The organism is Vibrio cholerae ATCC 14035 (genome assembly GCF_000621645.1).
In the GTDB taxonomy this organism is placed as follows: Bacteria; Pseudomonadota; Gammaproteobacteria; order Enterobacterales; family Vibrionaceae; genus Vibrio; species Vibrio cholerae.
Window position 1 is genome coordinate 1 of sequence record NZ_JHXR01000011.1, and the last position, 177973, is coordinate 177973.

Consider the following 177973-nt stretch of genomic DNA (forward strand, 5'->3'; position numbering starts at 1 on the left):
TTTTTAAGAAAAAGTGAAATCAAAAACAGAATTTGCTTGGCGACCATAGCGTTTTGGACCCACCTGATTCCATCCCGAACTCAGAAGTGAAACGAAACAGCGTCGATGGTAGTGTGGGGTTTCCCCATGTGAGAGTAGAACATCGCCAGGCTTTTAATTTGGTCTAACCAGACAGCGGAGCGGTAGTTCAGTCGGTTAGAATACCGGCCTGTCACGCCGGGGGTCGCGGGTTCGAGTCCCGTCCGCTCCGCCACTTATTACGAAACCCAGTCTTAGGACTGGGTTTTTTGCTATCTGGAACTCATTGAACGCCAGATTTTAATCACCGCTTATCGCCTATCCCAGTACTCATCCTCTACGATGTTCAATCATCCCAAACTGTCCAACTGCCGATTCTCTGTTTAATAGATCTAGTTTATGCCTTGTTGCATAGCCACATCGAGCAATAAAAAAGCCGATGCTTTGGCATCGGCTCGGATAGTGTTATGTGATTGATTAACCGCGTAGTGCCGCTTTGGCGAGGAGCGCTTTTTTCTCTGAATCAGAGAGGAAGGCCAACTCTAAACCGTTGAGCTGAGCTTGGCGTATCTGCTCTTGGCTTAAGCCTGCTTGAGGTGCTGCGACTTCATATTCGTAAGGTAGTTCAATACCTTCTACAGCAGGGTCGTCGGTGTTAATGCAGGCTAAAATACCATGCTCTAAGAAACGCTTAAGAGGATGTGTGGCTAGGCTATCCACCGTGCTCGTCTGCAGGTTGGAAGTCAGGCATGATTCGATACCGATCCGGTGCTGGGCGAGATAGTCCATCAGTTTTGGATCATGGATGGCTTTGACGCCATGACCAATCCTTGTTGCGCCCAGATCTCTGATCGCTTGCCACATGCTTTCTGGCCCTGCCGCTTCACCTGCGTGAACGGTCACATGCAATCCTGCATCTCTGACTTGTTTAAAATGTTGGATAAAGCGGTCACCGGGTTGCCCCAATTCATCACCTGCGAGATCGACTGCCACAATGTGATTTTTCTGGCTTAGGATGGCGTCGAGCTCTTGTTGGCAAGCATCGGTACCAAAGGTGCGGCTCATAATGCCAATAAGGTTGGCTTGAATACCAAAATCACGCACACCAGCGCGGACTCCATCGACAACGGCTTCTACTACTCCTGTAACAGGTAAGCTGTGTTTCATGGCCATGTAATAAGGAGAAAAACGTAGCTCGGCATAGTCAATACGGGCGTTAAGCGCATCTTCGACGTTCTCGTAGGCAACACGACGGCAAGCATCAAGATCGCCTAGTACCGCTACGCCCCAGTCTAGTTTGGATAAGAAGGCAACCAGAGAGGGTTCTGCTTCGACAATTTGTACATAAGGGGTAAGAGTTTGTAACGTGTTTGCGGGTAGCTTAACGCCAAATTTTTGTCCTAATTCCAAAATGGTTTGGGTGCGGATATTTCCATCAAGATGACGGTGCAAATCCGTTAAAGGGAGTGATGAAGTTATCATTATTGTTGTCCTTATCAGTATTTGCCGTTAAGTATAAAAACCAATCCACGGGCTGTCAGCTAAGCAAAAGAAAGAAAAGGACTTATTTTGTTTAACTTTGCTTCATGTTAACCAGATCTGTTGGCCAATCCTGATAAGCCATTGGTTTACTGAATAAGAAGCCTTGCCCGCGTGGGCAACCGAGTTGATTCAGTAAATCCACCTGCTCTTGAGTCTCTATGCCTTCAGCGACCAGCTCGACTTTAAAACCGCGAGTCATGTTAACGATCGCGGCTACCACGCTGTTTTCAATATTGTATGCATTGAGTTGAGAGACAAATTCTCTATCAATTTTTAGGCAATCGAAGGGAAGTTTGTGTAAGTAGGCGAGAGAACTATAGCCTGTACCAAAATCATCGATTGCAATGTGTATTCTTGCTTTTTTCAACTCAAGCATATTGTGCAAGATAACGGGGTCATTATCGACAATGCGTGATTCGGTGATTTCGAGTGTCAGGTTGGTAGGCTGTAGGCCGGATTCGTCTAATACGCTGTGTAACTGAGCGATAAAATCGGGATGAGAGAGTTGATTAACCGATAGATTGACATGCATATGGAACGTCGATGGCCATTTATTTTCTGCAATACCACGAACGGTATCAGCACAGGCTTGACGTAAGATCTGCTCGCCAATCGCATTGATCAATCCGCTCTCTTCTGCAATCGGAATAAAATCCATTGGTGGGATCAAGCCGAATTCAGGGGAAATCCAACGAGCAAGCGCTTCTGCGCCTAATACTTCACCACTATTTAAATCGACTATCGGCTGATAGAAGGGAACGAACTCTTGATTATCGAGCGCCAGTTTTATCTGCGTGACCATGAGCATTCTTTTGCGTGAAGCATTCGCCATCTCTGGTGAGTAAAAACTGATATGCGTATGTTCTGCCTTTGCGTTACTGAGGGCGATGCTACCATTACGCAGCCAAACGGTCATATTCGGTTCTTCAAGGTACACAATTCCGATCGACACATTCACAGCAATATTGTCGCTTGGCATGCTAAATGGAGAGGCAAACAGCTTGAGAATATCGGTAGCCACACTTTTTAAATCATCTTGCTGATTCACATCGGGTAGGTAGATAGCAAATTCATCGCCACCAATCCGAGCAATCAGAGCGGGCTCGGGAAACGTTACTTTCAGTCTTTGAGCAATAGCAACCAGCAGTTGATCGGCCTGATGGTGACCTAAGCTGTCGTTAATATCGCGAAATTTATCAATCCCAATCAGGATAAGGCCCCCGTTGAGTTGCGGGATTTGATGACAATGCTCAACTAACCCCTCTCGGCTAAGAAGTTGGGTCAGAGAATCGTAGACCAACTGTGAGCGTAGCGCTTTGAATGAGGCTTTGAGGCTATTGGTCATCTCAATAAAGGCTTGGACAAGCAAACTGGTCTCATAGATTTTACCGGGCTTAGGCATGCTGGCTGTCCAGTCACCATTGGCAAGTTGTCTTGCTGCCGAGGCGGTAGAAATGATCGGGTTGGCGACGCGGTTTAATGCCATTAAGCCGAGCCCTAAACCCACTAAGCTCACTAATAATCCTATCGCCCAACTGGTTTTTTGATTTTCAGGTAAGCTGCCTAGGAGATCCCCTTCCGCGATGGAAACACTGATATACCAAGTGAGGCCATATTGATCGGTAAAGGCTGAGGCTTGATTGAAATAGCGCTGTTGATTGACGTAGGTAGTAAAAGTACCCACATTTAGGCCTTGCAGATCAAGTTGTTCGGCGCTGCTACGAATGATGGGGTTACGATTCTCGCTGGCGAACAGCCTTTCACCTTTCGGGCTTAACGGTGTCCCCCAAGAAACCACGCTACCCTCACCGGAATGGGCAATCAGGCGGTGCTGTTTGTCCATCACATAAACGTCAGCATTCATACGTTGTTTGAGTTCGGAGAGAAACTGGTTGAACGTATTGAGTTTGACATCAGAAACCATGACGCCAATAAATCTTTTATCCTGAAAAACCGGGCTGAGTGCGGAGAGAGTGATCTCTTGCTTCTCATCCATATTGGTATAAACCGAAGACCATTGTGGCGATGGCTTCTGCGCGACGGGGGCAAACCAAGGCCGCACGCGAGGATCGTAGTTATCAATCACCGTACGCAATTGATCATTCTTTGTCGCAGTTTGATAAATAACTAGTTTATCGTCAGTGCGTGCATCTTTGAGCATTAGGCTGTATTGCTCTGGTGCATCTCGACGCAGTCCTACATATTCACCATTCACTCCACCAAAACCGACCACGTCGATTTGCTGGATATTGTTACCTATGGGATTGGCTGCCGCACGAATGAAGTCTTCAATTCGACTTACGTCATTGAGCTGATAAAGATGGTGAAAGCCCACGTTGTAGGCAATCATCTGATTGGCAAAAAAAGGGCGATTAAGAAAGTCCGACAAGCGTTGTGAGATGCTATCAGTCAGATAAGATAACTTCTTAGAGCTGAGCTCTTTTACCGTTTGCTCATAACGATAGGTTTGCACCGCCGCCATTGCCAAAATCATGAACAGAAAGGTCAAGACAAACGGCAGTATGATGGCGGTTTTTAAGCGAATTTGGCGTTTTAAAGGCATACCCTTCTCTAATCTCACTTCCTGTGCAATAAAGTTGGGTAGGCCGTTAAGCTGACACTTAATATAACTCTTTGAGTTTACGTGTTAGCGTATTCCGTCCCCAGCCCAATACTTTGGCGGCTTCTTGTTTATGTCCATTGGTGTGGTGAAGTGCCGCTTCTAAAAGTATACGTTCAAATTCTGGGAGTGCGTAGGCAAGCAACTCGGTTTCACCGGAGGCCAGTGCAGATTTTGCCCATGTTTCTAACTGTTTCTGCCAACTTATATCATTATCAAAATGGCTGGCTTTCCTTTCTGATAATAATTCGGAAGGAAGATCACTTGGCAGCACTTCACTTCCACTTGCCATCACCGTGAGCCAGCGACACATGTTTTCGAGTTGGCGCACGTTACCCGGCCAATCGAGCTTGGTCAGAATATCCACGGTGCGCGGGTTGAGCGTTTTCATCTCCACTCCGAGCTCTTTGGCTGCCAGCGCTAAAAAGTGCTTAGTGAGCTTTTCAATATCTTGTCGACGTTCACGCAGTGACGGGATATGGATGCGAATAACGTTCAGACGATGGAATAAGTCTTCACGAAATTTGCCTTGATGAACCAGTTTTTCAAGATTTTGGTGAGTGGCTGCGACGATTCGCACATCGACTTTTATCGCGACATGACCGCCAACGCGATAAAACTGACCATCCGCCAACACGCGCAATAACCGAGTTTGAATATCGAGCGGCATATCGCCAATTTCATCAAGAAATAAAGTGCCGCCATTGGCTTGTTCGAAGCGACCTTGGCGCACGGTATTTGCACCAGTAAACGCGCCTTTTTCATGGCCAAACAGTTCAGATTCGATGAGATCTTTGGGAATCGCCGCCATATTGAGGGCAATAAACGGCTTTTGGGCACGAGGACTATGTCTATGCAGAGCATGAGCGACCAATTCTTTACCGGTTCCCGATTCACCGTTGATCAATACCGAAATCGAAGAGCGTGATAAGCGACCAATTGCGCGAAACACTTCTTGCATAGCCGGCGCTTCGCCAATGATTTCAGGGGCGGAATAGTTTTCACTGGGACGATGAGATGTCTTGCGCTGCTCTTGACCATGAGCGATGGCACGTTCGACTAAGGTGAGGGTTTCATCGACATCAAAAGGCTTGGGAAGATACTCAAAGGCACCTTGTTGGTAGGCATTGACGGCGGCATCCAGATCCGAATGCGCGGTCATAATGATCACCGGAAGTTCAGGGGTGCGTTGGTGTACTTGATTGAGCAGAGCAATGCCATCCATCCCTGGCATGCGAATATCTGAGACAAGAACGTCGGGGGTTTCACGCTCCAGTGCCAGCAGTACGCTTTCCGCATCTGCGAAGGTTTCGCATTTTATATGGGCTGAAGAGAGCGTTTTCTCCATTACCCAGCGAATGGAACTATCATCATCGACAACCCAGACGTATCCTCTACTCATAGACAATCCTTAACAGCAATTCAAAATTGGCAAATAAATGGTAAACACGGTGCGTCCTGGCCAGCTTTGCACCTCTATTTTTCCCTGATGTTGATCGATCAGGTTTTGTGAAATGGATAACCCCAAGCCAGTGCCTCCTTCGCGGCCACTCACCATGGGATAAAACAGCGTATCTTGCAGCTCAGGAGGGATGCCGGGGCCGTTATCGATAATCTCGATGCTGGCGACGAGCTTATGACGTTGACCATGGATATTGGCTTGATGCACTGTTCTGGTGCGCAAGGTGATCACGCCGTGCGTTTGGTTAGTCAAAATTTGCGCCGCATTACTGACAATGTTCAGTAAGGCTTGTTCGATTTGATCAGTGTCCATCAAAATATTCGGCAGACTTGGGTCATAATCGCGCTCAAAGACCAAATTCGCGCCCGCTTCTAGCTCGACCAACTGACGCACCTTCTCCAAAATCAGGTGAAGGTTTTCCCATTTTTTCTCCCCCGGACGTTGCGGGCCGAGTAAGCGATCAACCAATCCCCGCAAGCGATCTGCCTGTTCGATGATGATTTGGGTATATTCCATCAGGGCCGGATCGGGAAGCATACGCTCTAAGAGCTGGGCCGCACCTCTTAAACCACCCAAAGGATTTTTGATTTCATGAGCCAAGCCTCTGACCAATAACTTAGCCGCTTGTTGCTGAGCGTGTTGATTGAGTTCTTGGGTTAGCCGGCGTTGTTGACCAATCGTGCGCATTTCGGCCAGTAACAGCAGCTCTTTGTGCCAAGAAATCGGGCTGACGGTGACTTCGAGCATTAAGGGTTTGCTATCGATCACCAAGGTGACATCGCTGTCAGTAATGCTTTGTCCGCTCTGGAGTGGCTGCGTGAGCAGTTGTAAATCGAGAGAGGAGTGTTGCACTAAATGATTTAAGCTTTGATGCATCAAGCGTTTAGCACTTTGTGAAAACAGCTGTTCAGCGGCAGGGTTGGCGTAGCGAATCATCAGTGACTCGTCCAAAATGAGCACTGATGTGACCTGATTATTAATGATGGTTTGGCTTAATTCTGCACTCACACTCATTCTCGCTCGATGAACTTTAGGCTTGTTGGGTGATGCACAAAATTGGTGCATCGCCCAACAAGTATGGCGCAAGGGAGTGCAAACCAAAAGAGCAATCCCTTAGGCAATCGAGCTAATAGTCACATCTTGCGATTATTTCACTGTAGCTCGATGCAAATGCACCGTGATAATCGAGGAGGATGCAATAATCTTGCCGCTTTCAATCGCTTGAATGGTAAAGGTGTGAGTGCCGCGATCGACATTTTTTAATTCCCAAACTGATTGGGTGGTGGGGGCACCATACGGGCGGCCATCCATCATCAATTGCAATTGCTCACCGATTGAAAGTTTTCGATTGAGCTCAGAGCGAATGAAGAGATTGCCGCTATTATTGCGTACCGCATCGTCATGCTTAGGTGAGATTAAACTGATTTTTAGCGGCTCCAGAGTTTGAGGTGCGGGAGATGCTGTCGAATCGGTTAGCTCTGTTTCAGAGGCGGTAACATTGCTAAGCCCTGTTTCATCCTCCGTTTCTGTTGTGACCGGCTCCGTTGAGTCGAAACTTGGCGCAGGGGCTTGTGCTTCATAATCCGGTAACTGGATGGATTTTGCTTTGTCACTTTGTGGCGTGTCACTAAAGTGCAGGACCCCTTTTTCATCGACCCAAGTGTAGACGTTTTGTGCGGCGAGCTGAGGTACCCAAAGCATACTAATGAGTAGCCATAGCAGACGAGACGATGACATATATCACCCCAATGACCTTAATGATTCACTTTATGGATCATGAGCTTATGCTCATGGTTAACGTTGTAAGCGGCATGTTAAAACGAATACTCAAAGGACTGAATATGCAAAAGGCCCGCCTGCGAGGCGAGCCTTAATATTGATGTAACCTAAGTCATTTTTTACACAGACTGAGAATTACACAGAGTAGTACAGTTCAAACTCAAGTGGATGAACAGCAACGTTCACGCGCTCAACATCTTTGGTCTTCAGTGCGATGTAAGAATCAATGAAGTCATCTGAGAACACGCCACCGGCAGTGAGGAACTCACGGTCTGCATCCAGATACTGCAGAGCTTGTTGCAGTGATTCCGCTACTTTTGGAATCTCTGCCGCTTCTTCTGCTGGTAAGTCATACAGATCTTTGTCCATCGCTTCTCCTGGGTGGATCTTGTTCTTGATACCGTCAAGACCCGCCATCAGCATAGCTGCAAACGCCAAGTATGGGTTAGCTGCTGGATCTGGGAAGCGAACTTCAATACGACGTGCTTTCGGGCTTGGTACCACTGGGATACGGATAGATGCCGAACGGTTACGCGCAGAGTAAGCCAGCATTACTGGTGCTTCATAGTGAGGAACCAGACGCTTGTAGGAGTTGGTGGATGGGTTAGTGATCGCATTCAGCGCGCGAGCGTGCTTGATGATACCACCAATGTAGTACAGTGCGGTTTCAGATAGGCCGCCGTACTTATCACCCGCAAACAGGTTAACGCCGTCTTTCGCGAGAGATTGGTGAACGTGCATACCTGAGCCGTTATCGCCAACCAGTGGCTTAGGCATAAAGGTGGCTGTTTTACCAAAAGCGTGCGCAACGTTGTGTACAACGTACTTGTAGATTTGGATCTCGTCTGCTTTCGTGGTGAGCGTGTTAAAGCGAGTCGCGATTTCGTTCTGACCCGCAGTGGCTACTTCATGGTGGTGCGCTTCAACAACCAGACCCATTTCTTCCATGATCAAACACATCGCTGAGCGGATGTCTTGTGATGAGTCAACAGGAGCAACTGGGAAGTAACCGCCTTTTACGCCTGGACGGTGACCTTTGTTACCATCTTCGTATTCAGTACCTGTGTTCCATGCCGCTTCTACGTCGTCAATCTTGAAGAATGAACCAGACATGTTGGTGGCGAATTTCACATCGTCAAACAGGAAGAATTCTGGCTCTGGACCGACAAGAACTGTGTCTGCGATACCCGTAGAGCGCATATATTCTTCTGCACGTTTTGCGATAGAACGTGGGTCACGATCGTAACCTTGCATAGTCGCAGGTTCTAAGATGTCACAACGAATGTTCAGCGTAGCATCTTCAGTGAATGGGTCGAGCACAGCGGAAGATGGATCTGGCATCATCACCATGTCGGATTCGTTGATACCTTTCCAGCCAGCCACAGAAGAACCATCGAACATTTTACCGTCTTCGAAGAAGTCAGCATCAATTTGGTGAGCAGGGATAGAGATATGTTGTTCTTTACCCTTGGTGTCTGTGAAGCGTAGGTCAACAAACTTAACTTCGTTTTCTTGGATCAGCGATAAAACATTTTCTACTGACATCTTGGATAACCTCCGGTGTTAATAAGCGGTATGGGCTCGAGTCTTAAATAAAGTCGGCAAAGATTACTGCGTTGTACTATGGGTAACCGATGCTGAAATTAATAAAGCGAAAAGCGTGCCATGTTTATAAATCCAATATAATTCATGGTTTTGGTGCTGGAATGTTTGCTTTTTGATGAGCTTGTGCACCAAAAAGATCCTCAGTTGCACTATCATGGTGCGTATGCAGTTGCTCTGCACCATGTTTTACCAAAACGTTTGCTATTTCGCGCTCAATCACTGGGGATGTCAATGGCTGTTAAGCCGGAAAAGTCAGAGATAAGTAAAGATAGCGAGCGAAATGAAGAAAAAGTCGACGATTTCAGCGCGACAGATCACATATTTCTAGGTTTTCCGCTAAAATCTGGTACATTATTGGCCGTTTTTGAACCATGTTCGGCGACTGTTTTAAGCAGCCAGCCTCAATGAAAAAGTGAAGCAAACCCCGATGACCACTCCGCAAATTGAAAAATTAAGAAACATCGCGATTATCGCGCACGTTGACCACGGTAAGACGACCTTGGTTGACAAACTGCTCCAGCAATCCGGCACGTTAGAGTCTCGCGGTGATGTTGAAGAGCGAGTCATGGACTCGAACGACATTGAAAAAGAGCGTGGTATCACCATTTTGGCGAAAAACACCGCCATCAACTGGAATGATTACCGTATCAACATCGTAGACACCCCAGGACACGCGGACTTCGGTGGCGAAGTTGAGCGTATTATGTCGATGGTAGACTCAGTGCTGCTGATCGTTGACGCGGTAGATGGCCCGATGCCACAAACTCGCTTCGTAACCCAAAAAGCGTTTGCACACGGTTTGAAGCCAATCGTTGTGATTAACAAAATTGACCGTCCGGGCGCACGTCCTGATTGGGTTATGGATCAGGTATTTGACTTGTTCGACAACCTAGGTGCGACGGACGAACAGCTTGACTTCCAAGTGGTCTATGCTTCAGCGCTGAACGGTTGGGCAACTCTGGTTGAAGGCGAAACGGGCGAGAACATGGAACCGCTGTTCCAAGCCATCGTGGATAACGTTGCGGCGCCACAAGTTGACCTTGATGGTCCACTGCAAATGCAAATTTCTCAGCTCGATTACAGCTCTTACGTAGGTGTTATCGGTGTTGGCCGTATCAAACGCGGTAAAGTAAAACCAAACCAACAAGTGACCGTTATCGGTGCGGATGGTAAGAAGCGTAACGGCAAAATCGGTACGGTTCTGGGCTACCTTGGCCTGCAACGTTCTGAAACTGACCAAGCCACCGCTGGCGACATCGTTGCGGTAACTGGTCTGGGTGAGCTGAAAATCTCTGACACTATCTGTGATGTGAATGCTCTAGAAGCGCTGCCACCACTGAGCGTTGATGAGCCAACCGTAACCATGACCTTCCAAGTGAACACCTCTCCATTCGCGGGTAAAGAAGGTAAGTTCGTGACTTCACGTAATATCCTTGAGCGTCTGGAAAAAGAGCTGGTACACAACGTAGCACTGCGTGTTGAACAAACGGAAGATCCAGACAAATTCCGTGTTTCAGGCCGTGGTGAACTTCACCTATCGATCCTGATCGAAAACATGCGTCGTGAAGGCTTTGAGCTGGCAGTATCTCGTCCAGAAGTTATTCTGAAGCACGAAGACGGCCAACTGATGGAACCGTTTGAAACGGTCACCATCGACGTGCAAGAAGAGCACCAAGGCGGCATCATGGAGAAAATCGGCATGCGTAAAGGTGAGCTGAAAGACATGTCTCCAGATGGCAAAGGCCGTATCCGTATGGATTTTGTGATGCCTTCTCGTGGTTTGATCGGCTTCCAAACTGAATTCATGACTCTGACGTCAGGTTCAGGTCTGCTGTACCATTCATTTGACCACTACGGTCCACACAAAGGCGGCGTAATCGGTCAGCGTGTAAACGGTGTTCTGGTTTCTAACGGTACGGGTAAAGCGCTAACGAACGCGCTGTTCAACCTGCAAGAGCGTGGTCGTATGTTCATTGGTCACGGTGTTGAAGTTTACGAAGGTATGGTGATCGGTATTCACAGCCGTGATAACGACCTGACAGTAAACCCACTGAAAGGTAAGCAACTGACCAACGTTCGTGCTTCGGGTACTGATGATGCGCAGGTTCTAACGCCGCCAATCATTATGTCTCTTGAGCAAGCTCTGGAATTCATCGATGACGACGAACTGGTAGAAGTAACGCCAGTGAGCATTCGTATCCGTAAACGCTTCCTGACCGAAAACGATCGTAAGCGTGCTTCTCGTGATGCGAAGTAATCACTGACTTTCGTTTGGTAAGATAAGTCATCTAAGCCCTTAGCTGTCGCCAGTTAAGGGCTTTATTTTTACTGCGAGAGAATTGACTCTGGAGGAAAGGAATCGAATGTCGATTGTGATTATTTCTGGCGGCCCAGGTGCTGGAAAAACCACTTTGTTGAATGCGCTGGCAGAGCGTGGCTATGCCACCTATCCAGAAATACCTCGCCAATTGATTGAGCAAGAAAGCTTAAAACAGGATGGCATTTTGCCTTGGCATGATTTGCTCGCCTTTGCCGAACTTTGCTATGACGCCATGTTGGTGCAAAAGCAGTCTGCGCAAAGTGCGTCGATGGCGTTTTTGGATCGCGCGATTCCCGATATTTGTGCGTACTTATTGGGCGCAGAATTGGCGGTGCCTGCCAAATATTGGTCAGCGAGCTCGGGCTATCATCCACAAGTGTTGATGTGTCAACCCAGCGCCATCACTTATCAACAAGATGAAGTACGACCATACACGCTCGAAGAGGCTGTGCACATTCATCACGGGTTAGTGAAGGCTTACTCAGGGCTAGGTTATCAGTGTATTGATGTGCCAATGGCATCGATTGAGCAACGTGTGGCATTTGTGTTAACCGCCTTATCCGTGGCAGGATAACCGCAACCCACTGACAAGGATGAGCTATGAAATTGACTCACTCTTTTATTAAGCAGCAGGCTCGATTGGGGCTGAACTTTTTCCGTTACTTATTGGCACGGATGAACCATGATCGAGTCAATGTGAATGCCGGTTATCTGGCTTATATCACCTTACTGTCTATGGTACCCATGTTGACGGTCTTGCTGTCGATCCTCTCTTCCTTTGCTCTTTTTGCGAACGCTGGAGAAGTAATCCAAGATTTTGTGATCACCCATTTTGTGCCTGCGGCGGGCGAAGTGGTCAAAACCGCGTTAATCGAGTTTGTTGCCAATACGGGCAAGATGACTGCCGTAGGCGGCGCGTTTTTGTTTGTTGCCGCCATCATGCTGATTTCCAATATCGATAAAAATTTGAACTATATTTGGCGGGTTCAGCAGAAGCGTCGCGCGGTGTTTTCGTTTTCCATGTACTGGATGATCCTGACGCTGGGACCAATTTTAGTTGGAGCCAGTATTGCCGCGACTTCGTATATCACCTCGCTCAAGATTTTAGATAACGAAGCGCTTTCCGGAGTGTATAACCTGTTTTTACGCTGGTTGCCGTTTGTGCTCTCTTACTGTGCCTTCGTCGGTCTATATCTGCTGGTGCCGAATAAAAAAGTCCACTGGCAGCATGCAATGCTGGGGGCTTTGATTGCCGCCATCTTGTTTGAGTTAAGCAAAAAAGGCTTTGCCGCTTATATTACTCAGTTTCCTTCTTATCAGTTGATATACGGCGCTCTTGCTGCGATTCCCATCCTCTTTGTTTGGGTGTATTTATGTTGGTTAATTGTGTTGGTGGGTGCTGAGGTGACGGCTGCTTTGGGCGAGCGTGAACACTGGAGTGACTCACAAGACATGCTACACTTTGCACCATTACCAAAGAATGAAAAAGAATGAAGTAGAGGAAAAACAGAGTGATAGCACTGATCCAACGAGTAAGTGAAGCCGCAGTACGGGTTGATGGTGAAGTGGTCGGCGCAATTGATAAGGGACTTTTAGTGCTACTCGGTGTCGAACGTGAAGATGATGAAGCGAAAGCCAAGCGATTGGTTGAGCGAGTGACCAGCTATCGAGTGTTTGAAGATAGCGAAGGTAAGATGAATCTGAGCGTGAAAGATGTGGGTGGCAGTGTGTTAGTGGTGTCGCAATTTACGCTGCCAGCTGACACCAAAAAAGGGACTCGTGCTGGATTTTCGCGCGGCGCTGCCCCACAAGAGGCTGAGCGGTTATATGATTATTTCTCTGACCTGTGTGCCCAGATTTTGCCAACCGAGCGCGGCCGTTTTGCGGCGGATATGAAAGTGTCACTGATCAATGATGGGCCGGTGACGTTTTGGCTACAGGCTTAATTTGCCTCGTGTTACCAAATGAATAACCAAGCGTGTCTTGCGTAAGGTAAGGCACCTGTTCAGGGATTGAGTATGTTTAAACTTATTACGCCGACCACGGATAATCAGCTCAATAAGTACTTCCATTTTCGTTGGCAAATGTTGCGCGAGCCGTGGCGGATGCCGATCGGTTCTGAGCGTGATGAATACGATTCGATGAGTCACCACCGGATGATTGTCGACAGCCGTGGCTATCCGATGGCGATTGGTCGTCTCTACATTACCCCCGATTGTGAGGGGCAGATACGCTATATGGCGGTGAAAGCCAATCGCCGCTCTAAAGGTATGGGGTCTTTGATTTTGGTCGCTTTGGAGTCCTTAGCGCGCCAAGAAGGCGCCAAGCGTTTAGTGTGTAATGCCCGTGAAGATGCGATTCCGTTTTATGCTAAAAATGGTTTTGAGCGTCGGGGGGAATTAACCGATGAACGTGGCCCGGTGCGCCATCAACAAATGGTGAAAACCCTCGACCCGATGGCCAATGTGCTGCGTAAGCCGGAGTGGTGTACGGAACTGCAAGATCGCTGGGGCAAGCATATTCCGATCAGCGATAAGATGGGGATCAAGATCCAGCAATACACGGGCTACCAATTCCAGTGCTGCGCGCAGCTTAATCCGAATCTCAACCCACATAACACTTTATTTGCTGGTTCGGCGTTTACCCTCGCCACCTTGACTGGTTGGGGAATGGCGTGGCTATTAATGCGTGAGCGCGATCTGCAGGGGGATATTGTGTTGGTGGATAGTCATATTCGTTATCGCCACCCTGTAGTGCAAAATCCGGTGGCATCGACGTCGCTTGATGGGATCAGTGGCGATTTAGATCGCTTAGAGTCAGGGCGCAAAGCACGTATTGTCGTACGGGTTATCATCTCCAGCGGAGAGGTTGAAGCGATTGAGTTTATTGGGACCTATATGCTAATCCCGAACTACAAAGCGTTGGTGGCGCAAAAATCGTCATAGCTTCACCGAGTTCATCGCTTCCAGTGCAAGTTCGCAGCGCATTATGGCGCGCTGCGACAATCTTGACTGACTAATTCCGCTTGTTGGAAATCCCAGCTTAACCCTAAACACTGATCGGCCCACGCTTGTTGGATCGTCAATTGCCATTGGCCTTGCTCTGGTTCTAATAGGTCGGTACTTCCCCCTAACTGAGCGTTTAAATTTGGCCCTCTAAGCGGCGTTGGTGTGATGGTTATGCGTCCTCTGTCAGCGCTTACCGCGAGATCGTCTAGCTCGAAAGGCTGGATGATCAGCGTGTTATCACTGCGCAGTGAGAGTAAGCCTTGACGCAGATTCAGTTGTAGTTGGCCATCAAGCGAATGCGCCAGCATGGTGCGATCTCCCGCTATGCCTTGCGCGGTCAAGCTAATGTCGGCCAGCGCTTCCAAACCAAACGGCAGCTTGAACCAAGATTGTAGCGGACCTATCGGCAGAGAGTCGGCATCAAGAGAGAGCTGCCACGGGGCGCTGAGCGAGGTTAAGTCCCATTTTGCATGTGCTTCAACATAGCCTCGCTCAAGCGGCAGAAAGGCGCGGGTAAGCTGCCATACGCCTTGCTCACTGCGCATATTGAGCACACCTTGTGTACTCAGAACGCCTGCATAGCTGGCGCTGTTGGCGGTCACTGAGAGTTGGCCTTGCCAAAAGCCCCATTGACTCTCTTTCACCCATTGCAGATTTTTTCCATCGGCATTCAGCCCCGAGGCTTGCCAAAATGGCCGATTAACGGTTTGAATCATCTGTAGGTTATTGATATCCAAATGCTCAATTTGCAAGTTTTGCCAAGCGGGGAGTGGTTGGGAGAAAGGTAAGAGATCTTGCGGCTGTTCAGCAATCCATTTCACCCCAGTGATGGTTAATTGGGCAAGGTTGAGGCTCGTTTCCGTGATATGGCCTTTGACCTGTACATCGCCTTGCCAAACTTGGCTATGCCCATCAAGCTCTATTCCTTGCGGGGTAAGGGTCAGTTCAGCACTCGGTTCGACCCATTGGGTTGCAAGCCACTGCGCTGAATCCGCATTCAAGGAGAGGTAAGCTTGCTGCTGTTGCCAGAGACTGTGCCGCAAATCGTAGTCTTCCACAGAGAGATTGAGGTTCTCCCACGCCACACCGTTGAGAGTGAGTTGGCTATTGAGCAGATCTAAACTGTTGATGTGATAAATACTGGGCGCAATTGTTTGCCACAACGAGTGGTGACGCCACTCATCGAGATTGAGGTTAAGACGACTGAGAGTCACATTGATCAGCGACCAGCCTTGTGGATACTGTTCCGCTTGTCCTGAAATGGGGCTATTGCGCCAGTTGAACGAAAACCCGTACACGGTACTGTCTTGGGCTTGGTAATTGGCATCAACCAGCACTTGATTAAATGCTTCACCATCGATAGTGATTTGGTCGGCCGCGAGCTGAATTTTTCCGTACGGTAACTGCTGTTGGGGTGAGTCCCAAACTGGCTGCTTGATCTGTAAGCTGACGCCACGCGCGATAATCCCTTGGTCAGCCCAGTCAATATTGTGCAGCGCCAGTTGGTTGAGATGGACAGATTCCGGCAAGGTAAAATTGGGTAAACCGTGGGCGAGGTTAGCGCCATCAATTAATACGCTATCGATTTCGAGTTGTTGTTCAAGCAAGCCATAAGGATTCAGCCACAAATCCATTTGCTGTAATTCAATGGTGGGTTCGCTGGCGATTTGCACCCCGCTCAAGCGCAGTTTAAACGGATAAAGGTATTCGATTTTGGCAAAGCGCAGCGTTTCCGGCCACAACTGCTGCACAATCCATTGTGCGGAGGGCGTGAAGTAGCGAGTATGCATAATGCCAAATCCCGCTAAGACTAAAATCAGTAGTAGTGCGATGCCTGCGACACCAATCGCCAGTATTTTTCTCATAGTCCCTGCGTTGCTATCATCAAAATTTTGCCAGCACAGAAGATACGGAGTGGCTGGCAGCCTGAGTTGTTAAATTGTACCGTATTCTCATCCTCAGCTTGGAGTAAAGCATGAGAGACAGCAACAAAAAAAGCCCCTCGAAAGAGGGGCTTGCTACTCAGTTATCACTTTTCGGTCAATTTGCCTTTAGTCGAGCTTTGGGCCCGCGGCAACCAGTGCTTTACCTTCGGCGTTATCTGTGTACTTGTCGAAGTTGTTGATGAAGCGCGTTGCCAAGTCTTTGGCTTTGCTTTCCCACTGCAGTGGGTCAACATAAGTATCACGTGGGTCGAGGATCATAGGATCGACGCCGGGCAGTGCGGTGGGCACTTGCAGATTAAAGATTGGGATATGTTTGGTTTCCGCTTTTTCGATCGAACCATCCAAAATCGCATCGATAATACCGCGCGTATCTTTAATTGAGATGCGCTTACCGCTGCCGTTCCAACCTGTGTTAACCAGATAGGCTTCGGCGCCCGCTGCTTCCATACGTTTTACCAGCACTTCTGCATACTGAGTTGGGTGCAGAGTGAGGAACGCTGCGCCAAAACAGGCGGAGAAGGTTGGGGTAGGTTCAGTAATGCCACGCTCAGTACCTGCCAGTTTAGCCGTAAAGCCAGACAAGAAGTGGTACTTGGTTTGCTCTGGCGTCAGTTTTGAAACTGGAGGCAATACGCCAAACGCATCGGCAGACAGGAAGATCACCTTAGTCGCATGACCGCCTTTGGAAACTGGTTTTACGATGTTGTCGATGTGATAAATAGGGTAAGAAACACGGGTGTTCTCGGTTTTTGAACCATCATCAAAATCAATCGAACCATCACTACGAACCGTGACGTTTTCCAGTAGAGCATCACGGCGGATCGCGTTATAGATATCCGGCTCTGCTTCTTTAGACAGCTTGATGGTTTTCGCGTAGCAGCCGCCTTCAAAGTTGAACACGCCATCATCATCCCAGCCGTGCTCATCGTCACCAATTAACGCACGTTTTGGATCGGTGGATAGGGTGGTTTTACCCGTACCAGAAAGACCGAAGAAGATGGCGACATCGCCCGCTTTACCCATGTTGGCAGAGCAGTGCATAGAGGCAATGCCTTGTAGCGGCAGGAAGTAGTTCATCATCGCGAACATACCTTTTTTCATCTCACCGCCGTACCAAGTACCGCCGATGAGCTGCATGCGCTCGGTCAGGTTAAACACAGTGAAGTTTTCTGAGTTCAGACCGTGCTCTTTCCACTTCGCATTGGTACATTTTGCGCCGTTCATTACGACAAAGTCTGGTTTAAAGTGTGCCAGCTCTTCTTCGCTTGGACGAATGAACATGTTTTTCACAAAGTGTGCTTGCCATGCTACTTCGGTGATGAAGCGAACACTTAAGCGAGTATCGGCGTTGGCACCACAGTAGCCATCGAGCACAAATACGCGTTTACCAGAAAGCTGCTTGGTCACCAAGGCTTTCAGGTCATTCCACACTTCTTGATTGATCGGTTTGTTGTCGTTTTTCGCTTTGTCTGACGTCCACCACAGCGTATCGCGAGTGGTATCATCTTTAACGATAAACTTATCTTTTGGTGAGCGGCCAGTGAAGATGCCAGTATCAACCGCAACAGCACCCAATTCAGTCACCACACCACGTTCATAACCTTCGAGATCTGAACGGGTTTCTTCGGCAAATAACATTTCATAGCTCGGGTTACGAACCAGTTCAGTTACGCCGGTGATCCCATATTGGGCTAGGTCGATTTGTGCAGCCTTAGTATGTTCCATAACGGTCATAGGTGCTCCTTGTAGGATTTTGTAGGGATTTTGTAAGATTTTATGTAATTGTTATCTATAGACCATGCTAGCAACGGACCAGAGATAAAACAGGGAGGCAGCTCAAATATTGCCCACCAAGTTTCTGTGGTTTTAGGTAACTCGTCACATATATTGGCATCGATATTTTATCGCGTGCGCAAACCTTTGCGCCAGTAGCACAAGATTAATACTTTACAGAAATTAAGTACGGCGTACTGTTGTTAGGTTCTTTGATTTTATTGATTTTTTAGCATGAAAAAGCCAGCGATAAGCTGGCTTTTGGGCGGTTTTTACGTGCTTGTTAAACGTAGCGAATTAATGCAAGGTTGAACCGTTCGCCGATGAGGGGGCATACAATTCAGCGACTTGCGCAGAGTCAAACGAGTAGGTCGTACCGCAATAATCACAATGCAGAGCGACGGCACCATCTTGAGCAAGAATATCGTTAATCTCTTCACGTGCGACGGTCACAATCGCGGCAGCACTGCGTTCACGTGAGCAGCCACAACGGAAGCTGATCTGTTGTGGTGTGAACAGTTGCACCGTCTCTTGGTTGTAAAGACGATACAGCAACTCTTCTGCTGGCAGCGCAAAAAGCTCTTCATCCTTGATGGTGTTAGTTAATTGTTCTAGATGCTCGAAATCTTCAGCTGAACCTTTACCATCGGGTACGATTTGCAGCAACATGCCTGCGGCACAAGCTTTCCCATCGTGTTTGCCAACACGTATCCATAAACGGGTCTTAAGCTGCTCCGAACGTTCAAAATAACCTTCCAACACTTGTGCTAAGGTGTCGCCTTCCAAACCGACCACACCTTGATAGCGCTCGCCTTGCTTAGGTTCAATGGTGATGACCAGATGACCTTTGCCAAGCATGTCATGTAGGCTTGCATCATCCGCAATATCACCTTTCCAGCGAGCCACGCCACGCACTTGTTGGTTGTTATCGCCGTTGATGACCACGAGAGAGACCGGTCCATTACCTTGCAGTTGCAGGGTGATTGAGCCTTCAAACTTCAGCGTCGCTGTCAGCAGTGAGGTGGCGACCAGTAGTTCACCGATGAGGTGTTGTACGGCGGCAGGGTATTCCTGACTGGAAATCATCTGTTGGTAAGTGTCGTCCAGTTGAACCAACTCACCACGTACAGAAAGGTCTTTAAATAGATAGCGATGTAGCATGTTGTTCGCCATTGATTGTGTCGTCATAAGGAATAATCCGGCTATTTACTGATGGATGAATTTGAGTAGATCTCGGCGCTGTTTCTTGTCAGGACGTCGATCCGGACTCGGGTTGAGTTGGCGCATCATGGCATTGCGTTCACGTTTGGTGATGCTTTTGGCCGTTTCGCGATAGAGCTGTTGTGCTTCAGGTGCCCCACGGCGTTGGTCTGAGATCTTTTCAATAATGATCGTTTTCTCATCATGACCTTGACGCAATGTGATTTGCGCTCCAATTTCAACCGATTTGCTGGGTTTGGCGCGCTGGCCATTATAGTGGACTTTGCCCCCTTCGACCATATTTCGCGCGAGCGAGCGTGTTTTGTAAAATCTTGCTGCCCACAGCCATTTATCCAGTCTCACCTCTTCTGCGCTGGAACTCATTGCCACATTGCCTCTCTAAGCTTATTACATTTGACTATTATTCATGCTTAACAATGGTGTTTGCAGGGCTGTTTTTCAAGCAAGTCGACAATTTAACGTTTGAGACACTTCGCTCCACTATGCTTGTGTTATATTGCGATGCCTGCATAAAGTATTGAAAAACATCTGTACAAACAGATTTGCGCAATATGAAGCGTAAAAAGTACAGAAAGGAATAACGTGGAAATTTATGGAATTTAAACAACTTCCTCCGTTGGCAGCGTGGCCGCGTTTATTGAGCCAGAATACGCTGCGGTGGCAAAAGCCGATCAGCGAAGGATTAACGCTACTGTTATTAGTTGCTTCGGCGTGGACGCTGGGCAAGATGGTGTGGGTCGTCTCGGCTGAACAAACACCAGTGCCGACTTGGAGCCCCACGTTATCAGGGCTTAAGGCCGAACGTCAGCCACTCGATATCAGCGTATTGCAAAAAGGTGAGCTGTTTGGTGTGTTTACTGAGCCGAAAGAAGCTCCGGTTGTGGAGCAACCTGTGGTGGTGGATGCTCCGAAAACGCGCTTGAGCCTTGTGCTGTCTGGTGTGGTGGCGAGTAATGATGCGCAAAAAAGTTTGGCTGTTATCGCCAATCGTGGTGTGCAAGCGACGTATGGCATTAATGAAGTGATTGAAGGGACTCAGGCCAAGCTAAAAGCCGTGATGCCGGATCGGGTCATCATCAGCAACTCCGGGCGTGATGAAACCTTGATGCTTGAAGGGTTAGACTACACCGCGCCTGCGACGGCTTCGGTATCCAACCCTCCGCGTCCACGACCCAATCAACCTAATGCTGTGCCGCAGTTTGAGGATAAAGTGGATGCAATTCGTGAAGCAATCGCACGAAATCCGCAGGAAATTTTTCAATATGTGCGCCTATCTCAGGTAAAACGCGATGACAAAGTACTCGGCTATCGCGTCAGTCCCGGTAAAGATCCGGTACTGTTTGAATCAATAGGTTTACAAGATGGCGATATGGCAGTGGCACTGAATGGCCTAGATCTGACCGATCCTAATGTAATGAACACGCTATTTCAGTCGATGAATGAGATGACTGAAATGAGTCTGACCGTTGAGCGTGATGGTCAACAACATGATGTATATATTCAATTTTAACGCTAAGGCGAGTAACGACGCCTTAGTGAGGCAAGGGAGTTCCCAGTGAAATATTGGCTGAAAAAAAGTTCATGGCTGTTGGCGGGCAGTTTGCTGTCTACCCCTCTAGCGATGGCAAACGAGTTTAGCGCCAGCTTTAAAGGCACCGACATTCAAGAATTTATCAATATTGTGGGACGCAATCTTGAGAAAACCATCATTGTCGACCCTTCGGTACGCGGCAAAGTCGATGTGCGCAGTTTTGATACCTTAAACGAAGAGCAATATTACAGTTTCTTCCTCAGTGTGCTCGAAGTGTACGGTTTCGCCGTCGTTGAAATGGATAATGGCGTACTGAAAGTCATCAAATCGAAAGATGCAAAGACCTCAGCCATTCCGGTGTTGAGTGGTGAAGAGCGCGCCAATGGCGATGAAGTCATTACCCAAGTGGTCGCGGTGAAAAACGTTTCCGTACGCGAGTTGTCCCCTTTGCTGCGCCAACTGATTGATAACGCAGGGGCGGGGAACGTAGTGCACTACGATCCGGCGAACATCATTTTGATCACGGGGCGAGCTGCGGTAGTGAACCGTTTAGCGGAAATTATTCGTCGCGTTGACCAAGCCGGTGACAAAGAGATTGAAGTGGTTGAGCTTAATAATGCATCGGCAGCTGAAATGGTGCGGATTGTTGAAGCGCTCAACAAAACGACAGACGCGCAAAACACCCCTGAATTCTTAAAGCCCAAGTTTGTGGCAGACGAGCGTACCAACTCGATTTTGATTTCTGGCGATCCTAAAGTGCGCGAGCGCCTCAAGCGTCTGATCAAGCAGTTGGATGTTGAGATGGCGGCCAAAGGCAATAACCGCGTGGTGTATTTGAAATACGCCAAAGCTGAAGATCTGGTCGAAGTACTGAAAGGGGTGTCTGAGAACCTGCAAGCGGAAAAAGGCACCGGACAGCCGACCACTTCAAAACGTAATGAAGTGATGATTGCCGCGCACGCTGACACCAACTCGTTAGTGCTTACTGCGCCGCAAGACATTATGAATGCGATGCTGGAAGTGATTGGACAGCTAGATATTCGCCGTGCGCAAGTGTTGATTGAAGCGCTGATTGTCGAAATGGCAGAGGGCGATGGGATCAACCTTGGTGTGCAGTGGGGCTCGCTGGAAAGTGGTTCAGTTATCCAATATGGCAACACTGGCGCGTCGATTGGCAATGTGATGATTGGTCTTGAAGAAGCCAAAGACACAACCCAAACCAAAGCGGTTTATGATACTAATAACAACTTCTTGAGAAATGAAACGACGACCACCAAAGGGGATTACACCAAGTTAGCCTCTGCATTGTCGAGCATTCAAGGTGCTGCAGTCAGCATCGCGATGGGCGACTGGACGGCCTTAATCAACGCGGTCTCTAATGATTCCAGCTCGAATATCCTGTCATCACCCAGCATTACGGTGATGGATAACGGTGAAGCCTCCTTTATCGTGGGTGAAGAAGTGCCGGTTATCACAGGTTCTACTGCAGGCTCTAATAACGACAACCCATTCCAAACCGTGGATCGTAAAGAAGTCGGTATCAAGCTTAAAGTGGTGCCGCAGATCAACGAAGGTAACTCAGTCCAGCTCAATATTGAGCAAGAAGTCTCGAACGTGTTGGGCGCCAATGGAGCGGTAGACGTGCGTTTTGCGAAGCGTCAGCTCAACACTTCTGTGATGGTGCAAGATGGGCAGATGTTGGTGCTCGGCGGTTTGATTGATGAGCGAGCTCTTGAGAGTGAGTCGAAAGTCCCGCTCTTGGGGGATATTCCTCTGCTGGGTCAACTGTTCCGCTCAACCAGCTCGCAAGTGGAAAAGAAAAACCTGATGGTGTTTATCAAGCCGACCATTATTCGTGATGGCGTGACGGCCGATGGCATCACCCAACGTAAATACAACTACATCCGCGCCGAGCAACTGTTCCGCGCCGAAAAAGGTTTACGTCTGCTGGATGATGCTAGCGTGCCTGTGTTGCCGAAATTTGGCGATGACCGCCGCCATTCACCTGAAATTCAAGCCTTTATTGAGCAGATGGAAGCCAAGCAATGACCGAAATGGTGATCTCTCCAGCTGAGCGACAGTCGATTCGTCGTCTGCCCTTTAGCTTCGCCAATCGCTTTAAGTTGGTGCTGGATTGGAATGAGGATTTCTCCCAAGCCAGCATTTATTACTTAGCGCCGTTGTCGATGGAGGCGCTCGTCGAAACCAAGCGGGTGGTCAAGCACGCTTTCCAACTGATTGAGCTCTCTCAAGCGGAGTTTGAAAGCAAGCTAACCCAAGTCTATCAGCGTGATTCTTCAGAAGCGCGTCAATTGATGGAAGACATTGGTGCCGACAGTGATGACTTCTTCTCACTGGCGGAAGAGCTGCCTCAAAACGAAGATTTGCTAGAAAGTGAAGATGATGCGCCGATCATCAAACTGATCAACGCCATGTTGGGCGAAGCGATCAAAGAAGGCGCGTCAGATATTCACATTGAAACTTTTGAAAAAACACTGTCGATCCGTTTTCGAGTCGATGGCGTGCTGCGCGAAGTACTGGCACCCAGCCGCAAACTCTCATCGCTGCTCGTTTCACGGGTCAAAGTGATGGCCAAGCTCGACATTGCCGAAAAACGTGTGCCGCAAGATGGCCGTATTTCGCTGCGTATCGGTGGCCGCGCGGTCGATGTGCGGGTTTCAACCATGCCTTCATCACATGGTGAGCGAGTGGTAATGCGTTTGCTGGATAAAAACGCGACGCGCCTTGATCTGCACAGTTTGGGTATGACGGCGCATAACCATGATAATTTCCGCCGTTTGATTAAGCGGCCGCATGGGATCATTCTGGTGACTGGCCCAACCGGCTCGGGTAAATCGACCACCTTGTACGCGGGTTTGCAAGAGCTCAACAGCAGCGAGCGCAACATTTTAACCGTAGAAGATCCGATCGAATTTGATATTGATGGTATCGGTCAGACCCAAGTCAACCCAAGGGTAGACATGACCTTCGCACGGGGGCTACGCGCTATTTTGCGTCAAGACCCCGATGTGGTGATGGTGGGGGAAATTCGTGATTTGGAAACGGCGCAAATTGCAGTGCAAGCCTCGCTGACTGGTCACTTAGTGATGTCGACTCTGCACACCAACACGGCCGTTGGGGCGGTGACTCGGCTGCGCGATATGGGCATCGAGCCTTTTTTGATCTCCTCTTCACTGCTCGGTGTTCTGGCTCAGCGCTTGGTGCGCACCTTATGCCCAGATTGCAAAGAGCCTTACGAGGCGGACAAAGAGCAGCGCAAACTGTTTGATAGCAAGAAAAAAGAACCGCTGATCCTTTATCGTGCAACGGGCTGCCCTAAATGTAACCACAAAGGTTACCGTGGCCGAACCGGTATCCACGAGCTGCTGCTGGTGGATGACGCGTTGCAGGAGCTGATCCATAGCGAGGCGGGCGAACAGGCGATGGAGAAACACATTCGCGCGACCACGCCGAGCATTCGTGATGATGGTCTAGATAAGGTGCGCCAAGGCATTACTTCGCTAGAAGAAGTGATGCGGGTGACTAAGGAGTCCTAATGGCCGCGTTTGAATACAAAGCGCTGGATGCCAAGGGACGCCATAAAAAAGGCGTGATTGAGGGCGATAATGCACGTCAGGTGCGTCAGCGCCTGAAAGAGCAAAGCCTAGTGCCGATGGAGGTGGTGGAGACTCAAGTCAAAGCCGCGCGCAGTCGCAGCCAAGGTTTTGCGTTTAAGCGTGGGATCAGTACGCCGGATCTGGCGCTGATCACTCGCCAATTGGCGACTTTAGTTCAATCCGGTATGCCACTGGAAGAGTGTTTACGCGCGGTTGCCGAGCAGTCGGAAAAACCGCGGATTCGCACCATGTTGGTGGCGGTGCGCGCTAAAGTGACCGAAGGTTACACCCTCTCTGATAGTCTTGGCGATTATCCGCACGTGTTTGATGAGCTGTTTCGTTCTATGGTTGCGGCGGGCGAAAAATCTGGCCACCTCGATTCCGTTCTCGAACGTTTAGCTGACTACGCCGAAAACCGCCAGAAAATGCGCTCTAAACTGCAACAGGCCATGATTTACCCTGTGGTGCTGGTGGTGTTTGCGGTCGGTATCGTGGCGTTTTTGTTGGCAGCGGTAGTGCCGAAAATCGTGGGTCAGTTTGTGCAAATGGGGCAAGCCTTGCCGGCATCGACTCAGTTTCTGCTTGATGCCAGCGATTTCCTGCAACATTGGGGGATTTCGCTGCTGGTCGGTCTCTTGATGCTGATTTATCTGGTGCGCTGGTTGCTGACCAAGCCCGATATTCGTTTGCGTTGGGATCGCCGAGTGATTTCCTTGCCTGTGATTGGCAAGATTGCACGCGGTCTGAATACTGCGCGCTTTGCGCGTACGCTGTCGATCTGTACCTCAAGTGCAATCCCGATTCTGGATGGTATGCGCGTTGCGGTGGATGTGATGACCAATCAGTTTGTGAAACAGCAAGTGTTGGCTGCGGCCGAAAACGTACGCGAAGGCTCTAGCCTGCGCAAAGCGCTAGAGCAGACCAAGCTCTTTCCTCCCATGATGCTGCACATGATTGCCAGTGGTGAGCAGAGTGGAGAATTGGAAGGCATGTTGACGCGCGCTGCGGATAACCAAGACAACAGTTTTGAATCAACGGTCAACATCGCGCTTGGCATTTTTACCCCGGCCTTGATTGCCTTGATGGCGGGGATGGTGCTGTTTATTGTGATGGCGACCCTGATGCCGATTTTGGAAATGAATAACTTAATGAGTCGTTAAGTCGTCACGCGCGGCGAAAACGACATAGTGTGGAGTAACTATGAAAAAAATGCGTAAACAAACGGGCTTTACCCTGCTCGAAGTAATGGTGGTTGTGGTGATTTTGGGCATTCTGGCCAGCTTTGTTGTCCCCAACCTCTTAGGTAACAAAGAGAAAGCGGATCAACAGAAAGCGGTGACCGATATCGTCGCGCTGGAAAATGCGTTGGATATGTACAAGCTTGACAACAGCGTTTACCCGACGACTGATCAAGGTTTGGAAGCGTTAGTGACTAAGCCAACCAATCCAGAGCCGCGTAACTATCGCGAAGGCGGTTACATCAAGCGTCTGCCTAAAGATCCTTGGGGTAACGACTACCAATACTTGAGCCCAGGCGATAAAGGCACGATTGATGTGTTCACCTTAGGTGCGGACGGTCAAGAAGGTGGTGAAGGTACCGGTGCCGATATCGGTAACTGGAATATCCAAGATTTTCAATAAGCTTGGCTAATTAGCGGTAACTGACGGAACCTTATGACAGCGACACGCGGTTTTACTTTGTTGGAAATTTTGCTGGTGCTGGTGCTGGTTTCGGCCAGTGCGGTGGCGGTCATCGCCACCTTTCCGGTTTCCGTCAAAGATGAAGCCAAAATCAGTGCGCAGAGTTTTTATCAGCGTCTGTTGCTGCTCAATGAGGAAGCGATTCTCAGCGGGCAAGATTTTGGCGTGCGGATCGATGTCGATACGCGCCGTCTCACTTTTTTGCAACTCACCGCCGACAAAGGTTGGCAAAAGTGGCAAAACGACAAGATGACCAACCAAACCACCCTTAAAGAAGGGTTACAGCTCGACTTTGAACTCGGTGGTGGCGCTTGGCAAAAAGACGATCGTCTGTTTAATCCCGGCTCTCTGTTTGATGAAGAGATGTTTGCCGATGAGAAAAAAGAGCAAAAACAGGAACCGGCTCCGCAACTGTTTGTGCTATCGAGTGGCGAAGTGACCCCATTTACGCTGAGCATTTTCCCTAAAGGGCAGGAGCCCGATGAGCAGTGGCGAGTGACCGCGCAAGAAAATGGCACTCTGCGTCTACTGGCTCCGGGAGAAAGTGATGAAGAGTAAACGCGGTTTTACTTTGCTTGAAGTGCTGGTCGCGCTGGCAATTTTTGCTACCGCGGCGATCAGTGTGATCCGCTCGGTCAGTCAACACATCAATACGGTCAATTATCTTGAAGAGAAGATGTTTGCGGCCATGGTCGTGGATAACCAAATGGCGCAAGTGATGCTCAATCCGCAATCTTTAGCGGCGCGTGAGGGCAGTGAGCAGATGGCCGGACGGACTTGGTACTGGAAGCTGAGTCCTGTCAAAACCGCCGACAATCTGCTCAAAGCCTTTGATGTCAGTGTCGCCACAGAAAAAGGCGCGACCCCAGTCGTGACGGTGCGTAGCTATGTGGCGAACTAACCAAGTATCTTCTCGCCAGAATATGGCGGGCTTTACTTTGATTGAAGTGTTGGTGGCGATTGCGATTTTCGCGAGCTTGAGTGTGGGCGCCTATCAGGTGCTCAATCAAGTCCAACGCAGCAATGAAATTTCTGCCGAGCGCACCGCGCGTTTGGCTGAATTGCAACGCGCCATGGTGATCATGGATGCCGATTTTCGGCAGATGGCCCTGCGCCAATTTCGCACCGATGGCGAAGCGCCGAGTGAGCAAATCCTACAATGGAAAGAATCGCTGCTCGATTCGGATCAGCACGGTTTGTTGTTTGTACGCTTGGGTTGGCATAACCCACAGCAACAATTTCCACGCGGTGAAGTGGCGAAAGTCGGTTACCGCCTGTTTGAAAACCGCTTAGAGCGGGTCTGGTGGCGCTACCCAGATACTCCAGCGGGGCAGCAAGGGCTGATCTCTCCGTTGTTAACTGGGGTGGAAGATTGGGCAGTACAGTTTTATTTGCAAGGTGAATGGAGTAAGGAGTGGGTGCCCACTAACGCCTTGCCTGAAGCCGTGAAAGTGACCTTGCGCCTAAAAGATTACGGTGAGATTGAGCGGATATACCTTACAGGGGGCGGTTCACTCAATATGACGCAAGAGAGTGTTGAAAATGCGGGCTAAACAGCGCGGCGTGGCGTTAATTGTGATTCTGCTCCTGCTGGCGGTGATGGTCTCGATTGCTGCGACCATGGCCGAACGTCTGTTTAGTCAGTTTCAGCGTGCCACGCATCAGCTCAACTATCAGCAGGCTTATTGGTACAGTCTTGGCGTCGAAGCGCTAGCGAAAAAAGGCATTGAGCAGAGCTACCAAGACAGTGAAACCATCAATTTGAGTCAGCCTTGGGCTTTGAAAGAGCAAACTTATCCGCTCGATTACGGACAGGTGCGCGGCAAAATCCGCGATATGCAAGCTTGCTTTAATCTCAATGCACTCGCGGGGGTAAAGCTCACGCCAGACAGCGTGAAAAAACCGTATTTGCTGACGGTGCTGCAAGCGCTGCTTGAAGGGCTGGAAGTGGAGAGTTATCAAGCGGAAGTGATTGCCGATTCGACGTTAGAGTTTATTGATAAAGATGACTCTGTACGCACCGCTTATGGGGTGGAAGACAGTTACTATGAATCGATGATCCCGGCCTATATGGCGGCGGATACTTGGTTGGCCGATGCGAGCGAGTGGCGTGCGGTACAGCAAGTGGGGGGAGAAACGATGAATAAAGCCTTACCTTATGTGTGTGCGTTGCCAACCGATCAATGGCGCTTGAATGTGAACACGTTACCCGCTGAGCAAGCGGCACTGCTGGCGGCCATGTTTAGCCCAACATTGAGTCCGGAAAGCGCGAAAACCTTGCTCGAAGGGCGGCCTTTCGATGGTTGGGCGAGTGTGGATGATTTTCTTGCCCAATCGGCACTCACCGGAGTGGATAACGCGGTGCGTGAGGAAGCGAAGAAATACCTCAGTGTAGATAGCCATTATTTTGAATTAGATGCACAGGTGCTGGTCGATACGTCTCGCGTGCGGATCCGCAGCCTGTTTTACAGTAACGATAAGAAAACTGCGACGGTGATACGCCGCCGCTTTGGAGGGATCAGTGAGCGAGTTTCTGACCGTTCGACTGAGTAGTCAAAAAGAGGCCGATATCCCTTGGCTGGTTTGGTCTGCCGAGCAGCAAGAAGTGATTGCCAGCGGCCAAGTGGCTGGTTGGGAAGCCTTGCATGAAATTGAGTCTTATGCTGATCAGCGCAGCGTAGTGGTATTACTGGCGGCGAGTGATTTGATTTTAACGTCAGTGGAGATCCCGCCCGGCGCTTCTCGTCAGCTTGAAAATATGCTGCCGTATTTGTTAGAAGATGAAATCGCCCAAGATGTGGAAGATGTGCACTTTTGTGTGCTGAGTAAAGGACGAGAAACGGCGGATGTGGTCGGTGTCGATCGTCTTTGGCTGCGCGCTTGCTTAGATCATCTCAAAGCGTGCGGTTTTGATGTGAAGCGCGTATTGCCTGATGTACTGGCGATCCCTCGCCCAGAGCACGGTTTAGCTGCCCTGCAATTGGGTGATGAGTGGTTAGTGCGTAAAAGCACTACGCAAGGGATGGCAGTGGACGCGCAGTGGTTAAGCTTACTGGCCGCTTCCGATTGGGTGCAGAATGAGGGTGAGTATTTGCCTTTGCAAGCGCTCACGCCGCTTCCAGAGCTGAGCTTAGCCGAAACCCAAGAGTGGCGTTATGAGCCGAGCGGTTTAGTCATGCAACTGCTGACTCAGGAGGCCTTAACCAGCAAGTTCAACTTGCTGACGGGGAGTTTTAAACTCAAGTCTTCTTGGCTGCGGTATTGGCAAATATGGCGCAAAGTGGCGATCGCTGCTGGGCTATTTGTCGCGGTATCCATCAGTTATTCGCTGTTTCAGGCGCATCAATACGAAGCACAAGCGGACGCTTACCGCGCGGAAAGTGAGCGGATTTTCCGCAGCATCTTCCCTGATAAACAGAAAATCCCGACCGTGACTTATTTGAAAAGACAGATGAGTGATGAGATGGCGCGTTTATCTGGCGGTGCCAGTGTGGGCAGCGTTTTGAAGTGGCTAAGCCCGTTGCCTGAGGCTTTGAAAGGGGTCAATCTACAACTGCAAAGCATCAAATTTGACAGTAACCGCAGTGAGATTCGCCTAGAAGCGACCAGTCGTGATTTCCAAAGTTTTGAACAAGCTCGCACTCAGCTTGAGCAGTATTTTGCTGTTGAACAGGGGCAGCTCAATAAAAATGGCGAGCAAGTGTTTGGCGTGTTTGTGGTGAAGCCCAAGTAAGGAGAAATGATGAAAGAATTATTGGCTCCTGTGCAGGCTTGGTGGCGAAGTGTCACCCCTCGTGAGCAAAAGATGGTAATGGGCATGGGCGCGCTGACGGTACTCGCTATCGCTTATTGGGGAATATGGCAGCCTTTGAGTGAGCGTACCGCCCAAGCTCAAGCACGATTACAAACCGAAAAACAGCTACTGAGTTGGGTTAGTGAAAACGCCAACGACATCGTAACGCTCCGTGCGCAAGGGGGCAGTGATGCGCCAAGCGATCAACCACTCAATCAGGTGATCACTAACTCGACGCGTCAGTTCAATATTGAGCTGATCCGCGTGCAGCCGCGCGGCGAAATGATGCAGGTCTGGATCCAACCGCTACCGTTTTCGCAATTGGTCTCATGGATTGCGTATTTGCAAGAGCGCCAAGGGGTGAGCGTGGATGCGATTGATATTGACCGTGGTAAAGTGAACGGCGTTGTGGAAGTCAAACGTCTGCAACTGAAGCGTGGAGGCTGATATGAAGCGTGCTGTTGGCTATGGTCTGTTATTTTCCACAGTGTTAATGACCAGCGTGGTCGTGCATTTGCCTGCCCAAGTGGCGCTTAGCCCGCTACCGCTGCCTGAAGGTTTAGAGCTCACTGGTATAGAGGGTACTCTGTGGCAAGGTCAAGCCGCGCAAGTTCGTTGGCAAGGCATGAGCCTAGGCGATCTCAACTGGGATCTCCACCTCTCGGCGTTACTGTTGGGGCAGTTGGAGGCGGATATCCGCTTTGGCCGCGGTAGCAGCACACAACTAAGAGGGAAAGGTGTCGTGGGGGTCGGTTTGAGTGGTCCCTATGCCGATGATTTTTTACTCTCCTTACCGGCTGCGCAAGCCATTACTTGGCTACCGCTACCGGTACCACTGATGGCGCAAGGGCAGTTGGAGATGGCCGTCAAACAGTACCGCTTTGGTGAGCCTTACTGCCAGCAAGCCGAAGGCAGCTTAGCTTGGTCAGCCGCGCAGCTAGAATCGCCGATTGGTGCGCTGCAGCTTGGTACTGTCGTGTCGGATTTTACCTGCCAAGAGAGCGTTGTGACCCTGAAAGGTGGCCAAAAAACTGCGCAGGTGAGCAGTGAATTTAACCTCAGTTTACAGCCGGACAATCGCTATCAAGCACAAGCGTGGTTTAAACCAGAAGCTGAATTTCCTGAGAGTTTAAAGGAGCAGTTGAGCTGGCTACCGCAGCCTGATGGGCAAGGTCGCTATCCGTTCAATCAACAAGGTCAGCTCTAGGATGTGTTATCCCATTCATTTCACGCCCAACTGGGCGTGAAATTTTATCGGCTAGTCTTTGATTTTTAAGATCTCATTCCAAGGTAAATCCGCATCACCAAGCACGATGAAGTTCGGGTTTTCCAAGGTTTCCCGCTCATTGTACGAGAGGGGCGATAATTGAGTGCTCAGAATGCGCCCACCCGCTTCTTCGACAATGCACTGGGTTGCGGCGGTATCCCATTCGCCAGTTGGACCAAGGCGCAGATAGCAATCTACCGCACCTTCTGCCACTAAGCAGGCTTTCAGTGCTGCAGAGCCCAGTGGCACCAAGTCATAATTCCAAGCACTGCTTAAACGGCGCGTGATTTTGTTGATGTCTTGGCGACGGCTGATGGCAATCGCGATCGAGCTGCTCGGCAGCTCATGTTTGTGAGTCTGAATTTTGAGGCTCTGCGCCATGTCGGGGATCTTCCACGCCCCTTTGCCTGCGTAAGCGTAGTAAGTCACACCAGAAACGGGGCCATACACCACCCCCATCACCGGATGGTTATTTTCCACGAGCGCAATGATGGTCGCGAAGTCGCCGCTACGTGCGATGAACTCTTGAGTGCCATCCAGCGGATCCACCAGCCAATAGCGCTGCCATGTTTCGCGAGTGGCAAGGTCGATATTGGCTTCTTCCTCCGAGAGGATCGGAATATCAGGGGTCAGCTCGCGCAACTGCTCACACAGAAACTTATGTGCGGCTAAATCGGCGCTGGTGACAGGCGTTGAATCACTTTTGGTGAAGGCTTCATAAGATTTATTTTGATAGATATCGAGGATGAGTTGCCCTGCCGCTCGCGCGATGTTAATGACATCGGGCAGTAAGTGCGAGAGATCCTGTGGTGTAGACATAGTGACTCCGAAGGCGTGCGATTCACGCCTGAAGAAAACGCAGAGCCAACAGCAAGGCTGTGATGCTGCGCGCTTCACAAAAATCGAGATGGGTCAGCAGATCTTCTGCTTGTGCTAAAGGCCAGCGAATGATCTCCAACGGCTCTGGCTCATCCCCCTCTAACTGTTCTGAGTATAGATCCTGAGCAACAAAAAGAACCATTTTACTGGAGAAGTAAGAAGGAGCCAGCACCACCTCTTTGAGCGGCGTTAACTGGCGCGCGCCAAAACCAATTTCTTCTTTTAATTCACGATTGGCCGCTTGCTCGGCGGTTTCACCATGATCGACCAAGCCTTTTGGAAAGCCTAATTCGTAACGCTCCGTTCCTGCAGCGTATTCGCGCACGAGGAGTAAATCACCTTGGGCTGTGATCGGCACCATCATCACCGCATGACGACCGCTCGGCTTCATACGCTCGTAAGTTCTTTGTTCACCGTTTGAGAAACGCAGATCCAAAGCTTCAATAGTAAACAGACGCGATTTGGCGACCGTTTCACGATCCAGAATTTCTGGTAAAGATTTGGATGACATACGCAGACTCCTGAGCAAAAAAGTTTTCTTAATATATGAGAAATAATCACAGTTTGAAACGCTCAATATGCCGACACCAATAAAAAAGCTGATGTGAATACATCAGCTTCGAATTGGAGTGATAGGCAGGCTGAACGCTTAGTAGTAAGAGTGCTCACCGCGATCGTGCTCGGTGGAGTCACGTACCGCAGTCAGTTCACCAGCAAATTGAGCCAGCAGCTCTTTCTCAATGCCTTCTTTAAGCGTAACGTCGACCATAGAGCAGCCGTTACAGCCACCGCCAAATTGCACCAGAGCCACACCATCATCCGAAATGCTGATCAGACGAACGTGGCCACCATGGCCGGCCAATTGAGGGTTGACTTGGGTTTGCAGGGCGTATTCTACGCGCTCCATCAGCGAGGCATCGTCAGAAACTTTGCGCATTTTCGCGTTAGGGGCTTTCAGGGTCAGTTGTGAACCCATTTTGTCGGTGACAAAGTCAATCACCGCTTCTTCCAAAAAGGGCAAGCTAAGTCCATCAACATAGGCAGAAAAGCCACTGAAAGGGTATTCCGTATCAGTCGCTTCTACGGCTTCCGGTGGGCAGTAAGAGACGCCACACTCGGCATTTTGGGTGCCTGGGTTAACCACAAACACACGAATATTGGTGCCTTCAGGCTGCTGAGCCAGCAGCTTAGCGAAGTGAGATTGGGCAGATTCAGTAATAGTAATTGGATTTGACACGACGAATACCTGAGTAAAAGAATAGGTTATTGCTCACCATTCTACTCCTGAGTTAGCGATGATCCAGCCCTTTTGCGTTAAAAAACGTCAACCGTGGCTATCTTTCGGCTCGGGAGTGCGGCATATGCAGTAAATATCAATGCTTTGCACACCGACATCAAGCAGTAAATCGCATAAATGTCGGATCGTACTGCCTGTGGTCACCACATCGTCCACAATCGCAACATGTGGTTGGTTTGGCGGATGATTCAGCACAAACGCATCGCGTAGGTTGTGGATTCGCTGCGCCTTGCTGAGTCCTTGTTGATGCGGTGTCGCTCGGCGGCGTGCAAAGAGTTGGTGGTCATATTCAACGTTCAGCATATTGGCTAACTCGCGCGCCAGCAGATCGCTTTGATTAAAGCCGCGTTGCCAGCGTCGCCGCCAATGCAGTGGCACGCTGCACAGCAACGGGGCTGGCTCGTTAATCTGGGTGGCGAGTAGCTTAGCCAAGCGCGGCGCTTGCCAAAACTGGCGTTGGTATTTGAGTTGATGCACCGCATCACTAAGTGGAAAGCGGTAATCGCCGACACACATCAGTTTTCGCCACGGCGGAGGCTGACCCAAACACTGCCCGCACTGATCAACTGGGGTAAGAGTCGGTAAACCGCAGCGTGCGCAGCGATAACCGTGCTCAAGCCAAGCTTGGCAGGCAGAGCAGACGCCAAACGGCGAATTTGTATCTAGCGCCAGTCGACAGAGATGACATTCCGGAGTCAGCAGTGGTGCGGTAGTTTTTCTGAGCCAATGGGTTAACATAGCGAGCCAAGAATCGGGGTAATGTGCTTCATCTTGCCAATTGGCAGAGTGGATGAAGATGGAAATAGACGGAGAAACTGTGACCATGGCGTTGTATTGGCAAGTCAGTGGACAAGGGCAAGATCTGGTATTGGTACACGGCTGGGGCATGAACGGGGCGGTATGGCAGCAAACCGCACAAGCCTTGAGTGACCATTTTCGAGTGCATGTGGTGGACTTACCCGGTTATGGTCATAGTGCCGAGCAACATGCCGCAAGCTTAGAAGAGATTGCTCAAGCCTTGTTAGAGCATGCACCGCGCAACGCCATTTGGGTCGGCTGGTCACTGGGTGGCTTAGTCGCCACGCACATGGCGCTGCATCATTCAGACTATGTCAGCAAATTGGTGACGGTCGCTTCCTCGCCCAAATTTGCGGCGCAGGGCAGCTGGCGTGGTATTCAACCGGATGTGCTGACCGCGTTTACCGATCAGTTGGTGGCCGATTTTCAGCTGACCATTGAGCGCTTTATGGCGCTGCAAGCCATGGGTAGCCCAAGTGCGCGCCAAGATGTGAAAGTGCTTAAACAGGCTGTGCTGTCGCGCCCTATGCCTAATCCACAATCATTGCTCGCAGGGCTGACGATGCTCGCCGAAGTCGATTTGCGTGATGAGCTGCAACACATCAGCGTGCCTATGCTGCGGCTATATGGTCGGTTGGATGGGTTAGTCCCCGCGAAAGTCGCCCGTGATTTGAACCATTTAGCGCCTTACAGTGAAGCGTTCATGTTTGACCAATCTTCCCATGCGCCGTTTATGACCGAGGCGGAGGCGTTTTGTCAGCAGCTTATCGAGTTTGCGACTCGTTAGATCCCCCCTTCCTACTTTAAGCTGTCACTCCAAGTCGTTTGGGGGAGTGTGAATTTTGTCGCGCTGACCAAAATTTGACTCAATCATTTTCGGAACAGGTCGATAAATAGACTAACCCGGAGTGAAAGCCGAGGGTGGGCGAAGCTGAGGAGGTTTCGGCTATGCTAGTGTCACCGACCAATGTCAGTGTGCCGCTGATCGCCCCATCAGTGAACGTGCAAACGGAGCAGGCCGCACGCGACAATCGCGTTCGCGAGCCAGTGACGCCAACCGTACAACTGGCCAAATCGAACGCTGAACGTAAGATCAAAGAGGATGATAAGCGTCGCAAGCAACCATCGTGGGATCCAGCAGAACACCCACGTTATGATATCGGCGGCGAAGCGGAGGCGCAGACCTCCCATCACGATGAACCGAAAAGTGAGCTTGAGCGATTGTTTGATCTGCTCGCACTCGCTTCGTACAGCCAAGAGCAAGGCAAAGGTTATGCGATGCGTTTTCGCTTACCTAAGCACATCATTGATGCGGCGATAACAGAAGGCAAAATGGCGCGCCGGCGTGTCGTGATCAAATACTATTATGGTCACGCAGTGGCACCCAACACACCTTCAGACGTGATTGCGGTTTTGTAGGTGAGTTATCTCGCGCAATAAAAATCCCCACAGCTGTGGGGATTTTTTTATGCAGCATAACGGTTAGGTCATGATGAAATGTGTTTGTCGGCTATTTCTTCGCTTTAGCGAAAGCAGCGGCAAACGCACCGCCCATGGCACCACCCAGTGCATTGCCTTGCGGCTCATCACGGCGTGGAGCGCGACGCTCTTGCCCTGAGCGTGGCGCAGCGCTGCGTTGGCTGCGGTTATCTTGTCCCGGCTCATCGTTTAAGCGCATCGAAAGGGCGATACGCTTACGCTGCACATCCACTTCCATCACTTTGACTTTGACGATGTCACCGGCTTTAACCACTTCACGCGGATCTGAGATAAAGCGATCGGTCAGCGCAGAAATATGCACTAAGCCATCTTGATGGACGCCGATATCCACGAACGCGCCAAAGTTGGCGACGTTAGAGACCACGCCTTCCAACACCATGCCCACTTCCAGATCTGACACCTCATGGATGCCTTCAGCAAAGGTCGCGGTTTTGAATTCCGGACGCGGGTCACGCCCCGGTTTATCCAGCTCCTTGATGATGTCGGTCACGGTGGGTACACCAAAGTTTTCATCGGTGTAATCGACCGCGCGAAGAGTGCGCAGGAACTCTGTATTGCCAATCAGCGCTTTCAGATCTTTGCTGTTCTTCTCAGCGATAGTTTTCACCACCGGATACGCTTCTGGGTGCACCGCTGAAGCGTCGAGCGGGTTTTTGCCATCCATAATGCGTAGGAAGCCGGCACACTGTTCAAACGCTTTAGGCCCCAAACGCGGCACTTTTTTGAGGGCACTACGCGACTCAAAACGACCGTTTTCATCACGATAATCCACAATGTTTTGCGCGAGTGCTGCAGACAAGCCCGCAACACGAGTCAGTAGCGCTGCCGAGGCGGTATTCACATCCACACCTACGGCGTTTACACAGTCCTCAACAATCGCATCAAGACGTTTCGCAAGCAGGGTTTGGCTCACATCGTGTTGATACTGGCCAACCCCTATCGATTTCGGGTCGATCTTCACTAATTCTGCGAGTGGGTCTTGCAGACGACGCGCGATAGAGACTGCGCCACGCAGTGACACATCGAGATTTGGGAACTCTTTCGCCGCTAGCTCTGAAGCGGAATACACCGATGCGCCCGCTTCGCTGACCATGATTTTTTGTACTTTGAGATTGCCGCGCTTGATTAAATCTGCCGCAAAAGCATCGGTTTCACGCGACGCCGTACCGTTACCAATCGCAATCAGATCCACGTTGAACTTTTTCACCAGCAGAGCAATAGACTGCATGGCGCGATCGTATTGATGCTGTGGTGCGTGCGGGTAAATCGTGTCGGTTGCCAGCACTTTACCGGTTGCGTCAACCACGGCGACTTTACAGCCAGTGCGCAGACCCGGATCGAGGCCCAGTGTCGCGCGAGGCCCCGCCGGTGCCGCCATCAGCAGATCTTTTAAGTTGGTGGCGAACACTTCAATCGCTTCGATTTCCGCGCGCTCTTTCATCGCGCTCATCAGTTCGGTTTCCATGTGCATGGAGATTTTGATTTTCCATGCCCAACTGATCACCTGCTTGCGCCACGCATCGGCCGTCGCTTGGCTCAAATGAATGCCGTAATGCTCGGCAATCAGAGTTTCGCAGTAGGATTGGCGCGCACTCTCTTCCAATTCAGGATCGGCATTCAGCGTTAGGGTTAAGAAGCCTTCGTTACGGCCACGCAGCATCGCCAACGCGCGATGTGAAGGCGCTTTGCTGATCGGCTCGCGGTGATCAAAGTAATCTTTAAATTTCTCGCCCGCTTGCTCTTTACCCTCGATCACGCGCGACACAATTTCCGCGTTGCGATTGAGGTGCTGACGGATTTTTTCCAGTAGGTTGGCATCTTCCGCGATGCGTTCCATCACGATAGCGCGTGCGCCATCCAGTGCGGCTTTGCTGTCGGCGACGCCTTTCTCGGCATTAATGTATTTTGCCGCTTCGCTTTCAGGGTCAGTATTAGGCTGCGTCCACAGCGTATCGGCCAGTGGCTCAAGACCCGCTTCAATCGCGATTTGGCCTTTGGTGCGGCGTTTCGGTTTGTAAGGCAGATAGAGATCTTCAAGGCGGTTTTTGCTGTCGGCACTTAAAATCGCCTGCTCCAGCTCAGGGGTGAGTTTGCCTTGTTCTTGAATCGATTTGAGGATGGTTTGGCGACGGTCATCCATCTCACGCAGATAGGCAAGACGGCTATCTAAGTTGCGCAGTTGGGTATCATCCAATCCTCCCGTCACCTCTTTACGGTAACGGGCGATAAAAGGAACGGTATTGCCATCGTCGATCAGGGTGACGGCAGCGATAACTTGCTCAGGGCGAACATTCAGTTCTTGAGCAATCTGGTGGCAGATAGCTTTGCTCATCCGTGGTGGTCTCTTTTTGACATTTTCGGTTTATATGGGGGCAGTTACGCCTGACTCCAGCTCAACGTTTGAATGGAAGAGGAGTTTGAGCCTGCCCTCTAGACAGTTACTGATAATAGGCGGCTATTAATAACACGTCTGCTGCTCGCTTTTGAGAGCTTTCAGTCAAATCTTTTGCCCTGACTGGCAAAGCGTGCGAAAAATCGGTACTTTTCGCGCAACCCTATTTTGTTGAGAATCCCGTGTGAAAACTAAGCTGATTACCCGAGCTGGCTATAACAAGCTCAAGCAAGAGCTCGACTATTTATGGAAAGAACAACGTCCCGAGATCACCCAAAAAGTCTCTTGGGCGGCGAGCCTTGGCGATCGCTCAGAGAACGCTGATTACACCTACAACAAACGCCTGCTGCGACAGATTGATCGTCGTGTACGCTTCCTGAGTAAGTTGCTGCCAGAGCTGAAAATCGTTGATTATTCACCGCAGCAAGAAGGCAAAGTGTTTTTCGGTGCTTGGGTGGAAATTGAAAACGAAGCCGGAGAGGTGAAGAAGTTTCGCATTGTCGGCCCCGAAGAGATTTACGGTGATGCCAAAGATTACATCTCGATTGATTCCCCGATGGCGCGCGCGCTACTCAAAAAGCAAGTGGATGAAGAGTTTCAGGTGCACACCCCGACGGGCATCAAAGAGTGGTTTATCAACTCGATTGAGTATGAGAAAGGGGAATTGTGAGATCGTGTATTGTGGATTCGTAGCCTATCCGCTACAAAGACATAAAGATTAACAATTCTTTGCTCCCGGTGAGCGGTAACGATGTTACATTTTACTCGCCCGAAGAGTAGGGGATTGAACAACAGTTAGGTGGGATCATGGTGGAAAATCATAAAGTTTTAGTGGTAGATGATGATGCGCGCTTGCGTGCGCTGCTTGAGCGTTACCTGTCCGAGCAGGGTTTTCAAGTCCGCAGCGTGGCTAACGGCGAGCAGATGGATCGTCTGCTGACGCGCGAAAACTTCCATTTGATGGTGCTGGATTTGATGTTGCCGGGTGAAGATGGCTTGTCTATCTGTCGACGTTTGCGCAATTCCAACAATATGATCCCGATTCTGATGCTCACTGCCAAAGGCGATGAGATTGACCGCATTGTCGGCCTAGAAGTTGGTGCCGATGATTACCTGCCTAAGCCATTTAACCCACGTGAGTTGCTGGCGCGTATCAAAGCGGTATTGCGCCGCCAAGTGGTTGAAGCGCCGGGAGCGCCCAGTGCAGAAGAGACCATCATTGAATTTGGTGAGTTTCGCTTAAATCTTGGTACGCGAGAAATGTTCCGTGGTGAAGAGGCGATGCCACTCACTTCTGGTGAATTTGCTGTGTTGAAAGCACTCGTGACCAATGCCCGTGAACCGCTTTCGCGCGATAAACTGATGAACATGGCGCGTGGCCGTGAATATTCAGCGATGGAGCGTTCGATTGACGTACAGATTTCTCGTCTGCGTCGTATGCTCGAAGTTGACCCTAGCAAACCGCGCTATATTCAAACCGTATGGGGACTCGGTTACGTGTTTGTTCCTGATGGTAAAGCCGCCAACTAACTTCTTTTAGGCACGCCGGGCAAGGGCGTCCTCGCTCCGCGCGTGCCCTTGCTACATTTAGGTGCCTTATGCGAATTCGCAGTTCATTTACCCAATCGATCCTGCTGTTTTTCTCTCTGTTGATCGCCAGTCAAATCTATTCTTACTACGCGGTTTTTAACTATGCGTTGCTGCCGAGTTTGCAGCAATTCAACAAAATTCTTGCCCATGAAATCAGCTTGATGCTCGATGACACCAGTAATCCGAATGTCAGTTCCGAAATGGATGCGTTGCTCAAAAGGCGTGTGCTTGAGCAATTAGGGGTGACGATTCATAGTAACGACAGCCCCGAAGCGGTCGAATATCAACACGCGATCAGTTTGGATTTGATGAGCGAAGAGATGAGTAGTGAGCTGGGTTCACCCACAGAAGTGCGCATGGCGTTGGGCGAAGAGAGCTACATCCTGTGGATGAAGATCGATTCTCTGCCCGGCCAGTTGCTGCGTATTCCACTCTCAGAGCTGCAGGAAGAAGATTTCGCGCCGCTGTTTCGTAACAGCATTATTATGGCGCTACTGATTGTAATTGGTGGCTGGCTGTTTATTCGTCTGCAAAACCGTCCACTGATTGCCTTGGAAAAAGCCGCCAAAATGGTAGGTCGTGGAGAAACGCCACCACATCTACCTGAGCAAGGCACGCTTGAAATCCGCTCGGTAACGCGCGCGTTTAATCGAATGTCGAAAGGCATTCAAGCACTGGAAGAAGATCGCGCGCTGTTGATGGCGGGGATCAGTCATGATATCCGCACGCCCTTGACTCGAATTCGCTTGGCAACCGAGATGATGTCACCAGAAGACAGCTATCTTGCTGAGAGCATCATCAGCGATACCGAAGAGTGTAACCAGATCATCAGCCAATTTATGGATTACCTGAAACCCGTCAATCGTGAAGCGTTTGAAGCGGTGGATTTGAATGATATTGCCAGCGATGTGGCAAGCTCTGAAGGGGGCTACGAAGTGCAGATTGAAACCGATCTGCAAGCGGAACTCGCGCCCGCTTTTGGTAACCCGATTGCGATTAAGCGTTCACTGAGTAACTTGGTAGTGAATGCGCTGCGCTACGGCAACGGTTGGGTCAAAGTGAGTAGCGGCATGACGGCCGATAAGAAGCTAGTCTGGCTGTCTGTGGAAGACAATGGGCCGGGTATCGATCCAAGCCAAGTGAATAAAGTGTTTGAGCCTTTTACTCGTGGGGATACCGCGCGGGGCAGTGAAGGGACGGGCTTAGGGCTGGCGATTGTGAAGCGGATTGTCAGCCAGCATCATGGCGCGGTGTCGGTGAGCAACCGTACTCAAGGTGGTCTGCGAGCACAAATCAGTTTCCCAACTAAGCAGCAAAAGGGCTAACCTAAGTTAGCCCTGATTGAACCGTTAGTTTGACTCTTGCGCCGTTTCGGTAACCGAAGCGGCGTTTTCATCTCGGCGTACTTCTGGCAGCAGCAGGTTAAGCACGATGGCGGTAATACCACCTGCGGCTACACCTGAAGAGAACAGATTCTTAATAAATTCCGGCATAAACTGCAGAATCTCTGGCTTTTGCGCAATTCCCAAACCCATTGAGAAGGAGAGCGCCATGATCAGAATCGCACGGCGATCCAAATCGACGCGAGAGATAATGCGCACGCCTGCCGCAGCAATCGTACCAAACATCACAATCGTTGCGCCGCCAAGCACAGGTTCAGGAATCAACTGTACAAAGCTTGCAACGCCGGGGAAGAGGCCAAGTAGCACCAACATGCCCGCGATAAAGTAACCCACATAACGGCTGGCAACGCCGGTTAATAGGATCACGCCGTTGTTTTGGCTAAAGGTGGAGTTTGGAAAGCTGTTAAATACCGCGGCAAGGGCAGAGTTGAGGCCATCGGCCAATACGCCGCCTTTGATGCGCTTCATATACACAGGGCCTTTCACGGGCTCACCAGAGACTTCGGAGGTCGCCGTGATATCACCAATCGCTTCTAGTGCCGTGATGAGGAAAATCAGCACCAGAGGAATAAACAGCGACCAGTCAAACCCTAAGCCATATTGCATCGGGATAGGCAGTGCGATGAGTTGAGTCTGTGCCAAGTTATCGGTATTGACCATGCCCATCAGGTACGCCATTACATAACCTACCAGCATCGCAATCACAATCGAAGCCACTCGCACGTAAGGGTTGTGCGCTCGGTTCAGCAGCACAATGATCGCCAATACGGTGCCAGCTAGCGCAAGCTTATCGAGGCTACCAAAGCTGCCGTCAGCCATAGCCGCATAACCGCCACCCATCGAAATCAATCCGACTTGTACCAGCGTTAGGCCAATCAAGGTCACCACAATCCCAGAGACTAACGGCGTAATCACGCGCTGGGCAAATTGCAGCACGCGGGACAGTAAAATTTCAGCGCTTGAGGCGACCAAAATCGTACCAAAAATCGCGGCCATCATGGTCTCTATATCTGCACCGCCTGCTTTGAGCGCAAGTCCAGCACCAATAATGGGGCCTAAAAAGTTAAAGCTGGTGCCTTGAATGGAAAGCAAACCTGAGCCAATTGGGCCAAAGGTACGGATTTGAATGAAGGATGACAAACCCGAAGCAAACAGTGACATGCTGATAATGGTATTGGTTTGATCGGCAGGTACACCAAGGGATTGGCAAATGATCAGCGATGGGGTGATCACGGCGACAAACATCGCCAGCAGATGTTGCAAGGCTGCGAAGAGAGTTTGAGGCAAAGGGGGACGATCATTGAGTTGATAGACCAGATCTGCCTTACGTGAAGTCGGTTGTATCATAGCGATTTTCCTGATGGTCAATTACACCTTGCACACGCTGAATGGGTGGTTAAGGTGGAGCAGAAGCCGCTTCTGTGATTGCTGTTATCCCCTTCCTACTTGAAGCTGCAGCGGTGTTGGCTCCGTTCGTTCACCCCAATCACATAGTTTGTCTATGCTCATGGGGATGAACTCACTTGCCGCCTACCTGCAACTCCAAGTCGTTTGGGTATAATCAGACTCTGCTCTGGGTAGAGAGGTAAACGTTTGCGCTTACCGGAAAATGGCGGCGATTATAGAGGTTTTACTCAGGAAAGCAAACGTTTGCTTGTGGGGTTTTAGACCGAATTGATGAGGATCAAAAACTAAGCTTTGGCGTAAATATCACGTTCGCCTAACCAGCGGTCGATGATGGCTTGTGCATTTTGTGGGTAGCGTTCATGGATATGTCGCGCGATGCGTTGCACTTGCGGAACCAGTTGCTGATCGCGTACCAGATCGGCAATTTTGAAATCGGCTAAGCCGGTTTGTTTGGTGCCCAGTAGCTCTCCGGGGCCACGAATTTCCAAGTCGCGCTGCGCGATGACAAATCCATCGTTGCTTTCACGCAAAACGCCCAAACGCTTTTGCGCGGTTTTGGAGAGTGGTGCATGAAACAGCAGCACACAATGGCTGGCTACGGTACCACGCCCAACACGGCCGCGTAGCTGGTGAAGTTGAGCTAGCCCCAAACGCTCGGGGTTTTCAATGATCATCAAGCTGGCATTAGGCACATCCACGCCCACTTCAATCACTGTGGTGGCGACGAGCAGATGCAGCTCATTGTTTTTAAACGCCTGCATTACCGCTTGTTTTTCGGCGGGTTTCATCCGGCCATGCACTAAGCCGATTTTGACTTCGGGCAGTTTACGTTGCAGTTCCTCGGCCGTTTCTGCGGCCGCTTGCGCTTCCAGCACTTCGGATTCATCAATCAAAGTACACACCCAATACGCTTGCTTGCCTTCGTTGAGGCAGGCGTGGCGAATGCGCTCGACAATCTCATCGCGTTTGGTATCCGGAATCGCTACGGTTTGAATCGGAGTACGCCCGGGGGGTAACTCATCAATCACTGAGGTTTCCAAATCGGCATAAGCCGTCATCGCCAAAGTACGCGGGATCGGAGTAGCAGTCATAATGAGCTGATGCGGGTACGCGCCTTGTTTTGCGCCTTTCTCGCGCAGCTCTAAACGCTGATGTACCCCGAAGCGATGCTGCTCATCAATAATGACCAAGGCAAGATGGTCAAACGACACTTGCTCTTGAAACAGAGCATGGGTGCCAACCACCATTTTCACTTCGCCACTGGCGATGCGTGCCAGCTCCGTTTCCCGCGCTTTGCCTTTGAGCTTACCCGCGAGCCAGCCGACTTGAATGCCCATCGGCTCTAGCCACTGCGCAAAATTGAGCGCGTGCTGCTCGGCCAGTAGCTCGGTAGGAGCCATCAAGGCTACTTGATAGCCATGCTCAATCGCCCGCACTGCCGCAAGCGCTGCGACTAAGGTTTTGCCTGAGCCGACATCGCCTTGCACTAAGCGCATCATTGGGTGCGGCTTGGCTAAATCGGCTTCGATTTCGGCAACCACGCGCTGCTGCGCCTTAGTCGGTGAAAAGGGAAGCTGTGCTAAGAGTTGTTGTTTGAGTTGGTGGACGGGTGCCAGTGGCAAGGCCACATCTTGCTGGCCTTGACTGCGAATCGCGAGCATAGAGAGATTTTGCGCCAGCAGCTCTTCCATGATCAGCCGAATTTGCGCCGGATGTCGCCCTTGTTCAAACAGGCGCAAATCGATATCCGCCGATGGGCGATGAATGATCTTCAGCGCTTGGGCTAAGGTCATCTGCTGATCGTAAAGTCCGGATGGCAGTAACTCCTGCACCGCAGATTTTTCCAGTAGCACCAACGCTTGGTCAGTCAAATTACGTAGGGTGAGTTGGCGCAGTCCTTCAGTGGTTGGGTAAACCGGAGTCAGGTTTGGCTCAACATCGGGCGTTTGTGCAGGGGTAAAGAATTTGTAGTCAGGATGGATGATCTCTAAGCCTTGATTACCGCGTTTGATTTCCCCATAGGCATGCACAAATTTGCCTTCCGCAAAGTTGTTTTTCATCGCCGCGGTGAAGTTAAAAAAACGCAGTGTCAGTGTACCGTTGCCATCACTGATTTTCACGGTGAGCATTTTGCGTTTGCCAAACAGGGTATCCACTGCCATCACTTTGCCTTGTACCGCGGCCCATAAACCGTGGTGCAGTTGCACTATCGGATAAACGCGAGTGCGATCTTCATAACGCAGTGGAAGATGAAACAGCAGATCCTGCACCGTGTGCAAACCGACTTTCTCCAGTTTTTCGGCGACTTTGGCCCCGACACCGGAGAGTTCACAAAGAGGAACGGCTGAAAGGAGTTGTGACATGCGCGTTTGATCTAACCATTTGACTTAATGGCTATTCAAACATCGAGCTGTGTTTTTGTACAGGAAAAATTGCCCAAGATAGGGGGTGAAACGCAGGTTTCACCCTCGCTGGTGTTGTTCAGTTCTTACGGCGGCGCACTTTAAGCGCGTGGGGCATGGTGCGAATTTTGCGCATGATGCCAGCTAAATGCACCCGATCTTTGGTGGTGAGCAGAACGGTGACTGTGTACAAGCGACCATCGCGCTCTTCCGTTGACAGGCCATGAATATTCGAGCCCGTTTTGGAGATCACATTGGTCAGTTCAGCCAATGCACCTTGGCGGTTGTGCATATCCACTTTCAGCTCAGTAATGAACTCTTGATCGTAATCTTTAGTCCATTCCACCGCCATGTACTTGTCTGGCTCTTTTTGATAGCCGCGTACGTTTGGACAGGTTTCACGGTGTACCACTAAGCCACGTCCCGGTGAAACGTGAGCGATGATGTGATCGTCAGGAATGGGGTGACAACAGTTGGCAAAGGTGAGCAGAATGCCTTCTGCGCCGCGGATCGGCAGTTTATTTTTATTGCCGCCGGATTTGCTAGGCTCGGTCAGTTCATCAGCATTGCCAAGTAGGCGGCGTGCAATCACGATACTCATCAACTCACCCAAACCAATCGCGGCCAGTAAATCATCCATCGAGGCGATTTTTAGATCGCTCAAGACTTTGCTGATGTTCTCTGGGGCAATTTCGTTAACCGAGTGTTCGCCAAGCGCATGGTTAAGCAGGCGACGACCGAGAGTAATTGAGTCTTCGCGACGCATCGTCTTCAGCACTTGGCGGATTTTGGTACGCGCGCGCGAAGTCACCACATAGTTGAGCCATGCTGCATTCGGACGTGCGCCCGGCGCGCTGATGATCTCCACCGTCTGGCCACTTTTCAGCGATTGGCTGAGCGGGTATGGCGTGCGATCGACTCGCGCGCCGACGCAGGTATTACCGATGTCGGTATGTACCGCGTAAGCAAAATCGACGGCAGTTGCGCCCATTGGCAGCTCAACGATACGGCCTTTGGGAGTGAATACGTAAATCTCATCTGGGAACAGATCGGATTTGACGTTTTCGATAAATTCAAAGGAGTTACCGGCACTTTGCTGTAACTCGAGCAAGCTTTGCATCCAGCGCTGGGCTTTAATCTGCGCGGTAGTGCCACCTCGTTCACTATTGGCTTTGTACGACCAATGGGCTGCCACCCCTTTATCCGCCATCTGATCCATATCTTCGGTACGGATCTGCACTTCAACTGGAACGCCGTGGGGGCCAACCATGGAAGTGTGCAGCGATTGATAGCCGTTGGCTTTCGGGACGGCAATGTAATCTTTCATCCGCGCTGGGCGCGGCTTGTACAAGCTATGCACCTGACCCAACACGCGATAGCAGGTATCTGCGGTATCCACCACAATCCGAAACGCGTAAATATCCATAATGGTGTGAAAGCGCTGCTCTTTGGTTTTCATCTTGTTGTAGATGGAGAACAGGTTTTTCTCACGACCCACCACGCGAGCCGGCAGCCCCACTTCTTGTAAGCGGCCTTCGATTTCACTGTGGATGCGTTGGATCATCTCTTTGCGGTTACCGCGCGCGGCTTTCACCACCTCTTTAAGGACGCGATAACGATTCGGGTAGAGCGCTTCAAAGCCTAACTCTTCGAGTTCGGTTTTGATGTTATGGATACCCAAACGATGGGCGAGGGGAGCATAAATTTCTAAGGTTTCACGGGCAATGCGGCGTTTTTTGTCCGGACGCAGTGCACCGAGGGTGCGCATGTTGTGCGTGCGGTCGGCCAGTTTGATTAGGATAACCCGAATATCCTGCACCATGGCCAGCACCATTTTGCGAAAGTTTTCCGCCTGCGCCTCTTTGCGATCGCGAAATTTGAGCTTATCGAGCTTAGACACCCCGTCCACCAACTCGGCGACTGAGCTGCCAAAATGGGCATCTAAGTCTTCTTTGGTGACATCACAATCTTCAATCACATCATGCAGCAGTGCCGCTTGTAGCGTTTCTAGGTCGAGACGCATCTCGGCGAGAATTCGCGCGACGGCAACAGGGTGAATGATATAAGGTTCGCCGCTTGAGCGGGTTTGCCCTTCATGGGCATCTCTGGCTACCACATAAGATTGGCGCAGAGCCTCAATTTGAGGCTCTGTGAGGTATTCTTGGGCAACGTCTTTTAGACTATCGAATAGATACAAATTTCAGGCCCGGCGGGTTAAATCGCTACGATTAACGGTTGTGCATGATGCTGCTAACTGCAGCCAGCTCTGCCGCTTCTTGTTCTTGCTGCTCTTGACGCTCACGCGCATCCAGCACATCTTTCGTGATCAGCCCTTCTTCGATTTCGCGCAGAGCGATAACCGTTGGCTTATCGTTCTCTTCCGGCACCAATGCATCTTTACCGCCAGATTGCATTTGACGAGCGCGGCGAGCCGCAACCAGAACTAAGTCGAAACGGTTGCCAATTTTTTCAACAGCGTCTTGAACTGTTACGCGTGCCATGAGAACTCCAAAATTTAGTTAACTGATAAGTTGAATGACGAGAAAGTATACAGGCTAACCGGTTGAGATTCTAGCAACGGGATAGACTGATAACCCAAGCTGGCTGTTTATTCAGCCAACAGAGCAGACAACATAGCGCTATATTTAGCAGCTTGCTTGTCTTGCTTCAATCTTTCTGCACGAATGATGGCTTTGAAATCCATTAACGCGACATCAAAATCATCATTAATGATGACGTAATCATATTCGCTGTAATGCGAAATCTCAGATTTAGCCTCACCCATGCGTTTAGCGATCACCGCATCGCTGTCTTGGCCGCGCGTGTTTAAGCGGCGTTCCAGCTCTTCTTTCGAAGGCGGCAGGATAAAGATGCTTTTCGCTTCTGGCATTTGGCTACGGATTTGACGCGCACCTTGCCAGTCGATATCGAGAAACACATCAATCCCTTTGTTGAGTGTGTTTTCAATCCACACCCGAGAAGTGCCGTAATAGTTGCCAAACACTTCTGCGTATTCGAGGAATTCCCCTTTGCCGATAAGCTCAATGAAATGTTCTTTCTCGACAAAATGGTAATGAACGCCATCTTGTTCGCCGGGGCGCATACCACGCGTGGTATGTGAGACCGAGACTTTCATTGCATAGGTTGGGTTTTGCTCCAATAGGGCGGCAATTAAGCTTGATTTGCCTGCGCCACTGGGTGCAGAAACGATATAAAGAGTACCTTTGCCCATCGATTCGGTTCCACTTAGGTTGGGATTGTGTCTTTGCCTTAACCGGCAATGATTTAAAGATAGCACTGACTGGATCCAGAATGGATGATTTTTCAGCCAGAAAAATGGAGGCGAAGAGTAGCACGATCTGCAAGATCTTCTCAAGCGTTGCGATGGCTTGTCGGTTAAACTCTCCGCGCAAAAAGGATGATCATTTCGGAATGATGACGCCATCGTTTGCTCAAAAAATACCCTTGCGCCGGATAACGTTTGGGATATAATCGCCGCCCTTGTGAGTTGGCTGTTGGTCAACCATGTAAAATTTGAGCCGGAAGCGTGCTTCCAATTTGGGTTCCCTCGCCCCCAAACCAAACTAAAAAGGTACAGTATGAATCACTTTACCCCTGCGCAGCAGCGCAAAGCCCTTGGCTATCTTGTTTTGTTTCACCTCGTGATCATTGCGTCGAGCAATTATCTGGTGCAAATCCCGTTTACCATTTTCGGTTTCCACACTACGTGGGGCGCATTCACTTTTCCGTTTATCTTTTTAGCGACCGATCTCACCGTACGTATTTTTGGTGCAGGATTGGCGCGTAAGATCATTTTTCTGGTGATGCTCCCTGCATTGGCGGTCTCTTACTTGCTTTCGGTGGTGTTTTTTGAAGGCCAATACCAAGGTTTAGCGCCGCTGAGTGAATTCAATCTGTTTGTCGCGCGGATTGCGATCGCCAGTTTTATGGCATATCTGCTTGGGCAGATCATGGATGTGCATGTGTTCAACCGCCTACGTCAAATGAAGCAGTGGTGGGTGGCGCCAACCTGTTCGACGCTGTTTGGTAATGCACTCGATACCATCGCTTTCTTCTCGATTGCTTTCTACCAGAGCAGCGATCCGTTTATGGCTGAGCATTGGACGGAAATCGCTTTAGTCGATTACACCTTCAAGCTCATCATTAGCTTAGGTTTGTTTGTGCCTATGTACGGCGTCTTGCTTAATTACCTGATCAAAAAGCTGACTGCGGTGAACCCCAATTTTGCGATGGCGAGTGCCAAAGCCTAATTAAACCAAGCGCGACACGGTCGCCGCGGCGAGGAAAAACAAAGCCCGAGAGAAGTCTCGGGCTTTTCACATTTAGGATTGAGTAGTCAGTATTAACTTAGTGGCTGTGTGCCGCGCCAGCACCTTTTGGATAGCGGATAGATTCCACCATATCCTGCACATCTTGTGGTACTTCAGCGGTGAATTTGTTAACCACAATCGCCACCACAAAGTTCAAGCACATACCGAGTGTACCAATGCCCTCTGGGCTGATACCGAACCACCAGTTGGCGGGAACGCTCGCGGCTGGGTTAATGAACTTGAAGTAGATGATGTAAGCTGCAGTAAAGGTGATCCCTGCCAACATACCTATGATCGCCCCTTCTTTGTTCATCTTCTTATAGAAGATGCCAAGGATGATCGCTGGGAAGAAGGAGGCTGCAGCCAGACCGAAGGCGAAGGCCACCACCTGAGCGACGAATCCCGGAGGATTGATGCCCAGATAACCCGCGCCAACGATGGCGAGTGCGGCGGCAATCCGCGCGGCGAGCAACTCCTGCTTATCGGTCATATCGGGTTTAAACCCTTTCTTCAACAAGTCATGAGAAATCGCGGTTGAGATAACCAGTAGCAGACCCGCTGCGGTAGAGAGTGCGGCGGCAAGGCCACCTGCTGCCAGTAGAGCCACAACCCAGTTCGGCAGTTTGGCGATTTCAGGTGAAGCCAGAACGATGATGTCGTTGTTGATGGTCATCTCGTTACGCGCATCGCCTGAGTAGAACATACGTCCATCGCCGTTTTTATCTTCCCATTTGACAAGGCCCGTGCTTTCCCAGTTGCGATACCAAGTCGGTGCTTCAGCAGCCGTCACACCTTGCATGTCTGGACCGTTGATGGTGTCAATCATGTTGACGCGAGCAAAGGCTGCTACTGCAGGTGCAGTGGTGTACAAGAATGCGATAAACACTAACGCCCAACCAGCAGAGACACGTGCATCTGACACTTTAGGTACAGTGAAGAAGCGGATAATAACGTGAGGTAGACCTGCTGTACCCACCATCAATGCTGCGCAGATAAAGAAGACGTCAACCATACTCTTTGAGCCATCCGTATAGGCGGTAAAGCCCAGTTCCACGGCGAGGCCATCTAACTTATTGAGGAGATAGTCATCGGTTCCTGTCAGGGTTGAACCAAAACCAATTTGTGGAATGGGGTTCCCTGTCATCATCAGTGAAGTAAAGATCGCAGGCACCAAGAAGGCGAAGATCAGTACACAGTATTGTGCTACTTGGGTATAGGTGATGCCCTTCATGCCGCCCATTACCGCGTAGAAGAACACGATCGCCATACCGATCACGATACCGACGTTGATGTCAACTTCAAGGAAGCGCGCAAACACCACGCCGACACCGCGCATTTGTCCCGCCACATAAGTGAACGAAATAAAGATGGCACAGAATACGGCAACCATACGCGCGGTTCTGGAGTAGTAACGGTCTCCGATAAAATCCGGCACGGTAAATTTACCGAATTTACGTAGGTAAGGAGCAAGGCAAAGTGCAAGCAGCACATAACCGCCCGTCCAACCCATCAGGTAAACGGTGCCGTCATAGCCGATAAAAGAGATGATGCCTGCCATTGAGATGAAGGAAGCCGCTGACATCCAGTCGGCAGCGGTAGCCATGCCGTTGGCGACAGGGTGTACACCACCGCCCGCAACATAGAATTCACTGGTCGATCCCGCACGCGCCCAAATCGCAATACCGATATAGAGCGCAAAAGTGATGCCGACCAGAATAAACGTCCAGGTTTGAATATCCATGCTCAGCCCCTTAGTCTTCTTGTACGTTATATTTCTTGTCGAGCGCATTCATGCGCGCAACATAGACAAAGATCAGGGCAACAAAGGTGTAGATCGAACCTTGTTGCGCGAACCAAAAGCCGAGTTTGAACCCAGCAAATTCAATCGTATTCAGTGCATCGACAAACAAAATGCCGGCGCCGAATGAGACTAAAAACCACACTGCAAGCAGTGAGCCCATGATCCCCAAGTTTTCCTTCCAGTAGGCTTGAGCATGTTCAGATGATTTGAACGCCATGGCCTTCTCCTTCCTTTTCGTTATCCCGTTAGAGGTGTTAACACAATGTTACGCATCTTAGGTTAGCAGCCTAATAGCAAGGGATCTGTGCAACTTTAGTCGGGGGATTTAGGACAAAAAACAGCGTTAAAGCGAAGGGTTATTCGACGGCAGCTATAAAAATGAGATGTTAATCTGATGTTAATGTAGCCAAAAGTATAACGACGACGAGTGGCGTAATGGTTTTTTTGTCGAGCAAAGCTCGCTAAAGCGTGATTTGTTTACATAAACTTTTCTTAGTGATGTCATGAATTCGTGCACAATAGGCGGGCAAACTTATTGATAAACAGGGCAATCCGTTAACGACATCAAGTCGTTAATCGCAGACTGGGAGGTAGAGTGGACGCCGTTACGATTAACAGTTTTTTTATGATAGGTGCCTTATTGATAGGCATCAGCGTATTACTTAGCCCTGTCTCCTCGAAATTGGGGATCCCGATTTTATTGGTGTTTCTCGCGGTTGGTATGTTGGCGGGAGAAGATGGCATTGGACAGATTGCCTTTGATAATTATCCCGTAGCCTATTTAGTCAGTAACCTCGCTCTGGCGATTATCTTGCTCGATGGCGGGATGCGCACTCGAGTGGCGAGTTTTCGCGTCGCATTCTGGCCTTCGGTCTCTCTCGCAACCTTAGGTGTTGCTGTGACCACCTTGCTTACTGGTTTGCTCGCGATGTGGCTATTCAATCTGAGCCTACTGCAAGGTGTCTTAGTTGGTGCGATTGTAGGTTCGACGGATGCGGCGGCGGTATTTTCTCTGCTCAAAGGGCGCAGCCTCAATGAACGGGTTGGTGCAACCTTGGAAATTGAGTCGGGAACCAACGACCCGATGGCGGTGTTTTTGACCGTTACCTTGATCGCAGTGCTTGGCAGCGCTGAAACCAATTTAAGCGCAGGCTTTTTATTGCTCAGTTTTGCCCAGCAGTTTGGTGTCGGAGCGCTGCTTGGCTTGGCGGGTGGCTGGATTTTATGGTGGCTAATCAATCGCAACCAATTACCGGAAGGTTTGTACTCGATTCTTGCGGTGAGTGGCGGTTTGATGATTTTCGCCTTGTCTAACGCATTGGGTGGCAGCGGAATTTTGTCGATTTATTTGACGGGGTTATTGCTCGGCAATCGTCCTACGCGCAGTCGTCACGCGATCCTTAACGTGCTCGATGGCATGACGTGGCTGGCGCAAATTGGCATGTTCTTGGTGCTGGGTTTGTTAGTCACACCATCGGAATTGATGGAGATTGCACTTCCCGGTTTAGCGTTGGCGGTGGGGATGATCCTCTTTGCGCGCCCCATTGCGGTATGGATTGGCCTTGCGCCGTTTAAAAGTTTTACCGCACGTGAGAAATGGTTTGTCTCTTGGGTTGGGCTACGTGGCGCCGTGCCGATCATCCTTGCGGTCTTCCCAATGATGGCGGGTTTGCCCAACGCCCAGCTTTACTTCAACCTCGCGTTTTTCGTGGTTATGGTGTCGCTGGTGGTGCAGGGTGGAACGCTGACCAAAGCCATGTCGCTGGCTAAAGTGGAACTGCCCCCAAAACCGGAGCCGATTTCGCGCACGGGCGTGGAAATTTATCCGACCAGCGAGTGGGAGTTGTTTATCTATAAACTCAAAGCCGACAAATGGTGTATCGGTGAGCCGCTGCGCAATCTCTTTATGCCGGAAGGTACCCGGATTGCGGCGGTGTTTCGCGATAATCAACTGCTGCACCCATCGGGGAGTACCGAATTATGCGAAGGCGACACCTTGTGTGTGATGGCGCAGGAGCGCGATCTGGAATCGCTCAGTCGTCTATTCAGCGAAGCACCAGAAAAAGCTTCTCTTGCGCGCTTCTTTGGCGACTTTTTCCTCGATATTGAAGCGAAATTGCAAGATGTGGCTTTGTTGTATGGTCTGGACTTAGGTGAGCTTGAGGCTGACGCTAAGCTTAAAGATCTGGTGTTAGAGCATTTGGGTGAAACGCCAGTGCTCGGCGATTACTTCGAATGGCATGGTTTGCAATGGGTGGTCGCCGATGTAGTGGACTGGAAAGTGACCAAAATCGGTCTGCGCTTACCGCCCGAAGAAGAGCTACAAGAAGGCGCCGAGTAACGATCGTTTGCGCCTTGACGTTGAGGTGGTGTTCAACGCCGACCAGCAATGGCAAGGCGTTTGGGTATAGCGCGAGTAAGCAGAAATGAGCGAGTAGATCACTCGCTCATTTCTTTTAGCAAGATCACTGCTTGAGTGCGGTTTTTCACCCCAAGTTTGCGGAAAATGGCCGTCATATGCGCTTTTATGGTGGCTTCCGACACATTCAATTCATAAGCAATCTGCTTGTTGAGCAGACCATCAGACAGCATGCCAAGTACCTTGTATTGCTGCGGAGTCAGCGCGGCGACTTTTTCCGCTAGGTCATTACCGACAAAGCCATCAACCAGTAAATGTGCGGGGAAATAAGGCTCGCCGTTGAGCACTTGATTGAGCGCGGCAATCAGGCTGCGCATATCGCTCGATTTTGGAATAAAGCCAAACGCGCCGTGACTTTTCACCTGCGATACCACGCTAGGTTCTTCACTAGCGGAAATGACTACTATCGGTAAATCTGGGTATTCGGAACGCAAGTGAATCAAACCTGACATGCCATTGGCGCCGGGCATTTTCAGATCCAGCAGCAGCAGGTCGGGCTCTGATTCTTTATTGAGTAGGGTGAGCAAAGCATCCAGCGAGTCCGCTTCCAGCAAATTCGCACCGCTGATCGCCATGTGCACCGATTGAAACAGCGCGTTACGAAACAGGGGATGGTCATCAGCAATGATGATGGTGTAGGTCGAGTCCATGACGTCACAACAGGTTTACCAAACAGTTATAGGAATTATTGTTCTGTTTAGCACAGTGAACAATCTTTACCCGTTAAAAGTCTGAACTGTATCCCTTTTTAAATGCATGAGTTTGAATAGCGAACACGATTTCGGTGGCGTCGCCCCACCGCAGTGCGAATGGGGCGACAACTTATAAACCTTGTTGTGTGAGATGGTCGAGAAACGGTTGCGCGGCCATAAAACCGGTAATACGAGCATTCGGTACTGGCTCGCCTTGCGCGTTCCAAAACTCAATGGTTGGCAAACCGAGCACATTCAGTGCCTTGAGTAACTCAATATCCTGCGGCTGATTTTTAGTGACATCGGCTTGCAGCAGTACAAAGCCGCTGAGCTTGGTTTCCACTTGCTTGGCGTGAAAGGTGTATTTCTCAAACTCTTTACAGGCCACGCACCAATCCGCGTAGAAATCGAGCATCACAGGTTTGCCTTGTGCTTTAGCCTCTGCCAGTGCGCTTTGCAGCTCGCTCAGGTTAGCGATGCGAGTAAATTGGATCTGTTTGACCTGCTGAGCGGTTTGAGTCGGTGCCAACCAGCGATTAAGCAGGGGCTGGGCGGAAGCCAGCAGTCCTAAAATCGCGACTATCCCAATTAAGCTCTGTTTCCAACCACCAAACGGCAGGCTGTTTTTGACATGGTACAGCCAGCCAAACGCCGCTAAACCGAGAGCCGACCACAGCACGCTGGACCAAAACTCAGGCACAATGCGCTCAAGCAGGAAAATCGGCGCCGCGAGCAGTACAAAACCGAACAGGGTTTTCACTCGCTCCATCCAGTTGCCCGCTTTAGGCAGCAATTTATTGCCAAACACGGCCACCAAAATCAGCGGAATCCCCATGCCGATGGCGAGCGCGTACAGGGCGACCGCGCCCGTGAGCAGATCGCCACTTTGCGCCACATAAAGCAGGGCGCCAGAAAGTGGCGCAGTGGTACAAGGCGAGCAGACCAAGCCTGAGATGGCGCCCATGGCAAACACACCGGGTAGGCTGCCACCTTGCTGAGCGTTACTCAATGAATTCAGCCAAGTCTGCACCCCGCTTGGTAACTGCAGGCTGTACAAACCAAACATGGAAAGGGCGAGCGCCACAAACAGCACGCTTAAACCCATCAGCACATAAGGGTGTTGTAGTGCGGCTTGAAATTGCAATCCAGCCGAAGCGACCACTAACCCAAGCAGGGTGTAAGTGAGCGCCATGCCTTGCACGTAAATCACGCTGAGCAGTAACGCGCGGCGTTGGGTGAGCTGGGCACCGCCAAGTACGATACTGGTTAAAATCGGATACATGGGCAGCACGCAAGGAGTGAAAGCCAGACCAACCCCAAGCGCTAAAAACAGCAGTGGCGTCCACCAATTTTGCGCCAGTTTGTTGGCCAGTGAATCTTGGGCAGACGTGGGGGCGTTATCGGTTTGTGGCAGTGTTGTTTGTGTTGATGTGTTGGTCTTAGGCTCGATAACGCGGTTTGATTCTGCGTTAAATGGCGTAATGTCGATCACTCGAGTTTCTGGTGGATAGCAGAAACCTGCTTTGGCGCAGCCTTGATACTGCACGATGACTTTGGCTCCGCTTTGATAAGCCACCAAAGGCAGCGGAACAGATAAAGGTGTTGTGTAGATTTTCACATCACCAAAAAACTCATCGTGATAAGGCTCACCTTCGGTCAATGAGTACTCACCGATCTCAAGATTTTCACCACTGATGCTGATCCTGTCTTGATAGAGGTAATATCCCTCTTTGACTTGCCAATCGATAAACAAGGTTGAGCCTTGCTGGAACGCATTAAACGGAAACGCTTCATCGACCGGAACAAAACGGTTTTGTGTCGGAGCAAAGCTTGCAGTGCCTGTGTTATTGCCAGCGTTATTACCAAAGATCGCCCAAGCGGGTTGGGTAAGCAGGGCGAACAGCAGTGAAAAACAGAGTATCAGTGTGCGCATGAGTCAAATCGTGATTAATCATTTACCGGTGATAGTAACCCAATCAGACCCGAGAAGGGCGCAATAAGTTTCAATAAGATGAACATCAACAAGGGAAGCCAGTGGCTTCCCTTGTCATTAGGTGTTGTTGATTCGAGGATGCGAAAGCTTTCCCCTTACTTTAGGATGTCGTTTTTCAAAGACGGCGACTGACCATGCAGGAACGCTCAGTCGCTGGTTAACAACGCTCGCGGCTACGCCATTATAAGCGATGGAACGATTACCCAGATCCGCTTGAATGGCATGCAACTGATAATCGGTGGCATCAAAGTGGGCAAACTCGGTGAGCGGTGTTGGGCTGGCGTTGAGTACCACCACCAAGCCTGATCGCGCAGCATCGAGGGAAGCATCATGCAGATCGCCTTGGTTATCAATGCTCATCACTATGACGCCCGGAATTTGCTCACTGCCTGTGTTGTGGAAATGGACGCGTTTGATGATCTCACTGCCTTTGCCTAACGTGAGTAGGGATGACGAGCGACGCAGTTGCACCAATTCATTGAAATAATCATTCATGGTGGTAATGTCGACGGCTTGTGGCTCGGCATTGGCTCCGGCTTGTGCAATCACGGTTTCAATGATCGACCAGTTGCTGCCGTCCTTGTCTTGACGTGGCAGGCCCACATTCCAGTTATTGCTGGTTTTGCTAAAATCAACGCGGTTATACCAGTCACCAGAGTCGTAAGAGTCACGCTGCATGGATTTAGAACGCAGTAACTCGCTTCCCATGTGTACAAAAGGCACACCTTGGCCTAATACCGCCGTCGCTAAGCTGACCGCTTGCATGTGCACTCGAGTGTGTAGTGGCAGCGCATAGTCAATTTTGTACTGCTGGTTATCCCACAAGGTTTGGTTATCGTGCTTAGAAACATAGTTTTGGATCTCCCATGCATCATTGGCATAACCTGCCGCTTGGCCGTTGTAGTCGAGTTCTGAGCCCTTGATGGTGTTGCCTGTTTGGTCAATAAAGGTGAAGGCTTTTAAATTCCCAGCCATACCAAGGCGAGTTAAATCTGCCAAGTGCAGTGCTTGAGCTCGCGTGTTGTTGCTCAGATCATTTTTTTGCACATAAATACCGTTACCCCAGCCTTGGTTAGCGCGTAGGCTCGCTTCGCCATCAAATGGGCCGCCACCGCGCACGGCATCACGCAGACGATCTGAAAACGAGCCAATGCCCGTTCCGGCCAAATTGGGTTGGGTTGCCTGTTTGAATTGGCGATCATTCGCCACTTCGCCAAAGTTCCAACCTTCGCCGTAGAAGTAAACATCAGGATTGATTTGCTTGGCCGCCGTTAAGGTTTGCTCAATTTGCGCCAGTGGGTGATGTCCCATCAAATCCCAGCGGAAGGCATCGATTTTGTACTCTTTAACCCAAGTACGAATCGAATCATCAATCAACTTAGCAAACATGCGATTTTCCGGTGCGGTATTCGAGCAGCAAGTAGAATTCTCGACCTGACCACTCCACTCATTCAAGCGTTGGTAGTACCAAGGGACGATGCGATCCAGTACCGATTTATCCGAAACCCCCGCTTCGTTGGTGTGGTTGTAAACCACATCCATCACCACATTCATCCCAATCTCTTGTTTGACCGCTTGCACCATCTCACGAAATTCTTTGATGCGGGTAACGCCGTCAGGTTGAGTGGCATACGAGCCTTCAGGCACGGTGTAGTGGAACGGATCATAGCCCCAGTTGAAGCTATCCACATCACGCAGAAAACCATTTAAACGCTGCACGAGAGGCTGCTCTTTCGAGTCTTTGGCTTTTAACGTGGTAAAGACGCTTTGCAGTGTGTCATTACCAGTGCAGTAAGCCGCTAAGTCACTGTCGTTTTTGAGTACGGGTTTGAGATCACACAAACGGCTAAATGGCTGATCCAAATTGACCACTTGCTCTGGGTCTTCATTGATGGTGGCAATATCAAACACGGGCAGCAAATGCAGATGGGTCACACCAGAACGAGCTAGCTGTTTTAAATGTTGTACGGGCTGACTCTCTTGCTCGCTAAAGGCGGCAAATTTACCGCGGTGCGCCGAAGTGACGGTGGTGTCGTGGGCAGAAAAATCACGGACGTGAGCTTCATACAAAATAAAATCGGCACGCTCGTGTTGTGGATGTGGCGCAGCTAACGTATCCCAGCCCTCAGGTTTGAGATCGGCATGATTGAGATCCACTACCTGACTGTAGAGTGAATTGATGGCCAAACTGTGCGAGTAAGGGTCTGTCACTTGATAGGTTTCAATCTGGTCAGTCGCAGGGTGATAGACGGTGATTTGTAGTAATCGCCATGCGCCAGTGCTGTGTTGACGGCACTCCAACTGCCTGACTGGGTATCAAAGCTCATCGCAATCGGTGTTTTGGCTTGTTTATCCGTCCCGTAAGGGATCAGCGATACCGCTTGCGCTGTCGGAGCCCATAAGCGGAAAGTGGTGCTGCCATCAGGATTGATCAGTGCGCCATATTGCAAAGTGCTCGCGCTATCCGCATACAGCGCATCCAAGGCACTGGCGGGCTGTACTTCGGTTGCTAAAAGGACGCCTGTGGTATCACTGGCAACCAGTAACAGTTGGCCTTGCAATAAGGTTTTGAGATCTAACCCTGCGGCTTGGAAATCAAACTCAAAGCCACGAAAGCCTGAGGTCAAATGCGGTTTTTGCGCTTGCCATTCGGTGCCGCTTGGGCGCTGAGAGGTAATCGTATGGTCGGCATTGAGTACGGTTTTACTGGCACTGTCAAAACGGAGTTGACCTTGTCGGGAGTAATACAGAGTGGCTGATGTCGCTTCCAGATTGCCCACCAGTAAGGTCGACGCATCCGCAAAAATCGCGCTTGCACCACTCAGTTCAACCTGATTTTGTGGCCGTTTTGCCAAAGGCTGGTAGTAAATTTTGTCGGTGCCTTTGAACACAAAGCCGATAGGGCCAATCGCTCCCGTTTTGGTGAAATCTAGTTTCAAATTGGCGGTTTGATAGTCGCCGTTGGTTTTATTGTTGGGGATAACATTGATGCAGTTATCGCGGCCATTAATCGGTAAATCCCAATAAGGGCCATAGGTTTTACTGTATCCGCTCGGCGCGATGCCCGGCCAAGCTGAATTGCTGGCCGCATAGTTTTGGCATTCACCTTCATTCCACACATGCAGGGTGAAGAAGCTTTCATCGCCATCTTGCGTATTGAGATACAGGCGCGCGGTATTGGCCGGCAGTGCATTACGGGGGATTAACTCTGGATAGACTGCCGCAACGCCTTGCTGGGTGTAAACCGCATTACCCGCACCTAACTGAGTTAAATCGACTTTGGCATCGTAATCGCCCAGTGGTTTTTGCCCATCAATCCGTGGAATAAAGTTAATGCACTGAGTGGACTCATTCGCATGATAGGGCAACTCCCAATAGGCGCCTAACTCATCATCAATCCCGGTGGGCAATAGACCCTTGGCCCAATCGTTCGCGTCAGGGTTATTGCCCGCATAGGCCGCGCACTGCTCATTGTTCCAAACATAAAGAGAAGCTTTGCTGTAAGGCGAGCTGTCACCACTGCGCTGGGCGGTGGTCGCTTGGTAATAGACTTTCACCAACTGTTGAGGGGTGACTGGGCCTTGGGTGTTGTTATCTGGATTAGTGTTTGACTCATTGCAGCCGAGCAGCACGGTACTGGCCAACATCGGCAGCAGCACGCGATTCACGCGTGAGAGATTGAAAGTAGGATTATTCACGTTCTCGTTCCTTAGAATTATAGAGGTTGTTGTTCAACACTATGAATAGGCTAAGGAAAATGCTGGGCTACGGAGTGTGAGACAACTCAATAAAGATCTTTTCGATGAAGAAAAATCCTCAAGCAGGGTAGAACATCACGAATGGTGGGAGGAGGAGCCGTGATTTAGAGCACGGATTGTAGGGTGAGATGACGTGCTATACAGAGCAAAGCCCTACTGAGTGCGCCAGTTAGCCTCGCTTTGCCTGATGGTGATGACAAGGTAGGGTTTGAAACGGATCGCATTTCTCAAGAAGATGATTTTCGAGAGAAATAAAGCTCCTCCAATCAGGAGAATGGCGATTGGCAGCGACAAAAAAGGGAGCCGCAGCTCCCATGATTTTGCACTTTATTCTTAGATAAACAGACTGCCAAAGAGGAAGCCAAAGGCAACGGCGCTGGCGATGGTGACCACACCTGGAATAAAGAATGGGTGGTTAAATACATAGCTACCAATACGCGTTGAACCTGTGTCATCCATTTCTACCGCGGCCAACAAGGTTGGGTAGGTTGGCAGTACGAACAGGGCGCTCACCGCAGCAAAAGAGGCTACTGCGGTCAGAGGTGCTACACCAATCGCCAGTGCTGCAGGCATCAGCGCAACTGTGGTTGCACCTTGTGAGTAAAGCAGCATAGAAGCAAAGAACAGCACTAGTGCCAGCATCCATGGGTAGTCAGCCAGCAGAGTACCAGCCACTTCTTTGATGCCATCGACGTGCGCGTTGACAAACGTTGAACCAAGCCAAGCCACACCCAGCACACAGACACAGGCTGTCATACCTGAGCGGAAGGTTGAAGCGGCTGGAATTTGTGCTGCGTCAATCTTAGTCAGTAGCACAATACCGGCTGCAGCTGCGAGCATGAAGGTCATGATCGCTTCGTTACGGCCAAGCGCTGGGTTTTCGATTAGACCAATCGAGTTTGAAATCGCCGCCGCGTAGCACTCCACCAGAATGATCGCGGTGAGGAAGATGTAAGTCGCGGTTTTCGCGGTTGGCAGAATTTCACGCTTCTGAGTACCCGCAAGCTTGATCAGACCTTGTGCCAGACGCTCTTGATAAATCGGATCATCTTTCAGCTCGCTGCCCATAAAGTTGGCCACAAACGCACCGACCATACAGGCGGCGAAGGTAGTTGGGATACAGATCGCCAGCAGTGTTAAGTAATCCACACCAAACGGCACCAACATCGCGGCAAAGGCAACGACGGCCGCTGAAATCGGTGAAGCGGTGATCGCGATTTGTGAGGCAACAACAGCAATCGAGAGTGGACGTGAAGGACGCACGCCTTGACCTTTTGCCACTTCGGCAATCACAGGCAAAGTGGAAAATGCGGTGTGGCCTGTACCTGCCATCAGTGTCATCAGGAAAGTGACAATCGGAGCGTAGAAGGTGATTCTTTCCGGATGTTTACGTAGGAAGTTTTCGGCCAGTTGGACCAGCCAATCCATACCGCCAGCCACTTGCATTGCGGCAATTGCGGTGATGACCGACATGATGATCAAGATGACATCGACCGGAATAAAGGCTTGTTTAGTCGGTACGCCAAGGATTAATGACAAGGCGATCACACCAGCACCACCGGCCAAACCAATGCCGATACCGCCAATCCGTGCGCCTATGAAGATGAAGAGGAGAACAATAGCCAGTTCGACCCAAATCATAATGATTACCTCATTTAAAGATGAAAAAATTATCTCAACACTCACCATAACGAGCGTTCAAATAATGCTTTCACCGCATTGAGTTTGATGAGAAAAGCCCCCAACAAAGGGGGCTTAAACCGAACGATTATTCGTAACGTTTTGCTTTGTACTGAGGATGCATCAGGTTCTCAACCGAGAAGATGTCATCGAGCTGCTCTTCAGTTAGCAAGCCGCGCTCAAGTACCACTTCGCGTACGCTCTTACCGGTTTCGGCACAGATCTTACCGACAATGTCACCCTCATGGTGGCCAATGTATGGGTTTAAGTAAGTCACGATACCGATAGAGTTAAACACGAAGTTTTCACAGATTTCTTTGTTGACTGTGATGCCATCAATGCACTTGTCGCGTAGGTTGACACAGGCGTTAGTCAGCAGAGAGATAGACTCAAACATCGCTTGAGCAATCACAGGCTCCATGACGTTCAACTGCAGTTGACCCGCTTCTGCGGCGAATGTAATGGTGTTGTCGTTACCGAATACTTTAAAGCAAACTTGGTTCACCACTTCTGGGATTACTGGGTTTACTTTCGCTGGCATGATGGACGAACCCGCTTGCAGTTCAGGCAAGTTGATTTCATTCAGACCTGCACGTGGACCAGAAGAGAGCAGACGTAGATCGTTACAGATCTTAGAGAGCTTCATCGCTAGACGTTTCAACGCGCCGTGAGTCATCACGTAAGCACCACAGTCAGAGGTGGCTTCAATCAGATCTTCTGCTGGAACGGTTTCTAAACCTGTCACTTGCGCCAGATATTTCACGGCCAGCTCTTGGTAACCCGGAGCGGCGTTCAGGCCAGTACCGATCGCGGTTGCGCCCAAGTTCACTTCCAAAAGCAGTTTTGAAGTGTATTGCAGCGCGCGGATCTCTTCATTCAGCGTCACAGCCCATGCGTGGAATTCTTGACCTACGGTCATAGGTACAGCGTCTTGCAACTGAGTACGACCCATTTTCAGGATGTTTTTGTACTCAGCCGCTTTAAGTTCGAATGAGCCTTTTAGGTATTCAATCGCATCAATCACTTTCAGGATGCTGTTGTAAACCGCGATGCGGAAACCCGTTGGGTATGCACAGTTGGTTGATTGGCTCTTGTTTACGTGGTCATTGGGGTTGATGAACTCGTATTGACCTTTTTGTTTGCCCATCAGCTCGAGTGCAACGTTAGCAATCACTTCGTTGGTGTTCATGTTCACTGACGTGCCCGCACCACCTTGGAATACATCTGACGGGAATTGATCCATGCACTTACCTGTTTCAAGAATCAAATCACACGCTTGAAGGATGTAGTTCGCCACATCTTTAGGAATCACGCCCAGCTCTTTGTTTGCCAGAGTGGCCGCTTTTTTGGTCATGATCATGCCGCGTACAAATTCAGGCACGTCAGAGATCGTAACGTTAGAGATGTTGAAGTTTTCGACAGCACGAAGGGTATGAATACCGTAGTAAGCATCAGCAGGAACGTGACGTTGACCTAACAGATCTTCTTCAACGCGGGTAGCCGGAGTCGCTGTTTTAGGCGCTTCAGATAGGGTAGCCATAAGGGGATCCTTAGATAATTATTCTGGTAAAAAACTAAATTAATAGCCATTTCTGTAATTTAAGAATCCATTCGTCAGAGTTTTTGGCTGGAAATCCGTCCTGACTTACGAGGCACATAATACTGTAAATGCATATTAAAAATAGTAACTGGATCACCTTTTAATACAATTTGATGGAAAATTTGCTGAGAGTTTTATCTATAACTATATAAAGAGAGAAAGCGGTATAAAAAGGAACGGATTTATGGTGAATCGTGCCGATTCAGCAAGGTTGTTGTCGGACCAAGATCTACAAGGATATGTCAGCCGCATACTGGATGTGATTCCGCTGCCGATCATTATTTCTAAATCTTCTGTGCTCGGACAAGGCGAGCGTGAGCATCTGCATTTTAATAAAGCTTTTGTGAAAGAGCTCGGGTATACCATGGCGCAGATCCCAAATATCGAGACTTGGTTTGAAAGGGCTTACCCACAAATTGACTATCGACAGGAGATCGTTGCGCAATGCCAAAAGACGGTCGATGAAGCGCGGGCGCAAGGCGAAGATGTCGCGCAGATGCCCGCTTTGATCATGTGTGCTGATGGGGTGCAGCGTTGGTTTTCCGTCTCAGCGCAAATCGAACCGTCCTGTCGTGACGATCTGCATATCATTACTTTTCGCAATATTCATGACTATAAAATCTCTCTTGCGGAAGCCGAGCGCCAATCGCAAATTGATCCATTGACTCAACTGAAAAATCGCCGAGGTTTCTTCACTTGGAGTGAGCCGATAGCACCTGAGACGCTACTGGGGTTGATAATTTTTGATATCGACCATTTTAAGCAAATCAACGATACCTACGGTCATCCTGCTGGAGACTATGTGCTGCGCCAAATCGCCGGATTGTTGGAGCAAAACTTACCTCCACTGTCTTGCTGTGTGCGTTGGGGCGGTGAAGAGTTTTTGGTCTGCTTTGAATGCGACGACATGGCGAATGTGATTGGGCTGGCCGAAAACATACGAGACTATGTTGAGAGCCATACCTTGATGTGGCAAGGACAGCAGATTGCTTTGACGCTCAGTGCTGGGTGCACCATGGGAGCGATGATGAGTCACAATTGGGACAATTTGTTACACACTGCTGATCAAGCGCTGCTGTCGGCGAAACGCTTGGGGCGCAATCGGGTGATTGCTGATCGGTAAACAAAAAGTGTTTGTTGGCGTCGGTTTTCTCTCTGGGTGACTTGTCAGCCATCTCGGTTGTGGTTAACGTGACCAAAACCAAGGAGGCATTGTGTTCCCGATACTACTGTTTTTATTTATTGCAGTCCCTGTGATTGAAATCGCGCTGTTTATTCAAGTCGGCGGCGTGCTCGGTGTGTGGCCGACCATCGCCCTTGTGCTGTTAACCGCAATTGTTGGTGCTTCGCTGGTGCGTAGCCAAGGTTTACAAACGCTGTTGACCGTACAACAGCGCCTAGCGCAAGGCCAACTGCCCGCACAGCAAATTTTAGAAGGGGTAATGTTAGCCGTGGCGGGTGTGTTGTTACTGACCCCAGGCTTTTTCACGGACATCCTCGGTATGCTGGTACTGCTGCCTGCGCCGCGTGCTTATTTCGCAAAGCAGTTGATGAGTCGTGTGGTGGTCGGCAATATCCACGCCAGTGGAGCCGGTTTTGAGCAGCCCAACCCTTTTCACGATCGTGCAAATCCAAACGGCACGACCTATGAAGGTGAATTTGAGCGCAAAGACGATCAAGACCAGCACCGTTTGAAATAATACCTTAGGTCAGTCGGTTACTTTGATGGTGTATTAGCGTGCGCCATCAAACCCCATTTGACGCCACGCTTCAAAAGCAATAATCGCTACCGCATTGGAAAGGTTTAGGCTGCGCGCTTCTGGCATCATCGGGATTCGAATCCGCTGCTCGGCGGGCAAGCTGGCAATCAGCTCGGCAGGCAAACCGCGTGTTTCTGGACCAAACAGCAGCACATCGCCTTGTTGAAATTGGGCATCCACATGATGTTGTGTGGTTTTCGTGGTGCAAGCAAACAAGCGGAAAGAGCCTCGCTCACGCTGTAAGTATTCGATAAACGCGGCGTAATCTTTATGGCGCGTCACTCGAGCTAAATCATGGTAATCCAAACCGGCGCGGCGCACCTTTTTCTCTTCCAGATCAAAACCCAGTGGCTCGATGAGATGCAAGTTCGCGCCACAGTTGGCACACAAACGAATGATGTTACCCGTATTGGGTGCGATTTCGGGTTCGTAGAGAGCGATATCAAACATAACGGATGGTCAATGAAATAAAGAAGGGGCGAGTATAGCCCCTTCTGATGATTTACGCAGCTTGGGTGAGTGCGATGGCGTAGTTTTCACTGACCGCTTCCCAGTTCACCACATTCCACCACGCATCAATGTACTCAGGGCGGCGGTTTTGGTAGCGAATGTAGTAAGCGTGTTCCCACACATCAAGGGCAAGAATCGGCTCGCCACGCACGGCAACCACATCCATCAATGGGTTATCTTGGTTGCTGGTGGAAGTAATGCTCAGTTGACCTTGTTGCACGATAAGCCAGACAAAACCAGAGCCAAAGGTGTTCACGGCCGCTTGCGAGAAGGCTTCTTTGAACTGCGCAAAACTGCCAAATTGACGTTCGATCTCTGCGGCCAATTCGCCTTGTGGCTCGCCGCCAGCGTTAGGCTTCATACAGTTCCAATACACAATGTGGTTATAGTAGCCACCACCGTGGTTACGCACGGCCGCGGGTAAGGTCGAAACGCGCGCGAAAATCTCGCTCAGTGGCCTATCTTCATGCTCAGTCCCCTTGATGGCAGACAGAAATTTATCGTAGTAAGTGCGGTGGTGCTTGCTGTAATGCACCTCCATGGTCTTGGTATCAATATAAGGTTCTAACGCATCGTAAGCGTAAGGTAGATCGGGAAATAGATGGGGCATAGTATCCTCCTTGGATGAATATCGCTTGGCTATCAGCAAGGCGGATAGCAAGGGTATTCTTTTATGTTAATGATAATTAATATCATTAACAACCTGGAGATTGTGAGGATATTGCTGCCCCGAGTTACTGCGTTAAGCGCTCGCCAGAGGTAAAGTAAAGCGAACTTGTAAGCCTCCTAAGTGACTGCGGTTTGCGCTGATAGTGCCACTGTGTTGGCGAATGGCATTTTCGGTGATGGCTAAACCAAGCCCTGTGCCACCGCTGTGTCGATCCCGCGCTGTCGAGACGCGATAGAACGGGCGGAAAATATCCGCCAACTCCTCTTCGGGTACACCTTCGCCATCATCATCGACGCTCACGATGAGTTGCTGGTCTTGAATGGTAAAGGCTACGTGGATCTGCTGTTGCCCGTAGTGGATCGCGTTACGCACCACGTTTTCCAATGCACTCATCAGTAATTTGGGCGTGCCGTTGATGGTTCGCTCTGGGATCGCGTCAAAAGTCAGCATTTTGTGCATCTGTTCAGCTTCAAATTGCGCATCTTTGAGCAACTCTTCCCATAAACTACTCAGTGGCTGCACTTCGCGCATTAAATGGCTATTGATTTGCATGCGTGAGAGCGCCAGTAAATCCCCAATCATCTGCTCTAAACGTTGTGCTTCGGTATCGATCCGTTCTAATTCACTGCTACTGCCGAGTTTACGCATTGCCAGCGCGTTGGCCATGCGTAGCCGAGTTAAGGGGGAACGCAATTCGTGGGAGATGTCAGAAAGCAGTCTTTGCTGCCCAGAAACCATCTGATTGACCGCATCCACCATCTGGTTAAAGCTGCGTCCCGCCTGTTGAAACTCCGCTGTGCCGCGTTCTAATTTCGGGTCATGCACAAATTCGCCCCGCGCGACACGCTGCGCGGCTTGAGCCAGATTTTGCGCCGGTTTACTCAAGGCCCACGCCAGCCACAGTAGCAGCGGGGTGCTCACCAGCATGATCGCCAACAAGAGTTGGAAGGGTTTATCAAACAGACGCAGCAAAAACGGCGGTGGTTCATCCCAGCGCATACCGACATACAACAGCAGATCTTGTTTGGCTAACGTAATGGGCACTGGGCCTGCCAACATATAACGGCCATACAGGCGCTGCTGCGGTTTTTGAACCGATTCAATACTGGAGCAGAAGTTTTGCATCGCTTTAAAACGAAAATCGGTCTGCTTTGAGTTGGTGATAATGTTGCTTTCCAAATCGGTGATAAAAAAACGCGGCTGACCATCGTGTTTACGGTGCTGACTGTCTGGCCCTTCGAGCTGAAACAGAATGGCTCTTAAGTCGCTTTGGTTGCGAAATTGCTGTTCAAAGCGATCTCTGCTCTCGAGCAAACGTTGATGCGTTTCGGGTGATAAGTCACGCGATTTACGCGGGTCAAGATGAGGTAGGGTCAATACCGCGAACAGTACCAACAGCATGGTAAACCAGAAAATCGCAAAGATGCGCCCATACAGGTTATTCAATTTCGGTAACGGTAGACGCATTACTCCTCCTGAACCATTAAGTAGCCGCGACCGCGCAAGGTTTTGATCCGTGCTTTGCCATCTGGCCGCTCAGGCAGTTTTTTGCGCAGGTTAGACACATGCATATCGATGGCTCGATCAAATGCCGCAAGGTGCTTGCCGAGCACTTCAATACTCAGCATCTCTTTGGTCAAGGTTGCTCCGGGCGACTGCACAAAGTGAGTGAGCAGGGCAAATTCCGTAGTCGTCAGTTCCAGCAGTTGTCCTTGGCAGTAGGCTTCCTGTTTTCCTGGGTAGACTTGAATGTCCTGACACTCGATGACATCGCTGTTTTTAGGCGTGAGGCCGTTTTGCGTACGGCGCAAAATCGCACGAATGCGCGCCAGCAACTCGCGATCGCTAAAAGGTTTGGGCAGATAATCATCCGCTCCGAGCTCTAAGCCGATCACCCGATCGATCTCTTCGCCTTTCGCGGTCAGCATTAAAACCGGCGTTGCCCATTTTTCGCGCAGACGCTTGAGGGTTTCCATGCCATTAAGCTTAGGCATCATCACATCGAGTAGGATCAAGTCGATCTCATCGCTGACCGCGGCTAGTCCGGCTTCACCGTCATTGGCTTGTGAAATTTCAAAGCCTTCGTACTGTAAAACCTCGGTCAATAGACTGGTCAATTCGGTGTCATCATCGATCAAAAGGATATGTGCCATAGCTGCCTCGTGTATTGCTTTGTTACCTTCAGTTTACCGTGAAAAAAGTGCTGTGGTCAGTGAGCAATCTGCTCTTTACGATTCTTTACGCTCCCTATACGTCACTTGACCTTGCAAGTCGTAATCTATGTTCAAGCGCTGCAGAGCAGCCTAATCGATAACGAAACGAAATGTAGAGGAACGAACGATGAAACTTGCCAAAAAAATGATTTTAGCCGCGGCTGTCCTACCGCTGACTCTGGGAACGACGGCGGCGCTGGCTTACGGTGGTCACGGTTGGGATAAAGAGGGTGATGGACATTGTGGCGACCGCGGTGAACGTGGGATCTGGAAACAGCTTGATTTAACCGCTGAGCAGCAAGCCCAACTCAAAGAGATGCGTGAGGCTGGACGTGAAGAGATGCGCGCTAATCGCGGGCAAAGCCATGATGCAATGAAAGCATTGCACGCGCAGGAGCGCGCTCTGGTGCTCGCGGCTGATTTTGACCAAGCAGCCGCTGAGAATCTGGCAAAACAGATGGTAGATCAGCAAGTGACTCATCGCGTAAAAATGATGGAAAAACGCCACCAAATGATGAGCATTTTGACTGCCGAACAGAAAGCCAAGTTGCAAACCCTGCAACAAGAGAAAATGGCGGAATGCATGCAAGATGGCCAACATGGCAAAGGCAAAAAACACGCTAGTCAATAATCGAACGACTCACGACTCTTACTTCAACAAGGCGGCCTAAGTGCTGCCTTGTGGTTTTGGATTTCTCGGTTATCTCCTCCTTCTTCCGCTTGAAGCGGCGCAGTGTTGACTGGGCTCGTTCCACCTGACACCTGCAACGCTCACTCGTTTGGGTATATACTCGGTCTTCTGTCTGACAACCCAAGAAAAAGGGAAGCGTGATGAAAAAAGAATACGCTCGTTTGGTCACCATGGCCGCTTGGACCGCGACGGCGGTAGCCTCGCTGCTCTTGGTGGTCAAGGTTGCAGCGTGGTGGGTAACGGGGTCAGTGAGCTTACTGGCGTCTTTAATCGACTCAGTACTCGATATCGCCGCCTCTGTGGTTAACCTTATCGTATTACGTTTTGCACTACAGCCCGCTGACCATGAACATGCGTTTGGGCATGGTAAAGCAGAATCGCTCGCGGCACTGGCACAAGCCATGTTTATTTCGGGCTCCGCGTGCTTTTTGATCCTCAACGGTGTCGACCGCTTCTTCCGACCCCATGAATTGAATGCTCCTGAATTAGGCATCTATGTCAGCGCCATCGCCATATTGGTGACTTTTGGCTTAGTACTGTTTCAGCGCTATGTGGTCAGAAAAACCGGCAGCCAAGCGATTGCCGCAGACTCGCTCCATTATCAATCCGATCTGCTGATGAACGCGGCCATCATGGTTGCGCTGGGATTAAGTTGGTGGGGATTGGGTCAAGCGGATGCCATTTTTGCGATCGGTATCGGTCTCTATATCTTATTCAGCGCCTTTAAAATGGTGCATGATGCGGTGCAGACGCTGCTTGACCGTAAATTACCCGATGAAGAGTTGGAACAAATTCATGCGATCTGCCTCAGTGTGGCTGGCGTGATTGGTATGCATCAACTGCGTACGCGTATGTCCGGCCCGGTGCGCTTCATTCAGCTCCATTTGGAATTAGATGACAACATTTCGTTGCTCGAAGCACATCAGATCTCGGATCGGGTGGAGGATAAATTGCGTGAACATTTTGTGGGGGCTGATGTTTTGATCCACCAAGACCCGCATTCCGTGGTGCTTGAGGCCGAGCAGCAACAAAAATCGCTCCAGTGAGGCGACAAAAGGCGTCAGTTTGACTATCTTTTCCCCAAGTTAACAAAAAAACGCCAACCCTGACATGAATCAACACAGGGTGAGCACAAAACTGTAATACTCTTACATAAGTAGAAAACTTACAGAATTTAGTGCAAATAACAGTAGTATTCCTAATCGGGAAAGGTAACATTACGCACAGTTTTTGAATTTTTCTGTCTGGTTCCTTACAAGCCAGACGGCGTAGAAATTGATATTCGATTCGCAAAGTTCGAGGGTGAGCATGATTAAAAAAATCGGTGTTTTGACGAGTGGTGGCGATGCCCCAGGTATGAATGCAGCTATTCGCGGCGTGGTGCGTACAGCACTTGGCGCAGGTTTAGAAGTGTTTGGTATTTACGACGGCTACCAAGGTCTGTACGAAGATCGTATTAAGCAGCTAGACCGTTCAAGCGTGTCTGACGTGATCAACCGTGGCGGTACTTTTTTAGGCTCTGCACGCTTCCCACAATTTCGTGAAGTTGAAGTGCGCGAAAAAGCGATTGAAAACCTGAAAAAGCACGGCATTGAAGCGCTGGTTGTGATTGGTGGTGACGGCTCTTACATGGGCGCCAAAAAACTGACCGAAATGGGTTTCCCTTGTATCGGTCTGCCAGGCACGATTGATAACGATATCGCGGGCACCGACTACACCATCGGTTATTTGACTGCCCTGAACACCGTTATTGAAGCGATTGACCGTCTGCGCGATACCTCTTCTTCACACCAACGTATCTCTATCGTAGAAATCATGGGTCGTCACTGTGGTGACTTGACGCTGACCTCTGCGATTGCGGGTGGCTGTGAATACATCATCACACCGGAAACGGGTCTGAATATGGAGCAGCTGATTTCCAATATCAAAGATGGTATTGCGAAAGGCAAAAAGCACGCGATCATTGCGCTGACTGAGCTGATGATGGATGCCAACAAACTGGCCAAAGAGATTGAATCGGCGACAGGCCGTGAAACTCGCGCAACTGTATTAGGCCATATTCAACGTGGTGGTAAACCTACCGCATTTGACCGTGTACTGGCATCGCGCATGGGTAACTACGCGGTGCATCTATTGATGGAAGGTCACGGTGGTCGTTGTGTGGGTATCCAGAAAGAGCAACTGGTTCACCACGACATCATTGATGCGATTGAAAACATGAAGCGTCCTGTACGCACTGACCTGTACAAAGTCGCTGAAGAGCTGTTCTAAGTTCGCAGCACTTTGTATTCAGAGACAAAAAGACCGCCAAGGCGGTCTTTTTTATACGGGTTTGTTTATATGCGGATTAGAGAATGATGTCGCGCACTTGTTGGTCTTTACGCTCCAGATAGTGAATTGAGCGAATACGACGAATGGTGCGACAGCGGCCACGGATCAGCAGTGTTTCTGTTGTTGCGATATTGCCTTTGCGACTGATGCCATCAAGCAAATCACCTTTGGTGATGCCGGTGGCCGCGAAAATCACGTTATCGCTGCGTGCCATGTCTTCCATTTTCAGCACTTTACCGGCTTCTACGCCCATTTGTTGACAGCGTTCGAGCTCTTTTGCCCCCCAAATGCGATTATCTTCGCTATCGCCTTTGACTTGATGACGCGGCAGTAAACGGCCTTGCATGTCGCCATCCAGCGCGCGGATCACCGCCGCAGAGACTACGCCTTCTGGTGCCCCACCAATGCAGTACATCATGTCCACTTCACTATCGGGCATACAGGTCAGAATCGATGCGGCGACATCGCCATCCGGCACTGCAAAAACGCGTACGCCTATCTGTTGCATTTGCGCAATCACTTGGTCGTGGCGCGGTTTGGCAAGCGTGATCACCACCAAATCGGTTAAGGGTTTGCCGAGTGCTTTTGCGACATGGTTTAGGTTATCTTTGAGCGGCAAATTGAGGTCGATGCAGCCTTTTGCACCGGGGCCAACCACCAACTTTTCCATGTACATATCGGGCGCTTTCAGGAAACTGCCTTTTTCACCGGCTGCAAGCACGGCTAAGGCATTGGATTGTCCCATGGCGGTCATGCGAGTACCTTCGATAGGGTCGACCGCAATATCAACCGCATCGCCCCCCAGACCGACTTGCTCGCCAATGTACAGCATAGGCGCTTCATCAATTTCGCCTTCACCAATCACAATTTCACCGCTGATCTCCGTTTGGTTGAGCAGGATGCGCATCACTTCTACCGCAGCACCATCGGCGGCATTTTTATCGCCACGTCCTAACCATTTATAGCCTGCGAGTGCGGCACCTTCGGTGACGCGGGAAAAAGCCATTGCTAAATCGCGTTTCATGTTTGCTTTGCTCCAAACCCAAGAGAGAAATTTTGCGCGGCATTCTACCACACTCCCAAGTAAACGTTTGCCTTTTGCGGCGATTCGCCTTTGCCTTTGATCAAAAACGCGCAAGATAAGTCGAGGTTTGCTCGAAAATGCCAGCTCGGATCGGGCTTAGCGGCTCGTTAAGTTAAGCTTGGGTCAAATTGCGCGGTTTTTTTAACCGAATAGCGAAAAAGATCGAACTTAGGGCGTGTTTCTGTGCACAGGGCTGAGTAGAATGAACTCAATCAGTGAAGTCCACTTCACCTCAACCGAATCAACAAGGGTAAAACGTCATGTCTTTTGAAGTATTAGAAAAACTGGAAGCGAAAATTCAAACTGCAGTCGACACCATTGCACTGCTGCAAATGGAAGTTGAAGAGCTCAAAGAAGAAAAGCAACAGCTGCAAAATGAAGCGCAAGAGCTGCGTGAAGCGCGTGAAGCACTTGAGCAACGTGCACAGCAAGTTCAGCAAGAGCATGCGGCATGGCAAGAGCGCATTCGTAGCCTGCTGGGCAAAATGGAAGACGTGGAATAATTTTCCTTATGAAAACGCCGACAGTGATGTCGGCGTTTTTGATCGAGGCTCGGAGTTTTCACTTAAGCTTGTGGGCGAACGCCTAAGGTGTGGCATAACGCGTAAGTCATTTCGGCACGATTTAGGGTGTAGAAGTGGAAATCCTTCACCCCTTCACGGCACAGCACGCGCACCATATCAATGGCTTGGCTTGCACCTACCAACTGGCGAGTCACTGGATCGTCTTCTAATCCTTCAAACTGCTTCACCATCCAATTCGGAACTTTGACGTTGTTTTGCGCAGCGAAGCGCGACGCTTGTTTAAAGTTAGAAACCGGCAGAATGCCAGGCACGATTTCTACGTCAATCCCAGCGGCCACACAGCGATCGCGAAAACGCAGGTAGCTTTCTACATCAAAGAAAAACTGCGTGATGGCACGATTCGCACCTGCATCGACTTTACGTTTTAAATTGAGCAGGTCCGCTTGCGCGCTTTTGGCTTCAGGGTGCACTTCAGGGAAGGCGGCCACGGAAATATCAAAATCGTGGCGTGATTTGAGCAGCGTCACTAGATCGGAGGCGTACATCTCTGGCTTACCACCGCCAGCCGGGATATCCCCACGCAGCGCCACAATATTCTGGATGCCGTTATGCCAGTAGTCATCGGCGATCTGGATCAGTTCATCACGAGTGGCATCGATACAAGTCAGGTGTGGCGCGGCAATTAAACCGGTTTGATCTTTGATCGCTTTAATGATCGAGTGAGTACGGTCACGCTCACCAGAGTTTGCACCATAAGTGACCGAAACAAATTTCGGTTGGAGTGTTTTCAGACGGTGTACCGATCCCCAAAGCGTTTCTTCCATTTGTGGTGAGCTGGGTGGAAAAAACTCAAACGAAACATTGATGTCGGAAAGCTCCGCAATGTTTTGGTTCAATGCATCGATATGGCTAGCGTGTGTGTATCCCATCTTGTACTCCCTGTGACCGAGTGTCACTGCCTGAATCTGAATTGACGTTTAGACGTCTATATGGCTGTAGAATGTCGTGAATGCGCTTTGATGTCAACCTCGCCATTATGAAGATTACTCATGTTGATCGTGAAGTCGATTCACGCTCGAAAATGTCATTCAGCGCTATGTATGGCTCTTGGTGAGAGAGATAGAACATGATGCTTTCTATACCCAAAAGTATAGAGGATGGGAGGGAAAGCTCGCCATTTCGACGAGCTTTGTTTTAAGGGGCAGAACGAGAGATTTAGAGTAGGCTCGCGAGCAGATTCAAATCCGACTGAATCGCGCCAGCGGTGACTTCACGTCCAGCGCCGGGACCTCGGATCACCAATGGATTATCGCGATACCATTTGCTCTCGATGGCAAAGATGTTGTCACACGGCAGTAAGTTAGCCAGTGGATGATCTTGCTCAAGCGCTTCTACACCCACGCTGGCTTTGCCATTTTTCTCTAGCCTTGCGACGTAGCGCAGCACCTTGCCTTGCTTCTGCGCACGGGCGAGGCGTTCGGCGAGCTGCTCGTTGAGCAGTTTGCTGTTATCGAGAAAATCATCCAGTGATACAGAGCGCAGCTCGGCAGGTACCAATGATTCCACTTTGACATTCTGCGGCTCAATCTCAAGGCCAGATTCACGCGCCAAGATCACCAATTTACGCATGACATCAGAACCGTCGAGATCGCAGCGCGGATCGGGCTCTGTTAAGCCTTGTTGCCATGCTAAATCCACCAGTTCACTGAATGGCAAGCTGCCGTCGTATTGCTGGAACAGCCATGAGAGTGTGCCGGAGAAAATCCCGGATAACGCCATGATGTCATCGCCGCTTTCACGTAGGTCACGCACCGTGTGGTTAATTGGTAAGCCCGCGCCTACCGTGGCGTTATACAGCCAGTGGCGGCCAATTTTGTGAAAGGCATCTTTAACTTGATAGTAATAATTCCCCGCAGCAGAGCCTGCCACTTTGTTGGCGGAAATCAGGTGCAAACCGTGTTCGGCAATATCGAGATACTGCTCAGCTAACTCTTCGCTGGCGGTGACATCAATCACGACGGCTTCATCGTACCCTTCTAATGCGCCGAGTTTTTTCAGCCAGCTTTGCTCTTGGTTGGGCAGTGCTTCATCTTGGAAATGCGTGGCCACTTGGTTTGGATTAATGCCTTGCTCATTAAACCAGTAGGTTTGGCTATCGACTACCGCAACCAACTCAAAATTCATGCCGTGGCGTTGTTCCAATTTCTCTTTTTGTTCGGCAAACAACTTGAGCCAGCTGGAGCCAATATTGCCTTTGCCACACAGCGCAATCGCGACGTGTTTTTGAGCTTGGAAGAGCTGTTTGTGAATGGCGTTAACCAATGAATGAATCGGCGTTTGACGCAGTACGGCAACCAAACTGAGGCTTGATTCTGACGCGCTGATAAACTCGACCGGTAAGGCATTCAGCTGTTGGTAGAAGCCATAACAGTGGTTCGGGTTTTTAGTGACGCCCGCACCGACCGCAGCAATCAGGTCATAGCCTTCTTTGAGTTTGATTTCCGCCTCGAACGCGGCATCTTGCAGCGCCGCAAACGCGCCAGGCGCAATTTCTGCTGTGTAGGCTAAACGCAAACGGTATTGGTCAGGTTGTGCTTCGTAAGTCAGCGGTTGCAGTTGCACGCGCTGCAAGTGCTGTAACACATCTTCTTGCACACGTTGGAAATCATGGTGATGAGCAAAGCTCAGCTCAATCAGCAGCACATCATCGAGCGAAGTAATGATTTTCGCGCCGCGACCAGAAGCCAGTACCCGTTCAATACGGGTAGAGCCCGATTCCGGTTGGTGGCTGCAACGTAAGTGAAGCTCCATGGTGCTCTGCGCGACAGGTTGGAGTGTACGGCTGTGCAGAACTGGCGCAGCTAAGCGTGCCAGCTCATTGGCTTCATCGAGTCTTAGCAGTGGCAGCAAACAGGCATCGCTGACAATGCGTGGATCGGCACTGTACACGCCAGCCACATCACTCCAAATGGTCACGCGTGAGACTTCAGCCAGTGCGCCAATCACGGTCGCAGAATAATCGGAACCGTTACGACCGAGCAGGACAGTATCGCCCTGTTCGTTTTGCGCCATAAAACCGGTGATCACCACGCGGCGCTGGGTATGTTGTGCCAACACGGCTTTCAGTAGTGGGTAAGAGCGCGCGCGATCGACTTCCGGCTGTGTGCCTGCTTCGGCACGTAAAAATGTTCGCGCATCTTGTGCGACCGCTGGTAAATCTTGCTGGTTCAGTAACGCGGCGAGCAGGCGTGCCGACCAGAGCTCACCATGTCCTAAAACCCAAGCGTATTGTGCGTTACTAAGAGGAGCTGTGAGCTCGCCTAACACGCTGATCTCTTGTTGCAGTTGGCTAAGTAGTGGTTCGGCTGCTTCGTTGCTGAGTAGCTTAGTAATCAATTCAGACTGATATTGGCGCAGCGCATGTAAGGTTTCATGGGCAACGCGACCATCTTTACTGAGTGCTTCGACAAAACTGATCAAACGGTTAGTGGTTTTGCCAGCCGCAGAAACCACCACCAGATCATCACTTTTGGAATAACTTTTAAGAATTTTCGCGACACGTTGATAACACTCAGGGTCGGCAAGGCTACTACCACCAAATTTATGCAATTGACGGGGATGGGTCATTTACAGATCTCCTTAATTCGCGGCAAGAGTGTGCAAAAAGGCTTGGTCAAGATCGGCAATCAGATCAGAGGCATCTTCAAGACCGACGGAAAGACGCAGCAACTGCTGGGAAATTCCCGCTTCAGCTAAGGCTTCTTCGCCCATTGCACGATGAGTCATAGACGCAGGATGGCAAATAAGACTTTCTACCCCGCCAAGTGACTCCGCCAGTGAAAACAGCGCCAACTTACCCACAAAGAATTTCAGCTGCTCAAAACTGCCGGCAAACTCGAAACTGAGCATAGCGCCAAAGCCAGATTGCTGTTTTTTGGCAATCTCATGCCCCGGATGGTCGGGCAGACTTGGATGATAAATTTTGCTAACCAAAGATTGAGTCTGCAGATAAGCCAAAATCTGTTGCGCACTCTCTTCATGCACGCGCATCCGCGCGCCCAGCGTGCGAATGCCACGCAAGGTCATGTAGCTATCAAATGGAGTGCCGGTTGACCCTAAACAGTTGCCCCACCAAGCCAACTCTTCGGCATGTTGCTTGTGTTTACAGATCAACACGCCGCCAATCACATCCGAGTGACCATTAATGTATTTGGTGGTGGAGTGCAGCACAAAATCCGCGCCTAAGGTGAGCGGTTTTTGGAATACCGGGGTTAAGAAGGTGTTATCGACTGCCACCAAAGTGCCTTGCGCTTTCGCTAACTGGCAAAGATGAGCAATATCCACCACACGCACTAAAGGGTTGGAGGGGGTTTCAATCAGCAACAGTTTGGGCTTGCGGGCTAAAGCTTGGGTGAGTGCGGCTGCGTTGGATTGATCCACAAACTGCACTTTGAAATCGCCTTTTTTAGCGCGAGTGTTGAGCAAGCGATAAGTGCCGCCATAGCAGTCATGCGGCGCGACAATCAGATCATCAGGGCCTAACAAGGCTGTGACCCATAAATTGATGGCAGAAGTGCCACAGTTGGTCACTACGGCACCTTCTCCACATTCAAGCTCATATAAGGTTTGTTCTAAAAGTCCTCGGTTTGGGTTGCCTGAACGGGTGTAATCGTATTTAGGTACTTCGCCAAACGCGGGAAAACCATAGTTGGTCGAAAGATAAATGGGGGGCACAACGGCATGGTATTGAGTGTCCGATTCAATACCGGTACGAACCGCAATGGTGGCTGGCTTGCGTGTGGTCATGGAGTTTCCTTGCTGGCTATTCTGTCCTAGAGGGCTTCATCATATACCTTTCCTGCTTTAAGCTGCAGTGTCGGTTGTCGTATCGCAACTTTCCCTAACTGGGGGATGAGGTTTATCCGTTGCCCATAAATTACTCGACACTTTACTGATGTTAAATAAAGACGTCAACACTTCTAGACGTCTACATGTCTTTGCTTATGGCGGTAAATCCCGCTAAAATTAGGGCCTTTGAAATTTCGATTCGAACCACAATAACGAAGGTGCGCAATGGCAGACTGGAATGGCGAATACATCAGCCCCTATGCAGAGCATGGGAAAAAGAGCGAGTTGGTAAAAAAAATCACGGTATCCATTCCGCTGAAAGTTCTCAAAGTGCTAACGGATGAGAGAACACGCCGTCAAGTCAATAACTTACGTCACGCAACCAACAGTGAATTGCTGTGCGAAGCCTTCTTGCATGCTTATACTGGCCAGCCGCTGCCGACGGACGAAGACCTACGTAAAGATCGCCCTGATGATATTCCTGCCGAAGCCAAACGTTTGATGACCGAAATGGGGATTGAGTTCGAATCTTACGATGAGTAACGATTGGCGTGAGTGATACGGGGTCATTGAACAAATCCTTGCTTATAAAAAAGCCCCTCATATAACTGAGGGGCTTTTTTATCGACTTTTTATCCAAATAAACAAGCAGATTAAGCCTGCATGTAGTTTTCTGGCATTGGGATACGAGCAACACCTGATTCCACTGCCGCTTCCGCGACGGCGCGTGCTACGCGTGGCAATAGGCGAGGGTCCATCGGTTTTGGAATGATGTAATCAATACCGAAACTGAGCTTATCCACTCCAGCAGCTGCCAGCACTTCGGCTGGCACAGGCTCTTTCGCCAGTTGGCGAATCGCCTCTACTGCAGCCAGTTTCATCTGGTCATTGATTTCACTCGCGCGCACATCGAGTGCTCCACGGAAAATGAACGGGAAACAGAGCACGTTGTTAACTTGGTTTGGATAGTCGCTGCGACCAGTCCCCATGATCATGTCGTTACGCACTTGATGAGCAATTTCTGGCTTGATTTCAGGATCTGGGTTGGAGCAGGCAAACACCACAGGCTTGTCGGCCATCAGCTTAAGGGCATCCGCTGGCAGCAAGTTAGGGCCAGAAACGCCGAGGAACAGATCCGCTCCCGCAATCACATCTTCCAACGTACGCTTGTCGGTGTTGTTGGCAAACAGTGCTTTGTATTCATTGAGATCATCACGGCGAGTGTGGATCACGCCTTTGCGATCCAGCATGTAGATTTTCTCACGCATTGCCCCGCATTTGATCAGTAGCTCCATACACGCCACTGCTGCGGCACCCGCACCAAGGCAGACGATAATACAGTCTTTCAGTTGTTTACCTTGCAACTCAAGCGCATTAAGCATACCAGCCGCGGTGACAATCGCAGTACCGTGTTGGTCATCGTGGAATACAGGGACATCACAACGCTCAATCAGGCGGCGCTCAATTTCAAAGCAGTCTGGGGCTTTGATATCTTCTAAGTTGATACCGCCGAAAGTATCAGCAATGTTAGCGACAGTATCGATAAATTCGTCGATCGTGCGGTGTTTTACTTCAATATCAATCGAATCCAATCCTGCGAAGCGTTTAAACAGCAGTGCCTTACCTTCCATGACAGGCTTAGAGGCCATCGGGCCTAAATTTCCCAATCCTAAAATTGCGGTGCCGTTAGAGATCACGGCCACCGTGTTGCCTTTCGCGGTGTACTTATACACATTGTCAACGTTTTGCGCGATTTCACGCACTGGCTCAGCTACACCTGGGCTATAAGCCAGAGCGAGATCGGCAGCAGAATCGGCTGGCTTGGTCAGTGCAATACCAATTTTGCCCGCGGTTGGGTAAGCATGGTAATCCAGAGCGCGTTGGCGAAATTGTTCTTCAGGTGTTGGGTTGAGGCGATTGTCATCGGACATAGGGCTGTTCTCTTATTGTTATTTATGGGGGAGGTCGCAAATTTTAAAGTAACTATTGCAAACTGCCTAGGTTAGACACTGAGCAAAGCGTACAAAAAAAGCGAAGATCTTGCTGATAAGACCAGTGAAAATGTGAATCGCGGAGAAGAAATAGCCAGAATATGCCAATTCAAAGGGTTTTATATGCAGATAAGTGAGTGTCCAATTCATTCTAGCTGAAAGCGAGATGAGATAGTGGTGGCGGGGCTTAAGCTATGAAAAAAGGACGCCGAAGCGTCCTTTTTCAAAATCTAGCGTAAAGCAGAAATTACTTCTTCGCAGACAGTGCGCCGAAACGCTTGTTGAAGCGCTCAACACGACCACCGGTGTCAACGATACGTTGCTTACCAGAGTAGAATGGGTGGCACTTGTCACATACGTCTAGGTGCATTGTGTCTTTACCTAGAGTAGAGTTGAAAACGAAAGAGTTGCCGCAAGAACAAGTTGCGTTTACTGCTTTGTATTCTGGGTGGATACCAGCTTTCATGGGATAACCTCAATTTAGGCCGTGTCGCCATCCGAATCGATTGTCGTCGGACACCACACGTAGTGTTAAAAATAACGAGTTTGCATATCCAGAGAGGTCAACCCTCTAGGATGCCGTAAGGCGCGATATATTAATGAATCTCGAGTTTCGGATCAACCGATCGCGCCGATTATTTCACCAAAAGCGCGGGTCGAATTTCTGTCAAGCTTCCAGTAGACTGTGATCCGTTTGATTTTTCCCTGTTTTGGACCCTGATGCGACCCTCCATTGCCCGAGTTTGCCTACCTGTACCTCTGGATAAGTCTTTCGACTATCTGATCCCAGCTCATCTATTTCCAGTGCTGGGCGGTCGTGTGCAAGTGCCTTTTGGGCGACAAACCTTGGTCGGTATTGTCCAGTCGCTGACACATCAATCCGATTTTCCTATCGAACAACTGAAATCCGTGCAAGCCGTTTTGGATGACGCGCCCGTGTGGCCAGATAAACTGCAGTCTCTGCTGCACTGGTGTAGCCAGTTTTATCATTATCCGCTCGGTGAAACGTACGCGAATGCCTTGCCCGGCGCACTGCGCAAAGGCAAAGCGGCAGAGCTGACTAGCCATAAAGAGTGGCGTTTGACCGCGCTTGGTCAAGAGCAACTGATGCAAGGGGTGAAGCGTGGCGCGGTAAAACAAGCGCAAGTTCTCCATTTGTTGCAGCACGGCGCTTTATCGCACCAAACTTTGCTTGATGAAGAGGTGAGCAGCACGACCCTCAAAGCCTTGGTCGAAAAAGGGTGGATTGAGTGTGAAGAGCGTAAACCTGTGGCGCGTCCTTGGCCGCAAGAGCTGGAAGCTAAAGTCGATAAACCTAGGCTTAATCAAGAGCAGGCGATCGCGATTGCGGCGGTGAATAGCCAGCAAGGTTTCGGCTGCTTTTTATTAGAAGGGGTAACGGGCTCAGGCAAAACAGAGGTGTATCTTAACCTCATCACACCGGTATTGGCGCGTGGTGAACAAGCCTTGGTGTTGGTGCCGGAAATTGGTTTAACCCCACAAACCATCAACCGGTTTCGCCAACGTTTTAATGTCCCCGTCGAAGTCATGCACTCGGCGCTCAACGATACTGAACGCCTCAACGCTTGGCTGGCGGCGCGCGATAAAGTGGCGGGGATTGTGATTGGTACGCGCTCGGCGCTGCTCACACCCTTTGCCAAATTGGGCATTATTATTGTTGATGAAGAACATGATAGTTCTTACAAGCAGCAAGATAGCCTGCGTTATCACGCCCGCGATGTGGCTGTGATGCGCGCGCATCTGGAGAATATTCCGATTGTGCTTGGCTCGGCGACGCCAGCCTTGGAAACGTTGCATAATGCGCTCAGTGGTAAATACCATCACTTGCAACTGACGCAGCGTGCTGGTAATGCACTACCCACACGTAACCACGCGTTGGATGTGAAAGGGCTCTATCTGGAAAGTGGTCTGTCTGCGCCTTTGATTGCGGAAATGCGCCGCCATTTGTCGGCGGGCAATCAGGTGATGCTGTTTTTAAACCGCCGCGGTTTTTCTCCGGCCTTGATGTGCCATGAATGCGGCTGGATTGCGGAGTGCCAGCGCTGTGATGCCTATTACACCTACCATCAACACAGCAATGAGATGCGCTGCCACCATTGTGGTTCACAGCGTCCTGTTCTCCATCAATGCAAAGGGTGCGGCTCGACTCAACTGGTTACTGTCGGCGTTGGTACGGAACAGCTTGAAGCGCAATTACACACTCTATTCCCTGAGTATCGTTCAGTGCGGATTGATCGAGATAGCACGCGGCGTAAAGGCAGTTTGGAATCGGCGTTAACCGCGATTCGCAAAGGCGAATATCAGATTTTGATTGGTACGCAAATGCTCGCCAAAGGACATCACTTCCCCGATGTTACCTTGGTCGCGTTGTTGGATGTCGATGGCTCATTGTACAGCAGTGATTTTCGCGCTTCTGAGCGTTTGGCTCAGCTCTTTATTCAAGTCGCAGGGCGGGCAGGGCGTGCCAGCAAGCCGGGCGAAGTGGTGCTACAAACGCATCATCCCGAACACAGTTTGCTACAAGCCTTGCTGCATAAGGATTACCACCATTTTGCCCTGACGGCGTTGGAAGAGCGTAAGCTGGCGCAGTTGCCCCCTTATTCTTTCTTGAGCTTATTTCGAGCTGAAGCCAATCACACCGCTCAAGTGGAAGATTTTTTGCGTCAAGTGCGCGAAACCTTGCGCTGCAATCCTTGGTTTGATAGCGAATGTATGGTGCTCGGGCCAACGCCTGCGCCACTCGCGAAACGAGCGGGAAAATTCCGTTGGCAGCTTTTACTACAAACGCCGAATCGCACCCTGATGCAGAAGATTTTGCAAAGCGCACGTCCAGCACTGCAACAATTACCGCTGGCGAGCAAGGTGCGCTGGTCGATCGATATTGATCCGCAAGATTTGAGCTAATTCACATCGCGTTTTATAACGCTGATGTGTGTTAATTTTGTCAGCAAATTAATGCTTATTATCGTGATGAAAATCACAGTGACTATGCAAAATTTGTTAATCTCGCCGTAACTTTCTGTTCTGAATCCCTTAGACTATCGGTAAAATCCACTCAGTGAATCGTTTTCGTTAAGCCCAACGTCATGGTTATGGCCATGATTTCTAGCATGAACAAGATTTACTGATTGCAGGTTAAGTCTTACAAGATCAGTCATCATGAGTGTGATGCTCAACATCACTCGATAGAGAAAAGAGGGTAAAAATACATGGCGACAATGAAGGATGTTGCCCAGCTTGCTGGAGTTTCAACCGCGACCGTGTCTCGTGCGTTGATGAATCCAGAGAAAGTCTCGTCGTCCACTCGTAAACGAGTGGAAGAGGCCGTGCTGGAAGCGGGTTACTCACCCAATTCTTTGGCGCGCAATTTGCGCCGTAATGAATCGAAAACCATCGTTGCTATCGTGCCAGATATCTGTGATCCCTACTTTTCTGAGATCATTCGCGGTATTGAAGATGCCGCGATGGAGCACGGTTATCTGGTGCTGTTGGGGGATAGTGGTCAACAGAAGCGTCGGGAGAACTCGTTCGTTAATCTGGTGTTTACCAAACAGGCAGACGGTATGTTGCTGCTGGGGACAGATTTGCCGTTTGATGTGAGTAAACCTGAGCAGAAAAACCTACCGCCTATGGTGATGGCGTGTGAATTTGCGCCAGAGCTGGAATTGCCAACGGTACACATTGATAACCTGACCTCGGCATTTGAGGCGGTAAACTATCTCACTCAGCTTGGGCACAAACGGATTGCGCAGATCTCAGGTCCACAACATGCTGCGCTGTGCCAATTCCGTCATCAAGGCTATCAACAGGCGTTGCGTCGTGCTGGCATCACCATGAACCCGACTTACTGCACTTTTGGCGATTTCACTTTTGAAGCCGGGGCAAAAGCGGTGCGTCAGCTGTTGGCATTGCCTGAGCAGCCGACCGCGATTTTCTGTCATAACGATACGATGGCGATTGGCGCAATTCAGGAAGCGAAGCGACTTGGCTTGCGCGTACCGCAAGATCTCTCTGTGGTCGGTTTTGACGATATTCAGTTTGCCCAGTACTGCGATCCCCCATTAACCACCATTTCGCAGCCGCGTTATGAGATTGGCCGTCAAGCCATGCTGATGATGCTTGAGCTGCTTCGCGGACACGATGTACGTGCTGGATCGCGTCTTTTGGAGACCAAGCTGGTCGTGCGTGAGAGTGCTGCGCCGCCAAGCAAGAAGTAACCCACCTTCGAAACCGAGTTTCATGCTTGAAAGGTTTGAACTCGGTTCCTTTTTTCGTTCCTGTCGCAGCGCTGAGATCGGCGATAAGGCCAGTTGTTTGGGCGTAACTCTGTTATCTGGCAGCGATCTGCATTAACATGTGGACAATTTTGTTAATTTCCGAACAACAACGTGGCTAATAGAGATTATGTAAGAGGCGGTCGTAGTCCGAAGAAGCCGACCCGTAGAAAAGCAGCGCCGCGCCGTAAACCATGGCGTAGTGGTTTAGTCGCTTTAGTACTCATCGCGGGCTTTGGTTATGGCTTGTATTTGCTCAGCAACGACCCGGAACCTAAAGTCAACACTCAGGTGTCGACGTCATCATCGACATCGAGCAGTAAACCTAAGCCGACAGAAACGCTACCGCCCCCGCCAACGGAAAAGTGGGACTACGTAGACACCTTGCCCAATCGCGAAATTGAAGTCGTGGCCAAAGAGCAGGAAGTGTCGGATATCCCTTACGTGATGCAGTGTGGTGCGTATAAAACCGCAGAACAAGCCGAAGCGCGTAAGCTGGATATCGCTTTCCAAGGCATCAGCAGCCATATCCGTAAGAAAGCGGACAGCAGTTGGTATCGTGTCGTCCTCGGACCTTACAAATTTAAGCGCGATGCTGAGCGCGATAAGCACAAACTGCAACGCGCAAAAATCGAGCCCTGCGCTATCTGGGCTGAAAAGCAGTAAGCGACTCCCCAAAAGCCTGATGTTGATCAGGCTTTTTTGTTGGCATTCGGTCAACTTCTCTCGCTTGGCTTGAAATTGTTTTCCGGTAGCCGCATATAAGCGGGTAACTCTCCGATAAAAATTAAAGAGGCCTCTTGTGACTACTATCGTATCAGTGCGTCGTAATAATAAAGTTGTCATCGCTGGTGACGGGCAGGTATCGCTAGGCAATACCGTGATGAAAGGCAATGCACGTAAAGTGCGCCGCCTTTATAACAACAAGGTACTGGCAGGCTTTGCTGGTGGAACCGCTGATGCATTTACCCTGTTTGAGCGCTTTGAAAGTAAGTTGCAGATGCACCAAGGTCACCTGACCAAAGCGGCGGTTGAGCTAGCCAAAGATTGGCGAAGCGATCGCGCGCTGCGCCGTTTGGAAGCCATTTTGGCGGTCGCCGATGAAACCGCATCGCTGATCATTACCGGTAATGGTGATGTGCTGCAGCCTGAACACGATCTGATTGCGATCGGTTCTGGTGGCAACTATGCACAAGCGGCTGCTATTGCTCTGTTAGAAAACACCGAGCTTGATGCACGCACGATCGCCGAAAAAGCCTTAAATATCGCGGGCGATATCTGCGTGTTTACTAACCACCATCACACTATCGAAGAACTCGAAATTCCGCAGGCGATGTTGCCACAAGGCGCATCTGCGTAGATCAATAAGTCTCCGGCAAATAACCACAAGATAGTGCCCGAAAAGCTGAGTGAAGGATTTGAATCATGTCTGAAATGACTCCCCGCGAAATAGTGAGCGAGCTCAATCGCCACATCATAGGTCAAGATAAAGCCAAACGTGCCGTAGCGATTGCACTGCGTAACCGTTGGCGTCGTATGCAGCTTGAAGAGAGCTTGCGTGTTGAAGTGACCCCGAAAAATATTCTGATGATTGGCCCAACCGGTGTCGGCAAAACTGAAATTGCTCGCCGTTTAGCCAAGCTTGCGAACGCGCCTTTCATCAAGGTTGAAGCGACCAAATTCACCGAAGTGGGCTATGTCGGTAAGGAAGTGGAATCGATCATCCGCGATCTGACTGATGTTGCGGTGAAGCTGACGCATCAGCAAGCGATGGAGAAAGTAAAATTCCGCGCTGAAGAGTTAGCGGAAGAGCGCGTATTGGATGCGCTGCTGCCTCCACCACGCGATGCGTGGGGACAAGCAGAGCAAAAAGAGGAGAACTCCAGCACCCGCCAAGTATTTCGTAAAAAGTTGCGTGAAGGGCAACTGAACGACAAAGAGATTGAAATTAACGTCGCTGTACCGCAGATGGGCGTGGAAATCATGGCACCTCCAGGCATGGAAGAGATGACCAACCAACTGCAGGGACTGTTCCAAAACCTCGCGGGCGACACCAAGAAAAAGCGCAAAATGAAGATTAAAGATGCGCTGAAAGCCTTGGTGGAAGAAGAAGCCGCTAAGCTAGTCAATCAAGAAGAGCTGAAAGAGCAGGCGATTTACAATGTCGAAAATAACGGCATCGTGTTTATCGATGAAATCGACAAAATCTGTAAGCGTGGAGAAGTCTCGGGTCCCGATGTTTCTCGTGAAGGGGTGCAGCGCGATCTGCTGCCTTTGATTGAAGGCAGTACGGTATCCACCAAGCATGGCATGGTGCGAACGGATCACATCCTGTTTATTGCCTCAGGCGCGTTCCAAGTAGCAAAACCGTCAGATTTGATCCCAGAGCTGCAAGGCCGTTTGCCCATCCGTGTTGAGTTGGAAGCCCTGTCGAGCAACGACTTCAAACGCATTCTGACTGAGCCGAAAGCATCACTCACCGAGCAATATGTTGCGCTGATGAAAACCGAACAGGTGGATGTGCAGTTTACCGAAGATGGTATCAAGCAGATTGCGGATGCGGCATGGCAAGTTAACGAAACCACCGAAAATATTGGTGCGCGACGTCTGCATACTGTGCTGGAGCGTTTAATGGATGAAATCTCCTTTGATGCAACAGAAAAAGCCGGCCAAGCCTTCGTGATCGATGCTGCTTACGTGAAAGCGCGTTTGGGTGAGCTGGTCGAAGACGAAGATCTCAGCCGTTTCATTCTCTAGACTGCTTAATTTTTGAAGTGAAAGCCCACCCGAATTTGGTGGGCTTTTTTATCTGGGTGATTTGCGCGTATACTGACGCCATGTTGATCGTACTCTCATTATCATGAATAACTCTGTGCAAATTTGGTTGGATGCCGCGCGTCCGAAAACCTTGCCTCTGGCGCTGATCTCCATTTTAACCGGGAGTGCATTAGCCTTCTCTGCGGGAAATTTTCACTGGCTGATCGCGGTGTTAGCTCTGCTGACCGCGACTTTGCTGCAAATTCTGTCCAATCTTGCCAATGATTATGGCGATGCGGTGAAAGGCACCGACAACCATGCTCGTTTAGGACCGATGCGCGCCATTCAATCGGGGGCGGTGAGCTTAAGTGATATGAAACGCGCCATGGCGATCAATGTTATTCTGACCATGGTGTCAGGCTTGGCATTGGTGCTGTATGCCTTTGATAACCTGCAAAATATCTTGATATTTATTGGCTTAGGCGTATTGGCGATTTTAGCGGCGATTGCTTATACCGTCGGGAATAAACCTTATGGCTATGTCGGGCTTGGCGATCTATCGGTATTCCTATTTTTTGGCTTGCTTGGCGTCTCCGGCAGTTTTTTCTTACACACTGGCTATATCGAATGGAGCTTGTTATTACCGTCTTTAGGCTGCGGTTTACTGGCGGTGGCGGTACTGAATGTCAACAATATGCGCGATATTGAAAACGATGCGCAGTGTGGCAAACGCACTGTGGCGGTGCGCTTGGGACAAGTGCGTGCGAAGCAGTATCACTTTGCTTTGTTGTTTGGTGCCGTTGCCGCGTTTGCAGGTTACCTCGTTTTACAAGACAAACCACTGTGGATCAGCTTGCCCTTTTTGCTCTGTTTGTCGGTGGTGACTCGTCACGGTCGAGCCGTCTGGTTTACCGAGCAACCCGCGCAAATTGCCCCCATGATGCCCGTGGTGGTGAAAACGTCGGTGATCACCAACCTTTTGTTTGTTGGAGTGATCATTGCCCAAACTCTGACAAGTTAATTTGCACTCTGTCATTGCAATGACTCAATCACTCTATATACTCGTTGGAAGACTTTCGCTAAGAGAACAAAGCTATGGAATACAATACTTCTGCGCTGTGTGATATCTATCTCGACCAAGTCGATGTCGTGGAGCCTATGTTCAGCAACTTTGGTGGCTGTGCTTCGTTTGCCGGTCAAATCACCACGATTAAGTGCTATGAAGATAATGGCTTGATCCGTGAAACCCTTGAGCAAGATGGTCTTGGCCGTATTTTGCTGATTGACGGTGGCGGCTCGCTGCGCCGTGCATTAATTGATGCAGAATTGGCGGCTCTAGCGGAAGAAAATGAGTGGGAAGGCATTGTGGTGTATGGCAGTGTCCGTGAAGTGGATGAATTGGAAGAGATGAGCATCGGTATTCAGGCGATTGCTTCTATTCCTGTCGGCGCAACCTCGCAAGGCATCGGTGAAGTGGACATTCCAGTCAACTTTGGCGGCGTCACCTTCCTACCAGAAGATTATCTGTATGCCGACAATACTGGCATCATCATCTCGCAAGAGCCGCTGAGCGCGGATCTGGGCGAAGAAGAGGAAGATGAGTTGCTGTAAGCGAGCTCTCGCACTCTAAGAATTGAAAAAGCCGATGTCGTTGATATCGGCTTTTTTCATGCATTCTCTATTGGCTTGTAACGAGCTTAATCCAAATCAGGCGTAAGGGTTTGACGCCGCAATCTGAGCGCATAGAGATAACCCAATAATCCGCCCAGTATGTTCCCCACCGCAATACCGATAAATAACCCTTCAATGTTGTACAGTCTGCCGCCAATCCAAGCTGCGGGTAGGGTGAACACAAACAGGCGCATAAAGCTCCATTGAAAAGCCTTGAGTGGTTGATGTAAGGCGTTGAGGGCGGAAACCAACATCATCACCACGCCTTGGAAGCCGTAGCTGACCGGCACGACTAACAAATAGTGCCACAGCAGATCGCGCACGGCTTGCTCTTGAGAAAACAGCGCCGCCAGTGGAATACTCAGCGGTACCATCATGATAAACACCATAAGTTGAAACAGCAGAGAAAAGCGTAGACTCAGAAAGAGTCCGGCAAAGCTGCGTGCAGGATTTTGCGCCCCAAGATTTTGCGCCATAAAGGGGGTGAGGGCAGACGTGAGCGACATCAGTACCAAAATCAGAATCGACTCAATGCGCTGCGCCGCACCATACGCGGCCACCGCTGCAGTGCCGTGGCTTGAGAGCATGATCATCAGCAGTGCGCCAGAAATTGGGTTCATTGCGGTAGAAAGCGCAGCCGGAGTGCCGATTTTTAAAATCTGTTGCCAGTCATCGCGCAGATGAGGCAGCGATGGTATGGCGAGCAGTTTTTCACGCTTGATCAGCAAATAGAGTGAGCCGATTAATGCCCCCAACCAAGAGAAAGCGCTAGCAATCGCAGCACCTTGGATGCCGAGTTCAGGAAATGGGCCGTAGCCAAAAATCAGCAGTGGGTCGAGCGCGCCGTTAATCAGCCCCGCCAGCATCATAATTTTGGCGGGTGTTTTGGTATCGCCAGTGGCGCGAATCGCGCTGTTACCGGCCATAGGTAGCACGAGCAGGGGAATCGTGAGGTACCACACCACCATGTACTCTTTGATAAGAGGGATCAGCTCATGGCTGGCACCAAGCAGCAAAAACAGCGGTTCTATGGTCAATAAACCGAGTGTTGAAGCTGCGGCCACTAGCAATAAGGCGAGCAGTAACCCATGACTAGACACGCGCGCGGCTTGTCGTCCATCACCTTGTCCGAGCAAGCGCCCTATGCAAGTGGATAACCCAACCCCAATGCCCATGGTAATACAGTTGACCGCAAAGGTGACCGGAAAGGTATAACTGATTGCCGCCAGCGCCTGTGTACCTAGTAAGGAAATAAAGAAAGTATCGACAAGGTTGAACATCAAAATGGCCACCAAACCGAAAATCATCGGTACGGTCATTTGCCGTAAAACGAGGGGGATGGGGGCAGAAAGCAGGCCGTGTTTATCGTGCATAAGCTGGGCAACGAAGGAAAACAAGGTGCCTAGCATACCTGAACTTAAAAACAGGGACTAGGGAAGGGAGCCTAGGGAGTAAATTGCGAGGGGCTAAAAACAACAAGGCCAGCATTATGCTGGCCTTGAACGATCAGTGGCGAGAATCGCAAATTACGCTTTTTTCGCTTCTGCTGCGGCTTTGGCGATCGCGGCAAAGCCTTTCGCATCCAGTGATGCACCGCCAACCAGCGCACCATCGATGTCTGGTTGTGCAAAGTAAGACGCTGCGTTTTCTGGTTTTACGGAACCGCCGTACTGGATGATCACTTGCTCAGCCACTGCAGCATCTTTCGCAGCGATCAGTGCACGGATTGACGCGTGGATACGCTGTGCATCATCTGCTGTCGCGGCTTTACCCGTACCGATTGCCCAGATTGGTTCGTAAGCGATGATCGCGCCGTTCAGTGCTTCAACGCCGTAAGCATCGATCACTGCGTTGATTTGGCGAGCACATACCGCTTCTGTTTCGCCCGCTTCGTTTTGCGCTTCAGTTTCACCGATACAGAAGACTGGCGTTAGGCCGTTTTCTTTCAGGAACGCAAATTTCTTAGCGACGAACTCATCTGATTCTTTGTGGTAATCACGACGCTCAGAGTGACCGATGATGATGTGCGAAGCACCGAAATCTTTCAGCATCGCAGGAGACATATCACCTGTGTACGCACCACTGTTGTGAGTATCGGTGTTTTGTGCACCCAGGATCAGCTTGTTGCCGCCTTCTTTGATCAGGCGCTCAGCCAGATCCAAATACATTGCTGGTGGCGCAACGACAACATCAACACCTTCAACACCTTCAAGTTCTGCATTCAAACCGTTTAGCAGGTCAGTGACCATAGCTTTGCTGCCATTCAGTTTCCAGTTACCCATCACAACAGGACGACGCATAGGAATATCTCCATATCTAATCAATGTAAAAAATAAACTCGCAGGACTATAGCAGAATAAATTCGTCAGATCATGACTCGTATCATGTCTTTATGGGATCTCATCGACGCGACAAATCAGCAATCGAGTGATCTGAGTGACAGATTATTCGGTAGTGGCTCGGTTTTTTAGGTTGAACTTGTTATTACTATCCCTCTCTCTAGGACAGAACGATTTTTATCCACCGTTAGCAAGGAAAACCGAATGCCAAACTTAGTCATGGAATACTCAAACTCAGTCGATGAACGCATCAATGTGCAAGGATTGCTGGAAGATTTGCATCGAGCCGCTATTGATTCAGGACTGTTTGAAATAAGTTCGGTAAAATCTCGCGCGCTGCGCTGCCACCATTGGTTGATTGGGGATGAAGGCGACAGCGTTGATTTTATTCACCTCAGTTTTGAGTTGCTGGCAGGACGCAGTCCTGAGCAAAAGCGAGAGCTATCGCGTAAGCTGATGGAGATTCTGGCGGCGAAAGCCAGCCATGTGCGCAGTTTGACCATTAATATTCGAGATATGGATACAGACTGCTTTCAAAAAGTCATCAATCGATGACCTTGTTTAGGTAAAAGTCATGTCGTTACAAACACTGTTGTTTTCTTTTCAGGGGCGTATTGGTCGCCAAGCTTTCTGGCTGTGGAATATTTGCTACTACGCCATGATTGCCGGTTTTGCAATGGGATCGAATCTGCTATTTCCCGATGTTGCGCACCTGATCTTGCCGGTTTTTCTGCTGGTAGTCTTAGTGCCAGATTTGGCGATTACCGCTAAGCGTTGGCATGATCGTGACAAATCAAGCTGGTGGTTGCTACTCAATGTGCCGCTTGTGATTGGCCGCATGACGATTCCGGCAGGAGAATTGGCCGTGAATACCCAACCCGGCATGCTGGAAACACTTATCTCGTTTGTGGCCTTACTGTGTGGTGCATGGATTTTGGTGGAGTGCGGATTTCTTTCTGGCACGGATGGCAGTAACCGTTTTGGCGCCGAGCCGAAGTGGATCAAAAAAAGCTAGGCCAGCAATAAGCGGTATCAAATGCGTAAGAGAGGAGGTTTCTCTCCTCTCTTTATTGTCATCCCTAAACCACCGCTTTTAGCGGTGGTGATTGTTCTTGCCACTTTTCCATCTCGGCTAAGAGCGTTATCGCCAGCCGTCGTCTTGAACCATTCTCGGGCGAAACGGCACCACATCCGCGACGGTATCTTGCTGCAAATCGCCCTCTAATGCATTACGAAAACGCACCATTTGTTGGCTCAGTTCACGCATTAAGGTTACGTTGGCGTGTACGGGGTTTTTGCATTGACCCACCACGCGATCAATATGGCTCTGCTGTGCCCAAAGCCTTTGCTGCATGGCGTGCGAGGCAGAGAGGATCATCTCTTCGCACATCTCCTTCTTAAACTGATCAAAAGCATCAGGATGGTGCTTTGCGAGGGCGACCAACTCATCAAAGGGTGGTAGTACCTGATTACAAGGTTCGGGTGAGTGTGGGGGCGTCATGTGGCAATCCTCCGCCTTTGGCTAAACTGATGCTTTTATCAACAATACTAGCTTAAGCGATTTTTGCGCAGTTCGGCGGAACGAATATCGCCCTTCTTATAAATAAGACGAAAAGGGCTAAAAACAGCATGAGAGAGATTATCGCGCGGCAATAAAGTAAGTGCAGCGACGCTCTCCGGCGACAATGTGTTCGCGGCGTTCGATATGGCATTCTTCGCCCAATAAACGGCGAAAAACATTCAACTCAGATTGGCACAGGCTGGGACAGCGGGTGGCTGCTTTGCAAATCGGGCAGTGGTTTTCAATCAAAATAAAGCCGTCGGCCGTCGACTCTAACTCGGCCATATAGCCTTCTTGTTCGCGCAGGGTAACCAAAGCTTCGAGTTTTTCTTGTAGAGAGTGGCACTCCACTAAGGCGTTGTGATAGGCAGCAAAGGTTTGGGCTTCCCGTTCCGCCGCCACCTTGGCGAGTCCTTCTTTACCAAAAATATGCTCGACCGCATCAATCACTTGAATGGTCAGCTCACCATGACGATCGGCAAACTGATTGTGTCCTTTCGCGGTTAAAGACCAATGGCGAGTCGGACGACCGACCTTGACTTTCACATCATGAAAGGCCAGCACACCTTCTTCTTCCAGACTTTGTAAATGCTGACGAGCGCCCATGGTCGTGATACCTAGGTCTTCAGCCAACTGTTTGGCGGTTACTGTGCCTTCACGTTTGATCGTGTGAAGAATGCGGTCAACCGTTTTCATCGTCTCTTATTTTCCTAACAAGGTGTGGTTTCTAAGCGGAGCCATTGTGCCTGTCACCATTCATTTTGGGTGTTGCTGGATCGGTGCCTCTTTATACTGCCGTTATTATGGAATGCGAATTTAATAAAGCAAACTATTTACTATACCTAAGGACTCGCTAGCGGGTTGCCCTTGATCACCAGCAGGATCGAAAGCGCCACCCTGCCCAGAGCGATTTGCTGTTTGAAAATGTTAAATTAATCACGTTTTTTTACGCTTGCCCCCTTGGGATATGGTGCAAGTTCCCCCACATATGTGACACATGCTGATGATCAGCGTTTTATCAACCATACGGAAAATTAAATCAGGAGAGACGACCGATGAATATTCGTCCATTACATGACCGAGTGATCGTTGAACGCCAAGAAGTTGAATCAAAATCTGCTGGTGGAATTGTTCTAACTGGTTCTGCGGCGGAAAAATCAACGCGCGGTAAAGTGTTGGCTGTTGGTAAAGGCCGCATTCTAGAGAACGGTTCAGTTCAACCTTTGGACGTGAAAGTAGGCGACACCGTGATCTTCGCAGAAAGCTACGGCACAAAAACAGAAAAGATCGATGGCAAAGAAGTGCTGATCTTGGCTGAACATGACATTTTGGCAATCGTTGAATAATTGATTCTGAATCCCAACGAAATCAATAACTGAATTTAGAAAGGAAATGAAAAATGGCTGCTAAAGACGTACGTTTTGGTAATGACGCTCGTGTAAAAATGCTAGAAGGCGTAAACATTCTGGCCGATGCGGTAAAAGTGACCTTAGGTCCTAAAGGCCGTAACGTAGTTCTCGACAAATCTTTCGGTGCACCAACCATTACCAAAGATGGTGTATCAGTTGCGCGTGAAATTGAACTGGAAGACAAATTCCAGAACATGGGCGCACAAATGGTCAAAGAAGTCGCTTCTCAAGCCAACGACGCGGCGGGTGACGGTACAACCACAGCCACCGTACTGGCTCAAGCGATTGTGAACGAAGGCCTAAAAGCGGTCGCGGCGGGCATGAACCCAATGGATCTGAAGCGCGGGATCGATAAAGCGGTTATCGCTGCGGTAGAAGAGTTGAAAGCACTGTCTGTACCTTGTGCCGATACTAAAGCGATTGCCCAAGTAGGTACCATCTCTGCTAACTCAGACTCTAGCGTGGGCAACATCATTGCTGAAGCGATGGAAAAAGTGGGTCGCGATGGCGTGATCACCGTTGAAGAAGGCCAAGCGCTGCAAGACGAGCTGGATGTGGTTGAAGGTATGCAGTTTGACCGTGGCTACCTGTCACCGTACTTCATCAACAACCAAGAATCAGGCAGTGTAGAACTGGATAACCCATTCATCCTGCTGGTGGATAAGAAAATCTCTAACATCCGCGAACTGCTGCCAGTACTGGAAGGCGTAGCGAAAGCCTCTCGTCCACTGCTGATCGTGGCTGAAGATGTGGAAGGCGAAGCGCTGGCGACTCTGGTTGTCAACAACATGCGCGGCATCGTGAAAGTGGCAGCGGTTAAAGCTCCTGGCTTTGGCGATCGTCGTAAAGCGATGCTGCAAGATATCGCGATCTTGACTGGCGGTGTTGTGATCTCTGAAGAGATCGGTCTGGAGCTGGAAAAAGCGACTCTGGAAGACCTAGGCCAAGCGAAACGCGTTTCTATCACCAAAGAAAACTCAACCATCATCGATGGTGCTGGCGATCAAGCCGCGATCCAAGGTCGTGTTGCGCAGATCCGTCAACAAATCGAAGAAGCCACTTCTGACTACGACAAAGAGAAACTGCAAGAGCGCGTAGCAAAACTGGCTGGCGGCGTTGCAGTAATCAAAGTGGGCGCAGCAACCGAAGTGGAAATGAAAGAGAAGAAAGATCGCGTAGAAGACGCGCTGCACGCGACTCGCGCAGCGGTAGAAGAAGGCGTTGTTGCGGGTGGTGGTGTAGCCCTGATCCGCGCAGCTTCTAAACTCTCTTCTCTGGTGGGTGACAACGAAGAGCAAAACGTGGGTATCCGTGTCGCACTACGTGCGATGGAAGCGCCACTGCGTCAAATCGTGAAAAACGCGGGTGACGAAGAATCAGTGGTTGCCAACAATGTGCGTGCAGGCGAAGGTAACTACGGTTACAACGCGGCAACGGGCGTGTACGATGACATGATCGAAATGGGTATTTTGGATCCAACCAAAGTAACCCGTTCTGCTCTGCAATTCGCAGCGTCTGTTGCGGGTCTGATGATCACCACTGAAGCGATGATCACTGAGCTGCCGAAGAAAGATGCACCAGCAATGCCAGACATGGGCATGGGTGGCATGGGCGGCATGATGTAATCATCCCCCTTAGCAGGAAAAGCCGGAGCCCAAGCTCCGGTTTTTTTATGCCGTGGTTATGCTAAAGCATGGTTAAGATAGGTCAGCATGACCAAGAACATGACCATAAACTGCGCGGAAAAATGACACAATATTCACATTACCTTATGCAAGATATGGATAATGTTGCCTAGTTTTCCCCCTTATCCATCCTGATTGGAGGTTATTTTTATGAACAAGCCGTTTGCTTTGATGGCGCTTACTGCAGCGATGGCTGCACCAGCCGCATTGGCTTCAACACCCGTTATGTTCTCTTCTATCGATAATTTCAACACGCCAGATGCGAACCAAGTTGCGGGTGTACGTTTGTCGGCACTGCACGGTAAAGTGAATGAAGTCAAAGGGGTTGATTTCTCGATTCTTGGCCTGTCTGAAACTGACAAAACCACAGGTGTGAACTTTGGCTTATTCTTCGGTGCAAGCAAAGTGAACCAAGAGATGACGGGTGCATCTCTGGGTCTTTTGAACTGGAACACGGGTAATACTTATGGTGCGAACCTAGGTTTTGTGAACCTGACTCATGATGTGAAAGGCGCGAACTTGAGCTTTGTGAACTACTCAGAAGGTAACACTCTCGTTGACTTAGGTGCGGCCAACTTCTCGAACACTTCAACAGTGCAGTTTGGCCTATTCAACAAAACGGAAAAAATCGAAGGCGTGCAGATTGGTTTGATCAACTGTGCGGACAACGGTTTCTTTAAGTGTTTCCCAATCATTAACTTTGCGAAGTAATGATGCAAAAAGCGTTGCCGAGGCAACGCTTTTTCTTTATTCAAGATGCAGATCAAGCGGTGTTTTGCTGGGCCTGCCACCGATTTCTCGAGTTAATTTCGGTACCAGATAGCCTGACACCTGTTCAATTAAGCCTGCCATAATCTGCCTTGCTTTATCATCACTGACGTAAAAATGCGCCGCGCCTTGCACCTTATCCAACACATGCAAGTAATAAGGCAGAATACCTGCATCAAACAAGGTTTCGCTGAGCGACACTTGTGCGTCAACCGTGTCATTGACCCCTTTGAGCAACACACCTTGATTGAGTAAGGTGACATTGACGGCTCGCAAACGGGCCATCTGCTGTTTAAGCTCAAGATTGATCTCATTGGCGTGGTTGATGTGTGTCACCAGCAGTACTTGCAAGCGGGTTTGCGCGAACAGTTCAACCAATTCATCGGTGATGCGCGCGGGGATCACCACGGGTAATCGCGAGTGAATGCGTAACCGTTTGATGTGCGGAATTGCTGCGATACGCTCCATCAGCCATGCAATTTCATGATCTTTGGCCATTAAAGGATCGCCGCCGGAGAAAATCACTTCGTTGAGCTGTGGATTTTGCGCAATGTAATCGAGGCTTTGTTGCCAAGCGCTTTTGCCGCCTTTGTTATCTTCATAGGGAAAATGACGGCGAAAGCAATAACGGCAGTTGATGGCGCAACCACCTTTGACGATCAACAAGCAGCGATTTTTATACTTGTGCAGCAAGCCGGGCACGGTGTTGTTTTGTTCATCCAGTGGGTCATGTGAGTAGCCGGGATGAATCTCAAACTCAGCACTCAACGGTAAAACTTGCCGTAAAAGTGGATCGGCAGGATTGCCTTTTTGCATGCGATCGACAAAACTTTGCGGCACCCGCTGCGCAAACAGTTTGCGCGCTTCAAATCCGTCTTGCCATGGCGAAGGATCGATCTCAAGTTGCTGCAATAATTGCAGAGGATCGGAGATCGCGTTTGCCAGCTGTTGCAACCAGTTTTGCTCAACAGAAATGACTTTTCGGGTTATGATGTGCGGCATTGATTTTAACTCGAAGATAGTAAGAGGAAAAAATGGCTACTGTTAGCACGAATGAATTTAAAGGCGGTCTCAAAATTATGCTTGATAACGAGCCTTGTGTCATTCTCGAAAACGAGTATGTAAAACCAGGTAAAGGTCAGGCATTCAACCGCGTGAGAATCCGTAAGCTGCTTACTGGTAAAGTTCTGGAAAAAACCTTTAAATCGGGTGACACAGCGGAAGTTGCTGATGTTGTCGATATCGATCTGGATTACCTGTACAACGATGGCGAATTCTACCACTTCATGAACAACAGCACCTTCGAACAGCTTGCTGCAGATGCAAAAGCGGTTGGCGAGAATGCGAAATGGTTGGTAGAAAACAACACTTGTATGCTGACGCTGTGGAATGGTAACCCAATCGCGGTCACTCCACCAAACTTCGTTGAGCTAGAGGTGACTGAAACGGATCCAGGCGTGAAAGGTGACACTCAAGGTACTGGCGGCAAACCAGCGACTCTGTCTACCGGCGCTGTCGTTCGTGTACCTCTCTTCGTACAGATTGGCGAAGTGATCAAAGTGGACACTCGCTCTGCAGAATACGTTGGCCGTGTGAAGTAATCACCGCGGTCACAAGAAAAAACCAACCTTGCGGTTGGTTTTTTTATGCGTGTAGTTTTAGCCTTGCAATCAAAAAGCTGGCCTGTTGTCAGCCAGCTTTTTTATGTTTCATGTTAGATCATGAAGATAAACACGACCGCCAGTGCGGAGATGATGGTTGCAAAGCCGTAGCAAGCGATTTTCCCTGCCACACCGGTGTGGAATTTCAAATCATGCATCCCGTGGTGAACACGGTGCATGGCATGCCACATTGGTAGAGCTAAAGTGCCGATGATGAACAGTGCACCAATGATGCTAGTTGCAAAGCTAGACACTCGCTCATAGCTCAGTGCTTCGGCATCAATTACTCCCAGTGGCGCAAGAATGCCCAGTACCAGAACGGTAATCGGGGTGATCATGGCAAACCAAGTGCCACCAGCACCAAACAGGCTCCACCATACGGGTTCGTCTGAACGTTTTGGGTTGGTATTAATCACAATAAGCTCCTTACACCACAATAAGAACAATCAGTGAGATAAAGGCCACGGCCGCCCACTGTGCTAGCACGATGATCTTTTTATCAACCAGTTTGCCGCCTAAACGAATAGGCACGACTTGTGGCATCATGCTAAAGAAGGTTTGCGCATGGAATAAGCTTCCCGCCAGCGCCACTAGGTTGATCGCAATGACGAGTGGGTTAGCCATAAAATCCAACCAGGTTTGCCATGCTTCAGGGCCTTTCACCAGAGAACCTAAACCAACGGTGAGGAACAGGGTAAACAGGATCAATGGCAGAACCGTCGCTTCACGCACCATGTAGAAGCGGTAGAAAGGATGATCCTTCCACCAAGTGCGTTTCATTTCACGAACATAAGGTTTACGGTTACTCATCCTTAGGCCTCCACTTTCTTCGGTGAACCATCTGGGTTCAACATCGCGATCACGAAGTCTAATGAGGACTCCACTTTGCCTTGGTTTACGGCTGCCGCTGGGTCAACGTGTTTTGGACACACTTCAGAGCAGTAACCCACGAAGGTACAACCCCAAGCGCCATTATCACCGTTAATAAGCTTCATACGCTCGGCTTTACCGTTGTCACGGCTATCGAGGTTGTAGCGGTGCGCCAGAGTGAGTGCCGCAGGGCCTAAGAACTCAGGGTTTAGACCAAACTGTGGACAAGCTGCATAACACAAACCACAGTTGATACAACCAGCAAACTGCTTGTAGCGTGCCATTTGCTCTGGAGTCTGCAGGTTAGTGCCGTCTTCAGGCTTACGATCGTTACCTATGATGTATGGTTTGATCGCTTCCAAACGCTCGATGAACGGCGTCATATCCACGATCAGGTCTTTCTCGATGGGGAAGTTGGCCAGTGGCTCGATCTTTACGCCTTCTGGGTAATCACGTAAGAAGCTCTTACATGCCAGTTTTGGCACGCCATTAACCATGATGCCGCAAGAGCCACAAATCGCCATACGGCATGACCAGCGGTAAGAAAGATCTTTATCTAAGTGATCTTTCACATAGCCAATCGCATCCAGTACCGACATAGTTTCATCAAACGGAACTTCGAAGCGTTGCATGTGTGGCTCTGCATCGTTGGCTGGGTCGTAGCGCAGAATGTCCACTTTTTGAATACGTTGTGCTGACATTATTTTTGCTCCTCTACGCTTTTTCCGGCCGCTTCAGCTGCGGCAGCTTTTTCGGCTGCTTCACCGTACAGACGCGCTTTTGGCTGCGACTTGGTGATTTTCACTGGGCTGTAATCGATCTTCGGTGTTTGACCTTCTTGATAGAATGCCAAAGAGTGTTTGAGGAATTGCACGTCATCACGCTCGGTGCAACCTTCATCAAGACGTTGGTGTGCGCCGCGCGATTCTTTACGCAGAATAGCGGAGTGAACCATGGCTTCTGCCACGTCTAGACCGTAACCTACTTCAATCGCGTATAGCAGGTCAGTGTTGAACACTTTGCCTTTGTCTTTGATGCTGATGCGCTTGTAACGCTCTTTCAACTCGGCCAATTTGTCGATGGTTTCTTGCATCAGATCTTCCTGACGGTAGATACCACAACCCGCTTCCATGGTGTGACCCATTTCTGTACGGATGGTTGCCCAGTTTTCATCACCTTCTTGCTGCATCAGTGCTGCGATGCGATCTTCAACCGCTTTGACTTGTGCGGCGATGGCTTTTTCATTCCAGCCTTTAAACTCTGCAGCGCGCTCAACCGCTTTTTCACCAGCAACGCGGCCAAAGACTACGAATTCCGCTAGTGAGTTAGAACCTAAACGGTTCGCGCCATGCAGACCAACAGACGCACATTCACCCACGGCGAACAGACCTTTAATGCGGGTTTCACATTCGCCATTGGTTTCGATACCACCCATGGTGTAGTGCACGGTTGGACGAATTGGAATCGGCTCTTTTGCTGGGTCAACGTTGACATACGCTTTTGCCAGTTCACAGATAAATGGCAGACGTTCTTGCAGGTATTCTTCACCTAAGTGGCGCAGGTCTAGGTGCACCACATCACCCAGTGGGTGTTTGATGGTGTTGCCTTTTTGCTGCTCATGCCAGAAAGCTTGGGAAACTTTGTCACGTGGACCCAGTTCCATGTATTTGTTCTTTGGTTGACCCACTGGAGTTTCAGGGCCCATACCGTAGTCTTGCAGGTAACGGTAGCCATGTTTGTTGACGATAATACCGCCTTCACCACGACAACCTTCGGTCATCAGAATACCAGTACCTGGTAGGCCTGTTGGGTGGTATTGAACGAATTCCATATCACGCAGAGGAACACCGTGACGGAAAGCCATCGCCATACCATCACCGGTCACTATGCCGCCGTTAGTGTTGCAGTGGTAAACGCGACCCGCACCGCCAGTGGCTAGAACAACCGACTTAGCTTTGATGGTGACCAGCTCGCCTTCCGACATATGAATCGCAATCAAACCTTGGATTTCACCTTCATCAACCAGCAAATCCACCACAAAGTACTCATCCAATCGCTTGATTTGTGGGTACTTCATTGAAGTTTGGAACAGGGTGTGCAGCATGTGGAAGCCGGTTTTATCAGCAGCAAACCATGTGCGCTCAACTTTCATGCCGCCGAAGCGACGTACGTTGACTTCACCATTCTCTTTACGGCTCCAAGGACAACCCCATTGTTCCATCTGGATCATTTCGCGGGTTGCATTGGCAACAAAGTATTCAACAACATCCTGTTCACATAGCCAGTCACCACCGCCAACGGTATCGTTGAAGTGGTTATCTAGACTATCTTCATCCTTGATAACTGCTGCGGAGCCACCCTCGGCTGCGACTGTGTGAGAACGCATTGGATAAACTTTAGAAATCAGAGCAACTTCTAAATGAGGGTTTGCTTCTGCCGCTGCAATAGCAGTACGAAGACCAGCGCCACCAGCGCCGATGACTGCGATATCTGTGGTGAGAATTTGCACAGTTATCCTCCAGTGTGATTATTTTATGGACTGAGTTCGTTTCAGTACCTAGAGTTTTCAAAGCATTGATTTGGAAGTTACTGAGATGGAACTCACTGACTCAACACCTGACCACCCATTAAGTGGTAGGGGTAGTGTAGGAGAGCTTGAAGAATGAAAAATTGATTCTGTTGGGCTTTTGCTTCGGTATTGCAAACTTAAGCATACTATTTGCCCTATATGTGACTGGTGTCACAATTGAGTTTGGCTTTTTGTTCTGAAAGAGTACAATTCGTTATCTCTGTTTCTTGTGATGAGCCACCCATGACTAATTCCGATTGGATGCCGACCGCATCAATAAGCCAATTAAAACAACGCGCGACCTTGTTGCGTCAGATTCGTGAATTTTTTGCTGAGCGCAATGTGCTGGAAGTCGAAACGCCAGCCATGAGCCACGCCACGGTGACGGACATCCATCTGCACACGTTTAAAACGGAATTTGTCGGGCCGGGTTATGCCAAAGGCAGCGCGCTGCATCTGATGACTAGCCCTGAATTTCATATGAAGCGTTTGTTGGCCGCGGGCAGTGGTTGTATTTACCAGCTGGGTAAAGCTTTTCGTAACGAAGAAAATGGCCGTTACCACAATCCAGAATTCACCATGTTGGAATGGTATCGGATTGGTTTTGATCACCATGCCTTGATGGATGAAATGGATGCCTTATTGCAATTGGTGCTGCGTTGCGGCAGTGCCGAGCGAATGACTTACCAAGAAGCGTTTTTGAATGTGCTTGGCGTTTGCCCACTCGAAGAGGAGATGCGTGAGTTAAAGCAAGTGGCTGCAACGCTGGGTTTAAGTGATATCGCAGAGCCTGAAGAGGATCGTGACACCTTATTACAACTGCTGTTTAGCATTGGCATTGAGCCTAAAATTGGCCAAATCACACCAGCATTTGTGTATGATTTTCCGGCTTCACAAGCGGCGCTGGCCAAAATTAATCCGGCGGATCCGCGCGTGGCTGATCGCTTCGAAGTCTATTTTAAAGGGATTGAGCTCGCGAACGGCTTCCATGAATTGGATAACCCTGCCGAGCAGTTAGCCCGTTTTAAAGCGGATAATGCCAAGCGTTTAGAGATGGGACTGACAGAGCAACCGATTGATTACCATCTGATTGCGGCGCTGGAGGCCGGTTTGCCAGAATGTGCTGGGGTGGCTTTGGGTATTGATCGTCTGATTATGTTGGCGCTTGGCGAGGATCATATTGATAAGGTCACCGCATTTCCATTTCCTCGAGCCTGATCGGATTCTCAGTTTGCAACATATTCACCCTGTTCAGACCCAGTTTTAACGAGGTAAGCGCTCGCGTCATGCTGCCAACCTCGTTATACTCCTTGTCTGATTTGAATCCCCATTGCAAGAGCACAGGATATGCAAGAGTACATTGAGTTTTTTCAGCAAAATATGATCCTTTCACTGGCTTGGATCGGTATTTTGGTCGCGTTAATCGCCAGCATCTACAAATCGGCCACCGCGGCTTATCAAGAAGTTACGGCCACCCAAGCCACTCTGTTGATTAACCGTGAAAACGGCATCGTGGTCGACATCCGTAGTAAAGATGAATTCAAACAAGGCCACATTACCGACGCAATTCACATTTTGCCGTCAGACATCAAGGCGGGTAACTTGGCTGGCCTTGAAAGCCATAAATCGAACCCCATTATTGTGGTATGCAAAACAGGTCAAACCGCACGTGAAAGTGCAGATTTACTGACCAAAGCCGGTTTTGAGAAGGTCAATCTTCTTAAAAATGGCTTGATTGCTTGGAATGAAGCTAACCTGCCTTTGGTACGCGGTAAACGCTAAATCCTTAGAGCACCCCGTCGGCGCTGGTGAAAAGATCAGCGCTTGACGCTCAGAGTTGTGATATCTACCACGTAATGGCTTGCCCACCTAGTGATCGCACACACTCTCAGTTAGTCTCAGGACACATTGACCTTTGAACCGAATTATCTGAATTAAGGATGAAATCATGGCTGAAGCAGCACAAGCCCCACAACAACAGTTTGCTATCCAACGTATCTATCTAAAAGATGTCTCTTTTGAAGCGCCAAGCTCACCAGTGATGTTCCAAAAAGAGTGGAACCCAGATGTCAAACTGGATCTCGACACGCAAAGCCGTGAACTGGGCCAAGGCGTTTACGAAGTGGTACTGCGCCTGACAGTGACTGTGAAAAACGCAGAAGAGACCGCATTCCTGTGTGAAGTACAACAAGCGGGTATCTTCAGTGCAGAGCAGATGGAAGCAGGCCAATTGGCCCATTGCTTGGGTGCTTTCTGCCCGAACATCCTGTTCCCATACGCACGTGAAACCATTTCAAGCCTAGTGGTGAAAGGTACTTTCCCACAACTGAACCTTGCTCCAGTTAACTTTGACGCGCTGTTCATGAACTACCTGCAACAGCAAGCTCAAGAAGGCGCAACGGCGAACGCATAATTCGCGCGATTGAGTTTTCAGTAAGAATAAAATGCACAGCGCCACCGCGATGTGCATTTTTTGTTTATCACTCGAGTATTGGTTTTTGCACTCTTTATCTAAGGCAGCCTTGGCGAAGAAGGTGCAGACTGCAATAGCCTATGTTTGGGTATAGAATAGAGCACAACTTCGTTATCGATAGGCGGAACAATGAGCGAAACACAGAACCACAATAGCTACGGAAAACCTGTTGAAATGACCGTGATAGGTGCGGGCTCCTACGGTACCTCACTGGCGATCTCTTTGGCGCGCAATGGCGCGAATATCGTCCTGTGGGGACATGATGCAGAGCATATGGCGCGCCTTGACGCTGACCGCGCTAACCATGAATTTTTGCCCGGAATTGCTTTTCCTGACACTCTGATTGTGGAAACTGACTTGCAAAAAGCGGTGCAAGCGAGCCGTGATCTGCTGGTGGTAGTGCCTAGCCATGTGTTTGGTATCGTGTTGAAAAGTTTGCAGCCACACCTGCGTGCGGATAGCCGCATTTGTTGGGCAACCAAGGGGCTAGAGCCTGAGACTGGACGGCTACTCCAAGATGTCGCCCATGATGTACTTGGTGATAGCTACCCCCTTGCGGTGCTTTCTGGTCCTACTTTTGCCAAAGAGCTGGCGATGGGGATGCCAACCGCGATTTCAGTGGCTTCGCCGGATGCGCAATTTGTACGTGACCTGCAAGAGAAAATTCACTGCAGCAAAACTTTCCGAGTGTACGCCAACAGTGACTTTATCGGTATGCAGCTTGGCGGCGCGGTAAAAAACGTGATTGCGATTGGTGCGGGGATGTCTGATGGTATTGGCTTTGGCGCGAATGCGCGAACCGCTCTTATCACTCGTGGCTTGGCTGAAATGAGCCGCTTAGGCGCCGCTTTAGGCGCGCAGCCGGAAACTTTTATGGGTATGGCAGGATTAGGTGATTTAGTGCTGACTTGTACTGACAACCAATCGCGTAACCGCCGTTTTGGTTTGGCACTAGGTCAAGGTAAAGATGTGGATACCGCGCAAACCGATATCGGCCAAGTGGTTGAAGGGTATCGCAACACCAAAGAAGTGTGGATGTTAGCGAAACGCATGGGCGTTGAGATGCCGATAGTTGAACAAATTTACCAAGTATTGTATCAAGGAAAAGATGCGCGACTCGCCGCTCAGGATTTGCTGGCACGAGATAAGAAGATGGAGCGTTAATCCGCAGCGCAAGAGATGGAATTGAATCGATAGGGTATAGCTTGCCCTATCTTGATTAGGACTGAGTAAGTAATGAAACAGTGCGCCCACACCAAGGTTTGGCAAACCATTGTCGCTGAAGCTCGCGAGCAAGCCGAGCAAGAGCCGATGCTCGCCAGTTTTTACCATGCCACCATTATTAAGCATGACAGTTTAAAAGCGGCCTTGAGCTATATTCTGGCCAACCGTTTGAACACTGCCTCCATGCCTGCGATGGCAGTACGAGAAGTGATTGAAGAAGCGTTTGCTGCCGATCCGAGTATCTCAGAAGCGGCGGCGTGTGATATTTGCGCGACAGTCAACCGCGATCCGGCAGTGTCGATGTACTCAATGCCGCTACTTTACCTAAAAGGTTATCACGCTTTACAAGGCTATCGGGTGGCTAACTGGTTATGGCGACAAGGGCGTAAGGCGCTCGCGACCTATTTCCAAAATCAGATATCAGTGGCGTGTCAGGTGGATATTCACCCTGCAGCGCGTATTGGTCGCGGCATCATGCTCGATCACGCGACGGGGATCGTGATTGGTGAAACCGCCGTGGTAGAAGATGATGTATCGATCTTGCAGGACGTTACGCTTGGCGGTACCGGTAAAGAGTGCGGCGATCGCCACCCGAAAATTCGGGAAGGGGTGATGATTGGTGCGGGCGCGAAAATATTAGGCAACATCGAAGTTGGAGAAGGGGCGAAAATTGGCTCGGGATCGGTCGTGTTGCAAGCTGTACCGCCCCATACCACAGTCGCTGGAGTACCTGCTCGTATTGTGGGGCGGCCACAATCGGATAAGCCTTCTTTGGATATGGATCAGCAGTTTAATGGTCGTTCGCAGACGTTTATCGGCGGTGATGGTATCTAGAGGCTCTCTCTATCTCTGCTCTCACGGTATTTAAGTACTCATTCCGCGCTTGAGCAAAAAATAAAAAGGATGATGGTGACATCATCCTTTTTTACATCGACAGGTTTGGCTTGGCTTATGCCATCGCGTTCAATTCTGCCAACACTTCGTCCGCCCATTGAATCCATGCTTGGCGAACCAGTAAATTACGACGTAGCGTTAAACGCTCTAAACGTTGCTGCTTGTCTAACACGGCTGGGTTAGCGTAATAAGCGGCTTCGATTTCCTGATAGTGAGCGACCAATTTACGCGATTCTTCAACCAGTTCAGCCAGTTGCAGACGGTAAGGTTCTGCCGATTGTACTGAACAAGCCATCAATTTCGCACTAAACTCATCACGCACGGTTGGGTGTGCGGTTGGTTGATCAAACCACTCACCTAAAGCGCTGCGGCCAGCTTGGGTTATAGAATAAACCTTGCGATCTGGTTTGCCTTCCTGTGGTTCCAGAACACAAGTCACTAAACCCTGTTCCCCCATTTTATTGAGTTCACGATATACCTGCTGATGGCTGGCTTTCCAGAAGTAGCCAATGCTAGCAGAAAACTCTTTGGTTATATCGTACCCGGTTGCATCGCGTGTGCTAAGAACAGTAAGGATAACGTGTGGTAATGACATGTCTTCAATCCAAAAATTAAGTCAACATAAACTTCTATCTAAACGGTTGTTGTGCTTCTAATGGCACGCATATCAACGCATTTAAATACCTGCAGCGCAAAATTCGGCTGCTTATGTCACCTTATAAAGCCGGTTATCACCTAGAGTGGCGTATGTCTTTGCATACTTTAACTGTGAGATTGCTTTACATTACTTATCACAGAGGGAACGTAGTATATCTAAATAATAAGCATAAAGTGGAATACAAATATGCTGATTAGTCGAAAAACTGACATTATTCTAAATAATGCAAAAATGTAAAACAAAAGGCCACAAAGTTGTGACCTTTTAGTTTTTTATACTGACATTTAGCGATTTGTTAACCAGTATTGCGCATTCCCGCCGCAATTCCCGCAATGGTCACCATCAAGGCTTCTTCCAGTTCTGGAGCAGGAAGTTCTGATTGACGGGTACGATACAGCAGTTCTGCTTGCAGCATATTGAGTGGTTCAATATAGATGTTACGCAGACGAATCGACTCTTGTCCCCAAGGATCGCTTTGCATCAGGTTCTCGTTATTCTCAACGTTCAGAACAACTTTAATGTCTTGCTGTAATTGAGCACGCAATTTCTCACCCAATGGACGCAAAGTCGGTTCAACAAGTCGCTCATCATAATGACGCGCGATGCTTACACTGCATTTGGTGTACACCATTTCCAGCATGCCAAGGCGAGTTGAGAAGAATGGCCATTCGCGGCACATCTCTTCAAGTAGCGCTTGGTGTCCTTCATTAATGGCAATTTGGATCGCTTCACCCGCACCTAACCAAGCAGGAAGAATGAGACGATTCTGGCTCCATGAGAAGATCCATGGAATGGCTCGCAGGCTCTCGACTCCACCAGTAGGATTACGTTTGGCGGGTCTGGAACCCAATGGCAGCTTGCCGAGTTCTAATTCTGGTGTGGCTTGACGGAAGTAAGGAACAAAGTCTGGTTCACCACGCACGACTTTTCGGTAAGCATTACATGAAATTTCCGACAGAATATCCATCAGCGCACGCCACTCATTTTTAGGCTCTGGTGGGGGGAGCAAGTTGGCTTCCAAAATAGCGCTGGCGTACATGTTAAAGCTGTTGACCGCCACTTCAGGTAGACCCAGTTTAAAGCGGATCATTTCGCCTTGTTCGGTTACACGCAGACCGCCCTTCAAACTCTTTGGTGGCTGAGAAAGCAGTGCCGCGTGTGCAGGAGCACCGCCGCGACCAATTGTGCCGCCGCGACCATGGAATAGAGTGAGTTCGATCCCCGCTTCTTCGCCAACTTTCACTAGCGCTTCCATCGCTCGGTATTGCGCCCAGCCTGCCGCCATCACCCCCGCATCTTTGGCGGAATCGGAATAACCAATCATCACCATTTGGTGGTTCTGAATAAAGCCGCGATACAGATCGATGTTCATCAGTTGACGGATCACCGATTCTGCATTGTTCAAGTCATCTAAGGTTTCAAACAGCGGGCAAACATCCATACGATAAGGACATCCTGCCTCTTGCAGCAGCAGGTGCACGGCGAGGACATCCGATGCAGTACGCGCCATCGAAATGACATAAGCGCCAAAGGCATCTTTGGACTGCGCAGCGATGATCTTACAGGTATCCAACACCTCTTTGACTTGAGGCGACGGTTGCCAATCGCGTGGTAGCAGTGGGCGTTTCGAGTTCAGCTCTGTGGTCAGGAACGCGATTTTATCTTGCTCGCTCCACTGATTGTAATCGCCGATGCCGAGATGACGAGTCAGTTCCGAGATCACTTCTGCATGGCGTGAGCTCTCTTGACGAACATCGAGGCGAACCAGATGCACGCCAAAGGCTTTAATGCGGCGCAGGGTATCGAGCAAGGAACCATCTGCGATTACGCCCATGCCACACTCATGCAGTGATTGGTAACACGCGTAGAGCGGTTCCCACAACTGATCTGCGGTTTGCAAAGGAGCTTTTACTGCCAGTTTTTGGCCGTTGAGTTTTGCATCAAGAATTTCAATCGTCTCTTGCAGCAAGCTTCGTATTGGCTTGAGGATGGCGCGATAAGGTTCGTGCTCTTCGCCGGCTAAAGCGCGTACGGCTTCATTACACTTGGTCATCGAAAGTTCGCTGACCAGTTCATTGATATCGGTGAGATACAAATCGGCTGCTTTCCAGCGTGACAGTAACAGCACTTCGCGAGTGATAGTGTGGGTCACAAAGGGGTTACCATCGCGATCTCCACCCATCCAAGATGAGAAATGCACAGGGCGTGCATCAATCGGTAAACCTTCACCTAGGTAAGATTTCACCTGTTCATCCAGCTCACGCAAAAACTCAGGGACGGCGTGCCACAATGAGTTTTCTACGACTGCGAACCCCCATTTGGCTTCATCTAATGGCGTTGGACGCTGCTGACGAATCACATCCGAATGCCAGCTTTGGGCAATTAATTGCTCAAGGCGGCGCTCGGTTTTATGGCGCTCTTTCGGAGAGAGGTCGCTGAGCTCAAGTTTGGACAGACACTCGTTGATTTTGACTAGCTTGTTGATCATAGTGCGACGAGTGATCTCAGTCGGGTGAGCGGTCAATACCAGCTCAATGTTGAGATCGCGAATGGCTTGCGCCGTATCGAATTTACTGACCGACTTCTGCGCCAGTTTAGCAAACAGGCTACCAATCGCATCCAACTCATTCACGTGGCTTTCACAGTGGCGTGAGATGGTGTGATACTGCTCGGCAATATTGGTCAGGTTCAGGAATTGGTTAAAGGCGCGAGCCACGGGAGTCAGTTGGTGGTTAGGAAGATTTTTGATCTCTTCGATCAGCAGCTCGCGGTCTGCTTGGTTGCCCGCTCGGGCAGATTTGGAAAGTTTTCGGATGGTTTCCACTTTCGCTAAAATAACGTCACCATCGGCGGCTTGAATTGTCTGGCCGAGTAGTCGTCCTAACATGCTTACGTTACTTTTGAGCGCAGCGTATTTTTCGTTCATTGTCATCCTGCCTTGAAAAAAAATTACATCCAATGTGAGTTCAGTTAATTACACAATCTTGACCATTTTGTCCAGTGGACTTGCGGTTAAGACTAAGATTCCATTTATTGTCATCCGCGTTGGTGCAGAGATTGTTTAACTAAAAACACCAAATTATTGAAAATTTCTTACAAAAAAGCCCTGAGGTTGAACTCAGGGCGATCAATTTAGAAACAATATTTCTGCATGGCTCGTGATAGCACGCGTACCGTTGGGTCAATAAATTCAAACGCCAAAAACTCATCCGGCTGATGAGCTTGATCGATCGAACCAGGGCCAAGCACTAAGGTCGGGCAAACTTGCTGCAAGAAAGGGGCTTCGGTGCAGTAATTCACGGTTTGCGCTTCTTGCTCGCAGATTTCGCTAATACCGTGAATAAACGGATGGTCATGCGCGCACTCATAACCGGGGATCGGGTCATGCAGCGGGACGAGTTCAATGCGCCCCGGCCACTTTTGCTGTACCTCACGTAGAGCGTCATGCATCAGGTTATCTAAACCATCTAAGCTAATGCCTGGAAGAGGGCGAACGTCATAATGCAGTTCGCAGCAACCACAAATTCGGTTTGGGCTATCGCCACCATGAATGTGACCAAGGTTCAGCGTTGGAGTCGGAATTTCAAATCCCGGATGGTGATATTCTTTAATTAAGCGATCGCGCAGCTGCATAAGAGCAAACAGCACTTCGTGCATGATCTCAATCGCATTAACCCCCAGCGCTGGATTGGATGAATGGCCAGATTTACCGGTCACGCGAATGGCATTCGCCACATGGCCTTTGTGCGCGCGGATCGGCACCAAGCTGGTGGGTTCACCGATGATGCAGTAATCCGGTTTAAATGGGGCGTTTTCGGTAAAGTGGCGTGCACCGAGCATGGTAGTTTCTTCATCGCAGGTCGCCAGCACATACAGCGGCTTGGTTTGTTTGCTCCAATCGACGTTTTTCACCGCTTCATAAATAAAGGCGAAGAAACCTTTCATATCCGCGGTCCCTAATCCATAGAAGCGATTATTGACTTGCGTGAGCGCATGCGGGTTGTAATTCCAGCGACCCTCATCAAACGGCACAGTATCACTGTGTCCTGCTAATAATAAGCCGCCTTCACCGCTACCGAGTTTGGCAATCAAGTTCTGCTTATTCGGGGCGACTTGCTCAATTTGAATCGAAAAACCGAGCGCGCTGAGCCAATCGGCTAATTTTGCGATCACCTGCTCATTACCTTCATCCCAGCGCGCATCGGTCGAACTGATTGAAGAGGTTGAAATCAGGCCTTCATAGACCTCAAGGAAACTGGGTAACGGCATTTTATCTTTGCTCCTGCTATTGACAGAGTGTCGGTGAAACGGTAAAACACATATTAAATCACTTTAAGTGAATAAAAAAACAATTAATCGCAATTTTGAAAGATGAATAGTCAGCGTTGTTCGCTCTCTTTCACCACTTAATACGGATGTTTTTGATGTTAAAAACCACCATCATCGGCGCAAGCGGTTACACCGGAGCAGAACTGGCTCTTATGGTGCACAAACACCCACAACTCACGCTATCAGGTTTATACGTTTCCGCCAACAGTGTGGATGCGGGCAAATCGCTGGCGCAGTTGCATGGTCGAGTGGCAGGGCTGATTGATATGCCAGTGCAAGCCTTGACTGATGTGGATACTGTTGCGGCCGAGTGTGATGTGGTCTTTCTGGCCACCGCGCATGAAGTGAGTCATGACCTCGCGCCGCAATTTCTCGCTCAAGGTTGTCAGGTCTTTGATCTGTCTGGTGCATTTCGGGTGCAGAGCGAAGCGTTTTATCCAACCTTTTATGGCTTTGCGCATCAGCATTCTGAATGGTTGGAAAAAGCGGTGTATGGCCTGGCTGAGTGGAATGCGGAAGCAATCAAAACCAGCCCTATGATTGCTGTTGCGGGTTGCTACCCAACGGCATCGCAACTGGCGATTAAGCCTCTGTTGGTGGATGGGTTAATCGACACTACCCAATGGCCAGTGATTAACGCGGTGAGTGGTGTCTCTGGTGCGGGGCGTAAAGCCACCATGACCAACAGCTTCTGTGAAGTGAGCTTGCAGCCCTACGGTGTGTTTAACCACCGTCATCAACCAGAAATTGCGACTCATCTAGGCTGTGAGGTGATCTTCACCCCGCATCTTGGCAACTTTAAGCGCGGGATTCTGGCCACCATCACAATGAAATTAGCGGATGGTGTCACCGAGCAGCAAGTCGCAGAAGCTTTTAGCAAGGCGTATCAAGATAAGCCATTGGTGCGTTTCAGCAATGGTTTACCACGGATTCAAGATGTCGAGTTTACCCCATTTTGTGACCTCGGCTGGAAGGTACAAGGACGTCACATCATAGTGGTGTCTGCTATCGACAATTTATTGAAAGGCGCATCGAGTCAAGCGATGCAGTGTTTAAATATTCACTACGGTTTCGATGAATTAACCGCGTTGGTGTAAGGGTTCAACATGTCAGATCTTAAGCTCAGTCCTTTAGTGATTAAGTTAGGCGGTGCGGCGCTCGATTGCGCAGAGACACTTAGCAAATTGTTTGGTGCGATTGCCCAATACCAGAACCAAGCCCAACGACGCATCGTGATCGTGCATGGCGGTGGTTATCTGGTCGACGACTTGATGGCGAAGCTGCAACTCAAATCGGTCAAGAAAGACGGTTTGCGCGTCACTCCGTATGATCAAATTCCGATCATTGCCGGCGCTCTCGCAGGTACAGCCAACAAGATGCTGCAAGGCCAAGCGATCAAAGATGGCATCAATGCCGTAGGTTTGTCACTGGCGGATGGTGGTTTGTGCCACGTCGAGGAATTAGATCCTGAACTGGGCGCAGTCGGTAAAGCCACGCCGGGAGATTCCACTTTGCTGCAAGCGATTTTGGCTACCGGTGCGATGCCCATCATTAGCTCGATTGGCCTAACTGCGCAAGGGCAGATGATGAACGTCAACGCTGATCAAGCGGCGGTGGCTGTGGCGGGTGCTCTGGATGCGGAATTGGTCCTGCTCTCGGATGTCAGCGGTGTACTGGATGGCAAAGGCCACCTCATCGCCACCTTAGATGCTAAACAAGCGGATGCACTGATTGCCGGCAAAGTGATTACCGACGGCATGATCGTCAAAGTGAAAGCGGCATTGGAAGCGGCGCAAGATTTAGGACGTCCGATTGAAGTGGCTACCTGGCGTTACCCAGAGAAGCTCGCCAAGTTATTTGGCGGCGAAAGCATCGGCACCCGTTTTCTACCTTAAGATTTTAAGTCACTAATTTGATTAAACCTGAGCACTGACCGCCAAGCGCAGAGCCAGGAATATGGAGATACATCAATGAGTAAAGTACAAGTTAAAAAAGTAGTTGTGGCATATTCTGGCGGTCTGGACACGTCGGTGATCATTCCATGGTTAAAAGAAAATTATGACTGTGAAGTGGTGGCGTTTGTGGCTGACGTTGGTCAAGGTGATGAAGAGCTGAAAGGCGTAGAAGCCAAAGCACTCTCATCGGGTGCCTCTGAATGTTACATCGTTGACCTGAAAGAAGAATTCGTAAAAGAGTACATCTACCCAACGCTGAAAACTGGCGCTTACTATGAAGGTAAATACTTACTCGGTACTTCCATGGCGCGTCCGGTGATTGCTAAAGCACAAGTTGAAATCGCGCGTAAAGTGGGTGCGGATGCACTGGCGCACGGTTGTACTGGCAAAGGTAACGACCAAGTGCGTTTTGAAGGTGCTTTTGCGGCACTGGCTCCAGATCTGCATGTGATTGCGCCTTGGCGTGAGTGGGATCTGCGTAGCCGTGAAGCGTGTTTGGATTACCTTGCCGAGCGCAACATTCCCTGTGCCGCGTCATTAACCAAGATCTACTCGCGTGATGCCAACGCATGGCACGTTTCTACCGAAGGTGGCGTTCTGGAAAGCACATGGAATGCGCCAAACGAAGATTGCTGGGTGTGGACCGTCGATCCTGAGCAAGCGCCTAACGAAGCGGAATATGTCACGCTGCAAGTGGCTCATGGCGAAGTGGTCGCTGTTGATGGTGAAGCCATGACCCCTTACAACGCTTTGCTGTACCTCAACCAAAAAGGTGCAAAGCATGGTGTAGGTCGTATCGACATCGTGGAAAACCGTTTGGTGGGTATGAAATCTCGCGGCTGCTACGAAACCCCGGGAGGCACCATCATCATGGAAGCGCTGCGCGCGGTTGAGCAACTGGTGCTGGATAAAACCTCATTCGAATTCCGTGAAGAGCTGGGTATTAAAGCGTCACACCTTGTTTATGATGGTCGTTGGTTCACGCCACTACGTCAGGCGGTATTTGCGGCAGCCGATGAGCTAGCGAAAGATGTCAACGGTGAAGTGGTGATTAAACTGTATAAAGGCCAAGCCGTTGCAACGCAAAAACGTTCGGCTAACAGCCTCTACTCAGAAGATTTCGCGACCTTTGGTGCCGATGAAGTGTATGACCACAGCCACGCAGGCGGCTTCATCCGTCTCTATTCGCTGTCAAGCCGCATCCGCGCTCTGAGCCAAAACAAGCAGTAATCAGCGCAGTCATCGGTTTATATAATAAGGATCGCACTGCGATCCTTATCCCCTTCCTAATTGAAGTTGCAGCGGTGTTGGCTACGTTCATTCACCCCAATCACATAGTTTATCTATGCTCATGGGGATTCACTCACTTGCCGCCTACCTGCCACTCCATGAGTTTGGGGGACATTTTCAGTTATCACATCCTCGACGGCGGTTGCGGTGAGAGGAAAACAGGAGATTAAGCATGGCATTATGGGGCGGAAGATTTACCCAAGCGGCAGACAGTCGGTTCAAATCATTCAACGATTCCTTACGTTTTGATTATCGATTGGCTGAGCAAGATATTGTTGGATCAATCGCTTGGTCAAAAGCCTTGGTCTCCGTCAATGTCTTGAGCGTGCAGGAGCAACAACAGTTAGAGCAGGCGTTAAATCACCTATTGCAATCGGTTCAGCAAGATCCGGAGCAAATCTTAGCCTCTGATGCAGAAGATATTCACTCTTGGGTCGAGCAGAAGCTGATTGAGCAAGTCGGTGATCTTGGTAAAAAACTGCACACAGGGCGTTCACGTAATGATCAGGTCGCAACCGATCTTAAGCTCTGGTGTCGCGATCAGGGCGTTCATCTGCTGCTTGCTCTGAAAACGCTGCAACAACAGTTGGTGGCGGTGGCTGCTGAACATCAATCGACAGTTTTGCCGGGCTACACCCATTTGCAACGCGCGCAACCAGTAACTTTTACTCATTGGTGTTTAGCTTATTTGGAGATGTTTGAGCGTGATGAGTCCCGTTTGACTGATGCTCTAGCGCGTTTAAACACCTCACCACTGGGTTCAGGTGCATTAGCGGGAACCGCTTACGCGATTGATCGTGAGGTGTTAGCGGCGGATCTTGGTTTCACTCGCGCAACACGTAACTCGCTGGATGCGGTCTCCGATCGCGATCATGTGATGGAGCTGATGTCAGTCGCATCGATCTCTATGCTGCATTTGTCGCGTCTGGCGGAAGATATGATCTTCTACACCACTGGTGAAGCGGGCTTTATTGAATTGGCTGATACGGTGACCTCTGGTTCTTCACTGATGCCACAAAAGAAAAACCCCGATGCACTTGAATTGATCCGCGGCAAAACCGGACGCGTCTATGGTGCATTGGCTGGGATGATGATGACAGTCAAAGCTCTGCCTCTCGCGTACAACAAAGACATGCAAGAAGACAAAGAAGGGCTGTTTGATGCGCTCGACACTTGGTTTGATTGCTTGCAAATGGCGGGACTTTGCTTTGATGGCATTAAAGTCAATGCGGCGCGTACGTTAGAAGCGGCCAAGCAAGGCTACTCGAACGCGACTGAATTGGCGGATTATCTGGTTGCGAAAGGCATTCCATTTCGCGAGGCGCACCATATTGTCGGGGTAGCGGTAGTCGCAGCTATTGGCAAGGGTGTAGCGTTGGAAGAGTTGTGTCTGGCGGAGCTGCAACAGTTTTCGCCTTTGATTGAGCAGGATGTCTATCCGATCCTGACTATTGAGTCTTGTTTAGAGAAACGCTGCGCACTCGGTGGGGTATCGCCCAAACAAGTGGCGCATGCTCTTCAGCAAGCTCAAGCGCGCGTGAAGTCTTAACATTTCAGCGAGCTGGTCGATCCTATGAGATAAATGGAAAAAAACAGTGGTGCAACTATTTGAGTAATAAGAGGAATCATCTCGGAGAAAAAAGATCGTAAAAAAGATCATTTTTTTATGAACCTTTTGCTTAGAGCTCTGTCTATTACTGTACCACTGCTTTTTCTTAGAAGACTCTAAGAAGGCCCTAAATCTGTACTAGGTTTAGGGCTTTTTTCTTTTCTGCGTAGCAGAAAGTTTAATTCGGGTTCTAATCCTCTTTTCCTTGTCGTTTACGCCAAGGCAAGATCACATACTTTATCCATAAATGCAGAAACAGTAAGCCGTTAAAGGCAAACCCCGCAAGGATCAAGCTGATCGACTCGATGCTGGCGGGATCCTCTTTAAAGCCCCAAAACCAAATGATCCACACGACAACGGACAACACCGTGAGTTGATCCATACAGCGTTGACAGCGACCAATTTTTTTCCAAAACCAATGTTCGCTACACTCTCCACAAGCCATACGCTTCACCTTAAGCCAAAAGATGTGATTATCAGTCGGTGAACAACACCGAGTTGCTAAAACATCAAGGAGTATAACTCAGCGCAAGTATGATGCCGAAGCTTGAGTGCAGAGTTAAGGGCAGTGAGAATTGAATGAGCTCAACAGCAAATTCAATCTAATCCAAAAAAGCCTGAGGTTGATCTCAGGCTTTGGCATTTTTACAGAAAGAATCGGTTCTGAGTGCGCGGGAAATTAACAGCCCGGACCACAATCCAAACAGTGTTTGATCATCTCAGGGCCTAAGTGCAGCTTCGCGTTTAAATCACGCAGAGCAGTGCGTACCCCTTCCTCAATTACCGGATGGTAGAAAGGCATATCGAGCATCTGCGAAATGGTCATCTGGTTTTGATGCGCCCAAGCCAGCAAGTGTGCTAAATGCTCAGCATTCGGTCCCATCATCTCCGCACCAAGGAAACGGCCAGTGCCTTGCTCGCCATACACATGCAGCAAGCCTTTGTTGCGCAGCATCACACGTGAACGGCCTTGGTTTTCAAACGACACTTCACCCACGGCAAAGCAGCCACAGTTACCCAGACGCTGAGTCAGCTGCTTATAGGTTTCCCCGACCATAGCGATTTGTGGATCAGAAAACACCGCAGAAATTGGCGAGCGGCGTAAACCCGCGCGAATGTCAGGGAAGCGGCCTGCGTTATCGCCGGCAATGCGTCCTTGATCTGCGGCTTCATGCAGCAGCGGGATTTGGTTGCTGGCATCGCCTGCAATAAAGATTGAAGGTACCGAGGTTTGCAATGTGTAGTGATCTGCTTTGGGTACACCACGCTCATCCAGTGCCACATCGGTATTGTCCAGTGCGAGCTTATCAACGTTGGGACGACGACCTGTTGCGGCAAGTACATAATCTACGATGAAGGTTTCTAGCTCTCCTTGTTGGTTGATAAATTGGATTTCCACTTTATCGCCAGCAATACGTTTCATGCTTTCGACTTTGACGTCTGCATCAAGATAAAACTCTTGTTGGAAAGCACGATTCGCGTAAGCCATGACGTCAGGATCAGTGAGTGGTCCTACTTGACCGCCTAAGCCAAACACTTTCACTTTTACCCCTAAACGATGCAGGGATTGGCCAAGCTCTAAACCGATCACACCCGGACCAAACACCGCGACGGCTTGTGGCAGGTCATCCCACTCAAATACGTCATCATTGACCACAAGGCGATCGCCGAGCTCATTCCATACTGCTGGATAAGCAGGGCGAGAACCCGTCGCAATCACGATACGTTTGGCATGAATACGCGTGTGATCATCCACTTGCAGCGTATGGTTATCAATAAACTTGGCGTAGCCTGTAATCTTGTCTTGTTCAGGAATGGAATCCACCCCTTCCAGCACAAAACCGACAAAGCGATCTCGTTCGCGTTTGACGCGATCCATTACTTCACGTCCATTAATCACAATTTCACCTTGCGGGTAAACCCCAAAGCCGGGCGCTTTTTCAATCTGGTGTACACTTTCTGCCGCGGCGATCAGCAGTTTGGAAGGCATACAACCCACTCGCGCACAGGTGGTGCCGTAAGGGCCGCCTTCAATCATCACCACATTCGGAGTGTAAGCTTTCGCTGCACGATAAGCGCCAAGGCCAGCAGTACCACCGCCAATTACGGCGACATCAACGTGAATCTGTTTCATTATGGATCCTCAATCGGTTTGTTCTCAGTCTGAAAGGGCAGTTTTAGGCTCCCGGATGGAAGCCTAGAAACTTATTGATTTAGGTAGACTTCTAAGTCGTCGCTACCACCAATGTGTTTACCACCGATAAACACTTGCGGCACCGTGGTACGGCCAGAAACGGCGCGCAGACTCACTGTGGTAGCGTCTTTACCTAAAATCAGCTCTTCATACTGTAGACCGGCATCAATCAGCGCTTGTTTCGCCTTGGCGCAATAAGGACAGCCTGGCTTAGTGAAAATAGTCACTGATTCTTGCACCTTGTATTGAGGGGCAATGTATTTGAGCATGGTATCGGCGTCCGATACTTTGAACGGGTCGCCCGGCTCATTCGGTTCGATAAACATTTTTTCTACCACACCGTCTTTAACCAGCATGCTGTAGCGCCATGAGCGTTTACCAAAGCCAAGGTCATTTTTATCCACCAGCATGCCCATACCATCGGTAAATTCACCATTACCATCAGGAATGAAGGTGATGTTGTCGGCATTTTGGTCATCTTTCCAAGCATTCATCACGAAAGTATCGTTGACCGATACGCACAGAATGCTGTCGACACCATGCTCTTTAAAGACAGGAAACAGCTCGTTGTAGCGCGGTAGGTGAGTGGATGAACAGGTTGGAGTAAAGGCACCCGGCAAGCTAAACACGATAACGGTTTTGCCTTTGAACAGTTCATCGCTAGTCACATTGACCCAAGCGTCACCTTGGCGAGTAGGAAAAGTAACCTGTGGAATGGTTTGACCTTCTTTAGATGTAAACATTGTGTTCCTCATTTGTGAAATTTAATTTTAAATCAATAGGATGTGTTTCGTTGTTGATGGCTATTGTTAAAGAAAAGCTTTGATAGCTCTAATCGTTTAATGCTATGGTTTTAATAGATGCATTCTATCTGGGGAAGCTATGAACATTCGTGATTTTGAATACTTGGTCGCATTAGCTGACCACAAGCATTTCCGTAAAGCGGCAGAAGCGTGCTTTGTCAGCCAACCCACCTTGAGTGGCCAGATCCGTAAGTTGGAAGATGAAATTGGAACGACTTTGCTTGAGCGCAGCAGTCGTCGAGTTCTGTTTACCGAAGCGGGGCTACAACTGGTTGATCAGGCAAAGAAAATCCTTTCGGAAGTGAAAACGTTTAAAGATATGGCTAACCAGCAAACCGGAGCCATGACTGGGCCGTTGCACATCGGCTTTATTCCGACCTTAGGGCCGTATTTACTGCCGAAGATCATTCCTACTTTGAAAGAACGTTTCCCTGAATTGGAGCTGTATCTGCATGAAGCGCAGACTAACCAGTTAGTGCGTCAGCTCGAAGAGGGCAAACTGGATTGCTTGGTGCTCGCTTCGGTGGAAGAGACGGCACCTTTTAAAGAAATTGAGCTGTATAACGAAGTGTTGAGCATTGCAGTGCCTTGCGATCATGCTTGGGCGGCGCGTGACGAAGTGGACATGCTGGAGCTGAAAGGTAAGACCGTATTGGCTTTAGGAGATGGGCATTGCCTGCGCGATCAAGCGTTAGGTTTTTGCTTTGCTGCGGGAGCGAAAGATGATGAACGCTTTAAAGCCACCAGTTTAGAAACGTTGCGCAATATGGTGGCTGCAGGCGCGGGGATCACCTTATTGCCTGAGCTAGCCTTACCTGAAGATAAAACCAAAGATGGGGTTTGTTACCTGCGGGCGGTTAACCCGATTCCATCGCGTCGACTCGTCTTGGCTTATCGACCAGGCTCGCCTTTACGCCAGCGGTTTGAGCAGTTGGCAGAAGTGATTAAACATCGCTTACAGCAAAGCGAGTAAGACGGCGAATCGAATACAAAAAAGAGGCTGATGATTCAGCCTCTTTTTATTCGGTTTTCTGTACCAGAGTTTACTAGAACAGCTCTTCACCAGAGCTGGTCGAATAGATGGACTCATTGACATGTTCGCTGACGTACTCTGTCGGCTCAGTGCCGGCTTCGAAATACTCAAACATCGAGCTGGAGTCGAGTTTGTTGGTCAGTAACCCCGTATCGCGGTCAATGCGAACACGAGCGATATTGTTCGGTACCGCTTTCTGTTGAACGGGCACATCTTGTAGCGCGAGAGACATAAACTCAACCCAAGCTGGCAAGGCGGTTTTACCACCCGATTCGGCACCGGAAACATCATCTTCAATGTTTCTATTCGGCGCTGTTTTCCCTAGGTTACGGCTATGATCATCAAAGCCCACCCAAGCCACACCAACGATGCCTGGGGCATAACCGTTGTACCATGCATCTTTTGAGTCGTTGGTGGTACCGGTTTTACCACCGATGTCGCGGCGTTTCAGTGCCTGTGCTCGCCAGCCTGTACCGTTCCAACCGGTATCTGAGCTCCACTCACCGCCACCCCAAATATTGCTGTACAGCATTTCACGCGTTAAGAAAGCGTTTTGCTCGGAAATCACTTTCGGGGCATAAGGGCTTGCTGCGTCTTGCTCGGCAAACTCATCAAGTTCCGATGAGCATTCACGGTGGCAGACGACTTTCGGCTCTGCGCTAAACTCAATGTTGCCAAATGGATTTTCGACGCGGCTGATGTAGAAAGGTTCAACGAAGTAACCATTGTTAGCAAAAACCGAGAAGCCTTGTGCCATTTGTACAGGAGTCAAGCTGCCTGCACCGAGCGCAATCGTCTCAGAGCGCGGTAACTGATCTAATTTGAAACCAAAGCGAGTTAAGTATTCGCGTGTTTCATCCAAACCCACTTCACGCAAAACGCGCACGGCCATGACGTTTTTCGATTGGGCTAAACCAATTCTCAGTCGTGTTGGGCCGGTGTAGGTTGGTGGTGAGTTCTTCGGACGCCATGCCGTGCCTTGACTCTCATCCCATTGGTTAATCGGCGCATCATTAATCAGCGTGGCTAAAGTGAGTCCTTTATTCAGTGCCGCAGAATAGATAAATGGTTTGATACTTGAACCCACTTGACGCACTGACTGGGTAGCTCGGTTAAATTTGTTGTGCACAAAGTTAAAACCACCAACCAACGCAGTGACCGCGCCGTTTTCTGGATTCATCGCGACAAATGCGGTGTTGGCATTCGGAACTTGAGTTAGCTTCCAAGCGGTAATCGCGCCATCTTGGGTGCGTGGACGAACCCAAATTTGCTGTCCTGCGGCTAAAAATTCATTGGCACTTTTCGGAAGTGGGCCTTGGCGATCGTCGTTGATAAAACGGCGCGCCCAATTCATGTCTTCCCAAGCGATGGTTTGCACACCATAGCTTTTTACCCACACTTGGGCCGATTTTTCTTCAACGCTGAGAACCGCGGCAGGGAACATATCGCCATAGGTAGGTTCATTGCTCAGGTATTCAGACAGCTGAGTGCTGCTCCAAGCCGGTTGATTGACTTGCCACAACTCTTTTTCTGCACCGCGATAACCGTGACGCTCATCGTAAGCCAACAGGTTATTGATCGCGGCTTGGTTGGCGGCTCTTTGCAACTTAGAGTCGACCGTTGTGTAGACATTCATGCCTGACGTGTAAGCAGCTTCTTCACCGTAGCGTTCAACCATCCATGCGCGAGCAATTTCAGCCACATACGGTGCGTTTAACTCAATCTCTGCGCCATGGTATTTCGACAGCACAGGTTCGGCACGCGCAGCATCGTATTCTGCTTTAGTGATGTATTTTTCATCCAGCATACGCTGCAGCACCACATTACGACGGTTGGTCGCACGCTCGACGGAATAGATAGGGTTCATGGTTGAAGGGGCTTTTGGTAGGCCTGCAATCAGCGCAATTTCACCTAAGGTCAGATCTTTCACCTCTTTGCCGAAATACGCTTGCGCAGCCGCGCCGACGCCATAAGAACGGTAGCCGAGGTAAATTTTGTTGAGATACAGCTCTAAGATCTCTTGCTTGCTTAACAGTTGCTCAATATGGATCGCAATGAAGATCTCTTTGACTTTACGCATCACCTTCTTCTCATTAGAGAGGAAAAAGTTACGCGCAAGCTGCTGAGTAATGGTACTGGCACCTTGCGAAGCACTGCCCGAGGCGAGTACAGCAAAGGCGGCACGCGTGATACCAATCGGGTCAAAACCGTAGTGCTCGTAGTAGCGAGAGTCTTCGGTCGCAATCACCGCTTCGATCAACTCTTTAGGCATTTCTTCCAGCTTGAGCGGGATGCGGCGCTTTTCACCAAATTGGGCGATCAGTTTGCCGTCTTGACTGAAGACTTGCATCGGAGTTTGTAATTGGACATCACGTAGAGTGGCTACATCTGGCAGATCTGATTTCACATAAAAATAGAAACCAAAGATTGTAGTGACTCCAAGAATAATGCAAATCAATGAAAATACTAATAAACGCTTTATGAACTTCACCGGAGAATCCCTGTTTAGTTGAGGCTGCACTAATGCAAACCCTTGTACTCTAGGCTAAAACCTTAGCTCGCAAAATATCATCTGCCTATTTATTGAGAAAATAGGTCTATCGAGCTGAACCTCTTTACTGGAGCTTAGCCTCATGGGTAAATCATTAGTTACGGGTATTGATATCGGCCACCACAGCATTAAAGCTGCGGTGCTCAAACCTATGGGCGACACTTATGCGCTTGTGGGGTATGAGGAGTTGCTCGTTACCGCTGATATTTTCACCGATAATCACACGCTCGATTATCAGAAAATTGTAAAGAAACTAAAAGAACTAAAAAAGGGTTTGCCTCTATTTAGTCATAAAGTCGCGATAGCAATCCCGGATAGCGCCGTGATTAGCAAAGTATTACAAATAGATAGCGATCTTGAGCAGCGCGAGCTGGAATTTGCTGTCTATCAAGCCTTTTCGCATCAATCTCCATTCCCCGTTGAAGAGCTGAGCCTCGATTTCGTCAAAGTGACGGAAAAAAGCCTCGCCCGCAGCAGCACGACGACCTTCCAAGTGTATGCCACCAAAAAAGACGTGGTCGACAGTCGTTTGCATGCCGTTAAAAAAGCGGGTTTTGAACCAGTGTTGATGGATGTGCAAGTACATAGTTTGTTGCATTTATGGCAACTCGCTAGCCGTGCGTATCGACGTCCAGACTGGATGTTGGTGGATATTGGCTACACCCAAAGTTCATTGTGCCTCGATTTTCCGGAAAAAATGCCCTTTTACAAAGACGTGCCATTAGGAACTCGTCAATTGGAATCAGAACCCAGTGCTGTGAACTCATTGAATCATCCACTGTTACACGATCCCACGCAGCGGTTTATTCAAGAATTGGTCGACAAAATTGCGCGGCAAATCCAGCTTTTTACTTCGGTGCACGGGACTCAAAGTCTTGGCGGGTTATGGCTATCGGGTGGCGGTGCCACGCTTTCTGGTTTAGAGGACGCGCTTTATCAACGCTTGTCACTGCCTTGCGAAGTGCTCAATCCGTTTTCACTGTTCAAAAACAATGTGGCAAAACGCAAACGCCCACTGGTTGATGGCCAGCGTTTTAGTACCGCCGCCGGTCTTGCATTGCGAGGCTTAGCTTGGTTGGAGAGTGAGCATGTTGCATAAGGTCAACTTACTGCCGTGGCGTGATGCACGGCGTGAAGCACATAAGCGGCGCTTTTTGGGGTTAGTGACACTCGGTGTTTTGCTGGCGGTGTTGATGCAATTTGCAGCAGGCGAATACTTGGGCGGACAAATGGCTTTGCAACAAGAGCGGATTGGTTATTTGCAACAACATATCTTCTCGCTGGATCAGCAGATCGCTAAGTTGAAGATCGCTGAAGAAGAACATAAGGCGTTATTGACCCGTTTGACTGTGGTGGAGCAACTGCAGCAAAAGCGCAATAAAACGACTGAGTTTATGAACCAAATGCCCAACCTGATCCCTGAAGGCGTCTATGTCGACAAGATCAAGATGAATGGCCATCAGATAGAAATAACCGGGATTAGCGATTCCACCGCTCGCTTGGCAACCATGCTCGATAACTTGGAGAAGTCGGACAAATTAACCGATGTTGAAATGCATGAAATCGTTTCAGGGAATAAGCGATTTGGTAAGCAATTTCAGAGCTTTAAAGTCTCCTTCCAAATTTTAACCCCAGCCTCTAACCCGCAAGCGGGAGGTGCACACAATGGCTAGTCTACAAGAGCTAGAACTGGATGAAATTAGTGAATGGCCGCTGCTGCCTCAGTTGGTGGTGATTCTGCTTATCATGCTACTGATCCAAGGTGCTGGTTATTGGTTCTATCTCATGCCCAAACAAGACGAGATTGCGCTGTTAAAGCAGGAAGAGGAAACCGTCAAGGCGACACTGCGCATCAAAGCCAATAAAGTGGCGGTATTGCCGCAGATCCAAGCTCAGTTGGACGAGCTCAAAGAGCGTTACGATTTTTTACTGCGCCAGCTACCGGTGCAAAAAGAGTTAGCCAGCATGCTGGCGTCAGTCAACCAGCTTGGGCTCGATAGTTCGCTTACCTTTACGCGGATTGATTGGGGGGAGCGTGAAAGCCAAGAGTTTCTTTACCGCTTACCGCTCAATATCGAACTGACGGGGAGCTATCACGATATTGGCGATTTTTCGCAAGCGATTGCCAAGTTACCGCGCATCATCAACTTCGACGATGTGGACTGGCAGCGTGTCAGCCAAGAGAGTAGCACGCTGCACTTTCGAGTCAGAGCCTACACCTACCAATTTAAGCAGGAGGTGGATGATGAAAAATAAGCCACTTGGATTATGGCTGATGAGTTTGCTGGTGTTGGTCGGGTGTAAGGCGAACCAAGATGATTTGACCTCATACGTCGCGCAAGTTGAGCGTGAAGCGCGCAAAGAAGTAACTAAGCTCAAACCCATTTTAGAGTTTGAAGCCACGCCCTATCAGCAGCACAAGGGGCGTGAGCCGTTTGTCTTACCGAAAGAAGCGTTAGTGCAAAACCAACCGCTGGCCAAAGCCGACTGTTGGCAACCCGTGCCACGTGCGAAAAATGGGCCGTTGGAGCGTTATCCATTGCACCAATTGCGCTTAAAAGGGGTGATGAGCAGCGGGGGCAGTATCTCTGCCTTAGTGCAAACGCCGGCAGGGAGTGTGGTCAAGGTTAAGGCGGGTCAATATGTCGGAATCAATAATGGCAAAGTCACCCGAGTCGACGACAACTATTTGTTAATTAATGAAACTTTGCCTGATGGCTTAGGGTGTTGGAATCAGCGTAACGTCAAGCTGGCTTTAAAATAATCGGTTGAAGTATAGAGATATAACGATGAAAAATGGATTGAAAACTTATGTCGCACAGACTTGGCTGACCTTGTGGGTTGGTTTGGCACTTTGTGCTTCTTCCATGGTGTTTAGTGCTGAATCCGCTACCGCCAACCAGTTGGAAAACATCGACTTTCGGGTCAACAAAGAGAAGGCGGCGGTCTTAATTGTCGAATTGGCTTCGCCATCGGCGGTCGTGGATGTGCAAAAAGTCCAAGAAGGGTTGAGCATTGAACTCCTGAAAACCGATGTGGCGGATGACAAGCTGTATCTGCTTGATGTGAAAGATTTTTCGACCCCTGTTGAGAGCGTGGAAGTATTCCGTAAAGAGCCAAGCACACAACTGGTTGTGACTGTCGATGGGGAGTTTCAGCACGATTATACCTTAAAAGGAAAATACCTTGAGGTCGTGATCAGTAAACTCAAAGCCGATGAAAAGCCTAAGCCCAAGAGTGTCTTGGAAAAAGAAGGCAAGCTGATTTCAATTAACTTCCAAGATATTCCGGTGCGTAACGTACTGCAGCTGATTGCCGATTATAACGGTTTCAACTTAGTGGTTTCCGATTCGGTGGTGGGTAACCTGACTTTACGCTTGGATGGCGTGCCTTGGCAGCAAGTGTTGGACATTATTCTGCAAGTCAAAGGGCTCGATAAACGGGTCGATGGTAATGTGATTTTGATTGCGCCGAAAGAGGAACTCGACTTGCGCGAGAAACAAGCGCTCGAAAAAGCCCGTTTAGCAGAAGAGTTGGGCGATTTAAAATCAGAAATCATCAAGATTAACTTTGCCAAAGCGTCTGACATTGCGGCGATGATCGGCGGTGAAGGCAACGTTAACATGTTGTCTGAACGAGGTTCGATCAGCATCGACGAACGAACTAACTCGCTATTGATCCGAGAGCTGCCCGATAATATTGCTGTGATCCGCGAGATCATTGAATCGCTGGATATTCCGGTCAAACAAGTTCAAATCGAAGCGCGGATTGTCACCGTCAAAGAAGGTAACTTGGAGGAGCTGGGGGTACGCTGGGGCGTGATGTCGACCAATGGTAGCCACTCGGTCGGAGGAAGCATAGAGAGTAACTTATGGCAAAAAGGGTTATTGGCGGATGATGAATTTCCGGTGGATGAATTCTTAAATGTGAATTTGGCTTCCACCTCTGCCAATGCGTCTTCGATTGCTTTCCAAGTCGCTAAATTGGGCTCAGGTACGTTGTTGGATTTGGAGCTTTCAGCATTACAAAATGAATCGAAGGCCGAAATCATCTCTAGCCCTCGTTTGATTACCACTAATAAACAGCCTGCCTATATTGAGCAAGGTACTGAGATCCCTTATCTGGAATCGTCTTCCAGTGGTGCCTCTACGGTCGCGTTTAAAAAAGCGGTATTAAGCTTGAAGGTGACACCACAAATCACCCCAGATAACCGCTTGGTGCTCGACTTGAGTGTGACCCAAGACCGACGCGGTGAAACGGTGAAAACCGGTACGGGTGAAGCGGTATCGATCGATACTCAGCGTATTGGCACTCAAGTGTTGGTGAATAACGGAGAAACTGTGGTGTTGGGTGGCATTTTCCAACACAGCATCAATAATTCGGTAGATAAGGTGCCACTGCTGGGGGACTTGCCTGTTTTGGGGGCGTTATTCAGACGAACCTATGAGCAAATGGGCAAAAGTGAACTGCTGATTTTTGTCACGCCGAAAGTGGTCATTCAATAACTTAGCGTGTGCGTAACAAGCGAACAAAAATTAAAGTTGCAATAGTGGCACCATATCTAGATAATTTCGGGTCTTATCACGAAATATCGGTGAGGAATAGGTGCCACAAGCATTCCTATGGTTGGCGTATGTCCAGCAACTCTTGTGGCGATGTCATTGAATTAACGTTGTAAATTACTGCTGAACATGGCTGAGAAACGCAATATTTTCCTTGTTGGCCCTATGGGCGCTGGCAAAAGCACAATTGGTAGACACCTAGCTCAACAACTGCACATGGAGTTTATCGACTCTGATACGGTTATCGAAGAACGTACCGGAGCGGATATCGCATGGGTGTTTGATGTTGAAGGTGAAGAAGGCTTCCGCAAGCGCGAAGAAGCCGTTATTAATGATCTAACCGAGCAACAGGGTATCGTACTGGCGACGGGTGGTGGCTCAGTAATTAGTAAAGAGAACCGCAACCGACTGTCTGCTCGCGGTATCGTTGTATACCTCGAAACTACTATCGAAAAACAATTAGCACGTACCAATCGCGATAAAAAGCGCCCACTGCTGCAAACGGATTGCCCGCGTGAAGTGCTAGAGCAATTGGCTGAAGATCGTAATCCTCTGTACGAAGAGATTGCGGACATCACGGTACGCACTGACGATCAAAGTGCAAAAGTGGTAGCCAATCAGATCGTAAAAATGCTAGAAGAACACATAATGTAATGTTTCTTCGAATTGGAGTGCAAAACCATGGAGCGGATTACGGTCAACTTAGGTGAACGTAGCTACCCAATCTCAATCGGTGCCGGATTGTTTGCCAATCCGGCTCTTCTTTCCCTCTCTGCTAAGCAGAAGGTGGTGATAGTCACCAACCACACTGTCGCTCCGCTGTATGCGCCTGCGATCATTTCATTACTTGATCACATCGGTTGCCAGCATGCTTTGCTGGAACTGCCCGATGGCGAACAGTACAAAACTCTCGAAACCTTCAACACTGTGATGAGCTTTTTGCTTGAGCATAACTACAGCCGTGATGTGGTTGTCATTGCTTTAGGTGGGGGAGTGATTGGTGATCTGGTCGGTTTCGCGGCGGCTTGTTATCAGCGTGGCGTTGATTTCATTCAAATACCGACCACACTGCTGTCGCAGGTGGATTCTTCGGTCGGTGGGAAAACCGCGGTCAATCATCCGCTCGGTAAAAACATGATTGGTGCTTTTTATCAACCCAAAGCGGTAGTGATTGATACGGACTGTTTGACTACACTGCCCGCCCGTGAATTTGCCGCTGGCATGGCGGAAGTCATCAAGTACGGCATCATTTACGACTCAGCCTTCTTCGACTGGCTAGAAGCACAGATGGAGGCCTTGTACGCATTGGACGAACAAGCGCTCACTTACGCAATTGCGCGCTGCTGCCAAATCAAAGCCGAGGTGGTCGCGCAAGATGAGAAAGAGTCGGGCATTCGTGCGTTACTCAATCTTGGTCACACCTTCGGCCATGCAATTGAAGCACACATGGGCTATGGCAATTGGCTGCACGGTGAAGCCGTATCTGCGGGTACAGTAATGGCGGCGAAAACGGCTCAATTACAAGGCCTTATCGATGCATCTCAATTTGAACGTATCCTAGCTATACTGAAAAAAGCGCATTTGCCTGTGCGAACCCCAGAGAACATGACCTTTGCCGATTTCATGCAGCACATGATGCGCGATAAAAAAGTGTTGGCAGGGGAACTGCGTTTGGTGTTACCGACCAGTATCGGCACGTCAGCGGTCGTAAAAGGGGTACCTGAAGCCGTGATTGCCCAAGCGATAGAGTATTGTCGCACGGTGTAATCGAGAGACTTGCAGAACATTTTGATATCAGACAATTGTCATTAGGATGGCCCAATGAGCTTGGCACATGAACTGGATTTAGAATCGCAAACTGAGTTACTGGAACGGCTGCAACTGCTGACCCGTTTTGGTTCTAACTTGGTGAATGTTTGTGGTCGCCAAGGGGCGGGGAAATCGTGGCTCGCGCAACGATTTTTAGACAGTTGGGCGCAAGATAAAAACCAATCTTTGCTCATGTGCCATCCTAACCAAAGTGACGAGCAGCGTCGCGTGACGATGTTGTCACAGCTGTTTTCTGAGCCACTTTACAATTCCAAAGACGCCTTAGCGGAAAGCTTCGCGCGTCTATTTGAAGATCAAAATTGCGATATCGTGATTGTGGTCGATGATGCCCATTTACTCTCTGAGTCTTTGGTTTCCGAATTGTGGATGTTGGTACTCGAAGCACAAACCAATCCACGCTGGAACGTCAATGTGGTGCTGTTTGCTCAAGACAATGGTCTGGATGCGTTATTAACGCGTTTAAGTTATGGGCAAGAACATAAGCCTGTCGATTTAGAAATTGAGATGCTCTCCGAAGATGAAGCAGATCGTTTATTCGAAAATCGCGTCATGCGCTATGTTGATCCACAAGTTGAGCGTAAAGTGCGTAATGCTTATAAGAAGATCAATCCGTTACCGGGGGAAATTATGGCGTTGGCGGAAACGAAAAATGAAAAACGGGTGGTGATCCGCTCGATTGTTGGCTCTCCGTTTAATATTGCCTTGGTCGTATTACTTCTCTTGTTGTTGCTGGGCGGAGGTTATTGGTGGCTGCTGTCTAAGCCTGTTCCACAAGAGGGTAGCCTGCTTGAAGGCGAGGTCGCAGAACAAACCGCGATTCCAACCCTCAACTCCGAAGCAAACCCTCTAGCTCAAGACGGTACCTCAAGCGCAAATGGCGATGGCATTTCTGATGCTGAAGGCGATAACTTTGGTGCCGACGATGATACCTCTGCTTTGCCACCGGATGTGGTGGATACCACAGCCAGTGTCGGCATTGCCGATGACGGTAAGCGCGTCGTGATCAACTCTGATGTGGTGGATGCCCTGCTGCAAGGCAAAGCAGACACCGCTGATACTTCGGCGATCAACAACTTAGTAGAGTCAACTCAAGCGGCGACGGAGCTGAAAACGCAAACGTTAGAGCAAACACAAGTGCAGAATGCTCAGCCTAAATCGGTGAGTTTCTCTTTTGCGCGTGATGAGCTGAAAGCCATGTCACCACGCAGCTACACATTGCAGTTGGCGGCGATGAATTCTCTGCAAGATGTGCAAGGCTTTATCGACGAGCACAAGCTACAAGGGAAAGTCTACGTTTACCCAACACTGCGTAACGATGTCGAGTGGTTTATTGTCACTATGGGCAACTATCCCACCATCCAAATGGCGCGTGATGCCTCAGAAAAACTCTCTGCTTCGCTACAAGCGTTAGGTCCTTGGGCTAAATCACTTAGCCAAGTTCAGCGAGAAATCGAGCGTAAGAAATAAACCTGAGCTTCGCTGAAAAATATGTTACATTCCGCAGCCTTATTTTGTGGCCAACGATTAGAGCAGTAGATGAAAAAGCAGCGCGCCTTTCTGAAATGGGCTGGGGGTAAATATAGCCTAGTCGAGGATATTCAACGCCATCTACCAGAAGCTCGTGAGCTGGTTGAGCCTTTCGTTGGTGCAGGCTCGGTCTTCCTGAATACGGATTTTGAACGCTATCTGCTGGCGGACATCAATCCGGATCTGATCAATTTCTACAATCTGCTCAAAACCGAACCTCAAGCTTACATTCACGAAGCTAAGCGTTGGTTTGTGCCCGAAAATAACCGCAAAGAAGTCTACCTCGATATTCGTAAGCAGTTTAACCAGAGTGACGATGCGATGTTTCGCTCGTTGGCGTTTTTGTATATGAACCGCTTTGGGTTTAACGGCCTATGTCGTTATAACAAAAAAGGGGGCTTTAATGTGCCGTTTGGCTCGTACAAAAAGCCTTATTTCCCTGAGCAAGAGTTAGAGTTTTTTGCTGAAAAAGCGCAGCGTGCCACCTTTATTTGCGCGTCGTATGGCGAAACCTTCGCTCGCGCGCAAAGCGATAGCGTGATTTATTGCGATCCACCTTACGCACCGCTGTCGACTACGGCCAATTTTACCTCTTATGCGGGCAATGGTTTTACCTTAGACGATCAAGCTGCGTTAGCCGATATCGCCGAGAAAACCGCCAAAGAGCGTGGAATTTCGGTGCTGATTTCCAATCACGACACCACCCATACTCGCCGTTTGTATCGCGGTGCGCAGCTCAATGTGGTCAAAGCTAACCGTACCATCAGTCGTAATGGTGCCGGACGCAATAAAGTGGATGAGCTTTTAGCACTCTTCACGCCTCATCTTTCATCGCAAGCGTGATCTTGTGGGCTGAATGGTGGATTTCCTCTCCCTGCCTCAAGTCACGCGCTAGGATCTCGTCACCAGCTTAGGTAGAATGGCGGCCACATTGTGTTCAGCTTGCATTCAATTCCTAACGAGGTCGGTATGAAAGATTTTCTCATTGCACCATCCATTCTCTCCGCTGATTTTGCCCGTCTGGGCGAAGATGTTGCCAAAGTGCTCGCCGCAGGAGCGGATGTGGTGCATTTCGATGTGATGGACAATCACTACGTACCGAACCTGACGTTTGGCGCACCGATTTGTAAAGCCCTGCGCGATTACGGCATTACGGCACCGATTGATGTGCATTTGATGGTGAAACCGGTGGATCGCATCATTCCGGACTTTGCCAAAGCAGGCGCCTCCATGATCACTTTCCACGTTGAAGCCTCAGAGCACGTTGACCGCACTTTGCAGCTCATCAAAGAGTGCGGCTGTCAGGCGGGCGTGGTACTGAACCCAGCGACACCTCTGCACCATCTCGATTACATCATGGATAAAGTCGATTTGATTTTGCTGATGTCGGTGAACCCAGGCTTTGGCGGACAATCTTTTATTCCGCATACCTTAGATAAACTGCGCGCGGTGCGTGAACGTATCAAGCAAAGCGGGCGTCAAATTCGTTTGGAAATTGATGGTGGCGTGAAAGTGGAGAATATCCGGGAAATCGCGGAAGCGGGTGCCGATATGTTTGTGGCAGGCTCGGCGATTTTTGGTCAGCCTGATTACCAAGCGGTGATTGAGCAGATGCGTGCTGAACTGGCGAAAGCCAAAATTTAATCTGATTTAGGATCGTGTTTTGAAATCCATAAAATTAATTGCTTTTGATTTGGATGGTACGCTGCTCGACAGTGTGCCGGATTTAGCGGTAGCGGCGGATCAAGCGGCGCGTGCGGTCAGCTATCCGGCGGTGAGCGAAGCGCAGGTGCGTGATTATGTCGGCAACGGTGCGGATGTGTTGATTGCGCGCGCACTCAGCCAGAGCTTAACGATCAATCCTGAATTAAGCCCAGAGCTACGTGCTCAAGCGCGTCACCTGTTTGATGAGTTTTATGAACAAACGGGGCACAAGCTGAGCCACCTGTATCCTAATGTTAAAACCACGCTTTTAGAGCTGCATCAAGCGGGCTTTATTCTGGCGCTCGTGACCAATAAGCCTTCTAAATTTGTGCCAGATGTTCTAGAGCAACACGGCATCGCGCACTTTTTCAGTGATGTGATTGGCGGCGATACCTTCCCGAATAAAAAGCCGGATCCGATGGCGCTGAATTGGTTATTAGAGAAGCATCAGTTAAGCGCTGAGCAAATGTTGATGGTCGGGGATTCGAAAAACGACATTCTGGCGGCAAAAAATGCTGGGTGTTATTCCTTCGGTTTAACCTACGGTTATAACCACGGCGAACCGATTGCCAATGCGGAGCCAGACTTCGTCTCCGATGATATTGGCACGCTGCTTGAAGTGGTGCTCGTTTCGGCGTAAAAGTTGCCGTTCGCACTAGTAAAATACTCGTTAATGAGTACACTGCTTGAACCGCGCCGATTCCGTGCGCGGTTTTTGTCCCTTTGTTTTGTGTAATTTCAATTTCAGTCACAAGGAAATCAAACCCATGAGCAAACCCATTGTATTGAGTGGTGTTCAACCGTCAGGTGAACTAAGTATCGGTAACTACTTGGGTGCTCTACGTCAATGGCAACAGATGCAAGATGATTATGACTGCCAGTACTGTGTTGTGGATTTGCATGCAATTACGGTTCGCCAAGATCCGCAAGCACTGCATGAAGCGACATTAGATGCTTTGGCTATTTGTCTCGCCGTTGGCGTTGATCCGAAAAAGAGCACGCTATTTGTTCAGTCACACGTACCTGAGCATGCTCAACTCGGTTGGGTTTTGAACTGCTACACCCAGATGGGTGAGCTGAGCCGCATGACTCAATTCAAAGACAAATCAGCACGTTACGCCAACGATGTGAATGCTGGTCTGTTTGGTTATCCGGTACTGATGGCGGCAGATATTCTGCTGTATGGCGCGCACCAAGTGCCAGTGGGCAGCGATCAGAAACAACATCTGGAATTGGCACGCGATATCGCGACCCGTTTCAACAATATCTACAGCCCAGAACAGCCGATTTTTACCATTCCTGAGCCTTACATCCCAACCGTGAATGCGCGGGTAATGAGTCTGCAAGATGCGACTAAGAAAATGTCCAAATCAGACGATAACCGCAAAAACGTGATCACCTTGTTGGAAGATCCGAAATCGATCATCAAGAAGATCAATAAGGCGCAGACCGATGCGGAAACCCCACCGCGTATCGCTTACGATGTTGAAAACAAAGCAGGCATCGCGAACCTGATGGGACTCTATTCTGCCGCGACAGGTAAAACCTTCGCCGAAATCGAAGCTCAGTACGCAGGCGTTGAAATGTACGGCCCATTTAAGAAAGATGTGGGTGAGGCTGTGGTGGCCATGCTTGAACCCGTGCAAGCAGAATACCAACGCATCCGTAACGATCGCGAATACCTGAACAGTGTAATGCGTGATGGCGCAGAAAAAGCCTCGGCAAAAGCGCTGCAAACGCTGAAAAAAGTCTATGCGGCGGTTGGTTTTGTGGCGCGTCCTTAAGCCAAAGCGAGCACAATCAAGTCACAGTGAATAAAGCTAGGGTTTCCTAGCTTTATTTTTTGCACGCGAGATAGGTTTGCACAGAGCGAAAGTGTGTGAGGAATTCTCCCATCTGCGTTTCACACGGCTACACTTAAAACACCGAAATTTAAAAGAGTGTTAGCCATGAGATTCATGTTGCTGTTGATGCTAGTTGGGATGGCGCATGGAGCGCTAGCCAACCCCTTACGTGTCTGCGTTGGGGACGTTAATGTCTGGCCACCGTTTACCTATTGGCAAGGCAGCTCTGCACAAGAAAAGGCAGAATCATTGACGGGATCAGCCACGACCTTGGTGCTCGAAGCACTGAAAAAACAAGAGATCGAATACCAACTGCATTTCATGCCATGGGCTCGGGTTCAACAAGAATTGGCGCAAGCGACAGGTCGCTGTGACCTAACTTGGGATGCTAGCTATCGAGCCGAAAGGGCGGAATACAGCTATTTCTCGGTACCGCTCTATACGATCCAGTTGGGCTATTTCACCTTGCCGGAAAACAGTAAGGATTTGAATCTGGCTACCGACAGCGATGTACTGTGTGGGGTCAATGGTTTTAACTACCAAAATTTCGCATTACCACGAGAGCCTTCACTGACACTCAATTCTGTCCAGCAAGCCTTAAATATGCTGCAAAAAGAGCGTTGTGATTGGTTCGTGAGTGAAATTGAGCCAATTTATGGCGGGATCATGTTAGGGCTCTATCAGTTAGATAGACCGATTCAGCATCACTTTTTAGGCAAAACCAAGGAGTACCATGTGCAGGTGCGGCGTAGCCTACCGAACGCGATGCCACTCTTAAATGGCCTTAATGAGTACATTTTACAAGCCCAATCCAGCGGACATGCGCAAGCGGTTTTTGATCGCTTCTTGTCGATAACGCAAACCGAATAAATCGACGCCGTGGCCGTTATGGCTTCTTTCTCCTCCCAGAGCGGCTCATTCGCCGCTCTGACTATTTACCCCGCATGTTGAAACTTTGCGATGCATTCAAGTATTTACTCTATTGATGAGATGAACATCTCGATATCAATGCTGAATGTTTTTGTGTTGCATGAAAAACAGTAACACTCATCGCGTAAAGTCGTTTTTCTTTAACACAATACTGGTTCAATACACCCTGTTTTGTCTGTTAACCGCAAATAGGGAGGAGAAGGTACATCATGGAAATGAGAACAACCCCGAATTTAACGCGCTCAACGTTAGCTTTAGCGATTAGTTTTGGCTTAGTGGCGCCAAGCTACGCTGACCTATTGATTTCTCAATACGTTGAAGGCAGTAGCTTCAATAAAGCGATTGAAATTGCCAACACGTCCGATCAAACGGTGAGCCTGAATGGCTACCAACTGGCGATGTCGACCAACGGCAGCGGCACTTGGGATAAAACTTTACCGCTCGATGGCCAAGTGATTGCGGCGCGCGATGTGCTGGTGATTGCCCACGGTAGCGCCAATAGTGCGATACTGGCGACCGCCGACCTAACCAACAACACAGTGGTTAACTTTAATGGCAATGATCCGATTGCGCTGCTTAATAGCGATGGTTCGGTGCATGACGTGGTCGGCAGTATGGGCGGCGCAGATTTTGCGAAAGACAACACGCTCGCCAGAACAACACTCACCCCAAGCGCTACTTACCAAGCTTCCGATTGGGCGACCCAAGGCAAAGACAATATTGATGGGCTTGGCGCACTGGATACCACCACGCCACCGAGTGCATTCAATTGTACGCTAGATGGTGCTGAACCAAGCTTTACCACCATCCAACAAATTCAAGGTGAAGGCAGTACTTCTCCCTATATCCAAGGCTATCCCTACATCACCAATGAGGATTTCTTTGTCAAAGGTGTGGTGAGTGCAGTAACGACAGGACTGACTAAAGGCTTCTATCTGCAATCGCTGGAAGATGACTACAACCCGAATACCTCAGAAGGCCTGTTCGTGTTTACCAACCAAAGCAGTTCGGACTTAGCACCGGGCGATGTGGTGTGCGTGAAAGGCAAAGTGCAGGAGTATTACAACCTGACGCAGCTCAAAGCGGAAAACAATCAGTGGGTGAAACAAGGCCAGCAAGCTGCGCCACAAGCGCAAGCCATCGAGATCTTACCTTCCGATGAACACTTTGCTCAGACGCTAGAGCGTTACGAAGGCATGCTAGTGAAAACCACACCTGAGCTGGATATGCGTGTGACTCGCACCTTTGGTTATGACTATGCTTCGCGCCGTAACAACATGGTGCTGGCACAAGGTCGCATCAATATGCAGCCAAACCAGCAGCATCCTGCCGGTTCAGAGCAAGCTTCGCAGCAGAAGCTGGATAACGCGCAGCGCCGCTTGTTTGTGGAATCCGATGCCAAAGCACCTGATGGACAAATTCCGTATTACCCGACATTTGGCCGCACCGATGTCGATCAAGATGGTTCAACCGAAGACTATATCCGAATTGATGATACGGTTTCAGGCCTCGAAGGGGTTGTGAGCTACAGCTATAACGAATATCGCCTGATTGCAACCAACACCATCTCGGCAGAAAATCTGGTGCATAACGCACCGCGTCAAGTCAAGCCAGATCTGGATGAAGGCGATCTGCGCATTGCCACGTTCAACGTACTCAACTACTTCAACTCGCCGTTTGGTGGTGATGCTAACCAACATGGGGATAACCGTGGCGCCAACAATCTGGCTGAATTTGAAGTGCAGCAAGCCAAGATTGTGAATGCGATTGTTCGTTTGGATGCCGATATCGTGGGTTTGATGGAAATTGAGAACAACGGCTTTGGTGAAGGTTCGGCGATTGCGCAATTGGTGAATCAGATCAATAGCCAAATCGCGGATAAGAAAAAACACTACCGCTTTGTGGAGATTGACTCGAATGGTGATGGCAAAACCGATGCTGCCGATTCACTGGGTACTGATGTGATCACCACAGGTGTTATCTATCGCGATAAAGTGGTGAAGCTGGCGCAAAATCGTGTCATCCCAATGCCAAGCCAGCAAGCACCAGAGGTGATAAATGCCAACGGTAAAGTGATTGAAGATGGCAAAAACTATCAGCGTGATACGCTTGCCCCAACCTTTAAAGTCAAAGGTGGCAACGAGAAAATCACTGTCGCGGTGAATCACTTCAAATCGAAAGGATCAGCGTGTTGGGAAGATGCCGCGCCCGTTGAGCAAGGCGGACAAGCAGGCAAAGATCTCGATTACCAAGGCGCATGTGAAAACTTCCGCGTCGCCGCCGCGGTAGCGTTGGGTGATGCGCTGGCGAAAATCGATGGGCACAAAGTGATTCTCGGTGATATGAACTCGTACGGCATGGAAGATCCTATGCTGGTGCTGACGGACTACACACCAGAGAAATACGGCAAAACCATTCGCGCCGCACGCAATACCTACATTGCCGGTGTGGAGCAGTTTGGAGATTCAGGCGCAGAGATCAAACACAGCTACGGTTATCTCAACGCAGTTGCAATGAAACATCCAGACAGTTGGAGCTACTCATTTAATGATGAAGTCGGCGCGTTGGATCATCTGTTAGTCAGTCCAAGCCTGAAACATAAAGTCGTGGATGCGACCGATTGGCACATTAACGGTGCAGAATCGACCTTGTTTGACTACAACGATGAGTTCAAAGGCAACCTGCCGAAATACAAGGATCAATTCCGCGCCTCAGATCATGACCCAGCGGTACTGGAGCTTAACATCTACGGTGGTTCATTAGGTTTAGGCGCACTGCTTGGCTTATTGGGACTTGGTATTTGGCGCCGCCGTCGCTAGAAAGTGGCATTTTTGATAAACCAAAGGCTAGCGTAGTACGCTAGCCTTTTTAGTTTCTTACGTTGGTGGTGTGAACTTACTGCGCGTCGTGCAGTACGCTGCCCCATAGGTCGTATTCATCGGCGTGTTCAATCACAACGTTAACCAGCTCACCCGGTTTCAGGTTGGTTTCACCGTTGAGGTAAACCAAGCCATCAATTTCCGGTGCATCGGCGTAAGTACGGCCAATCGCGCCTTCATCATCGACTTCATCAATCAGCACTTGCATGGTGCTGCCGATGCGTTTTTGCAGTTTGGCAGCACTGATCTCTTGCTGCACGAGCATAAAGCGCTCGAAACGGTCTTGTTTCACGTCTTCTGGGATTTGATCTTCAATCTCGTTCGCTGCAGCGCCTTCAACGGGCGAATACTTAAAGCAGCCCACGCGATCGAGTTGTGCTTCTTTCAGCCAATCGAGTAGGATTTGGAAATCTTCTTCAGTTTCGCCCGGGAAGCCCACAATAAAGGTGGAGCGGATCACGAGCTCTGGGCAGATTTCACGCCATTTTTTGATGCGCTCTAAAGTGCGCTCCGCTTGCCCCGGACGCTTCATCATTTTCAGAACACGAGGGCTGGCGTGTTGGAATGGAATATCCAAGTAAGGCAGCACTTTTCCTTCTGCCATCAATGGGATGATTTCATCCACATGTGGGTAAGGGTAAACGTAGTGCAGACGAACCCAAATGCCCATTTTGCCAAGCTCTTCACTGAGCGCTTTGATGTTGTGGCGCACCGGTGAGCCGTTGGCAAAACCTAGGCTGTGTTTGGTATCCACACCGTAAGCACTGGTGTCTTGGCTGATTACGAGCAGCTCTTTTACGCCCGCATTTTTCAGGCGTTCCGCTTCACCAATAATTTCACCCACTGGGCGGCTTACCAAATCCCCACGCATTGAAGGGATGATGCAGAAAGTACAACGGTGGTTACAACCTTCAGAAATTTTCAGGTAAGCGTAATGCTTTGGCGTCAGTTTCACCCCGTGATCCGGCACTAAGCTGGTAAACGGGTTGTGGGCTGGCTTTGGCGCGTATTGGTGTACGTGCTCCAATACGTTTTGGTAAGCGTGTGGGCCTGTAATACCGAGCACATTGGGGTGTACTTGGCGAATTTCATCTTCACGCGCGCCGAGGCAGCCCGTCACAATCACTTTGCCGTTCTCTTTCAGCGCTTCGCCAATGGTATCCAGAGACTCTTGCACCGCACTGTCGATAAAACCACAGGTGTTAACGATCACCACATCGGAGTCGTGGTAGCTGTTGACGATCTCATACCCCTCAGTGCGTAGTTGGGTCAGAATGCGTTCTGAATCCACTAAGTTTTTTGGGCAACCTAAGGAAACAAAGCCAATTTTATTGCCTGTGGTTTGGCTATTTTGGCTTTGCTCGGCGATGGTTTTTTTCGCCGTTTCCAGTGTCGTGGTTTGATTTGGCGTAAAAGTCTGAACTGTCATTGCTCTGTGTGCTACCTGATAATTATCGAATCACCGTCCTTATCGCTTCTGTGCAGAGCGTGGCTAGGGGACGGGTATAAAAGTCGGCGAATTATAACTGAGCTTAGGAAATTGAATAGGGGAGAGAAAGGAAAATTGCGCAAAAAATGCGCGCAAACGTCTGCTCAAGTCGGTTAACTTTGCTTAATGCTTGCCTTTAGAGTGGAGTGCTGCACAATAACGCGCACTTTATTTCCATCCCAAGGTCGTATGCATGCTACTGATGATCGATAACTACGATTCGTTTACTTACAACCTGTACCAATACTTTTGTGAGTTAGGGGCGCAGGTCAAAGTGGTACGTAATGATGAGATCGATCTGGATGGCATCCGCGCGCTGGCACCAACACATTTGGTGATTTCTCCGGGACCATGCACGCCTAATGAAGCGGGGATCTCGCTCGCGGCGATTGAAGCGTTTGCAGGCCAACTGCCCATCCTTGGCGTTTGTTTAGGGCATCAAGCGATTGCGCAAGCGTTTGGTGGGCAAGTGGTACGCGCTCGTCAGGTCATGCATGGCAAAACCTCACCCATTCGTCATAAGGGACAAGGCTTATTTAGCGGATTGAATAACCCGCTAACGGTGACGCGTTACCATTCCTTGGTGGTGAAAAATGACACTCTGCCCGAGTGCTTTGAGTTAACCGCATGGACTGAGCTTATTGATGGCCGCATTGACGAAATCATGGGTTTTCAACATAAAACCCTAGCCCTTGAAGCGGTGCAGTTTCACCCTGAGTCGATAAAGACAGAACAAGGCCATCAATTGTTGGCGAATTTTTTAAACCGCACCTAATCCCAAAAACGATGCGTAACCAGTGCCGATCGTACTGACTGCGATCACTTTTTTTGCTTTCTATCAAAGATTTATCCGCAAGCTATCATTTTTCAAGCTTATTCATAGAGGATTGTGCTACCCGCGACATGCCTTGATTTTGCTGCCTCTTTGCTTCATTTCCTATCGCCTCATAAAAATCACTTCATAAATAATCTTTTTTATTGCATAAATAGTCGTTCGTGGTGTGGGGTTTATCTCACTTGCCTGTGCATACGAGATCTTTCACCATTGAAATAGTTAAATAAATGTAAATACAATGCTGCAAATGCTTTAAGGAAATACATAATCTAACACAGAGCCATTTTGTGGAAGAATCGCTTATCTCTGAGCATGCGGTATCGAGAGGGAATGGGTAATGACGGTGGAAATGAGTGTAGATCGGAGTTCTTTTGATGAGGTGATGGTGCCTTGTTACAACCCGATGGAGTTTATCCCAGTAAAAGGTTTTGGTTCACGGATTTGGGATCAGCAGGGTCATGAGTACATTGACTTCGCTGGCGGGATTGCGGTGAGTTGTCTAGGGCATTGCCACCCAGTGATGGTGCAAGCCTTGACCACCCAAGCCAATAAGCTGTGGCATTTAAGTAACGTAATGACCAATGAGCCAGCGTTGCGCTTGGCGAAAAAACTGACTCAAGTGAGTTTTGCCGAAAAGGTCTTTTTTGCCAACTCCGGCGCGGAAGCCAACGAAGCAGCACTCAAACTGGCGCGTCGTTATGCGGCCGATGTGTATGGTCCTGAGAAATCCGAGATTATTGCCTTTAACCAAGGTTTCCACGGTCGTACTTTCTTTACCGTATCGGTCGGTGGTCAAGCGACCTATTCGGATGGTTTTGGCCCTAAACCGGGTGATATTGTTCATTTGCCTTATAACGATTTGGCTGCACTGCAAGCGCAGATCTCCGATCGCACTTGTGCTGTGATGATGGAGCCGCTGCAAGGTGAAGGTGGCATTGTTTCTCCGAGTGCTGAATTTGTGCAAGCGGTGCGCGAGTTGTGTGACAAACACAATGCACTACTGATTTTCGATGAAGTGCAGACGGGTAACGGCCGTACCGGTGATTTCTATGCCTACCAAGGGATTGGTGTGACGCCAGATATTCTGGCGACCGCAAAATCTCTCGGTGGCGGTTTCCCAATCGGTGCCATGCTGACCACGGCGAAAATTGCTGAGCACATGAAAGTGGGCGTACACGGTTCGACTTATGGCGGTAACCCATTAGCGTGTGCCGTAGCGGAAGCGGTAGTGGATTTCGTCGCGCAACCAGAAATACTGGCTGGTGTGAAACAGCGTGAGCAGTGGATGCGCGCTGAGCTAGAGAAAATCAATCAGAAATATCAATTGTTTAAAGAGATCCGCGGTAAAGGTTTGCTACTTGGTGCGGCACTCAACGATGAATGGCAAGGCCGTGCGCGTGACATTCTGGTCGCTGCGGGTAAGCAAGGCTTGATGGTGTTGGTGGCCGGGGCGAGCGTGGTTCGCTTTACGCCATCTCTCATCATCAGCCAACAAGAAATCGAAGAAGGTATGGCTCGCTTAGACAAAGCGATCGCCACACTGATGTGATAGCGAAGGGTTTGCATCGCAAGCCCTGATTGACGAACCTCGGAGGTTCGACGCTATCGCAAACTGCAGGATGACGTGAGGGGCGAAAGGTTCTCGCCCCGTGTACAATGCAGAGATTACGCATCGGGAGGGAGTAAAGATGCTAGTTGTTCGTCCGATTAGCATGGCCGACTATGAGGCGCTACATACCTGCGCTGTCGAGTCCGGCCATGGCTTCACATCATTACCAGTAGATCAAGAGCTACTGACTAATCGTATTACCCACTCAGAATACAGCTTCAGCAAACCGAACGTCACAATGCCTGGTGATGAAGGCTATTTGATGGTGGGTGTGGATACTGAAACTGGGCAAGTGGCCGGAACCACGGGCATTGAAGCCTCGATTGGCTGGGATGTGCCGTTTTATTCTTATCACATCAGCACCATAGTTCACTCTTCGCCTAAATTGGGCGTCAATAATGTAGTGAAGTTGCTGACGTTTGGTAACAACTACACCGGATGCAGTGAAATCTGCACTCTGTTTTTGCGCCCACAGTATCGCCAAGGCTTAAATGGTCGTTTGATGTCGAAATGCCGTTTTTTGATGATGGCGGAACACTCACACCGTTTTTCCAAAACCATTTTTGCTGAGATGCGCGGCGTTTCCGATGCCGATGGCAATTCACCATTTTGGAAGTGGCTACAAGAGCACTTTTTCTCGATTGATTTCACTTTGGCCGATTATCTGACTGGAATTGGCAAAAAAGGCTTTATCGCTGACTTGATGCCCAAACTGCCAATTTACGTCAACTTGCTGAGCAAAGAAGCGCAAGCGGTGATTGGTCAGGTGCATGAAAACACGCGACCTGCCTTGGTATTGCTTGAGAAAGAGGGTTTCACCTGTCGCAATTACGTCGACATTTTTGATGCGGGCCCAACCGTGGAATGTGAGCTGAACAATATCGAATCGGTGCGCCACTCAGTACGCGCCATTGTTGAAGTGGCAGAACATTCGAGCTCGCAGAATTTCATTATGTGTAACACCTCGTTTGAGAACTTCCGGGCTACGGCGGCCAAAGCCGCATACAGCCAAGAAGATAACGCGGTGATCATCTCCCCCAAAGTGGCCGCGGCGTTAGAAGTGAGCACGGGGGATTATTTACGGATTTTGGCGCAGTAGGGGATAGCCATGACACATTGGATAGCCGGTGAATGGGTTGCGGGAACCGGTGAAAAGCTGGAATCACATACGCCTTATAGCCATGAGCTTTTATGGCAAGGTTACAGCGCTAGTGGCGAGCAAGTCGACGCGGCGGTGAAGGCCGCTCGCCGCGCTTTTCTCGACTGGAAAAAACGCCCATTTGCTGAGCGTGAACAGAAGGTGTTGGCCTTTGCGGAATTGGTGAAAGCCAACAGCGAACAGATTGCGCAAGTGATTGCTAAAGAGACGGGCAAGCCTTTGTGGGAAACGCGCACGGAAGCGGCGTCGATCGCCGGAAAAATCGCAATTTCGATTCGTGCTTATCATGAGCGTACCGGTGAAACCGTGCGTGAAGCGGCGGGTAATCAGCTGGTATTGCGCCATCGGCCGCTGGGCGTGATGGCGGTGTTTGGGCCGTATAACTTCCCCGGCCACTTGCCCAATGGGCATATTGTGCCAGCTCTGCTCGCGGGCAATACCGTGGTTTTCAAACCTTCCGAACAAACGCCGTGGACTGGCGAAGTTTTGATGCAGTTATGGCAACAGGCTGGCTTGCCTGCTGGTGTCATCAATCTGGTTCAAGGCTCAAAAGAGACGGGGATTGCGCTCGCGCAATCCCGCGGGATTGATGGTTTGCTGTTTACGGGGAGTGCCAATACTGGGCATCTGCTGCATCGCCAATTTGCAGGTCAGCCGGACAAAATGCTGGCGCTGGAAATGGGCGGCAATAACCCTATGGTGATTTCAGAGCACTATGGCGATCTGGATGCCACGGTTTACACCATTATTCAATCGGCGTTTATCAGCAGTGGTCAACGCTGCACCTGTGTGCGTCGCTTGTATGTGCCACAAGGGACGAAAGGCGATGCACTGCTCGATAAACTGGTTTCCGTAACGGCCAAGCTGCGTATTGATCAGCCCTTTGCTGAACCCGCACCCTTTATGGGGCCGTTAGTTTCTGAAGCGGCAGCACAAGCGATCCTCAAGGCGCAAGCAGATCTACAAGCGCTAGGTGGAAAAAGTCTACTTGAAGCTCGCGCCTTGCATGCGGCGTTTATCACTCCGGCCATCATAGATGTGACGGCGATTGAGCGCTTACCGGATGATGAGTATTTCGGGCCTTTGCTGCAAGTGGTGCGTTACCAGACTTTGGCGCAAGCGGTAGAGCTTGCCAATGATACCCGCTTTGGCTTATCCGCTGGGCTTGTCTCGACGGATGATGGCGAGTGGGATTATTTTGTCGAACATATTCGTGCGGGTATCGTCAATCGTAACCGCCAATTAACCGGAGCCAGTGGAGATGCGCCATTTGGTGGCCCAGGAGCATCGGGCAACTTACGCCCCAGTGCCTTCTATGCCGCCGACTATTGCGCTTATCCGATGGCCTCAATGGAAGGGGATACAACGCTGCTTCCTGCTACCTTGAGCCCGGGTGTTGAACTCTAATCATAATTTATTTTGTGCCTGCGCAGCCAAGTAGGCACTTTTTTCGTCACAGGTTGAAAGCTTTATCGTGTTAGCGCTGGGTAAATTACACGGCGTTTAACCTTAATCCCTTTGCGTTTCTTAGGATCAACAAGGAGGCGTTATGACGCCAACAGCTTTATTCCAATCGCTCTGGAATGATTATATTGAGCGCCTCTGCCCATCGGCAGACAGAGTGCATCAACTCCTACAAGAAGATGAGCCGCTGATTAATGACCATATTGCGCTGCGCACATTTAATTTGGCGCCACTGGGGTTAGAGACGCTGGCTAAACCGTTTCTGGCACTCGGCTACCAAGCGTGTGGTGAGTATGAGTTCAAAAGTAAAAAACTCTTTGCTAAGCATTTTGAACATCCCGATCCTTTGCAGCCTAAGGTTTTCATTAGTGAGCTGAAAGTGGAAGAGTGTTCACCTGAGCTGCAAGCGATTGTTGAAAAGCTGGTGGCACAAGTTCAGCCACAAGCATTAGCCAGTGAGGCTTTTTTGTATGGCGGTCGCTTATGGAGCTTAAGCCATGCCGACTATCTTACTTTGGCGAAAGAGAGTGAGTATGCCGCTTGGCTTGCGGCGCATGGTTATGGTGCAAACCACTTTACAGTCAGCGTGAATCAGCTCAATGCGCTGCATGAAGTGAAACAGGTCAATGACCATCTGCGCCAACATGGCTTTAGCATCAATGAATCGGGTGGGGAAGTAAAAGGCTCACCAGAAGTCTTGCTCGAACAGTCTTCAACCATGGCTGATAAAGTGTTAGTGCGTTTTAACGAAGGCGCGGAGATGATCCCCGGTGGCTTTTATGAGTTTGCCAAACGCTACCCTATGGCCAATGGTCAGCTCTATCCCGGATTTGTCGAAGCTTCGGCGGATAAGATTTTTGAAAGCACGAACCGTTAAATCTAACGCATCATACAAATAAAAATAGCCACCGCAGGGTGGCTATTTTTTATAACACGAGACGGGTTATCGGGGCACTTAGCGAGTGCCGTAAACCACGATGGTTTTACCGTGGGCAGAGATCAGGTTCTGCTCTTCCAGCATCTTGAGGATGCGGCCAACGGTTTCGCGAGAACAGCCAACAATTTGACCGATCTCTTGGCGAGTGATCTTGATTTGCATACCGTCAGGGTGAGTCATCGCATCTGGCTGACGTGCAAGATTCAGCAGAGTCTGTGCGATACGGCCAGTTACGTCTAGGAACGCAAGGTCGCCAACTTTCTGGCTGGTCATTTGCAGACGACGAGCCATTTGACCTGAAAGGCGCATCAAAATGTCTGGGTTAACTTGGATTAACTGACGGAATTTCTTAAATGAGATTTCAGCCACTTCACACGGTGTTTTGGCACGAACCCAAGCGGTACGCTCTTGACCTTCTTCAAACAGGCCGAGTTCACCGATGAAATCACCTTGGTTCAGGTAAGAGAGAATCATCTCTTTACCTTCTTCATCTTTGATCAGTACCGCAACTGAACCTTTTACGATGTAGTACAGCGTTTCCGCCTTCTCACCCGCGTGGATCAGCGTGCTTTTTGATGGGTACTTATGAATGTGACAATGTGAAAGAAACCACTCTAGTGTTGGATCGGTTTGAGGTTTACCTAGAACCATAATAATCTCACTTCCTCTGCAGGGTACGCTTGCCGCTATCCATATTTTAGCGAAGCCTCAATTGGGCTTACTAGAATAAGAGGAGTTACCCAAGGCTGCAAGCTATCTTGTGTTTCGGTTAAGAATAGTATCCTTTTTCGAAATCGATTTCTTGATTTTAATCGTGTCAGTAGTCCGATTTGCTACGCAAAACTGTGCACATGATCACGGTATGAAAAGTAAGCATTCATCACTGGTCGGATCTAGCCAATTTTTCCCGTTTCGATCAGTTGTTGCAGCAGCGGGCGCACAATCAAATCCATCGCAAAACTCATTTTACCGCCGGGGACGACAATGGTGTTGTGGCGTGACATAAACGAGCCATCAATCATCGCCAGCAAGTACGGGAAATCGACGTTTTTGATGCCACGAAAACGGATCACCACAAAACTCTCATCCAGCGTTGGAATGCCTTTGGCATTGAGTGGGTTCGAAGTATCGACCGTAGGCACACGTTGAAAGTTGATGTGGGTGCGCGAAAATTGCGGGGTGATGAATTTAAGGTAGTCGTCCATTGAGCGAACAATCGAATCCATCACCGCTTCGCGTGAATGGCCGCGATCGCGCGTGTCGCGCACGTATTTTTGGATCCACTCAAGGTTAACTATGGGTACCATGCCAATCAAAAAATCGACGTGTTGCGCGACATTAACATCGCCATCAACGACGCCGCCGTGCAAGCCTTCATAAAACAGCACATCGGAGTTTTCAGGCAGCGACTGCCAAGGGGTAAATGTACCGGGCATCTGGTTATACGGTACCGCTTCATCAAAGGTGTGCAAGTAGCGGCGTACTTGGCCGGTGCCTACTTTTCCATATTGGCGGAAGAATTCTTCCAGTGTAGGGAAATCGTTGGCTTGCGGACCAAAGTAGCTGATATGGCGGCCTTGCTCACGCGCTTTGCGGATTTCCACATCCATTTCTGGGCGAGTAAAACGGTGGAAACTGTCGCCTTCCACCCAAGCGGGTTTGATGTTCATCATATTGAACATCTTGCGAAAGGCTTCTGAGGTGGTGGTGGTACCGGCGCCGGAAGAACCGGTCACCGCAATAATCGGATGTTTGGCTGACATGACAAACCTTGTCCTTTAAGTCCTTGATTTTGGTGCTAACTTAGACACCTTCCGAAAAATGACTATAGCACGGAAAATGCTGTCGTCACGACATGGCTAAAACGGATGGCATTTAATATCCACGGTTTCATGCAATTCTGAATAGACGATCACAGCTTGTCCAGATTGTAATTGAGTACGTACCTGAGCAATTTTCTCTTCTAGCGAGACTTCAATATCGCCATAGTCGGTGCCTTCACGCAGCACAAATTCACGGATCAAATTGTCGAGTGTGTCTGGCGCAATCTCTTGCCATGGAATGATCATAAATACCTCTTTATTTTATGATGGCGCTTTTTTATGACGGTTCTTTTGTATGACTGAAAGAAACGACGAGTTGCCGCCACGCTCAGTCGTTTGAATGTCGCTTTCATCTGTGGAGAAGGAATCGTGGATTAGCTGGGCTGTAGAAAATCATCTCGCAGCGGTGCGTAATACTCGGGTAGAGCTTGCTCTAACCAAAAATACGGTTTAAGCCATGAACCGCTCAGGAAACCCACATGGCCGCCATGCTCGAAGAGACGATAGCGGATATTGTCAGGTAGCGGAAAATTGGGGATCACCGCTTCAGTCATAAAAGGATCGTCTTTGGCGTGGATGATCTGAGTCGGGACGCGGATCTGAGTCAGCTGTTTAATCCCAGAGCACTGCTGGTAATAATCGGCTGCATCATGAAAACCGTGCAGCGGCGCGGTGATCACATCATCAAACTCGGCGAGTTTAGCGATCGCACGGATTCGCTCAGGGCTCAGTGGCAAAGCGTTTTCCAGCAGTGGGTATTTCGCGATGGCATTTTTCTTCAATGAAGAGAGCAGATAGGCTCGATACACTTTGGAAAAGCCCTGTTCGATACGTTGTGAGCAGGCGGCTAAATCGAGTGGCGCAGAAATCAAGGTGGCGGCCGTGACGATAGGATCATCCCGATACTGCGCAAGATAGTTGGCGAGCATGTTACCGCCTAGTGAAACACCGACGGCAACGATCGGACGCTCTGGTAATTGTTTACGCAGATACTCCAGCACAAAACGCGCATCGCCCGTTTCGCCAGAGTGGTAAGCGCGTGCTAAGTGGTTGGGTTTACCACTGCAACCGCGAAAATGCATCATCACCGAGAGCCAGCCTTGCCGCGCAAAGGCGTGCATCAAGCCGTTCGCGTAAGGGCTTTTGAAGCTGCCTTCTAAGCCGTGGAACAACACAAACAGCGGCTTACGCTGCGCGTGTGGTGTGCGCCAATCTTCGCTCCAAGCAAGATCGAGAAAATCACCATCAGGCGTGAATAGCGTTTGCCATTCGGCACTAAACAGCGGCTGTTTTCGCAGCAAGCGAGGCAGCAGAGTTTGTAAGTGGGGATTTTTCAGCCCCTTAGCAGCAATAAACGTGATCATGATGTTGGAGTATCGGATTCTCGGTACGGAGCTGAAAAAAGCTCGGCTAAGTATTCTGCGCCAAGCATTTTACAGTATTGCAGAGTGAGCGATAGATCTTGCGCAGGATGAAGTGTCATTCGATTGAGACAATGGACCAAATCCGCTTGCTGTTGCTTTTCTAATTGCAGCTCAAACTGCAGAGCCTCGCGATAGAGCGTGTCTGGCAAATGGCTTTTCAAGCGTCGCCGCAAATCACGAAAATCGTGCAGCAGAGTTTCCGAATGACTCAAACATTCCAGCACCGTCGGCCAGTCAGTTTCCGCAAAAGTGAGCTGCTGTTCATCTAGCCATTTGAGTAACAGCAGCAGATTGACATTGCCGTGATGGCTATTTTGCAATCGTAAGCACGCCTCTTTTACCTCGCGCACACTGTAATACTGCAAACTGAATTGCCAGAGTCTTTCCAGTGTTAATCTTGGTTTGGCGTGCTCATCACTCATTTATCCGTTGAACTCCCGTTCCATCTCTTCCAAGGTTTCTTGTTCGGCCATCCATTCTAGCTCGACTTGCTCAAGCTCGGATTTGGCGGCGGCTTGTTTAGCCAACACCTCAGTCAGTGTCGCTTTATTCTGTGCTTCGTACAGTGAGGTGTCCGACAATTGTGCTTCCATCTCACTGACAACGTGGTTCAACTTATCGAGTTTCTCTTCTAACTGTGTCAGCTTTTTGCGAATTGGCGCAGTGAGCTTACGAAAATCGGCTTCACGGCGCTTTTGCTCTTTTTTCGCCGCGGCACTGTTCGCGCTATTCGCAGTATTGGTCGGTTGGGTTTCTTTACGCTCGGCTTTTTGCTGATCGGTAAGCCATTTGTAGTAGTCATTCAAGTCACCATCAAACGGGCCGACTTGGTGATCATGCACTAAATAGAGATCATCGGTGGTGGCACGCAGCAAGTAGCGATCATGGCTGACAATGACCATTGCGCCTTCATAGCTTTGTAGCGCAAGGGTTAGCGCCTGACGCATATCCAAATCCAAATGGTTGGTGGGTTCGTCAAGCAGCAGTAAGTTGGGCTTTTGCCACACAATCAGTGCCAGCACTAAACGGGCCTTTTCACCACCCGAGAAGGGCGCGACTTTTTCGAGTGCTTTCTCACCATGGAAACCAAAGCTGCCTAAGTAGTTACGCAGCTCGAGCTCATTTTTGTCTGGCGCGATTTGCATCATGTGTTGCAGCGGCGTTTCTTCTGGATGCAGTGTTTCCAACTGATGCTGCGCAAAGTAACCAATTTTCACCCCTTGCGAGTATGTGCAGTCACCCGATTGCGGTTTGAGCTCACCCGAGAGCAGTTTGATCAAGGTGGATTTACCTGCGCCGTTACGACCAAGCAGACCGATGCGACTGCCCGGCACCAGATTGAGGCGGATCTTCTCGAGGATGAGGTTATCGCCGTAGCCCGCTGCGACCTGATCCATCATCAGGATCGGGTTCGGCAGCGCGGCAGGTTCACGAAATTCAAAGCTGAACGGGTTATCAAACTGGGCGGGCAGCACTTTTTCCATCCGCTCCAGCGCTTTAATCCGGCTTTGGGCTTGGCGAGCTTTCGACGCTTTATAGCGGAAGCGATCAATATAGCTTTGCATGTGCGCCATCTGCTTTTGTTGCTTTTGATAGATGGCTTGTTGCTGAAGCATTTTCTGTGCGCGCTGAGTTTCAAACGACGAGTAGTTGCCCGTGTATTCATTCAGCGTCTGATTTTCAATATGCACAATGCGATTGACGATTGGGTCGAGGAAATCGCGGTCATGGGAAATCAGGATCAGCGTGCCGGGGTAGCTTTGCAGCCAACGCTCTAGCCACATCACCGCATCCAAATCCAAGTGGTTGGTCGGTTCGTCGAGCAGCAGTAAATCTGAGCGGCAAATCAGCGCTTGCGCGAGGTTTAAACGCATCCGCCAGCCACCAGAAAATTGGGTCAGGCTCCAGCTCATCTGCTCTTGAGTAAAGCCTAAACCGTCAAGCAGTTCTGAGGCGCGAGCGCGAATGCTGTAACCACCGACCATCTCGATTTTGCCATGCAAATCGGCCACTTTGGTGCCGTTGTCGGCCGCTTCTGCGTCCATCAATTGGCGTTCAAGTTCGCGGTATTCGCGATCGCCATCGATGACGTATTCCAATGCTGTGCGATCCAGCGCCGGGGTTTCCTGTGCTACCCAAGCCAGCTCCCAGTGCGCTGGTTTACTGAAGGAGCCCGCATCAATGGTGAGTTCATCTTTCAGCAGTGCAAAGAGAGTGGATTTGCCGCAGCCGTTTTTGCCCACTAAGCCGACTTTGTCGCCGGGATGAATGGTGGCTGAAGCTTGCTCAAGGAGTGGTTTGCCGCCACGCAGTAGCTGAATCTCAGAAAAGGTAATCATAAAAAATCGTTTATCGCCCGTTGAATTTTCGCTCGGAATAGTAGGTGGAATAAGGATAAATGTCGATCATTATACAAATTGGGTTATGATGCTGAGTAACGGATTAGTAACAAATCAGCGGAGTGCGCAACTTGGTCAACCGAGAGCAAACGAAAGCCAAAGTGCTGGTGGTGTATGCGCACCCAGATCCACAACACTCCGTTGCCAATCAGGTGATGATGGAAAAGATTGCCGATTTAGAGCATGTTTCGATTATCGACCTCTACGCCACTTACCCCAATTTCTTTATTGATGTGCATGCCGAGCAGCAGCGCTTGCGGGAACATGATGTGCTGGTGTTGCAACATCCCCTCTATATGTATTCCTGCCCTGCTCTTTTAAAAGAGTGGATTGATCGCGTGTTGAGCAAAGGTTTCGCCTTCGGTAAACAGAGTGAGCTGAAAGGGAAACTTTGGCGCAGTGTGATTACCACTGGCGGCAACCACACCGCCTACGATCAACGCGGTTATAACCGTTATCCGCTGAATGAAATCCTGCAGCCGTTCGAGCTCAGTGCGGCTTTGTGTCAGATGCACTGGATTGAGCCTTTGGTGCTGTATTGGTCACGCAACATCAGTGATCAAGAGCGTGCGCAACATGCAGAGCGTTATCGGCAATGGTTACAAGAGATCGCCCACTGGCAAGGAGAGCCGTATGACGCCACTGACCAGTGATTTTCTCAGTAGCAGTGTCGTCTTTCTTAGCGCTGCGGTGATTGCCGTCCCCCTTGCGCAGCGCGCGGGATTAGGCTCTGTGCTTGGCTATTTGCTGGCGGGGATTGCGATTGGTCCATGGGGACTGGGCTTGATCCGCGATGTGCAAGCCATCATGCATTTTGCTGAGTTTGGCGTGGTGCTACTGCTGTTTCTGATTGGCTTAGAGCTCAACCCGAAAAAACTGTGGAATCTACGCGGCCCCATTTTAGGGCTAGGCGGCGCGCAAGTGGTGGTGACCACTGCGGTGCTTTCCAGTGTCGCGTATTTACTGGGTGTCAGTTGGCAAAGTGCGTTAGTCATCGGTATGGCGCTGGCGCTTTCATCGACCGCGATCGCTCTGCGCGTGATTGAAGAGCACGGCTTAACGCGTACTGAGGCGGGACAATCGGGATTTGCGGTGCTGCTGTTTCAAGATATTGCGGTGATCCCCATGTTGGCACTGCTGCCAATCCTCGCTGGAAACAGCAGTGGCGATTGGCTGAATGCCCTGTGGATGACGGGAGGAATTGCTGCTTTGTTACTGGGCGGACATTTTCTGCTTAACCCGCTGTTTCGATACATCGCATTAAGTGGCGTGCGCGAACTGTTTACTGTCGCGGCTTTGCTCTTGGTGGTTGGCATCGCGTTGCTGATGCAGAAGGTTGGTCTTTCGATGGCGCTAGGTACTTTTTTAGCTGGGGTGATCCTCGCAGAAAGCGAGTTTCGTCATGAGCTAGAAATCGCTATCGATCCTTTTAAAGGCTTATTGCTTGGTCTGTTTTTTATTTCGGTGGGTATGGCAGTGGACGTGGGTTTGTTACTCGTCAAGCCTCTGCAGATTATGCTGGCCGTGTTGGGCTTAGTGATTGTCAAAAGTCTAGTGCTCTATCTGCTGGCACGCCTGTCGGGTACGGTTGCCAAAGCGCGCAGCAAAATGGCGGCGATTTTAAGCCAAGGGGGGGAATTCGCCTTCGTGATTTTTACCGCCGCCAGTGCGGAGGGCTTGCTGACGGCTTCGCAAGTCTCCTTCCTTCTGGTGGTGGTGAGCCTTTCTATGGTGACCACGCCGTTATTACTCTCTGCCCAAAAATACTGGTTTGCCCGCCAGCTCAATATTGAAGAAAACCCACTGACGCCGGATGTCGAAAATAAAGAGCCGCGAGTGATCATTGTCGGTTTTGGCCGCTTTGGTCAGATAGTGGGGCGTCTGCTGTACGCCAACAAAATCAAAGTCACTATTTTGGAAAGTGACGCCAGCCAAGTACGTTTACTGCGTAAATACGGCTACAAAGTCTTTTATGGGGATGCCACCAATCTGGAACTATTACGCGCTGCGGGTGTTGAGCAAGCAGAGGCCTTGGTGGTTTGTACTGACGACCCTGAGCAAGTGATCACCATAGTAGAGCTGTGTCAGCAGCATTTTCCGAATCTGAAATTGTTGGCGCGAGCACGCAGTCGGGTCGAAGCTTATCAACTGATGAGTCTCGGAGTACAAAATTACACCCGAGAAACCTTCTTGAGCGCACTCGACTTGGGGCGCAAAGCCTTGGTTCAACTTGGCATGCATCCTTATCAAGCGAAACGTGCCGAAGAGCATTTTCATCGTCTCGATAAAACTATGCTCAAAGAATTGCTACCGCAACATAATGAAGATAAACAACTCGAACTGCGCGCCAAAGAAGCGCGTACCGAACTTGAAGAAATATTTAGCCGTGAGATGGACAGTGATCAGCTCTCACGCCGATATTGGGAAAAGGAGTAGTACAATCTCGTGAAACAGAAAAAACGTTTTATCGCTGGCGCAAACTGCCCACAGTGCAAGACCGCCGATACGTTACAATGGTGGGTAGAGAACAGCATTGAGCTGGTTGAGTGCGTCGAATGTGGGTTCCATGAACAGCGTAAACCCAAATCCGTCGAGCAGAGTGAGCATGCGAATGAGCAGATGATCGGGATTTTTAAGCCGGAGTAATTGAGTTTCTGCGTGTGATCTTCATAATATCGGCAACATTCTTCTCTTGGCCTGCATTTGGCAGTCAAGAGACAACCTCCCTGGAGCAGTTATGAAAATTGAAAAAAACACGGTAGCAAGTCTTGCTTACCAATTGACTATCGAAGATGGCGTGGTGGTGGATCAGTCTACTGTTGATGCGCCGCTGGATTACCTGCACGGTCACAATAACCTGATTACAGGTCTTGAGCGTGAATTGGAAGGCAAAGTGGCTGGTGATAAATTCACCGTTACTATCGCACCAGAAGATGCATACGGCGAACACAACGAAGATCTGGTACAGCGTGTTCCTGCAGACGTGTTCCAAGGAGTGGATGAGCTGGAAGTCGGTATGCGTTTCCTCGCCGATACAGACCAAGGTCCAATCCCAGTTGAAATCACTGAAGTGGATGGCGATGAAGTCGTGGTTGATGGTAACCACATGCTGGCTGGCCAGTCACTGACTTTCACCGTAGACGTGGTTGCCGTGCGCGCAGCGACGGAAGATGAGATTGCTCACGGTCATATCCACCAAGTGGGTGGCTGTGGTCACGATCACGACCATGATCATGAAGGCGGTTGCTGCGGTGGCGAAGGCCACGGTCTCGATCACCATGGTCACGGTAAGAAAGAAGGCGGCTGCTGTGGCGGCGGCGGTTGTGGTTCTCACTAATAGTGAGCCCATCTCGCTAAGTAGTACGTTATTTTCGTAGTACGACAGATTTGAAAGTGCTAACCGCGATCCGGTTAGCGCTTTTTTATTGCGAACTTTGGCACTATACGCCCATTCTAAACGCCGAAATGAAACGGTTAACCTTATTGGAGAACACAAGTCATGACACAGCCTTTTGCGATTGCCATCCATGGCGGTGCCGGCACGATTTTGCGTGAGCAGATGAGTGATGCATTGCGCATGGACATCCTCGCGACTTTAGAGCAAGCCGTGCGAGCCGGGCATCAGCTACTGGTTGAAGGAGCCGATGCCTTAGATGCGGTGGTGGCAGCGGTGACAGTATTGGAAGACTCGCCACTGTTTAATGCCGGCAAAGGCTCAGTACTGACGCACAATGAAATGGTGGAGATGGATGCCTCGGTGATGCATGGCGCAGCCCGAGAGGCTGGCGCGATTGCGGGTGTGCGTCATGTTCGCAACCCAATTCAACTCGCGCGCGATGTGCTGCGTCATAGTGATCATGTGTTTTTGATTGGTGATGGGGCGGAGCAATTTGCTTTCCTGCAAGGGCATGTTTATACCGAGCAAGACTATTTTTTCACTGAGCGCCGTTATGAACAGCTGCAAAACATGAAGCAGCAAGATCGCTTTGCACTTTCAGAAGCTTCCTATCAATCAGAGTCTGCTGAACAAGAGCCGCCAAGTGAATATCCCGATGATAAGAAATTTGGCACGGTAGGCGCGGTGGCGCTGGATCAACAGGGCAATTTGGCGGCGGCGACCAGTACGGGTGGGATCACCAATAAACGCTTTGGTCGCGTGGGCGACTCGCCAATCATCGGCGCTGGAACGCTGGCTGAAAATGGCAATGTCGCCATTTCATGCACTGGAATGGGCGAGTACTTCATCCGTTATGCGGTCGCAGGCGATATTGCAGCACGCATGCGTTATCTCAAAGAAGATGTCCATATCGCCTGTGAAACCGTGGTACAAGGTGAACTGAAAAGTGTAGGTGGTGAAGGGGGATTAATTGCGATTGATGCGCAGGGCGATCTTCACTTTGCCATGAACAGTTCTGGCATGTATCGCGCGGGGATTGATCGCCATGGTCAATTCAGTGTGAAAATTTACGCTGACGAATAACCTTTTCTTAATAACTGAATGGATTTTCAAAGCCGTTTTATATGAATTTTTCATGCTTAAAAAATGACTGCAAGGATTCAAATTCGGTGCTAGAATCCTTTTTTAACTAGCAATCAGACTTGGAAAGATGGGTAATAACGTTGTCGTTCTTGGCACCCAATGGGGTGACGAAGGTAAAGGTAAAATCGTAGACCTTTTAACTGAAGATGCAAAATACGTGGTTCGCTACCAAGGCGGACACAACGCAGGTCACACACTAGTAATCGACGGTCAAAAAACCGTTCTCCACTTAATTCCATCCGGTATTCTTCGCAATAACGTGAAATGCATCATCGGTAACGGTGTAGTACTTTCACCAGAAGCATTGATCAAAGAAATGTCTGGTCTCGAAGAGCGTGGTGTTCCTGTTCGCGAGCGTCTTTTCATTTCTGAAGCTTGTCCTCTGATCCTGCCATACCACGTTGCTCTTGACCAAGCGCGCGAAGCCGCTCGTGGCAAGAAAGCAATCGGTACTACTGGTCGTGGTATTGGTCCTGCGTACGAAGATAAAGTAGCTCGTCGTGGTCTGCGTGTTGGCGACCTATTCGATATGGCTTCTTTTGCTGAGAAACTGCAAGAAGTGATGGCATTCCATAACTTCCAACTTGAGCACTTCTACAAAGTAGAACCAGTAAGCTACGAAGCGGTACTGGAGCAGGCGAAGGGTTATGCAGAACTGCTGACTTCTATGGTTATCGACGTAACCAACGAACTGGATGCAGCGCGTAAGCGTGGCGACAAAATCATGTTCGAAGGCGCGCAAGGTACACTACTGGATATCGACCACGGTACTTATCCATATGTAACGTCTTCAAACACCACTGCTGGTGGTGTTGCTGCGGGATCTGGTTTTGGTCCTCGTCACCTAGGTTACATCCTTGGTATCGCGAAAGCGTACTGCACTCGTGTTGGTGCCGGTCCGTTCCCAACTGAACTGTTTGACGAAGTGGGCGATCATTTAGGCACTAAAGGCCATGAGTTTGGTGCAACCACAGGTCGTAAGCGTCGTTGTGGTTGGTTTGATGCAGTGGCAATGCGCCGCGCGATCCAAATCAACTCAGTCACCGGCTTCTGCCTGACCAAACTGGACGTTCTAGATGGTCTGAAAGAGATCAAAATCTGTACGGGTTACCAAATGCCTGACGGTTCTATTGCTGAAGTTTCACCTATGGCCGCTGACGCATTTGAAAACGTGACGCCAATTTTCGAAACTATGCCTGGTTGGTCTGAAACGACTTTCGGTGCAAAAACGCTGGCTGAACTGCCACAGACAGCACTGGATTACATCAAGCGCATAGAAGAGCTGACTGGCGTTCCGGTAGACATCATTTCTACTGGCCCAGACCGCAACGAAACCATCATCAAAGTTCACCCATTCAGCGCGTGATCTTGAGATAAAAAACAGTAAGCCGACTCACCGAGTCGGCTTTTTTTTGCCATACTCTTGGTGGTATTTTGTGCGCCTGTGGCAAAAAGTTGCCGCAAAACGGTAAACGGGGCTAAAGCGATTGCATTCAATGCCGATATAGAAAGCAATCCGGGTCAACGTGCAATGCGGCGCGTGGTGACTGCCGGTGTTTATAAGAGTGCGGGTATGAAGCTACGAACGGTAGCCGCTTCCTTATTGCTTGCATGGCACTCCTCTTACAATCCTGCTTATGCAGCGGATTTAGGAGAGCCAGTGCCTATCTATTCGGAAGCTGAGCTAATCAAACTGATTGAAGAAAATAAGCATCTTGAGCGCGTAAAAGCGGATAATTGCCAGATCGTGGAAGATATTGTCGCACGTGCGACACGTATCAGTCTGCCCTCTTATGAGTTTCTGTATGGCGATATGCTGGCTTGGGGAGTGTGTGTGGATCAGGATGTTGAGCTGGGTCTCTACTATATGGAGAATGCGGCGCATCAAGGTTTGCCTGCTGCTCTGGAGCAGCTTGGGCGCTACTACTCACGCGGCACCTTAGTTCAACAAGACAAAGAACGCGCGATCCCCTATCTGCGTGAAGCAGCGGCAATGGGCAATCTTAATGCGCGTATTCAGCTCGCTGAACTGTTACTGCGTGATTACGGCAGTCCGCTCGATTATGAAGATGCCTACCGCTGGTTGTATAACTCGGTCACTGCCGATCAGCGTACTCACAATCGTATCGCTCTGCTGCGTCAAGGTTTAGAGCGTAGGATGCCGGAAAATATCATCGCGCGAGCCAAACGCCGAGAAACGTTCTGGTAAAGCCGCTTTACCAGAACTGGTTCCCTTTAGCGCAAGAATTGCCGCATCTCTTCAAGCGCCTGCATGATCTGCTGAGTCGAAATTTGACGCTCTTTCTCTGGGGCAAGTTCTGAATTGAGAGTCTCGACTCGCCCGGTGGGGTAGCTCACCAACATCTCTTTATCACTCACTAACGCATAGTTAAAGTAACTACCGATAATCGTCCATTCCCGTTGTGGGCTCTCTTGCCAAAGCGGGTAGCCTAACGCAAATTCATTGAGTGGATTTTGTACCCCTAACACTTCTTGCATCAACATAGGCGCAATATCGAGGTGGGTGGTTTTGTGCGTTAATACGCTTCCTTCTTTGTCAGGAATGTAGATGTAAAGTGGTACATGGATCTGCGCCATGCTGTAGTTACTGCCATGTCCCCAATAATTTTGTCGATTGTCATTAAACTCTTCACCATGATCGGATGTGATGATCACTATGGTATTGCGCAGCTCATCACGGGCTTGCAACTGCTCAAGAACTTTGCCAATCAAACTATCAGCGTAATAGAGGGCATTGCGATAGCGGTTATGGTACGGCTCGGGATCAAAATCGTTGTTGAGTTTGATGTGATCGACTCGCTCCCAATAAGGGGTGAAAGGTGGTGTCATCGAGCTTGGGAAATCAGCCGCATGCGCTGAATCGTAAAACAGAAAACCGAAGTAGGGCTTGCTACGATCCCGTTGCTCTAAAAAGTGCAAAAAATCCTCAGTAATACGTTCATCACGCTGTGGTGAGTTTTCTCCAGGCGTGACTGTACGTAGCTGGGCAATTTTGCTGAATATCGTTCGGTCAAACGGTGGGCTATTGAGTGGTGCCGAGCCGTAAATAGCAAACTGATAGTTCAAATCTGCGAGAGTTTGCATCAGCAGTGGGCGAGTTTGGCTGGTTTGAAACTCCTCCCAATAGGTAGCGGGTAAGCCGTAAAAGAGACTGAATAAGCCAGCTTGGGTTGAATTTCCACCACTTAAGTGATGAGTAAAGCGCGTGGCTTGTTGACCAAAGTGAGCAATGTTGGGCGTCACATCGCGATTGGCATCATCAAAACGCCAAGCATCAATCCCAATCAATAAAATGTTTGGGCGCTCTGCAGGCGGTTCAATGTGCAGAGGTCGCAGCGGATAGTTGAGAGTACTGCTGGTTGGTGCATGAAAATCCACCTGCTGACGGCGGGCGGATTGCGCATCAACAACACCGAGCTGGTCGAAAAAGCGTTTTGCGGTCAACGGATAATAGAGCGGCCAGTGATAGCTGTAGCTTGGGATCTCACTGTCATAAGTGGCATCTTTCCAAGCGTGGATAAACTGGCTACTCAGCAATGAAAGTAACCAAACCGCCGATACCCAGCGAACTCCACGTGAATGTTGAATGCGTTGCGCCAGTTTCATGATGAGCCATTGGGCAAAGCCGACCACGAAGACAATAAAGCCTGCCATCGCAAGGGTATACCACGACACGCTGATCACTTGCTGTCCACCATGCAACAGCAAATCCCACACAAAGCCACTCAGATGGAATCGGTACTGTTGATACACTTCAATATCGACCATCAACAAAATGCTCACGGCCCAAGAGGCTACAAACACAACACCGTGCAGTAGGCGACTCGGGAGCCAAACCAGAGCGAGTGAAACCAGCGTGATGGCAAAGGCAAATAACCCAAACCAGCCAAACTGGGTGGCCGAAAGATAAGCGTACGCTACCCTATTACTGCTGCTGACCTCCATCCATTGCAAATAGGGGAGGCCCAATACAGCTAATAAAACAGCATTCAAAATAAAGTGACTAAAAAGCCACTCTATATTCTTTTTTATCATCAATAACATGTGGAATCCCCGTAGCAAATGGGATTGGTTGGACAGCAAAATTGCTGCAAATAATAACTTAAAAGTTGACCTATGTCACATTACCTAGAATGATGAAAGAGTTCTGTGCGTTGTCATTAGTTGTTCGTAGTGACAAAGCAGTAGGATATAACTAACACCTTCCTAGATAAGCAGGTCTGCCTATGTCTGATACCACACATCTTGATCCTTTCGCTGATCGCGAAGCCGACAATTATGACAATCCAATTCCGAGTCGTGAGTACATTCTCGAATTTTTAACCCAAGCCAATGTTCCCATGAATCGCAACGATCTGTTCGAAGCCCTCAAACTAGAAGGCGAAGAGCAATATGAAGGGTTGCGTCGTCGCCTGCGGGCAATGGAACGAGATGGCCAACTGGTGTTCACGCGCCGTCAATGCTATGCCTTGCCAGAAAAACTGGAAATGGTGAAAGGCTATGTGATTGGCCACAAAGACGGCCACGGCTGGGTTCGTCCAGAAGGAAGCTTAAACAAAGAAGGCGATATTTTATTGCCCCACCACCAGATGCGTACGCTGATCCATGGTGATTTTGTCTTAGTGCAGCCGAGCGGTACTGATAAACGAGGCCGTAAAGAAGGGCGCTTAGTACGCATTCTCGAAGAGCGCAATGGCCAAATTGTCGGGCGTTTCTTCTTTGAATACGGTTACTCTTATGTGGTGCCGGATGACTCACGCATTCATCATGACATTCTGATCCCCAATGACTTACGTGCCGGCGCTCGCATGGGCAACGTGGTCGTGATTGAAATTACCGACCGTGGCACGCGTAACCGCGGCATGATGGGTAAAGTCGTTGAAGTGTTGGGTGAAAACATGGCCCCGGGTATGGAAACGCAAATTGCGATTCGTACTCACCAAATTCCCCATGAATGGCCCGCAGAAGTTGAGCAGCAAGTAGCGGGATTGACCGAGGAAGTACCTGAAGAAGCCAAGCAAGGCCGTGTCGATCTACGTGCTTTGCCATTAGTCACGATCGATGGCGAAGATGCTCGAGATTTCGATGATGCTGTCTATTGTGAAGCGAAAAAAGGCGGTGGCTGGCGTTTATGGGTCGCGATTGCCGACGTGAGCTATTACGTACGTCCCGATACCGCTCTCGATAAAGAAGCGATCAACCGCGGTAACTCGGTCTATTTCCCATCGCAAGTTGTCCCAATGTTGCCGGAAGTGCTGTCGAACGGCCTCTGTTCACTCAACCCACAAGTCGATCGCTTGTGCATGGTGTGTGAAATGACCGTATCGGAAACGGGTAAGCTCTCGGGCTACAAGCATTACGAAGCGGTAATGAACTCGCACGCTCGCCTGACTTACACCAAAGTGCATGAAATCCTCGAAGGGGATGAAGAACTGCGCGAGCGTTATAAAGCGCTGGTTCCTCATCTTGAAGAGTTGCACAAAATGTATCAGGTGCTGAAAAGTGCACGCGATGAGCGTGGCGCGATTGAGTTTGAAACCGTTGAAACCAAATTCATCTTCAACGCTCAGCGCAAGATTGAAAGCATTGAGCCTGTTGTACGTAACGATGCGCATAAGCTGATTGAAGAGTGTATGATCCTCGCCAACATCGCCTCTGCCTCTTTGGTAGAAAAAGCCAAAGAAGCGGCGTTGTACCGTGTCCATGAGCCACCAGGTGAAGAACGTCTCACTGGCTTCCGTGATTTCCTCGGTGAGTTGGGGCTCGATCTCTCCGGTGGCCTTGAGCCATCACCGACCGACTACGCCAATTTAATGAAGCAAATTGGTGAACGTCCAGATAAAGAGCTGATCCAAACCATGTTGCTGCGCTCGATGAAGCAAGCGGTGTATAACGCGGATAACGCGGGTCACTTTGGCTTGGCGTTGAAACGTTACGCACACTTTACATCGCCAATCCGTCGTTACCCGGATTTGTTGCTGCATCGTGCGATCAAATATCTGATCGCGAAGCAAGAAGGGCGCAACCAAGACCGTTGGACTCCAACCGGTGGCTATCACTACTCCTTCGATGACATGGACTTCTACGGTGAGCAGTGCTCCATGACTGAGCGCCGCGCTGATGATGCGACGCGCGAAGTGTCTGACTGGCTCAAATGCGAGTATATGCAAGATCATGTGGGTGAAGAATTAGAAGGCGTCGTCGCGAACGTCACCAGTTTCGGCTTCTTTGTCCGTCTCACTGAGCTGCACATTGACGGCCTGGTACACATTTCGACTCTGGCTAACGACTACTACCACTACGATCCGATTGGTCAGCGTCTGGTGGGGGAAAGTTTTGGTGCCATCTATCGTCTTGGTGATGCGGTAAAAGTAAAAGTGTTGGCGGTAAACCTTGATGATCGCCAAATTGACTTTGAATTGGTCGAAACTAGTCGTAAGCTACGCGGCCAAGGTAAAACCGCCAAGAAACGTGCCGATGAAGCTCGAGCCAAAGCGCAAGGTAAAAAAGAAGCGGCCACTAAAGGTGCCCGTGGCAAATCACCAACGAAATCAGAGTTGAAACCACAGGTAGAAGCGACGCGCCGTCCAGACAGTGAAGGCCGTAGCAAACCGAAAAAGACCAAAGCGCCGAAAAAACGCAAAGACCAAGCTCGTAAGAAAAGCGGCAAAGTACGAGATAAAACCAAATAGGTAACACATGAGTAATGAATTGATTTATGGCATCCACGCCGTGAACGCGGTACTACAACGCGATCCCGCGCGTTTTGTCGAAGCGTATGTGCTTAAAGGTCGTCAGGACGATCGCCTGCTGCCGGTACTCAACGAATTGATGCGTCTTGGCGTCTCAATTCAAGAGATGAGCCGCAAAGCGCTGGATGACAAAGCGGAAGGCGCCAATCATCAAGGATTGATTGCCCGTGTTAAACCTGCTCGTCAACTCAATGAAAATGACCTTGACGATATCCTCGCTCAGCATGAGCAACCCCTGTTGTTAGTACTGGATGGGGTAACTGATCCGCACAACCTCGGGGCTTGCCTGCGTAATGCCGATGCGGCAGGTGTGGCGGCAGTCATTGTTCCGAAAGACAAATCAGCACCACTGACCGCGACCGTCAGTAAAGTGGCGTGTGGCGCGGCGGAAACGGTACCGCTCGTGCGCGTTACTAACTTGGCGCGTACCATGCGCGCACTGCAAGAAAAAGGTGTCTGGTTTGTAGGGACTGCAGGCGAAGCGACTCATGATATCTATCAAAGCAAACTGACCGGGCCGCTGGCGATTGTAATGGGCGCAGAAGGGGATGGCATGCGTCGTTTAACGCGTGAAACCTGTGATGATTTGATTAAAATCCCGATGGCAGGCAGCGTATCAAGTCTAAACGTGTCTGTAGCTTGTGGTGTCTGTTTATTTGAAGCAGTACGCCAGCGTATGGCGAATCGGTAAGTTCAATCATTCCATCATCGTAAACGGGCACTTGAGAGTGCCCGTTTTTCTTATCATCCCTAAACCACGGCATTTAGCGGTCGTGATTGTTTGGCGCATGCATAAACACTCCAGTGACGTTATCGTTAACAGAGATTTAATTCCGTTTATTTTTCAAACATACCTTGCAACTGAAACTGTGATCGGTATAATGCCCGGCACTGGTTTAGCCAGTTGTGAACCAATGAGCAGTGAGGAGCTGTCCCATCTTATTGATAGGTCAGGTAATGTATACTCAGCTTATGTTCGCAGTTAATAAAAATTTAGCTTTCTACTATCTTGCGATAGTTCAGGTTAATCACCTATTAGCTGACAATGCGTCCTAATCTTGGATGCTACGGTTTCACATAAATCAATCGGCATTCTCTCGTCTTATCGAGTTTGAGTGGCGATATTGTTTGTGTAATTTTTTAATATTGGAGCTCTGTCTCATGCAGAACCAACGTATCCGTATCCGCCTGAAAGCTTTCGATTACAAACTGATCGATGCTTCTACAGCGGAAATCGTTGAAACAGCTAAGCGCACTGGCGCACAGGTTCGTGGTCCAATCCCACTGCCAACTCGTAAAGAGCGTTTCACTGTTCTTATCTCTCCACACGTTAACAAAGATGCTCGTGATCAGTACGAAATCCGTACTCACAAACGTCTAATCGACATCGTTGAACCAACAGACAAAACTGTTGATGCTCTGATGCGTCTAGACCTTGCTGCGGGCGTTGACGTACAAATTAGCCTAGGTTAAGGGAGATTAGAAGAATGATTGGTCTAATCGGTCGTAAAGTGGGCATGACCCGCGTATTTACTGAAGACGGCGTTTCTATCCCAGTAACTGTTGTTGAAGTTGAAGCAAACCGCGTTTCTCAAGTGAAAACTCTTGAAACTGATGGCTACGCTGCAATCCAAGTCACTACTGGTTCTAAGAAAGCTAACCGTGTTACTAAGCCAGAAGCTGGTCACTTCGCGAAAGCGGGTGTAGAAGCTGGTCGCGGTCTTTGGGAATTCCGTTTGGAAAACGGTGAAGAGTTTGCAGTAGGTTCTGAACTGACTGTTGAACTGTTCAACGAAGTAAAAAAAGTAGACGTTACTGGTACATCTAAGGGTAAAGGTTTCCAAGGTGCTGTTAAGCGCTGGAACTTCCGCACTCAAGATATGACTCACGGTAACTCATTGTCTCACCGTGCTCCTGGTTCAATTGGCCAATGTCAAACTCCAGGTCGCGTGTTCAAAGGCAAAAAAATGGCAGGTCACATGGGTGCTGAGCGTGTAACGACTCAAAACCTAGAGATCGTACGTGTTGACGCTGAGCGCAATCTGCTTCTGATTAAAGGTGCAGTCCCAGGCGCAACTGGCGGTAACGTGATCGTCAAACCAGCTGTTAAAGCGTAACGTCTAGGAGTAAGTAATGGAATTGATGGTTAAAGGTGCTAACGCACTAACTGTTTCCGAAACTACTTTCGGACGTGAGTTCAACGAAGCTCTTGTACACCAAGTAGTTGTTGCTTATGCAGCAGGTGCTCGTCAAGGTACTCGTGCTCAAAAGACACGTTCAGAAGTTTCTGGCGGTGGCGCTAAGCCATGGCGTCAAAAAGGTACTGGCCGTGCACGTGCTGGTACAATCCGTAGCCCAATCTGGCGTACAGGTGGTGTTACTTTTGCTGCGAAACCACAAGATCACAGCCAAAAAGTAAACAAGAAAATGTACCGTGGTGCTATGAAGAGCATTCTGTCTGAGCTAGTTCGTCAAGAGCGTTTGATCGTTGTTGAAAACTTCTCAGTTGAAGCTCCAAAGACCAAAGCTCTGGTAGCTAAGCTAAAAGAACTTGAGCTGAACGATGTTCTCATCGTTACTGGCGAAGTAGACGAAAATCTGTTCTTAGCTGCGCGTAACCTGTACAAAGTTGACGTGCGTGACGTAACTGGTATCGACCCAGTAAGCCTGATCGCATTTGACAAGGTTCTAATGACTGCTGCTGCAGTTAAGCAAGTTGAGGAGATGCTGGCATGATCCGTGAAGAGCGTCTACTAAAAGTTCTACGTGCTCCGCACATCTCTGAAAAAGCAACTATGTCTGCTGAGAAATCGAACACTATCGTTTTCAAAGTAGCAAAAGATGCCACTAAGAAAGAGATCAAAGCAGCTGTAGAAAAGCTATTTGAAGTTGAAGTTAAGTCTGTAAATACCCTGATCATCAAGGGTAAGACCAAGCGTCAAGGTCTGCGCCAAGGCCGTCGTTCAGACGTGAAAAAAGCGTACGTGACTTTGAATGAAGGTCAAGATCTTGACTTCGTTGGCGGCGCGGAATAACAGGAGTAGTTGAAAAATGGCTATTGTTAAATGTAAGCCGACTTCGGCTGGTCGTCGTCACGTTGTTAAAGTTGTTAACGCTGACCTGCACAAGGGTAAGCCATACGCACCTCTTCTAGAGAAAAACTCTAAGAACGGTGGTCGTAACAACAACGGTCGTATCACAGTACGTCACATCGGTGGTGGCCACAAGCAACACTACCGTTTGGTTGACTTCAAACGTACTAAAGACGGTATCCCAGCGAAAGTTGAGCGTCTAGAATACGATCCAAACCGTAGCGCAAACATCGCTCTAGTTCTGTACGCAGACGGTGAGCGTCGTTACATCATTGCACCGAAAGGTCTGCAAGCGGGTGACGTTATCCAATCTGGCCCAGATGCGCCGATCAAAGCGGGTAACGCAATGCCAATGCGCAACATCCCAGTTGGTTCAACAATCCACAACGTTGAATTGACTCCAGGAAAAGGCGCTCAGCTGGCTCGTTCTGCTGGTGCTTACGCGCAACTTGTTGCTCGTGATGGTGCATACGTGACCCTACGTCTACGTTCTGGCGAAATGCGTAAAGTACTGTCTGAAGGCCGTGCAACTATCGGTGAAGTAGGCAACGCTGAGCACATGCTGCGTGAACTAGGTAAAGCTGGTGCAGCACGCTGGCGCGGTGTTCGTCCAACCGTTCGCGGTGTGGTAATGAACCCGGTTGACCACCCACACGGTGGTGGTGAAGGCCGTACTTCTGGTGGTCGTCACCCAGTATCTCCTTGGGGCGTTCCAACCAAAGGCTACAAGACACGTAGTAACAAACGCACTGACAAGTACATCGTACGTCGTCGTAATAAGTAATCTATTTAAGAGGATAAGCCATGCCACGTTCTCTCAAGAAAGGTCCATTTATTGACCTACACTTGCTGAAGAAGGTAGAGAAAGCGGTGGAAAGCGGAGACAAAAAGCCTATTAAGACTTGGTCCCGTCGTTCAATGATCATTCCAACAATGATCGGTTTGACCATCGCTGTCCATAATGGTCGTCAACACGTTCCAGTTTTCGTAACTGACGAGATGATCGGTCACAAATTGGGCGAATTTGCACCTACTCGTACTTACCGCGGTCACGCTGCGGATAAGAAAGCTAAGAAGAAATAAGGGGTAAATAATGGAAGCTATCGCTAAACATAACTTTGCTCGTATTTCTCCTCAGAAAGCTCGCTTAGTTGCAGACCAAATCCGCGGTAAATCTGTGGATCAAGCGCTAGAACTTCTGACTTTCAGCAACAAAAAAGCGGCTGAACTGGTTAAGAAAGTTCTGGAATCTGCAATCGCGAACGCAGAGCACAACGAAGGTGCGGACATCGACGATCTACGTGTCGCTAAAATCTTCGTAGATGAGGGCCCAGTCATGAAGCGTATTATGCCTCGTGCTAAAGGCCGTGCGGATCGTATCTTGAAGCGTTCAAGCCACATTACTGTGGTTGTCGCAGATCGCTAAGAGACTAGGAGAGTAAGCAATGGGTCAGAAAGTACATCCAAATGGTATTCGTCTAGGCATCGTTAAGCCTTGGAATGCTACATGGTTTGCTAACACCAAAGATTTCGCTGACAACCTAGACGGCGACTTCAAGGTACGTCAATACCTGTCTAAGGAATTGGCAAACGCGTCTCTGTCACGCATCGTTATCGAACGTCCTGCGAAAAGCATCCGTGTGACTATTCACACTGCTCGTCCAGGTGTTGTTATCGGTAAGAAAGGCGAAGACGTTGAAAAACTGCGTGCAGCAGTAGCAAAAATTGCTGGCGTACCAGCGCAAATCAACATCGCTGAAGTACGTAAGCCTGAGCTGGATGGTCAGCTTGTGGCTGATAGCATCGCGTCTCAACTAGAGCGTCGCGTAATGTTCCGTCGTGCTATGAAGCGCGCAGTACAAAACGCAATGCGCCTAGGCGCTAAAGGTATCAAAGTGGAAGTAAGCGGTCGTTTAGGCGGCGCTGAAATCGCTCGTTCAGAGTGGTATCGTGAAGGTCGCGTACCTCTACACACTCTGCGTGCTGACATTGATTACGCAACTTCTTCGGCTCACACCACCTACGGTGTAATCGGCGTTAAAGTCTGGATCTTCAAAGGTGAGATCCTAGGCGGTATGCCAGCAGCAACTGAAGCTGCAGAGCCAAAGGCTGACAAGCCGAAGAAGCAGCGTAAAGGCCGTAAGTAAGGAGTCGACAGATGCTACAACCTAAACGTACTAAGTTCCGTAAGGTTCAGACTGGTCGTAACCGTGGTCTAGCGAAAGGTACAGAAGTAAGCTTCGGTACTTTTGGTCTTAAAGCTGTAGGCCGTGGTCGTCTGACTGCTCGTCAAATCGAAGCGGCACGTCGTGCTATGACGCGTCATATCAAGCGTCAAGGTAAAATCTGGATCCGTGTGTTCCCAGACAAGCCAATCACTGAAAAACCACTAGAAGTTCGTCAAGGTAAGGGTAAAGGTAACGTTGAGTACTGGGTAGCCCAAATCCAACCTGGTAAGGTTATGTACGAAGTTGATGGTGTACCTGAAGAATTGGCACGTGAAGCGTTCCGCCTAGCGGCTCGCAAACTGCCATTCAAGACTACATTCGTAACTAAGCAGGTGATGTGATGAAAGCACAAGATCTACGCGAAAAAAGCGTTGAAGAGCTGAACTCTGAGCTACTGAATTTGCTGAAAGAGCAGTTCAACTTGCGCATGCAAGCTGCAACTGGTCAACTGCAGCAGACTCATACTCTGAAAGCTGTACGCCGTGATATCGCACGTGTGAAAACTGTTTTGACTGAGAAGGCAGGCGCATAATGAGCGACAAAATTCGTACTCAACTAGGTCGTGTTGTTAGCGACAAGATGGACAAGTCTATCGTTGTTGCTATCGAGCGCATGGTGAAGCACCCTATCTACGGTAAATTCGTTAAGCGCACGACTAAAGTACACGCACATGACGAAAACAACGAGTGTGGCATTGGCGACACTGTTGAAATTCGTGAATGTCGTCCACTGTCTAAGACTAAGTCTTGGACTCTGGTGAAAATTGTAGAAAAAGCGAAGATGTAATCTCCTCTCTTTCTCGCAATTCAGGCGGCTCCAATTATTTTTGGGGCCGCTTGTTTTTTGACTACCCAATCAAAAAAAAGGGTGGTACAATTCGCGTCCCTTTAAAGAGGCAGCCCGACCCGAGATGGGTCTAGTTTTTTTAATATTTAGCGGAGCACTAACATGATCCAAATGCAAACTATGCTGGATGCAGCTGATAACTCAGGCGCTCGCAGCGTAATGTGTATTAAGGTTCTGGGTGGCTCTCACCGTCGTTACGCCCACGTTGGCGACATCATCAAAGTTACCGTTAAGGAAGCAATTCCTCGCGGTAAAGTAAAGAAAGGTGATGTATTAAAGGCGGTGGTAGTTCGCACCCGTAAAGGCGTACGTCGTCCAGACGGTTCTGTCATTCGCTTCGACCGTAATGCTTGCGTTCTGTTGAACAACAACAGTGAGCAACCTATCGGTACACGTATCTTTGGTCCAGTGACTCGTGAACTTCGTAATGCGAAATTCATGAAGATTGTATCACTGGCTCCAGAAGTTCTGTAAGGAGCGGCAACAATGGCAGCTAAAATCCGTCAAAATGACGAAGTAATCGTTCTTGCTGGGAAAGACAAAGGCAAGAAAGGTAAAGTAACTAAGGTTCTGGCAACTGGTAAAGTTATCGTTGAAGGTATCAATCTAGTTAAGAAACACCAGAAACCTGTTCCTGCGATGGGTGTCCAAGGTGGCATCGTTGAGCAAGAAGCAGCGATCGACGTTTCTAACATTGCGATTTTCAACGCAAAAACTGGTAAAGCAGACCGCATCGGTTTCCGTTTCGAAGATGGTAAGAAAGTTCGTTTCTTTAAATCTAACAACGAAATCGTTTCTAACTAATTAGAAGTAATTTGGAGTTCTACTATGGCGAAACTGCATGATTACTACAAGTCGTCTGTAGTCGCTGAGCTGACCAAACAGTTCAGTTACACAAGCGTCATGCAAGTCCCTAGAATTGAGAAAATCACCCTCAATATGGGCGTTGGTGAAGCAATCAACGATAAGAAACTACTTGAAAATGCAGCGTCTGATATGGCGATCATCTCTGGCCAAAAGCCACTGATCACTAAAGCGCGCAAATCTGTAGCTGGTTTCAAAATTCGTGAAGGCTACCCAATTGGTTGTAAAGTAACCTTGCGTGGCGAGCGCATGTGGGATTTCTTGGAGCGTTTGATTTCTATCGCTCTACCACGTGTACGTGACTTCCGCGGTGTTAACGGCAAGTCTTTTGACGGTCGCGGTAACTACAGCATGGGCGTTCGCGAGCAAATCATCTTTCCGGAAATCGACTACGATAAAGTCGATCGTGTACGCGGTCTTGATATCACTATCACGACTACCGCTGGTACCGATGAGGAAGGCCGTGCTCTGCTGGCTGCCTTTAACTTCCCATTCCGTAAGTAAGGTGAAGGGTTACTGTTATGGCTAAACAATCAATGAAAGCACGTGAAGAAAAACGTGCGAAGCTGGTAGCTCAGTTCGCTGAAAAGCGTGCAACTCTGAAAGCTATCATCAGCGATGTAAACGCATCTGAAGAAGATCGTTGGAACGCGGTTCTTAAACTGCAATCTCTTCCACGTGATTCAAGTCGTTCTCGTCAGCGTAACCGTTGCAACCAAACTGGTCGCCCACACGGTTTCCTACGTAAGTTCGGTCTAAGCCGTATTAAAGTTCGTGAAGCTTGCATGAAAGGCGAGATTCCAGGACTTCGTAAGGCTAGCTGGTAATTGCCACTTAATCATTTGGAGTAAAGTTTATGAGCATGCAAGATCCGATTTCGGATATGCTGACCCGCATTCGTAACGGTCAGGCAGCAAACAAAGTTGCTGTAAAAATGCCTTCTTCAAAGCTGAAAGTTGCAATTGCTGCACTTCTGAAAGCAGAAGGTTATATCGCTGATTTCGCTGTTGAAGGCGAAGTGAAAGCAGAGCTGGAAATCACTCTTAAGTATTTCCAAGCAAAACCAGTAATCGAGCAAATCAAACGCGTTTCTCGTCCAGGTCTTCGTGTTTACAAGAAGAAAGACGAGCTGCCATCTGTAATGGGTGGTCTAGGCGTTGCTGTCGTTTCCACTTCCAAGGGTCTGATGTCAGACCGCGCTGCTCGTAAAGCAGGTCTTGGCGGTGAAATCATTTGCTACGTAGCATAATTAAGGAGTAGAACATGTCTCGTGTTGCTAAAGCACCTGTCGCTATTCCAGCTGGCGTAGAGGTGAAACTGAACGGCCAAGAGATCACTATTAAAGGTGCTAAAGGCGAACTTTCTCGCGTTTTCCACAAAGGCGTAGTGATCGCACAAGAAGACAACCAATTGACTTTTGGCCCACGTGAAGGCGTAGCCAATGCATGGGCACAAGCAGGTACTGCACGTGCTCTAGTTAAGAACATGGTTGTTGGTGTTACTGAAGGCTTTACTAAGAAACTCGTTCTAAAGGGTGTTGGTTACCGTGCTGCTATGAAAGGCAACGCTGTAGGCCTGACTCTGGGTTTCTCTCACCCTGTTGAGCATGAACTGCCAGAGGGTATTAAAGCTGAATGTCCAAGCCAAACTGAAATCGTACTGACTGGTTGTGACAAACAACTTGTTGGTCAGGTTGCGGCTGACATTCGTTCTTACCGCGCGCCTGAGCCTTACAAAGGCAAAGGTATTCGTTACGCAGATGAAAATGTGCGTAGTAAAGAAGCTAAGAAGAAGTAAGGTAACACTATGGATAAGAAAGCATCTCGCATCCGTCGTGCTACACGTGCACGTCGTAAGATTGCAGAACTGGGTGCAACTCGCCTAGTAGTACACCGTACTCCTCGTCATGTGTACGCACAAGTGATTGCAGCTAATGGCTCTGAGGTTATCGCCGCCGCTTCTACTGTAGAAAAAGCGATCCGTGAGCAAGTGAAATACACCGGTAACATCGATGCAGCGAAAGCAGTGGGTAAAGCTGTTGCAGAGCGCGCACTTGAAAAAGGCGTAACTGTAGTTGCGTTTGATCGTTCTGGTTTCCAATACCACGGTCGAGTAGCAGCGCTAGCAGATTCTGCTCGCGAAGCTGGTCTGAAATTCTAAGGTAGGGTTGGAAGATGGCTAAAGAACAACAAGTTCAAGCGAATGATTTGCAAGAAAAATTAATCGCAGTTAACCGTGTTTCTAAAACGGTTAAAGGTGGTCGAATCATGAGCTTTACTGCACTGACTGTAGTTGGTGACGGTAACGGTCGTGTAGGTTTCGGTTACGGCAAAGCCCGTGAAGTACCTGCTGCGATCCAAAAAGCAATGGAAAAAGCACGTCGTAGCATGGTTACGATCGCGCTGAACGAAGGTACTCTTCACCACCCAGTGAAAGGTCGCCATTCGGGCTCTAAAGTTTACATGCAGCCTGCTGCAGAAGGTACTGGTGTAATCGCAGGTGGTGCGATGCGTGCAGTACTTGAAGTTGCTGGTGTACACAACGTTTTGTCTAAAGCGTACGGTTCTACTAACCCAATCAACATCGTTCGTGCAACGATTGATGCGCTAGTAGACGTTAAGTCACCAGAAATGGTTGCTGCTAAACGTGGTCTAACTGTTGAAGCGATTTCGGAGTAAGAACACATGGCAACTATTAAAGTAACTCAAACTAAAAGCTCAATTGGTCGCCTGCCAAAGCATAAAGCTACACTGCGCGGTTTAGGCCTTCGTAAAATCAACCACACAGTAGAACTTGAAGATACGCCATGTGTTCGTGGCATGATCAACAAGGTTTACTACATGGTTAAAGTTGAGGAGTAATCATAATGTTATTGAATACTCTATCACCGGCTGCGGGTTCTAAACATGCTCCTAAGCGTTTAGGTCGTGGTGTCGGTTCAGGCCTTGGTAAAACAGGTGGCCGTGGTCACAAAGGTCAAAAGTCACGTTCTGGCGGCAAAGTACGTCCAGGTTTTGAAGGCGGTCAAATGCCTCTGAAACAACGTCTACCAAAATTCGGCTTCACTTCTCGTAAGAGCTTTGTGTCTGCTGAAGTTCGTCTGTCTGAACTGGCGAAAGTAACTGGTGACGTAGTTGATCTGAACGCTCTGAAAGCGGCAAACCTTGTTACTAAAAACATCGAGTTTGCAAAAATCGTTCTTTCTGGCGAGATCAGCAAAGCAGTGACTGTAAAAGGTCTGCGCGTGACTAAAGGCGCTAAAGCTGCAATCGAAGCTGCAGGCGGTAAAATCGAGGAATAATCTCGAGGATTGAGGTACAGATGGCTAGAAAACCAGGACAAGATTTTCGTAGTGCTCAGAGCGGCTTAAGTGAACTGAAGTCGCGCTTATTCTTCGTAATTGGTGCACTTTTAGTATTCCGAGCCGGCTCTTTTGTGCCGATTCCTGGTATTGACGCTGCTGTACTTGCCGAATTGTTCGAACAGCAAAAAGGTACCATCGTAGAAATGTTTAACATGTTCTCCGGTGGTGCTCTTGAGCGTGCATCTATTTTAGCACTGGGCATCATGCCGTATATTTCGGCGTCAATTGTTGTCCAGTTGCTAACAGTAGTTCATCCAGCGTTAGCGGAACTCAAGAAAGAGGGTGAAGCAGGCCGTCGTAAGATAAGCCAATATACGCGCTACGGCACGCTTGTACTTGCAACATTCCAAGCGATTGGTATTGCAACAGGCTTACCAAACATGGTCAACAATCTGGTCGTTATCGACCAAACCATGTTTACCCTGATTGCGACCGTGAGTTTAGTAACCGGTACCATGTTCTTAATGTGGTTAGGTGAACAAATTACAGAGCGTGGAATTGGAAACGGTATTTCGATACTGATTTTCGCAGGTATTGTTGCTGGATTGCCTAAAGCAATCGGTCAAACAATCGAGCAAGCGCGTCAAGGTGAACTGCATGTACTTCTTCTGCTGTTAATCGCAGTGTTAGCTTTTGCTGTGATTTACTTCGTTGTTTTCATGGAGCGTGGTCAACGTCGTATCGTTGTGAACTACGCAAAGCGTCAACAAGGTCGTAAGGTGTTCGCAGCACAAAGCACTCACTTGCCGTTGAAAATCAACATGGCTGGTGTAATTCCTGCGATTTTTGCGTCAAGCATTATCCTGTTCCCAGGAACATTGGCGCAGTGGTTTGGTCAGAACGGCGAAAGCAGCACATTCGGTTGGCTAACTGATGTGTCTTTAGCTTTGAGCCCAGGCCAGCCTCTGTATGTAATGCTTTATGCAGCGGCGATTATCTTCTTCTGTTTCTTCTATACCGCGTTGGTGTTTAACCCGCGTGAAACGGCAGATAACTTGAAGAAGTCTGGTGCATTCGTACCCGGTATCCGCCCAGGTGAGCAGACAGCGAAATACATCGATAAAGTAATGACACGTTTAACCCTTGCAGGTGCACTGTATATTACTTTTATCTGTCTGATCCCTGAGTTCATGATGGTCGCTTGGAACGTACGTTTCTACTTTGGCGGCACATCACTACTGATTGTAGTTGTCGTGATCATGGACTTTATGGCACAGGTACAGACCCATTTGATGTCTCATCAATATGAGTCTGTGTTGAAAAAAGCAAATCTGAAAGGCTACGGCCGTTAATACGGCAGGCAGTTCAGATAGATTTACGGAGTTTAGCAATGAAAGTTCGTGCTTCCGTTAAAAAAATCTGCCGTAACTGTAAAGTTATCAAGCGTAACGGTGTCGTTCGCGTGATTTGCAGTGAGCCAAAGCACAAGCAGCGCCAAGGCTAATTAGCAGAAATTTTTTACTTGAAAATTAAGGTAGTGTCGAGTATATTCCTCGGCCTACCTTTTGCGTGCAAAAGAAGTAGTATACCGCAACGTATCCTCGACGGGCTTTGTTGCGGGTAATTCTTTGATGAAAGTACTAGGAGTGCATAGTGGCCCGTATAGCAGGCATTAACATTCCTGATCATAAACACGCTGTAATCGCTCTAACTGCGATCTACGGTATCGGCAAAACTCGTTCAAAAGCTATTCTAGCTGACCTGGGTATTGCTGAGAGTGTTAAGATCAGTGAACTAACTGAAGAGCAGATCGATCAACTGCGTGATGGTGTAGCTAAGTACACTGTAGAGGGTGATCTACGTCGTGAAGTTTCCATGAACATCAAGCGCCTAATGGATCTTGGTTGTTACCGTGGTCTTCGTCATCGTCGCAGTCTACCACTACGTGGACAGCGTACTAAAACCAACGCTCGCACCCGTAAGGGTCCGCGTAAGCCGATCAAGAAATAATCGGGAAGGGTAGAGTACAATGGCTAAACAACCAACTCGCGCACGTAAGCGTGTACGCAAGCAAGTTGCTGATGGCGTAGCGCATATCCACGCATCTTTCAACAACACAATCGTAACCATTACGGACCGTCAAGGTAATGCTCTTGCTTGGGCAACTGCTGGTGGTTCTGGTTTCCGCGGTTCTCGTAAGTCTACTCCGTTCGCTGCACAGGTTGCTGCTGAGCGTTGTGCTGAAATGGCTAAAGAATACGGCCTAAAGAACCTAGAGGTTATGGTTAAGGGTCCTGGTCCAGGTCGTGAATCTACTGTTCGCGCTCTGAATGCAGCTGGTTTCCGTATCACGAACATCGTTGATGCTACACCAATCCCTCATAACGGTTGTCGTCCACCGAAGAAACGTCGCGTTTAACGTTTCTAGGAAGATTGGAGAAAGATCATGGCAAGATATTTGGGTCCTAAGCTGAAGCTTAGCCGCCGCGAAGGTACTGACTTGTTCCTTAAGTCAGGCGTTCGTGCGATTGATACCAAGTGTAAAATTGATAACGCACCAGGCGTACACGGCGCTCGTCGCGGTCGTCTGTCTGAGTATGGCGTTCAGCTTCGTGAGAAGCAAAAAGTTCGTCGTATTTATGGCGTTTTAGAAAAACAATTCCGTAACTACTACAAAGAAGCTGCTCGCCTGAAAGGCAACACAGGTGAAAACCTGCTTCAGCTTCTGGAAGGTCGTCTGGATAACGTAGTTTACCGTATGGGTTTTGGTGCAACTCGCGCTGAAGCACGTCAGCTGGTTAGCCACAAAGCTATCCTAGTAAACGGTAAAGTAGTAAACGTTCCTTCTTTCAATGTTGCGGCAAACGACGTTGTTGCAGTTCGTGAGAAAGCGAAAAAGCAATCTCGCATCAAAGCGGCTCTAGAAGTTGCTGAACAACGCGAAAAACCAACTTGGATTGAAGTCGATGTAAACACGATGGAAGGTACTTTCAAGCGTATGCCTGAGCGTTCCGATCTGTCTGCTGACATCAACGAACAATTGATCGTCGAGCTTTACTCTAAGTAAGGTTTAAACTAAAGAGAGGACACAATGCAGGGTTCTGTAACAGAATTTCTTAAGCCACGTCTTGTTGATATCGAACAAATCAGCACGACACACGCAAAAGTAACTCTTGAGCCGTTAGAGCGTGGTTTCGGCCATACTCTGGGTAATGCACTTCGCCGTATTCTTCTATCTTCAATGCCAGGTTGTGCTGTGACTGAAGTAGAGATTGAAGGCGTTCTTCACGAGTACAGCACCAAAGAAGGTGTTCAGGAAGATATCCTTGAGATTCTCTTGAACCTGAAAGGTCTGGCTGTTCGCGTTGCCGAAGGCAAAGATGAAGTGTTCATTACACTGAACAAATCAGGCTCGGGCCCTGTGGTTGCAGGTGACATCACCCATGACGGTGATGTAGAGATCGTAAACCCTGAACACGTTATTTGTCATTTAACTTCTGACAATGCTGCGATCGCTATGCGTATCAAAGTAGAACGTGGTCGTGGTTATGTTCCAGCTTCTGCCCGTATCCATACTGAAGAAGATGAGCGTCCAATTGGTCGTTTGCTTGTTGACGCGACTTTCAGCCCAGTAGACAAAATTGCCTACTCTGTTGAAGCAGCTCGTGTTGAACAGCGTACTGACTTGGACAAGCTTGTTATCGATATGGAAACTAACGGTACTCTTGAGCCTGAGGAAGCAATCCGTCGCGCAGCAACAATTCTTGCTGAGCAATTGGATGCGTTCGTAGATCTTCGTGATGTACGTGTACCTGAGGAGAAGGAAGAGAAGCCAGAATTCGATCCGATCCTACTGCGTCCTGTAGACGATCTTGAACTAACAGTTCGCTCTGCTAACTGTCTGAAAGCAGAAGCGATTCACTACATCGGTGATCTGGTACAGCGCACTGAGGTTGAGCTTCTTAAAACGCCAAACCTCGGTAAGAAGTCTCTTACAGAGATTAAAGACGTGCTTGCATCACGTGGTCTGTCTCTGGGCATGCGTCTAGAAAACTGGCCACCAGCGTCAATCGCTGAAGATTAATCGATATTAGTTAGAAGGATTAGGTCATGCGCCATCGTAAGAGTGGTCGTCAACTCAACCGCAACAGCAGTCATCGCAAAGCGATGTTCAGCAACATGGCTAGCTCTCTAGTACGTCATGAAGTTATCAAGACTACTTTGCCAAAAGCGAAAGAGCTGCGTCGCGTCGTTGAGCCTTTGATTACACTAGCTAAGACTGACAGTGTTGCTAACCGTCGTCTAGCATTTGCTCGCACTCGTGATAACGAAGTGGTAGCAAAACTGTTTAACGAACTAGGTCCACGTTTCGCTGCACGTCAAGGCGGCTACACTCGTATTCTGAAGTGTGGTTTCCGTGCAGGTGACAAAGCTCCAATGGCATACATTGAGCTGGTTGATCGCCCAGAAGCTGCTGTTGAAGCTGCTGCTGAGTAATCAGTTCGTCATGCAATAAAAGAGCCGGGCTAGCCCGGCTTTTTTATTTCTATTTTCTGCTTTATCTGGGTGTGAAAAGTGGGTGTTGTGCTTTTTCACACTGTATCTCGATTTCACACTGTATATCGATAGTGGGCATGGCATTACTGCCATAGCTTACCTAATGACGCCAATAGGTCTTGACTCGCACCTTGCTGAGTCAGGTATTGCATCAAAACAGGCACGAACTGTTCAACCATGCTGGCATCCAGTCCTAATGTATTAAAGGCTTGGTTCACTTCTTTGCGTTGCAAAATTGTGCTGAGGTTTTGATTTGGGATGAGACCATTCAAATCATTAAGGTTTGGGATTAATTGGAGCAACTCGCTTTTTTGATCGGCATTTAGGTTGTTTTGAGCCTGTGCAAGCAAGGTCGCTACGCCACCTCCCGCTTGTTGCGCTGAAAGAGGAAATTGACTGGTAAATTGAGTCAGTAACTCTTGGGTTGCTTTGGATTGGGAGAGGGTTTCACCAACTAATCCAGCGAGGTCGTTTGAACCTAAAGATTTGAGGTCAGGGAAAGCCAGAGCTGATGTGCTGGCGAGCGTCGAAATAAGTAAGGCAGTAAAACGATAGTGCATGATCACTCTCCATAAATGGCGCGTAACGTATTTTCTTATTCGGTTCGAAGGTTCAGACCGAAACCTTGGATGTGAGATAGTTTAATAAAAATCCGCCTTCTTAGAAGGCGGTTTTAATATAAGCCCCCTAAAAGGGGGCCACGGCGCTGTTAGTCTCTCAATAACTCTAACTGCTGCTCTTGCTCAAGCTCTTTTTTGTCTTGATGCCGTACATACCGTCTAATGATTTCTTCATTTACACCTACCGTATCCACAAAATAGCCTCGCGCCCAAAAATGATTTCCCCATAACTTTTTCCTGATATGTCGAAACTTGTTGAATAGCCTAATTGCACTCCTACCCTTTAAAACTCCCATCAACGTCGAAATCGATACTTTGGGCGGAATTATCGCAACTAAGTGGACATGATCTGGCTGAACATTGAGTTCC

At 49.4% G+C, this 177973-nt stretch carries 172 protein-coding genes, 1 tRNA gene, 1 rRNA gene and 2 pseudogenes; 113 read left to right on the plus strand and 63 right to left on the minus strand.

Features of this window, described 5'->3' with window-relative positions; translation table 11 throughout:
• Window positions 1–35: 35 nt before the first annotated feature.
• A 5S ribosomal RNA gene (gene rrf / locus T411_RS0107750) occupies window positions 36–151 on the plus strand.
• A gap of 25 nt (window positions 152–176) precedes the next feature.
• Window positions 177–253, plus strand: a tRNA-Asp gene (locus T411_RS0107755).
• Window positions 254–495: 242 nt separating this feature from the next.
• On the opposite strand, the gene add is transcribed toward T411_RS0107755, so the two are convergent.
• The 6 genes from add to glnA form a co-directional block, all read right to left on the minus strand.
• Window positions 496–1500, minus strand: coding sequence for an adenosine deaminase (add, locus tag T411_RS0107760; RefSeq protein WP_000633281.1), 1005 nt, complete (start codon window positions 1498–1500; stop codon window positions 496–498).
• Between the two features lie 91 nt (window positions 1501–1591).
• On the minus strand, window positions 1592–4123 hold the full coding sequence (gene gepA / locus T411_RS0107765) for a phosphodiesterase GepA (protein ID WP_001128660.1): 2532 nt from the start codon (window positions 4121–4123) through the stop codon (window positions 1592–1594).
• Between the two features lie 58 nt (window positions 4124–4181).
• The gene (gene glnG, locus T411_RS0107770; protein ID WP_000086389.1) at window positions 4182–5582 is read right to left on the minus strand and encodes a nitrogen regulation protein NR(I); all 1401 of its coding nucleotides are present in this window, start codon (window positions 5580–5582) and stop codon (window positions 4182–4184) included.
• A gap of 9 nt (window positions 5583–5591) precedes the next feature.
• A complete protein-coding gene (glnL, locus tag T411_RS0107775; RefSeq protein WP_001918943.1) occupies window positions 5592–6650 on the minus strand; it encodes a nitrogen regulation protein NR(II) in 1059 nt (352 codons plus the stop codon).
• A gap of 138 nt (window positions 6651–6788) precedes the next feature.
• On the minus strand, window positions 6789–7379 hold the full coding sequence (locus T411_RS0107780) for a DUF4124 domain-containing protein (protein ID WP_002034627.1): 591 nt from the start codon (window positions 7377–7379) through the stop codon (window positions 6789–6791).
• 177 nt (window positions 7380–7556) lie between these two features.
• Window positions 7557–8966 (minus strand): glutamate--ammonia ligase, encoded by a 1410-nt coding sequence (gene glnA, locus T411_RS0107790; RefSeq protein WP_000110151.1) that lies wholly within the window; start codon window positions 8964–8966, stop codon window positions 7557–7559.
• A 144-nt stretch (window positions 8967–9110) separates the two neighbouring features.
• Between glnA and T411_RS0107795 the strand changes: the two genes are divergently transcribed.
• The 6 genes from T411_RS0107795 (at window position 9111) to T411_RS0107820 (ending at window position 14291) form a co-directional block, all read left to right on the plus strand.
• Window positions 9111–9434, plus strand: a complete 324-nt coding sequence (locus T411_RS0107795) for a hypothetical protein (protein ID WP_000244705.1) — start codon at window positions 9111–9113, stop codon at window positions 9432–9434.
• Between the two features lie 19 nt (window positions 9435–9453).
• Complete coding sequence (typA, locus tag T411_RS0107800; RefSeq protein WP_000211151.1) at window positions 9454–11283, plus strand: translational GTPase TypA; 1830 nt, start codon at window positions 9454–9456, stop codon at window positions 11281–11283.
• A 106-nt stretch (window positions 11284–11389) separates the two neighbouring features.
• Entirely contained in the window at window positions 11390–11920 is a 531-nt protein-coding gene (locus tag T411_RS0107805; RefSeq protein WP_000029298.1) for an AAA family ATPase, read from the plus strand.
• Window positions 11921–11946: 26 nt separating this feature from the next.
• Window positions 11947–12840 carry a virulence factor BrkB family protein gene (locus T411_RS0107810; protein WP_001884068.1) on the plus strand — a complete coding sequence of 298 codons (894 nt, stop codon included), beginning with the start codon at window positions 11947–11949 and terminating at the stop codon, window positions 12838–12840.
• Between the two features lie 17 nt (window positions 12841–12857).
• Window positions 12858–13292: a D-aminoacyl-tRNA deacylase gene (gene dtd / locus T411_RS0107815; protein WP_000560961.1), complete on the plus strand. Its 435-nt coding sequence runs from the start codon at window positions 12858–12860 to the stop codon at window positions 13290–13292.
• A gap of 72 nt (window positions 13293–13364) precedes the next feature.
• Entirely contained in the window at window positions 13365–14291 is a 927-nt protein-coding gene (locus tag T411_RS0107820; RefSeq protein ID WP_000475471.1) for a bifunctional GNAT family N-acetyltransferase/hotdog fold thioesterase, read from the plus strand.
• A 41-nt stretch (window positions 14292–14332) separates the two neighbouring features.
• On the opposite strand, the gene T411_RS0107825 is transcribed toward T411_RS0107820, so the two are convergent.
• The 4 genes from T411_RS0107825 to hslR all read right to left on the minus strand — a co-directional run bounded on the left by T411_RS0107825 (window position 14333) and on the right by hslR (window position 19657).
• Window positions 14333–16219, minus strand: a complete 1887-nt coding sequence (locus T411_RS0107825) for an AsmA family protein (RefSeq protein WP_001226513.1) — start codon at window positions 16217–16219, stop codon at window positions 14333–14335.
• Between the two features lie 186 nt (window positions 16220–16405).
• Window positions 16406–18034 carry a phosphoenolpyruvate carboxykinase (ATP) gene (gene pckA / locus T411_RS0107830; protein WP_000217613.1) on the minus strand — a complete coding sequence of 543 codons (1629 nt, stop codon included), beginning with the start codon at window positions 18032–18034 and terminating at the stop codon, window positions 16406–16408.
• 336 nt (window positions 18035–18370) lie between these two features.
• Window positions 18371–19246 (minus strand): Hsp33 family molecular chaperone HslO, encoded by an 876-nt coding sequence (gene hslO / locus T411_RS0107835; RefSeq protein WP_001911276.1) that lies wholly within the window; start codon window positions 19244–19246, stop codon window positions 18371–18373.
• Between the two features lie 33 nt (window positions 19247–19279).
• Window positions 19280–19657, minus strand: coding sequence for a ribosome-associated heat shock protein Hsp15 (gene hslR, locus T411_RS0107840; RefSeq protein ID WP_000098850.1), 378 nt, complete (start codon window positions 19655–19657; stop codon window positions 19280–19282).
• A gap of 229 nt (window positions 19658–19886) precedes the next feature.
• Here hslR and gspC point away from each other — a divergent pair, with 229 nt between their 5' ends.
• The 12 genes from gspC to T411_RS0107900 are packed head-to-tail and all read left to right on the plus strand — an operon-like array spanning window position 19887 to window position 31143.
• The gene (gene gspC / locus T411_RS0107845; protein WP_000394676.1) at window positions 19887–20804 is read left to right on the plus strand and encodes a type II secretion system protein GspC; all 918 of its coding nucleotides are present in this window, start codon (window positions 19887–19889) and stop codon (window positions 20802–20804) included.
• A gap of 45 nt (window positions 20805–20849) precedes the next feature.
• Window positions 20850–22874: a type II secretion system secretin GspD gene (gspD, locus tag T411_RS0107850; RefSeq protein WP_000878557.1), complete on the plus strand. Its 2025-nt coding sequence runs from the start codon at window positions 20850–20852 to the stop codon at window positions 22872–22874.
• Window positions 22871–24382, plus strand: coding sequence for a type II secretion system ATPase GspE (gene gspE / locus T411_RS0107855; protein ID WP_000138174.1), 1512 nt, complete (start codon window positions 22871–22873; stop codon window positions 24380–24382). The genes gspD and gspE overlap by 4 nt, the downstream gene beginning before the upstream one ends.
• A complete protein-coding gene (gene gspF, locus T411_RS0107860; RefSeq protein ID WP_000718700.1) occupies window positions 24382–25602 on the plus strand; it encodes a type II secretion system inner membrane protein GspF in 1221 nt (406 codons plus the stop codon). Before gspE ends, gspF begins: the two co-directional genes overlap by 1 nt.
• Before the next feature lie 40 nt (window positions 25603–25642).
• The gene (gene gspG / locus T411_RS0107865) at window positions 25643–26083 is read left to right on the plus strand and encodes a type II secretion system major pseudopilin GspG (protein WP_000738789.1); all 441 of its coding nucleotides are present in this window, start codon (window positions 25643–25645) and stop codon (window positions 26081–26083) included.
• A 33-nt stretch (window positions 26084–26116) separates the two neighbouring features.
• Window positions 26117–26701: a type II secretion system minor pseudopilin GspH gene (gspH, locus tag T411_RS0107870; protein WP_000127537.1), complete on the plus strand. Its 585-nt coding sequence runs from the start codon at window positions 26117–26119 to the stop codon at window positions 26699–26701.
• Entirely contained in the window at window positions 26691–27044 is a 354-nt protein-coding gene (gene gspI / locus T411_RS0107875; RefSeq protein WP_000837699.1) for a type II secretion system minor pseudopilin GspI, read from the plus strand. The genes gspH and gspI overlap by 11 nt, the downstream gene beginning before the upstream one ends.
• A complete protein-coding gene (gene gspJ, locus T411_RS0107880; protein WP_000269343.1) occupies window positions 27031–27696 on the plus strand; it encodes a type II secretion system minor pseudopilin GspJ in 666 nt (221 codons plus the stop codon). The genes gspI and gspJ overlap by 14 nt, the downstream gene beginning before the upstream one ends.
• Window positions 27686–28696, plus strand: a complete 1011-nt coding sequence (gspK, locus tag T411_RS0107885; RefSeq protein WP_001201881.1) for a type II secretion system minor pseudopilin GspK — start codon at window positions 27686–27688, stop codon at window positions 28694–28696. Before gspJ ends, gspK begins: the two co-directional genes overlap by 11 nt.
• Window positions 28665–29876, plus strand: a complete 1212-nt coding sequence (gene gspL / locus T411_RS0107890) for a type II secretion system protein GspL (protein ID WP_001288747.1) — start codon at window positions 28665–28667, stop codon at window positions 29874–29876. Before gspK ends, gspL begins: the two co-directional genes overlap by 32 nt.
• A gap of 9 nt (window positions 29877–29885) precedes the next feature.
• Window positions 29886–30383, plus strand: a complete 498-nt coding sequence (locus T411_RS0107895) for a type II secretion system protein M (protein ID WP_000661339.1) — start codon at window positions 29886–29888, stop codon at window positions 30381–30383.
• 1 nt (window position 30384) lies between these two features.
• Window positions 30385–31143 carry a type II secretion system protein N gene (locus T411_RS0107900; protein WP_000817146.1) on the plus strand — a complete coding sequence of 253 codons (759 nt, stop codon included), beginning with the start codon at window positions 30385–30387 and terminating at the stop codon, window positions 31141–31143.
• Between the two features lie 51 nt (window positions 31144–31194).
• Here the strand turns inward: T411_RS0107900 and cysQ are convergent, their stop codons facing one another.
• The 4 genes from cysQ to T411_RS1000000121535 form a co-directional block, all read right to left on the minus strand.
• Window positions 31195–32022, minus strand: a complete 828-nt coding sequence (cysQ, locus tag T411_RS0107905) for a 3'(2'),5'-bisphosphate nucleotidase CysQ (protein WP_000106799.1) — start codon at window positions 32020–32022, stop codon at window positions 31195–31197.
• A gap of 22 nt (window positions 32023–32044) precedes the next feature.
• On the minus strand, window positions 32045–32593 hold the full coding sequence (nudE, locus tag T411_RS0107910; RefSeq protein ID WP_000095812.1) for an ADP compounds hydrolase NudE: 549 nt from the start codon (window positions 32591–32593) through the stop codon (window positions 32045–32047).
• Window positions 32594–32731: 138 nt separating this feature from the next.
• Window positions 32732–33319, minus strand: a complete 588-nt coding sequence (gene nfuA, locus T411_RS0107915; protein ID WP_000070180.1) for a Fe-S biogenesis protein NfuA — start codon at window positions 33317–33319, stop codon at window positions 32732–32734.
• An 87-nt stretch (window positions 33320–33406) separates the two neighbouring features.
• Window positions 33407–34267: a ComF family protein gene (locus T411_RS1000000121535; protein WP_001884047.1), complete on the minus strand. Its 861-nt coding sequence runs from the start codon at window positions 34265–34267 to the stop codon at window positions 33407–33409.
• On the opposite strand from T411_RS1000000121535, the gene bioH reads away from it, so the two are divergent.
• The gene (gene bioH, locus T411_RS0107925; RefSeq protein ID WP_001240449.1) at window positions 34203–34964 is read left to right on the plus strand and encodes a pimeloyl-ACP methyl ester esterase BioH; all 762 of its coding nucleotides are present in this window, start codon (window positions 34203–34205) and stop codon (window positions 34962–34964) included. The two genes, T411_RS1000000121535 and bioH, sit on opposite strands and share 65 nt — an antisense overlap.
• Before the next feature lie 161 nt (window positions 34965–35125).
• On the plus strand, window positions 35126–35596 hold the full coding sequence (locus tag T411_RS0107930; RefSeq protein ID WP_000961392.1) for a hypothetical protein: 471 nt from the start codon (window positions 35126–35128) through the stop codon (window positions 35594–35596).
• 91 nt (window positions 35597–35687) lie between these two features.
• Here T411_RS0107930 and T411_RS0107935 read toward each other — a convergent pair whose 3' ends face one another.
• On the minus strand, window positions 35688–38009 hold the full coding sequence (locus T411_RS0107935; protein WP_000030087.1) for a Tex family protein: 2322 nt from the start codon (window positions 38007–38009) through the stop codon (window positions 35688–35690).
• 244 nt (window positions 38010–38253) lie between these two features.
• Here T411_RS0107935 and greB point away from each other — a divergent pair, with 244 nt between their 5' ends.
• From greB to envZ, 3 genes are all read left to right on the plus strand, one after another.
• A complete protein-coding gene (gene greB / locus T411_RS0107940; RefSeq protein ID WP_000850496.1) occupies window positions 38254–38739 on the plus strand; it encodes a transcription elongation factor GreB in 486 nt (161 codons plus the stop codon).
• A gap of 137 nt (window positions 38740–38876) precedes the next feature.
• Complete coding sequence (gene ompR, locus T411_RS0107945; RefSeq protein ID WP_000230028.1) at window positions 38877–39599, plus strand: osmolarity response regulator transcription factor OmpR; 723 nt, start codon at window positions 38877–38879, stop codon at window positions 39597–39599.
• 68 nt (window positions 39600–39667) lie between these two features.
• The gene (gene envZ, locus T411_RS0107950) at window positions 39668–40984 is read left to right on the plus strand and encodes a two-component system sensor histidine kinase EnvZ (RefSeq protein WP_001222684.1); all 1317 of its coding nucleotides are present in this window, start codon (window positions 39668–39670) and stop codon (window positions 40982–40984) included.
• Window positions 40985–41008: 24 nt separating this feature from the next.
• Here the strand turns inward: envZ and T411_RS0107955 are convergent, their stop codons facing one another.
• The 5 genes from T411_RS0107955 to gmk form a co-directional block, all read right to left on the minus strand.
• A complete protein-coding gene (locus T411_RS0107955) occupies window positions 41009–42409 on the minus strand; it encodes a uracil-xanthine permease family protein (RefSeq protein ID WP_000615892.1) in 1401 nt (466 codons plus the stop codon).
• Window positions 42410–42753: 344 nt separating this feature from the next.
• Window positions 42754–44832, minus strand: coding sequence for an ATP-dependent DNA helicase RecG (gene recG / locus T411_RS0107960; RefSeq protein WP_000080593.1), 2079 nt, complete (start codon window positions 44830–44832; stop codon window positions 42754–42756).
• Window positions 44833–44950: 118 nt separating this feature from the next.
• Entirely contained in the window at window positions 44951–47068 is a 2118-nt protein-coding gene (spoT, locus tag T411_RS0107965; RefSeq protein ID WP_000280450.1) for a bifunctional GTP diphosphokinase/guanosine-3',5'-bis pyrophosphate 3'-pyrophosphohydrolase, read from the minus strand.
• Window positions 47069–47099: 31 nt separating this feature from the next.
• The gene (gene rpoZ, locus T411_RS0107970; protein ID WP_000135052.1) at window positions 47100–47372 is read right to left on the minus strand and encodes a DNA-directed RNA polymerase subunit omega; all 273 of its coding nucleotides are present in this window, start codon (window positions 47370–47372) and stop codon (window positions 47100–47102) included.
• Window positions 47373–47479: 107 nt separating this feature from the next.
• Complete coding sequence (gene gmk, locus T411_RS0107975; RefSeq protein ID WP_000515790.1) at window positions 47480–48103, minus strand: guanylate kinase; 624 nt, start codon at window positions 48101–48103, stop codon at window positions 47480–47482.
• A gap of 367 nt (window positions 48104–48470) precedes the next feature.
• On the opposite strand from gmk, the gene T411_RS0107980 reads away from it, so the two are divergent.
• Complete coding sequence (locus T411_RS0107980; protein ID WP_001015358.1) at window positions 48471–49142, plus strand: 7-cyano-7-deazaguanine/7-aminomethyl-7-deazaguanine transporter; 672 nt, start codon at window positions 48471–48473, stop codon at window positions 49140–49142.
• Between the two features lie 97 nt (window positions 49143–49239).
• Here T411_RS0107980 and T411_RS0107985 read toward each other — a convergent pair whose 3' ends face one another.
• Together T411_RS0107985 and T411_RS0107990 are read right to left on the minus strand one after the other, a co-directional pair.
• Window positions 49240–50943, minus strand: coding sequence for a sodium:solute symporter family protein (locus tag T411_RS0107985; protein ID WP_000354544.1), 1704 nt, complete (start codon window positions 50941–50943; stop codon window positions 49240–49242).
• A 10-nt stretch (window positions 50944–50953) separates the two neighbouring features.
• Window positions 50954–51220: a DUF4212 domain-containing protein gene (locus T411_RS0107990; RefSeq protein ID WP_000874728.1), complete on the minus strand. Its 267-nt coding sequence runs from the start codon at window positions 51218–51220 to the stop codon at window positions 50954–50956.
• Window positions 51221–51598: 378 nt separating this feature from the next.
• On the opposite strand from T411_RS0107990, the gene T411_RS0107995 reads away from it, so the two are divergent.
• A complete protein-coding gene (locus tag T411_RS0107995; RefSeq protein ID WP_000340296.1) occupies window positions 51599–53344 on the plus strand; it encodes a potassium/proton antiporter in 1746 nt (581 codons plus the stop codon).
• A gap of 98 nt (window positions 53345–53442) precedes the next feature.
• On the opposite strand, the gene T411_RS0108000 is transcribed toward T411_RS0107995, so the two are convergent.
• The 5 genes and pseudogenes from T411_RS0108000 to aspA all read right to left on the minus strand — a co-directional run bounded on the left by T411_RS0108000 (window position 53443) and on the right by aspA (window position 63085).
• Window positions 53443–54072 (minus strand): response regulator, encoded by a 630-nt coding sequence (locus T411_RS0108000; protein WP_000378642.1) that lies wholly within the window; start codon window positions 54070–54072, stop codon window positions 53443–53445.
• Window positions 54073–54244: 172 nt separating this feature from the next.
• On the minus strand, window positions 54245–56047 hold the full coding sequence (locus T411_RS0108005) for a protein-disulfide reductase DsbD (protein ID WP_001259539.1): 1803 nt from the start codon (window positions 56045–56047) through the stop codon (window positions 54245–54247).
• A 117-nt stretch (window positions 56048–56164) separates the two neighbouring features.
• Window positions 56165–59805 (minus strand): annotated as a pseudogene (gene pulA / locus T411_RS1000000120790) (pullulanase-type alpha-1,6-glucosidase).
• A 393-nt stretch (window positions 59806–60198) separates the two neighbouring features.
• Window positions 60199–61506, minus strand: a complete 1308-nt coding sequence (locus tag T411_RS0108020; RefSeq protein ID WP_000638373.1) for an anaerobic C4-dicarboxylate transporter — start codon at window positions 61504–61506, stop codon at window positions 60199–60201.
• Window positions 61507–61633: 127 nt separating this feature from the next.
• Window positions 61634–63085, minus strand: coding sequence for an aspartate ammonia-lyase (gene aspA / locus T411_RS0108025; protein ID WP_000224052.1), 1452 nt, complete (start codon window positions 63083–63085; stop codon window positions 61634–61636).
• A 244-nt stretch (window positions 63086–63329) separates the two neighbouring features.
• On the opposite strand from aspA, the gene T411_RS0108030 reads away from it, so the two are divergent.
• Together T411_RS0108030 and T411_RS0108035 are read left to right on the plus strand one after the other, a co-directional pair.
• Complete coding sequence (locus tag T411_RS0108030) at window positions 63330–64268, plus strand: GGDEF domain-containing protein (RefSeq protein WP_000248088.1); 939 nt, start codon at window positions 63330–63332, stop codon at window positions 64266–64268.
• 91 nt (window positions 64269–64359) lie between these two features.
• Window positions 64360–64845, plus strand: coding sequence for an FxsA family protein (locus T411_RS0108035; protein ID WP_000483998.1), 486 nt, complete (start codon window positions 64360–64362; stop codon window positions 64843–64845).
• Window positions 64846–64878: 33 nt separating this feature from the next.
• Here the strand turns inward: T411_RS0108035 and trmL are convergent, their stop codons facing one another.
• The 4 genes from trmL to T411_RS0108055 form a co-directional block, all read right to left on the minus strand.
• The gene (trmL, locus tag T411_RS0108040) at window positions 64879–65355 is read right to left on the minus strand and encodes a tRNA (uridine(34)/cytosine(34)/5-carboxymethylaminomethyluridine(34)-2'-O)-methyltransferase TrmL (RefSeq protein WP_000459569.1); all 477 of its coding nucleotides are present in this window, start codon (window positions 65353–65355) and stop codon (window positions 64879–64881) included.
• A gap of 52 nt (window positions 65356–65407) precedes the next feature.
• A complete protein-coding gene (locus T411_RS0108045) occupies window positions 65408–66025 on the minus strand; it encodes a superoxide dismutase (protein ID WP_001120293.1) in 618 nt (205 codons plus the stop codon).
• A 132-nt stretch (window positions 66026–66157) separates the two neighbouring features.
• The gene (cpxA, locus tag T411_RS0108050; protein ID WP_001239207.1) at window positions 66158–67552 is read right to left on the minus strand and encodes an envelope stress sensor histidine kinase CpxA; all 1395 of its coding nucleotides are present in this window, start codon (window positions 67550–67552) and stop codon (window positions 66158–66160) included.
• Window positions 67552–68238 (minus strand): response regulator, encoded by a 687-nt coding sequence (locus T411_RS0108055; RefSeq protein ID WP_000940152.1) that lies wholly within the window; start codon window positions 68236–68238, stop codon window positions 67552–67554. Before T411_RS0108055 ends, cpxA begins: the two co-directional genes overlap by 1 nt.
• Before the next feature lie 187 nt (window positions 68239–68425).
• Here T411_RS0108055 and T411_RS0108060 point away from each other — a divergent pair, with 187 nt between their 5' ends.
• From T411_RS0108060 to pfkA, 3 genes are all read left to right on the plus strand, one after another.
• On the plus strand, window positions 68426–68929 hold the full coding sequence (locus tag T411_RS0108060) for a CpxP family protein (RefSeq protein ID WP_000761521.1): 504 nt from the start codon (window positions 68426–68428) through the stop codon (window positions 68927–68929).
• A 200-nt stretch (window positions 68930–69129) separates the two neighbouring features.
• The gene (gene fieF / locus T411_RS0108065; protein ID WP_000712631.1) at window positions 69130–70035 is read left to right on the plus strand and encodes a CDF family cation-efflux transporter FieF; all 906 of its coding nucleotides are present in this window, start codon (window positions 69130–69132) and stop codon (window positions 70033–70035) included.
• 262 nt (window positions 70036–70297) lie between these two features.
• On the plus strand, window positions 70298–71260 hold the full coding sequence (pfkA, locus tag T411_RS0108070; RefSeq protein WP_000591796.1) for a 6-phosphofructokinase: 963 nt from the start codon (window positions 70298–70300) through the stop codon (window positions 71258–71260).
• A 76-nt stretch (window positions 71261–71336) separates the two neighbouring features.
• Here pfkA and glpX read toward each other — a convergent pair whose 3' ends face one another.
• Window positions 71337–72344 carry a class II fructose-bisphosphatase gene (gene glpX, locus T411_RS0108075; RefSeq protein WP_000817538.1) on the minus strand — a complete coding sequence of 336 codons (1008 nt, stop codon included), beginning with the start codon at window positions 72342–72344 and terminating at the stop codon, window positions 71337–71339.
• A gap of 320 nt (window positions 72345–72664) precedes the next feature.
• Between glpX and zapB the strand changes: the two genes are divergently transcribed.
• Entirely contained in the window at window positions 72665–72907 is a 243-nt protein-coding gene (zapB, locus tag T411_RS0108080; RefSeq protein ID WP_000007388.1) for a cell division protein ZapB, read from the plus strand.
• Window positions 72908–72969: 62 nt separating this feature from the next.
• Here the strand turns inward: zapB and metF are convergent, their stop codons facing one another.
• From metF to T411_RS0108100, 3 genes are all read right to left on the minus strand, one after another.
• The gene (metF, locus tag T411_RS0108085) at window positions 72970–73857 is read right to left on the minus strand and encodes a methylenetetrahydrofolate reductase (RefSeq protein WP_000542395.1); all 888 of its coding nucleotides are present in this window, start codon (window positions 73855–73857) and stop codon (window positions 72970–72972) included.
• 286 nt (window positions 73858–74143) lie between these two features.
• Entirely contained in the window at window positions 74144–76555 is a 2412-nt protein-coding gene (locus T411_RS0108095) for a bifunctional aspartate kinase/homoserine dehydrogenase II (protein ID WP_000149570.1), read from the minus strand.
• Window positions 76556–76567: 12 nt separating this feature from the next.
• Window positions 76568–77734 carry an O-succinylhomoserine (thiol)-lyase gene (locus T411_RS0108100; protein ID WP_000213241.1) on the minus strand — a complete coding sequence of 389 codons (1167 nt, stop codon included), beginning with the start codon at window positions 77732–77734 and terminating at the stop codon, window positions 76568–76570.
• Window positions 77735–78001: 267 nt separating this feature from the next.
• Between T411_RS0108100 and metJ the strand changes: the two genes are divergently transcribed.
• Window positions 78002–78319 (plus strand): met regulon transcriptional regulator MetJ, encoded by a 318-nt coding sequence (gene metJ, locus T411_RS0108105; RefSeq protein WP_000796267.1) that lies wholly within the window; start codon window positions 78002–78004, stop codon window positions 78317–78319.
• 110 nt (window positions 78320–78429) lie between these two features.
• On the opposite strand, the gene T411_RS0108110 is transcribed toward metJ, so the two are convergent.
• Window positions 78430–79707, minus strand: a complete 1278-nt coding sequence (locus T411_RS0108110) for a malic enzyme-like NAD(P)-binding protein (RefSeq protein ID WP_001278588.1) — start codon at window positions 79705–79707, stop codon at window positions 78430–78432.
• A gap of 307 nt (window positions 79708–80014) precedes the next feature.
• Window positions 80015–80233 (minus strand): 50S ribosomal protein L31, encoded by a 219-nt coding sequence (rpmE, locus tag T411_RS0108115; RefSeq protein WP_000643446.1) that lies wholly within the window; start codon window positions 80231–80233, stop codon window positions 80015–80017.
• Window positions 80234–80487: 254 nt separating this feature from the next.
• Here rpmE and priA point away from each other — a divergent pair, with 254 nt between their 5' ends.
• From priA to rraA, 7 genes are all read left to right on the plus strand, one after another.
• A complete protein-coding gene (gene priA / locus T411_RS0108120) occupies window positions 80488–82692 on the plus strand; it encodes a primosomal protein N' (RefSeq protein ID WP_001247858.1) in 2205 nt (734 codons plus the stop codon).
• A 305-nt stretch (window positions 82693–82997) separates the two neighbouring features.
• Entirely contained in the window at window positions 82998–84005 is a 1008-nt protein-coding gene (cytR, locus tag T411_RS0108125) for a DNA-binding transcriptional regulator CytR (RefSeq protein WP_000224452.1), read from the plus strand.
• A gap of 171 nt (window positions 84006–84176) precedes the next feature.
• The gene (locus T411_RS0108130) at window positions 84177–84728 is read left to right on the plus strand and encodes an SPOR domain-containing protein (RefSeq protein ID WP_001884022.1); all 552 of its coding nucleotides are present in this window, start codon (window positions 84177–84179) and stop codon (window positions 84726–84728) included.
• Between the two features lie 136 nt (window positions 84729–84864).
• The gene (gene hslV / locus T411_RS0108135) at window positions 84865–85422 is read left to right on the plus strand and encodes an ATP-dependent protease subunit HslV (protein ID WP_000208249.1); all 558 of its coding nucleotides are present in this window, start codon (window positions 84865–84867) and stop codon (window positions 85420–85422) included.
• 65 nt (window positions 85423–85487) lie between these two features.
• Window positions 85488–86819 carry an ATP-dependent protease ATPase subunit HslU gene (gene hslU / locus T411_RS0108140; RefSeq protein ID WP_001293366.1) on the plus strand — a complete coding sequence of 444 codons (1332 nt, stop codon included), beginning with the start codon at window positions 85488–85490 and terminating at the stop codon, window positions 86817–86819.
• 103 nt (window positions 86820–86922) lie between these two features.
• Window positions 86923–87840 (plus strand): 1,4-dihydroxy-2-naphthoate polyprenyltransferase, encoded by a 918-nt coding sequence (locus T411_RS0108145; protein WP_001066162.1) that lies wholly within the window; start codon window positions 86923–86925, stop codon window positions 87838–87840.
• 74 nt (window positions 87841–87914) lie between these two features.
• Window positions 87915–88430, plus strand: coding sequence for a ribonuclease E activity regulator RraA (gene rraA, locus T411_RS0108150; RefSeq protein ID WP_000456236.1), 516 nt, complete (start codon window positions 87915–87917; stop codon window positions 88428–88430).
• Between the two features lie 86 nt (window positions 88431–88516).
• On the opposite strand, the gene T411_RS0108155 is transcribed toward rraA, so the two are convergent.
• Window positions 88517–89863: an MATE family efflux transporter gene (locus T411_RS0108155; protein WP_002027528.1), complete on the minus strand. Its 1347-nt coding sequence runs from the start codon at window positions 89861–89863 to the stop codon at window positions 88517–88519.
• Window positions 89864–90016: 153 nt separating this feature from the next.
• Complete coding sequence (gene tpiA / locus T411_RS0108160) at window positions 90017–90790, minus strand: triose-phosphate isomerase (protein WP_001254176.1); 774 nt, start codon at window positions 90788–90790, stop codon at window positions 90017–90019.
• Window positions 90791–91033: 243 nt separating this feature from the next.
• On the opposite strand from tpiA, the gene T411_RS0108165 reads away from it, so the two are divergent.
• Together T411_RS0108165 and T411_RS0108170 are read left to right on the plus strand one after the other, a co-directional pair.
• Window positions 91034–91384: a 5-carboxymethyl-2-hydroxymuconate Delta-isomerase gene (locus T411_RS0108165; protein ID WP_001133286.1), complete on the plus strand. Its 351-nt coding sequence runs from the start codon at window positions 91034–91036 to the stop codon at window positions 91382–91384.
• Between the two features lie 19 nt (window positions 91385–91403).
• A complete protein-coding gene (locus T411_RS0108170; RefSeq protein WP_000058339.1) occupies window positions 91404–91844 on the plus strand; it encodes a DUF805 domain-containing protein in 441 nt (146 codons plus the stop codon).
• A gap of 126 nt (window positions 91845–91970) precedes the next feature.
• Here the strand turns inward: T411_RS0108170 and T411_RS0108175 are convergent, their stop codons facing one another.
• Together T411_RS0108175 and T411_RS0108180 are read right to left on the minus strand one after the other, a co-directional pair.
• A complete protein-coding gene (locus T411_RS0108175) occupies window positions 91971–92330 on the minus strand; it encodes a DUF3135 domain-containing protein (RefSeq protein WP_000188676.1) in 360 nt (119 codons plus the stop codon).
• 138 nt (window positions 92331–92468) lie between these two features.
• Window positions 92469–93086: a helix-turn-helix transcriptional regulator gene (locus T411_RS0108180; RefSeq protein WP_000859357.1), complete on the minus strand. Its 618-nt coding sequence runs from the start codon at window positions 93084–93086 to the stop codon at window positions 92469–92471.
• A gap of 359 nt (window positions 93087–93445) precedes the next feature.
• Here T411_RS0108180 and T411_RS0108185 point away from each other — a divergent pair, with 359 nt between their 5' ends.
• The 3 genes from T411_RS0108185 (at window position 93446) to T411_RS0108195 (ending at window position 96195) form a co-directional block, all read left to right on the plus strand.
• On the plus strand, window positions 93446–93736 hold the full coding sequence (locus tag T411_RS0108185; protein WP_001026274.1) for a co-chaperone GroES: 291 nt from the start codon (window positions 93446–93448) through the stop codon (window positions 93734–93736).
• Window positions 93737–93789: 53 nt separating this feature from the next.
• Window positions 93790–95424, plus strand: coding sequence for a chaperonin GroEL (gene groL, locus T411_RS0108190; RefSeq protein ID WP_000729135.1), 1635 nt, complete (start codon window positions 93790–93792; stop codon window positions 95422–95424).
• A gap of 210 nt (window positions 95425–95634) precedes the next feature.
• Window positions 95635–96195, plus strand: coding sequence for a VC2662 family protein (locus T411_RS0108195; protein ID WP_001039513.1), 561 nt, complete (start codon window positions 95635–95637; stop codon window positions 96193–96195).
• 36 nt (window positions 96196–96231) lie between these two features.
• On the opposite strand, the gene epmB is transcribed toward T411_RS0108195, so the two are convergent.
• Window positions 96232–97254, minus strand: a complete 1023-nt coding sequence (gene epmB, locus T411_RS0108200) for an EF-P beta-lysylation protein EpmB (protein ID WP_001120173.1) — start codon at window positions 97252–97254, stop codon at window positions 96232–96234.
• Between the two features lie 32 nt (window positions 97255–97286).
• Between epmB and efp the strand changes: the two genes are divergently transcribed.
• Complete coding sequence (gene efp, locus T411_RS0108205) at window positions 97287–97853, plus strand: elongation factor P (protein ID WP_000246893.1); 567 nt, start codon at window positions 97287–97289, stop codon at window positions 97851–97853.
• Window positions 97854–97966: 113 nt separating this feature from the next.
• Here the strand turns inward: efp and frdD are convergent, their stop codons facing one another.
• The 4 genes from frdD to frdA are packed head-to-tail and all read right to left on the minus strand — an operon-like array spanning window position 97967 to window position 101292.
• Window positions 97967–98329, minus strand: coding sequence for a fumarate reductase subunit FrdD (gene frdD, locus T411_RS0108210; protein WP_000611152.1), 363 nt, complete (start codon window positions 98327–98329; stop codon window positions 97967–97969).
• Between the two features lie 10 nt (window positions 98330–98339).
• Window positions 98340–98723, minus strand: a complete 384-nt coding sequence (gene frdC / locus T411_RS0108215; protein WP_000071094.1) for a fumarate reductase subunit FrdC — start codon at window positions 98721–98723, stop codon at window positions 98340–98342.
• Between the two features lie 2 nt (window positions 98724–98725).
• On the minus strand, window positions 98726–99484 hold the full coding sequence (locus tag T411_RS0108220) for a succinate dehydrogenase/fumarate reductase iron-sulfur subunit (protein WP_001276017.1): 759 nt from the start codon (window positions 99482–99484) through the stop codon (window positions 98726–98728).
• Window positions 99484–101292, minus strand: a complete 1809-nt coding sequence (frdA, locus tag T411_RS0108225; RefSeq protein ID WP_001166592.1) for a fumarate reductase (quinol) flavoprotein subunit — start codon at window positions 101290–101292, stop codon at window positions 99484–99486. Before frdA ends, T411_RS0108220 begins: the two co-directional genes overlap by 1 nt.
• A gap of 303 nt (window positions 101293–101595) precedes the next feature.
• Here frdA and epmA point away from each other — a divergent pair, with 303 nt between their 5' ends.
• The 5 genes from epmA to cysE all read left to right on the plus strand — a co-directional run bounded on the left by epmA (window position 101596) and on the right by cysE (window position 105883).
• Window positions 101596–102570, plus strand: coding sequence for an elongation factor P--(R)-beta-lysine ligase (gene epmA / locus T411_RS0108230; RefSeq protein WP_000185039.1), 975 nt, complete (start codon window positions 101596–101598; stop codon window positions 102568–102570).
• A 129-nt stretch (window positions 102571–102699) separates the two neighbouring features.
• A complete protein-coding gene (locus tag T411_RS0108235; RefSeq protein WP_001158897.1) occupies window positions 102700–103134 on the plus strand; it encodes a rhodanese-like domain-containing protein in 435 nt (144 codons plus the stop codon).
• 166 nt (window positions 103135–103300) lie between these two features.
• Window positions 103301–103765: a protein-export chaperone SecB gene (gene secB / locus T411_RS0108240; protein ID WP_000796512.1), complete on the plus strand. Its 465-nt coding sequence runs from the start codon at window positions 103301–103303 to the stop codon at window positions 103763–103765.
• Between the two features lie 189 nt (window positions 103766–103954).
• Window positions 103955–104989 carry an NAD(P)H-dependent glycerol-3-phosphate dehydrogenase gene (gene gpsA, locus T411_RS0108245; RefSeq protein WP_000005325.1) on the plus strand — a complete coding sequence of 345 codons (1035 nt, stop codon included), beginning with the start codon at window positions 103955–103957 and terminating at the stop codon, window positions 104987–104989.
• 72 nt (window positions 104990–105061) lie between these two features.
• Window positions 105062–105883 (plus strand): serine O-acetyltransferase, encoded by an 822-nt coding sequence (cysE, locus tag T411_RS0108250; protein ID WP_000806519.1) that lies wholly within the window; start codon window positions 105062–105064, stop codon window positions 105881–105883.
• A gap of 115 nt (window positions 105884–105998) precedes the next feature.
• On the opposite strand, the gene T411_RS0108255 is transcribed toward cysE, so the two are convergent.
• From T411_RS0108255 to argE, 3 genes are all read right to left on the minus strand, one after another.
• Window positions 105999–106538: a PadR family transcriptional regulator gene (locus T411_RS0108255; protein ID WP_000056565.1), complete on the minus strand. Its 540-nt coding sequence runs from the start codon at window positions 106536–106538 to the stop codon at window positions 105999–106001.
• Window positions 106539–106896: 358 nt separating this feature from the next.
• On the minus strand, window positions 106897–109527 hold the full coding sequence (ppc, locus tag T411_RS0108260; RefSeq protein WP_001003593.1) for a phosphoenolpyruvate carboxylase: 2631 nt from the start codon (window positions 109525–109527) through the stop codon (window positions 106897–106899).
• Between the two features lie 206 nt (window positions 109528–109733).
• Window positions 109734–110870, minus strand: a complete 1137-nt coding sequence (gene argE / locus T411_RS0108265) for an acetylornithine deacetylase (RefSeq protein ID WP_001130865.1) — start codon at window positions 110868–110870, stop codon at window positions 109734–109736.
• A 155-nt stretch (window positions 110871–111025) separates the two neighbouring features.
• Here argE and argC point away from each other — a divergent pair, with 155 nt between their 5' ends.
• The 4 genes from argC to argH all read left to right on the plus strand — a co-directional run bounded on the left by argC (window position 111026) and on the right by argH (window position 115724).
• A complete protein-coding gene (gene argC / locus T411_RS0108270) occupies window positions 111026–112027 on the plus strand; it encodes an N-acetyl-gamma-glutamyl-phosphate reductase (protein ID WP_000921321.1) in 1002 nt (333 codons plus the stop codon).
• 9 nt (window positions 112028–112036) lie between these two features.
• On the plus strand, window positions 112037–112825 hold the full coding sequence (argB, locus tag T411_RS0108275) for an acetylglutamate kinase (protein ID WP_001281558.1): 789 nt from the start codon (window positions 112037–112039) through the stop codon (window positions 112823–112825).
• A 75-nt stretch (window positions 112826–112900) separates the two neighbouring features.
• The gene (locus T411_RS0108280) at window positions 112901–114115 is read left to right on the plus strand and encodes an argininosuccinate synthase (RefSeq protein WP_000049171.1); all 1215 of its coding nucleotides are present in this window, start codon (window positions 112901–112903) and stop codon (window positions 114113–114115) included.
• Window positions 114116–114347: 232 nt separating this feature from the next.
• On the plus strand, window positions 114348–115724 hold the full coding sequence (gene argH / locus T411_RS0108285; RefSeq protein WP_001240133.1) for an argininosuccinate lyase: 1377 nt from the start codon (window positions 114348–114350) through the stop codon (window positions 115722–115724).
• Between the two features lie 250 nt (window positions 115725–115974).
• On the opposite strand, the gene T411_RS0108290 is transcribed toward argH, so the two are convergent.
• The 3 genes from T411_RS0108290 to T411_RS0108300 all read right to left on the minus strand — a co-directional run bounded on the left by T411_RS0108290 (window position 115975) and on the right by T411_RS0108300 (window position 118721).
• On the minus strand, window positions 115975–116229 hold the full coding sequence (locus tag T411_RS0108290) for a DUF3624 domain-containing protein (RefSeq protein WP_000742074.1): 255 nt from the start codon (window positions 116227–116229) through the stop codon (window positions 115975–115977).
• Window positions 116230–116463: 234 nt separating this feature from the next.
• The gene (locus T411_RS0108295; protein ID WP_000809405.1) at window positions 116464–117918 is read right to left on the minus strand and encodes a dihydrolipoyl dehydrogenase; all 1455 of its coding nucleotides are present in this window, start codon (window positions 117916–117918) and stop codon (window positions 116464–116466) included.
• A 71-nt stretch (window positions 117919–117989) separates the two neighbouring features.
• Window positions 117990–118721 carry a glutathione peroxidase gene (locus T411_RS0108300; RefSeq protein WP_000495223.1) on the minus strand — a complete coding sequence of 244 codons (732 nt, stop codon included), beginning with the start codon at window positions 118719–118721 and terminating at the stop codon, window positions 117990–117992.
• Between the two features lie 139 nt (window positions 118722–118860).
• Between T411_RS0108300 and oxyR the strand changes: the two genes are divergently transcribed.
• Window positions 118861–119754, plus strand: coding sequence for a DNA-binding transcriptional regulator OxyR (oxyR, locus tag T411_RS0108305; RefSeq protein WP_001025909.1), 894 nt, complete (start codon window positions 118861–118863; stop codon window positions 119752–119754).
• A gap of 73 nt (window positions 119755–119827) precedes the next feature.
• Here the strand turns inward: oxyR and T411_RS0108310 are convergent, their stop codons facing one another.
• On the minus strand, window positions 119828–122305 hold the full coding sequence (locus T411_RS0108310) for a penicillin-binding protein 1A (protein ID WP_000668744.1): 2478 nt from the start codon (window positions 122303–122305) through the stop codon (window positions 119828–119830).
• A gap of 142 nt (window positions 122306–122447) precedes the next feature.
• On the opposite strand from T411_RS0108310, the gene pilM reads away from it, so the two are divergent.
• The 14 genes from pilM (at window position 122448) to xds (ending at window position 137581) form a co-directional block, all read left to right on the plus strand.
• Window positions 122448–123464 carry a type IV pilus assembly protein PilM gene (pilM, locus tag T411_RS0108315; protein WP_000520444.1) on the plus strand — a complete coding sequence of 339 codons (1017 nt, stop codon included), beginning with the start codon at window positions 122448–122450 and terminating at the stop codon, window positions 123462–123464.
• Window positions 123454–124038 carry a PilN domain-containing protein gene (locus tag T411_RS0108320; protein ID WP_000902745.1) on the plus strand — a complete coding sequence of 195 codons (585 nt, stop codon included), beginning with the start codon at window positions 123454–123456 and terminating at the stop codon, window positions 124036–124038. Before pilM ends, T411_RS0108320 begins: the two co-directional genes overlap by 11 nt.
• A complete protein-coding gene (locus T411_RS0108325) occupies window positions 124031–124621 on the plus strand; it encodes a type IV pilus inner membrane component PilO (RefSeq protein WP_000157690.1) in 591 nt (196 codons plus the stop codon). The genes T411_RS0108320 and T411_RS0108325 overlap by 8 nt, the downstream gene beginning before the upstream one ends.
• Window positions 124611–125129, plus strand: a complete 519-nt coding sequence (locus T411_RS0108330) for a pilus assembly protein PilP (RefSeq protein WP_000792032.1) — start codon at window positions 124611–124613, stop codon at window positions 125127–125129. The genes T411_RS0108325 and T411_RS0108330 overlap by 11 nt, the downstream gene beginning before the upstream one ends.
• 25 nt (window positions 125130–125154) lie before the next feature.
• On the plus strand, window positions 125155–126870 hold the full coding sequence (locus T411_RS0108335; RefSeq protein ID WP_000788426.1) for a type IV pilus secretin PilQ: 1716 nt from the start codon (window positions 125155–125157) through the stop codon (window positions 126868–126870).
• Between the two features lie 186 nt (window positions 126871–127056).
• Window positions 127057–127581 (plus strand): shikimate kinase AroK, encoded by a 525-nt coding sequence (gene aroK / locus T411_RS0108340; RefSeq protein WP_000818616.1) that lies wholly within the window; start codon window positions 127057–127059, stop codon window positions 127579–127581.
• Window positions 127582–127608: 27 nt separating this feature from the next.
• Complete coding sequence (aroB, locus tag T411_RS0108345; protein WP_000439805.1) at window positions 127609–128694, plus strand: 3-dehydroquinate synthase; 1086 nt, start codon at window positions 127609–127611, stop codon at window positions 128692–128694.
• Between the two features lie 54 nt (window positions 128695–128748).
• The gene (locus T411_RS0108350) at window positions 128749–130224 is read left to right on the plus strand and encodes an ExeA family protein (protein WP_000050195.1); all 1476 of its coding nucleotides are present in this window, start codon (window positions 128749–128751) and stop codon (window positions 130222–130224) included.
• A 69-nt stretch (window positions 130225–130293) separates the two neighbouring features.
• On the plus strand, window positions 130294–131127 hold the full coding sequence (locus T411_RS0108355) for a Dam family site-specific DNA-(adenine-N6)-methyltransferase (RefSeq protein ID WP_000744680.1): 834 nt from the start codon (window positions 130294–130296) through the stop codon (window positions 131125–131127).
• A gap of 126 nt (window positions 131128–131253) precedes the next feature.
• Entirely contained in the window at window positions 131254–131928 is a 675-nt protein-coding gene (gene rpe / locus T411_RS0108360; RefSeq protein ID WP_000651339.1) for a ribulose-phosphate 3-epimerase, read from the plus strand.
• Window positions 131929–131947: 19 nt separating this feature from the next.
• The gene (locus T411_RS0108365) at window positions 131948–132628 is read left to right on the plus strand and encodes a phosphoglycolate phosphatase (RefSeq protein WP_000835877.1); all 681 of its coding nucleotides are present in this window, start codon (window positions 131948–131950) and stop codon (window positions 132626–132628) included.
• Between the two features lie 127 nt (window positions 132629–132755).
• Complete coding sequence (gene trpS, locus T411_RS0108370) at window positions 132756–133772, plus strand: tryptophan--tRNA ligase (RefSeq protein WP_000042615.1); 1017 nt, start codon at window positions 132756–132758, stop codon at window positions 133770–133772.
• Between the two features lie 174 nt (window positions 133773–133946).
• Window positions 133947–134702, plus strand: a complete 756-nt coding sequence (locus tag T411_RS0108375; RefSeq protein ID WP_000925518.1) for a substrate-binding periplasmic protein — start codon at window positions 133947–133949, stop codon at window positions 134700–134702.
• 269 nt (window positions 134703–134971) lie between these two features.
• Window positions 134972–137581 carry a GlyGly-anchored extracellular endonuclease Xds gene (gene xds / locus T411_RS0108380; protein WP_000426027.1) on the plus strand — a complete coding sequence of 870 codons (2610 nt, stop codon included), beginning with the start codon at window positions 134972–134974 and terminating at the stop codon, window positions 137579–137581.
• Window positions 137582–137657: 76 nt separating this feature from the next.
• On the opposite strand, the gene rimO is transcribed toward xds, so the two are convergent.
• Window positions 137658–139070 (minus strand): 30S ribosomal protein S12 methylthiotransferase RimO, encoded by a 1413-nt coding sequence (rimO, locus tag T411_RS0108385; RefSeq protein ID WP_000218155.1) that lies wholly within the window; start codon window positions 139068–139070, stop codon window positions 137658–137660.
• 253 nt (window positions 139071–139323) lie between these two features.
• Between rimO and T411_RS0108390 the strand changes: the two genes are divergently transcribed.
• From T411_RS0108390 to T411_RS0108410, 5 genes are all read left to right on the plus strand, one after another.
• Window positions 139324–139905, plus strand: coding sequence for an aminodeoxychorismate/anthranilate synthase component II (locus T411_RS0108390; RefSeq protein WP_000925681.1), 582 nt, complete (start codon window positions 139324–139326; stop codon window positions 139903–139905).
• 397 nt (window positions 139906–140302) lie between these two features.
• Entirely contained in the window at window positions 140303–141514 is a 1212-nt protein-coding gene (locus T411_RS0108395) for an aspartate aminotransferase family protein (RefSeq protein ID WP_000215482.1), read from the plus strand.
• A gap of 139 nt (window positions 141515–141653) precedes the next feature.
• Window positions 141654–142673: an arginine N-succinyltransferase gene (astA, locus tag T411_RS0108400; protein WP_000962042.1), complete on the plus strand. Its 1020-nt coding sequence runs from the start codon at window positions 141654–141656 to the stop codon at window positions 142671–142673.
• Window positions 142674–142682: 9 nt separating this feature from the next.
• On the plus strand, window positions 142683–144140 hold the full coding sequence (gene astD / locus T411_RS0108405; RefSeq protein WP_000150128.1) for a succinylglutamate-semialdehyde dehydrogenase: 1458 nt from the start codon (window positions 142683–142685) through the stop codon (window positions 144138–144140).
• A 142-nt stretch (window positions 144141–144282) separates the two neighbouring features.
• Complete coding sequence (locus T411_RS0108410) at window positions 144283–145074, plus strand: DUF1338 domain-containing protein (protein ID WP_000189091.1); 792 nt, start codon at window positions 144283–144285, stop codon at window positions 145072–145074.
• A 78-nt stretch (window positions 145075–145152) separates the two neighbouring features.
• Here the strand turns inward: T411_RS0108410 and crp are convergent, their stop codons facing one another.
• The 6 genes from crp to T411_RS0108440 all read right to left on the minus strand — a co-directional run bounded on the left by crp (window position 145153) and on the right by T411_RS0108440 (window position 150720).
• Window positions 145153–145785: a cAMP-activated global transcriptional regulator CRP gene (crp, locus tag T411_RS0108415; protein WP_000242748.1), complete on the minus strand. Its 633-nt coding sequence runs from the start codon at window positions 145783–145785 to the stop codon at window positions 145153–145155.
• Between the two features lie 242 nt (window positions 145786–146027).
• A complete protein-coding gene (locus tag T411_RS0108420) occupies window positions 146028–146897 on the minus strand; it encodes a phosphoribulokinase (RefSeq protein ID WP_001274667.1) in 870 nt (289 codons plus the stop codon).
• Window positions 146898–146993: 96 nt separating this feature from the next.
• Window positions 146994–147203, minus strand: a complete 210-nt coding sequence (locus T411_RS0108425) for a YheU family protein (RefSeq protein WP_000586561.1) — start codon at window positions 147201–147203, stop codon at window positions 146994–146996.
• A gap of 128 nt (window positions 147204–147331) precedes the next feature.
• On the minus strand, window positions 147332–148321 hold the full coding sequence (locus T411_RS0108430; protein ID WP_000627575.1) for a hydrolase: 990 nt from the start codon (window positions 148319–148321) through the stop codon (window positions 147332–147334).
• Complete coding sequence (locus tag T411_RS0108435; RefSeq protein WP_001278735.1) at window positions 148318–148803, minus strand: TIGR02444 family protein; 486 nt, start codon at window positions 148801–148803, stop codon at window positions 148318–148320. The genes T411_RS0108430 and T411_RS0108435 overlap by 4 nt, the downstream gene beginning before the upstream one ends.
• Window positions 148804–150720: an ABC transporter ATP-binding protein gene (locus tag T411_RS0108440; protein WP_000627681.1), complete on the minus strand. Its 1917-nt coding sequence runs from the start codon at window positions 150718–150720 to the stop codon at window positions 148804–148806.
• 122 nt (window positions 150721–150842) lie between these two features.
• Here T411_RS0108440 and kefG point away from each other — a divergent pair, with 122 nt between their 5' ends.
• From kefG to motX, 7 genes are all read left to right on the plus strand, one after another.
• Window positions 150843–151433: a glutathione-regulated potassium-efflux system ancillary protein KefG gene (kefG, locus tag T411_RS0108445; protein ID WP_001245312.1), complete on the plus strand. Its 591-nt coding sequence runs from the start codon at window positions 150843–150845 to the stop codon at window positions 151431–151433.
• Window positions 151414–153216 (plus strand): glutathione-regulated potassium-efflux system protein KefB, encoded by a 1803-nt coding sequence (gene kefB, locus T411_RS0108450; RefSeq protein ID WP_000188337.1) that lies wholly within the window; start codon window positions 151414–151416, stop codon window positions 153214–153216. Before kefG ends, kefB begins: the two co-directional genes overlap by 20 nt.
• A 9-nt stretch (window positions 153217–153225) precedes the next feature.
• The gene (locus T411_RS0108455; protein ID WP_000810607.1) at window positions 153226–153426 is read left to right on the plus strand and encodes a YheV family putative zinc ribbon protein; all 201 of its coding nucleotides are present in this window, start codon (window positions 153226–153228) and stop codon (window positions 153424–153426) included.
• Window positions 153427–153517: 91 nt separating this feature from the next.
• Window positions 153518–154117: a peptidylprolyl isomerase gene (gene slyD / locus T411_RS0108460; RefSeq protein ID WP_000687662.1), complete on the plus strand. Its 600-nt coding sequence runs from the start codon at window positions 153518–153520 to the stop codon at window positions 154115–154117.
• A gap of 162 nt (window positions 154118–154279) precedes the next feature.
• The gene (locus T411_RS0108465; RefSeq protein ID WP_000193324.1) at window positions 154280–155260 is read left to right on the plus strand and encodes an isoaspartyl peptidase/L-asparaginase family protein; all 981 of its coding nucleotides are present in this window, start codon (window positions 154280–154282) and stop codon (window positions 155258–155260) included.
• Window positions 155261–155387: 127 nt separating this feature from the next.
• Entirely contained in the window at window positions 155388–156686 is a 1299-nt protein-coding gene (locus T411_RS0108470) for an adenylosuccinate synthase (RefSeq protein ID WP_000527934.1), read from the plus strand.
• 207 nt (window positions 156687–156893) lie between these two features.
• On the plus strand, window positions 156894–157529 hold the full coding sequence (motX, locus tag T411_RS0108475; protein WP_001883957.1) for a flagellar protein MotX: 636 nt from the start codon (window positions 156894–156896) through the stop codon (window positions 157527–157529).
• 26 nt (window positions 157530–157555) lie between these two features.
• On the opposite strand, the gene T411_RS0108480 is transcribed toward motX, so the two are convergent.
• Window positions 157556–159385 carry a DUF3413 domain-containing protein gene (locus T411_RS0108480; RefSeq protein WP_000925711.1) on the minus strand — a complete coding sequence of 610 codons (1830 nt, stop codon included), beginning with the start codon at window positions 159383–159385 and terminating at the stop codon, window positions 157556–157558.
• Window positions 159386–159567: 182 nt separating this feature from the next.
• Here T411_RS0108480 and rnr point away from each other — a divergent pair, with 182 nt between their 5' ends.
• From rnr to rplQ, 30 genes are all read left to right on the plus strand, one after another.
• On the plus strand, window positions 159568–162033 hold the full coding sequence (rnr, locus tag T411_RS0108485; RefSeq protein ID WP_001285864.1) for a ribonuclease R: 2466 nt from the start codon (window positions 159568–159570) through the stop codon (window positions 162031–162033).
• 7 nt (window positions 162034–162040) lie between these two features.
• A complete protein-coding gene (gene rlmB, locus T411_RS0108490; RefSeq protein WP_000064142.1) occupies window positions 162041–162784 on the plus strand; it encodes a 23S rRNA (guanosine(2251)-2'-O)-methyltransferase RlmB in 744 nt (247 codons plus the stop codon).
• Between the two features lie 470 nt (window positions 162785–163254).
• Window positions 163255–163566 (plus strand): 30S ribosomal protein S10, encoded by a 312-nt coding sequence (gene rpsJ, locus T411_RS0108495; protein WP_001181007.1) that lies wholly within the window; start codon window positions 163255–163257, stop codon window positions 163564–163566.
• 14 nt (window positions 163567–163580) lie between these two features.
• Window positions 163581–164210, plus strand: coding sequence for a 50S ribosomal protein L3 (gene rplC, locus T411_RS0108500; protein ID WP_000579663.1), 630 nt, complete (start codon window positions 163581–163583; stop codon window positions 164208–164210).
• A gap of 16 nt (window positions 164211–164226) precedes the next feature.
• The gene (gene rplD / locus T411_RS0108505; protein ID WP_000422344.1) at window positions 164227–164829 is read left to right on the plus strand and encodes a 50S ribosomal protein L4; all 603 of its coding nucleotides are present in this window, start codon (window positions 164227–164229) and stop codon (window positions 164827–164829) included.
• Window positions 164826–165128, plus strand: a complete 303-nt coding sequence (gene rplW, locus T411_RS0108510) for a 50S ribosomal protein L23 (protein ID WP_000617542.1) — start codon at window positions 164826–164828, stop codon at window positions 165126–165128. Before rplD ends, rplW begins: the two co-directional genes overlap by 4 nt.
• A gap of 16 nt (window positions 165129–165144) precedes the next feature.
• Window positions 165145–165969, plus strand: a complete 825-nt coding sequence (gene rplB, locus T411_RS0108515) for a 50S ribosomal protein L2 (protein ID WP_001018908.1) — start codon at window positions 165145–165147, stop codon at window positions 165967–165969.
• 20 nt (window positions 165970–165989) lie between these two features.
• Window positions 165990–166268 (plus strand): 30S ribosomal protein S19, encoded by a 279-nt coding sequence (rpsS, locus tag T411_RS0108520; protein WP_001138114.1) that lies wholly within the window; start codon window positions 165990–165992, stop codon window positions 166266–166268.
• 10 nt (window positions 166269–166278) lie between these two features.
• Window positions 166279–166611 carry a 50S ribosomal protein L22 gene (gene rplV / locus T411_RS0108525; protein ID WP_000387269.1) on the plus strand — a complete coding sequence of 111 codons (333 nt, stop codon included), beginning with the start codon at window positions 166279–166281 and terminating at the stop codon, window positions 166609–166611.
• A 19-nt stretch (window positions 166612–166630) separates the two neighbouring features.
• Entirely contained in the window at window positions 166631–167332 is a 702-nt protein-coding gene (rpsC, locus tag T411_RS0108530; protein ID WP_000529940.1) for a 30S ribosomal protein S3, read from the plus strand.
• An 11-nt stretch (window positions 167333–167343) separates the two neighbouring features.
• The gene (rplP, locus tag T411_RS0108535; protein ID WP_000941219.1) at window positions 167344–167754 is read left to right on the plus strand and encodes a 50S ribosomal protein L16; all 411 of its coding nucleotides are present in this window, start codon (window positions 167344–167346) and stop codon (window positions 167752–167754) included.
• Window positions 167754–167945: a 50S ribosomal protein L29 gene (gene rpmC / locus T411_RS0108540; protein ID WP_000647192.1), complete on the plus strand. Its 192-nt coding sequence runs from the start codon at window positions 167754–167756 to the stop codon at window positions 167943–167945. The genes rplP and rpmC overlap by 1 nt, the downstream gene beginning before the upstream one ends.
• Window positions 167945–168199, plus strand: coding sequence for a 30S ribosomal protein S17 (rpsQ, locus tag T411_RS0108545; protein WP_001280803.1), 255 nt, complete (start codon window positions 167945–167947; stop codon window positions 168197–168199). The genes rpmC and rpsQ overlap by 1 nt, the downstream gene beginning before the upstream one ends.
• 162 nt (window positions 168200–168361) lie before the next feature.
• On the plus strand, window positions 168362–168733 hold the full coding sequence (gene rplN, locus T411_RS0108550) for a 50S ribosomal protein L14 (protein ID WP_000615540.1): 372 nt from the start codon (window positions 168362–168364) through the stop codon (window positions 168731–168733).
• Between the two features lie 12 nt (window positions 168734–168745).
• Entirely contained in the window at window positions 168746–169063 is a 318-nt protein-coding gene (gene rplX, locus T411_RS0108555; RefSeq protein WP_000729178.1) for a 50S ribosomal protein L24, read from the plus strand.
• 24 nt (window positions 169064–169087) lie between these two features.
• Window positions 169088–169627: a 50S ribosomal protein L5 gene (gene rplE / locus T411_RS0108560; protein WP_001096208.1), complete on the plus strand. Its 540-nt coding sequence runs from the start codon at window positions 169088–169090 to the stop codon at window positions 169625–169627.
• Window positions 169628–169644: 17 nt separating this feature from the next.
• The gene (gene rpsN, locus T411_RS0108565; RefSeq protein ID WP_001118926.1) at window positions 169645–169950 is read left to right on the plus strand and encodes a 30S ribosomal protein S14; all 306 of its coding nucleotides are present in this window, start codon (window positions 169645–169647) and stop codon (window positions 169948–169950) included.
• A gap of 29 nt (window positions 169951–169979) precedes the next feature.
• Window positions 169980–170372 (plus strand): 30S ribosomal protein S8, encoded by a 393-nt coding sequence (rpsH, locus tag T411_RS0108570; protein WP_000062614.1) that lies wholly within the window; start codon window positions 169980–169982, stop codon window positions 170370–170372.
• Between the two features lie 14 nt (window positions 170373–170386).
• On the plus strand, window positions 170387–170920 hold the full coding sequence (rplF, locus tag T411_RS0108575) for a 50S ribosomal protein L6 (RefSeq protein ID WP_000091926.1): 534 nt from the start codon (window positions 170387–170389) through the stop codon (window positions 170918–170920).
• A 9-nt stretch (window positions 170921–170929) separates the two neighbouring features.
• Complete coding sequence (rplR, locus tag T411_RS0108580; protein WP_000358092.1) at window positions 170930–171283, plus strand: 50S ribosomal protein L18; 354 nt, start codon at window positions 170930–170932, stop codon at window positions 171281–171283.
• A gap of 14 nt (window positions 171284–171297) precedes the next feature.
• Window positions 171298–171801, plus strand: coding sequence for a 30S ribosomal protein S5 (gene rpsE, locus T411_RS0108585; RefSeq protein WP_001040926.1), 504 nt, complete (start codon window positions 171298–171300; stop codon window positions 171799–171801).
• Between the two features lie 6 nt (window positions 171802–171807).
• Window positions 171808–171984: a 50S ribosomal protein L30 gene (gene rpmD / locus T411_RS0108590; protein WP_000201159.1), complete on the plus strand. Its 177-nt coding sequence runs from the start codon at window positions 171808–171810 to the stop codon at window positions 171982–171984.
• A gap of 5 nt (window positions 171985–171989) precedes the next feature.
• The gene (gene rplO, locus T411_RS0108595; protein WP_000926116.1) at window positions 171990–172424 is read left to right on the plus strand and encodes a 50S ribosomal protein L15; all 435 of its coding nucleotides are present in this window, start codon (window positions 171990–171992) and stop codon (window positions 172422–172424) included.
• Window positions 172425–172444: 20 nt separating this feature from the next.
• On the plus strand, window positions 172445–173779 hold the full coding sequence (gene secY / locus T411_RS0108600; protein WP_000101599.1) for a preprotein translocase subunit SecY: 1335 nt from the start codon (window positions 172445–172447) through the stop codon (window positions 173777–173779).
• A gap of 38 nt (window positions 173780–173817) precedes the next feature.
• Complete coding sequence (gene rpmJ / locus T411_RS0108605; protein WP_000868186.1) at window positions 173818–173931, plus strand: 50S ribosomal protein L36; 114 nt, start codon at window positions 173818–173820, stop codon at window positions 173929–173931.
• 149 nt (window positions 173932–174080) lie between these two features.
• Window positions 174081–174437: a 30S ribosomal protein S13 gene (rpsM, locus tag T411_RS0108610; protein WP_000090771.1), complete on the plus strand. Its 357-nt coding sequence runs from the start codon at window positions 174081–174083 to the stop codon at window positions 174435–174437.
• Between the two features lie 19 nt (window positions 174438–174456).
• Complete coding sequence (gene rpsK / locus T411_RS0108615; RefSeq protein ID WP_001118870.1) at window positions 174457–174846, plus strand: 30S ribosomal protein S11; 390 nt, start codon at window positions 174457–174459, stop codon at window positions 174844–174846.
• Window positions 174847–174873: 27 nt separating this feature from the next.
• The gene (gene rpsD, locus T411_RS0108620; protein ID WP_000135216.1) at window positions 174874–175494 is read left to right on the plus strand and encodes a 30S ribosomal protein S4; all 621 of its coding nucleotides are present in this window, start codon (window positions 174874–174876) and stop codon (window positions 175492–175494) included.
• A 24-nt stretch (window positions 175495–175518) separates the two neighbouring features.
• On the plus strand, window positions 175519–176511 hold the full coding sequence (locus tag T411_RS0108625) for a DNA-directed RNA polymerase subunit alpha (protein WP_001162087.1): 993 nt from the start codon (window positions 175519–175521) through the stop codon (window positions 176509–176511).
• A 26-nt stretch (window positions 176512–176537) separates the two neighbouring features.
• Window positions 176538–176924 (plus strand): 50S ribosomal protein L17, encoded by a 387-nt coding sequence (gene rplQ, locus T411_RS0108630; protein ID WP_001216360.1) that lies wholly within the window; start codon window positions 176538–176540, stop codon window positions 176922–176924.
• Window positions 176925–177067: 143 nt separating this feature from the next.
• Here rplQ and T411_RS0108635 read toward each other — a convergent pair whose 3' ends face one another.
• Window positions 177068–177544, minus strand: coding sequence for a DUF2780 domain-containing protein (locus tag T411_RS0108635; protein WP_000559323.1), 477 nt, complete (start codon window positions 177542–177544; stop codon window positions 177068–177070).
• Between the two features lie 149 nt (window positions 177545–177693).
• Window positions 177694–177973 (minus strand): annotated as a pseudogene (gene tnpA, locus T411_RS01000000119215) (IS200/IS605-like element IS1004 family transposase); the annotation flags it as partial.

Excerpts from the sequence above, each read along its gene's own strand:
- add (WP_000633281.1), bottom strand. The coding sequence starts at position 1,500 with ATGATAACTTCATCACTCCCTTTAACGGATTTGCACCGTCATCTTGAT.
- gepA (WP_001128660.1), bottom strand. The coding sequence starts at position 4,123 with ATGCCTTTAAAACGCCAAATTCGCTTAAAAACCGCCATCATACTGCCG.
- glnG (WP_000086389.1), bottom strand. The coding sequence starts at position 5,582 with ATGAGTAGAGGATACGTCTGGGTTGTCGATGATGATAGTTCCATTCGC.
- T411_RS0107780 (WP_002034627.1), bottom strand. The coding sequence starts at position 7,379 with ATGTCATCGTCTCGTCTGCTATGGCTACTCATTAGTATGCTTTGGGTA.
- glnA (WP_000110151.1), bottom strand. The coding sequence starts at position 8,966 with ATGTCAGTAGAAAATGTTTTATCGCTGATCCAAGAAAACGAAGTTAAG.
- T411_RS0107795 (WP_000244705.1), top strand. The coding sequence starts at position 9,111 with ATGGTTTTGGTGCTGGAATGTTTGCTTTTTGATGAGCTTGTGCACCAA.
- typA (WP_000211151.1), top strand. The coding sequence starts at position 9,454 with ATGACCACTCCGCAAATTGAAAAATTAAGAAACATCGCGATTATCGCG.
- T411_RS0107805 (WP_000029298.1), top strand. The coding sequence starts at position 11,390 with ATGTCGATTGTGATTATTTCTGGCGGCCCAGGTGCTGGAAAAACCACT.
- T411_RS0107810 (WP_001884068.1), top strand. The coding sequence starts at position 11,947 with ATGAAATTGACTCACTCTTTTATTAAGCAGCAGGCTCGATTGGGGCTG.
- T411_RS0107820 (WP_000475471.1), top strand. The coding sequence starts at position 13,365 with ATGTTTAAACTTATTACGCCGACCACGGATAATCAGCTCAATAAGTAC.
- T411_RS0107825 (WP_001226513.1), bottom strand. The coding sequence starts at position 16,219 with ATGAGAAAAATACTGGCGATTGGTGTCGCAGGCATCGCACTACTACTG.
- pckA (WP_000217613.1), bottom strand. The coding sequence starts at position 18,034 with ATGACCGTTATGGAACATACTAAGGCTGCACAAATCGACCTAGCCCAA.
- hslO (WP_001911276.1), bottom strand. The coding sequence starts at position 19,246 with ATGGCGAACAACATGCTACATCGCTATCTATTTAAAGACCTTTCTGTA.
- hslR (WP_000098850.1), bottom strand. The coding sequence starts at position 19,657 with ATGAGTTCCAGCGCAGAAGAGGTGAGACTGGATAAATGGCTGTGGGCA.
- gspC (WP_000394676.1), top strand. The coding sequence starts at position 19,887 with ATGGAATTTAAACAACTTCCTCCGTTGGCAGCGTGGCCGCGTTTATTG.
- gspE (WP_000138174.1), top strand. The coding sequence starts at position 22,871 with ATGACCGAAATGGTGATCTCTCCAGCTGAGCGACAGTCGATTCGTCGT.
- gspF (WP_000718700.1), top strand. The coding sequence starts at position 24,382 with ATGGCCGCGTTTGAATACAAAGCGCTGGATGCCAAGGGACGCCATAAA.
- gspG (WP_000738789.1), top strand. The coding sequence starts at position 25,643 with ATGAAAAAAATGCGTAAACAAACGGGCTTTACCCTGCTCGAAGTAATG.
- gspH (WP_000127537.1), top strand. The coding sequence starts at position 26,117 with ATGACAGCGACACGCGGTTTTACTTTGTTGGAAATTTTGCTGGTGCTG.
- gspI (WP_000837699.1), top strand. The coding sequence starts at position 26,691 with ATGAAGAGTAAACGCGGTTTTACTTTGCTTGAAGTGCTGGTCGCGCTG.
- gspJ (WP_000269343.1), top strand. The coding sequence starts at position 27,031 with ATGTGGCGAACTAACCAAGTATCTTCTCGCCAGAATATGGCGGGCTTT.
- gspK (WP_001201881.1), top strand. The coding sequence starts at position 27,686 with ATGCGGGCTAAACAGCGCGGCGTGGCGTTAATTGTGATTCTGCTCCTG.
- T411_RS0107895 (WP_000661339.1), top strand. The coding sequence starts at position 29,886 with ATGAAAGAATTATTGGCTCCTGTGCAGGCTTGGTGGCGAAGTGTCACC.
- T411_RS0107900 (WP_000817146.1), top strand. The coding sequence starts at position 30,385 with ATGAAGCGTGCTGTTGGCTATGGTCTGTTATTTTCCACAGTGTTAATG.
- cysQ (WP_000106799.1), bottom strand. The coding sequence starts at position 32,022 with ATGTCTACACCACAGGATCTCTCGCACTTACTGCCCGATGTCATTAAC.
- nudE (WP_000095812.1), bottom strand. The coding sequence starts at position 32,593 with ATGTCATCCAAATCTTTACCAGAAATTCTGGATCGTGAAACGGTCGCC.
- bioH (WP_001240449.1), top strand. The coding sequence starts at position 34,203 with ATGGCGTTGTATTGGCAAGTCAGTGGACAAGGGCAAGATCTGGTATTG.
- T411_RS1000000121535 (WP_001884047.1), bottom strand. The coding sequence starts at position 34,267 with ATGCCCCAGCCGTGTACCAATACCAGATCTTGCCCTTGTCCACTGACT.
- T411_RS0107930 (WP_000961392.1), top strand. The coding sequence starts at position 35,126 with ATGCTAGTGTCACCGACCAATGTCAGTGTGCCGCTGATCGCCCCATCA.
- T411_RS0107935 (WP_000030087.1), bottom strand. The coding sequence starts at position 38,009 with ATGAGCAAAGCTATCTGCCACCAGATTGCTCAAGAACTGAATGTTCGC.
- ompR (WP_000230028.1), top strand. The coding sequence starts at position 38,877 with ATGGTGGAAAATCATAAAGTTTTAGTGGTAGATGATGATGCGCGCTTG.
- envZ (WP_001222684.1), top strand. The coding sequence starts at position 39,668 with ATGCGAATTCGCAGTTCATTTACCCAATCGATCCTGCTGTTTTTCTCT.
- T411_RS0107955 (WP_000615892.1), bottom strand. The coding sequence starts at position 42,409 with ATGATACAACCGACTTCACGTAAGGCAGATCTGGTCTATCAACTCAAT.
- recG (WP_000080593.1), bottom strand. The coding sequence starts at position 44,832 with ATGTCACAACTCCTTTCAGCCGTTCCTCTTTGTGAACTCTCCGGTGTC.
- rpoZ (WP_000135052.1), bottom strand. The coding sequence starts at position 47,372 with ATGGCACGCGTAACAGTTCAAGACGCTGTTGAAAAAATTGGCAACCGT.
- gmk (WP_000515790.1), bottom strand. The coding sequence starts at position 48,103 with ATGGGCAAAGGTACTCTTTATATCGTTTCTGCACCCAGTGGCGCAGGC.
- T411_RS0107980 (WP_001015358.1), top strand. The coding sequence starts at position 48,471 with ATGAATCACTTTACCCCTGCGCAGCAGCGCAAAGCCCTTGGCTATCTT.
- T411_RS0107985 (WP_000354544.1), bottom strand. The coding sequence starts at position 50,943 with ATGGATATTCAAACCTGGACGTTTATTCTGGTCGGCATCACTTTTGCG.
- T411_RS0107990 (WP_000874728.1), bottom strand. The coding sequence starts at position 51,220 with ATGGCGTTCAAATCATCTGAACATGCTCAAGCCTACTGGAAGGAAAAC.
- T411_RS0108000 (WP_000378642.1), bottom strand. The coding sequence starts at position 54,072 with ATGGACTCGACCTACACCATCATCATTGCTGATGACCATCCCCTGTTT.
- T411_RS0108005 (WP_001259539.1), bottom strand. The coding sequence starts at position 56,047 with ATGCGCACACTGATACTCTGTTTTTCACTGCTGTTCGCCCTGCTTACC.
- T411_RS0108020 (WP_000638373.1), bottom strand. The coding sequence starts at position 61,506 with ATGATTTGGGTCGAACTGGCTATTGTTCTCCTCTTCATCTTCATAGGC.
- aspA (WP_000224052.1), bottom strand. The coding sequence starts at position 63,085 with ATGGCTACCCTATCTGAAGCGCCTAAAACAGCGACTCCGGCTACCCGC.
- T411_RS0108030 (WP_000248088.1), top strand. The coding sequence starts at position 63,330 with ATGGTGAATCGTGCCGATTCAGCAAGGTTGTTGTCGGACCAAGATCTA.
- trmL (WP_000459569.1), bottom strand. The coding sequence starts at position 65,355 with ATGTTTGATATCGCTCTCTACGAACCCGAAATCGCACCCAATACGGGT.
- T411_RS0108045 (WP_001120293.1), bottom strand. The coding sequence starts at position 66,025 with ATGCCCCATCTATTTCCCGATCTACCTTACGCTTACGATGCGTTAGAA.
- cpxA (WP_001239207.1), bottom strand. The coding sequence starts at position 67,552 with ATGCGTCTACCGTTACCGAAATTGAATAACCTGTATGGGCGCATCTTT.
- T411_RS0108055 (WP_000940152.1), bottom strand. The coding sequence starts at position 68,238 with ATGGCACATATCCTTTTGATCGATGATGACACCGAATTGACCAGTCTA.
- T411_RS0108060 (WP_000761521.1), top strand. The coding sequence starts at position 68,426 with ATGAAACTTGCCAAAAAAATGATTTTAGCCGCGGCTGTCCTACCGCTG.
- fieF (WP_000712631.1), top strand. The coding sequence starts at position 69,130 with ATGAAAAAAGAATACGCTCGTTTGGTCACCATGGCCGCTTGGACCGCG.
- pfkA (WP_000591796.1), top strand. The coding sequence starts at position 70,298 with ATGATTAAAAAAATCGGTGTTTTGACGAGTGGTGGCGATGCCCCAGGT.
- glpX (WP_000817538.1), bottom strand. The coding sequence starts at position 72,344 with ATGAAACGCGATTTAGCAATGGCTTTTTCCCGCGTCACCGAAGGTGCC.
- zapB (WP_000007388.1), top strand. The coding sequence starts at position 72,665 with ATGTCTTTTGAAGTATTAGAAAAACTGGAAGCGAAAATTCAAACTGCA.
- metF (WP_000542395.1), bottom strand. The coding sequence starts at position 73,857 with ATGGGATACACACACGCTAGCCATATCGATGCATTGAACCAAAACATT.
- T411_RS0108095 (WP_000149570.1), bottom strand. The coding sequence starts at position 76,555 with ATGACCCATCCCCGTCAATTGCATAAATTTGGTGGTAGTAGCCTTGCC.
- T411_RS0108100 (WP_000213241.1), bottom strand. The coding sequence starts at position 77,734 with ATGACCACACGCAAGCCAGCCACCATTGCGGTTCGTACCGGTATTGAA.
- metJ (WP_000796267.1), top strand. The coding sequence starts at position 78,002 with ATGGCAGACTGGAATGGCGAATACATCAGCCCCTATGCAGAGCATGGG.
- T411_RS0108110 (WP_001278588.1), bottom strand. The coding sequence starts at position 79,707 with ATGTCCGATGACAATCGCCTCAACCCAACACCTGAAGAACAATTTCGC.
- rpmE (WP_000643446.1), bottom strand. The coding sequence starts at position 80,233 with ATGAAAGCTGGTATCCACCCAGAATACAAAGCAGTAAACGCAACTTGT.
- priA (WP_001247858.1), top strand. The coding sequence starts at position 80,488 with ATGCGACCCTCCATTGCCCGAGTTTGCCTACCTGTACCTCTGGATAAG.
- cytR (WP_000224452.1), top strand. The coding sequence starts at position 82,998 with ATGGCGACAATGAAGGATGTTGCCCAGCTTGCTGGAGTTTCAACCGCG.
- hslU (WP_001293366.1), top strand. The coding sequence starts at position 85,488 with ATGTCTGAAATGACTCCCCGCGAAATAGTGAGCGAGCTCAATCGCCAC.
- T411_RS0108145 (WP_001066162.1), top strand. The coding sequence starts at position 86,923 with ATGAATAACTCTGTGCAAATTTGGTTGGATGCCGCGCGTCCGAAAACC.
- rraA (WP_000456236.1), top strand. The coding sequence starts at position 87,915 with ATGGAATACAATACTTCTGCGCTGTGTGATATCTATCTCGACCAAGTC.
- T411_RS0108155 (WP_002027528.1), bottom strand. The coding sequence starts at position 89,863 with ATGCACGATAAACACGGCCTGCTTTCTGCCCCCATCCCCCTCGTTTTA.
- tpiA (WP_001254176.1), bottom strand. The coding sequence starts at position 90,790 with ATGCGTCGTCCTGTTGTGATGGGTAACTGGAAACTGAATGGCAGCAAA.
- T411_RS0108165 (WP_001133286.1), top strand. The coding sequence starts at position 91,034 with ATGCCAAACTTAGTCATGGAATACTCAAACTCAGTCGATGAACGCATC.
- T411_RS0108170 (WP_000058339.1), top strand. The coding sequence starts at position 91,404 with ATGTCGTTACAAACACTGTTGTTTTCTTTTCAGGGGCGTATTGGTCGC.
- T411_RS0108175 (WP_000188676.1), bottom strand. The coding sequence starts at position 92,330 with ATGACGCCCCCACACTCACCCGAACCTTGTAATCAGGTACTACCACCC.
- T411_RS0108180 (WP_000859357.1), bottom strand. The coding sequence starts at position 93,086 with ATGAAAACGGTTGACCGCATTCTTCACACGATCAAACGTGAAGGCACA.
- T411_RS0108185 (WP_001026274.1), top strand. The coding sequence starts at position 93,446 with ATGAATATTCGTCCATTACATGACCGAGTGATCGTTGAACGCCAAGAA.
- groL (WP_000729135.1), top strand. The coding sequence starts at position 93,790 with ATGGCTGCTAAAGACGTACGTTTTGGTAATGACGCTCGTGTAAAAATG.
- T411_RS0108195 (WP_001039513.1), top strand. The coding sequence starts at position 95,635 with ATGAACAAGCCGTTTGCTTTGATGGCGCTTACTGCAGCGATGGCTGCA.
- epmB (WP_001120173.1), bottom strand. The coding sequence starts at position 97,254 with ATGCCGCACATCATAACCCGAAAAGTCATTTCTGTTGAGCAAAACTGG.
- efp (WP_000246893.1), top strand. The coding sequence starts at position 97,287 with ATGGCTACTGTTAGCACGAATGAATTTAAAGGCGGTCTCAAAATTATG.
- frdC (WP_000071094.1), bottom strand. The coding sequence starts at position 98,723 with ATGAGTAACCGTAAACCTTATGTTCGTGAAATGAAACGCACTTGGTGG.
- T411_RS0108220 (WP_001276017.1), bottom strand. The coding sequence starts at position 99,484 with ATGTCAGCACAACGTATTCAAAAAGTGGACATTCTGCGCTACGACCCA.
- epmA (WP_000185039.1), top strand. The coding sequence starts at position 101,596 with ATGACTAATTCCGATTGGATGCCGACCGCATCAATAAGCCAATTAAAA.
- T411_RS0108235 (WP_001158897.1), top strand. The coding sequence starts at position 102,700 with ATGCAAGAGTACATTGAGTTTTTTCAGCAAAATATGATCCTTTCACTG.
- secB (WP_000796512.1), top strand. The coding sequence starts at position 103,301 with ATGGCTGAAGCAGCACAAGCCCCACAACAACAGTTTGCTATCCAACGT.
- gpsA (WP_000005325.1), top strand. The coding sequence starts at position 103,955 with ATGAGCGAAACACAGAACCACAATAGCTACGGAAAACCTGTTGAAATG.
- cysE (WP_000806519.1), top strand. The coding sequence starts at position 105,062 with ATGAAACAGTGCGCCCACACCAAGGTTTGGCAAACCATTGTCGCTGAA.
- T411_RS0108255 (WP_000056565.1), bottom strand. The coding sequence starts at position 106,538 with ATGTCATTACCACACGTTATCCTTACTGTTCTTAGCACACGCGATGCA.
- ppc (WP_001003593.1), bottom strand. The coding sequence starts at position 109,527 with ATGAACGAAAAATACGCTGCGCTCAAAAGTAACGTAAGCATGTTAGGA.
- argE (WP_001130865.1), bottom strand. The coding sequence starts at position 110,870 with ATGCCGTTACCCAGTTTCCTTGAGGTCTATGAAGGCCTGATTTCAACC.
- argC (WP_000921321.1), top strand. The coding sequence starts at position 111,026 with ATGTTAAAAACCACCATCATCGGCGCAAGCGGTTACACCGGAGCAGAA.
- argB (WP_001281558.1), top strand. The coding sequence starts at position 112,037 with ATGTCAGATCTTAAGCTCAGTCCTTTAGTGATTAAGTTAGGCGGTGCG.
- T411_RS0108280 (WP_000049171.1), top strand. The coding sequence starts at position 112,901 with ATGAGTAAAGTACAAGTTAAAAAAGTAGTTGTGGCATATTCTGGCGGT.
- argH (WP_001240133.1), top strand. The coding sequence starts at position 114,348 with ATGGCATTATGGGGCGGAAGATTTACCCAAGCGGCAGACAGTCGGTTC.
- T411_RS0108290 (WP_000742074.1), bottom strand. The coding sequence starts at position 116,229 with ATGGCTTGTGGAGAGTGTAGCGAACATTGGTTTTGGAAAAAAATTGGT.
- T411_RS0108295 (WP_000809405.1), bottom strand. The coding sequence starts at position 117,918 with ATGAAACAGATTCACGTTGATGTCGCCGTAATTGGCGGTGGTACTGCT.
- T411_RS0108300 (WP_000495223.1), bottom strand. The coding sequence starts at position 118,721 with ATGTTTACATCTAAAGAAGGTCAAACCATTCCACAGGTTACTTTTCCT.
- oxyR (WP_001025909.1), top strand. The coding sequence starts at position 118,861 with ATGAACATTCGTGATTTTGAATACTTGGTCGCATTAGCTGACCACAAG.
- pilM (WP_000520444.1), top strand. The coding sequence starts at position 122,448 with ATGGGTAAATCATTAGTTACGGGTATTGATATCGGCCACCACAGCATT.
- T411_RS0108320 (WP_000902745.1), top strand. The coding sequence starts at position 123,454 with ATGTTGCATAAGGTCAACTTACTGCCGTGGCGTGATGCACGGCGTGAA.
- T411_RS0108325 (WP_000157690.1), top strand. The coding sequence starts at position 124,031 with ATGGCTAGTCTACAAGAGCTAGAACTGGATGAAATTAGTGAATGGCCG.
- T411_RS0108330 (WP_000792032.1), top strand. The coding sequence starts at position 124,611 with ATGAAAAATAAGCCACTTGGATTATGGCTGATGAGTTTGCTGGTGTTG.
- T411_RS0108335 (WP_000788426.1), top strand. The coding sequence starts at position 125,155 with ATGAAAAATGGATTGAAAACTTATGTCGCACAGACTTGGCTGACCTTG.
- aroK (WP_000818616.1), top strand. The coding sequence starts at position 127,057 with ATGGCTGAGAAACGCAATATTTTCCTTGTTGGCCCTATGGGCGCTGGC.
- aroB (WP_000439805.1), top strand. The coding sequence starts at position 127,609 with ATGGAGCGGATTACGGTCAACTTAGGTGAACGTAGCTACCCAATCTCA.
- T411_RS0108350 (WP_000050195.1), top strand. The coding sequence starts at position 128,749 with ATGAGCTTGGCACATGAACTGGATTTAGAATCGCAAACTGAGTTACTG.
- T411_RS0108355 (WP_000744680.1), top strand. The coding sequence starts at position 130,294 with ATGAAAAAGCAGCGCGCCTTTCTGAAATGGGCTGGGGGTAAATATAGC.
- rpe (WP_000651339.1), top strand. The coding sequence starts at position 131,254 with ATGAAAGATTTTCTCATTGCACCATCCATTCTCTCCGCTGATTTTGCC.
- trpS (WP_000042615.1), top strand. The coding sequence starts at position 132,756 with ATGAGCAAACCCATTGTATTGAGTGGTGTTCAACCGTCAGGTGAACTA.
- T411_RS0108375 (WP_000925518.1), top strand. The coding sequence starts at position 133,947 with ATGTTGCTGTTGATGCTAGTTGGGATGGCGCATGGAGCGCTAGCCAAC.
- xds (WP_000426027.1), top strand. The coding sequence starts at position 134,972 with ATGGAAATGAGAACAACCCCGAATTTAACGCGCTCAACGTTAGCTTTA.
- rimO (WP_000218155.1), bottom strand. The coding sequence starts at position 139,070 with ATGACAGTTCAGACTTTTACGCCAAATCAAACCACGACACTGGAAACG.
- T411_RS0108390 (WP_000925681.1), top strand. The coding sequence starts at position 139,324 with ATGCTACTGATGATCGATAACTACGATTCGTTTACTTACAACCTGTAC.
- T411_RS0108395 (WP_000215482.1), top strand. The coding sequence starts at position 140,303 with ATGACGGTGGAAATGAGTGTAGATCGGAGTTCTTTTGATGAGGTGATG.
- astA (WP_000962042.1), top strand. The coding sequence starts at position 141,654 with ATGCTAGTTGTTCGTCCGATTAGCATGGCCGACTATGAGGCGCTACAT.
- astD (WP_000150128.1), top strand. The coding sequence starts at position 142,683 with ATGACACATTGGATAGCCGGTGAATGGGTTGCGGGAACCGGTGAAAAG.
- T411_RS0108410 (WP_000189091.1), top strand. The coding sequence starts at position 144,283 with ATGACGCCAACAGCTTTATTCCAATCGCTCTGGAATGATTATATTGAG.
- crp (WP_000242748.1), bottom strand. The coding sequence starts at position 145,785 with ATGGTTCTAGGTAAACCTCAAACCGATCCAACACTAGAGTGGTTTCTT.
- T411_RS0108420 (WP_001274667.1), bottom strand. The coding sequence starts at position 146,897 with ATGTCAGCCAAACATCCGATTATTGCGGTGACCGGTTCTTCCGGCGCC.
- T411_RS0108425 (WP_000586561.1), bottom strand. The coding sequence starts at position 147,203 with ATGATCATTCCATGGCAAGAGATTGCGCCAGACACACTCGACAATTTG.
- T411_RS0108430 (WP_000627575.1), bottom strand. The coding sequence starts at position 148,321 with ATGATCACGTTTATTGCTGCTAAGGGGCTGAAAAATCCCCACTTACAA.
- T411_RS0108435 (WP_001278735.1), bottom strand. The coding sequence starts at position 148,803 with ATGAGTGATGAGCACGCCAAACCAAGATTAACACTGGAAAGACTCTGG.
- T411_RS0108440 (WP_000627681.1), bottom strand. The coding sequence starts at position 150,720 with ATGATTACCTTTTCTGAGATTCAGCTACTGCGTGGCGGCAAACCACTC.
- kefB (WP_000188337.1), top strand. The coding sequence starts at position 151,414 with ATGACGCCACTGACCAGTGATTTTCTCAGTAGCAGTGTCGTCTTTCTT.
- slyD (WP_000687662.1), top strand. The coding sequence starts at position 153,518 with ATGAAAATTGAAAAAAACACGGTAGCAAGTCTTGCTTACCAATTGACT.
- T411_RS0108465 (WP_000193324.1), top strand. The coding sequence starts at position 154,280 with ATGACACAGCCTTTTGCGATTGCCATCCATGGCGGTGCCGGCACGATT.
- T411_RS0108470 (WP_000527934.1), top strand. The coding sequence starts at position 155,388 with ATGGGTAATAACGTTGTCGTTCTTGGCACCCAATGGGGTGACGAAGGT.
- motX (WP_001883957.1), top strand. The coding sequence starts at position 156,894 with ATGAAGCTACGAACGGTAGCCGCTTCCTTATTGCTTGCATGGCACTCC.
- T411_RS0108480 (WP_000925711.1), bottom strand. The coding sequence starts at position 159,385 with ATGTTATTGATGATAAAAAAGAATATAGAGTGGCTTTTTAGTCACTTT.
- rnr (WP_001285864.1), top strand. The coding sequence starts at position 159,568 with ATGTCTGATACCACACATCTTGATCCTTTCGCTGATCGCGAAGCCGAC.
- rlmB (WP_000064142.1), top strand. The coding sequence starts at position 162,041 with ATGAGTAATGAATTGATTTATGGCATCCACGCCGTGAACGCGGTACTA.
- rpsJ (WP_001181007.1), top strand. The coding sequence starts at position 163,255 with ATGCAGAACCAACGTATCCGTATCCGCCTGAAAGCTTTCGATTACAAA.
- rplC (WP_000579663.1), top strand. The coding sequence starts at position 163,581 with ATGATTGGTCTAATCGGTCGTAAAGTGGGCATGACCCGCGTATTTACT.
- rplD (WP_000422344.1), top strand. The coding sequence starts at position 164,227 with ATGGAATTGATGGTTAAAGGTGCTAACGCACTAACTGTTTCCGAAACT.
- rplW (WP_000617542.1), top strand. The coding sequence starts at position 164,826 with ATGATCCGTGAAGAGCGTCTACTAAAAGTTCTACGTGCTCCGCACATC.
- rplB (WP_001018908.1), top strand. The coding sequence starts at position 165,145 with ATGGCTATTGTTAAATGTAAGCCGACTTCGGCTGGTCGTCGTCACGTT.
- rpsS (WP_001138114.1), top strand. The coding sequence starts at position 165,990 with ATGCCACGTTCTCTCAAGAAAGGTCCATTTATTGACCTACACTTGCTG.
- rplV (WP_000387269.1), top strand. The coding sequence starts at position 166,279 with ATGGAAGCTATCGCTAAACATAACTTTGCTCGTATTTCTCCTCAGAAA.
- rpsC (WP_000529940.1), top strand. The coding sequence starts at position 166,631 with ATGGGTCAGAAAGTACATCCAAATGGTATTCGTCTAGGCATCGTTAAG.
- rplP (WP_000941219.1), top strand. The coding sequence starts at position 167,344 with ATGCTACAACCTAAACGTACTAAGTTCCGTAAGGTTCAGACTGGTCGT.
- rpmC (WP_000647192.1), top strand. The coding sequence starts at position 167,754 with ATGAAAGCACAAGATCTACGCGAAAAAAGCGTTGAAGAGCTGAACTCT.
- rpsQ (WP_001280803.1), top strand. The coding sequence starts at position 167,945 with ATGAGCGACAAAATTCGTACTCAACTAGGTCGTGTTGTTAGCGACAAG.
- rplN (WP_000615540.1), top strand. The coding sequence starts at position 168,362 with ATGATCCAAATGCAAACTATGCTGGATGCAGCTGATAACTCAGGCGCT.
- rplX (WP_000729178.1), top strand. The coding sequence starts at position 168,746 with ATGGCAGCTAAAATCCGTCAAAATGACGAAGTAATCGTTCTTGCTGGG.
- rplE (WP_001096208.1), top strand. The coding sequence starts at position 169,088 with ATGGCGAAACTGCATGATTACTACAAGTCGTCTGTAGTCGCTGAGCTG.
- rpsN (WP_001118926.1), top strand. The coding sequence starts at position 169,645 with ATGGCTAAACAATCAATGAAAGCACGTGAAGAAAAACGTGCGAAGCTG.
- rpsH (WP_000062614.1), top strand. The coding sequence starts at position 169,980 with ATGAGCATGCAAGATCCGATTTCGGATATGCTGACCCGCATTCGTAAC.
- rplF (WP_000091926.1), top strand. The coding sequence starts at position 170,387 with ATGTCTCGTGTTGCTAAAGCACCTGTCGCTATTCCAGCTGGCGTAGAG.
- rplR (WP_000358092.1), top strand. The coding sequence starts at position 170,930 with ATGGATAAGAAAGCATCTCGCATCCGTCGTGCTACACGTGCACGTCGT.
- rpsE (WP_001040926.1), top strand. The coding sequence starts at position 171,298 with ATGGCTAAAGAACAACAAGTTCAAGCGAATGATTTGCAAGAAAAATTA.
- rpmD (WP_000201159.1), top strand. The coding sequence starts at position 171,808 with ATGGCAACTATTAAAGTAACTCAAACTAAAAGCTCAATTGGTCGCCTG.
- rplO (WP_000926116.1), top strand. The coding sequence starts at position 171,990 with ATGTTATTGAATACTCTATCACCGGCTGCGGGTTCTAAACATGCTCCT.
- secY (WP_000101599.1), top strand. The coding sequence starts at position 172,445 with ATGGCTAGAAAACCAGGACAAGATTTTCGTAGTGCTCAGAGCGGCTTA.
- rpmJ (WP_000868186.1), top strand. The coding sequence starts at position 173,818 with ATGAAAGTTCGTGCTTCCGTTAAAAAAATCTGCCGTAACTGTAAAGTT.
- rpsK (WP_001118870.1), top strand. The coding sequence starts at position 174,457 with ATGGCTAAACAACCAACTCGCGCACGTAAGCGTGTACGCAAGCAAGTT.
- rpsD (WP_000135216.1), top strand. The coding sequence starts at position 174,874 with ATGGCAAGATATTTGGGTCCTAAGCTGAAGCTTAGCCGCCGCGAAGGT.
- T411_RS0108625 (WP_001162087.1), top strand. The coding sequence starts at position 175,519 with ATGCAGGGTTCTGTAACAGAATTTCTTAAGCCACGTCTTGTTGATATC.
- rplQ (WP_001216360.1), top strand. The coding sequence starts at position 176,538 with ATGCGCCATCGTAAGAGTGGTCGTCAACTCAACCGCAACAGCAGTCAT.
- T411_RS0108635 (WP_000559323.1), bottom strand. The coding sequence starts at position 177,544 with ATGCACTATCGTTTTACTGCCTTACTTATTTCGACGCTCGCCAGCACA.